The 230,686-nt window shown below is 56.5% G+C and carries 214 protein-coding genes, 1 tRNA gene and 2 pseudogenes (2 of these 217 only partly in view); 101 read left to right on the top strand and 116 right to left on the bottom strand.

The window, feature by feature from the left end; translation table 11 throughout:
• A protein-coding gene (locus tag IFT53_RS11045) for a methylenetetrahydrofolate reductase (RefSeq protein ID WP_244656285.1) crosses the window boundary here: on the top strand, positions 1-373 show its 3' end. Its footprint begins 548 nt before the window's first position; only the last 373 of its 921 coding nucleotides appear in the window; the start codon falls outside the window, past its left edge; the stop codon is at positions 371-373.
• Positions 374-397: 24 nt separating this feature from the next.
• On the opposite strand, the gene IFT53_RS11050 is transcribed toward IFT53_RS11045, so the two are convergent.
• The 7 genes from IFT53_RS11050 to IFT53_RS11080 all read right to left on the bottom strand — a co-directional run bounded on the left by IFT53_RS11050 (position 398) and on the right by IFT53_RS11080 (position 9,442).
• The gene (locus tag IFT53_RS11050) at positions 398-1,111 is read right to left on the bottom strand and encodes an ABC transporter ATP-binding protein (protein ID WP_192064747.1); all 714 of its coding nucleotides are present in this window, start codon (positions 1,109-1,111) and stop codon (positions 398-400) included.
• Positions 1,108-2,883, bottom strand: a complete 1,776-nt coding sequence (locus tag IFT53_RS11055; protein WP_192064994.1) for a branched-chain amino acid ABC transporter ATP-binding protein/permease — start codon at positions 2,881-2,883, stop codon at positions 1,108-1,110. The genes IFT53_RS11050 and IFT53_RS11055 overlap by 4 nt, the downstream gene beginning before the upstream one ends.
• 5 nt (positions 2,884-2,888) lie before the next feature.
• Entirely contained in the window at positions 2,889-3,923 is a 1,035-nt protein-coding gene (locus tag IFT53_RS11060) for a branched-chain amino acid ABC transporter permease (RefSeq protein ID WP_192064748.1), read from the bottom strand.
• Positions 3,924-4,019: 96 nt separating this feature from the next.
• Entirely contained in the window at positions 4,020-5,177 is a 1,158-nt protein-coding gene (locus IFT53_RS11065; RefSeq protein WP_244656286.1) for an ABC transporter substrate-binding protein, read from the bottom strand.
• Entirely contained in the window at positions 5,174-6,820 is a 1,647-nt protein-coding gene (locus IFT53_RS11070) for an acyl-CoA dehydrogenase family protein (RefSeq protein ID WP_192064749.1), read from the bottom strand. The genes IFT53_RS11065 and IFT53_RS11070 overlap by 4 nt, the downstream gene beginning before the upstream one ends.
• A gap of 7 nt (positions 6,821-6,827) precedes the next feature.
• Positions 6,828-7,589, bottom strand: coding sequence for an SDR family NAD(P)-dependent oxidoreductase (locus tag IFT53_RS11075; protein ID WP_192064750.1), 762 nt, complete (start codon positions 7,587-7,589; stop codon positions 6,828-6,830).
• Positions 7,586-9,442, bottom strand: coding sequence for a feruloyl-CoA synthase (locus IFT53_RS11080; protein WP_192064751.1), 1,857 nt, complete (start codon positions 9,440-9,442; stop codon positions 7,586-7,588). Before IFT53_RS11080 ends, IFT53_RS11075 begins: the two co-directional genes overlap by 4 nt.
• A 135-nt stretch (positions 9,443-9,577) precedes the next feature.
• On the opposite strand from IFT53_RS11080, the gene IFT53_RS11085 reads away from it, so the two are divergent.
• From IFT53_RS11085 to IFT53_RS11095, 3 genes are read left to right on the top strand one after another with little or no spacing between them, the layout of a single operon-like run.
• A complete protein-coding gene (locus tag IFT53_RS11085; RefSeq protein ID WP_192064752.1) occupies positions 9,578-10,372 on the top strand; it encodes a crotonase/enoyl-CoA hydratase family protein in 795 nt (264 codons plus the stop codon).
• A gap of 30 nt (positions 10,373-10,402) precedes the next feature.
• The gene (locus IFT53_RS11090) at positions 10,403-10,855 is read left to right on the top strand and encodes a MarR family winged helix-turn-helix transcriptional regulator (protein ID WP_192064753.1); all 453 of its coding nucleotides are present in this window, start codon (positions 10,403-10,405) and stop codon (positions 10,853-10,855) included.
• 22 nt (positions 10,856-10,877) lie between these two features.
• On the top strand, positions 10,878-11,753 hold the full coding sequence (locus IFT53_RS11095) for an amidohydrolase family protein (RefSeq protein ID WP_082249808.1): 876 nt from the start codon (positions 10,878-10,880) through the stop codon (positions 11,751-11,753).
• Between the two features lie 45 nt (positions 11,754-11,798).
• Here the strand turns inward: IFT53_RS11095 and IFT53_RS11100 are convergent, their stop codons facing one another.
• The gene (locus IFT53_RS11100; RefSeq protein ID WP_192064754.1) at positions 11,799-12,920 is read right to left on the bottom strand and encodes a citrate synthase/methylcitrate synthase; all 1,122 of its coding nucleotides are present in this window, start codon (positions 12,918-12,920) and stop codon (positions 11,799-11,801) included.
• An 87-nt stretch (positions 12,921-13,007) separates the two neighbouring features.
• On the opposite strand from IFT53_RS11100, the gene IFT53_RS11105 reads away from it, so the two are divergent.
• From IFT53_RS11105 to IFT53_RS11115, 3 genes are all read left to right on the top strand, one after another.
• On the top strand, positions 13,008-14,207 hold the full coding sequence (locus IFT53_RS11105; protein WP_197980205.1) for a citrate/2-methylcitrate synthase: 1,200 nt from the start codon (positions 13,008-13,010) through the stop codon (positions 14,205-14,207).
• A gap of 122 nt (positions 14,208-14,329) precedes the next feature.
• The gene (locus IFT53_RS11110) at positions 14,330-15,115 is read left to right on the top strand and encodes a 2-keto-4-pentenoate hydratase (RefSeq protein WP_192064755.1); all 786 of its coding nucleotides are present in this window, start codon (positions 14,330-14,332) and stop codon (positions 15,113-15,115) included.
• A 175-nt stretch (positions 15,116-15,290) separates the two neighbouring features.
• Positions 15,291-16,724: a family 16 glycosylhydrolase gene (locus tag IFT53_RS11115; protein WP_192064756.1), complete on the top strand. Its 1,434-nt coding sequence runs from the start codon at positions 15,291-15,293 to the stop codon at positions 16,722-16,724.
• 58 nt (positions 16,725-16,782) lie between these two features.
• Here the strand turns inward: IFT53_RS11115 and IFT53_RS11120 are convergent, their stop codons facing one another.
• Together IFT53_RS11120 and IFT53_RS11125 are read right to left on the bottom strand one after the other, a co-directional pair.
• Positions 16,783-17,604, bottom strand: coding sequence for a bifunctional allantoicase/(S)-ureidoglycine aminohydrolase (locus IFT53_RS11120; protein WP_192064757.1), 822 nt, complete (start codon positions 17,602-17,604; stop codon positions 16,783-16,785).
• Between the two features lie 123 nt (positions 17,605-17,727).
• Positions 17,728-18,789, bottom strand: a complete 1,062-nt coding sequence (locus IFT53_RS11125; protein ID WP_192064758.1) for a class I SAM-dependent methyltransferase — start codon at positions 18,787-18,789, stop codon at positions 17,728-17,730.
• Between the two features lie 299 nt (positions 18,790-19,088).
• Between IFT53_RS11125 and IFT53_RS11130 the strand changes: the two genes are divergently transcribed.
• Positions 19,089-21,086, top strand: a complete 1,998-nt coding sequence (locus IFT53_RS11130) for a putative bifunctional diguanylate cyclase/phosphodiesterase (protein ID WP_192064759.1) — start codon at positions 19,089-19,091, stop codon at positions 21,084-21,086.
• A gap of 49 nt (positions 21,087-21,135) precedes the next feature.
• On the opposite strand, the gene IFT53_RS11135 is transcribed toward IFT53_RS11130, so the two are convergent.
• On the bottom strand, positions 21,136-23,670 hold the full coding sequence (locus IFT53_RS11135) for a DNA translocase FtsK (RefSeq protein ID WP_244656287.1): 2,535 nt from the start codon (positions 23,668-23,670) through the stop codon (positions 21,136-21,138).
• 429 nt (positions 23,671-24,099) lie between these two features.
• On the opposite strand from IFT53_RS11135, the gene IFT53_RS11140 reads away from it, so the two are divergent.
• From IFT53_RS11140 to IFT53_RS11175, 8 genes are all read left to right on the top strand, one after another.
• Complete coding sequence (locus IFT53_RS11140; RefSeq protein WP_192064761.1) at positions 24,100-24,984, top strand: dihydrodipicolinate synthase family protein; 885 nt, start codon at positions 24,100-24,102, stop codon at positions 24,982-24,984.
• A gap of 12 nt (positions 24,985-24,996) precedes the next feature.
• Positions 24,997-25,656: a GntR family transcriptional regulator gene (locus IFT53_RS11145; RefSeq protein WP_192064762.1), complete on the top strand. Its 660-nt coding sequence runs from the start codon at positions 24,997-24,999 to the stop codon at positions 25,654-25,656.
• 82 nt (positions 25,657-25,738) lie between these two features.
• Positions 25,739-27,067, top strand: a complete 1,329-nt coding sequence (locus IFT53_RS11150; RefSeq protein ID WP_192064763.1) for an ABC transporter substrate-binding protein — start codon at positions 25,739-25,741, stop codon at positions 27,065-27,067.
• Positions 27,064-28,005: a carbohydrate ABC transporter permease gene (locus IFT53_RS11155; protein WP_409233731.1), complete on the top strand. Its 942-nt coding sequence runs from the start codon at positions 27,064-27,066 to the stop codon at positions 28,003-28,005. Before IFT53_RS11150 ends, IFT53_RS11155 begins: the two co-directional genes overlap by 4 nt.
• Entirely contained in the window at positions 28,005-28,826 is an 822-nt protein-coding gene (locus tag IFT53_RS11160) for a carbohydrate ABC transporter permease (RefSeq protein WP_192064764.1), read from the top strand. The genes IFT53_RS11155 and IFT53_RS11160 overlap by 1 nt, the downstream gene beginning before the upstream one ends.
• Before the next feature lie 80 nt (positions 28,827-28,906).
• On the top strand, positions 28,907-29,965 hold the full coding sequence (locus tag IFT53_RS11165) for an ABC transporter ATP-binding protein (RefSeq protein ID WP_192064765.1): 1,059 nt from the start codon (positions 28,907-28,909) through the stop codon (positions 29,963-29,965).
• Positions 29,966-29,971: 6 nt separating this feature from the next.
• The gene (locus IFT53_RS11170; RefSeq protein ID WP_244656288.1) at positions 29,972-30,913 is read left to right on the top strand and encodes a sugar kinase; all 942 of its coding nucleotides are present in this window, start codon (positions 29,972-29,974) and stop codon (positions 30,911-30,913) included.
• Positions 30,914-31,088: 175 nt separating this feature from the next.
• A complete protein-coding gene (locus tag IFT53_RS11175) occupies positions 31,089-32,534 on the top strand; it encodes an aldehyde dehydrogenase (RefSeq protein ID WP_192064766.1) in 1,446 nt (481 codons plus the stop codon).
• Between the two features lie 17 nt (positions 32,535-32,551).
• Here the strand turns inward: IFT53_RS11175 and IFT53_RS11180 are convergent, their stop codons facing one another.
• The 4 genes from IFT53_RS11180 to araD form a co-directional block, all read right to left on the bottom strand.
• Positions 32,552-33,757: a low temperature requirement protein A gene (locus IFT53_RS11180; protein ID WP_192064767.1), complete on the bottom strand. Its 1,206-nt coding sequence runs from the start codon at positions 33,755-33,757 to the stop codon at positions 32,552-32,554.
• Positions 33,758-33,792: 35 nt separating this feature from the next.
• The gene (locus IFT53_RS11185) at positions 33,793-34,083 is read right to left on the bottom strand and encodes a hypothetical protein (RefSeq protein WP_192064768.1); all 291 of its coding nucleotides are present in this window, start codon (positions 34,081-34,083) and stop codon (positions 33,793-33,795) included.
• A 136-nt stretch (positions 34,084-34,219) separates the two neighbouring features.
• Positions 34,220-34,945: a ribonuclease activity regulator RraA gene (locus tag IFT53_RS11190; RefSeq protein WP_192064769.1), complete on the bottom strand. Its 726-nt coding sequence runs from the start codon at positions 34,943-34,945 to the stop codon at positions 34,220-34,222.
• 14 nt (positions 34,946-34,959) lie between these two features.
• The gene (araD, locus tag IFT53_RS11195) at positions 34,960-36,696 is read right to left on the bottom strand and encodes an L-arabinonate dehydratase (protein WP_192064770.1); all 1,737 of its coding nucleotides are present in this window, start codon (positions 36,694-36,696) and stop codon (positions 34,960-34,962) included.
• Positions 36,697-36,851: 155 nt separating this feature from the next.
• Between araD and IFT53_RS11200 the strand changes: the two genes are divergently transcribed.
• Both IFT53_RS11200 and IFT53_RS11205 read left to right on the top strand, forming a co-directional pair.
• Complete coding sequence (locus IFT53_RS11200) at positions 36,852-37,535, top strand: GntR family transcriptional regulator (protein ID WP_192064771.1); 684 nt, start codon at positions 36,852-36,854, stop codon at positions 37,533-37,535.
• A 160-nt stretch (positions 37,536-37,695) separates the two neighbouring features.
• Positions 37,696-38,592, top strand: coding sequence for a helix-turn-helix domain-containing protein (locus tag IFT53_RS11205; RefSeq protein ID WP_192064772.1), 897 nt, complete (start codon positions 37,696-37,698; stop codon positions 38,590-38,592).
• A gap of 9 nt (positions 38,593-38,601) precedes the next feature.
• Here the strand turns inward: IFT53_RS11205 and IFT53_RS11210 are convergent, their stop codons facing one another.
• Entirely contained in the window at positions 38,602-40,722 is a 2,121-nt protein-coding gene (locus IFT53_RS11210; RefSeq protein ID WP_192064773.1) for a TonB-dependent siderophore receptor, read from the bottom strand.
• A gap of 229 nt (positions 40,723-40,951) precedes the next feature.
• On the opposite strand from IFT53_RS11210, the gene IFT53_RS11215 reads away from it, so the two are divergent.
• From IFT53_RS11215 to queE, 7 genes are all read left to right on the top strand, one after another.
• Complete coding sequence (locus tag IFT53_RS11215; protein ID WP_192064774.1) at positions 40,952-41,956, top strand: iron-siderophore ABC transporter substrate-binding protein; 1,005 nt, start codon at positions 40,952-40,954, stop codon at positions 41,954-41,956.
• 83 nt (positions 41,957-42,039) lie between these two features.
• Complete coding sequence (locus IFT53_RS11220) at positions 42,040-42,999, top strand: FecCD family ABC transporter permease (protein ID WP_244656289.1); 960 nt, start codon at positions 42,040-42,042, stop codon at positions 42,997-42,999.
• The gene (locus IFT53_RS11225) at positions 42,996-44,036 is read left to right on the top strand and encodes a FecCD family ABC transporter permease (protein ID WP_192064776.1); all 1,041 of its coding nucleotides are present in this window, start codon (positions 42,996-42,998) and stop codon (positions 44,034-44,036) included. Before IFT53_RS11220 ends, IFT53_RS11225 begins: the two co-directional genes overlap by 4 nt.
• Positions 44,033-44,857: an ABC transporter ATP-binding protein gene (locus tag IFT53_RS11230; protein WP_192064777.1), complete on the top strand. Its 825-nt coding sequence runs from the start codon at positions 44,033-44,035 to the stop codon at positions 44,855-44,857. Before IFT53_RS11225 ends, IFT53_RS11230 begins: the two co-directional genes overlap by 4 nt.
• 123 nt (positions 44,858-44,980) lie before the next feature.
• Entirely contained in the window at positions 44,981-45,691 is a 711-nt protein-coding gene (gene queC / locus IFT53_RS11235) for a 7-cyano-7-deazaguanine synthase QueC (protein WP_192064778.1), read from the top strand.
• Positions 45,691-46,059 carry a 6-carboxytetrahydropterin synthase QueD gene (queD, locus tag IFT53_RS11240; protein WP_042616603.1) on the top strand — a complete coding sequence of 123 codons (369 nt, stop codon included), beginning with the start codon at positions 45,691-45,693 and terminating at the stop codon, positions 46,057-46,059. Before queC ends, queD begins: the two co-directional genes overlap by 1 nt.
• A complete protein-coding gene (gene queE / locus IFT53_RS11245; RefSeq protein ID WP_192064779.1) occupies positions 46,056-46,793 on the top strand; it encodes a 7-carboxy-7-deazaguanine synthase QueE in 738 nt (245 codons plus the stop codon). Before queD ends, queE begins: the two co-directional genes overlap by 4 nt.
• Positions 46,794-46,799: 6 nt before the next feature.
• Here the strand turns inward: queE and IFT53_RS11250 are convergent, their stop codons facing one another.
• Positions 46,800-47,033 (bottom strand): sulfurtransferase TusA family protein, encoded by a 234-nt coding sequence (locus IFT53_RS11250; protein WP_192064780.1) that lies wholly within the window; start codon positions 47,031-47,033, stop codon positions 46,800-46,802.
• Positions 47,030-48,334 (bottom strand): L,D-transpeptidase family protein, encoded by a 1,305-nt coding sequence (locus IFT53_RS11255; RefSeq protein WP_192064781.1) that lies wholly within the window; start codon positions 48,332-48,334, stop codon positions 47,030-47,032. Before IFT53_RS11255 ends, IFT53_RS11250 begins: the two co-directional genes overlap by 4 nt.
• Before the next feature lie 243 nt (positions 48,335-48,577).
• Between IFT53_RS11255 and cls the strand changes: the two genes are divergently transcribed.
• Both cls and IFT53_RS11265 read left to right on the top strand, forming a co-directional pair.
• Positions 48,578-50,038, top strand: a complete 1,461-nt coding sequence (cls, locus tag IFT53_RS11260) for a cardiolipin synthase (protein WP_192065003.1) — start codon at positions 48,578-48,580, stop codon at positions 50,036-50,038.
• Between the two features lie 78 nt (positions 50,039-50,116).
• The gene (locus IFT53_RS11265; RefSeq protein WP_192064782.1) at positions 50,117-50,956 is read left to right on the top strand and encodes an endonuclease/exonuclease/phosphatase family protein; all 840 of its coding nucleotides are present in this window, start codon (positions 50,117-50,119) and stop codon (positions 50,954-50,956) included.
• A gap of 37 nt (positions 50,957-50,993) precedes the next feature.
• On the opposite strand, the gene IFT53_RS11270 is transcribed toward IFT53_RS11265, so the two are convergent.
• From IFT53_RS11270 to IFT53_RS11295, 6 genes are all read right to left on the bottom strand, one after another.
• The gene (locus IFT53_RS11270; protein WP_192064783.1) at positions 50,994-52,127 is read right to left on the bottom strand and encodes a Gfo/Idh/MocA family protein; all 1,134 of its coding nucleotides are present in this window, start codon (positions 52,125-52,127) and stop codon (positions 50,994-50,996) included.
• A 23-nt stretch (positions 52,128-52,150) separates the two neighbouring features.
• A complete protein-coding gene (locus tag IFT53_RS11275; protein ID WP_192064784.1) occupies positions 52,151-52,912 on the bottom strand; it encodes a sugar phosphate isomerase/epimerase family protein in 762 nt (253 codons plus the stop codon).
• Between the two features lie 48 nt (positions 52,913-52,960).
• Positions 52,961-54,049, bottom strand: a complete 1,089-nt coding sequence (locus tag IFT53_RS11280; RefSeq protein WP_192064785.1) for an ABC transporter ATP-binding protein — start codon at positions 54,047-54,049, stop codon at positions 52,961-52,963.
• A gap of 5 nt (positions 54,050-54,054) precedes the next feature.
• A complete protein-coding gene (locus IFT53_RS11285) occupies positions 54,055-54,996 on the bottom strand; it encodes a carbohydrate ABC transporter permease (RefSeq protein WP_042616611.1) in 942 nt (313 codons plus the stop codon).
• On the bottom strand, positions 54,989-55,891 hold the full coding sequence (locus tag IFT53_RS11290) for a carbohydrate ABC transporter permease (RefSeq protein ID WP_192064786.1): 903 nt from the start codon (positions 55,889-55,891) through the stop codon (positions 54,989-54,991). The genes IFT53_RS11285 and IFT53_RS11290 overlap by 8 nt, the downstream gene beginning before the upstream one ends.
• 153 nt (positions 55,892-56,044) lie before the next feature.
• A complete protein-coding gene (locus IFT53_RS11295; RefSeq protein ID WP_192064787.1) occupies positions 56,045-57,280 on the bottom strand; it encodes an ABC transporter substrate-binding protein in 1,236 nt (411 codons plus the stop codon).
• 858 nt (positions 57,281-58,138) lie between these two features.
• Between IFT53_RS11295 and IFT53_RS11300 the strand changes: the two genes are divergently transcribed.
• The 10 genes from IFT53_RS11300 (at position 58,139) to IFT53_RS11345 (ending at position 68,349) form a co-directional block, all read left to right on the top strand.
• Positions 58,139-58,453, top strand: coding sequence for an STAS domain-containing protein (locus tag IFT53_RS11300; RefSeq protein ID WP_192064788.1), 315 nt, complete (start codon positions 58,139-58,141; stop codon positions 58,451-58,453).
• Positions 58,450-58,818, top strand: coding sequence for a response regulator (locus IFT53_RS11305; RefSeq protein WP_042616614.1), 369 nt, complete (start codon positions 58,450-58,452; stop codon positions 58,816-58,818). Before IFT53_RS11300 ends, IFT53_RS11305 begins: the two co-directional genes overlap by 4 nt.
• Positions 58,815-60,806 carry a chemotaxis protein CheA gene (locus IFT53_RS11310; protein WP_192064789.1) on the top strand — a complete coding sequence of 664 codons (1,992 nt, stop codon included), beginning with the start codon at positions 58,815-58,817 and terminating at the stop codon, positions 60,804-60,806. Before IFT53_RS11305 ends, IFT53_RS11310 begins: the two co-directional genes overlap by 4 nt.
• The gene (locus IFT53_RS11315; protein ID WP_192065005.1) at positions 60,806-61,351 is read left to right on the top strand and encodes a chemotaxis protein CheW; all 546 of its coding nucleotides are present in this window, start codon (positions 60,806-60,808) and stop codon (positions 61,349-61,351) included. The genes IFT53_RS11310 and IFT53_RS11315 overlap by 1 nt, the downstream gene beginning before the upstream one ends.
• The gene (locus IFT53_RS11320; protein WP_446737669.1) at positions 61,323-63,155 is read left to right on the top strand and encodes a methyl-accepting chemotaxis protein; all 1,833 of its coding nucleotides are present in this window, start codon (positions 61,323-61,325) and stop codon (positions 63,153-63,155) included. Before IFT53_RS11315 ends, IFT53_RS11320 begins: the two co-directional genes overlap by 29 nt.
• Before the next feature lie 132 nt (positions 63,156-63,287).
• Positions 63,288-64,979 (top strand): methyl-accepting chemotaxis protein, encoded by a 1,692-nt coding sequence (locus tag IFT53_RS11325; protein WP_192064791.1) that lies wholly within the window; start codon positions 63,288-63,290, stop codon positions 64,977-64,979.
• 102 nt (positions 64,980-65,081) lie between these two features.
• Positions 65,082-65,576, top strand: coding sequence for a chemotaxis protein CheW (locus IFT53_RS11330; protein ID WP_192064792.1), 495 nt, complete (start codon positions 65,082-65,084; stop codon positions 65,574-65,576).
• A 14-nt stretch (positions 65,577-65,590) separates the two neighbouring features.
• Positions 65,591-66,439 (top strand): CheR family methyltransferase, encoded by an 849-nt coding sequence (locus tag IFT53_RS11335; protein ID WP_192064793.1) that lies wholly within the window; start codon positions 65,591-65,593, stop codon positions 66,437-66,439.
• Entirely contained in the window at positions 66,439-67,539 is a 1,101-nt protein-coding gene (locus IFT53_RS11340) for a protein-glutamate methylesterase/protein-glutamine glutaminase (RefSeq protein WP_192064794.1), read from the top strand. Before IFT53_RS11335 ends, IFT53_RS11340 begins: the two co-directional genes overlap by 1 nt.
• A gap of 117 nt (positions 67,540-67,656) precedes the next feature.
• Positions 67,657-68,349 (top strand): ParA family protein, encoded by a 693-nt coding sequence (locus IFT53_RS11345; RefSeq protein ID WP_192064795.1) that lies wholly within the window; start codon positions 67,657-67,659, stop codon positions 68,347-68,349.
• 17 nt (positions 68,350-68,366) lie between these two features.
• Here IFT53_RS11345 and IFT53_RS11350 read toward each other — a convergent pair whose 3' ends face one another.
• Entirely contained in the window at positions 68,367-68,795 is a 429-nt protein-coding gene (locus IFT53_RS11350; protein WP_192064796.1) for a DUF4112 domain-containing protein, read from the bottom strand.
• Between the two features lie 181 nt (positions 68,796-68,976).
• Between IFT53_RS11350 and IFT53_RS11355 the strand changes: the two genes are divergently transcribed.
• The gene (locus IFT53_RS11355) at positions 68,977-69,219 is read left to right on the top strand and encodes a hypothetical protein (protein ID WP_192064797.1); all 243 of its coding nucleotides are present in this window, start codon (positions 68,977-68,979) and stop codon (positions 69,217-69,219) included.
• A gap of 53 nt (positions 69,220-69,272) precedes the next feature.
• Here the strand turns inward: IFT53_RS11355 and IFT53_RS11360 are convergent, their stop codons facing one another.
• From IFT53_RS11360 to IFT53_RS11395, 8 genes are all read right to left on the bottom strand, one after another.
• Positions 69,273-69,629 (bottom strand): hypothetical protein, encoded by a 357-nt coding sequence (locus IFT53_RS11360; RefSeq protein WP_192064798.1) that lies wholly within the window; start codon positions 69,627-69,629, stop codon positions 69,273-69,275.
• Between the two features lie 90 nt (positions 69,630-69,719).
• The gene (locus tag IFT53_RS11365; RefSeq protein ID WP_197980207.1) at positions 69,720-70,214 is read right to left on the bottom strand and encodes a ribonuclease H family protein; all 495 of its coding nucleotides are present in this window, start codon (positions 70,212-70,214) and stop codon (positions 69,720-69,722) included.
• Between the two features lie 48 nt (positions 70,215-70,262).
• A complete protein-coding gene (locus IFT53_RS11370) occupies positions 70,263-71,036 on the bottom strand; it encodes an EAL domain-containing protein (protein ID WP_042616626.1) in 774 nt (257 codons plus the stop codon).
• Positions 71,037-71,160: 124 nt separating this feature from the next.
• Positions 71,161-72,171 carry a LacI family DNA-binding transcriptional regulator gene (locus IFT53_RS11375; protein ID WP_042616627.1) on the bottom strand — a complete coding sequence of 337 codons (1,011 nt, stop codon included), beginning with the start codon at positions 72,169-72,171 and terminating at the stop codon, positions 71,161-71,163.
• Positions 72,172-72,210: 39 nt separating this feature from the next.
• The gene (locus IFT53_RS11380; protein ID WP_192064799.1) at positions 72,211-73,116 is read right to left on the bottom strand and encodes an SMP-30/gluconolactonase/LRE family protein; all 906 of its coding nucleotides are present in this window, start codon (positions 73,114-73,116) and stop codon (positions 72,211-72,213) included.
• An 88-nt stretch (positions 73,117-73,204) separates the two neighbouring features.
• Positions 73,205-74,296 (bottom strand): ABC transporter substrate-binding protein, encoded by a 1,092-nt coding sequence (locus tag IFT53_RS11385; RefSeq protein ID WP_042616629.1) that lies wholly within the window; start codon positions 74,294-74,296, stop codon positions 73,205-73,207.
• A 44-nt stretch (positions 74,297-74,340) separates the two neighbouring features.
• Positions 74,341-75,408, bottom strand: a complete 1,068-nt coding sequence (locus tag IFT53_RS11390) for an ABC transporter permease (protein WP_192064800.1) — start codon at positions 75,406-75,408, stop codon at positions 74,341-74,343.
• Between the two features lie 17 nt (positions 75,409-75,425).
• The gene (locus tag IFT53_RS11395) at positions 75,426-76,922 is read right to left on the bottom strand and encodes a sugar ABC transporter ATP-binding protein (RefSeq protein ID WP_192064801.1); all 1,497 of its coding nucleotides are present in this window, start codon (positions 76,920-76,922) and stop codon (positions 75,426-75,428) included.
• A 175-nt stretch (positions 76,923-77,097) separates the two neighbouring features.
• On the opposite strand from IFT53_RS11395, the gene IFT53_RS11400 reads away from it, so the two are divergent.
• The 6 genes from IFT53_RS11400 (at position 77,098) to IFT53_RS11425 (ending at position 82,802) form a co-directional block, all read left to right on the top strand.
• Positions 77,098-78,042 carry a 2-hydroxyacid dehydrogenase gene (locus IFT53_RS11400; protein WP_192064802.1) on the top strand — a complete coding sequence of 315 codons (945 nt, stop codon included), beginning with the start codon at positions 77,098-77,100 and terminating at the stop codon, positions 78,040-78,042.
• Between the two features lie 10 nt (positions 78,043-78,052).
• Positions 78,053-79,084, top strand: a complete 1,032-nt coding sequence (locus tag IFT53_RS11405) for an L-idonate 5-dehydrogenase (RefSeq protein ID WP_192064803.1) — start codon at positions 78,053-78,055, stop codon at positions 79,082-79,084.
• 19 nt (positions 79,085-79,103) lie between these two features.
• Positions 79,104-79,859: an SDR family oxidoreductase gene (locus IFT53_RS11410; RefSeq protein WP_192064804.1), complete on the top strand. Its 756-nt coding sequence runs from the start codon at positions 79,104-79,106 to the stop codon at positions 79,857-79,859.
• A gap of 68 nt (positions 79,860-79,927) precedes the next feature.
• On the top strand, positions 79,928-80,815 hold the full coding sequence (locus IFT53_RS11415; protein WP_192064805.1) for an NAD(P)-dependent oxidoreductase: 888 nt from the start codon (positions 79,928-79,930) through the stop codon (positions 80,813-80,815).
• The gene (locus IFT53_RS11420) at positions 80,812-81,144 is read left to right on the top strand and encodes a hypothetical protein (protein ID WP_042616635.1); all 333 of its coding nucleotides are present in this window, start codon (positions 80,812-80,814) and stop codon (positions 81,142-81,144) included. Before IFT53_RS11415 ends, IFT53_RS11420 begins: the two co-directional genes overlap by 4 nt.
• A 368-nt stretch (positions 81,145-81,512) precedes the next feature.
• Complete coding sequence (locus IFT53_RS11425; RefSeq protein ID WP_192064806.1) at positions 81,513-82,802, top strand: Gfo/Idh/MocA family oxidoreductase; 1,290 nt, start codon at positions 81,513-81,515, stop codon at positions 82,800-82,802.
• A 251-nt stretch (positions 82,803-83,053) separates the two neighbouring features.
• Here IFT53_RS11425 and IFT53_RS11430 read toward each other — a convergent pair whose 3' ends face one another.
• Complete coding sequence (locus IFT53_RS11430) at positions 83,054-83,803, bottom strand: SDR family oxidoreductase (protein WP_192064807.1); 750 nt, start codon at positions 83,801-83,803, stop codon at positions 83,054-83,056.
• A gap of 18 nt (positions 83,804-83,821) precedes the next feature.
• Positions 83,822-84,403 (bottom strand): nucleoside 2-deoxyribosyltransferase, encoded by a 582-nt coding sequence (locus IFT53_RS11435; RefSeq protein WP_192064808.1) that lies wholly within the window; start codon positions 84,401-84,403, stop codon positions 83,822-83,824.
• 161 nt (positions 84,404-84,564) lie between these two features.
• On the opposite strand from IFT53_RS11435, the gene IFT53_RS11440 reads away from it, so the two are divergent.
• Positions 84,565-85,191 (top strand): ribonuclease D, encoded by a 627-nt coding sequence (locus tag IFT53_RS11440; protein WP_042616639.1) that lies wholly within the window; start codon positions 84,565-84,567, stop codon positions 85,189-85,191.
• Positions 85,192-85,465: 274 nt separating this feature from the next.
• Entirely contained in the window at positions 85,466-87,067 is a 1,602-nt protein-coding gene (locus tag IFT53_RS11445; RefSeq protein WP_192064809.1) for a hypothetical protein, read from the top strand.
• 75 nt (positions 87,068-87,142) lie between these two features.
• Here IFT53_RS11445 and rpsA read toward each other — a convergent pair whose 3' ends face one another.
• Together rpsA and cmk are read right to left on the bottom strand one after the other, a co-directional pair.
• Entirely contained in the window at positions 87,143-88,843 is a 1,701-nt protein-coding gene (rpsA, locus tag IFT53_RS11450; RefSeq protein WP_042616641.1) for a 30S ribosomal protein S1, read from the bottom strand.
• A gap of 166 nt (positions 88,844-89,009) precedes the next feature.
• Positions 89,010-89,642 carry a (d)CMP kinase gene (cmk, locus tag IFT53_RS11455; protein WP_192064810.1) on the bottom strand — a complete coding sequence of 211 codons (633 nt, stop codon included), beginning with the start codon at positions 89,640-89,642 and terminating at the stop codon, positions 89,010-89,012.
• A 232-nt stretch (positions 89,643-89,874) separates the two neighbouring features.
• Here cmk and IFT53_RS11460 point away from each other — a divergent pair, with 232 nt between their 5' ends.
• Positions 89,875-90,264 carry a TIGR02300 family protein gene (locus tag IFT53_RS11460; RefSeq protein WP_042616643.1) on the top strand — a complete coding sequence of 130 codons (390 nt, stop codon included), beginning with the start codon at positions 89,875-89,877 and terminating at the stop codon, positions 90,262-90,264.
• Between the two features lie 150 nt (positions 90,265-90,414).
• A tRNA-Ala gene (locus IFT53_RS11465) sits at positions 90,415-90,490 on the top strand.
• Between the two features lie 191 nt (positions 90,491-90,681).
• Here IFT53_RS11465 and IFT53_RS11470 read toward each other — a convergent pair.
• A complete protein-coding gene (locus IFT53_RS11470) occupies positions 90,682-91,323 on the bottom strand; it encodes a TetR/AcrR family transcriptional regulator (RefSeq protein WP_192064811.1) in 642 nt (213 codons plus the stop codon).
• A 104-nt stretch (positions 91,324-91,427) separates the two neighbouring features.
• On the opposite strand from IFT53_RS11470, the gene IFT53_RS11475 reads away from it, so the two are divergent.
• Both IFT53_RS11475 and IFT53_RS11480 read left to right on the top strand, forming a co-directional pair.
• Entirely contained in the window at positions 91,428-92,648 is a 1,221-nt protein-coding gene (locus IFT53_RS11475; protein WP_192064812.1) for an MFS transporter, read from the top strand.
• Between the two features lie 12 nt (positions 92,649-92,660).
• The gene (locus IFT53_RS11480; RefSeq protein WP_192064813.1) at positions 92,661-93,680 is read left to right on the top strand and encodes a zinc-dependent alcohol dehydrogenase family protein; all 1,020 of its coding nucleotides are present in this window, start codon (positions 92,661-92,663) and stop codon (positions 93,678-93,680) included.
• A 65-nt stretch (positions 93,681-93,745) separates the two neighbouring features.
• Here the strand turns inward: IFT53_RS11480 and IFT53_RS11485 are convergent, their stop codons facing one another.
• Positions 93,746-95,956: a methyl-accepting chemotaxis protein gene (locus tag IFT53_RS11485; RefSeq protein ID WP_192064814.1), complete on the bottom strand. Its 2,211-nt coding sequence runs from the start codon at positions 95,954-95,956 to the stop codon at positions 93,746-93,748.
• Between the two features lie 400 nt (positions 95,957-96,356).
• Positions 96,357-98,657: a methyl-accepting chemotaxis protein gene (locus IFT53_RS11490; protein ID WP_342365803.1), complete on the bottom strand. Its 2,301-nt coding sequence runs from the start codon at positions 98,655-98,657 to the stop codon at positions 96,357-96,359.
• Positions 98,658-98,984: 327 nt separating this feature from the next.
• Here IFT53_RS11490 and IFT53_RS11495 point away from each other — a divergent pair.
• Positions 98,985-99,201 (top strand): annotated as a pseudogene (locus IFT53_RS11495) (LysR family transcriptional regulator); the annotation flags it as partial.
• Positions 99,202-99,258: 57 nt separating this feature from the next.
• Here IFT53_RS11495 and IFT53_RS11500 read toward each other — a convergent pair.
• The 4 genes from IFT53_RS11500 to IFT53_RS11515 all read right to left on the bottom strand — a co-directional run bounded on the left by IFT53_RS11500 (position 99,259) and on the right by IFT53_RS11515 (position 104,015).
• Entirely contained in the window at positions 99,259-100,215 is a 957-nt protein-coding gene (locus IFT53_RS11500) for a bile acid:sodium symporter family protein (protein ID WP_192064815.1), read from the bottom strand.
• Positions 100,216-100,488: 273 nt separating this feature from the next.
• Positions 100,489-101,289 carry a potassium channel family protein gene (locus IFT53_RS11505; protein WP_192064816.1) on the bottom strand — a complete coding sequence of 267 codons (801 nt, stop codon included), beginning with the start codon at positions 101,287-101,289 and terminating at the stop codon, positions 100,489-100,491.
• A 138-nt stretch (positions 101,290-101,427) separates the two neighbouring features.
• Positions 101,428-102,804: a GntP family permease gene (locus IFT53_RS11510; protein ID WP_197980209.1), complete on the bottom strand. Its 1,377-nt coding sequence runs from the start codon at positions 102,802-102,804 to the stop codon at positions 101,428-101,430.
• Between the two features lie 173 nt (positions 102,805-102,977).
• Positions 102,978-104,015, bottom strand: coding sequence for a LacI family DNA-binding transcriptional regulator (locus IFT53_RS11515; RefSeq protein ID WP_192065012.1), 1,038 nt, complete (start codon positions 104,013-104,015; stop codon positions 102,978-102,980).
• 139 nt (positions 104,016-104,154) lie between these two features.
• Between IFT53_RS11515 and IFT53_RS11520 the strand changes: the two genes are divergently transcribed.
• From IFT53_RS11520 to gcvA, 7 genes are all read left to right on the top strand, one after another.
• The gene (locus IFT53_RS11520) at positions 104,155-105,189 is read left to right on the top strand and encodes a Gfo/Idh/MocA family oxidoreductase (protein ID WP_192064817.1); all 1,035 of its coding nucleotides are present in this window, start codon (positions 104,155-104,157) and stop codon (positions 105,187-105,189) included.
• A gap of 10 nt (positions 105,190-105,199) precedes the next feature.
• Positions 105,200-106,102 (top strand): TIM barrel protein, encoded by a 903-nt coding sequence (locus IFT53_RS11525; RefSeq protein WP_192064818.1) that lies wholly within the window; start codon positions 105,200-105,202, stop codon positions 106,100-106,102.
• A 69-nt stretch (positions 106,103-106,171) separates the two neighbouring features.
• Positions 106,172-107,404, top strand: a complete 1,233-nt coding sequence (locus IFT53_RS11530; RefSeq protein ID WP_192064819.1) for an ABC transporter substrate-binding protein — start codon at positions 106,172-106,174, stop codon at positions 107,402-107,404.
• Positions 107,405-107,533: 129 nt separating this feature from the next.
• The gene (locus IFT53_RS11535) at positions 107,534-108,436 is read left to right on the top strand and encodes a carbohydrate ABC transporter permease (protein ID WP_192064820.1); all 903 of its coding nucleotides are present in this window, start codon (positions 107,534-107,536) and stop codon (positions 108,434-108,436) included.
• Positions 108,433-109,260 carry a carbohydrate ABC transporter permease gene (locus IFT53_RS11540; protein WP_192064821.1) on the top strand — a complete coding sequence of 276 codons (828 nt, stop codon included), beginning with the start codon at positions 108,433-108,435 and terminating at the stop codon, positions 109,258-109,260. Before IFT53_RS11535 ends, IFT53_RS11540 begins: the two co-directional genes overlap by 4 nt.
• Positions 109,257-110,333, top strand: coding sequence for an ABC transporter ATP-binding protein (locus tag IFT53_RS11545; protein WP_192064822.1), 1,077 nt, complete (start codon positions 109,257-109,259; stop codon positions 110,331-110,333). Before IFT53_RS11540 ends, IFT53_RS11545 begins: the two co-directional genes overlap by 4 nt.
• A gap of 348 nt (positions 110,334-110,681) precedes the next feature.
• A complete protein-coding gene (gene gcvA / locus IFT53_RS11550; protein ID WP_236727903.1) occupies positions 110,682-111,575 on the top strand; it encodes a transcriptional regulator GcvA in 894 nt (297 codons plus the stop codon).
• A 76-nt stretch (positions 111,576-111,651) separates the two neighbouring features.
• On the opposite strand, the gene IFT53_RS11555 is transcribed toward gcvA, so the two are convergent.
• From IFT53_RS11555 to IFT53_RS11610, 12 genes are all read right to left on the bottom strand, one after another.
• A complete protein-coding gene (locus IFT53_RS11555) occupies positions 111,652-113,721 on the bottom strand; it encodes an acetate--CoA ligase family protein (RefSeq protein ID WP_192064823.1) in 2,070 nt (689 codons plus the stop codon).
• A 9-nt stretch (positions 113,722-113,730) separates the two neighbouring features.
• Complete coding sequence (locus tag IFT53_RS11560) at positions 113,731-114,531, bottom strand: enoyl-CoA hydratase/isomerase family protein (RefSeq protein WP_042616656.1); 801 nt, start codon at positions 114,529-114,531, stop codon at positions 113,731-113,733.
• 108 nt (positions 114,532-114,639) lie between these two features.
• A complete protein-coding gene (locus IFT53_RS11565; protein ID WP_192064824.1) occupies positions 114,640-116,007 on the bottom strand; it encodes an MmgE/PrpD family protein in 1,368 nt (455 codons plus the stop codon).
• A 100-nt stretch (positions 116,008-116,107) separates the two neighbouring features.
• Entirely contained in the window at positions 116,108-118,078 is a 1,971-nt protein-coding gene (locus tag IFT53_RS11570) for a 3-hydroxyacyl-CoA dehydrogenase NAD-binding domain-containing protein (protein WP_244656290.1), read from the bottom strand.
• A 122-nt stretch (positions 118,079-118,200) separates the two neighbouring features.
• Complete coding sequence (locus tag IFT53_RS11575) at positions 118,201-119,223, bottom strand: ABC transporter substrate-binding protein (RefSeq protein ID WP_192064825.1); 1,023 nt, start codon at positions 119,221-119,223, stop codon at positions 118,201-118,203.
• A 50-nt stretch (positions 119,224-119,273) separates the two neighbouring features.
• Positions 119,274-120,041 (bottom strand): ABC transporter permease, encoded by a 768-nt coding sequence (locus tag IFT53_RS11580; RefSeq protein ID WP_082249811.1) that lies wholly within the window; start codon positions 120,039-120,041, stop codon positions 119,274-119,276.
• Between the two features lie 43 nt (positions 120,042-120,084).
• Positions 120,085-120,918, bottom strand: coding sequence for an ABC transporter ATP-binding protein (locus IFT53_RS11585; RefSeq protein ID WP_192064826.1), 834 nt, complete (start codon positions 120,916-120,918; stop codon positions 120,085-120,087).
• 302 nt (positions 120,919-121,220) lie between these two features.
• A complete protein-coding gene (locus IFT53_RS11590) occupies positions 121,221-121,943 on the bottom strand; it encodes an alpha/beta fold hydrolase (RefSeq protein WP_197980211.1) in 723 nt (240 codons plus the stop codon).
• A gap of 42 nt (positions 121,944-121,985) precedes the next feature.
• Positions 121,986-122,531 carry a carboxymuconolactone decarboxylase family protein gene (locus IFT53_RS11595; protein ID WP_192064828.1) on the bottom strand — a complete coding sequence of 182 codons (546 nt, stop codon included), beginning with the start codon at positions 122,529-122,531 and terminating at the stop codon, positions 121,986-121,988.
• Positions 122,532-122,607: 76 nt separating this feature from the next.
• Positions 122,608-123,957, bottom strand: a complete 1,350-nt coding sequence (locus tag IFT53_RS11600) for an MmgE/PrpD family protein (protein ID WP_192064829.1) — start codon at positions 123,955-123,957, stop codon at positions 122,608-122,610.
• Positions 123,958-123,985: 28 nt separating this feature from the next.
• A complete protein-coding gene (locus IFT53_RS11605; protein WP_192064830.1) occupies positions 123,986-124,795 on the bottom strand; it encodes an SDR family NAD(P)-dependent oxidoreductase in 810 nt (269 codons plus the stop codon).
• A gap of 75 nt (positions 124,796-124,870) precedes the next feature.
• A complete protein-coding gene (locus tag IFT53_RS11610) occupies positions 124,871-125,824 on the bottom strand; it encodes a LysR substrate-binding domain-containing protein (protein WP_192064831.1) in 954 nt (317 codons plus the stop codon).
• A 160-nt stretch (positions 125,825-125,984) separates the two neighbouring features.
• On the opposite strand from IFT53_RS11610, the gene IFT53_RS11615 reads away from it, so the two are divergent.
• A complete protein-coding gene (locus tag IFT53_RS11615) occupies positions 125,985-126,959 on the top strand; it encodes a D-2-hydroxyacid dehydrogenase family protein (protein ID WP_192064832.1) in 975 nt (324 codons plus the stop codon).
• Between the two features lie 73 nt (positions 126,960-127,032).
• On the opposite strand, the gene IFT53_RS11620 is transcribed toward IFT53_RS11615, so the two are convergent.
• The 3 genes from IFT53_RS11620 to IFT53_RS11630 all read right to left on the bottom strand — a co-directional run bounded on the left by IFT53_RS11620 (position 127,033) and on the right by IFT53_RS11630 (position 130,032).
• A complete protein-coding gene (locus IFT53_RS11620; protein WP_192064833.1) occupies positions 127,033-127,992 on the bottom strand; it encodes a Bug family tripartite tricarboxylate transporter substrate binding protein in 960 nt (319 codons plus the stop codon).
• A gap of 61 nt (positions 127,993-128,053) precedes the next feature.
• Positions 128,054-129,586, bottom strand: coding sequence for a tripartite tricarboxylate transporter permease (locus tag IFT53_RS11625; RefSeq protein WP_192064834.1), 1,533 nt, complete (start codon positions 129,584-129,586; stop codon positions 128,054-128,056).
• Positions 129,586-130,032 carry a tripartite tricarboxylate transporter TctB family protein gene (locus tag IFT53_RS11630; protein ID WP_244656312.1) on the bottom strand — a complete coding sequence of 149 codons (447 nt, stop codon included), beginning with the start codon at positions 130,030-130,032 and terminating at the stop codon, positions 129,586-129,588. Before IFT53_RS11630 ends, IFT53_RS11625 begins: the two co-directional genes overlap by 1 nt.
• 172 nt (positions 130,033-130,204) lie before the next feature.
• On the opposite strand from IFT53_RS11630, the gene IFT53_RS11635 reads away from it, so the two are divergent.
• Positions 130,205-130,621, top strand: coding sequence for a PaaI family thioesterase (locus IFT53_RS11635; RefSeq protein ID WP_192064836.1), 417 nt, complete (start codon positions 130,205-130,207; stop codon positions 130,619-130,621).
• A 21-nt stretch (positions 130,622-130,642) separates the two neighbouring features.
• On the opposite strand, the gene IFT53_RS11640 is transcribed toward IFT53_RS11635, so the two are convergent.
• The 5 genes from IFT53_RS11640 to IFT53_RS11660 all read right to left on the bottom strand — a co-directional run bounded on the left by IFT53_RS11640 (position 130,643) and on the right by IFT53_RS11660 (position 135,971).
• Positions 130,643-132,373: an enoyl-CoA hydratase-related protein gene (locus IFT53_RS11640; protein WP_192064837.1), complete on the bottom strand. Its 1,731-nt coding sequence runs from the start codon at positions 132,371-132,373 to the stop codon at positions 130,643-130,645.
• Positions 132,374-132,421: 48 nt separating this feature from the next.
• Positions 132,422-133,558: an acyl-CoA dehydrogenase family protein gene (locus IFT53_RS11645; RefSeq protein ID WP_192064838.1), complete on the bottom strand. Its 1,137-nt coding sequence runs from the start codon at positions 133,556-133,558 to the stop codon at positions 132,422-132,424.
• Positions 133,559-133,673: 115 nt separating this feature from the next.
• A complete protein-coding gene (locus tag IFT53_RS11650) occupies positions 133,674-134,558 on the bottom strand; it encodes an amidohydrolase family protein (RefSeq protein WP_244656291.1) in 885 nt (294 codons plus the stop codon).
• 11 nt (positions 134,559-134,569) lie between these two features.
• Entirely contained in the window at positions 134,570-135,370 is an 801-nt protein-coding gene (locus IFT53_RS11655) for an SDR family NAD(P)-dependent oxidoreductase (protein WP_192064839.1), read from the bottom strand.
• Positions 135,371-135,422: 52 nt separating this feature from the next.
• Entirely contained in the window at positions 135,423-135,971 is a 549-nt protein-coding gene (locus tag IFT53_RS11660; protein WP_192064840.1) for a carboxymuconolactone decarboxylase family protein, read from the bottom strand.
• A gap of 141 nt (positions 135,972-136,112) precedes the next feature.
• Here IFT53_RS11660 and IFT53_RS11665 point away from each other — a divergent pair, with 141 nt between their 5' ends.
• A complete protein-coding gene (locus tag IFT53_RS11665; RefSeq protein WP_192064841.1) occupies positions 136,113-137,048 on the top strand; it encodes a LysR family transcriptional regulator in 936 nt (311 codons plus the stop codon).
• A 12-nt stretch (positions 137,049-137,060) separates the two neighbouring features.
• On the opposite strand, the gene IFT53_RS11670 is transcribed toward IFT53_RS11665, so the two are convergent.
• A complete protein-coding gene (locus IFT53_RS11670) occupies positions 137,061-138,368 on the bottom strand; it encodes a cation:dicarboxylate symporter family transporter (protein WP_192064842.1) in 1,308 nt (435 codons plus the stop codon).
• Between the two features lie 111 nt (positions 138,369-138,479).
• Positions 138,480-139,850: an aminotransferase-like domain-containing protein gene (locus IFT53_RS11675; protein ID WP_192064843.1), complete on the bottom strand. Its 1,371-nt coding sequence runs from the start codon at positions 139,848-139,850 to the stop codon at positions 138,480-138,482.
• Between the two features lie 278 nt (positions 139,851-140,128).
• Between IFT53_RS11675 and IFT53_RS11680 the strand changes: the two genes are divergently transcribed.
• The 8 genes from IFT53_RS11680 to IFT53_RS11715 are packed head-to-tail and all read left to right on the top strand — an operon-like array spanning position 140,129 to position 146,678.
• Positions 140,129-140,611, top strand: a complete 483-nt coding sequence (locus IFT53_RS11680; RefSeq protein ID WP_042616674.1) for an MSMEG_0572/Sll0783 family nitrogen starvation response protein — start codon at positions 140,129-140,131, stop codon at positions 140,609-140,611.
• A gap of 45 nt (positions 140,612-140,656) precedes the next feature.
• The gene (locus IFT53_RS11685) at positions 140,657-141,667 is read left to right on the top strand and encodes a Nit6803 family nitrilase (RefSeq protein ID WP_192064844.1); all 1,011 of its coding nucleotides are present in this window, start codon (positions 140,657-140,659) and stop codon (positions 141,665-141,667) included.
• A complete protein-coding gene (locus tag IFT53_RS11690) occupies positions 141,660-142,781 on the top strand; it encodes an MSMEG_0568 family radical SAM protein (protein WP_192064845.1) in 1,122 nt (373 codons plus the stop codon). The genes IFT53_RS11685 and IFT53_RS11690 overlap by 8 nt, the downstream gene beginning before the upstream one ends.
• Entirely contained in the window at positions 142,778-143,320 is a 543-nt protein-coding gene (locus tag IFT53_RS11695) for an MSMEG_0567/Sll0786 family nitrogen starvation N-acetyltransferase (protein WP_192064846.1), read from the top strand. The genes IFT53_RS11690 and IFT53_RS11695 overlap by 4 nt, the downstream gene beginning before the upstream one ends.
• Positions 143,317-144,288 (top strand): sll0787 family AIR synthase-like protein, encoded by a 972-nt coding sequence (locus IFT53_RS11700; protein ID WP_192064847.1) that lies wholly within the window; start codon positions 143,317-143,319, stop codon positions 144,286-144,288. The genes IFT53_RS11695 and IFT53_RS11700 overlap by 4 nt, the downstream gene beginning before the upstream one ends.
• Positions 144,281-144,559: an MSMEG_0570 family nitrogen starvation response protein gene (locus tag IFT53_RS11705; protein ID WP_192064848.1), complete on the top strand. Its 279-nt coding sequence runs from the start codon at positions 144,281-144,283 to the stop codon at positions 144,557-144,559. Before IFT53_RS11700 ends, IFT53_RS11705 begins: the two co-directional genes overlap by 8 nt.
• 11 nt (positions 144,560-144,570) lie before the next feature.
• Positions 144,571-145,827 carry an MSMEG_0569 family flavin-dependent oxidoreductase gene (locus IFT53_RS11710; RefSeq protein WP_192064849.1) on the top strand — a complete coding sequence of 419 codons (1,257 nt, stop codon included), beginning with the start codon at positions 144,571-144,573 and terminating at the stop codon, positions 145,825-145,827.
• Entirely contained in the window at positions 145,824-146,678 is an 855-nt protein-coding gene (locus tag IFT53_RS11715) for a Pnap_2097 family protein (RefSeq protein ID WP_244656292.1), read from the top strand. Before IFT53_RS11710 ends, IFT53_RS11715 begins: the two co-directional genes overlap by 4 nt.
• Positions 146,679-146,727: 49 nt before the next feature.
• Here IFT53_RS11715 and IFT53_RS11720 read toward each other — a convergent pair whose 3' ends face one another.
• Positions 146,728-148,977 carry an FdhF/YdeP family oxidoreductase gene (locus IFT53_RS11720; RefSeq protein WP_197980232.1) on the bottom strand — a complete coding sequence of 750 codons (2,250 nt, stop codon included), beginning with the start codon at positions 148,975-148,977 and terminating at the stop codon, positions 146,728-146,730.
• A 239-nt stretch (positions 148,978-149,216) separates the two neighbouring features.
• Here IFT53_RS11720 and IFT53_RS11725 point away from each other — a divergent pair, with 239 nt between their 5' ends.
• Positions 149,217-149,393, top strand: a complete 177-nt coding sequence (locus tag IFT53_RS11725) for a hypothetical protein (protein ID WP_192064850.1) — start codon at positions 149,217-149,219, stop codon at positions 149,391-149,393.
• 215 nt (positions 149,394-149,608) lie between these two features.
• Positions 149,609-149,803: a hypothetical protein gene (locus IFT53_RS11730; protein ID WP_244656545.1), complete on the top strand. Its 195-nt coding sequence runs from the start codon at positions 149,609-149,611 to the stop codon at positions 149,801-149,803.
• A gap of 145 nt (positions 149,804-149,948) precedes the next feature.
• Here IFT53_RS11730 and IFT53_RS11735 read toward each other — a convergent pair whose 3' ends face one another.
• On the bottom strand, positions 149,949-150,830 hold the full coding sequence (locus IFT53_RS11735; protein ID WP_192064851.1) for a beta-1,6-N-acetylglucosaminyltransferase: 882 nt from the start codon (positions 150,828-150,830) through the stop codon (positions 149,949-149,951).
• Between the two features lie 588 nt (positions 150,831-151,418).
• On the opposite strand from IFT53_RS11735, the gene rpsU reads away from it, so the two are divergent.
• From rpsU to IFT53_RS11755, 4 genes are all read left to right on the top strand, one after another.
• Positions 151,419-151,658 carry a 30S ribosomal protein S21 gene (rpsU, locus tag IFT53_RS11740; RefSeq protein ID WP_042616682.1) on the top strand — a complete coding sequence of 80 codons (240 nt, stop codon included), beginning with the start codon at positions 151,419-151,421 and terminating at the stop codon, positions 151,656-151,658.
• A gap of 452 nt (positions 151,659-152,110) precedes the next feature.
• Positions 152,111-152,563 carry a pyridoxamine 5'-phosphate oxidase family protein gene (locus IFT53_RS11745; RefSeq protein WP_052496751.1) on the top strand — a complete coding sequence of 151 codons (453 nt, stop codon included), beginning with the start codon at positions 152,111-152,113 and terminating at the stop codon, positions 152,561-152,563.
• A gap of 9 nt (positions 152,564-152,572) precedes the next feature.
• Positions 152,573-153,793, top strand: coding sequence for an acetate/propionate family kinase (locus IFT53_RS11750; RefSeq protein WP_192064852.1), 1,221 nt, complete (start codon positions 152,573-152,575; stop codon positions 153,791-153,793).
• A gap of 104 nt (positions 153,794-153,897) precedes the next feature.
• Positions 153,898-156,267, top strand: a complete 2,370-nt coding sequence (locus tag IFT53_RS11755; RefSeq protein WP_192064853.1) for a phosphoketolase family protein — start codon at positions 153,898-153,900, stop codon at positions 156,265-156,267.
• Between the two features lie 6 nt (positions 156,268-156,273).
• On the opposite strand, the gene IFT53_RS11760 is transcribed toward IFT53_RS11755, so the two are convergent.
• The 9 genes from IFT53_RS11760 to melA (IFT53_RS11800) form a co-directional block, all read right to left on the bottom strand.
• Positions 156,274-156,714 carry a DUF3429 domain-containing protein gene (locus IFT53_RS11760; protein WP_192064854.1) on the bottom strand — a complete coding sequence of 147 codons (441 nt, stop codon included), beginning with the start codon at positions 156,712-156,714 and terminating at the stop codon, positions 156,274-156,276.
• The gene (locus IFT53_RS11765) at positions 156,711-157,706 is read right to left on the bottom strand and encodes an NAD(P)/FAD-dependent oxidoreductase (protein WP_192064855.1); all 996 of its coding nucleotides are present in this window, start codon (positions 157,704-157,706) and stop codon (positions 156,711-156,713) included. The genes IFT53_RS11760 and IFT53_RS11765 overlap by 4 nt, the downstream gene beginning before the upstream one ends.
• Positions 157,707-157,813: 107 nt before the next feature.
• Positions 157,814-158,422, bottom strand: coding sequence for a Urease operon accessory protein (locus tag IFT53_RS11770; RefSeq protein ID WP_192064856.1), 609 nt, complete (start codon positions 158,420-158,422; stop codon positions 157,814-157,816).
• A 220-nt stretch (positions 158,423-158,642) separates the two neighbouring features.
• Complete coding sequence (gene melA / locus IFT53_RS11775) at positions 158,643-160,022, bottom strand: alpha-glucosidase/alpha-galactosidase (RefSeq protein ID WP_192064857.1); 1,380 nt, start codon at positions 160,020-160,022, stop codon at positions 158,643-158,645.
• Between the two features lie 19 nt (positions 160,023-160,041).
• Positions 160,042-161,709: an ABC transporter ATP-binding protein gene (locus IFT53_RS11780; RefSeq protein ID WP_192064858.1), complete on the bottom strand. Its 1,668-nt coding sequence runs from the start codon at positions 161,707-161,709 to the stop codon at positions 160,042-160,044.
• 12 nt (positions 161,710-161,721) lie between these two features.
• Positions 161,722-162,852, bottom strand: coding sequence for an ABC transporter permease (locus tag IFT53_RS11785; protein WP_192064859.1), 1,131 nt, complete (start codon positions 162,850-162,852; stop codon positions 161,722-161,724).
• A gap of 1 nt (position 162,853) precedes the next feature.
• Complete coding sequence (locus IFT53_RS11790) at positions 162,854-163,861, bottom strand: ABC transporter permease (protein ID WP_042616690.1); 1,008 nt, start codon at positions 163,859-163,861, stop codon at positions 162,854-162,856.
• Positions 163,862-163,968: 107 nt separating this feature from the next.
• Positions 163,969-166,056: an ABC transporter substrate-binding protein gene (locus tag IFT53_RS11795; RefSeq protein WP_192064860.1), complete on the bottom strand. Its 2,088-nt coding sequence runs from the start codon at positions 166,054-166,056 to the stop codon at positions 163,969-163,971.
• A gap of 101 nt (positions 166,057-166,157) precedes the next feature.
• A complete protein-coding gene (melA, locus tag IFT53_RS11800; RefSeq protein ID WP_192064861.1) occupies positions 166,158-167,624 on the bottom strand; it encodes an alpha-glucosidase/alpha-galactosidase in 1,467 nt (488 codons plus the stop codon).
• Between the two features lie 186 nt (positions 167,625-167,810).
• Between melA (IFT53_RS11800) and IFT53_RS11805 the strand changes: the two genes are divergently transcribed.
• A complete protein-coding gene (locus IFT53_RS11805) occupies positions 167,811-168,701 on the top strand; it encodes an AraC family transcriptional regulator (protein ID WP_042616693.1) in 891 nt (296 codons plus the stop codon).
• 100 nt (positions 168,702-168,801) lie between these two features.
• Here the strand turns inward: IFT53_RS11805 and IFT53_RS11810 are convergent, their stop codons facing one another.
• From IFT53_RS11810 to IFT53_RS24045, 4 genes are all read right to left on the bottom strand, one after another.
• The gene (locus tag IFT53_RS11810; protein WP_192064862.1) at positions 168,802-170,241 is read right to left on the bottom strand and encodes an amidase; all 1,440 of its coding nucleotides are present in this window, start codon (positions 170,239-170,241) and stop codon (positions 168,802-168,804) included.
• Between the two features lie 73 nt (positions 170,242-170,314).
• A complete protein-coding gene (locus IFT53_RS11815; RefSeq protein ID WP_192064863.1) occupies positions 170,315-171,544 on the bottom strand; it encodes an MFS transporter in 1,230 nt (409 codons plus the stop codon).
• 12 nt (positions 171,545-171,556) lie between these two features.
• Positions 171,557-172,498 (bottom strand): SphA family protein, encoded by a 942-nt coding sequence (locus tag IFT53_RS11820; protein ID WP_192064864.1) that lies wholly within the window; start codon positions 172,496-172,498, stop codon positions 171,557-171,559.
• 101 nt (positions 172,499-172,599) lie between these two features.
• Entirely contained in the window at positions 172,600-173,601 is a 1,002-nt protein-coding gene (locus IFT53_RS24045; RefSeq protein WP_197980213.1) for a helix-turn-helix domain-containing protein, read from the bottom strand.
• Between the two features lie 203 nt (positions 173,602-173,804).
• Between IFT53_RS24045 and IFT53_RS11830 the strand changes: the two genes are divergently transcribed.
• The 6 genes from IFT53_RS11830 (at position 173,805) to IFT53_RS11855 (ending at position 180,590) form a co-directional block, all read left to right on the top strand.
• The gene (locus IFT53_RS11830; protein ID WP_192064865.1) at positions 173,805-174,725 is read left to right on the top strand and encodes an ArsR/SmtB family transcription factor; all 921 of its coding nucleotides are present in this window, start codon (positions 173,805-173,807) and stop codon (positions 174,723-174,725) included.
• Positions 174,726-174,840: 115 nt separating this feature from the next.
• Positions 174,841-176,349, top strand: a complete 1,509-nt coding sequence (gene arfA, locus IFT53_RS11835; RefSeq protein WP_192064866.1) for an arabinosylfuranosidase ArfA — start codon at positions 174,841-174,843, stop codon at positions 176,347-176,349.
• A gap of 27 nt (positions 176,350-176,376) precedes the next feature.
• Positions 176,377-177,474, top strand: coding sequence for an ABC transporter ATP-binding protein (locus IFT53_RS11840; protein WP_192064867.1), 1,098 nt, complete (start codon positions 176,377-176,379; stop codon positions 177,472-177,474).
• A gap of 1 nt (position 177,475) precedes the next feature.
• Positions 177,476-178,357, top strand: a complete 882-nt coding sequence (locus IFT53_RS11845) for a carbohydrate ABC transporter permease (protein ID WP_192064868.1) — start codon at positions 177,476-177,478, stop codon at positions 178,355-178,357.
• Complete coding sequence (locus IFT53_RS11850) at positions 178,354-179,205, top strand: carbohydrate ABC transporter permease (RefSeq protein WP_192064869.1); 852 nt, start codon at positions 178,354-178,356, stop codon at positions 179,203-179,205. The genes IFT53_RS11845 and IFT53_RS11850 overlap by 4 nt, the downstream gene beginning before the upstream one ends.
• Before the next feature lie 74 nt (positions 179,206-179,279).
• Entirely contained in the window at positions 179,280-180,590 is a 1,311-nt protein-coding gene (locus IFT53_RS11855) for an extracellular solute-binding protein (RefSeq protein ID WP_192064870.1), read from the top strand.
• 88 nt (positions 180,591-180,678) lie between these two features.
• Here IFT53_RS11855 and IFT53_RS11860 read toward each other — a convergent pair whose 3' ends face one another.
• The 10 genes from IFT53_RS11860 to IFT53_RS11905 all read right to left on the bottom strand — a co-directional run bounded on the left by IFT53_RS11860 (position 180,679) and on the right by IFT53_RS11905 (position 192,729).
• Positions 180,679-181,008: a hypothetical protein gene (locus IFT53_RS11860; RefSeq protein ID WP_052496892.1), complete on the bottom strand. Its 330-nt coding sequence runs from the start codon at positions 181,006-181,008 to the stop codon at positions 180,679-180,681.
• A 180-nt stretch (positions 181,009-181,188) separates the two neighbouring features.
• Positions 181,189-183,189 (bottom strand): acetoacetate--CoA ligase, encoded by a 2,001-nt coding sequence (locus IFT53_RS11865; protein ID WP_192064871.1) that lies wholly within the window; start codon positions 183,187-183,189, stop codon positions 181,189-181,191.
• Between the two features lie 39 nt (positions 183,190-183,228).
• Positions 183,229-184,089, bottom strand: a complete 861-nt coding sequence (locus tag IFT53_RS11870) for an HAD-IIA family hydrolase (protein WP_192064872.1) — start codon at positions 184,087-184,089, stop codon at positions 183,229-183,231.
• Positions 184,086-185,555 carry a biotin carboxyl carrier protein gene (locus tag IFT53_RS11875; RefSeq protein ID WP_192064873.1) on the bottom strand — a complete coding sequence of 490 codons (1,470 nt, stop codon included), beginning with the start codon at positions 185,553-185,555 and terminating at the stop codon, positions 184,086-184,088. Before IFT53_RS11875 ends, IFT53_RS11870 begins: the two co-directional genes overlap by 4 nt.
• Before the next feature lies 1 nt (position 185,556).
• Complete coding sequence (locus IFT53_RS11880) at positions 185,557-186,939, bottom strand: acetyl-CoA carboxylase biotin carboxylase subunit (RefSeq protein ID WP_192064874.1); 1,383 nt, start codon at positions 186,937-186,939, stop codon at positions 185,557-185,559.
• Positions 186,940-186,942: 3 nt separating this feature from the next.
• On the bottom strand, positions 186,943-187,422 hold the full coding sequence (locus IFT53_RS11885; protein ID WP_192064875.1) for an acetyl-CoA carboxylase biotin carboxyl carrier protein: 480 nt from the start codon (positions 187,420-187,422) through the stop codon (positions 186,943-186,945).
• A gap of 1 nt (position 187,423) precedes the next feature.
• Entirely contained in the window at positions 187,424-188,488 is a 1,065-nt protein-coding gene (locus IFT53_RS11890) for a PEP/pyruvate-binding domain-containing protein (RefSeq protein ID WP_192064876.1), read from the bottom strand.
• 11 nt (positions 188,489-188,499) lie between these two features.
• On the bottom strand, positions 188,500-190,311 hold the full coding sequence (locus tag IFT53_RS11895; RefSeq protein ID WP_192064877.1) for a PEP-utilizing enzyme: 1,812 nt from the start codon (positions 190,309-190,311) through the stop codon (positions 188,500-188,502).
• Positions 190,312-190,599: 288 nt separating this feature from the next.
• A complete protein-coding gene (locus IFT53_RS11900; RefSeq protein WP_192064878.1) occupies positions 190,600-191,406 on the bottom strand; it encodes a helix-turn-helix domain-containing protein in 807 nt (268 codons plus the stop codon).
• Positions 191,407-191,544: 138 nt separating this feature from the next.
• Positions 191,545-192,729: an MFS transporter gene (locus IFT53_RS11905; RefSeq protein ID WP_192064879.1), complete on the bottom strand. Its 1,185-nt coding sequence runs from the start codon at positions 192,727-192,729 to the stop codon at positions 191,545-191,547.
• 476 nt (positions 192,730-193,205) lie between these two features.
• On the opposite strand from IFT53_RS11905, the gene IFT53_RS11910 reads away from it, so the two are divergent.
• Both IFT53_RS11910 and IFT53_RS11915 read left to right on the top strand, forming a co-directional pair.
• Entirely contained in the window at positions 193,206-194,150 is a 945-nt protein-coding gene (locus tag IFT53_RS11910) for a LysR family transcriptional regulator (RefSeq protein WP_192064880.1), read from the top strand.
• A gap of 275 nt (positions 194,151-194,425) precedes the next feature.
• A complete protein-coding gene (locus IFT53_RS11915; protein WP_192064881.1) occupies positions 194,426-195,328 on the top strand; it encodes an alpha/beta hydrolase in 903 nt (300 codons plus the stop codon).
• A 126-nt stretch (positions 195,329-195,454) separates the two neighbouring features.
• Here IFT53_RS11915 and IFT53_RS11920 read toward each other — a convergent pair whose 3' ends face one another.
• Complete coding sequence (locus IFT53_RS11920) at positions 195,455-196,132, bottom strand: TetR/AcrR family transcriptional regulator (RefSeq protein ID WP_342365804.1); 678 nt, start codon at positions 196,130-196,132, stop codon at positions 195,455-195,457.
• Between the two features lie 28 nt (positions 196,133-196,160).
• On the opposite strand from IFT53_RS11920, the gene IFT53_RS11925 reads away from it, so the two are divergent.
• Positions 196,161-196,400, top strand: a complete 240-nt coding sequence (locus tag IFT53_RS11925; protein WP_192064883.1) for a hypothetical protein — start codon at positions 196,161-196,163, stop codon at positions 196,398-196,400.
• A gap of 35 nt (positions 196,401-196,435) precedes the next feature.
• Here IFT53_RS11925 and pcaD read toward each other — a convergent pair whose 3' ends face one another.
• The 13 genes from pcaD to IFT53_RS11990 form a co-directional block, all read right to left on the bottom strand.
• The gene (gene pcaD / locus IFT53_RS11930) at positions 196,436-197,218 is read right to left on the bottom strand and encodes a 3-oxoadipate enol-lactonase (RefSeq protein ID WP_192064884.1); all 783 of its coding nucleotides are present in this window, start codon (positions 197,216-197,218) and stop codon (positions 196,436-196,438) included.
• The gene (locus IFT53_RS11935; RefSeq protein WP_042618925.1) at positions 197,218-197,928 is read right to left on the bottom strand and encodes an ABC transporter ATP-binding protein; all 711 of its coding nucleotides are present in this window, start codon (positions 197,926-197,928) and stop codon (positions 197,218-197,220) included. The genes pcaD and IFT53_RS11935 overlap by 1 nt, the downstream gene beginning before the upstream one ends.
• Positions 197,925-198,683 carry an ABC transporter ATP-binding protein gene (locus IFT53_RS11940; protein ID WP_192064885.1) on the bottom strand — a complete coding sequence of 253 codons (759 nt, stop codon included), beginning with the start codon at positions 198,681-198,683 and terminating at the stop codon, positions 197,925-197,927. The genes IFT53_RS11935 and IFT53_RS11940 overlap by 4 nt, the downstream gene beginning before the upstream one ends.
• Positions 198,680-199,687 carry a branched-chain amino acid ABC transporter permease gene (locus IFT53_RS11945; protein WP_192064886.1) on the bottom strand — a complete coding sequence of 336 codons (1,008 nt, stop codon included), beginning with the start codon at positions 199,685-199,687 and terminating at the stop codon, positions 198,680-198,682. The genes IFT53_RS11940 and IFT53_RS11945 overlap by 4 nt, the downstream gene beginning before the upstream one ends.
• Positions 199,688-199,689: 2 nt before the next feature.
• Positions 199,690-200,562, bottom strand: a complete 873-nt coding sequence (locus IFT53_RS11950) for a branched-chain amino acid ABC transporter permease (protein ID WP_192064887.1) — start codon at positions 200,560-200,562, stop codon at positions 199,690-199,692.
• Between the two features lie 54 nt (positions 200,563-200,616).
• A complete protein-coding gene (locus IFT53_RS11955; protein ID WP_192064888.1) occupies positions 200,617-201,828 on the bottom strand; it encodes an ABC transporter substrate-binding protein in 1,212 nt (403 codons plus the stop codon).
• A gap of 137 nt (positions 201,829-201,965) precedes the next feature.
• Positions 201,966-202,748 carry a benzoate diol dehydrogenase BenD gene (benD, locus tag IFT53_RS11960; protein ID WP_192064889.1) on the bottom strand — a complete coding sequence of 261 codons (783 nt, stop codon included), beginning with the start codon at positions 202,746-202,748 and terminating at the stop codon, positions 201,966-201,968.
• Complete coding sequence (gene benC, locus IFT53_RS11965; RefSeq protein WP_197980214.1) at positions 202,745-203,761, bottom strand: benzoate 1,2-dioxygenase electron transfer component BenC; 1,017 nt, start codon at positions 203,759-203,761, stop codon at positions 202,745-202,747. Before benC ends, benD begins: the two co-directional genes overlap by 4 nt.
• Positions 203,762-203,776: 15 nt before the next feature.
• Complete coding sequence (gene benB / locus IFT53_RS11970) at positions 203,777-204,268, bottom strand: benzoate 1,2-dioxygenase small subunit (protein WP_042618918.1); 492 nt, start codon at positions 204,266-204,268, stop codon at positions 203,777-203,779.
• Between the two features lie 103 nt (positions 204,269-204,371).
• A complete protein-coding gene (gene benA, locus IFT53_RS11975) occupies positions 204,372-205,742 on the bottom strand; it encodes a benzoate 1,2-dioxygenase large subunit (protein ID WP_192064890.1) in 1,371 nt (456 codons plus the stop codon).
• 68 nt (positions 205,743-205,810) lie between these two features.
• Entirely contained in the window at positions 205,811-206,740 is a 930-nt protein-coding gene (gene catA / locus IFT53_RS11980; protein WP_042618916.1) for a catechol 1,2-dioxygenase, read from the bottom strand.
• 83 nt (positions 206,741-206,823) lie between these two features.
• Positions 206,824-207,114 (bottom strand): muconolactone Delta-isomerase, encoded by a 291-nt coding sequence (catC, locus tag IFT53_RS11985; RefSeq protein ID WP_042618915.1) that lies wholly within the window; start codon positions 207,112-207,114, stop codon positions 206,824-206,826.
• Positions 207,115-207,117: 3 nt separating this feature from the next.
• Positions 207,118-208,269: a muconate/chloromuconate family cycloisomerase gene (locus IFT53_RS11990; RefSeq protein WP_342365805.1), complete on the bottom strand. Its 1,152-nt coding sequence runs from the start codon at positions 208,267-208,269 to the stop codon at positions 207,118-207,120.
• Between the two features lie 94 nt (positions 208,270-208,363).
• On the opposite strand from IFT53_RS11990, the gene IFT53_RS11995 reads away from it, so the two are divergent.
• The 3 genes from IFT53_RS11995 (at position 208,364) to IFT53_RS12005 (ending at position 210,748) form a co-directional block, all read left to right on the top strand.
• Positions 208,364-209,320: a LysR family transcriptional regulator gene (locus IFT53_RS11995; protein WP_192064892.1), complete on the top strand. Its 957-nt coding sequence runs from the start codon at positions 208,364-208,366 to the stop codon at positions 209,318-209,320.
• A gap of 166 nt (positions 209,321-209,486) precedes the next feature.
• Positions 209,487-209,996 carry a DUF417 family protein gene (locus IFT53_RS12000; protein ID WP_052496888.1) on the top strand — a complete coding sequence of 170 codons (510 nt, stop codon included), beginning with the start codon at positions 209,487-209,489 and terminating at the stop codon, positions 209,994-209,996.
• 71 nt (positions 209,997-210,067) lie between these two features.
• A complete protein-coding gene (locus tag IFT53_RS12005; protein WP_082249932.1) occupies positions 210,068-210,748 on the top strand; it encodes an FMN-binding negative transcriptional regulator in 681 nt (226 codons plus the stop codon).
• Between the two features lie 42 nt (positions 210,749-210,790).
• Here IFT53_RS12005 and IFT53_RS12010 read toward each other — a convergent pair whose 3' ends face one another.
• Positions 210,791-211,246, bottom strand: a complete 456-nt coding sequence (locus tag IFT53_RS12010; RefSeq protein WP_162196036.1) for a MarR family winged helix-turn-helix transcriptional regulator — start codon at positions 211,244-211,246, stop codon at positions 210,791-210,793.
• A 203-nt stretch (positions 211,247-211,449) separates the two neighbouring features.
• Here IFT53_RS12010 and IFT53_RS12015 point away from each other — a divergent pair, with 203 nt between their 5' ends.
• Positions 211,450-211,914 (top strand): YkgB family protein, encoded by a 465-nt coding sequence (locus IFT53_RS12015; protein ID WP_342365809.1) that lies wholly within the window; start codon positions 211,450-211,452, stop codon positions 211,912-211,914.
• Positions 211,915-212,010: 96 nt separating this feature from the next.
• Complete coding sequence (locus IFT53_RS12020; RefSeq protein WP_162196035.1) at positions 212,011-212,928, top strand: YeeE/YedE thiosulfate transporter family protein; 918 nt, start codon at positions 212,011-212,013, stop codon at positions 212,926-212,928.
• Positions 212,929-212,958: 30 nt separating this feature from the next.
• On the opposite strand, the gene IFT53_RS12025 is transcribed toward IFT53_RS12020, so the two are convergent.
• The gene (locus tag IFT53_RS12025; RefSeq protein WP_052496887.1) at positions 212,959-213,582 is read right to left on the bottom strand and encodes a TetR/AcrR family transcriptional regulator; all 624 of its coding nucleotides are present in this window, start codon (positions 213,580-213,582) and stop codon (positions 212,959-212,961) included.
• A gap of 138 nt (positions 213,583-213,720) precedes the next feature.
• Here IFT53_RS12025 and IFT53_RS12030 point away from each other — a divergent pair, with 138 nt between their 5' ends.
• Both IFT53_RS12030 and IFT53_RS12035 read left to right on the top strand, forming a co-directional pair.
• The gene (locus IFT53_RS12030; RefSeq protein ID WP_192064893.1) at positions 213,721-214,062 is read left to right on the top strand and encodes a hypothetical protein; all 342 of its coding nucleotides are present in this window, start codon (positions 213,721-213,723) and stop codon (positions 214,060-214,062) included.
• 106 nt (positions 214,063-214,168) lie between these two features.
• Complete coding sequence (locus IFT53_RS12035; protein ID WP_192065026.1) at positions 214,169-214,528, top strand: 2-dehydropantoate 2-reductase N-terminal domain-containing protein; 360 nt, start codon at positions 214,169-214,171, stop codon at positions 214,526-214,528.
• A 70-nt stretch (positions 214,529-214,598) separates the two neighbouring features.
• On the opposite strand, the gene IFT53_RS12040 is transcribed toward IFT53_RS12035, so the two are convergent.
• Positions 214,599-215,570: an MBL fold metallo-hydrolase gene (locus tag IFT53_RS12040; RefSeq protein WP_192064894.1), complete on the bottom strand. Its 972-nt coding sequence runs from the start codon at positions 215,568-215,570 to the stop codon at positions 214,599-214,601.
• A 103-nt stretch (positions 215,571-215,673) separates the two neighbouring features.
• Between IFT53_RS12040 and IFT53_RS12045 the strand changes: the two genes are divergently transcribed.
• Positions 215,674-216,609 (top strand): LysR family transcriptional regulator, encoded by a 936-nt coding sequence (locus tag IFT53_RS12045; protein ID WP_192064895.1) that lies wholly within the window; start codon positions 215,674-215,676, stop codon positions 216,607-216,609.
• Positions 216,610-216,644: 35 nt separating this feature from the next.
• Here the strand turns inward: IFT53_RS12045 and IFT53_RS12050 are convergent, their stop codons facing one another.
• Together IFT53_RS12050 and IFT53_RS12055 are read right to left on the bottom strand one after the other, a co-directional pair.
• A complete protein-coding gene (locus IFT53_RS12050; protein WP_192064896.1) occupies positions 216,645-217,910 on the bottom strand; it encodes an FAD-dependent oxidoreductase in 1,266 nt (421 codons plus the stop codon).
• Positions 217,903-218,721 carry a shikimate dehydrogenase family protein gene (locus IFT53_RS12055; RefSeq protein ID WP_192064897.1) on the bottom strand — a complete coding sequence of 273 codons (819 nt, stop codon included), beginning with the start codon at positions 218,719-218,721 and terminating at the stop codon, positions 217,903-217,905. Before IFT53_RS12055 ends, IFT53_RS12050 begins: the two co-directional genes overlap by 8 nt.
• A gap of 111 nt (positions 218,722-218,832) precedes the next feature.
• On the opposite strand from IFT53_RS12055, the gene IFT53_RS12060 reads away from it, so the two are divergent.
• The 8 genes from IFT53_RS12060 to IFT53_RS12095 all read left to right on the top strand — a co-directional run bounded on the left by IFT53_RS12060 (position 218,833) and on the right by IFT53_RS12095 (position 226,229).
• A complete protein-coding gene (locus IFT53_RS12060; protein WP_192064898.1) occupies positions 218,833-219,765 on the top strand; it encodes a LysR family transcriptional regulator in 933 nt (310 codons plus the stop codon).
• Positions 219,758-220,669, top strand: a complete 912-nt coding sequence (locus IFT53_RS12065) for an alpha/beta fold hydrolase (protein ID WP_192064899.1) — start codon at positions 219,758-219,760, stop codon at positions 220,667-220,669. Before IFT53_RS12060 ends, IFT53_RS12065 begins: the two co-directional genes overlap by 8 nt.
• On the top strand, positions 220,656-221,609 hold the full coding sequence (locus tag IFT53_RS12070) for a LysR family transcriptional regulator (protein ID WP_192064900.1): 954 nt from the start codon (positions 220,656-220,658) through the stop codon (positions 221,607-221,609). Before IFT53_RS12065 ends, IFT53_RS12070 begins: the two co-directional genes overlap by 14 nt.
• Before the next feature lie 129 nt (positions 221,610-221,738).
• Positions 221,739-222,761, top strand: a complete 1,023-nt coding sequence (locus IFT53_RS12075; protein ID WP_192064901.1) for an ABC transporter substrate-binding protein — start codon at positions 221,739-221,741, stop codon at positions 222,759-222,761.
• A 49-nt stretch (positions 222,762-222,810) separates the two neighbouring features.
• Entirely contained in the window at positions 222,811-223,578 is a 768-nt protein-coding gene (locus IFT53_RS12080) for an ABC transporter ATP-binding protein (RefSeq protein ID WP_042618901.1), read from the top strand.
• The gene (locus tag IFT53_RS12085; protein WP_192064902.1) at positions 223,571-224,410 is read left to right on the top strand and encodes an ABC transporter permease; all 840 of its coding nucleotides are present in this window, start codon (positions 223,571-223,573) and stop codon (positions 224,408-224,410) included. The genes IFT53_RS12080 and IFT53_RS12085 overlap by 8 nt, the downstream gene beginning before the upstream one ends.
• Before the next feature lie 29 nt (positions 224,411-224,439).
• On the top strand, positions 224,440-225,471 hold the full coding sequence (locus IFT53_RS12090; protein WP_192064903.1) for a zinc-dependent alcohol dehydrogenase: 1,032 nt from the start codon (positions 224,440-224,442) through the stop codon (positions 225,469-225,471).
• A complete protein-coding gene (locus IFT53_RS12095; RefSeq protein ID WP_192064904.1) occupies positions 225,471-226,229 on the top strand; it encodes a hypothetical protein in 759 nt (252 codons plus the stop codon). The genes IFT53_RS12090 and IFT53_RS12095 overlap by 1 nt, the downstream gene beginning before the upstream one ends.
• A 190-nt stretch (positions 226,230-226,419) precedes the next feature.
• Here IFT53_RS12095 and IFT53_RS12100 read toward each other — a convergent pair.
• The 6 genes and pseudogenes from IFT53_RS12100 to IFT53_RS12125 all read right to left on the bottom strand — a co-directional run.
• A pseudogene (locus tag IFT53_RS12100) lies at positions 226,420-226,946 on the bottom strand (transposase).
• Between the two features lie 74 nt (positions 226,947-227,020).
• Positions 227,021-227,260 (bottom strand): hypothetical protein, encoded by a 240-nt coding sequence (locus tag IFT53_RS12105; RefSeq protein WP_042618897.1) that lies wholly within the window; start codon positions 227,258-227,260, stop codon positions 227,021-227,023.
• Between the two features lie 135 nt (positions 227,261-227,395).
• Positions 227,396-228,262 carry a D-psicose 3-epimerase gene (locus IFT53_RS12110; protein ID WP_042618896.1) on the bottom strand — a complete coding sequence of 289 codons (867 nt, stop codon included), beginning with the start codon at positions 228,260-228,262 and terminating at the stop codon, positions 227,396-227,398.
• 11 nt (positions 228,263-228,273) lie between these two features.
• Positions 228,274-228,957, bottom strand: a complete 684-nt coding sequence (locus tag IFT53_RS12115; protein ID WP_192064905.1) for a nucleoside triphosphate hydrolase — start codon at positions 228,955-228,957, stop codon at positions 228,274-228,276.
• A gap of 54 nt (positions 228,958-229,011) precedes the next feature.
• The gene (locus IFT53_RS12120) at positions 229,012-229,860 is read right to left on the bottom strand and encodes a TIM barrel protein (RefSeq protein ID WP_192064906.1); all 849 of its coding nucleotides are present in this window, start codon (positions 229,858-229,860) and stop codon (positions 229,012-229,014) included.
• A gap of 1 nt (position 229,861) precedes the next feature.
• Positions 229,862-230,686, bottom strand: the 3' portion of a protein-coding gene (locus tag IFT53_RS12125; protein WP_042618893.1) for an ABC transporter permease. 171 nt of this gene lie beyond the right edge of the window; 825 of the gene's 996 nt are visible here — the last part of the coding sequence; its start codon lies off the right edge, out of view; the stop codon is at positions 229,862-229,864.

The following is a 230,686-nucleotide window of genomic DNA, read 5'->3' on the forward strand; positions in this document are numbered from 1 at the left end:
AATCGTCACCCAGTTCGGCTTCGATCCTAAGATCGTGACGGATTGGGCTGAGCGTATCCAGAAGTTTGGCATCACCCTTCCCATCCATGTGGGAATAGCCGGACCCACCAAGCTTCAAACCTTGATCAAATTTGCGATATCCTGCGGGGTAGGCCCTTCGCTTAAGGTCCTACAAAAGCGGGCAATGGATATCAGCCGCCTGTTCACGCCCTATGAGCCAACGGAATTTGTGTCCGCGCTCACTGACTATAAAACGCAAAACCCTGATACGCTGATCGAGCAATTGCATGTCTTTCCACTCGGCGGCATCGCAGGCGGTGCGGACTGGATGAACCGGAACATCCGTGACCAAAGGAATGCAGCCAGCACTTGACTGCATTCCTTGTCGATCCGACAATCAGGCTGGCGCAGTGCCGAGATAGCTCTCCATCAACGCCGGATTGCTGGAAAGTTCCGCCGCTGGTCCTGAGAGCTTCACCTCGCCCAGCTCCATAAGGTATCCGAAATCCGCGATTTCCAGAGCAGCGCGAGCATTTTGCTCCACGAGCAGAACGGAGACTCCGGTATCGCGCAGTTCAGACACAATGCGAAGAATATCGGCGACGATGCGCGGTGCAAGACCCAGGCTTGGCTCATCCAGCAGCAGCAATCGCGGCCTGCTCATCAATGCACGCGCCAGCGCGAGCATTTGCCTTTCACCTCCCGATAGCGTTCCCGCCAACTGCTTTCGGCGCTCTCCAAGTCTCGGAAAACGCTCGTAAAGTTGCGCGCTGGTTTCGGCGCGCTCCTGCCGAGTTCGAAGAAATCCACCGAGTTCGATATTGTCTTCCACGGTCATGGTGGAAAACAACTCACGGCGCTCTGGAACGAGACAGAACCCGGCGGCTACCCTTGCCTCAACGGATGTTGGCACAGGTTTCCCGTCATAGTGGACGATCCCGCTGCTGGGAATGATCCCCATCGCAGCATTGAGAAGCGTCGTCTTGCCCGCGCCATTGGCACCGATGACGGTGACAATACTGCCTGCCTTCATTGTTAGTGACAGGCCATGCACCACTTGAGCATGACCGTAGGAGACGTTGAGGTCCTTTATCTCGAGAAGATGTGTCATACGGCACCTCCCAGATAGGCGGCGATAACGGCCGGATGATTTCGCACCTCCTGCGGCTTTCCGTCAGCAATCAACGTGCCGAAATCCAGGACCACAAGCTGGTCCACAAGTCCCATGACGAAGCCCATATCATGCTCGACAAGCAACACGCTGACGCCCTCCTCGCGCAGTTTTTTCAAAAGAGCGGCAAGCTCCTGCTTTTCCGCATGCCGCAAACCCGCCGCTGGTTCATCCAGCAGCAAGAGAGACGGATCTGCAGCAAGAGCGCGTGCAATCTCCAGAATGCGTATCTGCCCAAGCGCAAGATCTCCCGCTGGTCTGTGCATCAACGCTCCAAGACCAACGCGCTCCACCTGCCTTGTAGCTTCCGCCAGCAAGGTCGCTTCCTCTGCCCGCTCCGCCCTGATGAAACTGCGCAAGACACCCGCCGAGCCGCGCAGATGCGCGCCCAACGCCACATTTTCCAGCACGGACATGTCTGGTAGAACTTTGGCATGCTGGAAGGTACGGGCGATGCCGTATCGGGCGATCTTACGCGGATTAAGGCCTGAAATCGGCTGCCCACGATAGGTTACCTTGCCTGCCGTCAAACCGAGGATTCCGGTTATCAGGTTGAACGTCGTGCTTTTTCCAGCACCGTTTGGCCCGATCAACCCAACGATTTCCCCGGCACTGATCCGGAAGCTGACGTCATTGACGGCGACCAGTCCACCAAACTGCTTGCGCGCATTTTCGACCGTCAAAAGCGGCGCACCGCGTTCCGGCATTGGGCGACGGTCAAGATCACCATGATTTTGCGCAAGCTTGCGCTCCGGCTTGCGCAACCCTGCCCACTTTGTGGCAAGTGGCCAGAGCCCATCTCGCGCAGCTTGCAGGATCGCCACGAGCAGCAAGCCGAACACCACCATTTCCACGTTCGTCGCCGTTCCGACAAGCCCCGGCAGGAACCGCTGGAGAACCTCTTTCAGCACAAGAATGACGGCTGAGCCGAATACGGCACCCCATACATGTCCGGCGCCGCCAACCACTGCCATCAGCAGATATTCGATACCCATGTTCAGGCCAAACGGCGTTGGATTGACCGACCGTTGCATATGCGCATAGAGCCAGCCGGACAGCGCCGCGAGTACACCCGCCAGGACGAAGACCGTGAGCTTGGCGCGCACGATATTCACGCCAAATGCTTCTGCCGCCTGCGCGCCTCCACGCAGGGCGCGAATGGCGCGGCCGATGCGGGAGTCCAACAAATTGACCGCCCCGATAGACACGAGAATGACGAAGCTCCAGATGATGTAAAAGATCGATTGGCTACTGATGAAGGAATAGCCAGCCACAGACAGCGGGGGGATGGAGGTAATCCCGTCATAACTCCCCAGGAATTCGATTTTTCCAAAGAGATAATAGAGTGCCAGACCCCAGGCGATAGTTCCGAGCGGCAGAAAATGGCCCGACAGCCGCACCGTGATGAAGCCCAGCAAAAATGCCGTCAGGGCGCCTATCAGCAGCGAAAGCGGCAATGTCAGCCATGGAGAAACGCCGTAGGCTGTGGTCAAAACCGCTGTAGTATAAGCTCCGAAGCCGCAGAAGGCAGCTTGGCCGAACGATGTCAGCCCGCCAACGCCTGTCAGCAGCACGAGACCGATGGCGACCAGAGAGGCAAGTCCGATATTGTTCATCAGCGTCAGCCAGAACGGCGGAACTGGCAACAGCGGAAAGATGGCAAGCACAAGCAGGCCCGAGAGAGGAAGAATGTGTGTTTTCGCGCTACGCATCATCATCAATCCTCCTCATGGTGGCCGGCACCGAAGGACAGCCATACCAGCACGGGTATGATGAGCCCGAAGACGATGACTTCCTTGTACGCGCTGGCAAAAAACGAAGAAAAGGCTTCCACAAGGCCGACGCCGATGGCCGCAATGGCCGTCAACGGAAAATTACCGAGACCACCCAGAATGGCGGCGACGAACCCTTTGAGGCCTATCAGGAAGCCCGTATCGTAGTAGATTGTTGTAACGGGTGCGATCAGAACGCCAGAAATCGCGCCGATAATGGCAGCAAGAATGAGCGCCGTTACGCCCGTCAACTGTGTGCGGACACCAACAAGCCTTGCACCCAGCCGATTGATGGCCGTTGCGCGCAACGCTTTGCCCAAAAGCGTCTTTTCAAAGAACAGGTACAGCCCGACCATAATGAGGATCGTGGTGCCGTAGATCCAGAGGCTTTGCGTTGTAACAACCACCGGGCCGACCAGAAAACTGCCATCCGCCAGTGGCTTTGCGCGCAAGCCTTCAGGACCGAAAAAGATCAACCCCAGCCCCATCATGAACAAATGGACGCCGATGGAGGCAATCAGCAGCATCAGCACCGACGCATCCACCAGCGGACGGTAGACGATGCGATAGATGTAGTATCCCATCGGAGCGATGATGATGATCGCCATTGCCGCGCGCAAAAGCGCAGGAAGCTGAAGCGGAGCAACAAGCGCAACCAAGGCGTAGATGGCCATCGGCAGGACAATGTTGATCAGCAGCGCACGCAAGAGAGACGGCAGGGCAAAACCCCGTCGCATGTCCCAGAGGTCCAGCACCATCGCCGCAGCGCCAAATGCGATCAGCATCGGTGCCGTTCCCGGTATCTTGCCACTATCAAGCAGGGCAAGCGACAGCGCGCCATACGCGACAAATTCGCCCTGCGGTATGAAGATGATGCGGGTTACCGCAAACACAAGAACCAGCGCCAACCCTAAAAGTGCGTAAATTGCACCATTGGTCACGCCGTCCTGGATCAGAAAGGTCGCAATTGTTGCGTCCACGTCAGTTCCCCAATGTATTGATTATGATTTTTTAGCTGCAAAGCGTCATGAAGCTGCGCCGCGATTGTAAGGACGCAGCTTCACCGTTTGAGCAAACTATTTGAGGAGGTTGAATTTGCCGTCCTTTGCGGTCAGCAACACGATGCCCCGGTCATCAAGCCCGTAGTGATCCGTTGCTGAGAACTGAAAAACACCATGCGTTGCTGGAAACGGCCCACCGGTTTCAATGGCAGCACGCAAGGCATCGCGAAATTCCTTGGTGCCGGGCTTGGCCTTGGCAAGCGCCACAGGCACAGCCTTTTTCAGGATGATCAGAGCATCCTGCATATGAGAACCAAACTGCGTGCGCGTACCGGCACCATATTTGGTTTCATAGGCCGTCACATAAGCCAAACCCTCGGCTTTCGTTTCAGAGGTGTCAGGCTGGTCTTCCGCCACCATGACGGGGCCGGAAGCAAACACTGTGTTTTCAACGCTTTTGCCCGCAATGCGCAGGAAGTCGAAGGTGACAGCACCGATCGTTTGATAGATTGGTCCCGTGAACCCACGCTCACGCAACCCAAGCTGTGGAAGTGCCGCACCAGTGCCCGAGGCGCCAATCAGAACGGCGTCTGGACGTGACGCGACCACCTTCAAAACCTGGCCCGCCACAGACGTATCCGGTCGGGCATAGCGTTCATCCGAAACCATGGTGAGCCCGTATTCGCCGCCAAGCTTCTTGAATTGATCAACCCACTGGTTGCCGTAGGAATCCGAGAAACCGATGTAGCCGAGCGTCTTCACACCGTCAGCCTTCATTTTCGCAAACAGATGGCGGGACACGAGTTCGGCGCTTTGTGGCAACACGAAGCTGTAGCCTTGCGCTACCGGCGGCGGCAATGGCGAGGGCGCAAGATGCGGCACGCCCGCTTCCTTGGCAACGCCCGCGACGGCAATAGCCCCCGGCACCAGTGCGGAACCGATGATGACATCAGCCTTATCGTCATTGGCGAAACGTCGCGCATTCGTGGTGGCAAGCGACGGGTCACCCGCATCATCGAGCATGATCACCTTCAGCTTTTCGCCACCGATTTCGGAAGGCCAAAGCTCGACAGAATTCTTGAGCGGAATTCCAAGCGCAGCACCCGGGCCTGTCGTTGGAATGGTCACGCCGATGGTGATATCAGCAAATGCTGGTAGCGACGATAGCGTCAGTGCGACGCTTGCCAGGGCTCCCAACCTGGTCAATGCACGGCCAGTCATAGAATGTCTCATGTCGTTCTCCCGTTAACATGCGATATGAATGATGGAGAGACGCCGATGGCGCTCTCATATCGGCTGATTTCGTGGTGGTTTTCCTCAAGCGGCAAGCGCAGGGAAAGCCATGCGGCTACGGCATCCCACGCCGTGCGCATGTATTGATCTGCATGGTAGAATGCAGCTTCCGGCTCGCCAGACAGGCGCTCCATGTTTTCTGTCATGGCCAGAAGTCGTGCCAGCGCACTGGTTGCCGCAGGGCTTGCATCGGGCCGCGGCGTATTGGCAATCTCCCGTTCGACCAATGTTTCAAACGCCGCGAGACCACGCCCTTCGTCGCGCCATAGCCTGCGCGTCAGGAAATCCAGCGCCTGCATGCCGGTCGTGCCCTCATAAATGGACATGATGCGGCTATCGCGCAGATATTGCTCGACCGGCCACTCTCGCGTGTAGCCTGCCCCACCCAGGACCTGAATGGACCGGCTGGCACAATCGAACCCGATCTCTGCTCCAAAGTTTTTGACCAAAGGCAGAAGCCATGCGGCGAAATCGGCAAAGAAGGCGCGCCGCTCCGCGTCGTCGGAATGGTCTGCCAGATCCATCGCTGCTGCCAGTTCAAGAAGAGCGGCGCGCAATGTCTCGGTCTGGCGGTTGAGAATAAAGAGTTGCCGCTTCACATCGGGATGGGCGGCAATCGCAACTGGCCTCTCATTGGCCGCACCGCCTTGGCACCGTTCCAGCGCATAGGCATGGGCTATGTCAGATGAGGCAGAAGCAATACCTAAGCCCTGACACCCCGTCGTCAGCCGCATCCTCTCAATCATGGTAAAAAGCTGCGGCAGACCATTGCCTTCCCGCCCCAGCAGAATGGCGTTGGCGGCATCAAAGCGCAAAGTGCAGGTGGGGGAGCCGTGAAGCCCCATCTTATCTTCTATCCGCTCAACCGTAATTGCATTGCGCGCGTCATCAAAACGATCCGGCACCAGAAACAGGCTTAGACCTTTCGTTCCCGGTTGGTCGTTGGTTCGCGCCAGTAGACAATGGCCGATCCTTGATGTGATGTCGTGGTCACCGAAGGATATCCAGCACTTGGTGCCCGTCACCTGCCACTGACCGTGGCTCAACATGCCGCTCGTGCGCACCCGCCCGACATCGGAACCGGCATCGGGTTCCGAAATGCAAATGGTGGCCGACCACTCACCCGAAAGCAATTTGCCGATCCACTCGGCTTTCGTGTCCTCATCTGCCGCCCGCGCAAGCAAAAATGCTGCGCCACGCGATGAGCCTGCCAGCATCATCAGGGAAACACAGGCGCGCTCGAAAAGCGGAGCACAGGCCGCCTGCAATGTTTGCGGCAGACCTTGACCGCCAACATCTTCAGGCAAATCCATGCCAAGCCATCCGGCTTCACAGAAACGGCGATACGCATCGGCAAAACCCGGCGGGGTTTTCACCCTGCCATCGATCAACATGCATCCTTCCCGATCCCCGATGCTGTTGAGCGGCGCAAGGACAGTCTCCGCAAAAGCCGCCGCTTCAGACACAATCGCGCGGACCGTGCTCTCATCCAGTTCGGGAAAGCGTGCACATACATCTTGCCAGCCGGGTGTTTTGGCCAGCAGATCAAGCGTTTTTTCGACTTGCTGTTCAAAACCCGTCATGGCGCCGCTACCTCGGCTGCATGCGAATGGCACCATCCAGACGGATGACCTCACCATTCACATATTGGTTTTCGATCAGGTAGCGGACGGTATCGGCAAACTCGGCGGGATCGCCCAGCCGTGCCGGATAGGGTATGTCCGCTGCCAGACTATCCTGCGCTTCCTGCGGCAAGCCGTGCAGAAGTGGCGTGAGGAAAAGCCCGGGAGCCACCGTGTTCACACGAATGCCAAAACGGGAAAGTTCGCGTGCGGCAGGAAGGGCCATCGATACAATTCCGCCTTTCGAGGCGGCATAGGCCACCTGCCCTATCTGACCTTCGAAAGCTGCGACCGAGGCTGTGTTGACGATGACACCACGCGCCTTGTCGTCCCGCTCCTCAGCTTTCGCCATATGGGCCGAAGCCAGGCGCATCATATTGAACGTGCCAACAAGGTTGACGCTGATGACGCTTTGGAATGCGGCCAGCGGCATTGGCCCCTCACGCCCCAGAATGCGGGCGGCAGGCCCGATGCCCGCGCAGTTCACAAGAATTCGCAAGCCATCACCAGCTTGAGCTGCCTGCGCCAAGACATTCTCGGCGTCGTCCCCATTCGTCACATCGCCAGCAACCGCTGAGCCGCCAATTTCGCTGGCCACCTTGACGGCAGCGTCAGCGTTACGGTCAAACACATGCACGATTGCACCCTTGGAGGCCAGAAGGCGCGCAACGGCTTCACCCAGACCAGACCCGCCACCCGTAACGACAGCACTTGAGCCTTCGATTTTCATGCCGCGATTTCCTTTTCGGCCAGAATGACGTCGGGCGATCCCAGATAAAGAGTTTCCACAAGATCCTTGCGGTGAGACAGCATGGCGCGCTGGTTCAGCGAACCCTTGTCGGTGATCTCACCCTTGTCGATACGAGGCGCTTCCCGGATGATGAGCAGACGCGCGACCCGTGTGGCAGAGCCAGTGGCACGCATTTGATGGCTCTTCAAACGGGTCGCGAGCGCGTGCCTGACATCAGGATGCGCAAAAATTTCCTCATCCGTCATGGTGCTGGCCTCTGCCCCAATGATCTCACGCATTGAAGGCAAAGAGGCAACGACAAGCGCGCCCAACTCCGCGCGGTTTTCGCCGGTGATGACGGCATCGCATATCAGTCCGCCGAAATCGTCCACAAGTTTTGCCCGCAACTTGCCGACGGAAACCCACGTGCCTGTCTGAAGCTTGAAATTCTCCGCGGTGCGGCCATCAAAGATGAAGCCTTTCGACGGATCTGCGGGATCGGCAAAACGCACGGCATCACCGATCTGGTAGAAACCTTCCTCATCAAAGGCCTTCGCCGTTAATTCGGGGCTCCGCCAATAACCGGGAGTGATGTTCGGCCCTTTGAGGCGTAACTCATACTTATCCTCATAAGGTACGAGCTTCATTTCCATGCCCTGAGCGGGAATGCCGATATTGCCCGGCTCGTCCTGGGGATCCGTGCAATAGAGCGCAAATGGACCCGTTTCCGTTGCCCCAAGCCCCGTGCCTAAGGGAACGCGGCAGCCGATTGTCTGCTCGGCCATCACGTTGAGGGCATCCCATGTATGCTGCGCCATTCCAGCGCCCGCATACATCATCAGCTTCAAATCCTTGAAGAAGCTCTGGCGCAAGATTGCATCATCACGCATGGCCTGCACCAGCATCTCATAACCCGCAGGCACGTTGAAATACCAGGTCGGCGAGACCTCACGAAGGTTGGCAATGGTTTTGCCGATCATCTGAGGAGACGGCTTACCGTGGTCAACATGATAGGTGCCACCATTGTAAATGGCATTGTTGAAAAGCTTGTTGCCGCCAGCCGTGTGGTTCCAAGGGCTCCAGTTCACGATAACGGGCGGCTCATCGCGCAGAAATGCGTAGCAATCCGCAATCATTTCCTGATTGGCACAGAGCATGCGCTGGGTCTGGATGACAGCCTTTGGAGACCCTGTCGTGCCTGACGTGAACAGGAATTTTGCAATCGTATCGGGCCCCGTCCGGCCAAAGGCCTCATCGACAGAGACGGTAGCAGATGTTTGCAGCAAGTCTGAAAACAGATGCGTGTTGCCGCGACCAGCTGGAGGATTGCGCAGCACGACGACGGGACTATTTGCCCCGAAAGAATAATCGACCGCATCCATAAAGCGGCTGCCGTCTTCAACAAAGACAAGGCCGGGCGTGACTTGATTGGCAATGTCGCGCAGCTTTTCAAACTCACCTGAGAATGATGCATAGCTTGGCGAAACGGCGGCTGAGGGAATGCCAACATGTTGCGCACCCAGCGCCAAAAGCGCATGCGCAAGGGAGTTTTCTGCCAGAATGACCAGTGGTCGCTCGACGCTCAGTCCCATATCGAGCAGGGCCTGACCAATCCGCCGGACACTTTGCAGCGCATCATGATAGGTCACACGCCGCCAGGCATCACCATCCCGTTCCGCCATCCAGATTCGGTCTGGCGCAACGCGTGCCCAATGCACGAGCCTTGCGTTCATCTTATCGGGATAAGCGCCAAGCGGATCTTCCCGCCATACCTTGATTGAGCCGTCATTGCCCTGGCTCCAGCCGAGCTTCGGTGACCAGAATTTAACGCGTCCGCTAGCGTTCTCGTTCATGACTCCTCCCAGACGTCAATCGCGTGTCTAATAGAGTTGCGCTCTGTCAACTCGTCAAATTTGTTTACAAGGAAACAATCTATCTGTAAACAATCAAATCAACGGAATGCAGATTTGTGTGGGAGGCTTTCACAGATGAGCGATCATCAGCATCGGGATTTTGTAACTTACGAACTGCGCGGCAACATCGCACTTGTGGGTCTCAACAGGCCAGAAAAACGCAATGCCATCAGCGACGCCTTCGTTGAATCGATCGCCCAGGCCGTGGCGCGCGCGCAGAACGAGGCGAAGGCAGCGGTTCTGTTCGGCCATGGTGACCATTTCTGTGCCGGTCTGGATCTGGCCGAGCATGTCAAGAAGACGCCGATCGAAGGCGTGCGCGGTTCGCGTCGTTGGCATGCCGTTTTCGCTGGCATCGAGCATGGCACAATTCCCTGGTTTTCAGCATTGCATGGCGCAGTGATTGGAGGCGGGCTGGAGCTTGCAGCATCCACCCATGTGCGCGTGGCTGATAAGGCTGCCTTTTTTGCACTTCCGGAAGGACAGCGCGGTATTTTCGTTGGCGGCGGCGGCTCTGTGCGCGTTGCACGTTTGACCGGCGTTGCCCGCATGACCGACATGATGCTGACGGGCCGCGTGGTTTCCGCCGATGAGGGGGAGCGTTGGAACATCGTTCAATATGTGGTTGAGGCAGGAACAGCTGTCGAAAAAGCCATCGCTCTTGCCGAGAAAGCAGCGAGCAATGCTGAAATATCCAATTACGCCGTGATTAACGCATTGCCACGCATTCAGGATATGGCAAAGGAAGATGGCCTTTTCGTCGAATCCTTCATTTCTTCGTTTACAGCGACAAGCCCTGAAGCAGAAGAGCGGCTAAGGGCATTCCTCGAAAAGCGCGTTGCCAAGGTAAAAGCGCCGGGCGAGGACTAGAATTCGCTGAGCACACGCAAGGATAAAGACATGGAAACGCTGGTCCGGACACCTGAAACCGTCAATTTCGGCCGCTTGAACACGGCCCCGGGCTTCCTGTTACGGCTGGCGCAGCTCAGAGTTTACGAGCAGTTCTTTTCCGAGGTGGGAGAACATGGTCTCAAGCCGGGCGAGTTTTCGGTTTTGTGGGTCATTCGCAATAATCCGGGCATCAGGCAGAGCATTCTTGGCCAGAGCCTGATGATAAAGCGCGCCCACATGACCAAACTTATCCGCGCGCTGGAAGATCAGGGCCTGCTTTACCGCAACATTCCCGATGAGGACCGGCGAGCAGTAGAGCTGACGCTGACTACGAAGGGACAAGAGGAAGCCGACATCGCCTCCGAATGGTTTTTTGCCTACGAGGAAGGTATCGCAGGTGCACTCACGCAAGCCGAGCGGGACCAGCTGCTTGTCCTGCTGCGGAAATTTATCGGCATTTAAATTCGTTCTGTGGGAGGACATGATGAACATTGACGAGCTGATCGCCATCGACGTGCACACGCACGCCGAAGAACCATGCGGTTGCCAACGCGACGACGGTTATCACGAGTTTCAGGCCGGAATGGCGCGCTACTTCAGAAATCCGGCTGGCGCACAGGGCATGCTGCCTACGGTTCAGGAAACCGCGACCTATTACCGCGAACGCAAAATCGGCTGCGTGATCTTTCCCGTGGATGCAGAGCGCGAAACGGGCTTTCGCCGTTACGACAATGAAGAGGTCGCTAAAATCGCGGCTGAAAACAGCGACATCATGATCCCATTCGCCTCTATCGATCCCGCGAAGGGCAAGACCGGGGCGCGCGAGGCGCGGCGTCTTGTTCGCGAATTCGGGGTCAAGGGATTCAAATTCCACCCAACGATGCAAGGCTTTTATCCCAACGATCGCATGGCATATCCGCTTTACGAAGCCATTCAGGAAGAAGGTGCGATTGCCCTTTTCCACACCGGCCAGACGGGCGTTGGAGCAGGCCTGCGCGGCGGGATGAGCATGCGCCTGAAATATTCAAACCCCATTCACCTCGATGATGTGGCCGTGGATTTCCCGGATATGCCGATCATCATGGCCCACCCTTCTTTTCCCTGGCAGGAAGAAGCGCTGGCCGTGGCGACCCACAAGCCGAATGTCTATATCGACATGTCTGGCTGGTCGCCAAAATATTTCCCGCCGATCCTCGTGCAATATGCCAACACTATATTGAAGCACAAAATGCTGTTCGGCTCAGACTGGCCAGCGATAACACCAGACCGGTGGCTTGCTGATTTCGAGAAAATCGAAATCCGCGACGAGGTCAGGCCACTCATTCTCAAGGACAATGCGCGTAAGCTGTTCAAGCTTTAAGACTTTGGTGCCCGATGCAGCAATGCTGCTGCACCGGGCAAGACATTACATCGCAACAGGGATGGGGCCGATATATCGCGACTGTGGGCGGATCAGTTTTCCCACGGTATCTTGCTCCAGCACGTGGGCTGTCCACCCCGCCATGCGTCCGGCTGCAAAGACGTTTGTGAAGCTTTCACGCGGGAAACCAACGGCTTCCAGCACGAGTGCGGTATAGAATTCGACATTGGTTTGCAAAGGCCGATCCGGCTTTTTCTGCGCCAGCAACTCAAGCGCCGTTTTCTCCACGGCCTTGGCAAATGCGATGCGCCCACCATCTTCCCGCAATTCAGAAACGGCCTTCTTCAATACATCTGCACGCGGATCTCGGACGCGATAGATCCGGTGCCCAAAGCCCATCAACCTTTGTCCATTCGCCAGCGCATTGGCAAGCCAAGTCTGGATGTTGGCTTCATCGCCAATTGCATCGAGCATATCCAGCACGGGTCCTGGCGCGCCGCCATGCAACGGGCCTTTCAGCGCACAAAGCGCGCCGATGACGGAAGAAAACATTTCAGCCTTCGTCGAAGCGATGACACGGGCGGTGAAAGTGGAGGCGTTCAGCCCATGGTCCGCTACTGTCACAAGGTAGGCGTTGAGAGCTTTGACCTTCTCAGGTGCCGATTCCTGACCATACAACATGTACAGAAAATCTGCTGCATGGCCCGAGGCGGCACGAGGGGCGACGGGCTTCAGACCAGCACGCTCACGGATGATGGCCGCAGCAAATACTGGAACACAGGCCACCGCCAGAACATGGTGATCGTCCGTCTCCGTATCTGCCAATGACGACAGAAGCAGCCTGAGCGCTTCGACCTGACTGAGTTCCTGCGTATTGAGCAAAAGCTTTTCGAGCCGCTGAAAGACCCGGCAACGTGCGCGCCCGAGCGCTTCTTGAATTTCGCGCTCATCGGACGGGCCGCTGCTGAAACCCTTCCAAAGCAAGCCAAGAACCGCCTCAAAACTCTGATCGGAGAGAGCGTCGAGATCATGGCTGCGGATGATGAGACGCCCCGCAACGCCATCGACGTGGCTGAGAACCGTCTCGGCCGCGACGACATTTTCAAGGCCAGGACTGACAGGGTCTGAAGCGAAGCTTGGCAATACAGGTTTCGATAGGTTTTGCATGATGATCCTCACAGATTGACTTCTGCAAGAATGATGATTGAATCAATATGATCAATCTTGATTCAATCAATCAATGTCGAGAAAATTTTGAACGCACAGGATCAGTTCATCGATGCCCAAGCCGCATCGCAAACCCTCGGCATCAGTCGAGCAACCTTATACGCCTATGTTAGCCGTGGCCTTGTTCGCACCACGCAAGCACCTGACGATCCACGTCGTCGGCTTTACAGCGTTCATGACATCGGCAAACTGAAGAAGAGCAAGTCGATTGGCCGCAAGCCACGCGATGTGGCGGCGACCACGCTTGATTGGGGTTTGCCGGTGCTGACGTCCGGCATCACGCTGATACAGGATGGCCGTTTATTCTATCGCGGGCAGGATGCGGTGGCATTGGCGAAGGACAAAACTCTCGAGGACGTGGCACGGCTTCTATGGGGATGCGGCGAGCATGATCCATTTTTGGTATCGAAAAACCACGAGTGGGACAGGTCGCTGGTCGAGCGCACACAGCATTTGCCTCTGACGGAGCGGTGTCAGGCGCTGCTATCCTTCGTGGATGCGGGCCGCATGACATCTTGGCAGCGGGAGCGGGGCAAAATATGGCCCAGCGCTGTGGCCTTGTTGCATGCCATCAGCGCCGCAGCCACCGGCACCCATCCGAGCCTTAAGCCAACCCACGCGCACCTGGCGAACGGCTGGGGTCTGGATGCCGCTGGCGCAGATATCATCCGTCAAGCGCTGGTTCTTCTGGCAGATCATGAACTCAATTCGTCAACCTTTGCCGCGCGCATCGTTGCGTCAACTGGCGCATCGCTGGGAGCGTGCCTGAACACCGGTCTCTCGGCACTCAGCGGGCCTTTGCATGGCGGGATGACGAGCCTTGTCGAACTGCTGTTCGACGACATTGACCAAGCGTCAGATGCCGAAGCAGTGGTGGAAAAACGGTTGCGGCGCGGCGACGGGTTGCCGGGCTTCGATCACCCCCTCTATCCGGATGGAGACCCGCGCGCAGCGGCGCTGCTGTGCCTGTTGCCACACAACGAAAAGCGGCAATCCTTAATCGATGCCGTTATCGACACCACAGGCAAACTGCCCACCATTGATGTGGCGCTGGTTGCCATTCGCAGAGAGCTAGGGCTTCCCCCGGGCTCGGCCCTATCGCTCTTTGCCATTGGCCGCACAGTGGGTTGGTTGGCTCATGCAATGGAGCAGTTTCAGGAGGATAAGTTGATACGGCCGCGCTCGCGCTATAGTGGTCCGCCACCTCAAATTGATGAGGGATTATAGATTCATATCGAATAAGTGTTGAAGAAAATGCAATTCGATTGTCGCTGTCCGCGCTCCACTTGCAAGCATCACGAATGACTGCAATGAAATCACCTTGACGTTGCTTTGCGGGAGGGTGTGGCATGACAATAATGACGGGCGCGAACATAAGACTTGGCGCTATTCTCGCCGAGGCTGAAAAGCAGCAGTCATTTCTCAGCGCTGCAAAACTGGAAGCAAACGGCCTCGTTCCCGAGACAATCGAAACAGGTATGGCCGCTCAGGCGATTTCGGCAGCTGCCATCGGCAAGGAAGTTGGCGGCTGGAAAGTCTCTTTCAGCGGCGGGCGGGCTGTCGCAGCACCTCTGATTGATGTCTACGACTCCAGAACTGGGACCGTTCCCAAAAAGGGTGCAGTGGGAGTGGAGATCGAAATCTGCTTTGTTCTGTCAAACGATATTCCTGCCCCTGTTGAAGGACGGGCATATAAGCGCGACGATATTCTCGCGCAAATCGCATCTGTGCATTTGGGGGCAGAACTTGTCAGCTATCGCCTGATTGAAGAAAACAACGCACCCTTTCCGCTCTTTCTGGCGGACCGGCTGGGCAACCACTCTTTCGTCCTAGGGCCGGAAATCGACAGATCCCTCATCGAGCGTGTACTCCACGAAGATCAAACACTGCCCTCTCTTCGCCTGGAAGCCGATGGTGCGGTTCTCCTAGATGCGCCAGCCAAACATCCGCAGGGCGACGCCGTTGCTCCACTCCTGGCCTATGCGAACCGTCCAGTCGATCATCTCGGTGGTTTAACGCGGGGTCAGGTGGTGACAACAGGCAGCCTGTGCGGCCTCATCCGCCTGTCTGGGCAGACCACGATCAAGGCCAGCTGGGGCGAAATCGCGGCTCTCAACCTGTCTCTCCAGCATTGAGGCGCAGACGCCCTATCGCGCCATCTGGATGCCTCTGACGATTTTTTAATCGGCCTGAACACCCATGACTTTTCACAGGGTTCAACGGGCCATTATTCTCATTTTCGCCGCAAACGAAAATCGCATCCCTGTTACATTAGCATTGTCGGTGAACGGTGTAACAGGAGGCCAGTCGATGGCGAGCTCAATCATGAATGCTGTTGGGAAGCCGCTTTATTATAGCGACACATCCACCGGCTTTTTCTCGGCAACCGGCTCCGGCCCGAACCTATATGGCACCACCAAAAACGATTCCATGTGGGGTGATAGCGGCGTCAATGTCACCATGCATGGTGGCACCGGTAACGATATCTATTATCTCTATTCTACCATCAATCGCGCCTCGGAAGCAGCGAATGCGGGTGTGGATACGATCAACACCTGGATGAGCTATACGCTTCCCACCAATATCGAAAACCTTATCGTTACAGGTGATGGCCGCGACGCCTTCGGAAATTCACTGGATAACATCATCCGCGGTGGCTCCGGCAAGCAGACGATCGACGGTCGTGCGGGCAATGACGTTCTGACCGGCGGCGGCGGTGCAGATACCTTCGTGTTCGCCAAGGGCAACGGCACGGATCTGATTACAGATTTCGGGTCCGATGACACGATCCGGCTCGATGGTTATGGCGTGACATCCTTTGATCACCTCATCAGCGCATCCACGCAAAAGGGTGAAAACCTCTGGCTGAATTTTGACAATGGCGAAAGCGTCGTCCTTGCCAACACCACGGCTGACGACCTGAGTGCTAACCAGTTCAGGCTGACACTCGACCGGTCGCAGCTCACCGCAACATTCGCGGATGAGTTTAACGCGCTCTCGCTGAGTGATGGCCAGAGTGGCGTGTGGGAACCGAAATTCTGGTGGGCGGGTGAGGAAGGTGGCAGCCTTCACACCAACTCGGAAAAACAGTGGTACATCAACCCGGCCTATCAGCCCACCTCATCGGTCAATCCATTTTCCGTTCAAAACGGCGTCTTGACCATCAAGGCCGCGCCGACGCCAGACCTGATTTCCGATGCTGTTGCCGGATATGATTATACGTCTGGCATGCTGACGACCCACCCATCATTCTCACAGACTTACGGCTATTTTGAAATCCGCGCAGACATGCCCAACGAACAGGGCGTTTGGCCTGCCTTCTGGCTTTTGCCGCAAGATGGCAGCTGGCCACCGGAACTCGATGTGATTGAAATGCGGGGGCAGAATCCCAATTCGCTCATCCTGTCTGCCCACTCCAACGCTTCGGGCCAACAGTCCTCCAGCATCAATAACGTCACCGTTGCCAGCACGGAAGGTTTTCATAAATATGGAATGCTGTGGGATGCGGAGCACATAACCTGGTATTTCGATGACGTGGCCGTCGCGCAAATCGATACGCCTGCCGATATGCATGACCCCATGTATATGCTGGTCAATCTCGCCGTTGGTGGTATTGCCGGAACGCCTGCAAACGGCTTGCCAAACGGCTCGGAAATGAAAATCGATTACATCCACGCCTATTCGCTGGATGATCCCGCGACCACAGCAACTCAGACTTCTACCACAGACCACTTGCTAGTCTGATCAGAGACAGCGCCCTGTATGGTCGGGGCGCTGTCTCTTATTCAAAGCATATCTAAAACTACCAGAGCTTAACGTGGCGGTTCACATCCTTGTAGAGGAGGTAGCGGAACCGGCCAGGGCCACCGGCGTAGCAGGCTTGCGGGCAGAAGGCTCTTAACCACATGAAGTCACCCGCTTCGACTTCGACCCAGTCATTGTTCAGCCTGTAGACGGCCTTGCCCTCAAGCACGAAAAGGCCATGCTCCATCACATGGGTTTCCATAAACGGAATGGTCGCGCCCGGCTCGAATGTTACGATATTGAGGTGCATGTCGTAGCGGCCATCGCTCGGATCGATAAACCGCGTGGTCGCCCATTTCCCATCGGTTTCCGGCATTGCGGAAAGCTCATGCTCATCCTCATGCGTGAAAATGGCAGGAGGCAACTCAAGGCCTTCAACCACATCGAACACCTTTCTGACCCAGTGAAATTTGGCTGGAATTGAGCCCTCTGCACGAATCGTCCATTCGCTCCCGGCAGGAATATAGCCAAAAGATCCCGCTCTCAGCGCATGTCGCTGGCCGTTATATTCAATGCTCAACTCTCCATCGACGACGAAGATTGCCGCCTGCGCGCGCTGATCAGGCTCCGGCCTGTCGCTGCCACCACCGGGCATGACTTCCATCACATACTGAGCGAATGTCTCGGAGAAACCGGTCATGGGACGCGCGATGATCCACGCCCGTGTGTCACGCCAATGGGGCAGCACGCTCGTCACAATATCTGACATCACACGCTTTGGAATGACCGCATAGGCCGTCGTGAATGTCGCCTTGCTTGACAGCAGTTCGGTCTGGCCGGGAAGCCCGCCAAAGTCTGAATAATATCGCCTGTTTTCCATGATGCACTCCAAAGCATGCTACGTCGTGAAATGCTTAAAGCGTTTCGGCAGCAAATGGAATCGCTTGCATCAGGATTTCAGCGCCGCCTCGTGCAGGCGGCGCGCTGTGACGTCTGTCGATGATCAGTGCTTTTTACGGATCACGCCATAGACGATGTTCCGGTTCTCGCCGAAAAACACCTCTGCTTCGATTGTCGATGGATCAGCACTGGCGTTGATGATGTTCCACATGTCCTGCTCGGTGCGGAGCAGCAATGCCCAGTTCATGAAACTTTCCATGTAACCATCAACGCCAATATCCTGCGAAAAATTGGCAAACAGGAAGGTGCCACCGGGCCTCAGCATATCAAGGCAACGGCGCGTCAGCTTGATGGAGACCTTGTCCACGAGGTAGTCATAGAGGCCAGCGGCATAGACGAAATCAAAAGTACCAAACTGCTGGCGGCCAGAGAGGATGCCGCGAACGGAACCATCGACGGCCGTAATGCATGTATGACCAAAATCCCGGGTTATGGCACCAATGCTCAGAGGGTCCTGATCCAGCGCCACCCAGCGCTTGATCTTACCGTCTGCCAGCGCCTTGGATTGGTTGGCTTCCCGCAGATGGCCGGCAGCGATGGTCAAAATTTCCGTCTCTGGTCCGTGTCTTTCGGCCAGTTCATCGACATATTTTGTGAGAATGTCCCGCCGCTCCCTAACGGCAACCGAAGAAGAGGCATCGCGGGTGTAGGCATAAAGTTCGGCGCCGATGGGAGACGCTGCGTCGATGCGGCTTTGGACGCTGGGGTGGCCGTAAATAAAGTCCAGCAATTGCGCATCGCCAGAATATCCACGCGGCTTTTCATGCGACCAATATGTGAAGGGATCCTGGAGAAAATATTCGGAAACAGGGTGGCTCTGGATAATAGGCACGAGGGTTAACCACACGCCGGAGTCGTATTTATTCCGCAGCTGATGTAATCGTCCGGCCATTTCATGTATTATTTTACGCGGCGCCTGCCCACTTGAAATCTGCTGGCTTGCGAGATTGAGGATAAGAGCGACCTCTCCTTTTCCAAGCTCGAAATTTTCTTGGAAATTGCCAGTATCAGAAGAAAATATCTCCTTCGCCATGGCCTCTGGAGTAATAAGACTTTCACCATCAAAATTTCTATTCAAAAGCTGGGACACTCGCACTCTCCTCATTAACGTCTTGTTAACTAAACGTGAATTCAGACGTAATCAGTCTTCGTGTCAATCAAGGATTCGCCTATAAAGTGCTAATATTCGCGAAACTTCTTATTAAGGTAAATGCAATTTGGATTGTGCATTTGCCGCTCCTTAAAGAAAATTAAAAGGATAGAATTCATGCTTTGCGGGTGTTTCACTGCGATAGCCTAGGAGATCGGCCTCGTAGAGCCATGCAAAACGACAAGTGAATAGATAAATTTTCAACTATTCACGACAGCAGACATTCAGATTTATTACAACCTATAGGTAAGTGCATGACGCACACTTTGGTAGATTTGGTTGAGCTTGACTTGAACGGAGACGATACGCAAAAACGGTCTGAGAGTAATTTGCGTAAAGTCTTTCTCAAAGAAGCGGATGCCAAAAGGCGCACGGCCATAAGGCACGGGCTGTGGACAGCCGTGCCGCTCTATCTCCTCTTTTCAATCACCGATGTTCTTCTCATTCCCGATGTTTCAGCGCACACAATGTTTGCGCGCTTCGTGGTCGGGATTGCGGCTTTGCTGACGCTGGAGACGCAGATCCGCGCCAATGCGAAAACCAACCATTTGGATATCGCCTGCGCCATCGCTCTGATCTGCGGATATATCGGCTGGGTCGTGCCAGCAATGATGACCAGCTACACCGTCAACATGTCCTATTACATGGTGTTCGGTGCGATTTTCATGATGGGCGCGAACCTGTTCTTCACCTTCAGTTTTTCACTGTCACTCGTCGCGTCAGCTGTCATCTTGGTGATCTATTTCGTCGCGCTGAGCCATATTCACAAAGACATCTATTACCAGATTACGTTCGGCACGTTCTACCTCACCTGCTTCGTCTTCACGTCCTATGTGAACCTGCGCCTCAACCGGGAACGCTATCAGGTGTTCCTCAATGCGGTTGAAGCCAATCTCCAGCAGCGGCAAGCGGAACAGCGCGGCGAAGCGCTACTGCGCCTATCCAACACCGATCCCCTCACAGGACTGGAGAACCGCAGGTCCATTGACAGCAGGCTGCGTCATCTTTGGGATGAATGGGCGAGCAACGAACGAAACTTCGCCGTTTTTCTGATCGATGTGGATTTCTTCAAGAAGTACAATGATTATTACGGACATCAGGAAGGCGACCGATGCCTTGTGCAGGTCGCTCAAACCCTTGAAGCCAGTCTGAGCCGTTTCGATGCCGTGATCGGTCGATATGGTGGCGAGGAATTCATAGCGCTCGCCCATTTCAAGACGCTGAAAGACATTGAACATATCGCAGAGACGCTTCGGCATACAGTCGAAAACATGGCACTTGTCCATGAAAGACGGCGGGATGGCACATCGGTCATTACTGTCAGCGTTGGGGCCTCCTACACGCGAAAGCAGCCAGACCCAAAACTGGAGCGCTTGATCAACGAGGCAGACCGGGCTCTTTATCTCGCCAAGGCAAACGGTCGCAACACCGTCAAACTTTTCGACCCGACAGATCCCCTCAACAGCGACGATACAGAAAATGTCGCCGCGCTCCTGAACATCGCGATAGAGAAGAAACTGGTTTCGCTGGTCTATCAGCCGATCAAAAACCTTTCATCGGGAGAGTTGAGCGGCGTCGAAGCTCTCATGCGCCTGCACCTGCTCGATGGAACGTCGGTACCGCCCAGCATCTTCATCCCGATTGCCGAGCGCAACGGTGTCATCATGGATCTTGGCCTGTGGGCCATCCGTGCCGTATGCCAGCAGGTTCTGCGTTGCGATTCCATGTCTGTCGTCAGCGTCAACGTATCACCTATGCAACTGAAGAGCCCGGGTTTTGCTACATCGGTCGCCGGCATTCTCGGTGAGGTAGGTGTCGCGGGCAGCAGGCTTGCATTCGAGATTACCGAGGGGCTGGAGATGGATATGAACTCCGATGTCTTGCGCTGCATCAGTGATCTCAAGACCTTGGGCATCCGCATCTGGCTCGATGATTTCGGCACCGGATTTGCTGGACTTTCCTGGTTGCGACTGATTGATTTCGACACCGTCAAAATCGATAAGTCCTTTCTCCATGATAGCCATACGCCTCGCGGGAAGGCGATGCTCAAGGACATCATCAGCCTCATCCGCAATCGCGGCCACAAAATCCTTGTCGAAGGTGTGGAGACGCCTGAACAACTGGCATTGCTGAGAGAACTCAGGATCGATCAGGTTCAAGGCTATTACGTGGGCCGCCCAGGACCCATCGAAAATCTGCACGCACCGAATTCGTACCGGATGCCCCTGTCCAAGCTGATGCGGGCAACCTGAAGTGAAGGCTCCCGAAGTCAGCGACTGCGGAAGCCTTCTGATCCCTTTGTCAATCCACAGCGCCCGGCACTTCGCACAGTTCACGATCACCGCTTATGATGGAGCGCTTGCCCACATGGTTGGCTGGCCCAACAATACCTTCCTGCTCCATACGCTCAACCAATGAGGCCGCACGATTGTAGCCGATGGACAGGCGACGCTGAATATAGGACGTGGAGCACTTCTTGTCGCGGAGCACCACCTTGACGGCCTTTTCGTAAAGGTCTGCGGTATCGTCCTCGGCCATGGCTGACTTGTCGAAGACAGTGCTGTCTTCTTCCGCACCCTCGTCGGCTTCGTCGGCATCCTCGGTCACAGTACCCAGATATTCTGGGCGCCCCTGCGTCTTCAGATGCGCAACAACCTTTTCGACTTCCTCGTCCGATACGAAGGGGCCGTGAACGCGTGAGATGCGCCCGCCACCGACCATATGCAGCATATCGCCTTGCCCGAGCAGATGCTCTGCGCCCTGCTCTCCCAGGATCGTCCGGCTATCGATCTTGGACGTGACCTGGAACGAGATACGGGTTGGGAAGTTCGCCTTGATCGTACCGGTGATGACATCGACCGAGGGGCGCTGGGTTGCCATAATGAGGTGGATACCCGCCGCACGCGCCATCTGCGCAAGCCGCTGGATTGCACCTTCGATTTCCTTGCCCGCAACCATCATCAGGTCGGCCATCTCGTCGACGATGACGACGATGTAAGGCATGGCCGTGAGGTCCATCTCCTCCTGCTCGTAAACTGCCTCGCCGGTGGCGCGATCAAAGCCGGTCTGCACGTTGCACATCACGGTTTCGCCCTTGGCGCGGGCCGAAGCCGCACGAGCGTTGTAACCATCGATGTTGCGAACACCCAGACGCGACATCTTGCGATAGCGGTCTTCCATCTCGCGCACGGCCCATTTCAACGCCATAACGGCCTTCTTCGGGTCGGTCACGACGGGCGTGAGAAGGTGAGGAATACCGTCATAAACGGAGAGCTCCAGCATCTTCGGGTCGACCATGATCAGGCGGCATTCCTCTGGCTTCAACCGGTAGAGCAGCGACAGGATCATCGTGTTGATCGCGACCGATTTTCCCGAACCGGTGGTGCCCGCCACCAACAGATGCGGCATCTTGGCAAGCTCCGCCACAACGGGTTCGCCACCAATGGTCTTGCCAAGGCAAAGCGCCAGCTTCATCCGCGTTTCGGAGTAGTCGGGAGATTCGATCAGCTCACGGAAATAAACCGTCTCACGCACCGGGTTCGGCAACTCGATGCCAATCACGTTGCGGCCGGGCACCACAGCCACACGGGCAGAGAGCGCCGACATGGAGCGAGCAATGTCATCCGACAGGCCGATGACCCGAGAAGACTTCACACCTGGCGCAGGCTCGAACTCGTAAAGGGTCACGACCGGGCCAGGCCGGACATCGATAATCTCGCCCTTGATACCAAAATCTTCCAGAACGCTTTCGAGAAGCCCGGCACTCTGCTCCAGCGCTTCAGGTGTCATTGTCGTTGTCTGGAGAACCTGCGGCTTTTGCAGCAGATCGATGGGCGGGAACTCATACTCGCCCTCACCGAACACCGGCGCATCCAGAAACATCGGCTGATTGGCGTTACGGGCCGCCGTTCGCATTTCGCGGCGCGGCGCTGCCACCAACACGGGCTCAGCCATCTGCGGCTCGGCAGCTGCCGCGACCGGGATCACCTCCTCGATTGGCTCGACGATGGGCATAGGCTCGACAGAGGCGACTTCCACGGCACGCGAAGGTTTGACGTCGACCTGCCGATACAGCGAGACCGCCGATCCCTCCAGCCTTGCGAATGCTGGCTTCTCAACGACTGGAAGCGGTTGGGCCACCACCTGCACGGCAGGCATTGGAGCCTTAACGGTGACAGCAGGTACGGTTGCGGCAACAGGCGTGGTTGCCGTGGTCACGCGCTGGGCTTTCACGCGCACCAGTTCGGCCAACCGTAGTGGCTGTGAGGGCGGCAGAATTGCGGTGCCGACATCGAGGTTCATAACCTCCCAGAACATTTCGTCCGAAAGCACGTCCGCAAAGGCTGGCACATCGATGGGCGCATTGCGCTCTGCTGGAAAACAGGCAACATCGATCTGCTCGGCAACTGTAGCAACGGCCTCTTCTGCCTCGGGGGCGACGGCGATCTGTTCCCGTTCCTTCAAGGCAAGCTCGCGGCGCAGCCGATATGTCAATGCAAGCGCACCGATGGCACCCGGTGGCTGCGGCAGCACGGCCGGTTTGGCAATGCGGCGCTCGGCGGGCTCCGGCTGAACAACTGGCATTTCCTCGCCAATAGCAGGCACCTCGACAGCGACAGAAGCCACAGCTTCATCATCGGCCTTGCCCGGCGCAACACCGGCGACCTGCTTTCCAGCGACAAGATTTTGTGGGGTGCGGGTAAAGCGCACGTTCGGGCCCAGCGTAAATGCCTTCTGCCAGAGAGGCATGTCATCACGTCCCTCAATCGCATTTGCGGCGAATTGATCGGCATTATGTCCCATCACCGCCTTCTGATCAGCGGTCAATGGCACCATATCATGGGCGTCGCCCGGCTCCGCAACGGCTGGTCTCGGTCCCCTCTCTTCTATCGTATTGATGGAATGATTTAAATTTGAACGGGGAATACGCATCACAGCCTGTACACTCATCATAAACGGACATTTGGCACACCCAATTCAATAGAAAATAAAGGTTAATCACATGTTGCCAAAGCCCCCTTCCCGGTGATTTTTCCAGGCCTAATGTAAGGGTGTGTCTGGCGAGCAACGGCATCCAAGACCGTAAAAACCAGCGATTTGCGGCCTCAAAGGCAGAATTTTGGCCGTTTCCCGGGCGAATTTACGCCTCTACAGCAGCCTTCATGCAGGGCTAGGAAAACTTTAGGACAAAGTAACTGTTCTTATCTTTACAACTAACATGTTAATGGCGTATCAAGCTGATGTCAGTTTTGGAGGAGCAGGCATTTGACTGGTAAATTTGGCCTTTCGGCAGCACTTACGACACCCTTTGCGCCGGATGGCAGCATCGACACCGCAGGCTTGGTGAGCCAAGCCAAGCGCTCGCTCGCAGCTGGCTGCAACAGCGTTACCCTTTTTGGCACCACCGGCGAAGGCAGCTCGATCGGCGCTCGCGAACGCACTGATGTGCTAGCCGCCGCCGTCAGCGCGGGTATAGATCCGGGCAACATTGTCACCGGCGTTCTGGTGGATTCGGCGCAAGACGCCGCGGATCAGTCTCGCGAAGCCCTTGATATTGGCGTGCGGAACATTCTTCTGGCACCGCCCTCATATTTCAAGAATGTCAGCGATGACGGCCTTTTCGAATGGTTCTCAACGGTCTTCCGCCAACTTGGCAGCAGCGCCCGCGACATTCTGGTTTATAACATCCCATCCGTCACGATGGTCACCTTGTCGGTCGAACTGATCGGTCGCCTGCGTCACGCATTTCCGGGCGTCGTCACAGGGGTCAAGGATTCCTCTGGCGACTGGCCCTACACGCAGCGTCTTCTTGCAGAGCATCGCGATCTCATTATTCTGATTGGCGATGAACGCCATCTGGCGCAAGGCGTGCGTCTTGGTGGGCAAGGCGCAATCTCCGGTGTGGCGAACTTCCTGCCAAAAGAGGTTCGCTCCATGGCTGTTGATGGCGTAGACGACAAGCGCATTGAAGACCTGGTTGCTGAATTGCTGAAGTATCCGGTCACACCGGCAGTCAAGGTTCTGGTCTCTCACGTCACCGGCGAGCCAATCTGGCACTCGGTTCGCGCGCCACTGGTTTCCATTTCCGCAGAAAACCGTACAAAGCTATCTGCTGCATTCGAGCAGCTTTTCAACAGCAAAGCCGCGTGAAAAGGATAGTTCATGGATGAGACTGGCGAACAGACGACGTTGCGAGAGAAAGCGTATGAGAGCTTTACGCATCATCTTCTCGCGCGTGATGTTCGCCCAGGCCAGTTCATCTCACAAAGACGGTTGGTAGAGCTAACCGGATTGCCGCTTGGCGCAATCCGTGAGGCCATTCCGAGACTTGAGGCGGATGGGTTGATCATCACTGTGCCCCAACGCGGGCTACAGGTCGCACATATCGACATCAACCTCATCCGTGAGGCATTCCAGTTTCGCATTTTTCTCGAGAAAGAGGCCGTTGCGATTTTTACCCGAACAGCTTCCGATGAGGCCATCGGCAAGATGTTGAACGATCACCGGGATATAGCAGAGGCAGCGGAATCGGGAAAAGGGTCTCCTGAGCTCGATGCCCGTGCGCAAGCGGTGGACTGGGGCATGCACGACGCTTTCATCGATTCACTGGGAAATTCCATCATATCCAACGCCTACCGGGTCAACTCCATCAAGATGCGCCTCATCAATCAGGAGCGTTTTCGCATCGCGGGCCATGTCAAATCCGTCATGGCCGAGCATCTGACGATCCTCGAAGCCATCGAGCGTCGAGCGCCGGAAGAAGCCGCCGAAAGGCTCGTCGCTCACATAAAGAATGCGCGAGACAGGGCGCTGGCAGTTTAGACGATCGGTTGATCCGATAGGAACATGCATAAGCAATCGGCCGGAGGTGAGGAGATTTTCGGCCAAACAGGAGGAGGAAGATATGACACATTCATTGCTCAAGCCGACACGGCGGGCATTCATGGCGGGAACGGCAGCCATTGCCGGAACTGCCGCGTTCGGCATTCGCCCCGCTTCGGCTGCTGTCGATTGGAAGAAACACGCCGGCACGACGCTGGAAGTCAATCTCGTCAAAAGCCCGCGCAGCGAAACGCTTTTGAAATACATCAAGGAATTTGAAGAACTGACCGGTATCAAGGTCAATGCCGAGGCGACGCCTGAGCAGCAGCAGCGCCAGAAGGTCGTCATCGAACTGTCCTCCGGCAAGCCAAGCTTTGACGTTGTTCACCTGAGCTATCATGTGCAGAAGCGCCAGTTCGAAAAAGGCAAATGGCTGGCCGATATCAGCGGCTTCCTGAAAGATCCGTCCCTGACAGATCCGTCCCTCACCGAGAGCGATTTTGCCGAGGCCGGGATGCAGTTTGCCAAGGACAGCAACGGCGTCCTGCGTTCGCTCCCATTCTCCGTGGACTACTGGATCCTCTACTGGAACAAGGAATTGTTCGCGGCAAAGGGTCTGAAATATCCGGAGACCTTCGAGGAGCTCGTCACGGCGGCAGAAACGCTGACAGATCCTTCCACCAACACCTATGGTTTCGTGGCACGCGGGCTGAAGAACGCCAATACGCCTGTCTGGACATCGCTGATGCTGGGCTATGGTGCCGCTCCGATTGTTGACGGCAAGATCGATGCACAGTCGAAAGAGGCGGTGGAAGCGGCAGCGCTCTATCAACGCCTGATGACAAAAGCCGCACCTCCCGGTGTTTCCGGTTTCAACTGGGCTGAAGCGCAGTCCGCCTTCCTTCAAGGCAAGATCGGCATGTGGCTGGATGGCGTGGGCTTTGCACCGCCAATCGAAAATCCGGAAAAATCCCGTGTTGTCGGCAAGGCTGGCTACGGCGTCATGCCAAAGGGCCCGGCTGCGCAGGCCGCAGGCACATTCGGAGATGGCCTTGGCGTTGTCGAAGCCAGCCAGAAGAAAGAGGCAGCTTATCTGTTCTGCCAATGGGCAATTTCCCATGACATGGGTGCCCGTCTTCTGCAGGCTGGTGCCGGCGTGCCGTTCCGGCAGTCCATTCTCGAAGATGCCAAGGTTCGCGAAGGCGTAAAAATGCCTGCGGAGTGGCTGGATGCCGTGGTCGGCTCCGGCAAGGTTTCCAAGCTCGCGCTTCCGGTCATCATTCCGGTGACGGAGTTCCGCGACATCTATGGCGTAGGCCTCACCAACATGATTGGTGGCGCAGATCCGGCAGCCGAACTCAAGAAGGCGACCGAACAGTTCGCACCTGTTCTGGCGCGCAGCGAGGGATAAAAGTGTCCGTCAGCATAGCAAACACCGTCAAAACGACGAAGGTGATCAGAAGGAGCAAGCCCACGCGGCTTGCTCCCAACTACTGGCCTTTCGTCATTCCCGCACTCGTGGTCATCGCAGCCGTTATCGTTTTTCCGTGGGTCTTTACCCTATGGATGAGCGCGCAGCGTTGGACACTGGGGCAAGAGCAGAGCTTTATCGGCTTCGACAACTATATCCGTCTGGCCAGTGATGCCCGGTTCTGGGAATCCCTGTGGAATACGCTTGTCTATACGACCCTGTCGGTCGTGGCACCGCTGTTCCTCGGCACCTTGGCGGCATTGCTGTTCGATGCGCAATTCCCGCTTCGTGGTTTCCTGCGCGGCGTCTTCGTCATGCCCATGATGGCGACGCCGGTTGCCATCGCGCTTGTCTGGACAATGATGTTCCACCCGCAGCTCGGCGTGCTGAACTATCTTCTCTCATTCGTCGGCATCGGCCCATTGGAGTGGATCTATAACCAGTCCACCGTCATTCCATCACTGGTTCTGGTGGAGACGTGGCAATGGACGCCACTGGTCATGCTGATCGTGCTCGGTGGTCTCGCTGCCGTTCCACGCGAGCCTTATGAAAGTGCGGAGATCGACGGCGCAAACGCCTGGCAGAAGTTTCGTTTTCTGACGTTGCCAATGATCGCACCGTTTCTGATGATTGCCGTGATTATTCGCTCCATCGATGCCGTCAAAAGTTTCGATATTATCTACGCCATGACCCAGGGCGGTCCCGGCACGGCATCCGAGACGATCAACATCTATCTCTACAACACCGCCTTCGCCTACTACGACATCGGTTATGGCTCAGCCATGGCAGTCGTCTTCTTCATTGTCATCGTCGCGCTCTCCTTCGTGCTGCTGATGGTGCGCGCCCGCAGCCAATGGAACGAGATGGAGGACCGCTGATGAAACGCAAGACACTGGACCAGATTGGCCTGTTCTTCGTCGCACTCGTCATGATTTCGCCCGTCATCCTCTTCTTTCTCTGGATGATTTCGCTATCGCTGAAATACGAGATCGACAATGGTGCCTATCCGCCAATCCTCATTCCGGAACGCTTCGCATGGTCGAATTATGTGAAGGTGTTTGAGGAAAACAACTTCTTCCTCTATTTCTGGAATTCCGTGCTGGTCACCGGCGCTGCAACATTCCTGGCACTCATCATCGGCGTACCCGCAGGCTATGGCATTGCACGGCTGAAGGCCGAAAAAGCAGCCATCGTCATCATGATTGCCCGAATGACACCCGGCCTTTCCTTTCTCATTCCGTTGTTTCTCCTGTTCCAATGGTTGAACCTGCTGGGCACGCTCTGGCCTCAGATCATCATCCATCTGGTCGTCACTGTCCCAATCGTGGTCTGGATCATGATCGGCTATTTTGAGACCACGCCGAAGGAGCTGGAAGAGGCCGCAAGCATCGATGGCGCGACGTCCTGGCAGGTCTTCCGCCTCGTGGCGCTGCCAATCGCCAAGCCCGGCATCGTCGTGTCCTTCATTCTGGCCGTCATCTTCTCCTGGAACAACTTCGTGTTCGGCATTGTGCTGGCCAGCCGTGAAACGCGAACCCTGCCTGTTGCGGTTTACAACATGCTGTCCTTCGAACAGGTCAGTTGGGGTCCGCTGGCGGCAGCTGCGCTCATCGTCACCCTGCCGGTGCTGCTGCTGACCATGTTTGCGCAAAAACAGATCGTTGCTGGCCTGACCGCCGGCGCAGTCAAGGGAGGCTAGCGCCCTGCCCCGGAAGTCCAAAGGATTTCCGGACTGGACACCGCGCCACCTCAACCACTTATCATTACGGGATCAACATCATGGCACCGGTCAATATTCAGAATGTGCAGAAGCGCTTCGGCGCCGTTAACGTCATCCAAGGCATCGATATCGATATACGCGACGGAGAGTTCGTCGTTCTCGTGGGTCCCTCGGGATGCGGAAAATCAACCCTGTTGCGCATGATTGCCGGTCTTGAAGAGGTCAGCGGCGGAGAGATCCATATCGGGGCGCGGGAGGTGAGCAATCTACGCGCTCGTGACCGCGATATCGCCATGGTTTTCCAGAACTACGCGCTCTATCCCCACATGACCGTTCGGGAAAATATGGGCTTTGCCCTGAAGCTCAAGAAAGCCAGCGCAGATGAAACGGCTCAGAAAGTGAACCGGGCCGCAGACATTCTAGGACTAGACAAGCTGCTTGATCGCTACCCACGCCAACTTTCAGGCGGGCAGCGTCAGCGTGTTGCCATGGGCCGGGCACTGGTGCGCGATCCGCAGGTCTTTCTTTTTGACGAGCCACTTTCCAACCTCGACGCCAAGCTGCGCGTGCAGATGCGGGGTGAAATCAAGGCCCTGCACCAGCGCATCGGCACCACCACCATTTATGTGACGCATGACCAGGTGGAGGCCATGACCATGGCCGACAAAATCGTGGTGCTGCATGATGGCGTCATTGAGCAGATCGGCGCACCGCTGGAGCTTTACGACCGGCCTGCCAACCTGTTCGTCGCCGGGTTCATCGGCTCGCCCGCCATGAATTTCATTCGCGGCCGCATTGAGGAAGGTGTGTTTCGCACCACAAAGGGCTTGACCCTGCCCCTTCCACCCTCAGCAAATCCGGCCGAATTGGGCGGAAGAGATCTTGTCTATGGTATTCGCCCAGAACATATCAGGGTTAGCGCAGATGGCATCGAAGGTCGTGCCGAACTGGTCGAAGGCACGGGATCAGAAATCTATGCGAAAATGAATTGCGCCGGTGAAGAGATTGCCTGCCTGTTTCGCGAGCGTCTGGACATCCGGTTTGGCGACCACGTGAAGATCGCCGTTGATCCGGCCACCGTGCACCTGTTCGACCGGGAGACGGGCAAGCGAATCTAAAAAGCCATGCGTGACGATATGATCCCCTCCAAGCATGTTCTCTGCGTCGGCGCAGCCGTGCTCGACACCTTGTTCCGCGTGCATGACATGCCGACCAGTCAAGGCAAAGTCCTGCCCTATGACATGCTGCAGATTGCCGAAGGCATGGCATCCAGTGCGGCCTACACGGTCCATCGCATGGGTGGTCGTGCCAGTCTGTGGGGCGCTGTCGGCGATGACGAAACCGGAAGCCGCATTCTGCGCGAACTGGCAGAATGCGGCATCGACATGTCAGGCATGACGATCGCCAAGGGTGCACGCTCCGCATTGTCCACCATCATCATTGATGACCACGGCGAAAGGCTGATCGTTCCATTTTACGATCATAAGCTTCATGAGAATAAACGCTCCTGCACGGCAGAGGATCTGTCACCTTTCGATGCAGTTCTGGTCGATGTGCGTTGGCCGGAACTCGCGGTTGATGTGCTGACTCTTGCCGCCAGCCTTGGCAAGCCTGCCATTCTCGATGGCGATGTGGCGCCGGTGGAAACGCTGGAAATGCTGGCACCCGCAGCAACGCACATCATCTTTTCCGAGCCAGCGGCGCAGCGTCTGACCGAAACGGGAGATGTCACGGCCATGTTGCCGATTCTCCATGCACGGTACCCTGAAACCTTCATTGCGGTCACGGCAGGCCCGGCTGGCTGTTACTGGACCGAGCCCCATAATTCCCAGGTTTATCACCAGCCGACATTGGCGATCAAGGCCGTGGACACGCTGGCGGCGGGAGACGTATTCCATGGCACCTTCGCCCTTGCCGTGGCACAAGGCCTCGAAAGTCGTGCAGCTATTCAGCTCTCTTCCGTTGCGGCTGCGATGAAATGCGAGGTCTTCGGGGGCCGCGCCGGCACGCCGACGCGCGCGCAGACCGAAATGCGCCTTGCCGAGTGGCTTTCAAACCCGGCTTGATCGCTCTGACGTAAGAGCCGCAAGGCCAACTTGCCGCCCCTTTTGCTTCTCATTCCCGCATTGTTGTCCGCTCGATCCCTGTTGTCGGAAATGTCAGCCGTGGGCAACTTGTGTCAGCCCCCAATGATGTGCTGATATCTGCGCCGTACAGAATTTCATAATGGGAGGAATTATTATGATGGTCGAATTGCTGATTGCGGGAAAGAACCAGGCAGCGCAGGAGAACCGGACATTTGATCGGTTGGACCCCGTTACGGGCGCGGTTGCGACGACAGCGGCAGCGGCCAACGTCACAGATGCACGCATGGCTGTGGATTCCGCATCGCAGGCGTTCGAAGCCTGGTCCAAAACTGGCCCCAACCAGCGCCGCGCTCTGTTGATGAAGGCTGCCGAGGCTATGGAGAGCAAGGTCGGTGCCTTCATTGAAGCCATGATTTCAGAGACGGGAGCCACCGGCATGTGGGCGGGCTTCAACGTGAAGTTCGCGGCCAGCATCATCCGCGAAGCGGCGTCTATGGTGACCCAGCTTGGTGGAGAAATCATTCCATCTGACAAGCCAAACACATTGGCAATGGGAATGTTGAAACCCAAGGGCGTTTGCCTCGGCATCGCGCCGTGGAATGCTCCGGTGATTCTGGGAACACGTGCCGTTGCGATGGCGATTGCCTGTGGCAACACCGTGGTTCTCAAATCATCCGAGCTTTGCCCGGCAACGCACCGGCTGATTGGCGATTGCTTTACAGAGGCAGGTTTTCCATCAGGCGTTTTGAACGTTGTCAGCAACAGCCCTGCTGACGCGGCAAGCGTGGTTGAAGCCTTGATCGCAGATGCACGGGTGCGCCACGTCAACTTTACCGGATCATCCAAAGTTGGACGCATTATCGGACGATTGGCAGGCGAGAATCTCAAGCCTGCGCTGCTTGAACTTGGTGGCAAGGCACCCCTCGTGGTGCTTGATGACGCCGATATTGATGGGGCGGTGAATGCCGCCATCTTCGGTGCCTTCATGAACCAGGGGCAGATCTGCATGTCGACTGAGCGGATCATCGTCGACCAATCCATCGCAGACGAATTCGTTGAGAAGCTTGCGACCCGCGCCAGTGCACTGCCGGCCGGAAATCCGCGCGAGAAAGTCGTTCTCGGCGCGCTCTGCACGCCTGAAGCGGCAGAGAAAATGGATGCGATCATCGCAGACGCAGTCTCGAAGGGCGGCAAGATTGTGGCTGGCGGCACCCGTAACAACACGGTTGTCAGTGCAACACTGATCGATCACGCAGCGCCCGGCATGAAAATCTATGAGGAAGAGTCATTTGGCCCGGTCAAGCCGGTGATCCGCGTGAACGGTGAGGCTGAGGCAGTGCGCGTGGCCAACGACACGGAATACGGGCTATCGTCAGCGGTTTTCAGCCGCGATGTTGGCAGGGCCATGCGCGTTGCCGGTCAAATCCAGTCTGGCATTTGCCACATCAACGGTCCGACCGTTTCAGACGAGCCGCAAATGCCGTTCGGAGGCGTCAAAGCGTCCGGCTATGGTCGCTTCGGTGGAAAGGCAGCCATTGCCGAGTTCACGGACCTGCGCTGGATTACCATCGAGGATGCCGACCAGCACCACCCCTTCTGATGGATTGAACCAGAGCCTCAACCAACCTTGGGAGTATGTTTTCTCAAAGCAACATATTCCCAGGTTGCGACGATCAAAAGCACCGCAACAGCCGCTATCTGGAGAACATAAAGCGGCGTTGCGCCTAGAAGGAACAGAAGCAACAGGGCGAAAATTCCGACGAAATGGGAGACGGGTCGCATGTGGGACGCGGCAATCTTGACGCCGATATTTCCTGCCAAGAAAAGGATTGGCCCACCAATGATAGCGATGGCTTCGCGCCACGAAGAACTTTCATGGCTGTGCGAAAGGCTGAAGTCTTCGCCGACAGCCGTCAGAATAATCCCCGCAACGATGGGCAGATGTCCGTAGTTGAAAAGCCCATGGGCTATTTTTTCCGGCTCTTCGGAGTTCTCGATTTTTTCGGAGGCTTTTTCCTGCGCATGGTGGAAGTAAATCCACCACATCAGGATCGTGCTGGTGAACGCCGAACAGAACACAATAAAGCTCAGGCTTGTGTTCATATGATCGGCGGCTGTGCGCCCCGTGGTCAATATCGTCTCACCCAGGCAAATGATGACGAACAATGCGCAGCGTTCCGCCAGATGCTCTCCTGAAAGGTGGAGCTTCTCATCGTCGCCAGCCTGAAAGCCGGGAACGAAGTATTTCACGGCGGGACCGAGATATTCTATGCCGATTGCTACCAACCAGAATCCAATCTGCCATCCAAGGCTTTCAGAAACGCCGCCCATGATCCAGAAGATACTCGAGGCAGCGAGCCATACTGCCATTCGCCCGAAAGTCTTCGAGTTTTCATGGTCGATCCCCTTGAAGACATAAAGCGCAAAAAGGGAGCGCAGCACCTGCATGCCGCTATAAATCAAGGCGAACGTGAAGCTTTGGTGGTCGAAAGCCTTTGGCAACGCGATTGCCAAAAGGACGCCCAGAAACATCATCGAAAACAGAAATAGCCGAACGAGGCCAGCTTCGGTGTTCAGCAGATTTGTCAGCCAGGTGATCTGAACCCACAGCCACCACAAGGCGAGGATGATGATTCCTGCTTCAAGCAGAGCGGTCGAGCCAAAGTCCTCGGCAAGTGTGTGGGATAGCTGGATAAGTGCGAAGACGAAAACCAGATCGAAGAACAATTCTGGAAATGTCGGCTTTCCAGCGACAGCCTCGTCTTGGCGAACCAGCCGCAACTTACCGGCGCTTGCGCCAGATGGCTTGATGTCATTTCCCATGGATGTTGTGGTCTCCGGCAGAAATCAGGCAGTTCTTATTTGGATGGGTATTGTGAACGGGCCTCTTCACGCTTGAGCGCATCCGCACGACCAAACAAGGCTACCTCGTTGGAGTTGTCCGGAAAGAACCGTTGGCCGACGAGACGAACCTGACGACCTTTGACATCGATAATGTGACCCGGTCTCGTTTCAGACACCACTTCGCGTTCAACGTCCTTGTTCACGCGCTTCACGTCCAGACTGCTAACCTCGATATCCTGCGCTACCGCAGCCGTGGCAAAACAAAACATAACGCCTACAACGGCAATAACGGCAACCCGTTCCATCGACAATCTCCTGAATTTGCTGAGCTTTTGTAGCCCAACAACACAAGGGACCGGAGTTTGGTTCCAATTGTTTTATCAGCACGCACGACTACACTGTAATTGGCGTTTTTTTACCACGCGGGCGCGCCAGACGCTACTATCGACCGCGGGCCTTGCGCCATTCAGCAAATTCCTGCCGTGGCGCATCGCTTGTGGCCGGATAGAGGCCAATGATCGTTGCACCAGCGAGAACCTTCTCGGTCACGAAATCTTCGTAGGCCGTCATTTCTACTGTTTCATCGGCAATCTCGTCGGCAATGTTGGCCGGAATGACGATAACGCCCTCGTCATCACCAACGATCACATCGCCGGGCCAGATCGCCACGTCGCCGCAGCCGATCGGAACATTGATATCGATGGCCTGGTTGAGGGTGAGGTTGGTGGGTGCCGATGGCCGCTTGTGGTAGGCGCGAATTTCCAGATCAGCAATCTCCGGGCTATCCCGAAAACCGCCATCCGTCACGACGCCCACAACGCCGCGCACCATCAGGCGTGAAACAAGAATAGACCCTGCGGACGCCGCGCGAGCATCCTTGCGGCTGTCCATCACCAGCACGCAACCTGGTGGGCATCGCTCCACTGCGGCCCGTTGAGGATGCTCGGGGTTCTGGAACACGGTGAGCGGGTTCAGATCTTCCCGCGCTGGAATATAGCGCAAGGTAAACGCCTGTCCCACCATGTTTTTCTTCTTAGCCGACAAGGGCTGCACATCCTGAATGAACTGGTTGCGCAAGCCACGTTTATAGAGCGCTGTGGCGATGGTTGGTGTTGCAACGCCCATGAATTTCTGTCGCGTTTCATCGCTTAAAACAAAGTCTGTCATCTCTTGTCCTTTGATCAATAGATATCAGGTTCGGGAGCGTTGGGACCGAAGCCGGTCTCCAGAAAATCAAAGTCGGCGCCGGTATCAGCCTGGGCCACGTGGCGCGCAAACATCCAGCCATAACCCCGCCCGATTTTATCCGCTGGCTGAACCCATAAGGCGCGGCGACGCGCCAGTTCGTCCTCATCCACCAGCATATCGATGGTGCGAGCCTCAAGATCGAGTTTGATGATATCGCCGTTGCGCAAAAGCGCCAGCGGGCCGCCAATATGCGATTCCGGTGAGACATGCAAAATGCAGGCGCCATAGCTCGTGCCACTCATTCGCGCATCGGATAACCGCAACATGTCACGGTGGCCCTGTTTCAGCAGAGCCTTTGGAATGGGCAGCATACCCCACTCCGGCATACCCGGCCCGCCTTGCGGGCCTGCACCCCGCAAGACCATGACGTGATCGGGTGTAATATCGAGGTTCTCGTCATCCACTGCCGCCTTCATGTCCGGGTAAGTGTCGAAAACGAGCGCTGGCCCCTGATGCTTGTGAAATTTGGGATCACAGGCGGCCGGTTTGATGACGGCACCGGTCGGTGCCAGATTGCCTTTGAGGACAGCAAGTGAGCCTTCATGATAAACTGGATTGTCCAAAGAGCGGATAACATCATCGTTGAAGCACTCCGCGCCCTTCAACGTTTCGCCCAGTGGCAGGCCGGATACGGTCATTGCGGAGAGGTCAAGAAGATCTCCCATCTTGGCCATGAGCGCACGCAGGCCACCCGCATAGTAGAAATCTTCCATCAAATAGGTTTTGCCAGTTGGCCGGATGTTGGCAAGGACCGGTGTCGTGCGGCCAGCGCGATCAAGATCGTCCAGCGTCAGCCTCACCCCTGCCCGCCGCGCCATTGCCAGCAAATGCACCACGGCGTTGGTCGAACAGCCCGTTGCCATGGCTACAGCCGCGGCATTGTTGACGGATGCCTGCGTCACGATCTGATCAGGCGTCAGGTCTTCCCACACCATCTCCACGATGCGGCGACCACAGGCAGATGACATGCGAATGTGATTGGCATCGGGCGCTGGAATGGAGCTCGCGCCGGGCAGCGTCAGCCCAAGGGCTTCAGCAATGGCTGTCATGGTGCTGGCTGTCCCCATGGTCATGCAATGTCCATAGGAGCGCGCAATGCCTGCCTCTACCTCGACCCATTCATTTTCAGACAAATTGCCGGCGCGGCGTTCATCCCAAAACTTCCAGGCATCTGAGCCGGAGCCAAGGGGCTTACCCTGATAATTACCGCGCAGCATCGGCCCCGCTGGAAGATAAATCATCGGCAGGCCCATGCTGATCGCGCCCATGACAAGGCCGGGCGTTGTCTTGTCACACCCGCCCATCAAGACGGCACCATCAACAGGGTGTGACCGCAGAAGCTCTTCGGCTTCCATGGCCAGCATGTTGCGGTAAAGCATGGTGGTGGGTTTGACGTAGCTTTCCGACAGCGAAAGAGCGGGCAGTTCCAACGGAAATCCGCCCGCCTGCAAGATGCCGCGCTTCACATCTTCCACACGGTGCTTGAAGTGGGCATGGCATGGATTTGCATCCGACCAAGTGTTGAGGATGGCAATGGTCGGCTTGCCCATCCATTCCTCTAGCGCGTAGCCCATCTGCATGGTGCGGGAGCGATGGCCCGAGCTTCTCAGGTCATCGGGCGCAAACCAGCGTGCGCTGCGCAGCATGTCTGCGGATTTCTTCTTGCTCATGATGCTTTCTGCAACTCCCGCCACGGGTGAGCCACCTTCAGCAACACCCCGTCCTCCTCAAGACAGTTCATTGAAGCACTAAAACATCAGTGCATCAATGGATAAATTATGCTGTAGTGCGGTCACGACCGTTAGACGGAAAGGATCGACGAAACATGGTGAGAGGCACAATGCTGGACAGGTCACGCCAGGTGGCGCTTCAGATCTATGAGATACTGCACAAGCGCATTCTCGATGTGGAACTGGTGCCCGGCACGGTGCTTTCGCGTGCGGCACTACAGATGGAATTTGGGGTAAGCCAGACCCCGGTTCGTGATGCTTTGATCCGGCTGCAGGAAGATGGCGTTGTCGATGTCTATCCCCAATATGCGACAGTTGTCGCCCGGATTGACATTCGGCACGCTCAGCAGGCCCAGTTTCTGCGCCTTTCACTGGAACTGGAAGCCATCCGAACATTAACGAGGGAAAGCCCTGAAGAGACAGCGGCGGACCTAGCCGGGATCGTCACAAGGCAGGAAACCTTTGCATCACCAGAGACCTATGACAGCTTTGACGCCTGCGATCAGGAATTTCACTGCAAACTCTACGAACGCGCGGATATTCTCGACCTCTGGACAAATGTCCGGCGACAGAGCGTTCATCTGGACCGGCTGAGGCGGCTTCACCTGCCGATGCCCGGCAAGATGCAAACGGTTCTTGCCGATCACCGGGCAATCGTTGACGCCATCCAGTCGGCAAATCCTGAAGAAGCAACAGCGGCGTTGCGCAGGCATCTTTCTGGGACCCTGTCGATCACGGACATGATCCGGCAACGGTTCCCCGAATACATCAAGACGTAAACCAGCCTGCAAACTTGCCATATTATAGAAACATGATATTTCTAGTCATCTATCGCATAAATCGCTGAAGAGCCTGATGTCATGCCAATGCGTGAAACCGGGCTCAGCTTTTGCATTTTCGGACGTGCAATCGTCGCACCGGATGAGACTGGTTTTATTTGTGACTTACCTTCACTCCATGACATGTTTCACGGATGGCATCCGCGCTCTGGGGCCAGCCAAATGGCGCGGCCTCGACGGGCTGATCAGCGTGTTCTGGGATGCCGAGGGACATGCAGGCGCAACGGGTTACTACCTATCCCCCGACCCGCGCATCGTCATTTTCTTCAATGATGTCTCCTCGCACATCCTGATGAGCAACCGCCACGAAGGCGCCGCCGAACATTACCGCCCGATGAAGAGAGCGATCTATGTGCCAGCTGGCGTGCCGTTGTGGACCAGTTTCACGTCTTTTCACCGCTTCTCGCATGTCGACATACACCTGCATAAAGACAGGATGCTGAAATATCTGGCGCCATCGGTCGGAACGTCGGTTGCGCTCAGCGCATTGCGCAGGCCTGTCGAAATTCAGGATGCGAAGGCGGTCGAGACACTCGCCAGTCTGCTGGTTGATGAACTTTCCACGCCCACAAAACATGCGGCCTATGCAGAAAGCCTTGTTGGCAGCATCATCGCCAACCTGCTGGATCTGCAAGAGGGCGAGACCGACGATCAGGCCAATGCGCGGCTCACGCAGGCGCAGATGAACAAGCTGATATCCACCGTTAATACACGGGCAGATTACCGCATGACAGTCAGCGAAATGGCCGAAACCGTCGGACTTTCTGAAAGCTGGTTTGCCAATGTGTTCAAACAGACCACTGGCAAAACACCGCTGCAATGGCAACTGAGCAGGCGCGTTGGCCTTGCCCAGAACATGCTGGCCGAAAGCGACCTCAGCGTTGCAGCCATTGCCGCCCAGCTTGGATTCTCCGACCAAGCGCACCTGACGAAAACGTTCCGGCAAGTCGCCGGTGAAACACCCGCCGCATGGCGTCGTATGCGGCGGATTGGGTAATGCCGAGCCTTACCAGGTCTGCCGCAGAGTGGCGAAAACGGCGCGGCCGGGGTTGTAATACTGTCCACCGGCGTCTTGGCTGGCAATGTGCTTCTCATCAAACAGATTGCTCGCATTCAGCTGTAGCGTTGTGTTCTCTTTAATCTTGTATGTGAATGCAGCATCGAACACGACAGCACTTTCCGAAGCAATCGTATTCTGGATGTTGGTGAAATAGCTGTCGGAATAGCGGGCACCGAGACCGAACGTCATGTCTCCGCGCGGACCTTCGCCGGGCAGCGTATAAGTACCCCACAGCGAGACCATGTTCTTAGGAACGCGCATAAGACGATTGCCATCATTTGCGCCACCAGGTTCATCGATGTTGGAGTCGATATAGCTGTAAGCCGCGATCATATCGATATTGTCCGTCAGCTCTGCCTTCGCTTCAAGTTCAAGACCGCGATGACGCACTTTTTCGACCGATTGGGGGATATATGTCACCTGATCGAAGACAGTGATATTGCCCTTTGTGAGGTCGTAGACAGACGCTGTGAACAGGGCTGGGAAAGCCTCTGGTCGATACTTGACGCCGACCTCGTACTGCTTTCCAGTCGTCGGGTCACTGCCAACAGCGGGTGGCGCAGCGGATTCGGCGTAGCTGGCATAGGCGGCCAGCTCCTCTGTAACTTTGTAGCTCACACCAACGCGCTTGGTAAATTCGCTATGGCTGGCTGCTTTCGTACCAGCGCCGAACAGGTCGGTCTCACTGAGGTCGAGCCAGTCATTGCGCAGACCGAAGCTTACCGTCACCTTGTCGAAAAACGTCAGGTCTTCCTGAAGATAAATCGCCTTTGTTTTCTGATCATTCTTCGTGCCATAGTTCGGCGCTGTCGACACTGGAGCACCTGAATAGACCGGGTTCTGCCAGTTGATGGTCGGAGCGCTCGTATAAAGCCCGTAGTTCTTCGATTTGAAATCGCTGTATTCCAGGCCCGCGAGTGTGCGGCTTTCAACATTGTCGAAGCTGGTTTCATAGAGCAGGTTCGCATCTATCACGAACTGTTCAGTCGTCTTGTCGCTGCCGAAGAAATAGCGGTTCGCAGGATTTCCGCCTGCAAGTGTTGTCGCGTCAAGATAGGCACTGCCAAACGCGTCGTTGGATTTGTTGTAGCGGGCATGTGACGCAAAACTCAGACCATCGCCAAAGTCATGATCCAGCATCAGGCTATAGGTGTTGCGGTTGACGGTGCGGAAATAATAATCCGGCTCACCGAAGAATTGGCTTCTGTCTAAATCCGTGCCGAGCGGATGGCCGCCGCTGCCGGGCACGCCGTCCTTGTTGAGATGGTCAAAGACGAAGGACAGGCTTGTTACGTCAGTGGGACGCCATGTCAGGCCACCCATGACGAATTTCTCATTATCCTTGGAATAATCATATTCGGCATCCGCGTCCTGGAATTTTCCCGTCAGGCGGTAGGACAGCGTATCGTCTTCGGTGATGTTGTCACCAAAATCCAGGCCAAGCTCTTTGTGATTGAAGGATCCGCCGGTGACATAGGCTTCGCCAAAACGTTCGCTCTTGGGCAGCTTCGTGACGTAATTGACGGAACCGCCGGGCTCAGACGCGCCAAAGCCGGAAGAGCTGGTGCCCTTCAGCACTTCTATACGCTCAAATGCGTAGGGCTCTTCCCGAATGCCGGCAAAGGTCCGGCCGATCGCCAGGCCATCACGATAGGTGTAGGGGGTAAAGCCGCGAATATCGAAATAGTCGTAGCGATCATCCGAACCGTAGAAATCCGTAACGACACCAGATGTATATTGCACAACCTGTTCAACACTGGTTGCGCCACGCTCCTTGATCTCTTTTGCGGTGATGACGGAAACGGAGGCGGGTGTTGTCAGGACCTCGCTGGGCATTTTGCCAGCGCCGGTCGTCTGCCTTGCAACAATCGACTTCTCATTGTCATCGGTACCAGTGCCCTTGATGACAATGGCTTCGAGCACAGTGCTTCCGCCCTGAGCCTGAGCCTCCTGAGCGATCAGACGCGCAGGTGCTAACGCAACAAGCGCCGTGCATCCCAGCAAAATCGCCTTTCGATACCGGCGTTGAGAGCGTTCGTCGCCTGCGCTTGTCGTTTCATTCTTCATGATCAAATTCCAGAAGTCGTGTTGCAATGTCTGGCAACCCGGCAAAGCCCCGGTGCCCCCTGTTGTGCAAATAACTTGAGGGCATTAGTCTGGTATTGTAAAATTCCATGGTTTTGTACAAAACCACGGAAACTTCGTCGCTCTTGGCGGCCAGTCATCACATCAGTCTTGACGTACCGGGGTGAAGCTGAGACTTCAGGTCAACTTTTACTGCCAAGAGGTTTTGCTAATGCTGCGCTTCGTTCGCGCTTTTGCGCCCATCGTAACACTTCTGTCTGTCTTCGTTTTCAGCAGTGCGTCGGCTCAGGATGAAACCTCATATCCCATCGTCGTCAAACACGCCTTGGGCACCACAACGATTGAGAAAAAACCGGAGCGGATCGCCACTGTGGCATGGGCCAACCATGAGGTGCCGCTGGCGCTGGGTATCGTCCCGGTCGGTTTTGCCGCAGCCAATTTCGGTGACAATGATGCCGATGGTCTTCTTCCCTGGGTGGCGGAAAAGCTTGAAGCGCTTGGCGCTGACAAGCCCGTGCTTTTTGACGAGGGCGATGGCATCGACTTCGAAGCGGTAGCAGAGACCAAGCCGGATGTGATCCTTGCGGCCTATTCGGGTCTCAGCCAATCCGACTATGACACATTGAGCCAGATCGCCCCCGTTATCGCCTATCCTGAAGCACCATGGGCAACCGACTGGCGGGAGATGATTTCCTTCAACAGCAAGGCTCTCGGCATGGCGAAAGAGGGTGAGGCTTTGATCAAGAAGATTGAAGGCGAGATTACCGATGTCGTCGCAAATGCCCCACAGCTCAAGGGCAAGACGGCGATGTTTGTCACGCATCTGGACACGACCAATCTCAGCACCGTCAATTTCTACACCGCCAATGACACCCGCGTGAAGTTCTTCAACGATCTTGGCCTCTCGTCTCCCAAGAGCGTTCGGGAGGCAACGAAACCGGGGCAGTTTGCCTCTAGTATCAGCGCTGAACGTGTCGATGCTTTCGATGATGTCGACATCATCGTCACCTATGGCGGGCAACCGCTGCTGGATGCCATCAAGAAAGATCCACTTCTGTCCAGAATGCCAGCCGTCCAGAACAACGCCATCGTCATGCTGGGTCGAAATCCCGTTGGAACAGCCGCAAACCCGACACCCCTGTCTCTATCCTGGGTGCTGAAAGACTATGTGGCCTTGCTGACCGCTGCTGCAGACAAGTCTGCCGGAAAGCCATAATGCCACTACGGTATGCCAGGCAGCGCGTGCCACGTGCGGGTTTCGTACGTTCTAACCGGCTGAGAGCACTCGGATTTTTGTGCATGCTTGTTGTTCTGGCAGCGCTGGCCATGCTTTCCGTTGCCGTGGGCACACGCGATGTTGCCTGGGCCGAGATCGTATCCGCACTTGGCGGACAGGTTGAGACTATCGGCCAGGCTGCCGTTTCAGTAAGAATTCCGCGAACGCTGCTTGCCGTGGTTGCTGGTGCAGCGCTGGGTCTTGCCGGTGCCATCATGCAGGGCGTGACACGCAATCCGCTGGCTGATCCCGGAATTCTTGGTGTGAACATGGGCGCATCACTGGCCGTGGTTGTCGGCGTTGCATGGTTCAACATCGCGTCGGCTCAGGCTTTCATATGGACAGCCATTCTGGGCGCTGGGTGTGCTGCCGTTTTTGTTTACACGATTGGCTCGCTTGGGCGCGGTGGCGCGACACCGCTCAAGCTGGCGCTGGCAGGGGCTGCGACGTCAGTGGCGTTTTCATCGCTGGTCATTGCAGTCGTTTTGCCGCGTAACGATATTGCAGGCGGCATTCGCTCATGGCAGATCGGCGGCGTTGGCGGGGCCACATTCGACCGGATCTGGAATGTCCTGCCGTTTCTTGCCGTCGGCTTCCTCATCAGCTTCTTGTCAGCCCGCAAACTCAACTCGCTGGCCCTAGGGGATGAACTGGCTTCGGGCCTTGGCGAACGCGTTGCCCTTGCCCGCGCGATGTCGGCGCTGGGCGCTATCCTGCTGTGCGGCGCGACAACCGCCGTCTGCGGGCCTATCGGCTTTCTGGGGCTTGTGGTGCCCCATATCTGCCGTCTGCTGGTCGGGGTCGATCATCGCTGGCTGCTGCCGTTTTCAGCCCTTTGCGGCGCAAGTCTTCTCCTTGCCGCCGATATTGTCGGTCGCGTCGTCTCCCGCCCGGCAGAGCTTGATGTGGGAATTGTGACCGCCCTGATCGGTGGACCCTTTTTCATCTGGATCGTCAGACGCCAGAGGCTGAGGGAATTATGATGCTTCAGTCTGATATGGTCAGCGCCCTGATCGGACATCGCGCCCGACATTCGCAAAAGCGATTGCGTGTGCTGACACTCCTCATCGTGCTCATCATTGCGCTATTTTCACTGACACTGGTGCTCGGTCAGTCCTTCACCCCACCGCTCGATGTCATCAGGGTTTTAGCTGGCCATGATGTGCCGGGGGCGAGTTTCAGCGTCGGCCAGTTGCGTTTGCCACGCGCACTTATGTGTGTTCTCGCTGGCTTCAGCTTTGGTCTGGGCGGGGTCGCGTTTCAGATCATGCTGCGCAATCCGCTCGCAAGTCCGGATATTATCGGCATAAGTTCCGGTGCCAGCGCTGCCGCCGTTTTTGCCATTGTCGTCCTGTCTCTGAAAGGTCCCATCGTTTCAGTGTTCGCTGTCGTGGCGGGGCTTGGCGTCGCATTATCCGTCTATGCGCTGTCGTCACGCAATGGCGTGGCGGGCACGCGCCTCATTCTTGTCGGCATCGGGGTTTCCGCGATGCTGGAAAGCGTCATCGCCTATATTCTGTCAGGCGCTCCGGCATGGAGCCTGCAGGAGGCGATGCGGTGGCTGACTGGCAGCGTCAACGGCGCTCAACTCTCGCAGGTCATCCCGCTTCTGCTGGGGCTCGTTGTTTTCGGAAGCCTGCTGTTCAACCGGCAGCGGGACCTGGAAGCCATGAGACTGGGCGACGATACCGCAGCCGCGCTTGGTGTGCGCATCGGGTTGACCCGCATTCTCGTCATCATTGCTGCTGTTGGAATGATTGCCATTGCAACCGCCATTACCGGGCCGATTGCCTTCGTGGCCTTTCTGTCCGGTCCGATCGCGGCCCGTATCGTCGGCAATAGCGGTTCATTGCTGCTACCGGCCGCACTCATCGGCGCGTTGCTGGTCCTTGCCGGTGATTATGCGGGGCAGTTTTTGCTGCCAAGCCGCTATCCAGTCGGCGTCATCACCGGCGCGCTGGGCGCACCTTACCTGATATTCCTGATTATCCGCGTCAACCGGACCGGAGGCTCGCTTTGACATCTCACACCCTGACAGTCGAACAACTCGCGGCCGGTTATGGCGAAACCGTTATCCTTGATGGCCTTGATCTTGTGATACCCGATGGCAAGATCACCGTTATCGTTGGTGCCAATGCCTGCGGAAAATCGACGCTTCTGCGCACCATGTCGCGGCTCATTGCGCCCCGGCGAGGCCATGTTTTGCTGGATGGGAAATCCATTCACAGCATAGCGCCCAAAAAACTGGCCAGAACACTCGGCCTCCTCCCCCAATCCCCCATCGCGCCAGAAGGCATCACCGTCGCAGACCTTGTCAGCAGAGGCCGCCACCCGCACCAGAGCATGTTATCACGCTGGAATGTGCGGGATGATGAAGCCGTTGCAGCTGCGTTGGAAGCAACCAGAACATTCGATCTGGCGGAACGTCCCGTCGATGAGCTTTCTGGCGGCCAGCGGCAGCGCGTCTGGATTGCCATGGCACTGGCCCAACAGACCGAAATTCTGCTTTTGGACGAACCAACGACATTTCTCGACATCAGCCATCAGGTCGAGGTTCTGGACTTGTTGACCGACCTCAACCAGGATCGCGGCACGACCATCGTTATGGTGCTGCACGATCTCAATCTGGCTGCCCGTTACGGAGACTATCTGGTAGCAATGGCATCTGGCCGTCTGCACGTCATGGGAACGCCGGAAGAGGTTCTGACGCAGGACAATGTCCGTGACGTTTTCGGCCTGGAAAGCGAGATTATCACCGACCCCACCTCGGGCCGCCCGATGATGCTTCCCATCAGCCGTCATCGTATGCGACACCCTAGAATCCCGATACATATGGACTGAGCCACATTTTGTATCAAAATATGTGAGTGCGTCCTTGCCCCTTCCCAAGGGTCCCGACTTGCGTTAGAAGCCGCAACCGTAATCCGGTCGCAGCCCACCCGGTCAAAACAAGGGATCCAAACTATGAAAACAATCGTAATCTGCTCCGGCGGATTGGACTCTGTTTCGCTTGCGCATAAAATCGCGGCGGAACATCGACTGCTTGCACTCGTCTCGTTCGATTATGGCCAGCGCCATAAAAAGGAACTGGAGTTTGCAGCGCTCTGCGCAGAACGGCTGTCGGTGCCGCACCATATCATCGACATCAGAACCATCGGCGCGCATCTGACAGGCTCGGCTCTGACTGATGATGTCGAGGTACCGGATGGCCATTACGCGGAGGAAACGATGCGTTCCACCGTCGTGCCCAACCGCAATGCCATCATGCTGACGATTGCCTTTGGATTGGCGGCAGCCCAGCAGGCCGATGCCGTGGCCATTGCCGTCCATGGCGGTGACCACTTCATCTACCCCGATTGTCGCCCCGGCTTCATCGACAGTTTCAACGACATGCAGCGCCACGCTTTGGATGGCTACGCAAACGTCAAGCTGTACGCACCTTATGTGGAAGGCTCCAAAGCCGATATCGTCACCGACGGTGCAAAGCATGACACCCCATTTGCGCAGACATGGTCCTGCTACAAGGGCGGCATGCGCCATTGTGGACGCTGCGGCACCTGCGTGGAGCGGCGCGAGGCGTTTCATCTGGCTGATATTTCCGATCCGACCGATTACGAAGACCCGGAATTCTGGAAGGCTGCGACCAGCGCCTATGCTGCGCAGGAGGTGCACTGATGTTTCGGATCACCAAGGAATTCCATTTTTCGGCTTCGCATCAGCTCAAGGATTTGCCGGCAGACCACCAGTGCGCGCGTCTGCACGGCCACAACTACATTGTAGAGGTGGAACTTGCCGGTAAGGATTTGAACCAGCACGGCTTCATCCGTGATTATCACGAACTGTCGCCACTAAAGCGTTACATTGACGACCACTTCGACCATCGTCACCTCAATGACGTTTTGCAGAATGACATGGTGACGGCCGAACGCCTTGCCAAGCATTTCTATGATTGGTGCAAGGAGCGTCTGCCTGAAACGAGCGCGGTGCGTGTGAGCGAAACGGCAAAAACCTGGGCCGAATATCGTCCATCGGGCCGTCCATGAGTGCGGCGAAAGACACAACCATCCGCATCAGCGAAATCTTCGGCCCAACCATACAGGGCGAAGGCCCTCTGATTGGGCTTCCGACGGTTTTTGTGCGCACCGGCGGCTGCGATTACCGCTGTTCGTGGTGCGACACGCTGCATGCCGTGGACAGCCAGTATCGCGATGACTGGAAGCCTCTTTCCGTCGACGCGATCTGGCGCGAGGTCACCACTCTTTCCGGCGGCAAGCCGCTGACCATCTCCCTTTCAGGCGGCAATCCTGCCATTCAGCCATTGGCGGACCTGATCGCGAGAGGGCATGGCGAAGGCTATCGTTTTGCGCTGGAAACGCAGGGCAGCATCGCCAAGGAATGGTTCGCCGATCTGGATTATCTTGTTCTGAGCCCCAAACCGCCATCCAGCAACATGCAGACAGACTTTGGCAAGCTCGAAGATTGTCTTGCAGCAGCAGGCAAAGGTCCGCAGATATCGTTAAAATTCGTGATTTTCGATGATGAAGATTACGCCTGTGCGAAAGAGGTATCGGCGCGGTATCCCCGTTTGAACGTCTATCTGCAACCGGGCAACCATACGCCGCCGCCACCTGAAGATGATGACGCTCTGGTGGATATCAACGGCATTATGGACCGGATGTTATGGCTGATTGAGAAGGTGAGCAACGACCGTTGGTTTGAAGTTCGGGTACTGCCGCAACTGCATGTACTGCTGTGGGGCAACCGGCGCGGCGTCTGAAAGGCATCACGCCTTGCGGATATGAAAGCGGTGGCCGATATCTGTTGGCTCAACCGCGATGAGCACATGGCCGTCTTCCCTGCACATATGCGGGATATCGATGACAGCGAGCTGATCTGTGGTTTCGACCCAGAGTTCCTCCCCTCCCGCCATAATCGCCAGCTTTTTTCGGCTCTTCAAAACAGGAAGGGGGCATTTGAGCCCCCTCAGATCATAGATGTCGGCAGCGGAAGACGTCACTGCTTTGACCAGAATTTCCAGAATGGCTTCTTCTGGGCATCATCTGGCTGGGCCGGGGCGGAAAATGCGAGTGGATTGAGGGCCGGAACAGGCACGCTCTGTGGAGCCGCAGCAGACTGGCTTGTAGCGGCAGGCGTGGGCGCTGACGCGACCATGACCGTCGGAGCCACGCGCGCAGTAGGTGCTGCAGGGCGCGCAGTTCCAACTGTCGCTGCCGTGGTTGCGCCTGGGTTTGAAACAGATGCCATGGCCGTCGCTGCCTGACCGGAAATGCCGCTAGCGGCTTTCTTTTCCATCAGCGCGGCGAATTCAGTTTCCTTCATCAACCGACCAGCCTTCAGGGCAGATCCGGTTGGGGCATAAGCAGGCTCGCGGCCCTTGCGCTTGGCAGCAACCACCGCCTTGCGCTCGGCTTCGCTCGGGTCATACCACACCATACCATCGAGCTTGTTCGTTGCCTTGGTATAGGCCAGTTCATAGGTCTTGGCATAGCTTTGAAGCGCGCTGGCGAGTGCAGGTGGCGTGCTCATTTTCGGGCAGGACGCAGAAGCGTTGAACTGACCGCCCTCGAGTTGCTGGTTGAAGACATACTTCTTTTCGCAAACATTCACCTCAGGTGGGCGTTTGGTGACTTCGAAGTTGTCGTAGCCAACTTTGAGCATTTTCCAGAATTCGTAATGCTCGCTCTTGCGATGGCGGGCCATATTTTCGGCCGTCATACGGAATGGCAAGGCCTGCAACTGCACGGTTTTCTGTCCGCCCTTGAAGGCGTCCCGTGCAAAACCGTAGATTTCGAGCACCTGCGCATCCGTCATGGAATAGCAGCCGGACGACGAGCAGGCGCCATGAATCATCAGGTTGGTGCCGTTGCGGCCATTGGCCTGATCGTAACGGTTCGGAAACCCGGTGTTGATCGCCAGGTAATAATTGGAGTTCGGGTTGAGATGCCCCGGCGTCAGATTATAAAAGCCTTCGGGTGCCTGACGGTCGCCTTCCTTGACCTTGGGGCCGAGCTTTCCAGACCACGCGCAAATATCGTAGGAGGCAATGACCTCAAAACGATTATCGCGGCGAGCTTTCCAGATCTCGAGCTTGCTCTCTTCCTTGACAATACGGATCATGATCGGCGCGTTGCGATCCATATTCTTCTTGTCCATTTCAGCGAGAATGGACGGAGAAAGCGGGTAATCTACCTTGTTCTTGACATGGGAAACATCACGCTCGACCGTTTCAAGCGTTTCATTACAGCCGACCAGCATGAATGCGGTGCAGGTAAGAAGCGCGATATGTCTCAAACGCATGGCGTTTCACCGATTTTACAGAAGGTTGCACGTTGGTAAAATATTTCAGATTTGAATACAAGTCTGCGGACCTGCCCGCGGATGGTTTTTAGCCTGGGGCTCCCACACCCCTGCGCATCAAATCCGGCGGCTTATCCTCAAGACCGTCATCATACATAGCTTACAAACTCTTAACAGATCACTAGCCGATGCCCCTGTGGCGATGCAGCTTGCGGCGTGATCCAACTCGACTATATTCGCTATATGATTGATCTTCTTAATGCTTATTGGCCCCATATACTAGCAACAGCGTCTATCCTCGTAGGCGCTGTTGCGGCCATTCATGCAACGATGACAAAACAGGAGGTGCGCACAGCTCTGGGCTGGGTTGGCGTTATCGTGCTGTCTCCCTTCATTGGCGCCGCGATCTACGGCATTGCAGGCATAAACCGCATCCGCCGCAGTAACCTCGGGCAGCAACGGTCTTTGATGCATGGCACGATCATGGAGCGTGTTGCGCTTTTCGATGCGGCGGATGATCTGGTGATTGCACGCTTCGGACGCCGCTTCGCCGCCATGAAGAATGTCGGCGACCGCGTTACCCGCAACGCCCTGACGACCGGCAACACCATCGAGCCGCTGCTATCGGGCGACGAAACCTATGCGGCCATGCTGGACGCCCTGGCAAATGCGAGACGCTCCATCATTCTGGAAACCTATATCTTCGATCAGGACCGAACGGGCGAACGCTTGGTTGAGGCCTTGGCGGATGCACAACATCGCGGTGTCGAGGTCCGGATTTTGGTGGACGCTGTTGGCGCACGCTATTCCGTTCCCAGCATCATGCGTGGTTTGACAAAGGCAGGCCTCAAGGCCGCTGTCTTCAACGGCAATGTCATCATCGGCTTGCGCTTGCCCTATGCGAATCTGCGCACGCACCGAAAAATTCTTGTCGTCGATGGTCGGGTGGCCTTTACCGGCGGCATGAATATTCGGGAAGGCTTCACGGCTGAATTTGCCGGGGACCGCCATTCGCGTGACACGCATTTCAAGGTGACCGGGCCGTTGGTTGCGGATCTTTTCACAGTCGCCGCCGAAGACTGGCTTTTCACGACACGCGAAAGACTGGATGGGCCCGTGTGGGACGTTACCCTTCCCGAAGGCAAGCCCGGCTCCCCGGTTCTGGCACGGGTTGTCGCCTCCGGCCCGGATAACAGCATAGAAACCAGCCATAAGATGCTGATGGGCGCCTTCTCGATAGCGCGTTCGTCCATCCGCATCATGTCGCCCTATTTCTTGCCGGACAGAGAACTGATTTCGGCATTAACGACGGCGGCAAGGCGCGGTGTTCAGGTGGATATCATCGTTCCTGCGAACAATAATCTCACACTCGTAGACCACGCCATGACGGCGCAATTCGATCAGATCCTGAAAAGCAATTGCCGCATATGGCGCGCCACGGGCCCGTTCAATCACTCGAAACTCCTCGTCATTGATGATCGTTGGTCATATGTTGGCTCGTCAAATCTTGATCCGCGGTCATTAAGATTGAACTTTGAGGTGGATATCGAAGTTATTGACGAGGGTTTTGCTGGCGCGGTTTCAGAACGCATCAACGAAGCATTGGAAAACGCCAGGCAGGTCAAGCTCGAAGAATTACGGGCAAGGCCGTTTTTGTTGAGGCTTTTCGAGAAGATCTTGTGGCTGGCCTCGCCATACCTATGAGAAACGCGACACGCGGTCGCAAAGCGCGCAAAATTTGATGCAATGGTCGCTGATAAAGTCGGAACTGGGTAATCGTGAATGCAAGACAAAAAGCTAGCGCGTACAAAATCCGAGAGCCTTTCATCTGTTCTGATGACGTCTTTCCGGAACCGCAAGACACTGCCGGCCCCCAGTGAAGCCTCGAAGGCGGAAGGCCATCCCGTTATCGCCTCTTACAACGTCCACAAATGCGTTGGACGAGACCGCAAGTTCGACCCGGACCGTATCTGCCATGTCATTCAGGAAATAGGCGCTGATATCATGGCGCTCCAGGAGGCTGATAGCCGGTTTGGAGAGCGCACTGGTCTGCTGGACCTGGGAAGGCTGGAGCGGGAGTGCGGCCTTTCGCCCGTTCCCATCTCGGCAGGCACAAAAGCACATGGCTGGCACGGAAATGTTGTTCTGTTCAAGGAAGGTGCCGTTCGCGACGTCCATCCGCTGAAACTACCGGGCCTTGAGCCACGCGGCGCGCTGGTTGTGGAACTTGACCTTCAACAGGGGGGAACGCTGCGCATTATTGCGGCCCATTTCGGCCTTTTGCGACATTCGCGCGCCCGACAGGCAAAAGCATTGGTTGAGCTGCTGAGCACACGAGACGAGCACCCGACCATCTTGCTCGGTGATCTCAATGAATGGCGACTGGGTAATGGTTCGTCGCTCAATACATTTCGCGACGCATTCGGCAGTCTGCCGCCCGCAGTTCCGAGTTTCCCCGCTGGCATGCCAGTGCTGGCGCTGGACCGGATCATTTCCAACCGCGCAGGGCTGGTTGATAATGTGACCGCGCATAACAGCGCTCTGTCGCGCATCGCCTCGGATCACTTGCCTTTAAAGGCGACGGTCAGAACCGACATTCTGTTGGGACAACAGGCCGGATAAGGCGGCGGATGCATTTGCTGCATCCGCCGACCGCCATTTATCGCAGCAGAGCCTGCGCCTCTTCGATGCCCAGCGCTGCAGGTTGGGTGCAGGTGGTCGTCAGCTCGATGAAGCGACCTTCTTCGCCGGATTTCAGAATGGATGTCATGACATCGATACCGTGGAGCGAGCGATCCAGCGAGCAACGCGCATCGCGTCCGTCGATCAGCGCAAGCACCATGTCTGCCAGTCCCGCCGTACGATAGTTCGCGCGCGCGCCCTGTGGGCTTTCCTGGTTGGCAATGCCAAAGGGATGATCCCAGTTTTCCAGCGGCTTGATGTCCTTGTCACGGCCACTCGCCTCGACAACACCACCAAAGAAGTTGGGATCTGGCACGTAAAGGGAGCCCTCCGTGCCGTAAAGCTCCATATTGGCATGGCGGTGCGACCACACATCCCAGCTTGCCGACAGGGTGATCGTCGCGCCGTTCACGAACTCCAGCAAAGCATGGATATTCGTGGGCGTTTCAACCGGAATGACCTGCCCGTTCAAGGGCTGGCTGGTCACTGTGCGTGTGGGGTTTGCCATGGAGGTCAAGGCGCCCACGCGCTTGACCGGGCCGATGAGGTTGATGAGATTGGCAACATAATAGGGGCCAAGATCGAGAATGGGGCCGCCGCCTTCAAGAAAGAAGAAGCCGGGATTGGGGTGCCACATTTCCATGCCCGGGCTCATGACATGGCATGTGCCTGATGTGATACGACCAATGCCGCCTTGATCGATGTATTGACGCGCCAACTGATGCGCACCGCCCAGAAATGTATCGGGCGCACAACCAACAGCAAGGTTCTTTTCCTTTGCGAGACGACGCAGTTCCTCGCCCTCTTCCAGTGTCAGCACCAGAGGCTTTTCCGAATAGACGTGTTTGCCTGCTTCGAGGATGGATTTCGAAACGGCAAAATGCGCCGCCGGAATGGTGAGGTTGACCACCACATCGATTTCGTCGTTGGCAAGCAGTTCCTCGATGGACTGCGCCTTGACCCCATATTCCTCAGCCCGCAGTTCCGCCGCACTGCGGTTGAGATCGGCACAGGCCAGAACTTTCAGGCCGCGAAATAGCGGTGAGAGCGAAAAATAGGTCGTTGAGATATTGCCGCATCCAATGATGCCGACGCCAAGTTCCTTGGCCATGTCTTGAACTCCAGATTGGTGAATTAATAGGCGTTGAAAGATGTGATGGACCGTGTGATCAGACGGTCGACGTCCTTGGGATTGTCATGCTCGACGACATAATATTTGACGGCCGTTTTCTTGAGCACATCGACCAAGCCCTTCCAGTCCACCGTGCCGTGACCGACATCTGCCCAACCGTCTTCATCGGTATTTTCGCCCGGCGACGCGATGTCCTTGACATGCACAGCTGTAATACGGCTGGCGTAGCGTTCGATCCACTCCAGAGGGTCGGCTTTACCCCTGATAATCCAGGCAATGTCCGCTTCCCATTCCAGCTCAGGTCCGCCGGCGAAAATCTGTTCCTGTGGCGTGGAGCCGTCCTCAAGCTTCACGAACTCGAAATCGTGATTGTGCCAACCGAAAGCCAGTCCGGCATCACGGAATGGTTTCGCAGCCTCCTGAAGGCGCTTGCCGAATGCAAGCCAACCCGCAGCATCGCTTGGGCGTTGGTCGGGCATCAGATGAGGGCAATAGATGGCCTTGATGCCGAGCGTGCTGGCAATGTTGAGCGCCTTTTCAGGCTCGCCTTCCAGCATATCGATGCCGAAATGGCCTGTCGGCATGGTGAGGTTATTGGCGTCGAGGTCTGCGCGCAGAGCTTTCAAGCCGACATCGTCAAGCGAACCGTATATACCGCCGAAGCCTTCGACATGGGCATATCCTGCCGCTGAAAGCTTTTTCAGGACGTCTGAAAGCGGCGGAAAATTACGGGCACTATAGAGCTGGAAACCAAGTTTCGTCATCTGTCTCTCCTGACATTGGGACTGTGTCTGGTGGAAGGGTGGGTGAATTCAGATGCGGTCTTCGGTCTTCGCATCGAAAAGGGACGCCATGGACATATCGAAGGCCAGCTTGACCTTGGACCCGGGCGCGTAACGTCTGTGCCCGCCAACCCGCACTGAAAGCGTGTGACCGGCAAGCTTGAGCCATATGAGGTTATCAGCCCCCATTGGCTCCTCAATATCAACCACGGCATCATGAATCTCACCGCCGGTGATATCGCCGTCCACCCGCACGTGCTCCGGGCGAACGCCGAGAACAGCGCCTGTTCCGGGGGTGAGCGAGGTAGAGGCGTCATAACCATCGAGGGTGAAACTGACGCCATGGGTCTTGAAGGCGACCTTGCCTTCTTGCTCAGCAAGTTCTCCATGGAGGAAATTCATCGATGGTGAGCCGATGAACCCGGCAACGAACAGGTTTTTAGGCTTGTTGTAGATGGAGACAGGATCGTCCAGCTGCTGGATAACGCCACTCTTCATGATCGCGATACGATCTGCCAGCGTCAGTGCCTCGATCTGGTCGTGGGTCACGTAGATCATGGTATTTTTCAGCGCCTGATGGAGCCGCTTGATTTCCACGCGCAGTTCCGAGCGCAACTTGGCATCGAGGTTGGACAGAGGCTCATCGAACAGGAAGACATCAACGTCACGGACAAGGGCGCGCCCGATGGCGACACGCTGACGCTGGCCACCGGAAAGCTCTGCGGGTTTGCGCTTCAACAGCGGTTCGATCTGGAGAATACCGGCCGCGCGCTTCACGCGCTTGTCGATCTCCTCCTTTGGCATTTTGGCAACCTGCAAACCAAAGGACAGGTTCTTTTCCACCGTCATCTGCGGATAAAGCGCATAGGACTGGAACACCATGCCGATGCCGCGATCCTTTGGCTCTTCCCAGGTGACATTGCGATCCTTGATGGAAATCTGCCCTTCCGTCGGTTCAAGAAGGCCAGCAATGCAGTTGAGCAATGTCGACTTTCCGCAGCCCGAAGAGCCAAGCAGAACAAGAAACTCCCCTTCATAAATATCGAGATTGAGATCCGACAGCACATTGACAGCGCCAAAGGACAGGGACAGTTCGCGAATGGAGACGCTTTTATTCATGAAGCTTAACCTTTGACTGCGCCAGCGGCGATGCCGCGGACAAAAAGTCTGCCTGAAACGAAATAGACGAACAGCGGAACAGCACCGGTCAGAAGGGTCGCCGCCATATTGACGTTGTATTCCTTCACACCCTGAACAGAGTTGACGATGTTGTTGAGCTGAACAGTCATCGGATAATATTCCGGCCTGGTGAACACGACGCCGAACAGGAAGTCATTCCAGATGCCTGTAACTTGCAGGATCATCGCAACTACGAAGATCGGCAGCGACATCGGCGCCATGATGCGAAAATAGATCTGCCAGAAATTCGCGCCATCGATGCGCGCCGCCTTGAACAATTCTTCCGGCAGGCCCGCAAAGTAGTTGCGAAACAGAAGCGTCAGGATCGGCATTCCAAAAATCGTGTGGACGATAATCAGACCGGTCAGCGTACCGTAGACACCCATTTCACGCAGCACGATCACGATGGGATAGATCATGACCTGGTAGGGAATGAACGCCCCGATGATGAGAATGGAGAAGAAGAACTCCGAGCCCTTGAACTTCCAGTTCGCCAAGGCGTAGCCGCTGACGGATGCAATCAGGATCGACACGAATGTCGATGGCACCATGATACGCACGGAATTCCAAAAACCACGCGAAAGTCCGTCGCAATTCAGACCCGTGCAGGCATTTGACCATGCCTTGACCCATGGCTCGAATGTGATTTCGACCGGCGGGGCAAAGATATTGCCCATGCGAATTTCCGGCATGCCCTTCAATGATGTGACGATCATCACATAAAGCGGCAACAGGTAATAGATCGCCGCTACGAACAGGCTGCCATAGAGAATGATGTTGCGGCGGGAAATCCGTTTGCGTGGTTTGCGGCCACGCGGCCCTTCAAGGCGAGAGGACACAGCATCAGTTGCGACAGCAACCGTATTGAGTGTTGAGATATTAGCCACGCTTGCGCCCTCCAAATTCGAGGTAAGCCCATGGAACGATGATGATGGCAACGGTGAGCAGCATCATGGTGGAGGCGGCAAAGCCCTGCCCCAGGTTTTGCGCCTGAAACATGTAGTCATAAACGTATTTTGCTGGCACTTCGGACGCGATGCCCGGTCCACCGCTCGTTTGAGCCACCACAAGATCGTAGACCTTGACGATGCCACTGGCGATGATGACGAGCGTTGTGATGAAGACAGGCCGCATCATGGGAATGACGATGAGAATATAGGTCTTCCACATCGGAATCCCGTCAACGCGCGATGCTTTCCAGATATCCTCATCGATACCACGTAAGCCAGCAAGCATGAGGCACATCACGAGGCCGGTGCCCTGCCAAAGTGCTGCAATCAGGATGCCGTAAATGACGAGGTTCGGATCATAAAGCGGATCGAACGTGAAGCTTTCCCAGCCCATTGAACGCACGACCGACTGGATGCCGAATTCAGGGTTCAGCAGCCACTGCCAGACAAGGCCGGTGACGATGAATGAAAGGGCAAAAGGATAAAGAAAGATCGTTCGGAATGTATTCTCAAACCGTATTTTCTGATCCATCAGCGCGGCCAGAACGAAGCCGATAACGAGACTGAAGATCAGCGACAGTATGCCGTAGATAGCAAGGTTCTGGATCGAAATGATCCAGCGAGGCGCTGCCCAAAGACGCTCATATTGCTCAATGCCAATAAACGAGGCGCGCGGCAGCAGCTTGGAATTGGTAAAGGAATAAACGACTGTCCAGATCGTTCCGCCCATGAAGATGACCATCGCGGTCAGGATCATGGGTATCGATGCAATCTTTGAATTCAGATTGCGGAATAGCTGGTTTGGACGACCAGAATGGCTTTTGACCGCCATGTCCCACTCCTTATCAATCATAATGGTTGATCGTGCAGCGAACCGCAAAGGATTCACGTCCGCAACACATGTCCTCGGAGCGCCATGAAACCACTGTTTCCAGCAGCATATTTAGCCGGCTGGTCCATCCAACCGGCTAAAGGCGAGCCTGTATCAGTCGGCAGAACCGATGATCTCGGCGAAGCGCTTCTGCGCTGCATCCGCGGTCAGGGATGGGTTCGCAAAGAATTCGGACATCAAATCCTCCTTCTGCTTTTGCGTATCTGCGGAGATAAGCTGGTCGGTGCTCTGGAGAACCTCACCCTTTGCAAGGATGGCAAGACCCTTCTTCATGCAGTCATTGGCTGTGCCAAGATCGACGTCGCCTCTGATGGGAAGCGAACCCTTCTTCAGGTTGAACGCAACCTGGGTCTTGGGATCAACGATCACTTCTGCCAGAACCTCCTGAGCCTTCGATTTCGCTTCATCTTTAAGAAGAGGGAAATAGAATGCGTCGCCATTGGCTGTCAGCAACTCGTTCAGGCCAAGGCCGGGAAGGCAGGTGTAATCAGTTCCGGCCTTCTGGTTGGCAAGCTGAAACTCACCCTGCGCCCAGTCACCCATGACCTGACCGCCAGCTTTGCCGGTGATGACCATGTTCGTTGCCTGGTTCCAGTCCTGAACATTCGAGCCTTTCGCAAGCTTGCGTGCTTCGTCCGCAGCCACGAAGATCTTCTTCATTTCCGGTCCGGCAGCAACCTCGGCATCTTTGTCCTTGTAGATCTTTTCATAGAGGTCCTTGCCAGCAAGCGAAATCAGCAGCGTGTCGAACAAGCCATTGGCCTGCCATGCCTGACCACCAAGGGCCAGCGGCTGAATACCGGCCTTTTGCAGCGCTGGCGCCGCTGCAACGAATTCAGTCCAGTTTTTAGGAACCTCTACACCTGCCTTTTTGAAAGCGGCGTTGGAAAGCCATAGCCACTGCCAGGAGTGGATATTGACCGGTGCGCAATAAATCTTGCCATCAATTGTGCAGCTTTCCAGCAGGCTTGCTGGCTTGATGACGTCTTTCCACTTGCCCTTTTCAGCAACATCCGTGAGATCGCGCATCAAACCGGATTGCGCAAGCTCTTCGGCCTGGCGTCCGTGGTTGAATTGGGTTGCACCCATCGGATCACCACCGGTGATCCGGCTGATCATGATTGGACGAGCGGTACCGCCAGAGCCGGCAATCGCGCCATCCACCCATTTATTCCCGGTTGCATCGAATGCTTTGGCAAGCTCCCCCACTGCCGCGGCTTCACCGCCTGACGTCCACCAGTGTGTTACCTCTAGATCTGTAGCCCCTGCGATGGTTGCAGGCACCGTGAAACCGGCCAACAGAGTGGCCAAAATGGCAGTCGTACGCATGAGTCTCCTCCCTCACTGAAACGTTGCCGTAAAAACCTATGCGAAACATTCCTGTTCCGCAACAGCGACTGCAATAAAAAATTAATTTTGATTTTTAATGTTTTCTATCAGTATGTTAGCCCTATATCGCCGGTGCGGATACTCAAAAAGCTTACGGAAAAAAACACGCTGGAGCAGAAAACAGGGCTGAACATGAGCGTGAGCAAGGGAAGGGTCGGCAGGGACACCAGATCGGAATGAAAGCGAGCTGACAAGGTATGTTTATAGTAACAGGAAGAAGAATGCTTTCGTTACTCCCCCTAGGTTCTAACTGTGTTTTGAATAAAAAGATCAATATATATTTCAGGTAGTGAACGGCTTATATTCAACCTTGTCTTCTATCAATTATGTCAATATGCCTCAGTTCTTAAAACCCCCCGACTAATCGCAACCGGTCTTAACGCGCCCTTAACCGTTTCGAGGATATCACTAAGCTAATATGATTAGCGAAAACAATCGATAACGACGATATCGTCGAGGTTGTACCAATCGTAGCGGGTTGCATGATGTCAACTCGACTTTCACACAATGTAGAGATTGGAACGTTGTATCGCCTCCGGGTGATTGCGAACCCATAGCTGTATCTCACTGCCAACCGAATGCGTGAAAATGGCGTTCTGGCAGACGGCAAAACTGTGTCTGGCTCCGCGAAGGCGAGCTTGTCGCCGCTCTGCGCGCCCGGACGTCCGGACAAGCAGGCACGGACGACCAACTGACACGAAAGCTGTCGTCAAACCGGCAACTCTAACACAGCATGGTACGAAATCACTGATGTCGCGCGTCTAAATTGAAGCCAACCGGGGAAGTTAAGGTCTACTGATGACACCAGAACTAATCAATTTGCCCTCCCAGCTTTCCGTGCGCAACGCATTGGCTGTGCATGAAACCCTGCTTGAAGCGCTGCAGATGAACAGTGCCGTTACTGTTGACATACCTGAGGGCGCCCAAGCCGACTTGAGCTTCATCCAGCTTATCGAAGCATCGCGGCTCTATGCCCGAACTGAGGGCAAATACATCACACTCACGAAACCGGCCTCGCCAGAGATAGTCGACACGTTACGGCGCGGCGGTTTCCTCACGACTATGGACGAGGCTTCCCGCCTCTTCTGGCTGCACGGAAAGGAAATCCAATGAGCGCCAACATTCTCACCGTCGATGACTCTGCGAGCATCAGGATGACAACGAAAATCGCCCTGTCCAACGCAGGTTATCAGGTGACGGAAGCTGTTGACGGCGCAGATGGCCTCAGCAGGGCCAAAAGCGGCTCATTCGATCTTATCGTCACGGATTTGAACATGCCAAACATGAATGGCCTGGAAATGATCGAGGCGCTACGTCAGTCGCCAGCGCATACGGGCATTCCCATCATCTTTCTGACCACTGAGTCAGACGCTGACATGAAATCCCGCGCGAAATCCGCGGGCGCCACCGGTTGGGTCACAAAGCCGTTCGACCCTGAAAACCTCGTCAAAATCGTAAAAAAGGTTCTTGGTAGATGACAATACTGGACCCCATTCAGGTTTTCAGAACAGAGGCAGCAGAACTTTTTGAGCAGATCGAAAACGGCTTGCTCGACCTGCTGCATGATCTGTCCAACCAGGGACAGATCGATGCCGTGTTTCGCGGCCTGCATACCCTCAAGGGGTCCGGTGCCATGTTTGGCTTTGAGGCACTGGCTGCCTTTACCCACCATTGCGAGACCGCCTTCGACCGCGTCCGCAAGGGTGAAGTTCCTGCGAGCAGCGAGCTGATCGCAGCAGTCCTCGAGGCGCAGGATCACATGCGTTGCCTCGTCGACAACCCTGCGAGAGCACTTCCCGAAACTGGCGATCGTCTGCTTGCAAAATTGCAGGCGGCGGTCGGAACGAATGAAACCGCAAACGTCCACCATCTCCCCGTCGCGGCTGCGCCGAAGGCCGAAGCGCCATCTGTTACCACATGGCAGATCGACTTCAGCTTGCCTGCAAACTCAATGGCCAACGGCACGAACCCTCTGGGTCTTCTGAACGAATTGGCCGACCTTGGGGATTGCGTCATCGCGGCCAACACAAGCGCAATCCCAGCGCTAGACCATATCGATCCCACCAGTCTTTACGTCTCATGGTCGGTGACACTGACCACCGATCAACCGCGCTCGGCCATCGATGACGTGTTCATTTTCGTAATGGACGACATGGCGATTGAGGTCAAAAAACTTTCTGCCGAACAATCACGGTCTGCCGAGATTGTGCCGCCACTTGCGCCCGTGGAAGAGGCCGCCAAGGCAAATCCAGCCGCAGTTCAGGCACAGGCAGACAGCAAGCAAAACAAGGGCGCTGAAAACGTCCGCGTTCCGGCTGAACGCCTTGATGAACTGATGGACCGCGTCGGCGAATTGGTGATCGCCCAATCCCGACTTTCGCAGCTGGCCAACTCCAGCGTCGATATTCAGCTTCGCTCCGTTTCGGAAGATGTGGAGCGACTTTCTGGTGAACTGCGCGACACGATGATGGTGCTTCGCATGGTGCCCATCGCTCAGCTCTTCAGCCGCTTCCGTCGTTTGACCCACGATCTGGCACGGGAAACCGGCAAACAGATTGAACTTGTAACCGAAGGTGAAACAACCGAAGTCGACAAGGTCGTGATCGAGCGTCTGGCTGATCCTCTGGTTCATCTCGTTCGCAACTCCTGCGACCACGGCTTGGAAACACCGGAAGAGCGTGTTGCGGCAGGCAAGAATCCTGCCGGACAGGTAACCCTCGTCGCACGTCAGACCGGCGGCGATGTCACGATCACCATTCGTGACGATGGTCGCGGAATCGACCGTCAGCGCGTTCGTGCAAAGGCGGAGTCTTCCGGGCTCATCGCACCCGGTGCGACGCTTACCGACCAGGAACTGTTGCAGCTGATTTTTGAGCCGGGCTTCTCTACGGCCGCTCAAGTCACCAATCTTTCGGGGCGTGGCGTTGGCATGGATGTGGTCAAGAAGACCATTGAAGCGCTGCGCGGCACCATCAATGTTACGAGTAATCCGGGCATGGGTTCGGAAATCACGCTCGCAATTCCGCTCACCCTCGCCATTATCGATGGTCTCTTGGTGCGCGTTGGTACGGGCTGCTACGTCATTCCGCTTTCGGCGGTTGAGGAGTGCCTCGAACTATCCCAGGAACATGACGTGCAGTCCCGTGGGCGTTCGTTCATCTCGCTGCGCGAAAGCCTTGTGCCGTTCATCCGTCTGCGAGAACTGTTCCAGACAGGGACCAAGCCCGATCAGTTCCAGAAGGTCGTCGTCATCTCGACAGGCTCTGAGCGAGTCGGCCTTGTCGTTGATCAAATCATTGGCGACCATCAGACCGTCATCAAGGCCATGTCGAGGCTGCACCATGATGTCGCAACTTTCTCCGGCGCGACAATTCTGGGCGATGGCAGTGTAGCCCTTATTCTCGATGTGTCGCACCTCGTCATATCCGGACAGCAGCAGGAGGCGCAGATGCGTATCGCAAGATGATGAACCAGCTTCAGTCCCATCCGTCCGATGCTTTGTGGGCAAACCGTGAAGACCTGGAGGTGCTGACATTCAGCATCGAGGGAGAGACATTCGCGATCGAAGCCGTCCTGGTGCAGGAAATTCTCGACCTGTTACCGGAAACCGCAGTTCCCGGCAGCATGCCCTTTGTGGCCAGTGTCATCAACTTCCGTGGCAAGGTCATTCCGCTGGCCGATATCCGCCTGGCATTCGGCATGGGTGCTGCGGAAAAGACCATCGACAGCCGCATCATCGTGATCGAACTCGCGCTGGAAGGTGAACTGACGCTCGTCGGCCTTCGCACGGACAAGGTCTACGAGGTCACCAGCTTTTCCCGATCAGCCAGCGAGCCGCCGCCCAGTGTCGGCATGCGCTGGCGACCGGATTACATTCACTGCCTCATCAAACGAGGGGCGCAGTTCGTCATCATGCCAAACCTGAATGCGATCTTCACGGCTCCACGTGAGGCGTCAGGCTTCAGAAGCCAATCTCGAAGCAATGTTATCGAACTCACGAAGGAATTTTGACATGCGGTTCACAATCAAATTGAAGCTTGCGATCGCTTTCGGCTTCCTGATCGTCATGCTGGCGGGCACCGCTGGTTACGGCATCTACAGCCTCGGCGTTGCAAAAGACGCCATGGACGAAGTGGTTGAAGGTACGGTCGTTCGCTTGGACAAGGTCCATCAGATGAATACCGTGTCTCTCGTTGTTGTCCGCGCGCAGAAAAATCTGCTTCTGGCGCCCACACCGGCGGACCGTGAACCCCTGATAAAGGCCGGCAACGAAGCCCGCAAGGAACTGAATGATATACTGGAGGAAATGAGTTCTACCGCAAGCGCGCAGACACGCGCCTATTGGGCCGATCTTGTGACGATCAACAAGGCATTCGACGATAGCGACGATCAGGTACGTAAACTGATCCAGGAGGGAAGTATCCCCGCCGCTATTGCATATTCATCGGGCGAAGGTCGCGCTGCCGCCAATGCGCTGACCAATAAGCTGCACGAAGGCGTGGAAATGAACCGCGCACGACTGACTGACTCCAAAAATGCAGCTACCGCCGAATATGAACAAACACGCTTGTTGCTGATCGCAGCATCGATCATCGCCGTTATCGTCGCCATCGCCACTGCACTATGGATTGCCCTCGGCATCAGCAGCGGCCTGCGCAAAATCATGGTTGTGGCTGAGGCTGTTTCGGTTGGCGATCTGGACCAGAACGTTGAGATCAATACAAATGACGAGGTCAAGGATCTGGTCACCCGCATCAATGTCATGACTGGAAATCTGCGCAATACTGCAAGTGTCGCCAACGAGATCGCGGACGGCAATCTTTTCGTCACGCCAACCCCTCTTTCCAACAAGGACATATTGGGCCTTTCCCTTCAGCGCATGGTCGAACGGCTCCGTGGCGTTGTATCCGATGCGCTGACGGCCGCTGATAACGTGTCCTCGGGAAGCCAGGAACTGTCCGCAAGCTCGGAGCAGCTATCTCAGGGCGCAACAGAGCAGGCCTCCTCCGCTGAAGAAGCATCTGCCTCCATGGAGCAGATGGCTGCCAACATCAAACAGAACGCCGACAATGCCGCTCAGACGGAGAAGATTGCCCGCCAGTCCTCCAAGGATGCGGAAGCAAGTGGTGCAGCCGTTGGTCGCGCGGTTTCCGCCATGCGAACCATTGCCGACAAGATTTCCATCGTTCAGGAAATTGCACGCCAGACAGACCTTCTCGCTTTGAACGCCGCTGTCGAGGCTGCACGCGCCGGTGAGCATGGTAAGGGCTTTGCGGTGGTTGCGTCCGAAGTCCGTAAGCTGGCAGAACGCAGCCAGGCTGCCGCTGCCGAAATCTCATCGCTATCAGGTGAAACAGTCCAGGTCGCAACAGAAGCTGGTGAGATGTTGAACCGTCTGGTGCCCGATATCCGCAAGACAGCGGAACTGGTTTCAGAAATTTCTGCAGCCTGTCGTGAACAGGACATTGGTGCAAGCCAGATCAATGAAGCCATCCAGCAGCTTGACGTTGTGACGCAGCAGAATTCCGGTGCGTCCGAACAAATGTCTGCAACCTCGGAAGAACTGGCAGCACAGGCCGAAGAACTACAGGCCAGCATTGCTTTCTTCCGGGTTGAGCGTGCCGAAGGGAACGGACAAAAGTCCCCTACACGCGCTGCCGCGCCCGCCTCGCGTCCAGCGGCAAAACCAGCAACGCAGGCCCGTCGCCCGAACCAGTCTATCCAGGCACAACAGGCTCGAGCAAAGGGTTTCGCTCTTGATATGTCGATGGGCGGACCTGACTCAAATGATGCGGATTTCCGCGAAAGTGCTTGAATTAAAATCTTCCCAGCTTCGACAAATCCATCGAATCTGGGAAGTCAAAATTGTAAAAAGTGCAGTATTTCCAGCCAATTGACGGAAGAGGACAGGTACGTCCTGCCTTGATTTCCAGAGGGAACGTTTTCCATGCATCTGACCATAAAATTAAAACTGGCAATGGCTTTTGGCATTATCATTCTGATGATAGTGGGCACATCGGTCTACTCATTGAATAGCCTCAACATTCTGAATTCTGCGGCTAGCGACATCGTCAGAGGGCCTGCGGCCCGCCTTGAGACTGCCCTGGAACTGGGCCGCGTCCAGCTTCGTTTCGTACGAAGCCAGATGAACATTGCTACAGCTGACAATGCCGCAGCAATGGAACGATCGATCCAGAACAGCGATAACTATCGCAAGGAATTCAAAGAGAAGACTGAATGGCTTCAGAAAAACGCCGCAACCGAACAGGGCCGCGCTCAATGGGTTGAAGTCGCCGATATGGCCCAGGATCTGTTTCGCATGGATGACACGGTACGTCAGCTGGCGAGAGCGGGAGACATGGATGGCGCTCTCAAACTGGTCAAGACTCAAGTTCGCGAAATCACTGACAAGATAGCGGAAGCTATCGACCAGCGCGTCGATTCCAACAAAGCCATGATGCATAAGGCTGAGTCAGATGCGAACGATCTCTTCGCCAACGCGTGGTTGATGGTAACCAGCGTATCAGTCGCCGTCGTTCTGATTGCGATCATCGCAGGACTGGTTATTTCGATTGGCATCGCCAAGGGCCTCAACAAGGCAACCGCTGCGGTTCGTAAAGTCGCCGATGGCGACCTCACGACGCTCAGCGAAATCACCACACGAGATGAAATCAGCCGCGTTCTTGAACATGTCAACCTCATGATCGAACGCCTTCGTGGTGTGGTATCCGACTCTCTTTCTGCTGCGGACAATGTGTCATCTGGTAGTCAGGAGCTTTCTGCAAGCTCAGAGCAGGTCTCGCAAGGCGCAACCGAACAGGCATCCTCGACCGAAGAAGCCTCCGCATCGATGGAGCAGATGGCCGCCAATATTCGCCAGAACGCTGAAAATGCTGCACAGACCGAGAAGATTGCCCGTCAGTCTTCGACGGATGCCGAAGCAAGCGGTGCTGCAGTTGGCAAAGCCGTCGTCGCCATGCGCACGATTGCCGAAAAGATTTCCATCGTTCAGGAAATTGCACGCCAGACCGACCTTCTCGCCCTCAATGCGGCCGTTGAGGCAGCACGCGCCGGTGAGCATGGCAAGGGCTTCGCCGTCGTTGCATCGGAAGTGCGCAAGCTCGCTGAGCGCAGCCAGTCTGCGGCAGCCGAAATCAGCGCCATGTCAAGCGAAACGGTGACTGCTGCAGCGGAAGCTGGCGAGATGCTGAACCGTCTCGTGCCTGATATTCGCAAGACGGCTGAACTTGTTGCCGAGATTTCTGCTGCATGCCGCGAACAGGATATTGGCGCCAACCAGATCAATGAGGCTATCCAGCAACTCGACCGCGTGACTCAGCAGAACACGAGCGCATCCGAGGAAATGTCTGCGACATCCGAAGAGCTGGCAGCCCAGGCTGAAGAACTGCAAGCGAGCATTGCCTTCTTCAAGGTTGAGCGTGCATCGTCCAGCCGTGCGGCACCCCAGAAACATGCCCCGCAGCGCACCTCTGCCCCAGCCCATGCTTCCAACCCCAATGTGCGCCGGCAGAGCGATAACTCGATTGGCGGGCAGCAGGCGCGCGCAAAGGGTTTCGCGTTGGATCTCTCCATGGGTGGCCCGGATGCAGCCGATCAGGATTTTCGTCAATCCGCATGACGCCATAGGCAATCCGGCGCGGGCTTCTCGCGCCGGATTGCGAGCCTCGCAAGAGGCACATCGAATCTGACTGAATGACCAGGGACTTTGGAGAAAACGTAAATGGCGAGCCCGTCCACTCAAACTCAATACGTGACTTTTAGTCTTGGCGAAGAAGTCTTTGCTGTACCCGTGGATGTCGTGCGCGAAATTCTCGATCACGAAGAAGCGTTTAAAATTCCCAACGGACCGGACTATCTCCTTGGTCTGCGGGATGTGCGTGGTCAAGGCGTTCCGGTGATAGACCTTCGTCTGCGTCTGGGCATGTCGAAGACGGTCAAAACGCCTCATACGTGCATACTGGTTCTCGATATTCCCTTTGGCGAAAAGCTTCTGGCTTTGGGGCTGGTTGCAGACAAGGTCTTCGAGGTCACGCCCTTTAACATCGACCAGGTCGAAACAGCCCCTGATATTGGCATTCACTGGAACTCCAGCTACATCGCAGGCGTCGTTCGTCGTGAAGGCGATTTCGTCGTCATCATCGATCTTGCCCAGTTGTTTTCTAGCGAAGCGAAGGATCTTGCCCAGATCAACGCCGGGCCGATGCGGGCTGCGTGAAAGGAATACAAGCGTTGAGTAATGCTGCAAGCGTAAATTTTGATGACACTCTGAGTGCGCGCGATTTTCGCGAGGTTTCGAATTTCATTTATGAGTATTGCGGCATCAAGATGCCGGAAACCAAGCGCTCCATGCTGGAAGGAAGGCTGCGCAAACGTCTGCGCGCCACAGGCTATCCAACGTTCAGCGAATATTGCGACTATTTGTTTCGACATGGCGGAATGGAAGCGGAATCTGTCTTTCTGATCGACGTCGTGACAACGAACAAAACCGACTTCTTCCGCGAACCGAACCATTTCGACTACATGGAACAGACTGTCCTCCCAACCTTGGGACGAAAAGGTGTCGGTCGTATTCGCGCCTGGAGCTCTGCTTGCTCGACGGGTGCCGAACCTTACACCATGGCAATGATCCTGGCGGAAGCCGTGGAAAAAGGCACGATTCCCGATTATTCCATTCTCGCGACAGACCTTTCCACTGAAGTTCTGCAAAAGGCGCGCAGCGGTATCTATGCTCAAGACCTGGTTGATCCAGTGCCACCTGATCTGCGCCGGAAATACGTAATGCAGGCAAAGGAGCGGCAGCGCAACGATGTTCGCATTACGCCCAAGCTACGATCCAAGGTCGGCTTTGCCCGCATGAACTTGATGAACCCGACATATGACATCGGGGAGCCTGTGCATATTCTGTTTTGCCGCAACGTTTTGATATATTTCGATAAAAAGACACAGATTCACGTACTGACGCAATTGTGCAAATGCATTGCGCCGGGCGGCTATCTCTTTATCGGGCATTCTGAAACTCTGACCGGAACCAATCTACCAGTAAAGCAGGTTGCCAACACAATATTTGTGAAACAGTGATGCCAAATACAGTCAAGAAGATCAGAGTTCTTATCGTCGATGATTCCGCCAGCGTTAGGCAGACGCTGACGGCAGTCCTTCAGTCTGACCCCGCTATCGAGGTCATAGGCGCAGCGTCTGATCCCTTCATGGCTGCGAAAAAGATACAGGAAGACCTGCCTGATGTCATAACGCTGGATGTTGAAATGCCGCGTATGGATGGCATCACTTTCCTGCGCAGAATCATGGCGCAGCACCCCATTCCCGTCGTCATGTGCTCCTCACTGACTGAAGCCGGTTCCACAACATTGCTTCAGGCGTTGGAGGCAGGCGCAGTCGACATCATCCTGAAGCCAAAGATTGGCGTTGCTGACCATCTTGCTGAATCTGCACAGCGGATTTGTGAAGTGGTCAAGGCCGCCGCTTATGCGCGCGTGAAAGGTCTGAGAACGCCATCTCGCCACGCCCTCCCTTCGATGACCCCACAGGCAAAGCTTACAGCAGATGCCGTTCTACCGCCTCCCTCCGGCAAACCAATGGCACGAACGACCGAAATGGTTGTCTGCGTTGGAGCATCAACCGGCGGCACGGAAGCTTTGCGGGAAATGCTTGAAAAGCTGCCCGCGAATGCTCCTGGCATGATTATCGTTCAGCACATGCCTGAGAAATTTACGGCAGCCTTTGCCCGCCGTTTGAATACGCTCTGCGCCGTTGAAATCAAGGAAGCTGAAGATGGCGACACGGTCCTGCGCGGGCATGTGTTGATTGCACCCGGCGACAAGCACATGCTGCTGGAGCGTCAGGGTGCACGTTACTACGTCTCGGTGCGCACTGGCCCCCTCGTCTCTCGCCACCGCCCCTCTGTCGACGTGCTGTTCCGTTCGGCTGCACGCTCGGCTGGCGGCAATGCCATGGGTGTGATCATGACCGGAATGGGGGATGATGGCGCACGCGGAATGCTGGAAATGAAGCAGGCCGGAGCGTTCACGATCGCCCAGGATGAGGCGACCTCAGTTGTTTTCGGCATGCCAAAGGAAGCAATTGCCCATGGCGGTGTGGACAAGATCGTGCCGCTGGACCAGATCGCACGCGAAATCCTAGCTGAAGACCACAGGCGCTAAGAGAAATGGGACTGTTGCTTAAGTAAGCATTAACCATATTGCTTAATGATCGTGACACGCCATGATTTCGGTGTATCGATTGGACGATGATCGTCTCAGGCTTTTATCGGATGCATCATGGCGGTCATTACATTTGCAAACACCAAGGGCGGCGCAGGCAAGACAACGGCCGTGCTGCTACTCGCCTCGGAGCTTTCAAGGCGCGGCTTGAGGGTTTGCGTCATCGACACCGATCCGCAGCGCTGGCTTTCCAAATGGCGTGAGGCAGCAGACCCACGCGTTGACCTATCCGTCATCACCTATGTTTCGGCCTCGAGCCTTCAGCAGCATGTTCTCGACAACCGCCGCAAGTTCGATCACGTGATCATTGATCTGCCCGGGGCGCAATCGCCTCTGCTGGCCACTGCGGTTGGCCTTTCCAACCACGTGCTGATACCCGTTCAGGGTAGCACCATGGATGCACAGGGCGGCGCGCAGGTGCTGGAACTGCTGCGCTATCTCGACGACCGCGCATCCATCAAGATTCCCCATTCTGTCGTTCTCTCACGCGTTAATTCGATGGTGACGACGCGCGCCCTGCTGGCCGCCAAGGCACTTCTGGCCAAGCGCAATGTGCATGTTCTGGATACGCCCATCATCGAGCGCGCCGCTTTCCGCGACATGTTCGAATTCGGTGGCTATCTGCATATGATGAACCAGTCACAGGTCAGCAACCTCGACAAGGCCTTGCAGAATGCAAGCGCATTTGCCGACGAAGTCATCCGGCTTTTGCCTGCACAGTCCGCTACGCGATACTCATCCGCCGCCTGATATCGCAGCTTTAAGGCCTATGATTTGCGCCGTAGATCGTCGTTCTTGACGCCGAAATGCTCGACGATCATGTCCACGTTGCGACGGTGAGACTTGAAGTAGACATCAAACAGATCGCCCACGAGCGGTACGCTACCGACCACTGCGTCGAGGCCGATATTGCCGATCATCCGTGCAAGCTTCTCCCGTGGCACGCCCATGCGCCGCGCTTCATTGACGATGTAGAGGCCAACCAGCGCACCAGCGCCATCACCCAGCACCGGAACCAGGCCTAGAACAGAGTCGGCGCCGAAGCGGAAACGTGTGCCCGGTATGCCGACGGCCGTATCCATTAGGCGGGCAATTCCGGCCAATCGACGCAACCGGCGAACGCGCTCTGCGCCATCCAGAAAATCTTCAGATGTGCTCTGACCAGATCCAGGTGCAGTCCAGGTTTTAGCAGCCATCGGGTACTCCGCCCACAAAGAGAAATCACACGTCATAAGGAGTGGTGATGCCACAACCTCACTTCAAGTCTTTCCATGCCCGAAGGTTCCGCCCAGCATCAGCGCATCCGGAACAATAGACGTTTATGTCGGTTAGCCGAGGCAGGGTAATTTACACCCGTGAAACAGAAGGGACTGCTCAATGACCACGTCCAAAGACGACAAGGGTTCGCTCGAAGACATTCATGAAGATGCTAACGGCCAATTTGCGCGCGGGCTGAAGCGGAGTGACAATAACGGCGTCGATAGCGCCAAGCCAAGAGTTATCACCGGCTCAGACGACGCGACCGCCCATAAAAACCCGCCGGGCACGAAGCCTGCGAAAAAAGAATGGGATGTGAACTACGATGAACGGGAAACGAACGAAGGCGATTTCCGAGGATAATGCCTCGCGCGCTGCGGCATGACTGCAAGCGGTCATGCCGCAACACTCAGACGCTATCGGCTGGCTCGCACGCCAGCGAGAAAGCCCAGAGCCACTGCCAGACCGAGAGAAACGAGCGGGAACTGGCGAGCCGTATCTCTTGCAGAGCGGGCGGTTGTTTCGGCACCAGCCATTGCCGATGAGATCATGCGCTCCTGCATCTCTCCTGCTCTCTGCGACACGCTTTCGACTTCTGCACGCAAAACAGCAATGTCTTCGGCAACAGTGTTGCCAATGCTCGTTTCCTGCTCGGCTACCTGCTGTAGCGCCATGTCGACCAGCGGTGCGTCAACTGATCCAGACAGAGCATCGTTCGGCGTGTTGTCTTCGGTAGGCGCTGCGTTTGAGGCGTGTGGATAGGTATCAGACATTTTGAGGCTCCATTGCTTTGCAGCCTAACAAGAATGAGTGTCGATTGTTCCTATCGATTACAACGACTGCTTCGAGCCTAACGTGGGCGCCTATGTTCCGGCGTCCCTCGCCGCATTCGCAAGCGCATCCGCGCGCTCATTTCCTGCATTCCCATCGTGGCCTTTGCACCATTCGACACGAAGATTTTGATGGGTTTCAAGACAGTCGGAGAGCCGTTGCCAAAGGGGAGCATCGACAAGCGCGCGGTTACGCGATCTTGGGTTAGGCGAATACCGCCTCCAACCGTTATTCTTCCAGATATGTCGCCAGCGGTCACAGCCTTCAAAGACGTGACGGGAGTCCGTCCAGATGATCACCTGCTGAGCCGCCGCATCGGCAACGGCCCATTCGGCGGCCTGAAGCGCTGCCAAAAGCTCAATCGTATTGTTGGATGTGACCTCGCATCGACCGGATCGTGTCTCAATGACCGTATCACCGGCGACAACAATAAAGGCCCAACCGCCGCGCTTCAATGCGGGGTCATAGGAGCCGTCTACGTAAATATGGAATGGGCCAGAGATGGAAGGATGCGCCAATTGGTTCATCCCACTGCCTCTGGCCGCAAAACATGATCAGGACTGCGCAACTTCGTTTCACATGGCTAGAGACATGCCAGCATTGTCGGTGGTGGAGAAAGGGTTTGCGAGCGCCTCAAACGTAGGCCTTGCCAAAACATAACCCTGAATCAGATCAACGCCGAGGTCACGCAGGACTTGCAATTCTCCAAGCGTTTCGACGCCCTCGCAAACAGGCGTAATTCCCAGTTCGGTCAGCATTGCAAGAGTATGTTTGATGACTGTGCGACGAACGCGATCGCGATCGATGCCCCGGATCAAGTCCATATCCAGCTTGACAATATCCGGCTGGAATTGGGTCAAAAGACCCAAGCCCGCATGGCCTGCGCCGAAATCATCGATGGCGGTCTTGAAACCCAACGTGCGGTACGTTCTGAGAATATTCAGGAGGTGGTTCGTATCGAGCTGCTCGTTTTCGGTGAACTCGAAAATGATCCGGTCCGTCGGGAAGCCGGTCTTCATCGCGGTTGCAAGCGTCACGCGAATGCAGGCACGCGGTTCATACACGGCATTGGGCATGAAATTGATCGAAAGCATCGTGTCCAGCGACTTGTCGAACAGTTTGGATGCGAGCTCGATTGCCTTGACCCGACATTGCTGGTCGAATGCGTAGCGGTTGTCAGGACCGACATTTTCCAGCACAAAGCCAGCGCCTTCTCCATTAACGCCACGCACCAACGCTTCGTGTGCGAAAACACTGCCCTTTGAGATATCAACGATAGGCTGAAATGCCATCGAAAACGGCAGCGGAAATCCTTCGGCACCATCCCGGCACCCCACACAAGTCGTCATCGCCACACTCCTTACTTTAGAACATCGACAGTAAGGGCTGATCGTTAACTTAGCGTCTCCCAGAACACGAAAATGTGCTTGTAATGCCGCTTTCCCCACAAGCTATACGCAACTGGCCCTGTTTCTATCGGCTGCTTTCGCGCACGATGAGCTGCGGCTCGATGGTGATATGCGGCATCTCGTTCGCGCCAGTCAAAAGATCCAGCATCAAAGCGCCAGTTCGTTCACCTATCTTGCGGGCATGGGCGTTGATGGTGGTGAGCGCAGGAACAGAGATCGCACCGATCTCGTAATCACCAAAACCACCGATGGCGATCGTCTCAGGCACGGCAATGCCCCGCCGCTGACATTCGGTAAGCGCGCCGAATGCCGAAAGATCTGAAACGCAAATCACCGCGTCGGTATCAGGATATTCTCTCAAAAGGCGAGCCATGGCATTCGCGCCCTCGCGCATGGAGATCGGTGGTGTACCCGCATCAATCAGCCGTGAAGCATCCAGGCCAAGGTCGTGCAGCGCGTTGACAAACCCAAGACGGCGGTTGGTGCCGCGCGTATCACGGCTGGCATCGCCACCGATAAAGGCGATGCGTCGATAGCCGACCTTTACGAAATGATCGACCATGCTGCGCACAGCATCAGCATTTGAAAAGCCGACGAAATGACCAATTGGGTCCGCTGGCACGTCCCATGTTTCAATGACCGGGATATTCGCGTTTTCCAGCAATCGACGCGCACGGCGTGTGTGCATGCCACCTGTAACGGCTATGGCCTGCGGTTTGCGGCGCAGGAGATGCTCGATAAGCCTCTCCTCTTCTTGCATATCATAATTCGTGTAACCCAACAGGATCTGAAATCCTTGGGCGCTCAGAACATCTGATAACCCGCCGACAGTGTCTGCAAAATTGGCATTGTTGATCGAAGGGATCGTGACCGCGATGAAATCGGTCTTTTTGGAGCGCAGATTGGATGCCGTCGAGTCGAACACATATCCAAGGTCTTCCGCAGCTTTTAAAATCGCGTCACGCGTCTCCTTGGTCACAAGGCCGCCGGACTTGAACGCCCGCGAGACGGTCATTGGTGAAACGCCCGTGGCACGCGCGATGTCTGCCATCGTCGGCGTTCTGTCTCTGCGCATTCAGGCTACCTCACTCCAATACCGCCGCGAAAGCGACGTCTATGAATCCACTCTAATATGGCCACGTATCGCAAGCGAGACCGAATAGACAGATGTTGTTGCCGTGATGAAAAGCCTGTGCCCGTTGCGACCGCCAAAACATAGGTTGGACACAGTTTCTGGAACGAGGATCTTACCGAGACGTCGGCCATCGGGAGCGATGCAATGCACGCCATCACCGGCAGAACACCAGAGGTTGCCATTTTCATCGACTCTGAACCCGTCTGCACAACCCGGCTCAACGACATGAAAAACATCTCCGCCCGTCAATTCCCATCCGGGGCCAACGGTGAACACACGGATATGGCAGGGATCGCCAGCGAAAATCCGTCCCGTATCGGCAACATAGAGACGTTTTTCATCCGGGCTGAAGGCCAGACCGTTGGGGCATCGAAAATCTGTCAGCACCGCCTGAATGTCCCGAGACACGGGATCAACGCGATAAACATTGCATGGCAGCTCCTGCGTCGAGCGGAACCCTTCATAATCCGTGGAAATTCCGTAGTGCGGATCGGTAAACCAGATCGCACCATCAGACGCGACGATGACGTCGTTGGGTGAATTCAGCATTTTTCCGTCGAAACTGTCCGCGATGACGGTGATTGACCCATCATGCTCCGTGCGTGAAACGCGCCGCGTCCCGTGCTCGCAACTGATCAGCCGTCCCCGACCATCGCGCGTGTTGCCATTCGAGAAATTCGATGGCTCGCGAAAGATACTGGTTCCGGTTAAAGGGCTCCAGCGCATGATGCGGTTGTTGGGAATATCGGAAAACAGGAGACAGTCGTGGTCACCGAACCAGACGGGACCCTCCACCCAGTCAAAGCCACCGGCCAGCTTTTTCAGCGGCGCGTTGCCCAGGACGAAGGTGGAAAAAACCGGGTCCTCAGCTTCGAAAAAAGACAATTCTCCACACTCCATGTCATCTCAAATTCATCGCACGATAGCCATGAGGTGGCGGGCGGCAAGACCGCCACCCGCCAATCCATGACTTTTACTTGCCCCAGATCTTCTTGTACTGATCGCGATAACCATTGTCGGGATCAAACGAGTTCTTCGGACCGCCATCGAATTCGACGTTATCGACGGTGACGACGTGCAAAGGTGAGACATAGCCAGACCATTTCTCACCCGAGAAAGCGCGGTTCAACTCATCCACAAGCTGCCAGCCCTGCAGGTTGAGTGGCTCTGCCACTGTCACCGACTGATACTGCTTGGCACGGATACGCTGATAGGCGCTTTCGGATCCATCGCCTGCTGCAACGCTTTTCGGTGCGCCATCTCCTGGAATACCGGCAGCGGAAAGTGCCGGGCCCATGAAGTCGAAATAGATGTCGTTGATCGCCAGCGAATGCGTCCACTTCGCACCGTATTTCTGCAGCAGCGTGGTCGTGAGCTGTGGCATGCGCTGTGATGTCTCGGCGATTGGCGTATCGACATATTCCAACACGGTGCCGCCAAGCGCTTGGATTTCGGCCTTCATCTTATCGGCCTTGGCAATCGCGATAGCATAGGTGGAGTCCGTGAAGATGATGACGCCGGGCTTGCCGCCTGCATCGACAAAAGCATAATCGGCTGCCGCCTTGGAAACTTCCATCGCATCGGTTGTGACGTTTGCAAACACGCCGACTTCATCGACCGGACCGACGGCAGGCGCTGCGTGCCAGGCCACCATCGGTATTTTTGCCTTCTTGGCTTCAGCCATGGCAGGTTTTTGCTCGACGGCATCAAAGCCTGCAATGATGATACCATTCGGCTTCAGCGTCAGCGCCTGTCCAAATGATGCCGTACGACCCTCCACCGATCCGGCACTATCAAGCACATTGACCTTCCAGCCCATGGCCTTGGCGGCCTCTTCGATGCCATTGACGACGCCAAGAATGCCGCCATTCTTCATGTCGGCGGCAACAATGACCACCGACTTGTCGGCAGCGGCCTTCGGTCCGGTTGTCGGGCCGTCCCACTTTTCGACCTTGCTGGCATATTTATCGACCACGGCTTTTGCGTCAGTGATGGCGTCTGCAAATACCGGGCCTGCCATCAGAATGGCGAAAGCGGCGGTGGTGAGTAACTGTCTGCGTTTCATGGTTCATCCTCCCGTTGAACGTATTATTTCAGTGTTTGTATGCCTTAAGATGGGTCTTCGATGACCTTCGGGGGCGCACCCTTTGGCTTCAATGCGCCGGCAATGCCGCGTCGGCGCTGGGCGTAACCAGCGATACCGATGGCCACGAGCAGAGTGACGCCATTGAATAGGGGCTCTACAAAGAACGAGCCGCCGAACTGCTGAATGCCTGCAATTCCAACAGCAAGAATGATGACACCGGTCATTGTGCCCCAGACATTGACGCGTCCGGGCTTGATCGTGGTGGAACCCAGAAACGCTCCAACGAGCGCAGGCAGCAAATATTCAAGCCCGACACTTGCCTGACCGATGCGCAGGCGCGATGCGAGCAGCACACCAGCAACAGCCGAAAGCAGGCCCGAGACAATAAAGGCGCCGACGACGAAACGGCGAACAGGAATACCGTTCAATGCAGCCGCCTTGGGGTTGGCTCCAATGGCATAGGTGTAGCGCCCGATCGGCAGGTATTCCAAAACGATCCACATCACCAAAGCCAGCGCCAGCACGTAGAAACCGGTGATCGGCAGACCAAAGAGCTGGGTTCCGTTCAAGGCCAGAAAGCCATCCGGCAGCACGCCCACGACCTGGCGGCCGCCCGTGTGCCAGAGTGCCAGGGCGTAGATGACGGTGCCGGTTCCAAGCGTTGCAATAAAGCTGTCGATCTTGGCGACTTCAACGAGCACTCCATTGAGCAACCCCGTAAGACCGCCCAGTATCAGAACGGTCAAAACAGCGATCGGCCAGGGAAATCCGTACATGGTTTGCAGACTGATCGCCAGAATGTGCCAGAGCACAATGCCATAGCCGATTGTTAGATCGATGCGACCGCATGCCATCGGGATCATGGCCGCAAGAGAGAGAATTGCGATGATCGTCTTGTTGGCAATGATCGAGCGCAGGTTCAGCGCTGTCGGGAACGTATCCGGCAGCATGACCGAGAAGAAGAGAATGAGCAGGGCGGTCAGGATCACCAGACCATAGACCGGCAGCAGGCGTCGCAGCCTCTCAGCGGTAGAAAGGCCCTGCAATTCCGAACGAGTCGGTTCAAGTGCGTTGGACTGGATGGATTGCATCTTCGTTCTCCAGTAAATCAGGCCGCTTCAGAAGCGGATGCCGCAGCAATGACGGCGGATGTGGTCAAGTCGTCTCCACTCAACTCGCGCACGATACGACCGCGAGAAAAGACGAGTGCCCTGTGGCAAATGTGAGCGATTTCTTCAAAATCAGTGGAGATGACCAGAACAGCCATACCCTCTTCGACCGCCGCCGCGATCAGGCGGTAAATATCTGCCTTGGCACCGACATCGACACCCGCGGTCGGGTCTTCGGCAATCAGTAATTTGCGCCCGGTCGCCAGCCACCGTCCGACGACAACCTTTTGTTGGTTGCCGCCCGATAGAGCTTCGATGGCCAGTGACTGGTCGTTGGGCCGAAGCCCAACCTTTTCACCAATCGACCAGGCTTGTGCGGCTTCTCTGGCTGGGGACAGAAACGCGCCGAGTTTACGACCCGAGGCACCGGGATTGATGAAAGTATTTTCACGCAGTGACAACGACATGGCGACGGACTCTTCCGTGCGGTCGCGCGCAATGAGGCCGATACCGGATGCGATTGCGGTCTCCGCTGACCGCAGATCGGGCTTCTTGCCACGGATCAGGACCTCGCCCGTGGCTTCCTCAACGCCGAACAAAGCGCGCCCTATCAACTCCTGTCCGGCACCACGCAGACCGACCAGCCCTAGCAACTCGCCCTGCCGCAGATTGAAGGACACAGGCCCCGCGCCCCGGCATGCTAGACTTTTGACGGTGACAAGCGTTTCGCCCGGCTCCGTGTGTGCCTTGGCAAACAGTTGATCCGCTTTTCGACCAACAATCATGCGAATTAGTTGATCGGGGTTTGTATCGCTGACGGCGCTTTCACCAACCAGGCGGCCATCACGCAGGACGGCAACACGGTCTGCGATGCGAAAGATCTCATCGAGGCGATGGGAGACATAGATCATCGCGACCCCCCTCTCTTTCAACGGCCTGATCGCATTGAAAAGGCGGTCAACCTCATCGGCGGGCAGGCTGGCCGTCGGCTCGTCCAGGACGAGAACATCGGCTTCAACGGCCAATGCACGGGCAATGGCGACCAGCGACTTTTCGGTGCGTGTCAGGCTTTGAATGCGGGTGGTCGGATCAAAATCACAGCCAACGAGTTTCAAAGCCTCGGCGGTGCGCCGTGCGGTCTCATTCCAGTCTATGAGTTTACGTTTGAGCGAAAAGCCTTGGGCAAGACCCACATTTTCCGCCACCGTCATCCATTCGATGAGGCCGAGGTCCTGATGGATGAACGCGACGGGCTGACGCTCGTTCGGCTTTGGAGGCCTGTGATGATAGGGCTCGCCACGGAAAAGTATTTCACCCGCGTCCGGCTTGTAGATACCTGCCAGCGTCTTGATGAGCGTGGATTTGCCAGCGCCGTTCTCACCCAGCAAGGCCAGAATTTCACCCTGCCGCACCTCAAGCGAAACATCGGTCAGAGCTTTCGTGCCGCCGAACTCCTTCGAAACGGAACGAAATTCCAGAAATTGATCAGTTCCCATTCGCTCCTCCCAAAGCTTGAGAGTTAACGCTATGATAACGATAACATAGGAGTCAAGCGACATTTGTGAACCGAACTATTTCATCGGATCAGAGGACACTCCGCACCCAATTTAGGCTGGACAAAGCGATTTCCCGAACTTATGTTATCGATAACAAAACATTGGAGGAATGCTTTTGGGCAAGATTCATATTCTTCAGGCTGGCGCATATCCCGCATGGGACGAAGAGCGTCTGAACGCCAATTTCACAGTGCATCGCTATTTCGAAGCCAGCGACAAGGCACTATTTCTGTCAGAGCATGGCAACAATATCAGGGGCATAGCCACGCGCGGCGAGCTTGGTGCCAGCCGTGAGCTGATCGAGGCACTTCCAAATCTCGAAATCATCAGCATCTATGGTGTCGGCTACGACGCCGTTGATCTGGCGGCTGCACGAGAGCGCAACATCCGCGTGACGAACACGCCCGATGTGCTGACCAAGGATGTCGCAGATCTCGCAGTGGGAATGATGCTGGCTCAGGCACGCGGCATGATCGGCGGCGACGCATGGGTCAGAACCGGTGACTGGACCAGAGGCGCATATCCGCTGAAATCCCGCGCCCATGGAAAGCGTGTTGGCGTGCTCGGCCTTGGCCGCATTGGCTTTGAGGTTGCAAGACGCCTCGCGGGCTTTGATATGGACATTGCCTACTCGAGCAAGGCACCCAAAGATCATGCGGCTGACTGGACATTCATTGCAGATCCAGTCGAACTTGCGGCCCGATCTGATTTTCTGTTCGTCACGCTCGCAGCATCTGCTGAGACACGCCATATTGTTGATCGCAAGGTTATCGAGGCGCTTGGGCCTGAGGGCATGTTGATCAATGTTTCCCGCGCCGCCAATATTGATGAAGAGGCTTTGCTCGATGCGCTGGAAACCCGCACATTGGGGTCAGCTGCACTGGATGTCTTTGCCGGGGAGCCACACCTCAACCCTCGCTTCCTGAAGCTCGATAACGTGCTGCTGCAGCCACATATGGCGTCAGGTACGTTCGAAACCCGCAAGGCCATGGGCGCTTTGGTGTTTGACAACCTTTCGGCACATTTTGATGGTCGTACCCTCCCGACCCCTGTTCTTTGAGGTATTAAAAATGAAAGCCATTGTTATCCACGCGCCGAAGGATTTGCGTATCGAGGAGCGAACTGTCGAGGCACCCGGCCCCGGCGAGGTCGACATCCGCCTTGCGGCCGGTGGAATATGCGGATCGGACCTGCACTATTACGCCCATGGCGGTTTCGGTACCGTCCGTTTGAAAGAACCGATGATCCTCGGTCATGAGGTTTCGGGCTATGTTGCAGCCCTTGGTGAAGGCGTATCTCATCTGGCCGTTGGAGACCTCGTGGCGGTTTCGCCATCGAGGCCTTGCGGCTCTTGCGAATATTGCCACAAGGGCCTGCCGAACCATTGCTTCAACATGCGGTTCTATGGTTCCGCAATGCCATTCCCGCACATACAGGGTGCCTTCCGCCAGCGTCTGATTGCCAATGCCAGCCAGTGCGTCAAGGCCGATGGTCTGACCCCTGGCGAAGCTGCCATGGCCGAACCGCTTTCGGTAGCCTTGCACGCAACGCGGCGCGCTGGCGAGTTGCTGGGCAAGCGCGTGCTTGTAACGGGCTGCGGACCGATCGGAACATTGTCAATTCTGGCCGCGCGGCGCGCGGGTGCGGTGGAAATCGTGGCTGCTGATTTGTCAGCGCGCGCCTTGAGCTTTGCAAAGGCTGCAGGTGCTGATCGGACGATCAACCTGTCCGAGGAGCGCGATGGCCTGGCAGATTTCAGCCTGAACAAGGGCTATTTCGATGTGCTTTACGAGTGCTCCGGTGCCCAACCGGCGCTGGTCGCCGGTATTCAGGCGCTGAGACCCCGTGGCGTGATCGTGCAGCTTGGTCTGGGCGGCGATATGTCCCTGCCGATGATGGCGATCACCGCAAAAGAGCTCGATCTTCGCGGCTCTTTCCGCTTCCACGAGGAGTTTGCCACTGCCGTGAAGTTGATGCAGGGTGGCCTGATCGACGTCAAACATCTGATTACCCACACCTTACCGATCTCGGAGGCCTTGAAAGCGTTCGAAATCGCTTCGGATAAGGGGCAATCGATGAAGACACAAATAGACTTCAGCTGATCTACGTCTGGGAGACACTATGAGCATTCAACTTTTCGATCTGACCGGCAAGCGCGCGCTCGTTACGGGTTCGTCACAAGGCATTGGCTATGCGTTGGCGCAAGGCCTCAAGGCTGCGGGTGCAGACGTTATCTTGAACGGCCGCGACGAGGCGAAGCTGAAAGCTGCCGCAGAGGCGCTTAGCACAAAGCACATGCTGTGCTTTGACGCGACAGATCATGAGGCTGTTCGCACGGCAGTTGATGCCTTCGAACAAGACACAGGCTCAATCGACATTCTCGTCAACAATGCCGGCATGCAGCACCGTTCCCCGCTTGAAGACTTTCCGGCGGACGCCTTCGAAAGACTGCTGCGAACCAATATTTCCACGGTGTTTAATGTTGGCCAAGCCGTTGCACGGCACATGATCAAGCGCGGTGCGGGAAAGATCATCAATATCGCCAGTGTGCAGACGGCTCTTGCCCGCCCCGGCATCGCGCCCTACACCGCCACAAAAGGCGCGGTGGGCAATCTGACGAAGGGCATGGCCACAGATTGGGCGAAATACGGCATTCAATGCAATGCCATAGCGCCCGGCTATTTCGACACCCCCCTCAACGCAGCACTTGTTGCCGATCCAGCCTTCACGACATGGCTTGAAAAGCGGACACCTGCCGGTCGTTGGGGCAAGGTCGAAGAGCTTGTCGGCGCGTGCCTGTTCCTATCGTCAAACGCCTCGTCCTTCGTCAATGGACACGTCCTTTATGTAGATGGCGGCATCACAGCATCGCTGTAACCGATTGAAGAGGGTGCCCCTGAAGAATGGGGCACTCATATTTTCGAAAACTCTGGGAGGAGGCCACTATGACGAACAGGGTCGCACTGATTGGTGCAGGCGCCATGGGTGGCGCAATTGGCAGCCGGTTGGTTGAAACCGGCAATCATCTGTCGGTCTTTGATCTCGACCGCGAAAAGGTCCAGGCCCTTGTTGACAAGGGGGCCGTTGCGGCGGCTACCGCAGCGGATGCTGCCCGTATGAGTGACTACGTCATCCTCAGCCTCAATTCGCCTGAGGTCATACGCCGCGCAGTTTTTGGTGAAGCCGGTGTGGCCGATGGCGCAAAAGCCGGGACATTGATCATCGATATGTCTTCAATAGACCCGGACGCCACGAAAAAGCTTGCGGCTGATGCGGCTGAAAAAGGCTTGCGCTGGGTGGATAGCCCGCTATCCGGCGGCGCACCCAAAGCCTTGATCGGCCAACTGACGCTGATGGCCGGGGGCTCCGATGCTGACGTTGAAGATGCTCACACCGTGCTGAAGCATGTGGCGAGCAACTACACTCACATGGGACCAGTCGGTGCGGGACAAACAACCAAGCTCATCAATCAGGTGCTGTGCGGCCTTGGATTTCTGGCGGTTGCTGAAGCGACGCAGCTCGCGCTCGACGCTGGTGTGGATGCCGCCAAGATTCCTCAGGCGCTGAAAGGCGGACGGGCAGACAGCGCAATCCTGCAGGAATACATGCCGCGTTATGTTGCGAAGGATTACCGACGCACCGGGCGTATCGACAACATGGTCAAGGACCTCAACGGCGCGCAGGATCTTGCCCGCCGGACCAACACCAGCATGCCGCTGACCGCAATCTGCGCCGAAATTCACCGCATGATGACAGCCTCCGGTTTCGGGGCTGAGGATCAGGCTGCGCTGATGGAATTTTTCAAGGGACCCAACAAGGAAACATTAGAATGATTACGCGCTACGCTCTTTTTGAAGGAAAAGTCAAAGACGGCCAGACCGAAGCTTTTCGCAAAGCCGTGCTGGACCGCATTCTGCCAAAGTGGCAGCAGTTCCCGCATGCGACAGATGTGCGCATCTCATTTGCAGAAGCCCGTGACGATGGCGCACCGGAACTGCCGATGATCCTTGCGATCAACTATCCTAGCCTGGAAGCTGTCGAAGAAGCACTCGCCAGCCCCGTTCGCAGCGAGGCGCGCGCTGCGACTGAAGCCGTTTTGGCCGAATTCTTCGAAGGCCGTATTCACCACCACGTCACCCTCGCAAACGAATACAAGCTCTAAACATTTCTGGTGAAATGCGTGGACGGTGCCAGCGTAGGCGGCACCGTCCACCCCATCGCCCCGGTTCATATCAGCTGTTCCAAACACATCAGAACAGTGGCTGCGGCGGCACGACGTCGCGCCGATGGATACGCCGCAAGCCGGTGTCGATCGCCACCCGGCAGATGATCGCGTTATAGCATCTCAAAATATGCTTGCCTAAAAATCATAATACGACTTTAATGCTTAGATAGTATCTATCTGGGCGTGGGAGTGCGCTCAGGGCTTGAGCATTTCTGCAACGGGTTCAGATACTTCACCGCCATCCCCTCCCAAGACATCTCGCCAATCGCCTTTGCGGCGATGTATGCACCCAAAAGGGAATTCAAGTGAAAATCGCCATTGTAGGATGCGGGTCACGTCACAAAATGTTTCGCGATTCCGTGACGGAAGACTACTCGGACAAGCATGAAATCGTGGCGCTATGCGATAGCAATGGCCATCGCCTGGCCGAAGCCGCAAAGGCGCTTCTCAAACCAGGCACAAACGGTGTCCCCACATATCTCGCCGAAAATTTCGATCAGCTGATCGCGGAGCAAAAGCCGGATACAATCGTGGTCGCAACGCCGGACTTTCTGCATTCCGACTATATTGTCCGCGCCTTTGAAGCAGGTTGCGATGTCATTTGTGAGAAGCCACTGACGATCGACCTATCTCGGTTAAAACAGATCGTCGATGCGCAGGCCCGTACAGGCCGCAAGGTCATGGTCACGTTCAATTATCGTTACTCCCCTGCCCGCACGCAGATCAAGGAGATGCTGTCATCAGGCGTTATCGGCACGATTACGGCCGTCGACTTTCGTTGGCATCTCGACCGCGTGCATGGCGCAGATTACTTCCGACGCTGGCACCGGCAGAAGGAAAATTCCGGCGGGCTGCTCGTCCACAAGTCGACGCATCATTTTGATCTTCTCAACTGGTGGCTGGCGTCTGCACCGTTAGAGGTCTTTGCATCTGGCCAACGCGCATTTTACCGGCCAGAGACAGCCGTGGAGCTTGGGTTGGAAGACCACGGCCCGCGTTGTGCCGACTGTCCGGTGGCGGATAAGTGCGCTTTCCGTCTTGATCTCTCTGCCGATGAACAGTTGAAAGCCCTCTATCTCGACGCTGAAGATGAGGATGGCTATTTCCGAGACAGGTGCGTGTTCGATGCGGATATCGGCATAGAGGACACGATGCAGGCCCACATCCGCTATGCATCCGGCGTGACAGCCAACTACACGCTGACGGCCTATTCACCGTGGGAAGGGCTGGAAATTCGCTTTCAGGGCACGAAGGGCGAAATCATCCACAAGCACGTGGAAGTCCACGGCGTGTTCGGTGGAGTCCGCGACCATGCCGACGAAGAGGCAATCACCACCGAGCTGCATTTGGCAGGTGAAAAGCCGAGGATGATCGCAGTGCCCAAGGCGACAGGAAACCACGGAGGCGCAGACCCAGTCATGCTTGGCTATATCTTCGCGCCTGACACAATGGAGCCGGATCGCTTCAACCGCGCCTCGGACCATGTCTCCGGTGCATGGTCGATTCTCACGGGAATTGCGGCTAATGCTTCGATAGAAACAGGATCAGCCGTCAGCATACAAGCGATGCTGAAATCTCGTGATATCAAGATTTGAAGGGCCCAAAAAGGGAAACGCCTGCCGCCGGAGGAGGTGCGGCAGGCTTTAAACTTGATCGACAACTGGGAGGAGGAGTGCTGTCGATCCAAATCTAGCGACGCTGGGAGGAGGAGTGCGTCGCTTCGATGGTTTAAATATAGCTTAGCTCACAAAAATTAACAGACCATCTCTCGCAATGCAGGCATGCAGTTTTGCATAGCTTGAAGATCCCTGCCGCCTTTTTCATCAACCTGTCGCCCTCTCCACGCTTACACCTCGCGGTGGACCTGGAAACCGGCGAACGACTGATTGACCGGCATAAGCTCTATGCTGTTGATGTTGATGTGCTTGGGCTGCGAAGCCACCCAGTGGATCGTATTGGCGATATCGTCTGGCAGGATGGGGTTCACACCCTTGTACAGCGTGTCTGATGCATCTTGGTTGCCGCCGGTGCGCACAACGGTGAACTCGGTTTCGCACATGCCCGGCTCAATAGATGTGACGCGAACGCCCTTGCCATGCATGTCTGACCGCAAACCCAGCGAGAACTGACGTAAAAAGGCTTTGGTGCCGGCATAGACATTGCCGCCAGCATAAGGCCAGTGGGCCGCAACCGACGACAAGTTAATGACGATGCCACGGCGCTCGATCAGGCCCGGCAGGATGTGATGCGTGATGTTAAGCAACCCGGTAATGTTGGTGTTGACCATTGTGTGCCAGTCTTTCAACGGCACATTGGGCGCGGTGCCTGTTCCAAGTGCAAGACCAGCATTGTTGACGAGGATATCGATACCCTGAAATTCGGAAGGAAGTGCTTCGAAGGCCGCTGCCATCGCCGCTTCATCCGTAATGTCAAAGACCATGCCGTGAAAGGCGGTTCCGAGTTCTTCACCCAGCTTGGCAAGACGATCTGCCCGGCGACCCGTGCCGATGACTTTCCATCCATCTTTGGCAAATAATCTGGCTGTCGCCTCGCCAAAACCCGAGGTCGCGCCGGTGATGAGGATTGTTCCGCTCATGTGATAACTCCGTATTTTTTAATCTCTATGCTTCAGCAATGCGTCAACGGCATGCTGGAGGCACTGCTTGAACGCGCTGAGGTCGGTGTAAAGCGCATCTGCAGGCGCATCGCCAACCACGACAACGCCGCCGCGCCTGATGATGCCACCATGCAGCATAAGATTGTCCGCCATATCGAAATTCTCGATCGAGAGCCCGTCCGGTCCACGATACCGCCCGGTGTCATCCTGCGTTGGCGGTTTTCCATAGTGGTCAACGATGCGTGTGAAGTGGTTTGCGGCAACATTCGTATACGCAAACACTGGCTTGCCAAGGGCGCACATGAAGCCTAGCTCGTAACTCGTGCCCGTATCCGCTGCGATGCCTCGAAACGGCGTTAGGTTTGCGATGATGGCATCCGCCTCCAGCATCATCTGCTCGTCGACCGCATTGATGTTACAGCCATGGCCGATTTTCGTTTCTGCGGGCGGTATCAGGAGGTCGCCAGGTGAAAGAGGGTCAAATCCGGCTTGGCGGGCAAGCTCCGCCTTGGCATCGAGCATTTCACGGGCATTGGGCAGGAAAACTTCCGGCCCGGCGAGGTAGACTTTGACTGGCATGGGATGCGGCACTTCTTTCGAAATTGAACGACTATGCCAGACTAATCCTTTCGTCTGGCACTGCACAAGGTACAGGACCGCTCGAAAAGGATCATGAGATGGTATCGCGACCAACCACTTTCGGCTATAGGGCCATCGACAATCCAGCAGTGGAGACAGAAATGGCAGCGAAGATCCGTTATCACGAAGGCGATATCTCAAAAGAAGACGCAGGCCGTTATACCGGCGCTGTCGCTATCGATACGGAAACGCTTGGCCTTGTTCCAAGGCGCGACCGCCTATGCGTCGTTCAGCTTTCACCCGGCGATGGCACCGCAGATGTTATCCGCATCGCAGCCGGCCAGAAAGAGGCCCCAAACCTCGTCACCTTGCTCGCAGATCCGGCCCGCCAGAAGATCTTTCACTATGGCCGCTTCGATATTGCCGTTCTTTTCCACACTTTTGGCGTGACATCGGCACCGGTCTTCTGCACCAAAATCGCCTCGCGCCTTTGCCGCACCTATACGGATCGCCATGGATTGAAGGATAATCTCAAGGAATTACTGGAGGTCGATATCTCCAAGGCGCAGCAATCGTCTGACTGGGCCGCCGAAAAACTGTCGCCTGCGCAACTGGAATATGCGGCATCTGATGTGCTGCATCTTCATGCTCTTCGAGACAAATTGACGACGCGCCTCATTCGCGATGGCCGCTACGAACATGCTGAAGCGTGCTTTGCCTTCCTGCCGACACGCTCCAAGCTCGACCTGCTGGGCTGGGAAGACACGGATATCTTTGCTCATAGCTGAGTGTCGCGCTTTGCCTGTTGTACCAAAACCGGATTGAAGAAACGATGGCACTTAGCAAATCGTTAATCTTTCAGGATCATGCTTCACTCAGATGATTCGCGTAATTTTGCTCCATTCGACCGTACAGATGCATACCGGATCTCGGCAATGCGCCGCATGAGCGGACGATAATAACATCTGCGTCGCCGCCAAAGCCCTGTTGAAACCGGGCCTGTTCAAGCTGACATGTTCTGGCAGCCATAGCTGACACCTGTCACCAAGAAGGGAGCGTATCATGCTACCGCCGGTCAGCCCCGTGTCTGCCACCGATGTTTCGTTCTCCATGGCGAAGCCACCGCAGGATACAGCCTCGACACTGCCAGCGCCGCTTCCCTTGGCTCAAGGCACGACATCAGAGAGCGCCAAACTCGCCTCTGGCACCGGTATTCGTGCCGTGTCAGGCGAGTTACAATTATCGAGCAATGTCAGCGTGCTTGCCGAGACACTTGGCAAATTGCTCAACATCCAGCGTATGGATGGTGAGGGCGCCGAGGCATATGTCAATCGGCTGGTTGAGATCATCAAGACGCTCCCCATGGATCAGAAAGGCGCGTTGGAAAAAGCCCTCGGCAGCGTGTTACGTGGCATCACCCTTGATATGTTATCCACTGCTTTGAAAAGCTCTGCAGGGCCGGAAGCGGCACGACTGGCCGTCATGTTCGAGCTTTCACGCTCCAGCGGCACCAGCCGAACGGCAAAACCTTCCATCCCGGCCTACCTCCAGGATATCCTACCGGACAGCCCGGTTATTCCGCAAATCAAAACACTGGCCAGCTCACCTGCCACCGTTGCAAACAAGATGCCAGCTCCACAGGTCGCCCTTGCCAACTATCTGCTTGGAGAGATTGGTTCAGACCGATCCGTGACGCCGTCGTCCACAACGGCGCAGCCGGGCAAATCTGGCGCCATAGTCGCACCCTCAAACGTGCCGACAGCGCCAACCGGCACGGTACCGACCCCAAGTACCCCAATCAACGCTGCCGCTGCACAGGGGCAACTCCCCCGCGACGGGCAGAGCGCCCCACAACCGGCGCAGCAAACGAACGCTGCCCCGGCGCGAATACGGCTTAACGAGCCTGCCCTGGCGACGCGACCACAGATGACGGAGCAACAGCGGACAGGGTTGATCGCGCAGCAACCGCCTTTGACTGTCGATGTGGCAACAGAAAACGAGCACCCAACGCCGATACCGGTCGCCAATATTGTCGAACGCCAACACAATTTGCCCACAGGCGGCGCTTTTTCCAAGGCCACACCCAAGGAGATGGAGAAGCTCCTTCTCGCTGTCGTCCTCGGAAAGCTGCCCGAGCAGGCCGAAACCATAACACCGCAGATCGTCGCCAGCCTGCTAACCGAGCAAGACCCGCAGCACATCTCAAAACCATTGCTGGCGGCTAAGTCCGACTTTCACACCGTGAGCGTGGACCAGACGGCGGAAGACACCGTCCTGGCAACCCAACGGCAGGAGACGCTCGCAGCACAGCGAAATGCGGTTGCCGAGGATATCAAGGCGGCACTGCTGGAACAGCCGACGCTTCATTCCGCTCTTGCGGCCATAGTCGGGAAAGAAGCCATCCCTCTGCCTTATGTTCCCTATCCAGCCGCCAAGGACGAAGAGGAATCGGATGCGCCGCCGCGGGGCAGCATGCATTCGTCGCAGGGCGATTCGGAAGACGCGAACGACGGCAGCGAAAAGGACGACAACGACCCTCCTCAGGAGGAACGGATTGCCGCCAATGACATGTTGACTGACCAATCGCTTTCGCAGGGTGAGAACAAAGACGGAGCAACTGATAACGCCGAATCCTATTATCTTCGGATGAGCGGCTATTCCTGAAATCCACATAGTTCAGCCCAATAAAAAACCCGCCGGATCGCTCCGGCGGGTTTCTCATTTCAGGCTATTGAACGATTACTCGGTACGGTTCTTGAGAGCCGCGCCAAGGATGTCGCCGAGCGAAGCGCCGCTGTCGGACGAACCGAACTGTGCAACTGCTTCCTTCTCTTCTGCGATTTCCAGAGCCTTGATCGAAAGCATAACCTTGCGATCCTTCTTGGAGAAGTTGACAACGCGTGCGTCGAGAACCTGGCCAACCGAGAAACGCTCTGGGCGCTGATCGTCACGATCACGTGCCAGGTCGTTACGACGGATGAAGGATGTGAGGTCTTCGTGTGCCACGAGCTTCACTTCGATGCCGCCTTCGTTCACGCCGATAACTTCAGCGGAAACAACAGCGTTCTTGCGAAGTTCGCCAGTGGTCGCAGCGTCACCAACTGCATCCTTGCCAAGCTGCTTGATGCCGAGCGAGATGCGTTCCTTCTCGACGTCTACGTCAAGAACAACAGCCTTTACGGTGTCACCCTTGTTGTATTCCTCGATGACCTGTTCGCCTGGACGGTTCCAGTCGAGGTCGGACAAGTGAACCATGCCGTCAACGTCGCCTTCGAGACCAATGAACAGGCCGAATTCGGTCTTGTTCTTGACTTCGCCTTCAACTTCAGTGCCGGCCGGATGGCTGAAGGCAAATGCCTGCCATGGGTTTTCCAGCGTCTGCTTGAGGCCAAGCGAGATACGACGCTTGGAAGGATCGACTTCGAGAACAACAACGTCGACGTCCTGTGTTGTGGACAGGATCTTGCCGGGATGTACGTTCTTCTTGGTCCAGGACATTTCGGAGATGTGGATGAGGCCTTCGATGCCTGGCTCCAGCTCAACGAATGCACCGTAGTCGGTGATGTTGGTAACGGTACCGGAGATCTTCTTACCAACTGGGTACTTGGCAGAGATGCCATCCCAAGGATCAGACTCGAGCTGCTTCATGCCGAGCGAGATACGGTGGGTTTCCTGGTTGATGCGGATGATCTGAACCTTGACCGACTGGCCAATGTTGAGGATCTCAGAAGGATGGTTCACGCGGCGCCATGCCATGTCGGTCACGTGCAGCAGGCCATCGATGCCGCCGAGGTCAACGAACGCACCGTAATCGGTGATGTTCTTGACGACGCCGTCAACAACCTGGCCTTCTTCGAGGTTCTGAACGATTTCAGAACGCTGCTCGGCGCGGGACTCTTCGAGAACCGTACGGCGCGAAACAACGATGTTACCGCGACGCTTGTCCATCTTGAGGATTTCAAACGGCTGCGGGTTGTGCATCAGCGGAGTTACGTCGCGGATTGGACGAATGTCCACCTGCGAACGTGGAAGGAACGCAACAGCGCCATCCAGATCGACGGTGAAGCCACCCTTGACCTGGTTGAAGATAACGCCTTCGACGCGCTCACCAGCTTCGAACTTGGCTTCAAGCTTGACCCAGCTCTCTTCGCGGCGAGCCTTCTCGCGCGACAGAACGGCTTCGCCCAGAGCGTTTTCAATACGCTCAACGTAAACTTCGACTTCGTCGCCGACCTTCAGGCCGCCGTCTTTCGAACGTGCGCCGAATTCCTTGAGCGCGATGCGGCCTTCAACCTTGAGGCCGACGTCGACGATCGCAACGTCCTTTTCAATCGCCGTGACGATACCTTTGGCTACGTAGCCTTCAGCAAGGTCATTCGACGCAAAGGACTCTTCCAGCAGGGCTGCGAAATCGTCGCGCGTGGGGGTAGCTACTGACATTAAATCTCCTGAGAGCATCCACTATGGGACACAAAGCACCGGGGGTTCGCGTTGATCATTCCCGAAAACAATGCCCACCTCTTTCTTCGAGGTTTTCCGGTGCAGGACATGCTTTCAGGATATTCCAGTCTAAACGAGGGCCGGACTTGCCGGTTCCACGCACATATTATCTCTTCAAGGCAGCATCGACAATCGACTTGGCTGCTTGAAACGCCGCCTCTATACCCATTTTAGACGTATCAAGCAAGTGCGCGTCTTCAGCTGGTTTCAATGGACTGTCGCTGCGCCCCATATCGCGCTCGTCGCGTTTCTTCACATCCGAAAAAATCGCCTCGTAATCGGCAACGCCGCCCCCGGCAATGATTTCGTCAAACCGGCGACGCGCGCGCACATCGGGGGCTGCAGTCACGTAGAGTTTCACCGGCGCATCAGGGCAGACAACGGTTCCAATGTCACGCCCATCGAGCACAGTGCCGGGCTGCCGGATTGAGAATGCGCGTTGAGCCTCCACCAGTGCACGGCGCACTGAAGGCATGACCGCGATCCGTGATGCTGCTTCGCCAACCTCGTGGCGGGCAAGTACAGCTCGGTCCATGGCGGCAAGATCCAGATTGAGCGCCACCTTCTCGGCAACGGCTTCGTCGTCCAGCGGCAATCCGGCATCCAGCAGCGCCTTTGCCGTGGCGCGGTATGTCAGCCCAGTGTCCAGGTGATGAAATCCATAGGCTTGCGCAATGTGTCGTGACAACGTCCCCTTGCCTGCGGCGGCCGGTCCATCAATGGCAATTATAAATGTCATAACTCTCCCGTCCTGCTGTCGAAACGGCAAAACACTGCCGCCTGCGGTTTCTTACAGAGGCCGTACCGGATCATCAAGCGATGGACCTGAGCCGCGCAGTATACGTGGCTTATAAAGTTTATCTTTGACAGGAAACGCATCAGCGATTAATGGGACCGGCTAGAATTTTACCGTCTACTGCCGGAAATACGGCGTAAACACCGAACTCATCTCACAATTTGAGGCTTAGACATTGGCAAAAGTGGACCTTGGAACCAAGCGCACAGATCCTGATACAGGCAAGAAGTTTTACGACCTGAACCGTGATCCGATCGTGTCTCCTTATTCCGGCAAATCCTGGCCGCTTTCCTTCTTCGAGGAAACGACTGCAGCCAAGAAGATGGAACAGCAGGCTGAAGAGGAAGAGGTAGCCGAAGTCGATACCGAAAACACGGAAGTCGAACTCGTGCCTCTGGAAGACGCGGATGCCGACGCAGCTGGCGACGATATTCCCGATATCGAAGGCGACGATGACGTCGAGCTGGATGATGACGACGATACGTTCCTGGAAGCGGACGAAGACGAAGACGATGACGACGTTTCCGGCATCATCGGCGTAAACGGCGACGACGACGAGACCTGATTTCCACAGGAATTATCGCCCGGCGTCAAAAAAATGTCGTCGGGCGAATTTTTCGGCTTGCCATTGTGCAGAAGCACAAGTATCAAGCCGCCACCGACGCAAACAAATGCTTCGGTTCCCGGAACCGGATAAACATACCGGAACCCTTATGGGGCTATAGCTCAGCTGGGAGAGCGCTTGCATGGCATGCAAGAGGTCAGCGGTTCGATCCCGCTTAGCTCCACCAAACACCTTCGAGGTGCAATCTTTCTTTTAGAACAGATAGATACGCCCTTGGCGCTTACGATCTCTTAACTACCATTTCACGCATAATTAGACCTCGATCCAAGTTTTGGGCTTGGATACGCGCACGCTTGAAGCGCCGTTTCTGTAAGGCAAAATGCTGCGCTTTTGGCTAGGGCCGCAGCCCTGCTTGCTCTACTTCCCAGTGGCCGTTGCGCAGAGGCGATCCGAATCACTAGCCACGGCATCCCAGCTTGCCATCGCTGCCCTGACGGCACCGCGGATCGATGGAATCGAGACGCCATCGCGGGCCTGGATCGAGACGCCGAGCAAAATTGCATCATAGAGCGACACCAAAGCGGAAATGTCAGTTGCCGTTTTCAATGCGCCTGTTGAAACTCCATCGGTGATGCAGTCTGAGATCGCCCTTCGGGTTTCCTCTCGGTGACCTGCCGTCAAAGCCTGCAACGTCACACCGTCCTTGGAGAGGATCGTCGCCGAAAGGGTAATCATGCAACCAGATGGATGAGACGCCTCGGTCTGCACATCCACCGAAGCAAGGAGCGCCTGCTCTAGCCTTTCACGCGCGTGCAGGCTGGTATCGCGAAGAGCGCTCACAACACCGCCATGCTGGTCCAGATAACGCTGCAGGCTTTCACGAAACAGCATTTCCTTCGAACCGAAGGCCGCGTAGAAACTCGCAGACGAAATGCCCCCCATAGCGAGCCGCAATTGATCGGTTGATGCACCCTCGTAGCCATGCTGCCAGAAGAGATGCATCGCATTCTTGACTGCCTCATCACGATCAAAATTCCTTGGCCTGCCTGTTCTTGCCATCGCCGTCTACCTTCCTCTTCTGGAGTAATCATTCCAGATTTGCTTGACAAAGCAAACTCTAAAATGCGACTTCCGGAATGAACGACCCAGAATTAAGGAACCGCATGGCAGAGACAGTCGCAATCCCGGGCGGAAGAACATTTGCTACGCCACAAGAGCGCCTGCCAGTGGCGGCTCTGCTGGTTCTTGCCATGACGGGATTTACCGCAATCCTCACGGAAACTCTCCCTGCTGGCCTACTGCCGCAAATGGCAGATGGTCTGGGCGTTTCGCAGTCGCTCGCGGGTCAGACTGTGACTGTTTATGCAGTTGGCTCTCTCGTCGCTGCCATCCCGCTGACCTTGTGGACGCAAGGCTGGCGTCGCAAGCCTGCCTTGCTCCTCGCCATTGCCGGGTTCCTGATTTTCAACACGATAACGGCCCTGTCCACGTCATATGCCATCACACTTGTTGCTCGTTTTCTAGCGGGCATGGCAGCCGGGCTCGGCTGGGGTATCGTGTCTGGTTATGCGAGGCGACTTGTGATCGAGCGCCTGCAGGGAAATGCACTGGCAATCGCCATGGCAGGCACACCGCTTGCACTCGCGCTTGGCGTGCCCGCTGGCGCCTTCTTTGGTGCAACCGTCGGCTGGCGAGCAGCTTTTCTGTTCATGTCTGCAACGACCTTGGCTCTGTTGCTGTGGGTCATCTGGAAAATGCCGGATTTTCCGGGCCAACCTCCTGCGCGGCGCCTGTCTCTCACCGGCGTCATGCGGACACTGGGTGTCAGGACGGTCCTCACCGTGTTGTTCCTGTGGGTGACGGGGCACAATATTGTCTATACCTACATCACGCCTTTCGCTGCTCTTTCGGGCCTGAATGACGAGATTGATCTCCTGCTTCTCGCTTTCGGCCTGGCGGCCATTGCGGGTATCTGGTTCACCGGAGCATTTGTCGACAGGTTGTTGCGGGCGCTTGTTCTCGGCAGCCTCTGCGCTTTCTGTGTAACGGCCCTTTCGCTTGCCTTGTTTGCAGCCACCACGCCAGTCATGATCTCGGCCATGGTCGTCTGGGGCTTTTCCTTCGGTGGGGCGGCCACGCAGCTACAGACGGCGCTTGCCGATGCGGCTGGCGAGGGTGTGGATCTCGCCAATGCCATGCTGACGACCGTGTGGAACGGCGCCATCGCCGCAGGCGGCCTCATGGGCGGCATTCTGCTCGATAGCCACGGCGCTGGGTCCCTCGCATGGGCCGCTCTCCTGCTGGCATCAGGGGCCTTGATTATCGCCACCACCGCTCGGGCTCACGCATTTTTACCGGGTCCTCGTACCCACCACAAATCCTGAGGAGTAAAGTTCATGAAGGCCTACCAGATCGGTGACCAGAATGGTCTCGAATGTTTGACTGCGACAACCCGTCCAGACCCTGTCGCAGGGCCAGGACAGGTCATCGTTGCGCCGCAGCTGATCAGTCTTATCAGCCGCGATGTACAAATCCTGCGTGGGGTCTATGGACCACGTCAGGCACCAGAGCGCATCCCTATGTCGGAGGGTGTCGGTATCGTTGTCTCGGTTGGGGAAGGCGTAAACACCGTTGCACCAGGTGACCGCGTCGTGTGTGGACACTTCGCCGGATGGCTCGATAGTTCTTTCACGACGGACGTCTTCGCCCATGATGTGGGCGTGACGCATGATGGCTGGCTGGCGCAGCAGGTTGTACTGCCGGCCGAAGCCGTCATCCGCGTCCCCGACCAGCTTGCCGATAATCGCGTCGCGGGGCTTGCCTCCGTCGGCCTTACCGCATGGAATGCGCTCATTGAAGTTGCCAAAGTAAAGCCAGGCGAGCTTGTCTTATGCCTCGGCACCGGCAGCGTATCGCTCTTTGCCTTGAAACTGGCGAAAGCGCTGGGCGCGCGTGTTGCGATCACATCTTCCAGCGATGCCAAACTGGCAATCGCACGGGATATGGGCGCCGACATTCTTATCAACTACCGTACCCATCCCGAATGGGGCGTCGAACTGATGACGCAAACCGGCGGCGCCGGTGCCGACATCATCATCGAAACCGGTGGTCAGGATACTCTCGGACAATCCATTGCGGCGACCGCCGCCAACGGACGTATCATCATTATCGGCGTAACGCCTGGAACCACCTCACCAATTCCCGACTACACTGCGCTCATTCTGCGCAACATCACCATACGTGGCATCGCCAACGGCAATCGGAGCATGTTCTCGGATCTTCTGGCCTCGATGGATCGTCTCGGCATTGAACCATTGACCGACTGTACCTTCCCGTTCGACAAGGCGAAGGAAGCCTTTGCCTATTATGCAGCAGGGACGCATATTGGGAGAGTGATGATATCGGTTCAGAGCTGACGATAGTCACATCTGGCCGGTCGAGTTGGGTGCCGTCTGCAACCTCGGCGGTTCCCACTCGGCGGCTAGGCTGCCCGCGCCTGTTTGGACTTTGACCCTTCAGCAATTTCAAAGCGATCAACCATCATGCGCAGGTTTTGTGCCTCATCGTCCAGCACGGCAGACGCGGCGTTGGTCTCTTCTACCATTGCAGCATTTTGCTGTGTCATCTGGTCCATTTGGTTCACAGCCGTATTGATTTCGCTCAGCCCCGCAGCCTGTTCGCGGCTGGCTGCAGAAATGGTTTGGATGAGACCGTTTATGGACCGCACCTGATCAACAATACGCGTGAGTGCATCTCCTGTATCGTTCACAAGATCAACGCCTTGCCTGACCTGTTCGCTCGATGCGGAAATCAATTCCTTGATTTCTTTGGCGGCGTGCGCCGAACGCTGGGCCAGCTCTCTCACTTCCATTGCAACAACAGCAAAGCCCTTGCCAGCCTCGCCAGCACGTGCGGCCTCCACACCGGCATTCAAGGCCAGCAGATTGGTCTGGAAAGCGATTTGATCGATCACGCTTATGATCTGCGACATCTTGTTTGCAGATTCCTCGATAGTCTCCATCGCCCCGATTGCATTGGCAACGATGGTGCCTGAGACTTCCGCATCTTTGCTTGCGCCGTTGACTTTCTCTGCTGCAAGACCGGCAACGGCCGCGCTCTCCGTCAACTTTTGGCCAATCTCATTCAGTGCCGCCGCCGTCTCCTCCAGACTTGCAGCTTGCTGCTCGGTTCGGCGCGACAACTGGTCGGAACTGCGGCTGATCTCATTCGTGCCAGCGGTCAAAGCGGTCACGGTGTTGTTCAAGCTTGCGATCGTGTCGTGCATGCTCTCAAGCGCGGAGTTGAAGTTCGTACGCAATTCCGCATAACGACCCGGAAATGTCTCAGAGATGCGGTAGGTAAGATTGCCATTGGAAAGCGCCAGAAGCCCTTTTTCCAGGCTCTCGACGACGAGCTTCTGGGTTCGCACCGTTTCCGCACGTTCCGCCTCGGTCTGCCCGCGCTCCAGCTCTGCTTCCCGCCGCTCCCGCTCAGCCACAATCTCCAGCGTCCTGCCATTTTCCAGCTTGTGCCGGAAGGCTTCGAGCGCCTTCGACAGAGCCCCGATTTCGTCTGCGCGCTCACAGCCTTCAACGACGAGCTCGTAGTCACCATCGGAAAGACGGGCAACTTCTCTCAACAGCATGCCAATGGGTTTTTGAATGAAGATGCGAATGGCGAGGAAAAGCGAGACGACCACGGCCAGCAGAATAAACAGTCCGCCAGCAACGAGAATCTTCGTCTGTTCATTCACAATGGCCGAGATGGCTGCGGCTGGAACATCTTCGACGATGAACCAGCGGCTGTTCAAGCCGGGCAGTTCGAAGGGATAAACGACGCGGTAAACACTCTCGCCTTCTTCGCCCTGAACATTTTCGATAACAGCAGGCCCCGCACCTTTGACAACGGACTGGACGATATCGAGACCCTCTGCACCGTACGGTTTCATCACCATGGCGGCATCAGGCGCGGTCAGCCATGCACCGCTTGCGGAAAGCAGATAGACCCGTCCTGTTCCGAATGGCCTGTAGGCTTTCAAGGAATCCGCAATCGCACCAAGGCCGATATCGACGCCCGCAACGCCACGCACAACCCCTTCGACCGCCACAGGATAGGCAATGCTCATCATCAGCAAGCCACCGGCCGTATCCTCCACATAAGGCTCAGTGACCGCGGGCTTGCCAGAACTAGCCGCGAGCCGGAAATAAGGCTGACTGTAGTCGATCTGATCCGGCAACACGAGTTCAAGTGCATTACCAGCTCGGGTCCAATAAGGAGTAAACTGTCCAGAGCTATTGGTTCCAGATGCCGCATCCGCAAGAGGTCCGCGCGCTCCGTCAAATCCAAAATCAGCTTCGAGAAACCATGACCCAAACACGAGGTCGAACTTTTTGACCAAAGCCGGCAATGTGGCGGTGATATCCGCACGCGTAATCGTCTTGTCCTGAATGGCTTGCTCAAAGGTCCCAGCAATCGAAGCGACTCCTCCGGAAAGGAGAGAGATCTTGGCGTTGAAAGCTTCGCTGATCGCTTTGGCGTCCGCTTTGGCCTGCTCGATCGTGATCAAAGTCGCACTGTGCCGTACCTGGTACACAACAACTGCAAAGGTCAAAGCAAGAAATAGAGATATCGCCACAGCACTCACTGCCAGCAACTTCATTGCCACGGACGATTTACGAGGAGCAGCTTTCATTCTCGGGTAACCTCAAAGGATAAGTGCAGTTTTGACACGCATGAGATTCCACAATGAGATGCATTGCAGTGAAGCATGCTGCCACTAAGGAGCCAGATGACAATATTATTCCTAATATTTATATAACTTATACATAATAGGAGCCTAACGCCCCTTTGTGAGAGAAAGTTACTCCTGCGCTAAGATCTGGCCTTCCATGCGCTCAAAATTCTATTCTAACGATCTCGATATGCATGACCCCGCGCAAAACTACGCCCTGGGACGACACAGGTGCGCTCGGACCCGAATTCTGCTCGACATTGCCGGACAAGGACGTTGACCGTCGCTCACTCATGCAAAAAGACACCTCCCTTGTCTGCAAGGGAGGTGTCCTGACAAAGTCTGTGAAAGCTGGGTTGGTTTAAAACTCTTCCCAGCTCTTGGTTTTGAGAGCTGCATTACCTGAGAATGACGAGCTCACCCGATTCAGCAATTGCCGGGCAGGCGATCGTGTTTGCGCTGACTGACGCTCTGTCGCGCTCGAAACTGCAGATTTCGCTTTTGCATCTGTTTCGAATTTACCAACCAGAACGAACAAGGCTTCGGCTTCCCGTGCAAGTGCGTGGCTTGCCGCGGTTGATTCCTCAACCATTGCAGCATTTTGCTGGGTGCCCTGATCCATCTGGGACACGGCCTGATTGATTTCCTTGATGCCAGTTGTCTGCTCACGCGATGCTTCAACGATAGACAGCACGTTGACGCTGATTTCCTTGACCTGCTCGACAATCTTGCTGAGTGACTCTCCTGTCTGCGCGACAAGGCCGACGCCGCTTTTCACATGCTCCCCTGATTTCGCAATCAAGGCCTTGATGTCTTTTGCAGCACTTGCAGAACGCTGGGCCAGCTCTCGCACTTCCTGGGCAACCACGGCAAAGCCTTTGCCAGCCTCGCCCGCTCTGGCTGCCTCTACGCCCGCATTCAGCGCAAGCAGATTGGTCTGGAATGCAATCTCATCGATGACGCCGATGATGTTGGAGATTTCGCTAGACGAAGTCTCAATCGCATTCATCGCATTGATGGCTCTCGTTACCACCTGCCCGGAATGCTCGGCATTCTCGCGCGTCTCAATCACGAGACGACCGGCTTCTTCAGCCCGGCGGCTGGTATCGGCAACCGTTGTCGTAATCTGCTCCAAAGCAGCGGCGGTTTCTTCAACGGATGCGGCCTGCTGCTCGGTGCGCTTGGCGAGATCATCCGCCGAGGCGCGGATCTGGTTTGAACCAGCGGAGATGGCTTGCGCATTGCCGCTCACATCAACGATGGCATCCTCAAGACGCTCGATTGCACCGTTGAAGTCCACACGGATTTTATCCAGACGGGTCGCGAAGGTCTGGTTGATGCGGTAGTTCAACGTGCCATTGGCCATCGCGCCCAGGCCTGCCGCCAGAGTATCGATCGCAAACTGCACTTCTGCATTTTCGGCGGCTTCTTTTTCCTGCTGCTGCAGCCGTTCACGCTCTGAAAGCGCGCGGTTGGCCTGCGCTTCCGCTTCCAGTTTCGACCGTTCCTGTGCATTGGTTTTGAACACGGCCACGGACTTCACCATCTCACCGATTTCACTGCGATCGGCAACGACGTTCAGTTCAGCGTCTGCATTGCCATCCGCCAGTTCGCGCATCGTCTTCACGAGGCGGGTAACCGGGCTTGTGATGGAGCGGGTTACGATTGTGGCAAGCACTGCAACAAGGGCAAGAACGCCAATGGAAATGGAAAGGGAGATAAGGAGGGCATTGTACTGTTTGGTAGCAGAGGCAGCGGCGAAATCGCGCAGTTCGAGGCCGGTTTTGTCTTCGACAGCCTTGAGCGCGTTGATCCGGTTGGTCGAAGCCTTGTACCAGTCTTCCCCGCTCACGCTGTTCAGTTTGCCTCCAAACGCACTGGCCATCGCTATGCCACGCTGGCTTTCGACAAGTTTGCCAGCATCGCTACTCAAGGCTTCCTTCAATGCTGCGCGCTCGTCTGCGCCCGCATAGCTGTTGAAGTCCGAGAAAAAGACATTTTGCATCGCACCGAACTTGACGAATAGCTGATAGCTTTCCGGGCTGAAGCTGCCAGATGTGAAGGCTGCAGTGCCAATCGTACGCTCCTGCCCTGCCCGCTCCTTGCCTTGCAGCAATGCAGAATATGCAACAATTCTGTTGGATATGGTGCTGTCGGTCGTCAGGGAACTCATCGATTCAATGATGTGGATGAGGCTACCGATCGTGTCGGCAAAGTAGGAGGCAATCTCCGGCACACCGGCCTTAAGCGACGTCACATCCTGCCGCATGGCTTTCAGCCTATCCAGCTTGGCTTGCGCGGCGGCGGCCAGTTCTTTCAAGGCGGGGGCCATGTCACTGTTCTGGTCTGTCAAGCCCAGCGTCTTGAAGCGCTGGATTGCAACATCCGCTGCTTCTCTTTGCTTTTCAAGAAGGGGACCGAACTCACCCTGCCCTTTTGCTCCAACGAAACCCGCAGAGGCTCCGCGTTCCTTTTGGACTTCATGAATTGTCGCGCCCAGCACTGGCGCCATGGACGCGATATCGGCGACGGACCTTGCTTCCGAAGCGACGGTCATACGCTGAATGTTGTCCTGCAATGCGGCAGCCACAAGCGCTATGGTTGGAATCGCTGCAACGAGAATGATGCGCGTCCTGATTTTAAGATTGCCGAATATGCTCACTTTTTGGCCTCTGATGGGGGTGATGCATCAAGCGATTGAAATGCCTGTGCGTTTAGGGAGGGATTGCCTCAACCCTATAAGTACCGACCATTGAGAATTGGTTATTTTCACGCTTAAATAATGAGCTTTGCCTATTTACTATGCATAGTTGTAGGTGCGAAAATTAGGATTTTCACACTGACGTAAGGTGAATGCAGCGACATCCTTGCAGTCTTCCTGCCGATGTTGACCGACATCCCGCGGTGCTGATCCCACGCCGAAAGCGCAACACTCCTGATAGGATCAGTTGCCCTTTTTGAAATAACCGAGATGACTGATGACTAGGTTCTGGAGACTTTTCTGCTGGCTGCCGCAAAGCGCAGTTCGACGGCTGCCGCCGTGACTGGCAATTGCAGCACTCGAGAAAGACCTTGGTGTCCAACTTTTCGTGCGAACCACCCGGCAGCGATCACTGACAACAGATGGCGCGTTTTTTGCCGCGCAGATTCAGCCAGCGATCGAGGCCCTTGAAAGCGCACGCGAGGATATACTTATTGCCTACAAGACTATCTTGCAACTGATCTAATCCATGCTGAGCTGAAGCGGATAAGGGACCCGCAGCTCAGGTGCGATGGAGCGTATCTTTATTGCTCTCATCGCTACGGCCAGAGAACCAGTTCGCCAGCAAAGCGCCCGAGATGTTGTGCCAAACGCTGAAAATGGCGCTTGGAACAGCAGCAAGAGGTGAAAAATATGCGGTCGCGAGCGCCGCGCCGAGACCCGAATTTTGCATTCCGACCTCGATGGCGATTGCTTTGCGCTTTGCAAGCGACAGGCCGGTGGCTTTTGCTGCGAAATATCCCAGCAGGTAGCCAAGACCATTGTGCAACACCACGACCGCAAAGATCATCAGCCCAGACTGAACGATGGCACCTTTCGAAGCACCCACCACCGCAGAAACGATCAGGACGATGCCGATTACACTCACAAGCGGCAATGCTGGAACGGCAGCCTTGACGACACCGGGCAGCAGTTTTTGCAAGGCGGCACCGAGAGCCAATGGCACCAGGACGACCTTGACGATGCTCATGAACATCGCCCAGCCATCAACAGGGAGAAACTGGCTGGCGAACATCCAAACGAGGAATGGCGTTACCAGCGGCGCTGCAAGCGTTGTGACAGAGGTGCAGGCAACCGAAAGCGCGACGTCGCCTTTCGAGAGATAGGTCATCACATTGGATGAAGTGCCGCCAGGGCAGCAACCCACAAGAATGACGCCAGCGGCAACTTCCGGCGGCATCGGAATGAGCCGGGTCAGCAAAACCGCCAGCAACGGCATGATGATAAACTGACCCAGCACGCCGATGGTGACATCGAAGGGACGCTTCACGACTTCGCGGAAATCATCAACCGACAGGGTCAGCCCCATGCCGAACATGATGATGGACAAAAGCGTGACGATCCAGGGTCCAATCTGCTTGAACGTATCCGGGAAGAAGAAGCCAAGAACCGCGAAAAGAATGACCCAACCGGCAAATGTTTTGCCCACGAAAGCCGAGATTGTTGCCAGTGATTTCATGTTCTTACTCCAAACCCACAATTGAATGTGACGTCTAGTTGCAGGTTCTGCGGTGTCAAGGCATGCATCCCCCAGCATGGCCTTGATCCACTGACTTACCGCCTAAAAGACGCGAAGGCGTGCTCAAACAGGTCAACGTCTGTCAAAACGAGCGAATGGCGTGGAAAGTCAGCCTTCCTCGCCCGAAACAGCGTGAGCAGCTGCTGGCAGGCGCAATCGGTGTGAACAAATCGTGGAAAACATCAATGATGCGCAGAAAACGCAATGCCATGCTCAATCATTGTCGTTTGGAATGTTCAGCAAATGGCCGCACGCCTTGCAGTGGACAGCGTCTACTTCGTGCCGCTGGAGGCCGCATTTCTCGCAAGGATACATGACCTTGTAGGGCCGAACGATGGATTGCGCGAGCCTGACGAACAGCGAGATGCCAACGATCATCGTGACAACGGATGTTAGTTTCCCCAAGGGTCCAGGCAAGGTGATGTCGCCGAACCCTGTCGTCGTCATCGTTGCGACGGTGAAATAAAGCGCGTCAACAAAGCCAATGAGACCGCTCTGGTGATAGAAAAACGTGGTGTAAACGAAGCCCGTTACCATGAACAGGAAAACGAAAAAGTTCAGCGACGCGCGAGCCACGTCCCTGTACTGATGGCAACCTAGCCGTTTGAGCACGAAAGCGAAGAGCGGGCTCTCGCCGACTGCCCATAATCGCATTGCCCGCAGAAATGCGAAATTGAACAGCGCATTGGGAAACAGAAGCGTCGCCAGTATGACAAGGTCGATCCATGTCATCGGTCGCTTGAGAGATGCCACGACAGAGCCGGTCGCGAAAGCTCTCGCGAGAATTTCAGCGAGAATCCAGACCGCGATGAGATAATCGATGATCAAATATGACGGCCCACTGCGCAGAAAAGGGCCGAAGATAAAGAACGCAATAATGCTGACGTCGATCACGGCGAGGACCGCCTGCCAGCGTAAAGCCCATGTGTCACGTCCGCGTTCAATACGGCGCAGCTTGCTCTGCAACTGCTCGATCCGCCCTGGCAAGGGGCTTTTGGCTTTTACATCTGGCATCATTCTTAACGGATAAAGGTCCGCCACCATCAGGTCAACGTCAAGCGCTGCTCACTCAAATCGAACTGATCTGAGTGTCAGACGACCACCAATCTGACGGATTCCAGCAGATCAATGGTCGTCATTTTAAAGTCCGGCTTAAGCCAGGGAGAAGATCAGTCCCGATATTGCAAAACCGAGGAGACCAACCATCGTCTGCATGACGGTCCATGTCTTGAACGTCGTTTTGATGTCCATGTTAAAGAATCGGCCGACAAGCCAGAAGCCGGAATCGTTGACATGGGATAGCATCACCGAACCCGATGCGACTGCGATGACGATGGCCGCCAGCTCCACACCCTGGTAACCGGCCGCCTGAACAGCAGGCTGAATCAGTCCGGCAGCGGCGATGAGGGCAACCGTTGCAGACCCCTGCGCAACGCGCAACGCTGTCGAAATCAGAAAGCCTGCGACGAGCACGGGCATGCCGATGTCGGCCAGCGCGCTTGAGAGCGCGTTGCCAATGCCCGAGGCGCGAAGAACGCCACCAAACATGCCACCGGCGCCGGTGATCAAGATGACCGAGCAAACCGGACCCAAAGCGGAATCGACAATACGCTCTACCTTGAGAGGGTCTCGACCGCGCATTGGCCCGAGCACAAACGCAGCCACCAAAACCGATATCAGAAGTGCAATCGGCGTCGAACCTATAGCGCGCAGAAGCTGGAACCAACCGGCATCTTTGCTCACCCATTGCTGAGCGCGCGCGAAATCCAGACCCGTATTCATGAAGATCAACAGCAGTGGCAGAAGCAAAAGCGCAATGACCAGCCTGGAGCTTGGCAAGGACACGTTGTCCTCAACCGACTTTTCTTCCGAAAAATCAGGCACCGGCAAGAAAACACGTTTTCCTATCCACTTACCGTAGAAATGGCCGGCAATGATCCAGATGGGCACAGCAACCAGCAGACCAACGATAATCAGCAAGCCGACATCAGCACCAAGCAACTCAGACGCGGCTACCGGACCAGGATGCGGTGGCACGAAAATGTGCATGCAGGAAAACGCGGTCGCAACCGGTATGCCGTAAAGAAGTAGGCTGCCACCAAGACGGCGAGCCACCGTAAACATCACGGGAAGCATAACGACGAGGCCTGCGTCGAAAAAGATCGGGAAGCCGAAGAACAGCGATGCTATGCCCAAAGCCATGGGCGCACGTTCCTCGCCAAAACGGGCGATGAGATCGTCGGCCAGAGCCTGCGCGCCGCCGGAAACTTCCAATAGCCTGCCCAGCATGGCACCAAGCCCAACGAGAAGCGCCACGCCACCGAGCGTGGAGCCAAAGGCTGTGGTGAGCGTGTTCATGATGTTTGCAGTTGGAATGCCCGTGACAAGCGCGGTCAAGAAACTGACGAGAATGAGTGCCACAAAGGCGTGAACGCGAAATTGGATGATGAGCAACAACAGTAGCGCCACCGCGCCCACTGCTATAGAAATCAAGGTACCCGCAGACAATGTCTGTTCGAATTCCAGCAAATGAATACTCCTTAAATGCGGACGCTGACTTTCGCCAACCGCTCCAAACGGTCGCTTGATGGACCTGTGGTCTGAACTCGCAACGAACCAGATGGTCCCGTGTAGGACAAAGCGCCCGCCCGCTTCAATGCGAGAGATCGATTCAGAAGTAACATTACGGAGTGCAGGCAGGGTTATCCACTGGCTGGTCCGGCGTCACTCTCGCCCGCCACCAGTTCCAGCGGCCAGATGATTTGCTGCTTCTCATCAGGGTAGAGTGATGCGTAAGCGGGCATCCTGGACAGCAGCGTCTTGCCAACCGAAACACCCAGATCCCTCAGAGACAGACGAAAGCTCGTGAGTGGCGGCTGGAGAAACCGACCACGGGGCTCTTCGCGAAAACCGATGACGGCCAGATCGTGACCGACTTTCAAGCCTACTTCGGCAAGTCTGCGATAAAGCCCCAGCGCCATGAGTTCATAAATCAAAACCACCGCCGTTGGTCGCTGTCGCATGTGCAGCAATTCGCTACCCGCATGGTAGCCACCCTGCTCGCTGGATTTTGCCTTGATGACGAGCGATGGATCAAAGGAAAGCCCGTTTTCTTCCAGCCCCTTCTTGTAGCCTTCCAGAAAAATATAACCAAGATTGATGTCATTATCGGGAACGGCGACTGCAATGCGCTTGTGACCATTTGCAGCAAGGCGGTTCACCGAAGCGCGTGCAACGCCGTCAAAATCCAGATCAACCCAAGAGTAGTTGCCACCGGATTGGGAGCGACCGAGTGCAACGAAAGGCACGCCGGTTTTGACGAGAAAGTCGATCCGCCTGTCGATACGGCGGGTGGACGAAATGATCATCGCATCCACTAGGCGCCGCGCCACCATGCGTTTGAGATATTCCTCGCGGTCTTCGTCGTCAGAGCAAGGGAGGATGACGAGATCAAGCTTGTGAGGGGCGAAAACGCTTTGCAGCCCGTCCGTTACGCCCATGAAGAAGTTGTCGGAGTTTTCCACGGTCTCCGGATTGCTACCCATCATCAGGCCGATAACGTTTGTGGTGCCTTGGCGCAGACTGCGACCGGATTGATTGGCGACATAGCCAAGCGCTTCGGCGGCCTCCAGCACACGGGCGCGGGTTTCTTCGCTCACATCGGGCTTGCCGTTCAATGCACGGGAAACGGTGCCTATGGAGATGTCGAGATGCTCGGCCAGCTGGCGTATTCCCTTCATGTCTCTACCCATTCCCCATCTCGTCTACTCCTCACGTCTTATACGCCTCTTGACACAAATAGCATTTTCATCATAGCGTCGTAAACGTTTACGGAACATCGCACCTTGGGGAGTTTGGTGCGAAAACCGGGAGGAAATCGTGATATTGAATGCCGTTTTATGCGGATGCGGAGCTATGGCTAAAGGCTGGTTGCGGGCAATTGCCTCGACACCGGAGCTTGCGGCTTCCATCAAAATTGTGGGTCTTGTGGATCTGAACCGCGACACGGCGGAAGCTCTGGCGCAAGAGTTCTCGTTGACGCAGGCCGTCATCGGCACTGATCTCAAAAAGGTGCTTGAGACAACAAAGGCCGACCTGCTATTCGACGTCGTCATCCCCGTTGCGCGTTTCAATGTCGTATCCACCGGCCTTGCCGCCGGGTGCCACGTACTGAGCGAGAAGCCGATGGCCTCTTCGCTTGAAGAGGCACGGGAGCTGGTCGCACTGGCAGAAAAAGCTAGCAAGGTCCATGCCGTCGTTCAAAACCGCCGCTTTATCTCCGGGATTCGTCGTCTTCGGCGCGCAGTCTCGGAAGGCTTGATCGGCACTCTCTCGGGCATTCATTGCGATTTCTTCATCGCACCGCATTTCGGCGGCTTCCGTGAAGAAATGAAGAACGTGCTGTTGCTGGATATGGCCATTCATACCTTCGATGCCGCACGGTTCGTTGCTGATGAAAAGCCGCTTGGCGTCTATTGCCTGGAAACCAACCCTGCCGGTTCGTGGTATTCGCATGGTGCAGCGGCCAATGCCGTCTTTGAGTTTTCCAACGATGTCGTCTTTACCTATCGCGGCTCGTGGTGCGCCGAAGGCGAAAGAACCAGCTGGGAAAGCCAATGGCGGCTGGTCGGCTCCAAGGGCATGATGACATGGGACGGCGAAGAGAACTTCGTGGCAATGCTTGCAGGGACGGAGACCGGACTTCTGCGAGGTTCAAAATCCGTAAACGTTTCTGACGCGCCCAATATCGAGGAAACGCACGGTCATGCCAGCGTGATCTCGTCCTTCATTTCCGCCATCCGCGGTGGTGGCGTGCCTGAGACAGCGTCTTTCGACAACATCAACAGCCTTGCCATGGTGATAGCCGCGATTGAAAGCGCGCGTCTTCGCCAGCGGGTTTCCATTGCAGCCTAAGGATACAACAGTGAGCAATCCGGCAAAATCCATTCGCATCGGCACCATGGTCAGCGCAACAAATGGGAATGCGGCAGAACGCATCTCCCAGATCGCCGATATGGGGTTTGAGAGCTTCGAACCATTCTTCTGGCAGACCACCAGCTGTCAAGATATCGCGGAACTGGGCAAACGCTGCCTCGATGCCATTGGCGATCGCGACATAACCATCTCCACGCTTGGCATGTTCGGCAATCCGCTGGAAGAAACCGAAATGGACCTCGCGACTCTCCAAGGCTGGAAAGACTGCATCGATAACGCCCACCACTTTGGCGCGACATGCGTTGCTGGTTTTACGGGTCGTCTGCGCGGCAAGCCGCTGCCGGAAAGCCTGCCGCGCTACAAGGAAATATGGAGCGAACTGGCCAAGCGTGCAGCGGACAAGGGCATCAGAATAGCCTTCGAGAACTGCGCAATGGACGGCAATTGGGCAAGTGGCGATTGGAACATTGCGCACAACCCGGATGCCTGGGAACTGATGTTCAACGAGACGCCTGACGATAACATCGGCATCGAATGGGAACCCTGCCACCAGATGGTCTATCTCATCGATCCGCTGCCACAGATTCGCAAATGGGCGCCGAAGATTTTCCACGTCCACGGCAAGGATGCCACCATTCGCTGGGATGTCATCAAAGAGCACGGCATTTTCGGCAAGGAAAAATTCGTTTTCATGCGCACGCCGGGCTTTGGTGATAGCAACTGGACAGATGTCATCTCGGAGTTGCGTTTGGCCGGCTGGTCCGGCTCCATCGATATCGAAGGCTGGCACGATCCGGTTTATCGCGATGCGCTGGAAATGACCGGCCAGGTCCACGGCCTGAATTATCTCAAGGCATGCCGCGGCAGTGATTTTATCGTCGATCCGGTATGAGACGACTGCGCGGCTCAGGAGGTGGGCCGCGCCTGAACTGCAATAACGATAACCACAGAGGAGGAGATCATGGGTATCGCTAAGGGCATGATGTTGGGCGCACTGGCGCTAGCAGGCGTTTCACTTGTCGCGCTGTCGGCAAAGGCTGAGGACGTCAAGATTACAGTATGGTCGCTGGACCGGGATATCCAGCCCGCACCCAATCTTATCAAGGATTTCAATGGGCTGAAGAACGGCATTCAGATCGAATATCGCCAGATTCAATTCGACGATGTGGTGAGCGAGGCCATGCGCGCCTATTCGACTGGCAACGCGCCGGATATCATCGCCATCGACAATCCCAACCACGCAATGTTTGCAGCGCGGGGCGCGTTTCTGGATGTCACCGACAGGATCGCCAATTCGGATGTCATCAAGCCTGAGAACTATTTCCCCGGCCCGCTGAAATCGGCGACATGGGACGACAAATATTTCGGCGTGCCGAAAGCGACCAACACCATTGCGCTTTATTACAACAAGGACCTGTTCAAGGCCGCAGGGCTCGATCCCGCAAAGCCACCTGTGACATGGGATGAACTTGTTGCCGCGGCCCAGAAGCTGACGGACCCGTCCAAGAACGTCTATGGCATCGCCTTCAGCGCCAAAGCCAATGAAGAGGGAACGTTCCAGTTCCTGCCCTGGGCGCAGATGGCCGGTGCAACCTATAAAAACATCAACACAGATGGCGCGGTAAAGGCGCTGGAAGTGTGGAAGCAGATCATGAGCGAGAAACTGGCCTCGCCGGATACGCTCACCCGAAGCCAATGGGATGCGACCGCGACGTTCAACGCCGGTAACGCCGGAATGGTGATTTCCGGGCCATGGGAAATCGATCGCATGCTGACGGATGCCAAGTTTGATTGGGGCGTCGCACTGCTTCCGGTTCCAACCCCGGACGCGCCGCGTTCCTCGGCCATGGGTGACTACAATTGGGCGATCTTTTCCAAGACCAAACACCCCGACGAAGCGTTCAAAGTGGTCGAATACTTCGCCTCACAGGACAAGGACATGTTCAAGAGGTTCGGACAATTGCCAGCCCGTTCTGACATCGCTATTCCGCCAACCGGCAATGCGCTGAAGGATGACGCTCTCAAGATGTTTGTAGAGCAGCTGAAATATGCCCAGCCCCGTGGCCCTTCTCCCGAATGGCCAAAGATTTCCAAGGCCATTCAGGATGCCATCCAGGCTGCCTTGACCGGCCAGATGTCGCCCAAAGAAGCGCTCGATCAGGCCGCTGAGAAAATCAAGCTCGTCGAAGGTTGATGCTTTTGCCGCGGCCATGATCCGGCTGCGGCATGTGACCTTACCAGTTCCTCCCGGCGGGTTGCCTGTCGCCCATGGCGGCGGGCAACCCTATCCGGAACATCCATCTGTCGGAAACAAGGGCATCTCATGAAGAAGCTATTTTCCAGCGTGAGCGATGGTCGCGGCTTTGATATCGTGCTTGTGGCTTTGCCGCTCGCATTCCTGTTCGTCATGGCCGGCCTGCCGCTGATCTACAACATCCTCATGAGCTTTCAGGAAGTTGACATGTTCAGCCTTGGCAGCTTCGTGCGCCCGTTTGTTGGCTTCAAGAACTATATCGATCTGTTCAATCAGCCCGAGACCATTCCCATTCTCACCAATACGGTGATCTTCGTCGTTGCCTCCATTGCCGGTCAGTTTTTCTTCGGCTTCGGGCTGGCGCTGTTCTTCTGGACGAATTTCCCGGGTGCATCCTGGCTGCGTGGCCTGTTTCTGGTATCCTGGGTCATGCCCGGCCTTGTCGTCGGCGCCATCTGGAACTGGATTTTGTCTGGCGATTTCGGCGTGCTGAATTTCATTTTGCGTGAAAGCGGCATTGTCGATGCGAATATCTTCTGGCGCTCGGACCCGAATTTCTCGCTCTGGGCCGTGGTTCTTGCCAATATCTGGCTGGGCACCTCGTTCAACATGATCCTGCTATCCGTTGGCCTTGCTGCCATTCCCGCTGATCTCTACGAAGCCGCGGAACTCGATGGCGCGAATGCCTGGCAAAGGTTCTACACCATAACACTTCCCATGATGCGCTCGACAATCGGTGCCATCGTGTCGCTGGGACTGATCTTCACCCTCCAGCAGTTCGACCTCTTTGCGGCCATTACCGATGGCGGGCCGAACAATACGTCCAACGTCGCGCAATATTGGGCGTGGGACCTGTCTTTCCGGCAATATGATTTCGGCAAGGGCGCGACCATTTCGGTCATCATGATCGTCTTCGTCATGCTGGCATCGGTCGTCTATGTTCGCTCCACACGTCATGAGGTGCGCGGATGAGCCTTGCGACAAGAAACCGCTTCATGTTGGCCATCGCCCTTGTCATGGCCGCGATCTATCTGTTCCCGCTCTACTGGATGTATGTGACATCGCTCAAGGGCGGCTCGGAGATGTTTGCCAATCCGCCGAGCTTCTGGCCGGCTGCACCGCAATGGGAAACCTATGCCTATGTGTGGGAAAGCCGCAATATGGGCCGCTATCTGTGGAACTCCATTCTGATCGCAACCGGCGCCGTCAGTCTCATCACCGTTCTGGGTGTGGGATGTGCCTATGTGCTGGCACGCTATCGAAACCGCTGGGTGGATGCCGGGCTTTTCCTGATCCTGATGCTTCAGGTTTTGCCTGCATCCTTGATGATTACGCCGATCTTCGTTGGTTTTTCGCAATTCGGCCTTCTGGATTATCCACGTTTTGCGGTCATTCTGGCCATTGCGGCCAAAAGCATGCCTTTCTTCGTCATTCTGGTGCGCGCAACCTTCATGGCCGTGCCGCAGGAACTGGAGGAGGCAGCGCTTGTGGATGGGAATTCCCGGATCGGAGCGTTCTTCAACATCGTTTTGCCGCTTGCCCGCAACGGCATTCTGGTTTCCGCCATCCTCATTTTCATGCAGGCCTTCGGTGAATTCGTCTATTCGAAATCCATCATTCAGGCCGTGGAATTGCAGCCCGCAAGTGTTGGATTGAATTCCTTCATGGGGCCAAACACCAGCGAATGGAACAACATCATGGCCTACGCCACGATGTATGTGACGCCCATTCTCGCCATTTTCATTCTCTTGCAGCGCCGCATCGTTTCCGGCCTGACATCGGGAGCACTCAAATGACCCTTCAGATCGAACTTTCCGGTGTGAACAAATATTATGGCGCTTTCCACGCGCTGAAAAACATCGACCTCGCGATTGAGAAAGGCACCTTCGTCGCACTCGTCGGCCCATCTGGCTGTGGCAAATCCACCCTGCTTCGCTCTCTGGCAGGGCTGGAAAGCATATCGGGCGGCGACATGCGCATTGCGGGCAAGTTGATGAACGGCGTGCCGCCGCGCAAGCGGGATGTGGCCATGGTGTTTCAATCCTATGCGCTCTATCCGCATATGACTGTCGAGGAAAACCTCACCTATTCGCTGCGCATTCGCGGCGTGAAGAAGGCTGATGCCCGTAAGGCTGCCGAAGAGGTTGCCGCCACCACTGGCCTTTCGCAACTGATGAAGCGGTATCCTCGCGAGCTTTCCGGCGGCCAGCGCCAGCGTGTGGCCATGAGCCGCGCCATTATCCGTGATCCGCAAGCATTTCTGTTCGATGAACCGCTGTCCAACCTCGATGCTGCGCTGCGCGTGCATATGCGCAAGGAGATCAGATCGCTACATGACCGTCTTCACGCGACCTCCGTCTATGTCACCCATGACCAAATCGAGGCGATGACCATGGCAGACCATGTCGTGGTGATGAAAGATGGCGTGATCGAGCAGCAGGGCTCACCCATCGAACTCTACGATCACCCGGTCAACCGCTTCGTTGCCGGGTTCATCGGCTCCCCCGCCATGAATTTCGTACCCGCTGTGGTTGGCGATGACGGCGGTCATGTGTCATTGCAATTTGCGGGCGGCTTGGCCGCAGGAAACATTCCGCTCATTCATCCACGCACGGCTGGTTCGCGCGTGACGGTCGGCATCCGCCCCGAGCATATCGAGCTGACAGGAACTTCGGATGCGCAATTCAGTCTGCCTGTGGCAGTTGTTGAAACAACAGGATCCGCCACTTTCATAACTACTGCCACTGAGCCCGAAGTTTCAATAGTCATTCAGGGCAGAAGCATCGTCAAAGCCGGTGAGCAGCTTGGTTTCGCCATCAATCCTCCCTCCCTTCATCTCTTCGATGAGACGACCGGGATGCGTATATGAAAAACGAGGCACAGGCCTGACAAGAGCTAAATCAACATCGCGACCTTACCGGCGATGCCTTTCAACGCAGGCCTCACATGCTTTAGGGTGACGCATAAGCTTGCCTACCTTTGGCTTCGATAGCGTTGGGTCAACACACGTGGTCAGCATCTCAAGTGACAAAAGTCTGCTGAGGTCTCCACAACCCCAAGTCACTGCTAGCCTAGTCCGATCCGAGCGATTACAGTGAAAAATCTGAGACGCCTCGCCAATCCATCTCGACCCTGCACGTCACCGTGAAAGACAATAATAGAGACAGTTTCAGGCCTTGATCACAACCTAGGTAAGCCAGTTCCTATGTCCAGCATGATGCCACCGCTTAATCCGTTAAGAACCTTTGAGATCGCTGCTAGGCTCAACAGTTTTACCCTGGCAGCGGACGAATTGAATGTTTCTCAAGTCGCTGTCAGCCGTCAGGTGAAAGCACTGGAGGATTATCTGGGTGTAGCGCTCTTCAATCGCTTGCACCGAGGCCTTGTGCTGACGCGGGAAGGGGAAGAACTGTATAGCGGAATTTCCGAGGCCTTTCAGCAGATTGGAAACGCAGCAAGGCGCGTCTCCCGCAGAGGTCGCCGCGATATACTCGCCGTACAGGCCTATACGACGTTTGCGCAGAGATGGCTGATCCCGAGGCTGGCGGCCTTCCACACGGCGCATCCTCGAATTGAAGTCCGCCTCTCCTCTTCAGCGACTGCGGCCAATTTCGATACGCAAAACCTCGATGCAGCCATTCGGTCCGGCAATGGAGAGTGGCCGGAATTGCATGCTGAGCGTCTGGTCGATGTGGAATTGATACCGGTCTGCTCGCCATCGTTTCTGGAAGAATTCCCCTTGAAGGAACCTTCCGACCTTTCAAATGTCCGTCTTTTATATTCGATGGCGAGACCGCATGATTGGAATGCGTGGGCTGCAAGCGTTAAATGCAAGTTGGTGTCGCATCATGGCGTGAAGTTCGAGAACTCGGCCCTGGCTTACGAGGCTGCCTCTGTTGATGTCGGCGTTGCAATTGCCGTGCGCGTTTTCGTTGAGCGCCATCTGCGAACAGGCGTTCTGGTCGCGCCATTTGAGCAAACGTGCCGAACAGGTGATGGCTATTATCTGACATGGCCGAAAGACAAGCGACCATCGCAAACGCTCATGCAGTTTCTGAACTGGGTTCGTAAGCAGATGGAAGAAGACACCGCACGTTTGAGCGCATCATAGCTCAAACAACGATGGTGAAGCCAAAAGCGCCAACAGAGTCCAGTCGGCGCTTTTGATATTTAAAACATGTCCTCAGCTATTCGCCTATGACAACAAGCGCGTCCCCAGCCCTCACGCCCTGACCTTCCGGCAAGACGAAAACAGGATTGATTTCGGCCTCGATCAGGCGCCCATCAAGCGAATGCGCCATGTCGGCGAATGACAGGATCGTGGAAATCAGGCCATCCGTATCGGCCAGCGGCTTGCCGCGAAAGCCCTTGAGAAGCGGAGCGCATTTCAGGTTGTCGATCATGGAGACTGCCTGCTTCCTGTCGATAGGCAGCAACCTCAATGTGACATCCTGATAGAGTTCCGTCGTGACACCACCCGCGCCCAACAGAATATAAGGGCCCAGCTGTGGATCCCGGTTGAAACCAAGAATAAGCTCCACCCCGCCAGTAATATACTCCTGAACCAGGAAGCCATCGATCCGTGCATCAGTGGCAGAACGAACCCGCTCCAGCATCTCATTGCAAACCGTCAGCACCTGATCTTGCGCGACACCGACAGCGACGCCGCCAACTTCAGACTTATGGAGGATCTCATCGGACAATATCTTGATGACAACAGGGCCGCCGAAGCTCTTTGCCGCTTCTGCAGCCTCCGCAGCCGTTGCAACAGCCACCTCCTTGGTGACGGGAACGCCGAAGCGTGCGTAAAGCGACTTGGCATCGGCCTCGTTCATTGAGCCGGCGACAATATCCGAGCAATCGATGTTCTGTTGCTCGCGGGCGTCCACATTTTCCGATTTTCCAACCTTCAACAAGGCGGCAAGCGCGGATGCGCAACTTTCCGGCGCTGCAAATGCCGGAATACCGCTGGTGTTGAGATGACGCACGATGCTTGGAGCTTCCGGGCTGACATAAGCAATGAGAGGCTTATCCGTCATTGCCATCGAATCCAGCAGGGGCCGTGCCACGACATCCGGCTGAGCGATGGAAGACGATCCCAAGACGACGACAATCGCATCGAAACTTGGGCTTTCCGCCAATATCTTGATGATGGACCGGAAGAGATCAGGGCGCAAACCTGCAAGCGTGACATCGATGGGGTTGCGATCCAGAACCGCCTCTTTCAGCTCGAGCGCAAGCAGCTTTTCCGCCGTTTCCTTGTCAGGGCTGGGCATTGCAAGACCAAGGCAGCCGACATTATCGGCAACGATAGTGGCCGCACCGCCGGTGGACGTTACGATTGCGACCCGGTTGCCAGCCAGTCTACGTCCAGATGCCAGAATGGCCGGAATATCGAGAAGATCGGCAAAAGTCTGCGCCCTGATGATGCCAAGCTGGTTAAACAGCGCATCGTAAACCTCATCAGCACCGGCCAACGCACCCGTATGCGACACGGCGGAATTGGCACCGGATTCAGACTTTCCAACCTTATAGACAACGATGCTCTTTCCAGCATCGATCACCCGCTTTGCCGCAGCCCTGAACTTGGCAGCGTTGCGAATGGTTTCGAGATAAAGTGCCACCACCGTGGTGGCATCGTCCTCTGCGAAACCGTCCAGAAAATCCGATACTTCCAGATCGCATTCATTGCCTGTTGCCACCAGCTTGGAAAAGCCGATACCGCGTCCGGCAGCACGCGACAGAAGCGACCCCATGATGCCGCCGCTTTGAGACAGAAGCGCAATGGAACCCGTCGGGAAGTCAGCCATCTCCATGGCGCCAGAGGCCGTCAGCATGATCTTGTCGGTCAAGTTGACAAGACCGATGGTGTTGGGTCCGAGAATACGCATCTCGCCAGCGGCTTCCAGAAGCTGCTGCTGGCGCGCCCTGCCTTCTTCGCCGCTTTCACCAAATCCCGATGCGAGAACGACAGCCGCTTTTGTGCCAGCTTCCGCCAGTTGCCGGACGGATTCGATAACGCGGTCGGCACCCACGAGGACGAGGCCAAGATCCGGCGTGCTCGGAAGATCGCGCGGATCCGCATAGGATTTCAGCCCGGCGATGGTGTCATAGCGCGGATTGATCGGGTAAATATCGCCCGCGAAACCATGCCGTTGCAGATAGGCAATCGGGCGACCTGTCAGCTTGGCTGGATCATTGGACGCACCGACGACCACAACGCTGCGCGGATTGAGGATCGAATTGACAATGCTCATATCATCCCCTCACTTCGAAGTCTTGTTGAGGAAGTCCTCAACGGATTGGCGGTGCTCAGCCGTCGTGTAGCAGATAGCCTGAGCTTCACGGCCCAGCGCAAAGACCTGCTCGTCTGTGCTTTCAAATGTCTTGTCGAGGATCGACTTGGTCAGCGCGATGGCGGCTGGAGAACCAATGCAAAGCTCTTCTGCCCAGGCTTGTGCATCATTGATCAACGTGTCGGCAGACGCAACGCGGTCTACCATACCGATGCGAAGCGCCTCTTCGGCTTCAAGCACACGTCCCGTCAGAATGAGTTCCTTGGCCTTGGAAAGGCCGACACGGCGTGGGAGGAAATACATACCGCCGCCATCGGAAACGAGGCCGCGCTTGATGAAGCTCATCGACAGCTTTGCGCCTTCCGTTGCAATGATGAAATCGCAGGCCAGAGCCATATCGAGACCCAGACCGAAGGCTGCACCGTTGACAGCGGCGATAACGGGCTTGGAAATGCCGTGAATGGCTGCGACGCCGCGGTGGGTGCTCTGCTGACGCTTCCATCCATTGAACGCCACTTCGCCTGCCGGTGCATCAAGTCTGGCGCGCATACCGCCGACGTCGCCACCAGAGCAGAAGCCCTTGCCAGCGCCGGTCAGGATGATGCCGCGCACCTGCTTGTCGGCACCTGCCGCTTCAAACGCTGCAATCAATTCGGCACGCATCTTGTCGTTGATCGCGTTGCGGACGTCCGGCCGGTTGAGCGTGATCGTGGCGATACCGTTCTTTTCGCTTACCAGCACGAACTCGGCTTGGCTTGTGGCAATGTTCATCGTGTGCTTCCTCGAATGTGATGATGCGAACGGCCGCACTCCTCCGCGCCGTTTTGGCATTGTTCATGATTAGAGAGAGAGGCAGTAATGCCGCAACCGAGGATCGCGTCAGCCTTGGCCAACATTAGGTTGGGCAAAAAAGCCCGCCTGTTGCGGCAGCTCAGAGCCTGCCAAAATCCGGGTTCGCAAGGCCGCAATCTGCGGTTCGGGCAGGACCTCCGCTGCCAGTTCATCGAACTTCTGAACAAGCTCGTTCATGCTCAAGGGATCTTCGGGATCGCCTTTTCGTGTTTCCTGAAGATGGTCAAAACTGCGCCCATCGGTGAGCTGCACCGCTAGCTTCGCCATGCGCTGTTTGGGGTAGAGGCTGGCAAGGGCTGGATCCACGCCCACCATAACCCTCGGCATCAAGGCACGAATATCGGGATGACTGAGGGCCACATCTTCGAAGGCGTTCAACCGCACCGCCCCCAGCACCATGTCGGCGCAAATGCAGTATTGCGCGCTGAACCGAGCATCCGATGCATTTTGAGGGTTGGGGCGATCACACATGCTTTTCGTGGCATCATAGCCGTCAAGCCGGATGGAACTGATATCGCGCCATGTAAATCCATGTTGCTGGCGCAGAAGCCGCAAGCCATCAAGTGCGGGGAAGATATGACCGCAACACCCATGGTTCTTGATCGTCATGTGCTCAATGGGGGTCCACTCGCCCAGACCTTTCAATGCGGAGACCCAGTCTCCGGTCGACGCGCTTGTCGCTGCGGCATAACCGGTCTTGCCATGCAATGCGTCTGGAGAGCCTGTCATGCCGCTGGAGGCGGCAAAGGCGGCCAGCATACCGGCATCGGCTGCATGCCCAGCATGCAAAGCTTTCGCCATGCCCCCATTTTTCAGGTTCTGCTGGTGGCCACCGGCAAAGCTGCTGGCAATGGAAATGGCATGCGCTGTCTTGTCCGCATCACATCCCAGCAGGATGGCGCAGGCTGTGGCGGCGCCCATCGTGCCGATGGTAGCGGTGGTGTGCCAAAACACATAGTGGCTTGGCTGGACTGCCAACGAAATTCGGCAACCGACTTCATATCCGCCAATAATTGCGCGATGAAGATCGGCCAAAGGCCGGTTCAGATGTTGTGCCAGAGCAAGCGCTGCTGCAATCGTTGAACTGCCGGGATGGTAACCGCCATCGCGGAAAATATCATCGAACTCGACAATATGGCTTGCCGTCGCATTCAACAGCGCCGCCGCTCTGGGAGAGCGCGTCGCATCATCTGCATAGCAAATTGATCGGCCCGGCGTATCCTCCAACTGAACAGCACGCAGAAGCGCAAGCGAGGCCTCCTCCCGGCTTCCCGGAAGCGTCGTTGCAAACCAGTCAAGAATAGCGCGTCGTGCAGCAGCTTCCAGTTCCGGTGACAGCTGAGCGGACCGCCAGCGATCCGCTGCGCCTGCGAGCACCAATAAAGGATTTTCCATGAAACATCTCTCGAAAGATTGAGGAACTATCGCACTCGCGCCTTCGAGGATGTCCATGGCTGACGCGAAAGCATGGCGATGTGGCCGACCGAGTTAGCGCTTACGCAACCGTCCGCGCATTGATGCCGTCAGCATGTGCCATGTGCATAGGTCCGCCCTTGTGGCGTGGAAAACCGTAACCGTTGACCATCACGACATCGATATCATCGGCGTTCTCGGCAATGCCCTCATTCAGCACGGCCATCCCCTCCTTCTGGATTGTAAGAAGGATGCGGCTCATAATGTCTGCTTCGGTAAAAGAGCGGCGGGTGATGCCGGCGCGCTTGCTTTCATCCAGAATGATATCTCTTGTTTCATCATCCAGAACAGGCTTGCCGGAGCCGTAATCATACCAACCCTTGCCAGTCTTTCGGCCCAATCTGCCTGCTTCACAAAGCCTGTCGGCAATATGAGCCACGCGCTCACCGCTTGGTCTTGATGACGCCTTGGCCTTGCGCTGCGCCCAGGCAATATCCAGACCGCTCATGTCCTGCACCTCGAAGATACCCATGGCGAAACCGAAATTGCGCATGGCAGCATCGATCTCGTTCGGCAGGGCACCCTCCTCCAGCATGAATTCGCAGTCACGGCGATAGGCTGCCATGATCCGGTTGCCGATGAAGCCATCGCACACACCCGAAACGATCGGGATTTTCCGCAATCGCTTTGCCAGCTCATAAGCCGTTGCCAGCGCAACGGAGCCGGTTTGCGCTCCCCGCACGATCTCCAGCAGCTTCATGATGTGGGCAGGCGAGAAGAAATGCAGACCCAATATCCTCTCCGGATGGTCCGTAGATGCCGCCAGCAGGTTCACGTCCAGATAGGAGGTGTTGGTGGCCAGCACAGCCGTATTCGGCATGATGGCATCGAGTTTCGAAAAGACTGCCTTTTTGACGGCCATATCTTCAAACACGGCCTCGATCACGAGTGGGCAGCCTTTCAGAGCCTCATACTCTACGACTGCGAAAAAGCGCTGCATGGCCTCTTCGGCTTTCTCGGCGGAAATCACCTTTCGCTCTGCACTTTGGGAAAGCGTCGTCTGGACGCGGTCTCGCGCTTTGTCCGCGGCTTCTGCCGTCTGCTCGACAAGAGTGACGGTTGAGCCGGAGAGCAGCAATGCTGCAGCAATCCCGGCCCCCATGGTTCCGCCACCGATGACACCGACATGCGATAAATCGACAGAGGCGGCATGCAGGTTCTTGAGGCTCAGTCCAGCACTCCGTTCCGCAAAGAAGATGTGTTTCAAAGCCCTGGATTCGTCAGAAAGTGCCAACCGCAGGAAACGTTGTCTTTCCTTGGCAAGCGCCTGTTCGGGATCAAACATCGCCGCATCTTTGAGGGCATCAAACGCTTCGAGGGGAGCTAAAGCGCCCCGCGCCTTCAACGTGACCGACCGCCGGGCAGCGTCCCAATCCATATTGCCTGCCTCTTTGACATCGCGCCCAAGCAGGGGTGCCACCGGGCTATCCAGAAGTTCGCGCGCGTAGCGCGTCGCATCCGCAAAGAGATCTACATCTGCAATCCGGTCGATTAGACCCGAGGCAAGCCCCTCCTGCGCTGAGATCGGTTTGCCAGTGGTGATAAGACTGATCGCCTTTTCTAATGGGATCAATCGGGGAAGCCTGACCGTGCCACCCGAACCCGGGATGACCCCTAGGGTGACCTCGGGTAGGCCCAGTTTCGTTCCCTTCGCCGCAACGCGTCCATGGCATGCCATGGCAAGCTCCAGCCCGCCGCCGAGCGCCGTACCATGCAAGGCCGCAACCCATGTCTTGGCGGATTGATCAATCTTCTGAAGCACGTCCGGCAAATAGGGCTTTTGCGGATTTCCCAGTTCATGAATGTCTGCACCGGCGACGAAGGTTCTGCCTGCACACAAAAGAACCACCGCGTCGATAGCCTCGTCTGCCTCGATTGCCTCTACTGCGGCAAGAAGTTCCTGACGAAGCTGCTGGTTCAGGGCGTTCACCGGCGGGTTATCAATCGTGACAACCGCAATACGATCTTCAATTTTGAAATCTACCAATGCCAATGTCAGCCTCCTGGTATCGGCCTCTCCCACTGCGCTCCAGCGGTCGAGAGGAATAAAATGCGGTCGTGAGTGCCGAGACTTCGCTTCTCGCCACTCACAATTGTCTGTTTCAGTTCACGGGATCATTTCTTCAGTTCGGCAACAGCCTGCTGCACGTAGCTGGCATCGAAGTAGGTCTCGGGCGCTCCTGCGATCTTTGTTCCCTGCAGGTCACCCAGGAATGTCATGACACGACTGACGGTTTCGGCAGTGATGACAGGCGTTTCAGGATAGGTACCGGCATTCGATTTCCATGCGGCTTCGAACACTGGATCGGAGGTCGATTCAAAGCGCTTGCGAATAGCTGCCTTGGCCTTTTCGGGATTATCCTGGATGAGAGCATCAGCCTTGGCGATGGCGCGCAGGAACTTGACGGCTGTCGCGCGATTATCGGCAAGCCAGCTATCCTGGGCAGAGATTGCAATCGAAGGATATCCGGAAAGCGGCTCATACTGCCCCGATGACATATCGATCAGCATCTTTCCCTTGTGATCCAGCACGGCGATATCCGATGTGGGCGAAGACAGGGCGAACCCATCGATACGGTCACGATCAAAGGACGCCAGCATCGCGCCGCTGTCGTTCATGTATAGAAGGCTCATATCGCTTTCAGGAGAAAGCTTGGCGGCTCCTGCAAGGTGGCGCACCAGAAAGTCTGCACTGCCGCCCGCACCGGCTGCGGCAATCTTCAGGCCCTTCAAGGCTGCAAGACGCTTCTCCATCGGCATATCCGGTGTGAGGCCAATGCGCTTTGCGGTCTCTTCCGTCACCACGATGTTGGATGCGTATTGGTCGATCATCGCGCCGATCAGTTTGACCGGTGCGCCTTTTTCAGTCGCGTTGATGGCGTTCTGAACAGAGCAGGAGCAAATCTCGACGCTGCCGCCAACGAGACCGGACATGGCTGCGCCGCCGCCCTTGAACTTGACCAGTTCAACATCAAGGCCCTCCTCCTTGAACAGGCCTCCATCATAGGCGACGAACAGGGGAAGGTGGACGAAGCCATCCGTGCCCAAACCGACCTTGAGTGTCTCCGCCGCCTGGGCATGGCCACCGATGAGGCCAACTGCCATCGTGATGGCAGCGATAAGTGAACGAGTTTTCATAATTTCCTCCCAGATTTTATAAGATTATTTGCCGTCTATGATGGTTGAACTCAGATCGTCAGTTCACGATCATTCGCCACAGTTTTCCAAGGCATCAGTTTCTTCTCCGCAAACTTCACAGCGGTTTGCAGGCACAAGGCAAGGAAGACGATTGCGATCAACGCTGCGAATACGCCACCGGTATCGAGCTGGCCTGCGGCATCCTGCAACAGGTAACCAAGGCCACGGTTGGACGCCATGATCTCACCGACAATCGCGCCGATCAAAGCATAGGGAACCGAAAGCTTGAGGCCGGTGAACACCCATTGGATCGCTGATGGCATGATGACCTTCGCAACCAGATGGCGTTCTTTCGCACCCATCAGGCGAAGAATTTCAATCAGTTCGCCACTGACGCTTCTGACACCGCTATAGGTATTGAGAAACACGAGGAAGAAGACGATGGCGGCTGTCAACATGATCTTCATTTCGATGCCGATCCCGAACCACATGATAAAGAGCGGGGCGAGAGCGACTTTCGGCAGGCTGTAAAGCGAGACCAGAATAGGATCCAGCAGCTTTGCGAGTGTCTCGTTGCGCCCCAGGATCAACCCGACCGTGATGCCTGCTGCCGCGCCGAGAGCAAATCCGCCGAGCGTTTCCACCAAAGTGATCCAACCGTGGTCGAACAGTCGGCCTGTCTTTAAGAGAATCCAAAAACGTTCTCCAACTTCAATTGGATTACTGACGAAGAATGGATCAGCAAATCTGCCGGAAGCGAACTGCCAAAAGCCAAGAAGCCCCAGTATCAGCGCTACACGTCCAAAGAATATTTTCATTATTTCCTCCCGGAATCAGTTATCGCACCTGCACTTCCCGAGGTCAGTGCGCAGCGTTCATTGAAGGTGCAAGAATGTCCCAGAGATCGGAGCACAGTTGCTGGTAGGTTGGATCCTTGCGCAGCGCGAGGATTGAGCGCTCCCTTGGAAGCTGAACCTCGATATTCTGAACGATGGTGCCGGGTCGGCCCGAAAACACCAGGCATCGGTCTCCCAACGCGACGGCCTCGTCGATGTCATGGGTGACGAAAAGCACCGTTTTCTTCAGGCGACGTGACAACTGAAACAATTCTGTCTGCATCTTGATCCGCAGCTGCGCATCGAGAGCGGCGAAGGGCTCATCAAGCAGCAGCGTTTCAGGGTCGTATGCCAACAGTCGTGCCAAGGCTGCACGCTTGCGCATGCCGCCGGAAAGCTGCGTGGGGTAAGAGTTCAAAAACTGCGTCAAACCGACAAGTTCGGCCAGCTCTTCCACGCGCGCGTTCCGGTCGGCTTTCGACATTCCGCGGATCTCGAGCGGCACAGAGATGTTGCCCGCAACAGTGCGCCAGGGAAGAAGATGGTCGCTCTGTGTCATATAACCGGTGCGACCATTCACATCCGTAATGGGCACATTGCGATAGGTTACCGTTCCAACGGTCGGCGCGAGCAACCCGGCGGTGAGGTTCAGCATGGTCGACTTGCCGCAACCGGAAGGACCAACAATCGTGACGATTTCTCCTTCGCGGATATCGACATTGATGTCTCTGGTCGCCTGTATCTCCGCAGCACCGGCCTTAAATGTCTTGCCGACATCTTTAAACGAGATGACGACCTCAGCCTGCGTCTGGACAGGAGCCAGGGACACTTTTTTTGTGATTTTTTCGGTAGACGACATAAATCCTCCCATGCATGCGTTGGAGCTCATCGTACCGTTGAACGTCAGCTTAGATGGCTCAGGATTGGCTAGATACGCGGAAGGGTCGATGGACAACCGCAATCATTCGACTGCTTGATTTGGTTATCACGACCAGAGCCTCCCAACTCATCGCGCGCAATCCCTATGCTGTGAGGGTGAACTTTCCGCCATGAAGCCGCAATAAACTTTCATGGGCCGCATGCCCAACCTTTAGTTGGGCAAGGCGATCTTGGCGTAAATGGAGATACCGAGCCCGACGGACTACGGATATAGGACGACAGTCACGACATCGAAAGAAGAAGATTCATAACGAGGTCGGGGCGATCCACCATGGGATCATGGCCGCAGTCTGGCAATATCGCCGTTCGCCAAGAGGGATCTGCCTCGCAACGCGCCAGCGCTTCATCAAAATAGGGCTGAGGAAACAACGGCGTGCGCACATAGAGTTTCGATGGAACACGCTCTCGCGCACCCGTCAGCTGGAGACGTTCGAGCGAAACGCCGATGGGTTGCGGGGTGATCTTGGAATCGACCCATGCTGCTTTGACCGGATCCTGTATGCGCAGGGCAGCGGATGTGGGGCCGGCTCTGGAGGCTTCATTTCGTTCAAGCGCCTGCGAAAACGCCTCTTTCTGTTTTTCGTTGAGAAAATCGAGACCTCGATTTTGATCTTCCGGCAGAAAGGCATCGAGATAGACGATGGCGTTGACGCGACCTTCCAGTTTCTCAACAGCGCCGCTGATAACCCATCCGGCATAGGAATGCCCAACCAGGATAACGTCTTGCAGGTCCTCCCACAGAAAGAGATTAGCGACGTCATCGATGTGCGTGGAAAGCGTTATCTCAGAGCTCAGAAGGTGCGACCGTTCTCCGACGCCTGTCAGAGTGGGCGTAAAGACCCTGTGACCGGCGGCAAGCAGACCTTCACGCAGCTCGCGCCAAACCCACCCTCCATGACCCGCACCAGCGACCAGAACGAATGTTTTCGAGGCTTGAGATGACATCAGCATAATCCTTCAATGGAGGTAGGTGTTTTCGTGCAGAACCTAAGCAAATTGCTTGCTCACGCCGTCTGGCAATGGAAGATCGAAAGCGGTCACGGTCATGGCAATCATAGTGTAGTAGCCAATGATGCCGATGAGATCGACCATCCCATCCTTGCCGATAAGGCCGAGGGCTGAATGATAGGTTTGCTCAGACAAGACGCGATCTTTCACCAGTTCGGTCACGACCCGGTAAACTGCCAGGGCTGCTTCGTCCTTGAAGTCCGGCTCCTCATCACGCCTCAGTGCCTCAATCACGGAGACGTCGACGCCATGGTCAACCGCATCCTTCTGATGGGAATACCAGGGAAGCTCTGCCCGCCAGATGCTGGCCAGTGCCAAAACGGCGATTTCAGAAAGCATCGGCGGAAGGGACGAGCCATAACGGCAATATTCGCCCAGCGCTTGCGCATGCCGGGCCAGTTGTGGCCTGTGCAGCCACAGCGCCAGCGGGCCTCTTACCCTGCCGCGTGGCCCCTGCAAAATCTCGTCGTGGACGGTCTGTTGCTCTTCGCTATAATCATCTGGGCGAGGTGGATTCAGTCGCATATCATGGCCTCCAGAGATAAAACGAGTTGCAGATATCTGTTGCAGATAGAAATTCGGTCTGCCCGCAGCTAGGCGGCTAAGCTTTCAGAAAAGCAATATCTGTCAACAACTTGTCACCGTGCAATACGTTTTCTTTCAACGCTGTCTGCACTTCCACGCCAAGAGACGCAGTCAACTCCATGAATTTATCGGAGAGTTCACCATCGGACAGCGGATTTTCCGGATCTCCCTTACGGGTTTCCTGATAGTGCTCTAGTAACCGACCATCTTGCAGTTCCACCCGGATTTTTGCCTGGCGCAGACGTGGGTAACGTGCTGCAATCTCATCGTCAGTTGTCACCGTAATGCGGTTCATGAACTGCCTGATAGCCGGATCGCCAAGCGTTTTTTCCGTGAAGGCAGCCAATCGTACCTTGCCGGTGACGAGGAGTGCAGAGACGCAATATTGCAAGCTGAACCGAGCATCGCGCGCGCTTTCCACCTGCATTCGATCACAGATCGACTTCGTCGCTGCGTAACCCAAGACATGGATGTGCTTGATATCATCAAGGGAGAAGACGTACGTGTCCTTCAGGATCGACAATCCGTCGAGTGTTGGAAAGATATGGCCGCAGCAGCCGTGGTTCTTGAAGGTCATCCTCGTGATTGGCGTCCACTCTCCAAGCCCTTCAAGCGCTGCGTCCCAATTGCCTCTGTCATCACTGGTGGCAGCGGCATAGCCGTGAGGAGCATGCAGGCTGTTGAGTGAGCCTGTGATTCCGGCAGCGGCAGAGAGGCCCGCGAGAACACCGGCATCCGCAGCGTGACCGCTATGCAATGGCTTGGTCAGCCCTTCACCCTGCAGGTTTTCCTGATGCCCGCCAGCAAAGCTGGTGGAGATCGCAATAGCGTGCGCGATGGTTTCTGCTGACCCACCTTTCAACATAACCGTGGCCACGGCAGCACCGATCGTGCCGACTGTACCCGTGATATGCCAGTTGCGATAATGGCTCGGTTGCAGTGCCAGCGCGATGCGGCACCCGACTTCGAAGCCGCCAATAACCGCTCTCAGGAACTGCTGATAGGTCGCGCCGACGTCCTGCGCGACGGCCAGCGCCGCTGAAATGGTCGGGCTGCCGGGATGATAACCGCCATCACGATAGATATCATCGAATTCAACCGTGTGGCTTGCCGCTCCATTGAGAAGGGCGGCATGTCGTGCCGAACTTGCAAGACCGTCAACGTAACATATGGCATTGCCTTGACCCCGCTGGGAAACAAGGGCTTTGGCCAACAGCGGTGCGGGACCTTCACGGCAGCCAGGAATAAGTGCTGCAAACCAGTCAAGCACAGCACGTCTTGCGTGGTGTTCAACATCACCATCAAGCGGCTTTTCATTCCATGTAGCCGCCGCCTCTGCCAAGACTATCAAGGGGTTGATCGTCATTATCTTGTCTCCACACCCTGCTTCCTGCCTAGCCTCTTTTGAGAAGAAGACCACCGTCCACGGGTAGAAGAACCCCTGTGACATATTTTGCTTCATCGGAGGCGAGATAAACGGCAGCATGCGCTACGTCCCATGCGCTTCCCATGTAACCGATAGGGACAAGACCGTCTCTCTCTGCCCTGATCTCATCATGCGTTCGTCCGGTCTCTCTCACCCGCCGCTCAATGGCCATGGGCGTATCGATCAGTCCCGGAACGATGACATTTGCCCGCACGCCAAAACCTGCGTTCTCAGCAGCGATATGCTGGGTGAACGTATTGATGGCGCCCTTGGAGGTCTTGTAGGCAACCGTGGGGCGCTTCGAAAGCGAGGATGTCGATGAAATATTGATGACCGACCCGGCTTTTTGCGCACGCATGATGGGAAGCGCATGTTTGCAGGTCATGAACATGCTCTTGAGATTGACCGTCATGATCCGGTCCCAGTCTTCAATGGCAAGATCCGGTGTCGCACGATCCCCGGTCGATGTTCCAATATTGTTATGCAGAATGTCGATGCGACCATAGCGCTCGACTGCGACCTCGATCAGCCGCTTACACGCCTCTTCGTCGGTCACATCGGCTTCGAAAACGGTGGAGCGGTCATCCATGGCAAGCGATTGGCGCGTCTCTTCAGCCCACTCAGCGTTTCTATCTACAAGCAGACATGTCGCGCCTTCCTGCGAAAACCGGATCGCCGTAGCCCGCCCATTCCCCATGCTGGAACCGGGCTGCTGCCCCGCCCCGACAATCACCGCAATCTTACCGCTCAATCTCCCGCCCAAAACTTCCTCCTCCATGCTAGTCTTCCTCAAGGGAAGGGTATCAGGGGGCACCCATGTGTTTGCCTGATGTTTAGTCAGGCCGGTGCAGCGTTACCTTTGCAATCGCGGCCGGCCCGCATGGTCATCCATGTTACGCGCCGAGAAAAACTCTGGCACCTCGCCGACCTGTTCCAACAGCCAGTCGATAAAGCGCTTGGTCTTCACGTTAACGGAGACACTTGTGGGCCAGACAACGTAAAACGCGGATCCGGTGGGAACAGGCCTGTTCAGCGGACGAACCAGACGCTTTTCCGCAATCGCCTCATCGATGATGCCGATCTGCCCCAGCGCCATCCCGAACCCCTTTTCCGCTGCCGAAAACGTCAGGAGAGAACTATCGAACTCCATGCGTTGATGATGTGCCAAATCGACATTGAGCGCTTCGGCCCATTGATCCCAGGCCCTTCGGCGATAACGTGAGTGGATCAGGTTGCAATGGGCGATGTCGTCGGGCTGCGCGAGCGGGCCGACGGTCTCAAGATAGCGCTCGCTGCAGACGACATCGATTTCCTCATCGAACAGCTTACGGCATCGTGAATCACGCCAGTTTCCGGAGCCGAGCTGGACAGCAACGTCGAGATGGGTGCCGCGGAAATCGAGCGGCTCCACACGCGTATCGAAGCGTATTCGAATGTCTGGGAATTTCGCCGTAAAATCCACCAGCCGAGACATCAGCCAATAATTTGCGAATGTCGGGTAAATTCGCAGATTGATGGTGCTGTCTGTCTCCTGATTGATGATGCGCTGGGTGGCCATTTCGATTTCATCGAACAGACCCGATATTTCCTGACCAAAGGCACGCCCCACTTCGGTCAGTTTGGCAGAACGCGTTCCCCGTTCAAACAGGCTGACGTTCAGATAATTCTCCAATATCGAAATCTGCCGACTGACTGCGACCTGACTGACGCCAAGCTCTCGTGCCGCGGCGGTAAATGTCTTGTGTCGGCAAGCGACTGCGAAAGCGCGCAGCGGGTTGAGCGGTAAGTTAAGTCGCCTCAAATGCATAATGTCAGGTTTCCCTAGAGCAACGATTGGGCAGTGGAACTTTGCACGGCACCCTGCCATTTGTGAGCGATGAGCTGACAGCAGGCTTGTTTTGGAAGGTCCGTCGCCTCAACCAAGGCGTCATGCGTCTCAATTCTCTCATGCGGAAGGAAACTCTCCGATGACACAGCTTCGCAGGGCTCCAGTGGATCGGCCGGCCAAGATCGCCGTTCTGGACGACTATATGGGTGTCGCCCACCAACTCGCGGATTGGAGGACGCTGCAACAAAGGGCGGACATCAGGTTCCTGACGCGACCATTGACGGACCCGGCCACGGAGCTTGCCGAGTATGACGCGATTTGTCTCTTGCGAGAACGAACCGCAATCCCATCCGATTTGCTTCATTCTTTGCCCAATCTTCGTGCAATCATCGCAACCGGCCGACACAACCGTACCCTGGCCTACGACGCTGCTGAAAAGCTCGGCATCAGCGTGATGTCCACGACGGGCAGCGGCAACGGGCAATACGCGACCGTCGAGCTGGCATGGGGCCTCATCATTTCTCTCATGCGCCATATTCCGCAGGAATCTGCGGCGATGAAGTGCGGAGAGTGGCAGAGCAGGCTTGGCAGCAGCCTCTACGGCAAGACGATCGGTATCATCGGGCTTGGACGGCTGGGAAGCCGCATGGCCCATGTCGCAAAGGCATTCGGCATGACTGCTCTGGCCTGGAGCCCCAACCTTACTGCCGAGCGCACCGAGGCCGGAGGCGCTGTCTTTTCCTCCCGCGACGATCTTCTGCAGCAGTCTGACGTGGTCAGCCTTCATCTTGTGCTTGGCGAAAGCACACGCGGCATTATCGATGCGGATGCCATCTCGAAAATGAAACCGGAAGCGATCCTCATCAACACGGCGCGCGGACCGCTCATCGATCAACAAGCGCTGATCGCCGCGTTGAAAGAGCGGCGTCTGGGGGCGGCTGGTATCGATGTTTTCGATCATGAACCCCTGCCTGCCATTCATGCGTTACGGGAAATCGACAATGTCTTGCTGACGCCACATCTCGGCTATTCGGTCCGTGAGACATTCGAAAGCTTCTACAAGGAAACTGTCGAGCATCTGGAAAACTGGCTCGACGGCACGTCTGTCACCTAGGCTATGCGCCAAAGGACAGGCGCTAAAATGCCCGTAAGCGCCCGGAAAGCCGGGCGCTTACGTTTGATTGATGTCATTGCGCGACGATGCTGCGCTCCTGCGCCAACTTCACCCAGAGGTCCATTTCCTTTTCGATCTGCGCTTTGAATTCCGTTGCCGACCCGGAGCCGGGCTGAACGAAATTGTCTGCTAGGACTTGTTTGAAACTGTCCTTCTCCAGTGCCTTGTGCATATCGGCGTTGATCTTCTCAACGAGTTTGGGATCCATGTTGCCGGGGCCAAACAGACCATTCCAGCCATCGATCTCAATGCCCGTGACGCCGTTTTCGCCGCTGGACTGCACATCTGGCAATGCGTCGTAGCGGTCTGGCCCAAGGATAACTAGTGGCTTCACCTGACCGTTGTTTACATATGGCATCACGCTTGCGGTGTTGCTGATATAGACATCGGCATGACCGCCCATCAGGTTGACCTGCGCTTCACCGCCGCCAGCAAAATGAACCACATCACCCGGAATATTGCCCTGCTGCATCAACAGTTCAGCAGCAAAGTGGCTCGAACTTCCCACACCCGCTGTGGAGAAGAACATGGGCCGCTCTTTCGCTTCCTTCAGGAAGTCGGCGAAGTTGCTGGACTTCACATTTGCCCCTGCCACGGCCATATAGGGGCTGGTCGCGACCATGCCGATTGGCGTGATGTCGGTTCTGGGGTTGAACGGCAAGGATTTCTGCACAGCGGGAGCGGCGGCATGTGCAGCCGTGTTCACAAGCAATGTGTATCCGTCCGGCTTTGACTTCGAAAGGAAGGCCGTGCCGATCATCGATCCGGCACCCGGGCGGTTTTCAACGATCACCGGCTGACCCCAAATCTGGTTCAGCTCATGCGCCAACTGGCGGGCGATAAGGTCGGTGGAGCCGCCGCCGCCATAGGGGATGATGATCGTAACGGTCTTGTTTGGAAAGTCATCAGCCACGGCTGTACCAGCAGCAGCGACGAGACCCAGCAATGCGAGCTTTATAAATTTAAATTTCATTCGTTTTTCCTCCCTTTTCATTTGATGATGGCAGGGCCGATTGAACGGCCCGGCCGATTTTTCACTCCCGCCCCTCCGTGGCGAGAGTTTCGAAACGAAGCTTTTCCCTCTTTCGCTGACGAAGCGCCGCAATCACGTTCCAGATCAGAATGGCTGCGGTGATTGCGAGGATGATGCCTGTAATAGGGCGCTCGACGAGGTGCGTGATGTCACCTCTTGCCAGAACCATGGCGCGGCGGAAGTGCTGCTCGATCAAAGGCCCAAGAACGAAGCCAAGCAAAAGCGGCGCGGCGGGGAAACCGAATATGCGCATGACATATCCAAGGAAACCAAAGCCGCAAACGACCATGACGTCGAAGGCACTGTATTGAACGCTGTAGGCGCCGATGCAGACGAACATGACGATTGCCGGGTACAGCATCTTGTAGGGAACAGAAAGCAGTCGAACCCAAAGACCGATCAAGGGCAGATTGAGGATGACGAGGAGCACATTGCCGATCCAGAAGCTCATAACGAGACCCCAGAAGAGGCTTGGCTGCTCGCTGATGAGCTTCGGGCCGGGATGGATGCCATGCACCATCAGCGCGCCGATCATCAGCGCCATCGTGGCGCTACCGGGGATGCCGAGCGAAAGGGTCGGGATAAAGCCCGTCTGGTCCGCGGCATTATTTGCGGTTTCGGGAGCGATAACACCCTCGATTGCACCCTTACCAAAACGCTCCGGCGTTTTGGAGATGCGCTTTTCCACGGCATAAGCCACGAAGGACGCAACGGACGGGCCGGTGCCAGGCAAAGCCCCGAAGAACGATCCGATTGTCGAACTGCGGAACATAGGACCCCATGATTGCCGGATATCGTCACGCGTCGGCATCATCGAGCGCATGTTGAAGGCTTTTGGATTGAGGCTGGACGTATCCGTTTTGCGAACGGAAATCATGATTTCCGTAATGCCGAACAACCCCATGGCGAGCGCACTGATGCTGAGACCATCCAGCACATCGAGAGAGCCGAACGTAAAGCGTTCCGAACCGCTCTGCGGATCCATGCCGACAGTCGCAAGCAGGATGCCCAGCACGACCATGGCAAGCCCTTTGACGACCGAGCCGTCTGAAATGGCCGATGCCGAGACAAGACCAAGAACCATCATAGCAAAATATTCTGCCGAGCCGAACGAAAGAGCCCATCCGGCAATAAGTGGCGAGAAGACGCTGAGCACGATGATCCCGTAAATCCCACCATAGAACGAACCGATGGCCGTCATCGCCAGCGCAACACCGGCTCTTCCCTGCTTGGCCATCGGGTAGCCATCGAGGCAGGTGACGGCGCTGGACGTGCCGCCCGGAATGTTCAACAGAATGGATGCCGTGCTGCCGCCATAGGCCGTGCCATAATAAATGCCCGCAAGCATGATCAGCGCGGTCGTCGGCTCCAGATGAAATGTCAGCGGAAACAGCATGGAGATCGCTGCAAGGGCACCGATGCCGGGCAATACACCCACGAGCGTTCCCAGGAACACGCCGATAAAGCAATACAGCAAATTGACAGGCGTCAACGCGGTCTCAAGACCGAGTGCAAGATTTGAAAGCAGATCCATCACAGCGACCAGTCAATCAGAGGAATGGGAAGCTGGAGACCAACAATGAAAATCAGCCAGGCCATGACACACAGCACGACGGCCAGCGTCAGGCTAAAAAGTGGGCGAAATTTCTCTTCGGCAAAGGTGGCAACGATTGCGCTGCCAGCGACAGCAGGAATGAGGCCGAAAGGCTTGATCAAAGCGCCGAAGACGAGAACGCTGCCGAGCACGATAATGGGCACGATCCAGCGAATTTCAGTCGGCTCTGCAATGCGGAAAAAAGCACCGATTGCGATGACCGTTCCGAAGACCGCCAGCAGACCTCCAAGGGCAACAGGTATCATGCCCGGCCCCATTCTGGTCACCGTCCCTGTCGAATAATGCAATGCAGCATAGGCAGCAAACGCCACCCCAAGCGCCAGCAAGAATAGTCCTCCGGCGAATTCTCGCCTATCCATATTCATCACGTGACGCTCCTCCTCTTCGTTACGTAACCCTCCACGGTCTTGCATTGATGAGGAATGCGCCGCCGACATTCAACTTGCAAAAAGGGCATGTCTGCATAACCAAATGTCAGTCTAACTTTTTCGTCCCGCGTGATCTTCTGGAAGAGTGAGTGGATAGGAGGCTGCTGTTTTGATCAAAGACCTGATGGATGCAGGATGGATTCACGATCCATCCGAGGGATTTATTGCTTATCTGGGAGGCGTATGGATCCGGGATACAAATGGTAAAAAGGAGTTCGGGTTTATCGCGGAAGAACGCCATGCCAACCGCAACGGCGTTGTTCATGGCGGCATGTTAATGACCTTCATGGACCGCGCCTTCGGAATGACGTCACGCCTCACATCAGGTGCCACCCGGGCTGCAACGATCAGCCTCAGCCACCAGTTCATGACCCCGATGGAGATCGGCCAGTTCGCCACTGTGACCCCTCGAATATCCAGAGCAAGTGGCCGCACATCCTTCGTTGACGGAACCCTTTTCCATGGCGAAACTCCCATCATGCACGCGCATGGCGTATGGCGGATCTCCTCTCGATCAGAGAGCTGAAACCTTCAGAATTTCAACAGGCTAGGCACTTTTAAGAACGCATGGCCGAAGGATATCTTGCCCTGCATCGCTGGTGGCCCAATAGAGCGGGCCACCCAGCCAGCGGGGAAATCCGAAGCCATTGACCATGACGACATCTACATCGCCTGGTGTTTCTGCAATGCCTTCCTCCATAACGCGTTCAGCTTCGCGCACCATGGCCGCGAGCGCCGCGCGCTGTATGTCGCGCACGGTGAGCTTGGCTTCAGAGATTTCCAAATCCACCTCAGCAAAGCGCTCACCATTCACAGTCAATGGTCCATCGGCAAAGCCGAAAGCTATGAGCGCTTCATTGATTTTTAGCGCGGATACGCCTTCAGCCGCCATTGTATCGCAGGCATTGCGGTAAGCTGCATGAACACGCTGACCGATGAAGCCGGGGGCATTCCCGGCGATGACAGCTTTGTAGCCGCACGCCCGTGCAAAAGCGACGCCCTGCGCCAGCGAAGACGCCGAGCTTGTCTCCGTTTTGATGACTTCAACAGCACTATCGCGGTCCCATGGGTTGATGAAATGAAGGTCAACAGAGCTTTCGGGAGCAAGGGTAAGGGAAAATAACCGCGATCCGGTGCGTGAAAGCACTGATGTTCCGGCGACGCTGCTTTCGTCTATCGCCGTAATCACACTTTCGCACTTGGACAGACCACCGATATCGCTCTCCACTGATAGGCGGTCCCTGGCAGCTTGAGCATTTGCGACAGACAGAGAACCTTCGTTGACTTTTTCACGAAGCCCGACGTCGATGGATGCTTTGAGAGACTTTCGATCCGTATCGAAAATCGTCACATGCCGTCCGGCGAGGATACCTGCCAACGCGATAGCACAGGCAGCCTCGCAAGCACCAACAATCCCAAGCCTCGACGGCATCTTGGCTTTGAATTCGGTATGCACTCGCCCGGCCGCTCTCTCCGCGAAAAAGACATGGCGATATGCGCGAGCATCGGGAGACGTTCGAAACTTCTGGAAATCCTCTCTTTCGGCCATAAGACCTTCGTTAAAGGGAAGATTGCCGACAGCTTCGATATGGCGAATGGCGGACAGAATGTGAGGCCGTCGACGCCCGGTAGCCACGGCCAGTTCCTCGGCGGCAAAGATGTCCGCCTCATGTTCCGGTAACACAGGCTTTTCAACCAGCCGGCGTTTGTTATTGAGGGCTTTTGCTGCCGTGATCGCGGCGAGCCGCAGATCGCCTGTCACGATCTCATCGATCATCCCCAGTGCTGCGGCCTCAGACGCTTCGATCCGGCGCGATGAGGTTATGAGTTCGATAGCGCGAATTCGCCCGATCAGCCGCGTCAACCGCTGAATGCCCCCAGCACCGGGGATCATGCCGAGCCCGCATTCAGGCAGCCCGACCATCGTACCCGGGTGCGCGACACGCATATCGCAGCCTAGTGCCAGCTCAAAGCCACCGCCCAACGCCGCACCGTGCAGGGCCGCTATCCACGGCTTGGCGCTGTGCTCGATGGCTTCTATGACGTGGGGCAATTGCGGCGGGTCCAGCGGAAGATCGAATTCCTTGAGGTCAGAACCTGAAATAAAGGTGTTCCCAGAGCCGATGAGAACGCCTGCTATGAGGGAAGGGTCAGCATCGACGCTTGCGATACAGTTTAGCAATCCCTGCCGGACCGCCGCAGAACCTGCGTTGACCGGCGGGTTGTCTATGACAATAACACCAATGTCTCCCTCACGTTCGAGACGAACCTTGATCATCAGGCAATCCTTTTTTGAAAGATGGACGCTGTGCAGCTTACGCGGCCATTATTTGCGCTGGTCGAAACGTCTTTCGAAGACATGTTCGGCTATTCTGTTCTTCATCATCTCGATGGAGCCGCCAGCAATCATCCAGCCTCGCGTTCGCTTGACGCAATATTCAACGAGGCTCTCGGTCGAATAGCCGTAGCCGCCCATGACCTGCATCGCTTCATTGGAAACTTCCCAACCGGCCAGATTGCAGGCAAGCTTTGCCATCGCGGTATCCTGCGCGCTCGGAAGCTCACCATCCGGGATATTGGCAGCGCGATACAGAAACATCTGTGCGGATTCCAGCTTCATTGCCATGTCGGCAAACTTCCACTGTATTCCCTGAAAATCGCAAAGCGGGCGGCCAAACTGCTTGCGGTCAAGCGCGTGCTGTTTGGCGGTCTCAAATGCATATCGACCAAGTGCCAGTGCGCGTGACGCATTGCCAAGGCGCTCGATGTTGAACCCGGCGATCTGGCGTTTGAACCCGCCTCGCCCGAGCAATATGTTGGATTTCGGTATGCGGCAATTATCGAAATAGAGAGGGCACCACTCCTCACCACTCATGAATGAAGAGCGCTCTCCAACAACAAATCCGGGCGTTCCGCGCTCAATCAGCACGGATCCGATTCCATCGACACCCGGTCCAAACCGGACATAGATCAGGAAAAGCTTCGCATCCGGGCTGTGTGTAGAAAAGACTTTCGAGCCGTTGATGACGATATCGTCACCGTCTTCCCTGGCGGATGTCGTCAGTTCGGTCACTGCGGAACCTGCATCAGGCTCGCTCATACCCAGCGATATCAGCATCCGGCCAGCGATGAGGTCCGAAAGCCAACGCTGCTTCTGCTCCGGCGATGCATATTCCACGAAGGTGCGGATAGGGCCGAAATTCCCCGCCTGTACGATATCGGCACTCTTCGGGCAGGCACTTGCAACGGTTTGAATGGCGAGGACGGCATCCATGAGTGTTCCACCCACGCCCCCATCTTCGGCACCAACAGTGATGCCGAGAAGACCCATGCCGGACAGTTTCTCAGCCACATCCCAAGGGTATTGCCGAGAATGCGCGCGCGCCAGAGCACCCGGCGCGAGTTCCGCCTGCGCAAATCGCTTGATCGCATCAACAAGCCCGTTCTGTTCCTCTGTGAGCATCTATCCCAACCTTTTTCCAATCAATCTGGAAGGTTTTGGGATAGTTCTTCGAGCGCAACAACTTCCGTTACATAAGCCAAGCCAAACATCTGATTATGGCCGCTGGCGACAGAGATCAGCTGAAACCGAAGAAACTCCGGGGGGTTTCGACCAGAATTTGCGCAAGCGCCGTCTCGCCCGCAACATCTGCCAGCGCATCGACAAGATCACCATCATCAGGCATGGGGCCGGAAAGATTGACATGTGGCCAATCCGTTCCCCACAGGAGCCGTTCCGGCGCGTGCTGGACCAGCCGTCGCATATAGTCCAGCACGTCGTCAAACGGCGCTGCTTTTTTGGAAAGACGCTCCACCCCACTCAGTTTGAGCCAGAACCGCCCGGTGTCGAGCAATTTGAAAAGCGTGCGCTCCACCTCGGCAAAGTCAACGCTATCGATGTCGGGGCGGGCCATGTGATCGATCACCACCCGGACAGGAAGATTGCGAATGACACTTTCCATCTCAATCAGGCCTTTGCCGGAGACGTGAACCGCAGCATGCCAACCATAAGGTTGAACCATATCGGCAACATTCATGACGCCCGCAATATCCGGCCTCTTCAAATGCGAGACAAAGCTGAAACGGACACCGCACACACCGGCCTCATCGAACTCGGCAAGCCTGTGGCCGTGAGTTTCCGGATCGATGACGGCGACACCTTTGTAGCGATCGGGATTTTCTCGCAACGCCGCCAGCATAGGTTCATGGTCATGGCCGTGGCCCTGGCTGTGAACAATGACGGCGCGCTCGATGCCAAGTTGGTCATGAAGACGACGCAGATTGGCTTCTGGCGCTTCATGCGGCGTGAAGGTTCGATCTGCCGGCAGGGGAAATCGGCTAAAAGGGCCATAGATATGGCAGTGGGAATCGCAGGAGTTGGCTGGCAGCGATACACGCGGCTGGCGAGCCTCGGAAACTGGCGGCAAGCCCTGCGGCTCAGGGGTGGGGGTGGTCTGGTTCAAGAGATTTCTCCTTAATCGCAGCGCGCGACCATGCCGCCATCGACGATCAGTTCGGTGCCTGTGACGAAGCGGGCCTCATCGGATGCCAGAAACAGCGCAGCATTGGCCGTATCTCTGCCATCACCCATGAAACCGAGCGGAATACGGGCGACGCGTGACTGCAGCAGCGCATCCACATCACCGCCTGCACGCTGTCCGGCAAGCCGTGCTTCCACCATGGGCGTGTGCATCTGGCCGGGAACGACTGTGTTCACGCGGATGTTTTTCTTCGCATATTCCACCGCTGTGACACGGGAAAACTGGATGATGGCCGCTTTGCTGGAAGCGTAGGCAACCTGTGGCGCGCCGGTATAGCGGATGCCGGAGGTAGACGCCGTATTCACGATGGCACCGCCGCCGACCTTCTCCATTTCGGGAATGACATGCTTGCAGGTCAAAAACACGCTCTTAAGGTTGAAATCCAGCTGCTTGTGCCAATTCTCCTCCGAAAGAGCGACGGCACCGCCGGGTGAAGAGCCACCCACATTGTTGATAAGAATATCCACGCGACCGAAAACCTCGATACAGCGGCGGACCATGGCCTCCACTTCGTCGTCCTTCGTGACATCGCAGAGATGCGTTTCGATGCTGGCCCCTGTCTCCTTTGTCCGCTCGACAGTCTCAACCATCGTTTCCGCACGTAGGTCGACAGCGAAAATCTTTGCTCCTTCACGACCGAACCTGACCGATGCGGCGCGACCATTGCCCCATCCGGGACCGACACAGCCTGCACCTGTGATAATCGCTACCTTGTCTTGAAGACGTCCTGCCATAATTCTTCTCCCATTTCGCATTGAGGTCGCCCATGACGACATGATGTGGTTGTCAGTGATCGAGCTCGAGCGGCTCACCATCCGGCGGCATGATTTCAAAGGCGTTCAGCGTCATTGAAACCAGCGTGTAGTAGCCAAGCAGACCCACCAGCTCGACGACGCCCTGTTCGCCCAGTTGATCGACAGCGAGCATGTGCGTTTCAGCCGAAACGATTTTCTTTTCGAGAAGCTCTGTGACGTAGAGGCGCAATGCCTCGGCCTTTTCATCGGCAATCGGCGCTGCCTTGCGTGCCGCGATAGCGTCTACGACATCAGGGGACACGCCCGCCTTCAATGCCTCGCGCTTGTGGATGTACCACTCGTAATGAGAGGTCCAGTGCCGGGCGATCAGCAGGATTGCCAGCTCCGAAAGCATTGGCCCCAGAATTGTGTCATATCGCAAAAACTCACCGAGCTTTTGCGCCCGCTCGCCTAATTCCGGGCTGTGGATCCAGGCGCGCAGAGGCGCTGGCATGCGGCCACGCTTGCCAGATGCGGCCTCTTCCGCGACACGTTTTTGCGCCTCGTCCATGTCGTCCAGGGATAGATCACGGATTCTCATTCGGTTTCCTCCATTTGATGTCTTGGCGATCGACGCTTGCGTGATGGACGGCGGACGCGATATTGAGCGGACCTTGGCTGCAAATCCGAGCCATGGCCTCGGATGGCGAGATGCTCGATTTCTCTGGAAAGTCACCGACAGATGGACATCAGGACACTTCGATATTTCGTGCAGGTGGCGAGAGCAGGCAGCTTCAACGCCGCCGCAGGGCTGTTGAACATTGCCCAACCCGCGCTGAGCAGGCAAATCAAGAAGCTTGAGGACGAACTTGGCGTCGGGCTTCTCCTGCGCCACGGAAAGGGCGTCGAAGTCACCGAAGCTGGCGCAAAGCTTCTGACGGAGGCCGAGGACCTTATCGATCACTTTGCCAGAACGATCACTTTGGTGAAGGCGGATGACAGAAGCTTTGCGGGAAATATTTCGCTCGGCGTTCCGCCAACATCCGGCATGCTGATTGTGCCAGAAATATATAAAATCTTTTCGCAGCGATGGCCGGACGCAACGCTTGGTATCCGCGAAGGCATAACCAGTTCTCTTGAGGAATGGTTGCTGGACCGCCGCATAGACATGGCCATCCTTCACAACCCTGTACCCATGGCCGGCATCCAGCTCAAACCGCTGCTTCAGGAGCAGATGGTTCTTGCAACGGCGCCGAACCCCGACTTTGACAATGATAGCGTGATCGGCTTCAACCAGCTTGCCCAATTGCCGCTGATCCTTCCCAGCCTTCCGCACAGCAACAGGAGGCTTCTGGAGCGATTGGCGCTCCAGAACAACACCCGCCTCACGGTCAAGCTGGAGGTCGACAGCATTCCCTTGATCAAGGCCCTTGTAAAAAATGGTGCCGGAGCGACAATCCAGACCTATGCTGGCGTCGCTGCCGAGGTCGAACGGGGAGAACTCTCCGTCCGCATTATCGACAGACCACGCATCTTCTCCACGGTTGCAATCGCAACGGCGTCCGAGAACAAGACCCGCTGGTTGACAACCGAGCTGGAGCGGCTTGTCCGCGCGCATGTCACCCACCTCGTCTCGACCGGACAGTGGGCCAATGCGAAAATTCTCGAGAACAGATGACATGGCCAACTCTTATGCGTGCGAGTGTGTCGCCGCAGGCGTAGGCACTGTGTCAGGCTCCTCTTCCACGTCAGTCTGCTGGAAGTCATACGCATCCCACTTGGACTGGTCGAAGGACTTTTCCCAGTTCGCGATGTAGATGGTGGCCACAGTGTTGCCAACGACATTGGTCAGCGCGGTGCAGGTTGCCATCAATCGATCGACGCCAAACAGAAGCCCGAGTCCACTCACCGGCAGGGTCTTCACGGTCTGAAGCGTTGCGGCAAGTTTGATGAATGCGCCGCCAGCAACTGTGGTGCCGCCCTTGGATGTCAGAAGCAGGATGGCAAGAACTGCCAGTTGTTGTCCAAGCGAGAACGGCGTGTCCGTGGCCTGCGCGATAAACGCAACGGCAATTGCCATATAGATCGACGTGCCATCAAGGTTGAAGCTGTAGCCGCTCGGCACGACAAAGCCGACGATGGAGCGATCACAACCGGCGCGCTCGAGCTTGCGCATGATTCTTGGGAGGACCACTTCACTGGACGCGGTGCCAAGAACAAGCAGAAGCTCATCGCGGATCATGCGGATCGCCTTGAACAGCGATAGTTTGATCGAGGCCATGACGAGCCCAAGGACCACCACGACGAAGAAGAGCGAGGTTGCCCAGTACAGGATGACCAGTTTTGCCAGATAAAGAAGCGTTGCCGCCCCGAATGCACCAACTGCTGCCGCGATGGCACCGAACGCGCCGATGGGTGCGAGCCTCATGATAAAGCCGAGGATGCGGAAGAGAACATCCTGCGCCTCACCAATACCGCGGATAAGAGCCGAATTTTTTGTTGCGCCACCGATGCTGAGTGCCGCGCCCGTCAGGACGGAGATCAACAGAATCTGAAGAATTTCACCCTTGGCAAAGGCGTCAACCAGCGTCGATGGAATGATGCTCATGAAAAAACCAAGAGCGGTGAAATGCGATGCATTATCGGCAATCTTGGTAACATCCGCGCCAACAACGAGGTTGGTTGCGTGCAGGCCGACACCGGGCTCGAACACATTGACGGCAACGAAGCCGATCCCCATCGCGATGGTCGTCAGCACTTCAAAATATATAATTGACTTGAGCGCAAGGCGACCAAGCTGCTTCATGTCGGCAATGTGCGTGAAGCCATGCACGATGGTACAAAAAATGATGGGCGCAAGCATCATGCGCAGGAGGCCGATGAATGCGTCTCCCAGGGGCTTCATGGCAACACCCGTCTGCGGCGCAATAATGCCCAGGGCAATACCTGCCAGAATCCCGATTATAACTTGAACATAAAGCTGTTTTAAATATCGCATGATATGCCTCCTCCCGGCTTGTTAGCCATCCAGAAAACATACGGGCGCGAATATTCCCGTCCAATACTATCGGCTCATGCCAAGCCATGCCGTTTCGGCATGACACCCCATTCAGCCCATCCAGCCAATATCCGAGAGTGTGTTGGCCATAAATGAGAGGCCTGCCTGAAGTTCCTCGCGGCTCACTGTTCCCCCGAGGCAAACTCTAACATGTTCATCCGGAGCGCCAAGGACGGTGAAGGCATCCGATGGCATCAATCCCACATGACGCCCTGCCATACGGCCCATCAACTCGGCTCGACTGGCACCCATCGGCAATTTCAGCCAGATGTTAAAGGCCTCAGGCTCTCCTAGAAACTCGTACCCTCTCAACGTCTCGGAGGCGATCTTCTGACGAACCGCACTTTCCGTGCGAACAAAGCGGCGGATAGCGTCCGCCGTACCGTCCTCAATCCATCGCGTTGCAAGGGCCATACAAATCGGAGAGGGCATGACCGCACTGGCTCGCAGCGCTTGCGCGAGCGCATATGCAGCCTTGGCGCTTGGCGCGACCGTATAGGCAAGGCGCAGACCGGCACCGAGGCATTTGGCCAACCCGCCGATGTGCCAGGTGAGATTGGGTGCCATAGTCGCGAATGGAGCTGGAGCCGACGCAGGAATGAAGCCGTAAGCATCGTCCTCGATCAGGGTCAGCCGATGCCGGATCAGCACTTCGGCGATCTCCATGCGACGCGCCTGCGGTATCGTTATTGTCGTGGGGTTCTGGACGGTGGGATTGAGGTAGAGTGCCTTGGGTTCATGGAGATGGATGGCGGCATCCAGTTTGTCGGGAAGAATGCCCGCACTGTCCATGGGTATGCCGACCAGCTGAAGTCCCATGCGCGCCGCAATGGCCCGCAGACCGGGATAGGTGATCGCCTCGCAAAGTATGACGTCACCCTGCCGCGTCATCGTCGACAATATGGCCGTCATCGTCGCATGTGCACCGGGCGTGATGGCGATGCGTTCGAGGCTTGGGACCATTCCTCTTTTGGAAAGCCAGGAGGATGCTGCCGCCTTATCCTGATTGCCGCCAATCGTTGATTGATATCGAAGCAGCGATATCAGATTGGCCGATACCGTGCGAAGGCCGTCCTGCATCCGCGCAATGAGCTCACCATCCTGCGGTTCAGGCGGCATGTTCATCGACAGATCTTCATCCCGGGAACGATGCGGGTTCGCCTCATGGCGGGAATGAGCCGGAGCGCAAGCGAATGTGCCACGCCCGACATGGCTTTCCACCAACCGCCTCGCATTCGCCTCAGCATAAGCGCGGGTGACGGTTGTAAAATCGATGCCCAGCCGCTCCGCCAGCTTGCGTTGGGGTGGAAGCCTCTCGCCCGGCGAAAATTCACCGCTTTTTATGGCGGCTTCAATGGCATCCACAATCTGCAGATATCGCGGCTTTCCATCCGGCTTTAATATTGGAGGCCAACTCGGCATAGGCTTTGGATTCTCACATCGGTTTCAAATTGTTTGCTATTGTATGGATCAGTGAACGCAATTTCAAGCGAGATGTTTGCCACATTTCAAGTTTAAAAACCGCGCAATATTTCGTCATATTGCGCCTATTTTCTCATCAAACAGCATCAAATCTTTGCATTACGGCAGAATCAATGAGCCGTTTTAGTTTTTATTGTATGGATATTACACTTGTTATTGATTCATACAATTTTCGTCGTACGCTTCAGCATCCAAACCGCAAACAAGGAGCGAGATAGATGCCTCAGGTAACGCAGGAAGCCCATAAGGACGGCGATTTCTTCGTGGATTACGAGTCCAAGGTTTTTGAAGATGTGAAGGCAGATCCGGGCGAAAAAGCGCTTGTTACCTTCCACACAGTCGCTTTCGAAGGCTCTATCGGCCTCGTCAATATCCTCAACGCGATCCGCCTTCAGCGTAAGGGTTATGAAACCTCTATTCTACTTTACGGCCCGGGCGTTACGCTTGGCATCCAGCGTGGTTTTCCCAAGCTTGGCGACGAAGCATTTCCCGGCCACCTGAATTTCAACAAGAACCTCGAACGCTTCATGAAGGAAGGCGGCAAGATCTACGCGTGTCGCTTTGCCCTTCAGGCGCTCTACGGTCACGGCGAGCCATCGCTGATCCCCGGGATCATCCCCATCCTCCCGCAGGACGTGCTTGACTGCGTGTTGATCCACAAGAAGGCCAACGCGCTGATCATTGATACTTGGACTGTGTAATCGACGCTTGCGCGGCGCGACTGTTTCGCGTCGCGCGCCAGCCTGATGATCGTAAAGGAGCCAGCCGTGTCCAGAATCGTTCGCGCCGCCGCCGTGCAGATATCGCCCGACCTCACATCGCGTGCAGGTACGATGGAGCGAGTGCTTAACGCCATCGGCGAGGCCGCTGACAAGGGCGCGCAATTCATCGTCTTTCCTGAGACATTCGTCCCCTGGTACCCCTATTTCAGTTTCGTGATGCCGCCGATGTTACAGGGTCCCGAACACCTTCGTTTGTACGAAGAGGCGGTCACCGTTCCTTCCATGGAGACGATGGCGGTTGCGGATGCGGCACGCAAACGCGGCGTTGTTGTTGTCCTCGGCGTCAATGAGCGCGATCATGGCTCTCTCTACAACACCCAACTGATCTTTGATGCAGACGGCAGCCTGAAGCTCAAGCGCCGCAAGATCACGCCAACCTACCATGAGCGCATGATCTGGGGCCAAGGCGATGGCTCTGGCCTGAAGGTTGTTGATACCGCCGTTGGCCGTGTGGGGGCATTGGCTTGCTGGGAACACTACAACCCTCTCGCCCGATATGCACTGATGGCTCAGCATGAGGAAATTCACGCGGCTCACTTCCCCGGCTCGCTGGTCGGCCCGATTTTCGGTGAGCAGATCGAGGTCACGATGCGCCACCATGCGCTGGAAGCCGGATGTTTTGTCGTGAATGCAACGGCATGGCTGAGCGAGGATCAGATCGCTTCGATCAATCCTGATCCAAAACTACAAAAAGGCCTGCGAGACGGCTGCATGACCTGCATCATCACCCCGGAGGGGCGCCATGTCGTGCCGCCCCTTGTCGATGGGGAAGGCATACTGATTGCTGACCTCGACATGAAGCTGATTACAAAACGCAAGCGTATGATGGACAGCGTTGGACATTATGCGAGACCGGAGCTTCTCCACCTCGTCCACGATGCGCGGCCGGCGCAACCGCTTGAAATGTTCCAACCTGAGCTTGCCCCGCGCGATGCCAATGACACCCCCGTAAAGCAGGAGCGTGAAGATGCGTGATAATGCTGGCACAGCTATTCCCGAGCTGATCAACGACCTGCAGACAAAGGGCATGCGACTTGTCGATCCACGCGCCGGACATGAGAGCCGCCGCGGTGGAGCTGGCCCTTCCGACCACAAGGCTGTGAGCTTCGGTGACACGACGGTCATGATCCCTGTTCACACAGCGCCGGCCTTCAACAGCCCTTATCTCGTGGAAGCGCCTGATCTGGAAGGGCGCTCGCGGGTCACCAAACACGGTGAGGAGGTCGCTAAGATCCGCTTCCCGAACCGGCCAAAATTCTACGATCTGGCAACCGAAGACGGCATTCCCTACAACAAGATTGCGGTGCTTCATTCCCGCGACGTTCTTGCCACCACGGTGCTGCAAACCTGCATCCGCTATGAGAGCCGGAAAAAGACGTGTCAATTCTGTTCCATCGGGCAAAGCCTCGCGGCTGGAAGAACCATTGCCCACAAGACACCCCAGCAACTGGCTGAAGTTGCAAAAGCTGCGGTCGAGCTGGATGGCGTGAAACACATGGTCATGACGACAGGTACGCCGCCGGGGCAGGATCGCGGCGCGTCGATCCTTGCGGACAGTGCACGTGCTGTCAAAGCCGTCGTCAACCTGCCCATTCAGGTCCAGTGCGAACCGCCGGAAGACGATGTGTGGCACCAACGCATGAAAGATGCCGGAGCCGATGCGCTGGGCATGCATCTGGAGGCCGTCACGCCTGATGTTCGCAACAGGATCATGCCGGGCAAAGCCTCAGTGCCGCTCGAGAAATACTTCAGCAGCTTCGAAGCCGCGGTGAAGGTCTTCGGACGTGGTCAGGTTTCCACATATATTCTGGCAGGCCTTGGCGATACGAGCGAAGCAATCCTTAACATTTCTGATCGGCTGGTAAGGATGGGCGTCTATCCCTTCGTCGTTCCATTCGTTCCGATTTCCGGCACGCCGCTGGAGAGCCACGCTGCGCCCAGCTCCGAGTTCATGGCCAGCATCCTGAAGCCATTGTCGCAGATCATCGTGGATGGTGGGCTGCGAGCAACGGACATCAAGGCTGGCTGCGGCAAATGCGGTGCATGTTCGGCGCTTTCAACCTATGAAAAACTGAGGGTTCCAGCATGAGCGGAATAAGCCACTCATCTTTCATCAGCCCGGAATTCATCATTCGTGCTGCGACCGAAAACTGGGAACTTCAAGGCGTTGCGCAGCTTCGCCACGCCGTGTTCGTTGATGAGCAGCGCATCTTCAAACTGCACGACCGTGATGACATCGACCAAGTCGCCATCCCGCTTGCGGCCATTACGACAATGGCGGCAGAGCCAGCCGAAATCGTGGGAACCGTTCGCATTCATCAGCCTTCGCCAGGCATCTGGTGGGGATCGCGTCTGGCCGTCGATCACCATTACCGGCGCGTGGGCAAGCTCGGCGCTGAATTGATCCGGCTTGCGGTCTGCTCTGCAAACGGCATGGGATGCACCGAATTCAACGCTCATGTGCAGGAACAGAACGTCCCCCTTTTCCGCCGCCTGCATTGGGATTGCGTCGGGACTGTCCAGCTTCACGGCGTGCCTCACATGCATATGCGCGCTTCGCTGGCCCATTACCCCGCAATCCTCAGCCCCGAAACAGGATGGTGCACCAGACCGCGGAGGGTGGGATGACGCTGGAAGCGCTTGCAAAAGAGATTGCCACTCATCCCTCAATACGCGGCAAGCTTGATATTGCGTCGTCCACCAAAGCTCTTGGGATAACCGCAGCAACGATTGGCCTTCCCGGCGATGATGCCGCCGTTATCGTGCGACCGGAAGGGGGCTTTGATCTGTTTGCGGGCGAAGGATTTATACCGCAATTCGTCAGCGACGATCCGTGGTTTGCGGGCTGGTGCGGCGTCATGGTCAACCTTTCAGACATCGCAGCGATGGGCGGTCGCGCAACAGCACTTTTGGACACGATCTGGGCACCGGATGTTGCAACCGCCGCCCCTCTTCTCAAGGGCCTCAGGGATGCGGCAGCAGCCTATGGCGTGCCCATCGTCGGCGGACATACGAACCTGCAAACCTCAGAGCTCGGCCTTTCGGTTTCCGTCCTTGGCCGTGCAACGCGGTTGATCTCCAGCTTTACTGCGCAACCCGGTGACGTCCTCGTCGCAGCGATCGATCATCGCGGCCATTATCGTCCACGTTTCGATAATTGGTGCGCGGCCCTCGATGCACCTCATGACCGCCTTCGCGGTGACTACGAGCTATTGCCGCAATTGGCTGAGGCCGGGCTTGTCACAACAGGCAAGGATATCAGCCAGGGCGGGATAGCAGGCACTGCATTGATGCTGGCAGAATGCTCACGCTGCGGCTTCGACATTGACCTTGACGCGATCTCTCTGCCTGAGGGCGCCGAAATAGGTCGATGGTTGCGAACATTCCCCAGCTTTGGCTTCCTGCTGTCTGTCGATCCCGCCCACGCCGGGCGCGTCTGCGCGACATTCGCTGCACGTGACATATGCGCTGAGGTCATCGGGCAAGCCACGGCGAGTGAGCAGGTCAATTTCAAGCGCGGAGATTCAATCGCACCGTTCTGGGATTACGGCGCTGCGCCTTATCTCTCTCTTCCCAAGGAGGTTTCCCATGCCTGAAGTTCACTTCACGATCCGCTGGCCGGATGGGGTGGAAGAGCAATGTTACTCTCCCTCGACTGCCATAATGAGCCACCTGCAGACAGGGCAGACCTATCCGGTTCCAGAGTTCCTGCAGCACGTACGGGCCGGTCTCAATGAGGCGTCGGACCGTGTCGCTGCCAAATACGGTTTCGCCTGCTCCTCCGCGATGGATCAGCTGGCCAGAATTGAACAGACAGCTGCAAGCCAGGCCCCCGATGGCCACGTTGCTTGCCTGTCATTTTCCTGAAGGAACAAGACATGACTGAACGTCTGGAGTCCAATATTCCGGTCATCATCATCGGAGGTGGTCAGGCTGGCTTGTCCGTTAGTTGGTATCTGACCCGTGAAGGTATCGAACATGTGGTAATCGAGCGCCACAGCCGGTTTGAGAGCTGGCGAAACAACCGATGGGACAGTTTCTGTCTGGTGACTCCGAATTGGCAATGCCGCCTGCCGGGCTGGTCCTATAACGGCAAGGATCCGAATGGCTTTATGCGCAAAGACGAGATCGTGGATTATCTCGACGGCTTTGCGCAAAGCTTCAACCCGCCCTTGCTTGAAGGCGTGGATGTAACAAAGGTAGAGCCTCGCGCCGAGGGCGGCTACCGTGTCGAGACCACGGCAGGTCATTGGCTGGCCGACCAGGTTGTCATCGCCACGGGTGGCTACGATCATCCCATCGTGCCTGATTTTGCCAAGGACATCGATCCCGCCATCGTGCAGATTCACTCGCGCGAGTATCGCAGGCCCTCGCAACTGCCAGACGGCGCGGCCCTCATCGTCGGAACGGGCCAATCCGGTGTTCAGATCATGGACGATTTTCATCTGGAAGGTCGCCCGGTCCACCTCGCCGTCGGTCCTGCTCCGCGTAGCCCGCGTAAGTATCGCGGTCGTGACGCAACGGACTGGCTCTATGATGCCGGCATTTATGATGTGACCATTGATAAGCACCCGGATCCTGTAAAAGCGCTGACGCAAACCAACCATTACATGTCGGGCAGAGATGGCGGGAAGGAAATCGACCTGCGAAAATATGCAAATGAAGGGGTCAAGTTGTACGGCTCTGTCGCGGGCGGCGCGGGGTCCATCATGAATTTCCTTCCGGACCTTGAGAAAAATCTCGATGACGCAGACCGGAGCTATCTGGGAATCTGCAAGCAGATCGACGCGTGGATCAGTTCCCAAGGCATCGATGCACCCGAAGAGCCACCCTTCGAGAAGGTGTGGAGACCGGAGCGCGAAATCGAGGAGGTCGATATTGCGGCAGCGGGGATATCATCGATCATCTGGGCCATCGGCTTCCGCCCCGACTACTCCTGGCTCAAGGTCGATTGCTTCGATGAACGTGGCAAGCCGAAGTTCCAGCGGGGCGTGACCAACGCGGCGGGCCTTTACTTCATTGGTCTGGGTTGGCTTAACACATGGGGTTCGGGCCGCTTTCTCGGGATCGATGAAGATAGTCAGTTCCTCGCCAAGGAAATTGTCGCGCGCCAAAAGGCAAGGTTTGCAGCATGAGTCTGAGGCCATGCCCGACGCAGTCGCAACAGGACGAAACAGAGAGCCATGTCCTCGGCATGGCCGAAATGGGTTATCGCGGCCTTTCCGAGCAATGGCTTCTGAGAAGGGCGGGCGATCTGCATTGGCGGCTGATTGCAAAAGCGATGGGCCAACAGGAGGCGCAGTTCAAATGCGCGAAAGGGGAGCCGCTTTACGCAGCCTTCTGCTCCACAAGCCTGCGCTTGAGCAATCCCGACATTCCCTCTCTCGGGGGACGTCTTGAATTATCAGGAGAGTTGTTCCGCACATCGCAGCAACGGCTCGCATCCCGGCTAAGGGTTAGGTTCGAAGGAGACATCATCGGTGAGCTGATACTTGCGTCTACATTTGTCGGACGGTCTGCCGATGGAACCAACCACACGATTGTTCGGCGCAGCCCGAAAGTCATGGCGGTTCCGCCAGATGCACCATTGTCGGTGCAGCGCAGTGTTGACAGAGGCGCGGCGGCGGCCCGTTCGATCCTTCAGAAAAATCGAACCGGGCTGGACACATTCACTGAAGAAAAAATCCTTCCCTGCCCGGCGACGGACTTCAACGCCGCTGCCCTTCTTTACTTTCCGTCCTATAGCGCAATCGCAGACCGCGCCCTCTTCCAAGCCGGGGAAAGGCGACCGGAGCTTTTAGCCTCCAGACACGTGTCTTATGTGGGCAATGTGGAGCCGGGAGAACCGATATTGGTCACATTCAAGCGCTTTTACCGAGGTTACCTCATCAATTTCTTAGGCGCTAGAGATCGACCCCTCGCAACTATGCGAATCCGTTTGCAGCCATCGAGACGCCAGTCGAACAAGGCCGCGCTGCGATCCTGAGAAAAAGGCAAACGTAGTTGCAGTCAGTTCTGCATTTATCGCAAAGCACTCATGCCGGGGCTACCCGGACGGGAATGGACTTCGCCGCCGGTGTCTTGCTCTCCTCATCGTGCTGCCACAGTGGAATGAGTGAATTGCATTCCGGGAAGTAGCCCGCGCAGGTGCCGGGCGGCAGATCGTAGTCGATGAGTTGCATGCCGGTCAGCACGCGCACAATGCCATCATCTACTGCGGTGGTGATGCTGGCCAGCCCATTCTTGGCAATTCCCAGTCGGACACGATCGTCCGCATTGATCAGCAGGATCATGCGAGATTTGTGGATGCCGCGCAGCCGGTCGTCATATCCATAGACAGTGGTATTGAACTGATCATTGGACCGCAGGGTGATAAGGCTCAGCACATTGCGATCTTCGCCCGTCGAGAAGCCGGAACAGAGCGCCTTCGGCAGCTTGAAATTCGCCTTGCCGGTGTCCGTTTCCCAAACACGGTTTCTGGCCGCAACGGGACGCGGGAAACCACCGGGAATATCGAGACGCTTGTTGAAGTCCCGGAAAGGCTCAGGGAAAGTCGCTTCGATGGCATCTCTGACGAGGGCATAATCACCAACCCATTCGTCCCATGGAACCCTCAGATTGGGCGTGAGCGCCTGCTTTGCAATTTCGGCCACGATCCGGGGTTCTGATAACAGGCTTTCGGCGGCAGGCTTGTATTTGCCGCGTGAGGCATGAATGCAGGTGGTTGAGTCCTCTATTGTGACAATCTGCGGACCGGTTGCCTGTTCGTCGACTTCCGTTCGCACCAAGGTTGGCACGAGATATGTCGTTGCACCTGTTATCAGATGACTTCTGTTAAGTTTTGTCGCGATCTGCACCGAAAGATCCAGCCCGCGCCATTTCTCTTCCATCAAGGTCCGCTCGGGAATGGCGCGAACGAAATTGCCGCCCAGCCCAATGAAGGCCTTGATACTGCCGTCGATGATGCCTTCACACGCTTCAACCGTGTTGACGCCATCCTTGCGCGGGGGTTCGAAGCCATATTGTTCGGCCAGCACATCGAGCGGAACCAGCTTTGTCTTTTCGGATATGCCGACCGTTCTTTGACCCTGCACATTGGAGTGGCCACGCACGGGACAGATACCGGTGCCGGGTCTGCCAATATTGCCGCGCATCAGAAGGAGGTTGATCAGCATCTGGACATTGCTGAGGCCGTAACGATGCTGTGTGAGACCCATTCCATAGATGGCGATGACGTTGCGGGCCTGCGCATATGTCCTTGCCGCCGCCTGGATAGAAGAGTGGCTGAGGCCGGACGTGGCAAGAATATCTGACCATGACGTGGTCCGGACGTAGCGTTCAAATTCTGCAAGACCGTGGGTATGTTCTTCGATAAATGCGACATCAAGGACGCGTGCTTCCCCCGACACGATAGCTTCATCATCCCATTCGAACAGACACTTTGCCATACCAACCATCGCAGCGACATCGCCACCCGCACTGACCTGATAATATTGTGTTGCAATATCGGTCGGCTTGTTGGTCAGCATCTGCCCGGGACGCTGTGGATTGACGAATTCCAGCCAGCCACGTTCTTTCAGAGGATTGAATACCACGACAGGCGCACCGCGTTCCCGCACCTCCTGCAAGCTGTGAAGAAGCCGGGGCGCATTTGTGCCGACGTTCTGACCAAATGAGAGAATGCAATCCGTATGGTCGTAATCCTCCAGCAGGACCGTTCCGACTGGAGTTCCAATGCTCTGCGGCAGCGCAACGGAGGTCGTTTCGTGACACATGTTAGAACTGTCTGGAAGATTATTGTTGCCATAGAGGCGTGCCAGCAACTGATACATGTAGGAAGTTTCAAGAGAGGCGCGGCCGGACGCATAAAAGACGACAGACTCTGGATCATAGGCTTTGAGTTTAAGACCAATATCCGCGAATGCCTCGTCCCAGGTGACTTGTTGATATTTGTCGGTTGCCGCATCGTAACGCATCGGATGCGTCAAACGACCTTCATTTTCCAGATCGTAATCGGACCATTGGAGCAATTCGGTGACTGTGTGTTTTGAGAAAAACTCCGGCGTGGTGCGCTTGGCCGTCAGGTCCCAGAAAGTCGCTTTGGCGCCGTTTTCGCAAAACTCCGCCGGATGCGGCTTGCCGGGCTTGGCCCAGGCACAACTGGTACAGGCATAACCACCCTTCTTATTGTGGTCGGTCATCAGACCGGGAGCGGTCCTGACAGCTTTTTGCGTTACGGCGTTTTTGACCACGGATTTGATTGATCCCCAACCACCAGTGGGCATCGTGTACGGCGCATATTTGACTTTTTTCACTGGGCCAGCCTTGTCTTGTGCATCGGTGGCAAACCACGGCAGGGCCGAGTTGTTCCACGCAACGAGGCATTCCTGCGATCGTACTCTGTCGGATTTCATCGCCGTCTTCGCTCGCGCGCTTTTTCGATGGGATTTCAAGTTTTTGGTCGGGACATGTGCTAAGGGGATACATCATCACCCAATTGTCGGTGACGTTTGGGGAACATGAGATGAAACTGAAACCGACTTTTATTCGCAAGCAGCAGGAAAGCATTTCCTACGAACCCTCAGATTTTGCGAAGAGACACGGCATCCATCTGGAAGATGCGAGACGAATTCTGGCGCTTCACAAGGGCGATCACGATTCTTCAAACAGAGCGGCGCATAATCTCAACGGGCTCAACTGACGGCGCAACATTTTACCGCCCTGCAACAACTGGTGGACCTCTCGATTTCATATCGCTGAGGCTGCACTCAGATGCTATTGGAAAGCGGCAGGCTCGCAACAGAGCATCGCAAAGGGTGTATTGAGAACCAAAGCGGGTTAGATCGTATGGCCATTTTGAACAGACCACGAAGCTCAGGGCCGTATCCTGACAGGGATATTGCCTGCCAGGAGGCAGTGGAGCAGTCATTTCTGCTGATTGCTCAAGGTTTGAAGCCCGATGACATCACAGCTGCTGCCGGCGGTAAGCTCGTGCCACAGCTCATGGCCCTTGCAAGGCAGGCCGAAAGCGTTGGCTGGAGCCTCGAGGAAGCGGAAGTCGCAATCAGTGATTTGTCGCAGAATCTGCTAGACGATATGGCGCAGATGTAGCGGCCTCAAGATCGAACGAGTGGCGAGCCGCTCGACCGATCTTTGTCCATAGAGCTGTTCCCCCACCGGTCCAGACTGAACCCGTATTCACGGTGTCCAGTCCGACCGGTTCGGGAAACCACGTGCAGTTCAACTCTCGCTAACCTCAGGCAGCAGTCGCAGGTGCCAGCTCAAACTCGGCTGTCGTGAAATGTGTCTGCCGTGCCAGATGCCCCTCCAGTATCGACAGAATATCGCCATCGACGTCCTGTTCGAATTTGCGTGCGAAAAGATTGTGGCTTGACGTCAAGGCCGCCGCGTCCTCACGGCCGTAAGTCCTTGGCCGCAATTTTATGTCGCCATCCGGCACCCAGTCGATCATGCGTAGATCATCATTCACGATCTCGCCATGCACGGGGTTGTTCATCATAACGGTCTGGAAGAACCCCTCGTCGGCAATGAAGGTGTTGCGGTAAAATGCCTTGTAGCGATCGGCACGGGCATCGTAGCATACGAAATCGCAGAATGCCCGGCTGACGATCATCCACTGGTTGCCGATATAAGGTGTTGCCCCTTCGATGAACGGCCGCATCGTCAGCGTCTGTTCAATCTGGCCGCCTGTTTCGATAACGAACTCACCAATGCGGCGCATCGTGTCCGGACGGATTTTCTCCTGATCGAGAACCTTGATATATTCCCGGCCTGGATGGTCCGTTAGATAGGCCATGATCTGGGCCTGCGTTTTCAAGGGAAAATCCTGCCCGCTCAGATTGATGAAGTGGCTCCACTCGCCATTCATCGCCAGCAGGTGTTCCATCCCGCGAAGTTCGGCATCGACGAGACTATAGCCCCCCCACAGCGCCGCGTGACCCTCCATCACTTCGGCGTTGGAATAAGGCTTCAGAAAGTTGCTGATATCAGCATTCAGCGCCTCGCCGGAGTTCTTGTCGACATGGACCACATAGCTATTGCGCGGATCATAGATCGCCTTGAAAAGACGTTTGAACTGCTTGGGAAACCGGTGAACGAGAATCAGATATCCGATCATGCCTCGACACCTGACATCTTTGCGCGCATCAACGGTGAATATTCCTGCGTCTCTTCGTAAGCTGCAGGGTTCGCGGTGTTAGCAAGAGTTACCATAATAGGATCCTTTCAGGATCGATGCCCGGGATCACCGCACTATGCATCGCGCCTGTCGTCAGTCGACGACAAGCGGGGGCATTGATTGGTTGCATGGACAAGCGTCACGGACACACCGACATGGGAAAAACCATGTCTTGTTGCATCAGCGAATTGGGTAGATGGACACCATCTATAGCACCCAACCCGTATTTAACCGCATGATTCTGCGCTAAAGGAGAGCCCGTACAGGAATTTATCCACCAGAAGCAGAGCCAGTTGCGATATGAGAGGCATTTATGCTGACTTTGCTCCTTCACATCGGGCAAGATTTGCTATATGTGCCCGTCAAAAGGTCTTGTAGGGCGATCTTTCTGTAAAAAAAATGCAGGAGAAGATCGACCTTCAGCGCCAAGCAATCTATGAAGGCGGTTCAGACAAAGGGTGGGAAGTGTTTTCTCACCGCAAGCACCAATCCGCACCATGTGCGGGACTAAAGAGATGAGGAACTAAATTGAAGGTAGATGTGCGTGATAACAACGTTGAGCAGGCCCTGCGCGTGCTCAAGAAGAGAATGCAGCGCGAAGGTCTCTTCCGCGAAATGCGTCTGCGCGAGCATTTTGAAAAGCCATCGGTAAAGCGTGCCAGAGAAAAGGCAGAAGGCGTTCGCCGCGTTCGCAAGATGGCTCGCAAGAAGCTGGAACGCGAAAGCGGTATTGCTGCTCCTAAGAAGGCAAGCAGACCTGCTCGTTAATTTCTAAGACGAGCAGACGGCAGATTTCTGCCAGATATTTTGAAAAAGTCCGGCCGCTTTCAATCTCTTGATGCTACCGGGCTTTTCAACCATGTATAAAGCATGGTCGTACGCTTTTAACGCAAGTGGCGAAATGAGCTACTAAGTCGACCTTCGCGCCACACTCGTGGCGCTATCCAATCCGCTGTATTGGCTGGCTCGCTGTAAAGCGTACCGTAAGGTTTCATGCGGGCACGACAGCAAATATTCAAAACATCGCCAGATAAACTCCTGACCGCATCAATCTGATGCCGCCAACATCGGTCTATGGTGAATTTCGCTTCGCGCTGCGCGCACGAGCGCTACACGCCACCAAAACTTCTGATTGCAATATACGGCGAAAGAGCGCATACCAGATTTCGCTCAGCAGCTCTCCTTCGGACGTTGCTCGCAGCTTTCGTCAGGATTGCCACATGAACGTGCAAGAGATGACGACGCCTGAATGCCAGGCCATGCTTGAAGCCAATAGCATATGTCACTTGGGCTGTATCGCAGCCGGAAAACCCTATATCGTGCCGCTCCAGTATATTTATCGCGGCGGTATGCTTTATGCCTTCTCGATGCCGGGAAAGAAGATCGAGAGCCTGCGCGCCGATCCACATCTCTGTCTGCAACTGGATCAGGTCGAGACAAAACAGGAATGGCAAAGCGTTCTCGTCGAAGGACGTTACCAGGAGTTGCCTGATGATGAAAAATGGCACGGGGAGCATATGTATGCCTGGTCGCTTCTTCAAAAGAAGAACGACTGGTGGGAACCCGGCGCCTATAAGCCAGCCGGGATGGAGACCCCCAAACCCGCATCTTTGCCTGTCTTCTTCAGTGTAGAGATCGACACCCTGTCGGGCCGCCGTGCGAGAAACGATTAGGATGATCAGATGCTTGAGCCGTCTGATCAGCAAAGCCTGCGACCAAGCGACCAAAAACTCCTGACATTCAACGCTGGTTCGTCGTCCATCAAACTGGGTCTTTTTAGCCTGGCAACGGGCGCTCCCGAGAGAATCGGCAAAGGCTCAATCGATTTTCAGCGACGGTCTTTAAGCTTCCATATTGAGGGTTCTGAAACATCCGATATTGCATTTGCGCATAGTGGTGAGACGCATCCCGAGGCTATTGTTGAAGCCGTTTTTACAAGTCTGGCTTCCCATATCGACATCTCACACATCGCAGCCGTCGGCCACCGCATGGTACATGGCGGTGACCTGTTCCACAGTGCGGTGACGATGGACGATTCAGTGCGGACATCAGTGGAAAGCCTGCTTCCTCAGGCTCCTCTCCACCAGCAGCACAGTCTTGAACTGATTGACGCGGTTTTGAGACACCACCCACACATGTTCCAGACTGCGTCTTTCGATACATCCTTTCACAACACCAATTCTGCGCTGGTGAGACGATACGCCCTGCCCCGTGCCCTGCATGACCAGGGCATAAAGCGTTTCGGATTTCACGGCTTATCCTATTCATTCATTGCTCAGGAGTTGGCCCGTGTGGCACCGGAGATCGCCGATGGAAAAGTCATCGTCGCCCATCTTGGCAGCGGCTCCAGCCTCTGCGGTATGGATGGCGGCCTGAGCCGCGATGTCAGCATGGGGTTTTCGACGCTGGACGGCATACCGATGGCCACACGCTGTGGCGCGCTGGATCCCGGCGTCCTGCTTTACCTGCTCACCGAAAAGAACCGCAGCCCCGCAGAACTGGAGCATCTCTTATATCACGAAAGCGGCCTCCTGGGCGTTTCAGGCATCAGTTCGGACAGCCGAGCCCTTCTTGAAAGTGATCGCCCTGAGGCAAAGGAAGCCATTGATCTCTTCGCGTTTCGCACCTCTGGCGAGACCGCACGGATCGTCAACACTCTGGGCGGAATAGACGCATTCGTGTTCACCGCTGGAATAGGCGAAAATCAACCCTCGATCAGGGCTGCCATCTCATCACATCTCAGCTGGCTCGGTCTCGACATCAATATTGAGGCGAATGCGGCGAACGCCCAGATCATCAGCAGCACAGACAGCAGGATCAAGGTCTTTGTCATCGCAACCGATGAACAGCAGGTGATTGCAGACGATGCCTTCCGCTTGATGAAAGCACTGAGGGCGAACTGAGCCAGGCCAACAAGCTAGACGCCAAGCAGCCACGTTTTCACGCGCACGACAAACCTCTTGGTTTCCGTTTTCAAGCCGCAAAACCAGATGCCACAGGAGCAACTATGGATCATCTCAATCAGACGGCGGAGCCACTCGGTGGTCAGGAACTTCACAAGATCGACGCGTGGTGGAGGGCCGCCAACTATCTGAATGTCGGGCAGATCTACCTCTCAGCCAATCCTCTTCTTCGCGAGCCTTTGAAGGTGGAGCACATCAAGCCAAGGCTGCTGGGGCACTGGGGCACGTCTCCGGGCCTCAATTTGATCTATGCGCACATGAACCGCCTGATCAAGAAATTCGACCTCAACACTATTTACATGGCCGGCCCCGGCCATGGTGGCCCTGCCCTTATTGCTAACGTCTATCTTGAGGGAAGCTACACCGAGTTTTACCCTGACATAACGCAGGACGAAGCCGGTCTGCTGCGCCTGTTCCGGCAATTTTCGACGCCCGGCGGCATACCGAGCCATGTCAGTGTTCCCACACCGGGCTCGATCCATGAGGGCGGCGAACTCGGTTATGTACTGGTCCACGCATTCGGGGCGGTCATGGATAATCCGGACCTTCTTGTCGTTGCCGTGGTGGGTGATGGCGAGGCGGAAACCGGACCACTGGCAGGAAGCTGGAAAAGCATCGACTTCATCAATGCCGCGCGCGACGGCGCAGTTCTCCCCATCTTGCACCTCAACGGCTACAAAATCGCCGGCCCAACAGTTCTTGCGCGTCATAGCGATGAAGACTTGCGGAAGTTTTTCGAGGGCCAGGGCTACGAGCCCTATTTTGTCGAGGGTGACGTCCCCGAGGTCGTCCATCAGCTTTTCGCTGGTGTGGCCGAGCGGGCTGTCTCTGAAATCCGCGCGCTACAATCATCGGCGCGCAATGGCGGCGCAAGTGTGAGACCGCGTTGGCCAATGATCGTACTGCGCACGCCAAAAGGCTGGACGGGACCCAAGGTCGTTGATGGCATTCCCATCGAAGGCACGTTTCGGGCCCATCAGGTGCCGGTGTCTGAGGTTCGGACAAACCCTGAGCATCTCACCATTCTGGAAGACTGGATGCGCAGCTATAGACCGGAAGAGCTGTTTGATGACAACGGAACGTTCCGAGCAGAATATGCGGACCTTTCGCCCGAGGGAACGTCGCGCATGGGGTCAAACCCGCATGCCAATGGCGGCACGCTGACAAAGCCTCTCGATCTCCCGGACTACAAGTCCTATGCCGTTCAATTGGAGCGACGTGCGACGGAGCGCATGGGGTCTACGGCGGTGCTGGGAGAGTATCTTCGCGATATTTACATCAAGAACCCGCACACCTTTCGCCTGTTTTGTCCCGACGAAACCAATTCCAACCGGCTTGGAGCCATCTTCGAAGTGACCGATCGCTGCCTTGTGAGCGAGATCTTGCCGGGGGATGACCACGTCTCGCATGATGGTCGCGTCATGGAGGTGTTGAGCGAACACTGCTGCCACGGATGGCTCGAAGGATATACGCTAACCGGCCGCCATGGTCTTTTTGCAACCTACGAAGCCTTCGCCATGATCGTCGATTCCATGTCGATGCAGCATGGCAAGTGGATGGAACATGCAAAACATGTCCCTTGGCGCGCCGATATTCCGTCGCTGAACTATCTCTTGACATCGACCTGCTGGCGGAATGACCATAATGGCTTCAGCCATCAGGGACCGGGCTTCATCGACACCATCATCCACCGCAAACCAGCGGTCGCCCGTGTTTATCTTCCGCCCGATGCCAATTGCCTTCTGTCCGTGGCCGACCACTGTTTCCGCAGCCGCAATTATCTCAATCTCATCGTCATCGACAAGCAACCGCAGTTGCAATGGCTGACAATGGATGAGGCCCATCAGCACTGCGCGAAAGGTGCGGGCATCTGGGATATGTACAGCAATGCGCCCGATGAGCCTGATGTCGTGCTGGCATGCGCAGGCGATATCCCGACACAGGAAACGATTGCCGCCGCATGGCTGCTTCGTGAAAAAGCGCCGGGATTAAAAGTTCGCATCGTCAACGTCGTCGATCTGATGCGCCTATGTCCCGCAAACAAGCACCCCCATGGCATGAGCGACATCGAATTTGCAGAGATTTTCACGACAACGGCACCTGTCATCTTCACCTTCCACGGCTATCCGGGCGTCATCCACGATCTCTTGCACGGACGTGAAGCGCACGACCGTTTCCACGTGCGTGGCTACCTCGAAGAAGGAACCACCACGACGCCGTTCGACATGGTCGTCCTGAACAGGATCAGCCGCCTGCATCTTTGCCTTGATGTTTTGAGATACGTGCCGAAAATGCTGATCGATGGCGCCGACCTCCTGACCCATTGCACCGACACACTGGCGAAACATCACGATTATATCCGTGAGCATTTTGATGATCTGCCTGAAATCAAAGACTGGGTGTGGACAGACTAAGGGGCTTTAAGATACCGCCATGCGTGCGTGATCGACGATCATCACGCAGTAAGCCACGGCGACAATGAGGGTCACCCGCAGGCGCAGCATCCAGTACCAACGGTGCTCGGCCTGCCGGGCCAGACTCTTGAAATCGACCAGAAGGAGAAGCCCGAATACCGCCAGTTGCACAATGAGAGTGGCAAACGAAAGCCCGGCCACGACGGTGCCGAAAGCGATCAATGCCAGCACATTGCTCCCCACGATGAGCGCCACATCACCCTTCTCGGTCATCGCGCGCCCCCACAGTGTTCCAGCCATGAAGGAGCTAATGATCGCACCATAGGCAACGAACGCCGATCCCGTATCGATGCCCGCAACGGTTTCCGGCGCAAGCATCAGAAACCAGAACGGCAGAGCACCGGCATAGGTGAGCATGATCGAGATATTGCGGGATACGGCGTTCATTCTGCTACCTCTAGAATACCCTGCAGAGCATCTCCAAGCCCCGCTCCGCTGAGAAAGGCGGCCTCGACGCGGCCAGCGATACACCAGTCTCCGCATGCAGCAAGCTGCGACGCCTGATCGAGCAGAAAGGATTTTCCAGCAGGTTGCTGCACATTGGCATAACGCCAGCGATGAATGATGGCATCTTCGGCCTCGGCCATCTCGATCGGAATATGGTTTCGTAAAGCATCGAGCATTTGTCCGCGGATGATGTCGAGCGGTTTGTCGATGTTGAGGTCGGCCCATAGCGGATTTGAATTCACCACCAGACAGGCTGCCTCGGAACGGCCCGGTTTGCTCTCGTTGCGGGCAATCCACTCAATGACAGGGTCATCAATACGGGCCGCCGCAAACGGTATGCCCGCGCCGTCCTTAAGCCTGAGCATCAACGTGAAACATGCGTTCATCTTGACGAGGCAAAGGGCTTCATGATGCGCGAAACGCGACGGTAACAGCGCTGCCGATTGCGGCGCAGGTGCTGCGGCGATGACCCAGTCGAACGGCCCTTCCCGCCTGTCCTTCATGTCAAGGTACCATTGGCCGGGCTCGCCGGTAATTGCCGTAACCTGCACATAATGCAGAATATTGAGACCGGCGGACATCGATTTCGGGAGCGCATTCATAGACGGACAGCCGACATATCTTGGTGCGCTTGAGGCGCTCGCCGTCAGAGCACCACCGTCTCCCAGACGCACGATGTCGCCATCCCACGCCTGAACGATCCCTGCTTGTCGGGAAGCCTCCAGTTCATGTCGGAAACGGTCATCTCTGACCGTGAAGTATTGCGCTCCGTGGTCAAAGGCGGCATCTTCCAGCCGTCGCGTTGCCATTCGGCCTCCAACACCTTTGCTCTTCTCGAAAATACTGACATCAGCTGTCCTGGAGAGGGCTTTCGCCAGTGTCATTCCGGCCATTCCAGCGCCGATGATCCCAATTCGTTGAAGTCGTACCATTGGCTGCTCCAGTTTTTGGTTCTTCAGGAGCCACATGGTGTTGGCTCGGACATGTCATGTTGTAACGATACAGACTTTACATCCGTTCTGGCGCGGCGATCAGCCTTTTATAACCTGCGGAGTTGGCCTTTGACGATATAACCCTCTACGAGGTCTCGCTCAGCCGCGAAAGGATGGCCGCTCCATCCTTCGTGATTGAAACCAGCCAGCAGAACCGTGTCATCACCCACAGCAACCTCGCCGATGACATAGGAGATCGCAATCAGGCCCGAGCTTGGCACGACGTAATTGCGGATAAGCCGTGCCTGAAGCTCCTCATCGATCTGGTCGTGATATCGGCGCGGTATCACCGTCAAGGTCTTTGCTGACTCTGAGGCAAATTGGGCAAATTCGCTCGTGTAGTCATCACAAAAGTCATCCAGGTCAGGATAGTGAACAGCAAGCCTTGGCTTCAACTCGGCAAATTTCTCACAGTCACGAACACACCAGATGCCGGAAGCAAGGCCAATTGCCGCCTTCTCACGCCAGGCGCTTTGTCTGATCATCGCGCTGGCGGGGCGCCCCGTATTGCAGACTGCAACCACATCGGTTCGCGATCCGCCATCACCGACCGATCGACAGTCGTTGAAACGGATGACCAGATCACACCTGTCGATGGCGTCTGCGTCGGATCGAGCAAACGAACCGTTTCCTACAATTGCAATATGACGTGCCACATCAAAATCCTATCAAATGATCGTTATACGAGGCGATCAAGAGAATGGATCAAACAGGTCTGCCGCAAATTTTGACTGGTGCCAGGATGTGGGCCCTATCGGGCTAAAGTTCGGTCTTTGCGACGGGTGATGCAGGGCCAGATAGAATCCGGCCCTGCGTCGATCTTTTCAGATCATTCTTCATGTCAAGCCACGAAGCCGGCACCCATTCAGAGGCGTATCAATAGGACAACTTGACCACTTTCTTCGGCTCCAACTGGGTCCATTCCGGCAGCCAGTCGCGATGGGCAAGCAGCAGATCATCGACAAGTGACCAGATCTGGTCGAGATCGAGTTCGGCAGCCGTATGCGGGTCCAGCATGGCGGCGTGGAAAATATGCTCCCTGTTTTGCGTCATCAGCGCGGCAACGGTCAGTTCCTGCACGTTGATGTTGGTGCGCATCAGCGCCGTCAGCTGCGGCGGCAGATCCCCGATAAAGGTCGGCTGGATGCCATTGTGGTCTACAAGGCACGGCACTTCTGCGGCACAATTGGCTGGCAAAGAGGTTATGCAGCCATTGTTGCGCAGGTTGCCATAGATCACCGAAGGCTCGCCCGTCCACACGGAGTTGATGATCGAGGAGGCATATTCCTTGGATTGCTTGACTTCGATCTTGTCTGCCGAACGATAGGCCTTGGCCTGCCCCTTCCAGCGCTCGATCTGCTCGATGCAGCGCTTTGGATATTCATCCAGAGGAATGCCGAATTTCTCGATAAGGTCTTCCCGGCCTTCCTTGATGAAGTAGGGCGTATATTCGGCAAAATGCTCGGAACTTTCGGTGACGAAATAGCCGAGGCGCGTCAGCATCTCGTAGCGCACCTTGTTGACGCAGCGCGGGTTCCAGCCGGGTTTCGGCGCACGGCCTTCGCGATAGGCACGCATGAGCTCGGGGTAAAGGTTGCGGTAACTGCCATCCGCCTGGCGATGTTCGAATTCCAGAAAGAACGCCATGTGGTTGATACCGGCAGAACGATAGCGAATTTCATCGTAGGGAATATCGAGATCTTCCGCGAGCTCCATCGCGGTTCCCTGCACGGAGTGGCAAAGTCCGACCTGCCGGATCGTGGGGTATTTTTCGGCAATCGCCCATGTATTGATGGCCATGGGGTTCACATATTGCAGCATGATGGCCTGCGGGCAGACGGCAAGCATGTCTTCACAGATTTTCCACAGATGGGGCACGGTGCGAAGGCCGCGCATGATGCCGCCAACGCCGAGAGTATCGGCAATGGTCTGGCGCAAGCCGTATTTCTTGGGCAGCTCGAAATCCGTGACCGTGCAGGGTTCATAGCCACCGATCTGGAATGCGACGACGACGAAATCTGCACCGCTGAGCGCCTTGCGCTGGTCGGTATGGGTTTCGACAGTCGCCTTTGCGCCCAATGTCGAAATCAGCTTGTTGGCGACGACAGCGCTTTCTTCCAGCCGCTGTGGATTAATGTCCATTAGCGAAATCTTTGCACCGGAAAGTGCGGGGCGTTGCAGCACATCGCCTATGATATTCTTCATAAACACCGTCGATCCGGCACCGATGAACGTGATCTTGGGATTTCTAGCCATATGTGTCTCCGATAGCGGTTCAGGCGATTTCAAATGCGGCTTTCACAAGCCGTTGAGTGTAGGCAGTCTGTGGATTGGCCAGCACGTCTTCCACCGGCCCCTCCTCCACAATGCGACCGTTTTGCATGACGATGACGCGGTGGCAGAGCGCACGCACGACCTTCAGGTCATGGGAAATGAACAGGTAGCTCAGCCCCCTTTCATCCTGCAGCTTGCGCAAAAGGGCGATGATCTGGGCTTGTACCGACAGGTCGAGTGCCGATGTCGGCTCATCCAGCAGAATGAATTCCGGCTCCAGCGCGACAGCACGCGCAATGGCGATACGCTGACGCTGGCCGCCGGAGAATTCATGCGGGAAACGCGAGAGAATATTGGTTGGCATGCCGGAGGCGGCCAGCGCATCGCACACCCGCTCGAGCCGTTCCGCCCTGTTGGCGCCGAGCCCGTTGATAACAAGCCCTTCCTCGATGATCTGGCCAATGGTCATGCGGGGGTTGAGCGATGAGAACGGGTCTTGAAACACCACCTGCATACGCGACCGCAGTGGACGCATTTCAGCGCGCGACTTGTCGTGGATCGGCTCGTTGTCGAAGAGGATCCTGCCGCCTTCCGGCTCATTCAGCCGCAGGAGCGATTGTCCGAACGTCGTCTTTCCAGACCCGGATTCGCCGACAAGGCCGAGCGTTTCATGCCTGCGAAGTGTCAGCCCCAGACTATCGACCGCAATCAGCTCCTTCAGCTGAGGCTTGAACAGGCCACCATGTCGCAACATGAAGGACACCCGCACATCGCTGGCTTCCAGCAAAGTCGTTGAGCCAGCCGGCAGCGGCCTGGCCTGCCCTTGCGGCTCGGATTCGAGGAGCTTTTTGGTATAGGGGTGGCGGGGGGTCGTGAATATGTCTTCGGTCCTGTTGTGCTCCCGCACCTCGCCATGTTGCATGACATACACATAGTCGGAGAACTTCCGCACGATGGTCAGATCATGCGTGATGAGAACCACGGCCATGCCGCGGGCCTGCTGCAGCTCGCGGATCAGATTGAGGATTTGCGCCTGCACCGTCACATCAAGCGCCGTTGTCGGCTCATCGGCAATGAGTACGTCCGGATCGTTCGACAAGGCCATGGCGATCATCACGCGCTGACGCTGCCCGCCGGAAAGCTGATGCGGATATTGTTTCAGCCGCGCTTCCGGGTCAGGAATCTGCACCTGCTTCAGCAGTTCCAATGCCCGCGCCTCGGCCTGCTTGCGGCTCATTCGGTTGTGAACGCGAATGGCTTCAACAATCTGGCTGCCGATGGTGTAGATCGGGTTCAGCGAACTCATCGGCTCCTGAAAAATCATCGCCAGACGGTTGCCACGCATGGCGCGTCGCGCACGCTCCGGCAATGTCAGAATGTTCTTGCCCTCATAGGAAACCGAGGCGGCCTTCGAAACGACGGCGCGTTTGGACAAGAGCCCCATGATGGTTCGCGCCGTCACGGATTTGCCGGAACCAGATTCACCGACAATGGCAATTGTCTCACCGCGATAAAGCTGGAACGAGACACCTTTCACCGCATCGACAGTTCCATGCTCAACTTTGAAATTCACAGCGATGTTGCGCGCATCAATGATCGGCGTATCCTGACGGGATGCGTGGTCGAAGCGTATATCGGGCGCAAATGATGCCAGCGAGGACGTCACCATTTCAGTCTCCTCTCAATAGGGATCGACAGCATCGCGCAGGCCATCGCCCAGCGCGTTGAAGGCAAAAACAGTGACCAGAACAAAACCGACCGGAGCCAAAATCCACGGATGGGAACCGATAACGGAATAGGTCGCGGTATCCTGCAGCATCAGTCCCCACGAAATCAGCGGAGGTTTGACGGCAAAGCCGAGGAAGCCGAGGAAGGATTCCAGCAGCACGACACTTGGAATATTCAGCGTGACGGCAACGATGACGTGGCTCATCACATTGGGCAGAATGTGCTGGAAGATGATGCGTCGGTCCGTAGCCCCAACCGCCATAGCGGCCCGCACATAATCGATGCGCGCCAGCGCCAGCGTTTTGCCGCGTACCTCGCGTGACATCTGCGCCCAACCCAGCGCCGACATGACGACCACGACGAAGGTCAAAAACACATGGGTCGGAGCCGTGACCGGGATCAATGATGTCAGCGCCAGATAAAGCGGCAATTGCGGAAAAGCGAGAACGATTTCCACGAAGCGCTGGACCCAGGCATCCACGGCACCGCCGAAGTAACCGGATATCAGGCCGACACTGGTACCGATGACCGTAACGATGAAAACGACGCTCAGCGCTATGGCAAGAGAAATACGCGAACCATGAATAGCCCGGGACAAGACATCCCGCCCGAACTTGTCGGTACCCAGAAAATGAACCGCTTCACCATTCACGGAGCCGAAGAAATGCCGCTCCATCGGAATGAACCCGAAGAGATCATAGGGCGCGCCTTTGACGAAAAAGCCGAGATAAAGGGGATTGTCGTAATTGGGGCCAACGATAGGCTGGAAGGTGATCGGGTCGAGCTCTTCTGTTTCCGCCATCGCATAGACCCGCGGCCATATGCTGAAGCCACCGTCTTTTTCGGTAAGGCTGATACCCTGTGGCGGGGTGAAAGTTGCGCCCGTTACCCTTGGGTCCATGGGCGCAAAGAAATCGGCAAAAACGGCGATGAGGATCAGAAGGACGACCAGAACCAGCCCGACCATGCCGGTAAAGGAACGCCGCAATCGACGCCAGACAAGCGCCATATAGCTCTCGTTTGCACGCTGTTCCGCAACGCTGACGACCTGCTCCCGGCCTGTGGAGGAATGAACGACAACCATTTTATGCCCTCCCCAATTCGCGCACACGTGGATCGAGCAAAGCCAGCAAGATGTCAGCGATGATGTTGCCGATAATCAGCGTGCCGGCCAGAACCATCATGAAGGTGGCTGTCACATAGACATCGCCAACCGCCATGGACCCGACAATGGCAGGACCAACCGTTGGCAGAGCGAAGATGATGGCTGTTTCGATCTCGCCCGTCAGCATGTAGGGCAGGACGACGCCCTGATACATGACAAGCGGATGCAGCGCGTTTGGAACGGCATGGCGCATGATGACGGCACCTTCCGAAAGGCCCTTGGCACGCGCCGTCTCGACATATTGCGCGTTCAGCGTATCCAGCAAATTGCCGCGCATGACGCGCATATTATAGGCAAGGCCGCCGAATGTGGCGATGGCAACTACCGGCCAGATATGGCTGACCAGATCGACAAATTTTGCCCAGGACCATGGCGCACCGCCATATTGCGGAGAAAAGAAGCTGCCGATTTCCGCAACATTGAAATGGAAGACCATCAGGTAAACCATGATCAGCGCCATCAGAAACCGCGGTATCGTCATGCCCAGAAAGGCGATGGTGGACAGAAGATTATCCACCCAGGAATATTGCCGTGTTGCGGCCCATATGCCGAAGGTGATGCCGAGTATGGATGCAAAGAGGTGGCAAACAAGTGCCAGCAGAAGCGTGCGGGGAAGGCGCTCTCCCACCACTTCGGCAACAGGCTTGTTGTAATAGAAGCTGTAACCGAAATCGCCGCGTGTCACGATGCCGCCAATCCAGTTGAAATACTGCACCACGATTGGCTGATCGAGACCATGCTCGACACGGTAGGCTTGCGCTTGCGCCTCGGCCTGTTCGAAAGATGCGCCCCCCTGGTTCATCAGCTGCGAGCGAATATAGTCCGCATAGTCACCGGGTGGCGCCTGAATGATGGCGAATGTCACGATACTGAGAATCAGCATCACCGGCACTGCGGAGCTGAGGCGAACGAAAAAGAACCTGAGCATGACAAGATATCTCCCTGCATTGCGGCCCCGCTTTTGAGCGGTTCCGCGTCTTCTCCCGGTCCGGCCGCGCTTCACGCGCGACCGGTCTTGGTATCTCCGGGAGGGAGCTAGTTTATTGGGCCTTTGACACCGGGCTTGCCGGGCAGTTGCTGCGGGAAGAGTTCGTATTTGCCCTGCTTGTCGGCAGCGACCCAGACACGTTCCCGCATGATCGAATCTTCCGCCCAGTTGAACATGAAGATCGGCGTTCCCTGCGGCACGTTGGAGAAGCGTTTGTTGACAATCAGCGCGCCGGGATATTCCGTCAGTCCGATGGTGTAGAGGTTCTGCGTGTAGACCTTCTGATATTGCTTCATCAGTTCGGCCCGTTCCGCATTGTCCTGTGAGGCGATGAAGCGGTTGACGAGATCGACCATTTCTTTTTCAAACGGCATCAGGTCCACTTGCTTGCCTTCCGGTGCACGGTGGTTCCAGCTCGTGCGGGGACCAACGGGCGCGAGCTGTTCGGTGTTCTGCACCACAGAGGCAAGCTCCGTCGTGTTGCGGCGCACCAGCCAATCGAACCGGCCACTATAATGAGCGTCGTCGCGCTGGTTGCCATCGAGTGAATTAAGCACAACCCGCAGACCGAGCTTCGCCATCTGGCCCACCAGACCTTCCGCAAGGCTCTTGTCCGTCGTGTAGGTGTTGTTGACCAGCAGAACGATCTCGACATTCTTGCCACCTACAGTGCCTGCCGGGAAGTTCACAAAGCCGTCGCCGTCTGTGTCCTTCAGGCCCACCTTGGCAAGGGCTGCCTTGGCCCCTTCAAGATCATAGGGATAATAGACAGTCGAGTTGCGGTCATAGAAACTCGTACCGGAGGAAATCCCGCCGGGATAAATTGCGGTGAACGGGCCTTTGACCAGCGAATCCCCGACTGCCTTGCGGTCGATGGCCGATGTGACAGCCGCGCGGAAATCCTGATTGCGGTTCAGTTCACGAATGGCCTGTTCACGCTCATCCGGCGAACCCCAGCCATTGCCCGAGAAATTCATTTGCAGGTTATAGCCGATCAGACGTGGGCCGAAGGCAAGGCGAGCGGGTGCTTTTTCATCGGCGGCGCGCTTGAGAGAGGCCACGAAATTTTCCGGCTGCTCCAGATTGGAAAAATCGCCCGATCCGGCCACGGCTTGCACATCGCGGTCGGCCCAGGTCGACAGCTTGTAGTGGATCTCGTCGAGATAGGGCAACTGGTGGCCCTTTTCATCGACTTTCCAGTAATAGGGGTTGCGCCGCAGGACGATCAGATCGTCGGGGCGATATTCCACCGGTGCCCATGCACCCATGACCGGCATATTCATATATTCCGGCGGGAAGGCATTCTTGAACTGATTATAGGTGTTTTTCGAATATTTCGGGTGTTGCGGTTTCAGAATATGCGCGGGGCCCGGGCAAAAATTCGGGTAGGCCATCGTGTAGAGATACTGCTTGGGAAAGGCGCTCTTGAATGTCCATTGAACCGTGTAATCATCGATCTTGGTAAGCGTTGTGCCCTCTCCAAATGCTTCCGGTGACGCACCGCCGCCAAGCGGCGAGACATTCGGATCGACCACACCATCTTCCCAATAGAACATGATGTCTTCAGACGTGAAAGGCACGCCATCCGACCATTTGGCACCCTTCACTAGGTGCATCGTCAGCTTGTGGCCATCCTCAGACCATTCCCAGCTCTTGGCCAGGTTTGGCAATGGCTCGGTATCCTTGGCATCCACCTGAAACAGTGGCGCGGTGCGTGTCAGGCATTCCGAAAGCGCAATATCGATGCCGCCCCAGCCTTGCGTCTGGCCAGCCATGTAATTCCAGCCTTCGGGCCGCCCGCCGATGACGTGGCGCAGCGTATCGCCATAAACGCCAACACCGTCAGGCATGTTGCCGGTCTTGTAGACGAGCGGCTCTTCAGGAAGACGATCCTTCAGCGGCGGCAGCTTGCCGGTCTTTTCGAATTTTTCGGAAACCCAATCGGGTTGGCTGTATTTTGGCAGCGCCTTGAATTCCAGAATGGAATCGCGCTCTACATATTTGATCTTGCCTTCAGCGGGAAACTTCGCTGGCTCAGGCGGTGCAGATGTTTGAAAAGCATGGGCATTCATCGCAATCAGCGAAACACCGAAACCAAGGCATGCACTCAAGAAAATCTTGCGTTTATGTTGCATCGTCATGTCCTCCCAATGGCGCGACCAGGTACGCCCTCCCTGATGGTTCCCAGAAACTGGCTGCACTGACGCCTCCTCGCGCCGGTGCTGCCGCAGATAAATCAGACCGCTTCTTTCAGTGCCGCCTTTTCAACACGCAGTTCTTCAATCGTTCGAACATCACGACGTGCAGCACCTGCCCAATCACGTGTCTTGACTGTGGATCTGGACAGACGATCCTGTGCGGCGGGCACGGCATGCGCATATTGAGGCAACCAGCGAGCCTGCGCGACCACCATCTCATCGACCATTTGCCAGACCTCTTCCGGTGTCGACACGGCACCCACCAGTGGGTCGTGCAGAACGGCCAGTTTCAGCAGATCGATATCGCCGGTAACGGCGGCATGAACCGACATACGCTGAACATTGATCGACGCCATGCAGGTTGCAGCACAGGCTTCCGGTATGGTGATGCCAGAGACCATGTTGATGCCGAAACGGTCCACGAAACCGGGGGATTCGATGATGGCATCCTGCGGCAGATTGGCGATGACGCCGTTATTCTTGACGTTGAAGTGGCCGCGATACACACGCCCCGTTTCCAGCGCTTCCAGAATGTGGCTGGCATGTTCATTCGAGCGTCTGGCCGGATCAAGAGGCTTCGATGCGGATTCAAGAAACTGTGGAAACTCTGTCTGGAACCAGTTGCGGGTTTCCGTCGAGTGTCGCAGATAACCGCCGGTCTCGCCGTGAATCCAGTCAGACATATCGATCCAGCGGGCAATTTCATCCGGACGCTTGCGATACCATGGCAGATATTCGGACAGGTGACCGTTGCTTTCGGTGGAATACACGCCGAAGCGCTTCAGCACATCGATACGCAGCTTTTCCTGTTGTGAAAAAACCGGATGCGCTTCAAACGCCGCAATCAGTTCATCCTTGCCTATCTTGCGACCATTCAGCTTCAGATCGACAAACCATGTTTGATGGTTGATGCCGGAGCAGATGTAATCCAGCTCCGAAACAGACTTGGCACCCAGCACTTCGGCAATCTGTTCTGCGCCGTGCTGAACGCCGTGGCACAGGCCGACCGTATCGACCTTGCCATATTCAATCGCCGCCCATGTGTTCATGGCCATGGGGTTGGCATAGTTTAGGAACTTTGCACCCGGCGCTGCGACCTCACGGATGTCCTTGCAGAAATCCAGAATGACGGGAATGTTGCGCTGACCATACAGAATGCCGCCCGCACAAATCGTATCGCCAACGCACTGGTCGATACCGTATTTCAGCGGAATGCGAATATCATCCGCATAGGCTTCAAGTCCGCCAACCCGCACGCAACTGATGATGTATTTTGCACCTTCCAGAGCCCGGCGGCGCTCCGTCGTGGCGGTCACCTTTACCGCCAAACCGTTGGATTCAACGATGCGATCAAGGATCGCTTTAATCATCTCAAGATTGTGTTGGCTGATGTCGGTCAGCGCGACTTCCACATCGCGAAATTCCGGCACGCACAGGAGATCGGTGAACAGTTTTTTGGTAAAACCGACACTTCCTGCGCCAATGATAGCGATTTTGAAACTCATGTTGGCACCTTCGTTTGCGAAATGAATGCGAAAGATGGGCGGGCAACGTGATCACGAAGGAAGGAAGATAGTATTAGACAATGACTGAATAACAAGGATTTCCCTCCCAATTCCCCACTTGATCGTCTCCTCGAGGCGGGATTATGCTGATAATATCCGCAAGGGCCAGAGAAGGATTATGCTTTTATGGGTAATTTTGTGCTGCAGGATTTGATCGATCAGGGACCTGCCATGCGCACGGTTTCCTTGCCCCGCGGCAGGCAAACCCTGCACACAATGCCCACCAGCAGCGGTTACGAAATTCGCCGCGGCAGCGGTTATGACTGGGATGGACGCAAGCGCGGGCAGACCCCTTTCACCGTTCTGCAGCACTGCATCAGCGGCAAGGGAAACCTGCGATATGAGAACAACACTTACGCCGTCGGACCAGGTGAAACCTTGCTTCTGCTCATCCCCCATAACCACCGGTATTGGCTGGAGGAGAACGGCCATTGGGAGTTTTTCTGGATATCCATGAATGGTGAGGAGGCCCTGCGCATCCATCGTGACATTCAGGCCGTGACCGGACCGGTCATCAAGCTTCAGGCCGATACTATCGATCATCTCGCGCAATGTTGCTCGCGTCTCGTCAACGGTGCTGAAACACCCGGTGCTGCCTCAGCGGTCGCTTATGAAGCGGCTATGGTGCTTTATGACGATGTGTTCGGCTCTCACCCCTCATTCGGTGGCGAATACCGCACGATGCAGCAAGTGCTCAGTTACATCGACAGCCATCTGGACCAGAGCCTGTCCGTCAATGATCTTGCCGCCGTTGCTGGTCTCAGCCGGGCGCATTTCTCCCGGATTTTCGCGGCCAATGAAGGTCTGCCGCCAGCCGAATTTGTCTTGCAAAGGCGGCTTCGGCGTGCGGCCAAACTTTTGACGACGGCCGCCAACATGCCCATCAAAGAGGTCTCAGTGCGCTGCGGCTTTGAAGACCCGAATTACTTCTCCAAGGTCTTTCGCCGACTTTATGGCATCAACCCCAGCGAATTCAGAAGCACCGGCATGTATTCGAGTGTGCGATCGCATCCATAACACGCCATCAACACGCGCTGGGTAAACATGCCGACGCCCGGAGTGTGTCTGCCCCGGGCGTCACCTGCTCACTGGGAAGAGCAGGCTCATCAACGCTCGTTCAGAGCGCAGAGAGTGGTGGCACGCGATGCGCCCAGGGTTGCGCCTGTTCCAGTTGGGCCGCCAGCGCATAAAGCAGGCGTTCGCCACCGAAGGCTGCGGCGAAATGGGAGCCGATGGGCAGGCCTTGCGCATTCCAGTAAAGCGGAACGGACATGGCCGGCTGGCCGCTGGCATTGAACAGCGCGGTGAAGGGCGAGAAGGAATGGAAGGTCTCGATGAGATCCGAAATAGACTGGTGTTCTTCCACCTTCATCGTGTCGATCAAGACCGGAGGCTGGGCCATTGTTGGCGACAGGATCACATCGAACCGGTTCATGAGACCACCCATGCGGCGTCCGAATGCGTGCAAATAGTCCACGGCCGCGCTGTAATCTGCGCCGCTCATCTGACCCTTTTTCTGGAGCAACAGCCGGTGGCGCGGCTCCAGCGCCTGTTCGTCCATCGGATGCCCTGCCATGCGGCCCATCATGGTCAGCATGCTGCGGGTCTGCGAACCGATAATAGTAAAGACGGTATCGTAGAATTCCAGCGCATCGACGGGCAGCGCCACCTCTTCGACGTGATGACCGAGATCTTCGCAGAGCTTGGCCGTGTTCGATACCGCGTCGACGCAATCGGCGTGGCTGGTCCAGGGCGACAGATGCTTGACCAACCCGATCCGCAAACCCTTGGGCGGCGCACCCGTTGCTGCAGAGAGGAACGTGCCGTCATAATGAGGCGCGGCATAGGGTGCGCCAAGATCGGCACCCGCCAGTTGGTCCAGTACGGCTGCACTGTCGCGCACCGAAAGTGTGATCACATGGCTCGTGCTCATGCCTGCCCAGCCTTCGCCCACGGCAGGCCCCATGGGGGTCAGCCCACGCGAGGGCTTCAGGCCGAATACGCCGCAGGCTGAGGCTGGAACGCGCAGCGAACCGCCGCCATCATTGCCATGGGCAATCGGAGAAACGCGTGCGGCAACCATGGCAGCCGCCGCGCCGCTCGATCCACCGCAGATGTGATCAATAGACCAGGGATTGCGGCTTGCGCCGAACAGACGCGACTCCGTCGTGTAGGAACTGCCGAATTCCGGCGAAGTCGTCGTTCCGAAAATAGTGAACCCGGCCTTTCGGATGCGGGTCACGAGTTCTGCATCGAAGGGTGCCACCACATCCTTGCACAGCAGGGACCCATTCGTCATCCGCGCGCCCATGACCGGCGTAAAGAGGTCCTTGACGAGGATCGGCACGCCACCGAAGGGGCCTTCAATTGGTCCGCTTGCCACCCGTTCCGCCGCCTGCTCAAACAGTTCTTCGGCGATGGCGTTGAGTTGCGGGTTGACCTTCTTCACCCGCTCGATGGCATCGTTCAGCGCTTCACCGGGGCTCAAGATGCCCTTGCGGATCTGCTCGGCCAAAGCAAGGCCATCGGACGGTGCGGTCTGTGCGGACATATTCATTTTTTAATAGCCTTTCCTTGACATGGGTGTGAAGGCGGACTGGTTTCCCAGTCGCCTTCACGAAGTAAATGCATCAGCCGGCAGATGCAGTATGGATGGCCTGCCGACCGCGCGACAATCCGACAGCGGCCCACAGGCTTGCAATCACCACGGTAAAGCAGGCCCACGCGATGATGGCCGAGGAGAGGCCAACCGGCATGCCACCGAAGAAGCCAGCCAGTGCCACGATGATCAGCGGGCTGGAAAACTGGCCTAGATAGAGGCAGGACGTGAACCCGCCGACCCCACGGGCACGCAGCCGGGGCGGAAGCTTCAGCAGCAAAGGTAGCGAGGCATTGGACACAAGGAACCCGGCACCGAGCCCTTGAAGGACCATGGCAACCAGCACGACCTGATAGGATGGCGCAAGCGCGAGAACGAAGAGCGCCGCTGCCATCAGCGACAGCATAACGGCATTGACGCCTGCAATGCCGATCCGGTCGCGCAGGGCAGGCCACGCGATGGAGCCGCCCAGGGTTGAAAGAATGGAAAGGCCAGCCGCCGCGCCAATGAGTGAGGTAGACGTCACGCCGATCAACACCAACACTGTCGGCATCATCACCGTCACCACAAAGCATGTCACCATGCCGGCAAAAACGAGGAAATAGGCACTGGCGATGGTCAGGCCGAGCCCGGCCGGGGCGGAAGCCGTCGACGAACCGGTTTCCTCGGCACGGCGATCCGGCTCCCACAGCAAAGTAGATATCGCTGGCAGCAACAGGAGCGGAGCGAGATAGAGGTAGAATGGCGTGCGCCACGAACCTTCACCTGCAATGCCACCTATGACGAAAAACAGCGCGCCGACGATGCCGATGGTGATGACCTGCCGGTTGATGTAGCGCATACGTTCAGTCGGTGCCCAATAATCGGCAATCAGCGTGGTGCAGCACGTCATGATGATGGCTTCGGCACAGCCAAACAGCAGGCGGGAACCCAGGATGAGGTGCAAATCGGACAGCAAGGCGGGCATAAACCCGAAGAGCGCGTAGAGCAGGCATCCAATGATGAGCATCGACTTGCGGCCAAACCGGTCTGCCAGCAAGCCGGCAATCGGTGCAAACAGCGTGATTGCCAATGCAGGCCCGGCCACGATCAGCGGGATCAGTTCAAGCGAACCGGGCGTGGATGCCGAAAATTCCTCGGTAATCTTCGGCAGCATCGGGGCAATCATGACCGAACCCATGATGGTCAGGCTGCTGGCAAGCTGAATGATCAGGCCCTGCTTTCCGGTTGCTGTGCGCGGTTGTGAGGTGGACAGTGACATGGGTCATCCTCCTCAAAAGGTCATGGAGAGACGCAGGGCGACATTGTAGCCTTCTGCGCGGTTTTCCGCACCGAATTCCTTGAACGCATGCAGCGAGACCATTGGCAGGCCGGGCTGGAAGAAGTTTACTGCAGGCCCAAGAGCAAAGACGCGGGCGCGATTGCCATCACCGGAGCCCGGACCCTTGTCATCGCTGATCTGCTGGTAGACATAGCCTCCCACACCTGCCGTCCAGGGGCCGATATGCTGACCGACGCCAAATTCCTGTCGGTACTCGATGCCGCTCGTGTAATCGGTATCGGGGTTCACCGTGTTGAAGTTCACCGTCACATTTGTGGAAACTTCGAAGCCAGAATCGGTGATGTAAGTCCCGGCAACAAATGGCGTGATCGTCCAGTGATTCACGCCTGCATTGAAGGCCTTGGATACGTCATAGTCGCCGGTCGGCAACTGCACCTGAAGACCGGCATTGACGAACAGGTTTGGCGGTGCCTGCCAGGCGAGCATGAGGGGAAAGATGTCCACGTCGCCCAATCCGAAATCGCTGCCTTCGATTGCAAGTTGCCCAAAAGGCGTTGCAACGTTCACGCTGCCTTCAATATCGATGAGCGGCAGAATACCACCGAAGCCAACCGACGCTCCAAAAAGTTCCCACTCGGTCATGTAGAAATAGGCGAGCGAGACAGACTTGACGTCAAGTTCAAAGTCGTTCGGAATCTTGTCGCCCTTGGCGTCCCTCAGCGTTTTCGCGGAGTAGTAAGAGGTACGCACCCCTACTGTTCCATAGGGCGAAGGCGGTGGAAGCATGCCTGCGCTGAAATCCGTGATTCCCATCGGCGTAATGGTGCCGCCCTGCTCAACCGCATGAGCCGGCGAGATGGCAAGAGAGGTGACAGATAGAATGGAGGCAATCGAAAGGGTGGCGCGATTGATCGCGCGCGGAAAAATATACATCGTCGTTCCCCAGGTTTCTTGAATGAACCAATGGGGAGATAGTAAAAACGCAATTACTCTTTGCGTTATCCGTTTTGGGAAGTGGTTATCCGATTAAACTATCACTGCGTGTTTTTCTCGGTGGGCCGCAGTGTTTCGGACGGCAGTTCCCCGAACATGTCACGGTAATCGGCGGCAAAGCGGCTGAGATGCCAGAACCCCCAGGCTGCAGCTACGTCACCGATGGAAATGACACGACAGTCCCGACGGGCATTGCAGAGTTCCAGCCGCACCCGGTTCAAACGTTCAGCACGCACGAACTCCTTTGCCGACAGGCCAACCGAACGATTGAAGCAGGTTTGCAAATGCCTTCTGCTGATACCGAGATGCGTTGCCACCTCCGCGACAGTCGGTGGTTCGTTGGTGTTTTCCATCAACATCATGCGTGCGCGATCAATCAATTGCTTGTTGCTGGTTTCGCGCATCGGCTCAACCTTGTGGCTTGAGGTCAGCGCGGCGATGAGGTGATCGAGAACAAGGCTTTCGGCCAGTGAAAGATCGGGCGAAATCTCTGACTGTGCGGCGGACACACGGGGCCCGTCGTCAAACAGGCAGGTAAACAGCCTGTCCAGACGTGCGCTACGATCATGCCAAAGCGCAATCGAGGAACAGCTGCGAATTCGCTCGGCCAGCTGGCCATAACCACGATCGCCCACCCGGCTGGCAAGCCATTGTCGATCCACCGCGATATAGACCAGATCAAGGGCGTGCGGCGTCAGAATCTCGGGCAGCCTTTGCCCATCCACCATCAGGCTGATCTCCGGGTCCACCTCATGCCCGGAGAGCCAGCCGGTGCCCTCTGCATTCACAGCCAGGCTAAAAATCAGCGAACCGGACCAGCTGATCCCCCGTTTCAGCAACATCTTGTCCGTTTTCTCGCGAAAAATCTGGAAATGGCCGAATTGCATGGCTGAGAGAGAATATTCGATCCGTCCGGGCGACATCTGCATCAGCTCCAGCCGCCAGCCGTTCATCAGACGCATGCCATCCTCCAGCGAATGGACGGTTGTATATCCCAAGCGCGAGGTCGCGGAGCGACCTGACAGTCCGACATCAATGACCACGACAGGCATCCTCTCGATAACGAATAAAGGAAACAGTCTCACGCTCTCGCCGAGGTCACCCGATGGGTAGCCGGCAGCTTACCTATCTGGCCATGCTAGATGGCTGTTGTCCAGTCGGTTTGATAATCTCAATCCGTAGCGCGACTGACACTTGTTTCCATCCAGATTTTTGATACATATCCACTATCAAGAGAGGTGAACAATTGAGCAGCCGTTTTCTGATGATCACGCCGGATGACGGTGTCGAGGTTCTCAAATGCCTTGCCGCGCCCGCCCGCCTTTCCATATTGAAGATCCTTCACGCGAAGGGTTCTCTCAATGTCAACGAGATCGCCGAGTTGCTCGACCTGCCGCAATCGACAACCTCAACGCATATAAATCAGATGGAAGAGGCGGGGCTGATCCGCACCGAGGTCCAGAAAGCGCGCAAGGGAAGCCAGAAGATCTGTCACGCGGCGCATGATGAGATCGTGCTCAGCTTCTCCCGCCCAAGCGAGACGGTTGACGAGACCATCGAGGTCGCGATGCCGGTCGGCCTTTACAGTGGCTATGAGGTGTTTGCGCCCTGCGGCATGTGCTCGAATGAGGCGATCATCGGCTATCTCGACAATCCCGATACATTCCTGTCGCCAGAGCGCATGAAGGCAGGACTTGTGTGGTTCACGCGTGGCTATGTCGACTACCAGTTTCCCAACAATGCCCGCATCAAGGGCGCCCCCGTGCGGGAACTGGAGCTGTTGATGGAGCTATCGTCCGAGGTGCCCGGAACCTCTGCAAACTGGCCTTCCGACATCACCATATCGATCAATGGCCAGCCGATAGCCACATGGACCTCGCCTGGCGATTTCGGCGACCACCGGGGCAAATTTACGCCTGACTGGTGGAAGCTGCGCGGCAGTCAGTACGGTGTTCTGAAGAGCTTCCGCGTCACCGAAGGTGGCACCTTCATTGACGGCGTCCGTGTCTCCGACACCAATCTTGATGACCTCGACCTCCTCCAGCACCGGTCTATCCGTCTGCGGATAGAGGTGCCCGATACGGCAGAACACCCCGGCGGAATCAACATCTTCGGTCGTGGCTTCGGCAATTACGACCAGGACATCGTCCTGCGCGTCAAGACCTGAAAAAAGACCCCTGTTCAAACAAATATTGCCGGATTGACGTCTGGGTGATCCCGTGTATCATATCGCCAATTATGATATATATCCGTAAAGTGGATACAAAAAGGGGGAATTCACCATGCGGGCAGTTGGCACCGTTCACCGCGACTTCAAAATCAGCACGATTGACCCACGTCTTTACGGCTCTTTCGTCGAACATCTCGGCCGCGCGGTCTACACCGGCATCTATGAACCCGATCACCCCACTGCAGACGCTAACGGCATGCGGCAGGATGTGATTGACCTCGTGCGCGAACTGGATGTTCCCGTCGTGCGCTATCCCGGCGGCAACTTCGTCTCGGCCTATAATTGGGAAGATGGCATCGGCCCGCGCGAAGACCGGCCTGTCCGCCTTGATCTCGCATGGCATACGTCCGAGTCGAACCAGGTCGGCATCCATGAATTTGCCGATTGGGCAAAGGCCGCAAACACCGAAATGATGCTGGCCGTCAATCTCGGCTCGCGTGGCCTAGACGAAGCCCGCGCCTTCCTCGAGTACGTCAATCATCCGGGCGGCAGCTATTGGTCGGATCTGCGCCGCAAGAATGGTCGTGAGGAGCCTTGGAACGTCAAACTCTGGTGCCTGGGCAACGAAATGGACGGCCCCTGGCAGATTGGCCAGAAGACGGCAGAAGAGTATGGACGTCAGGCTTTCGAGACTGCCAAGGCCATGCGCGCTTTCGACAAGTCTATCGAGCTGGTCGTCTGCGGTTCATCGACACCAAAGATGCCGACCTATCCAGCCTGGGAATCCACGGTTCTCGATTACACCTATGAGAGCGTGGATTATATCAGCCTGCATATGTATTTCGAAAATGACGCCGGCGACACCGCAGCCTATCTTGCCCAGAACGCGCGCCTTGACGACTACATCGAAACGATTGCCTCCGTCATCCGCGTGACGAAGTCGAAGAAGCGCTCCAAGAAGGACGTCTATATCAGCTTTGACGAATGGAACGTCTGGTATCATTCCAAAGAAGCAGACCGGACAGTACTCGAAGGTCGTGACGGCTGGCCCCACGCCCCTGCCCTTCTGGAAGACATCTACAATTTCGAAGATGCTCTTCAGGTCGGCTGCATCCTCAACACCTTCATTCGCCATGCAGACGTCGTCAAGATTGGCTGCCTGGCCCAGCTCGTCAACGTCATCGCCCCGATCATGACCGTGCCCGGCGGTCCGGCTTGGCGTCAGACGACCTTCTATCCCTATCTCTTTGCATCTCGCTATGGCCGCGGCACGTCCTACCAGCTGTCGATCGATTGCCCTGTTTATTCGACTGACTTTGCCAAGGACGTACCCTATCTCGATGTCTCTGCCGTCGAGAGCGACACGGACGGCGCCCTGACTCTCTTCATCGTCAACCGCCACCAGACCGATGCGATTAGTCTTGACCTCGCGCTCGAAGGCTTTGGCAACCGCAAGGTCATCCTGGATCAGGTCCTTTCAGGCCATGGGCTGAAGGTCGTGAACGGCCCGGAGGCTCAGACGATCGTACCGCAGGATGGCAGCGGCATCACCGTGGAGGGTGGACGCCTGAAGGGCGAGATCGCGCCGCTTAGCTACCGGGTCATCCGGCTCGGCCAGTAAACCGATAGACGACGGGGAGGAGAAACCATGTCGGCTTCGATTGAGATCGATAATGTCACCAAGCGTTATGGCGCGCTGACTGTTCTGGACGAAATCTCGCTCTCGATTGGTGCGGGCGAATTCGTCGTATTTCTGGGCCCCTCGGGCTGCGGAAAATCGACATTGCTGCGCATGATCGCGGGGCTAGAGGATGTCACAGAAGGTACGATCCGGGTCGCCGGAGAGCGGGTGGACACGCTTCCACCCGGCAAGCGCGGGGTGGCGATGGTCTTCCAGTCCTATGCACTTTATCCGCATATGACTGTGAAACAGAACATGGCGTTTGGGCTTGAAAACATTCAGATGCCGAAGGAGGAGATCGAGCGTCGTGTCTTGTCTGCCGCAGACACGCTGGAGATCGGACATCTTCTGGATCGCAAGCCGCAGAAGCTTTCAGGCGGACAGCGTCAGCGCGTCGCAATCGGCCGCGCCATCGTCAAGGAGCCCAAAGCCTTCCTGTTCGATGAACCGCTTTCAAACCTGGATGCGGCCTTGCGCGGCAGAACGCGGCTGGAGCTTGCGCAGCTTCATGGTCGGCTGGTTTCGACAATGGTCTTCGTCACCCATGACCAGGTCGAGGCGATGACGCTCGCTGACCGGATCGTCATCATGAATGCGCGCAAGATCGAACAGATCGGCACGCCGATGGAGGTCTATCAGCGACCGGCAACACGTTTCGTCGCCAGCTTCATAGGATCTCCGGCCATGAACTTCCTTCCCGTTACGGGCTGGAAACACGGCACGTCTGGCCTTGTCGTCACGACAGCGGCACTCGGAGATGCGCAGACAGGCTTTACTGCACCTGAAAACCTCAGCCCGAACGGTGCCGTTCTAGGAATCCGCGCGGAAGACGTCTCTGTCTGCCGTAATAGTGAGGCTGGCGTCCCGCTCAAGGCCGAAGTCATCGAGCGGCTCGGGGATCGAACCCTGATGTACGGCGTACTCGGCGATGGCACAAAGCTCACCGTCGAAGCGGATGGCCGGTCTCTCGCTAAAGCGGGGGACGTGGTCAACATCAAGGCAGACCCGCAGGCATTCCATCTTTTCGACGCGGACGGACATTCCCTGCAAAGGGAGTGCTGCTGACATGGCAGAGAGCTATCGCCGCAGCCAATGGAGCCACGGGCTTTTCATCCTGCCCTATCTTCTCGTCTTTATAGCCCTGCTGGTTTTTCCGCTCTTCTGGGGCATCTGGCTCAGCCTGCACAAGGTTGACCTTTTCGGCCCCGGACGCTTCGTCGGCATCACCAATTATGTAAGGGTTCTGGCCGATCCCATCTTTCGCCAAGCACTCTGGAACACTGTCATCTTCGTGCTGGTCAGCGTTCCCTCGCTGGTCGCACTCGGGCTGTTTCTCGCGCTGGCGCTTAACCGCACGACACGCACAACCAGCTTCTTCCGGGGCCTGTTCTTCTCGTCCTCTGTCCTGTCGGTCACCATCGTCACCTTGATCTGGCGCTTCGTGTTCATTCCGGGCGATGGTCTTCTGTCGGTTCTGTTCGAGCAATCCGGCATCAACCAGATCAACTTTCTCTCGACCAAGGGCTGGTCCCTCTTTTCGGTCGGCGTTGCAACTGTCTGGTGGTGCATTGGCCTGCCCATGATGCTGTTCCTTGCAGCGCTCCAGCAGGTGCCGCAGGATCTCTATGAGGCCGCCGCCCTCGACAACGCCAGTCCGCGCCGCGTGCTGACGCGGATCACCCTGCCATCAATCGCGCGCACCATCATGCTGGTCACGATCATCCAGATCGTCATGCAGTTCCAGCTTTTCGGTCAGGCGCAGCAGATGACCAATGGCGGGCCGAACGGCAGTTCACGTCCGCTCGTCATGTATATCTATGAAGTCGGTTTCATTCGCTGGGATGTGGGCCGCGCCGCCGCTGCCTCGCAGGTTCTGTTTTTGATCATCCTCGTTGTGGCCATGGCCCAGTATTTCGTGTCCGCACGCAAGACGGAGGACGGCGCATGACCCGCAAAGACGAGACTTACAAGCCAGATGTGCTGACCGCAAACCGCCCGCTTCTCTGGGGTGCGGCCTTCCTTTCGGTCATCATGATGGCGCCTGTCGCCTGGCTGGTTGGCCTGTCGATCAAGAACAATCAGGAGCTGATGCTCGGCACGGACTCGGTCTTTCGGGCTCCCTATACCATCGCCAACTTCCTGAATATCCTGCATTCGTCGCAGGTCTTCGGCTGGTTCTTCAATAGTTTCGTGGTTGCAACCGGCCAGACCCTGATGGTGCTCGTTCTCTCGTCACTCGCTGGCTATGGCTTTGCCCGTCTGGAATTTCCATTTCGCCGCACGCTGTTCATCCTCGTGCTGTTCGGCCTTGCGGTGCCGGAACAGGCTGTCATCATCGCCCGCCACCAGATGTTCAACTGGATGGGCCTGCACAACACCCATCTCGGGTTGATGTTGCCCGGCCTGTCCTCTGCTTTCGGCGTTTTTCTGATGACGCAATTCTTTCGCGCCATCCCGAAGGACATTGATGAAGCGGCCCTGCTCGACAACGCCTCCCAGTTCCGCATTTTCTGGAAGATCATGCTGCCACTGACGCTACCCGCCCAGGCAACGCTCGGCATCTTCACCTTCCTGCATGCCTGGAACGACTATTGGTGGCCGCTGATTTCGGCGACGAAGAAGGAAATGTACACGCTGACAATCGGCATCGCCTCATCGCAATCGAACTTTGCCCAGAGCGAAGGCCTCGGCTTCCTCGCCGCACAGGCGGTCTTTGCCAGCCTGCCAGCGCTCATCGTTTATCTGATCTTTCAGAAACACATTGTCACCGCCGTCTCCGGCGGCGCGGTAAAATAGCGCATACCCGGCCGGGAGGAGCTGGCCGGCTTCGTTAAACGGGGCGAGATGCCCGACAAAGGGAGTGAGACATCATGAAACGCATTCTATGGACCACAGTTGCGATATTGGCGCTTGGTTATAGCGCCTCGGCGCAGGCACAGACCAAAATTGAGCTGCAGCGCTTCTTCGGCGCCTGTGAAGCAGACTATGGCAAGGTTACTGACGTATCCGCCGCTGTCGGCGAATGCGGCATTGTCACCGCGCTCATCAACAAGTTCGAGGCCGACAATCCGGATATCGACGTCAACGTAACCACGGTCGAATGGCCGGGCTATGACCAGCTCAATGCACAGCTCGCCTCCGGCGCTGCCCCCGATGTGGTTTCCATGCATTATTCGGCCATTTCCGACTATCAAAGCCGTGGACTGATCGAGCCTATCGATAAAGTGTTGGCCACACAGGGTGTCACACCTGAAAGCTTTACCGATGCCAGCCGCGCCGGCGTTACCAAAGATGGTCAGCTCTATGGCCTGCCATTCGATAACTGGACCATGCTTTTTCACGTCAACCTGAACCTGATGAAGAAAGCAGGTCTGGTCAACGCCGACGGCACGCCGGTGCTGCCAAAATCAGGTGCGGAACTGATCGCCCAGGGCAAGCAGTTCAAGGAAAAGACCGGCAAGCCCTATCTCATCCAGATTATGGCCAACGAGACCGCGTCCTACACCCGTGTCCTCTACACCCTGCTGCAGCAGCAGAATGCTGATTTCTTTGCAGATCCGACGGCCATCAAGCTGAATACGCCTGAAGCCAAGGCCGCCGTCGAATTGATGAAGGCAACGAAGGACGAGGGCATTTCGACGACCGGCCTCGACTATGCCGCCGCCGTTTCCGCCTTCGCCAATGGTGATGGCGGCATCTCGGTCAACGGCACATGGCTGATCGGCGATTATGCTGCGCAATCGGAAAAGGATGGCACGGCACTTTCGAAAGGCTACACTGTCTATCCGGTCCCGCAGCTCTTCCCCGCACAGGACAGCACCTATGCGGACGGCCACAGCTGGGTCATGCCGAAGAAGGATCGCTCGCCGGAACAAGTTGCTGCTGTCGGCAAACTCTTCAAGTTTCTGGCGGATAATGATTTCCAGTGGGCCCGTACCGGCCACCTCCCGGCGGTCAAGGCGGTCTTCGACATGCCGCAATTTAAGGCTCTGCCGCATCGCGATAACATCGCAAAGATCGCTCAGACCGGCCGCTCGCTACCGGCAGAAGTTCAACGCCAGTTCCCGATCCAGGATATTATCGGTGAAGAGGTCGGAGCAGCAGTCAATGGCGACAAGCCAGTCGATGAGGCGCTGTCTTCTGCTGAAACACGCATCAACGAGTTGCTGGGCGATCTCTGATCAAGCCACTCACCTGACCCTAACGCATGCCCGCGCATTCCGATGCGCGGGTTTTTTGCGTGACTCTTAGATTTTACTCTCAGAGCTCTCAGAAATTGAGCTCAAGCCCATCTTCGCAGAAATCGAACTTGGCAGGCTCAGATTCACTGCCGTCCGCGTAGGTCGCCTTTACCCATTGACTGCAGTTTTCGCTATTTGTGCTCTGGTCCCATTCCAGATTAACGGTCTTGCCAGGTTTGATCCCGGAGCCAATCTCGAAATAACCCCAGTCCTTTTTATTTTCCGACACGAAAATCTTCGTGATGGTCGATGCGGTTGTATTGCTGGCTGTAAAAGAATATTCCTCAGCCTTAGCAGATGTGCTCACGCCAACGGCAGTAAGTGCAATGGCGAGAAAATGTAATCTTGCGTTGAACATGATTATTCGATCCTGAACGGTTCTGATGCAAGGTCATCATCTCCCATTACTGGCAATGTAAGTCCAACACATTTTTTGAAACGAACAGCCTTCCCGATCGCGGAATTATTATTTGGATAATACTTTCTTAGAATGCTCTTCCCGCGAACGCTCCGCATCAACAACCTTATCCATCTCAGTTTAAGACTTACCCAGATATCGCTCTGCGAATTCTGCAAACCACAGAATCGCAGATGGATCGCGCATCGCGCCTTGGCTGACGGCCTTTTCGATGCTTTCTCCCAGAAGGAGCTTTCTGATCGGAACTTCCATTTTCTTGTTTGTCAGCGTGTAGGGAATGGTTGGTACGGCAATGATTTTGTCTGGAACATGCCGGGGGCTGCGCTCGCTTCTCAGCCGCGTGTTGATGGCACGTGTCAAATCTGCGTCGAGCGTGATCCCCGGCGCAAGAGCCACGAATAACGGCATATAATAGCCACCATCCTTCGTTTCCACGCAGACGATGACACTGTCAGTAATCTCGGCCACACCATCGAGCGTACGGTAAATTTCGGCGGAACCGATGCGAACGCCGAAGCGATTGAGGGTCGCGTCGGAGCGGCCGTGCAGGTGGCAGCCGCCACGCGCATTGATGGTGAGGGAGTCACCATGGCGCCAGACACCGGGGAAGTGGTCGAAATAGGACTCACGATAACGTTTGAAATCCTCGTCACCCCACAAAAACAGCGGCATGGATGGCATGGGTTTGGTGATGACCAGTTCACCAGCCTCGCCAATGATTTCGCGCCCATCCTGATCGAAGGACTTGATATCGGCACCCAGCGTTCGTGCCTGAATCTCACCGGCATAAACGGGCAGCGTCGGGCTGCCACCCACCAACCCGCTGCAGAATTCCGTTCCGCCGGATTGCGATGTCACCCACAGATTTTGATCCAGCGCTTCGTAAAGCCAGGCAAATGTCTCGGGCGTCGCAGGCGAGCCGACAAGGAAGATGTTTTCCAGCCCCGGAAGATGGTATTTCTCCTTGGGAACGATGCCAAGTTTACGGGTATTGTCGATGAACGTCGGGCTTGTGCCGAATGACTGGACATTGGCCTTCTCCGCGAGCTTCCAGAGAAAGTCCGGTTCGGGATGAGCGGGGTGACCATCATAAAGCACGGCGGCAGCATTCATCAGCGGCGCCCACATCAGCGTATTCCACATCATCCACCCGGTGGTGGAGTAGAAATACATCGTCCTTCCGGGCTTCAGATTGAGGTGGAAGGCTGCGGATTTGTAATGCTCCAGAAGAATGCCAATATGCCCGTGAACAATCGGCTTCGGCAGACCCGTTGTGCCGGACGAGAAAAGTATCCAGAGAGGATGACGACCGTCCACATATTCATATCGGAAGTTGGCAGGATTGATAGGCGGGCTGTCCAGCAGATCATCGAGATGGACGACCTCGGCGCTGAGATCAGCGGGCGGCGCGTCTTCATTCAGGTAATTGAACCAGACAATTTTCTCGATGCTCGGCACGGACTGTACGATCTCGCGTATCTGCGTCCGGCGGTCAAAATCCTTGCCCGCGTAACGATAGCCATCGGCTGCGAAAAGCAGTTTCGGCGCGATCTGCCCGAAACGGTCAACGACGGTTTGCGTGCCAAACTCCGGTGCGGCAGCGGACCAGACCGCCCCTATCGCCGTTGTCGCCAACATGGCGATGACGGCTTCGGGAATGTTCGGCATATAGGCGACCACACGATCTCCAGCCCCTATGCCCATTGCGCGTAGCTGTTGGGCAAGGATACGCACCTTGCTACCCACTTCCTGCCAGGAAACGGAGGCGTAATCACGTATTTCCGAGCAGTGGTACAAAAACGGTCGGGATGAATCCCCGGAATTTTCATGCCGCAACACATGCTCGGCGTAATTGACGGTGGCACCGCGAAACCATTCGGCACCGGGCATTTCAAGTGAACTCAGCACGGTCTCGATGGGGCTGGGTGAATGGATCTCGAAATAGTCCCAGATCGATTTCCAAAAGCTGGGCAGGTCTTCGACCGACCATGCCCAGAGTGCCGCATAATCGGCAAAATCGAGCCCACGCTCTGATTTCAGCCAATGCATATAGGCCGCGATATTGGATCCATCCGCGAAATCTGCGGAAGGCGTCCAGAGTAATTGCCCCTCAGCAACCATAACCGATCTCCCTTTCAAGCCGGCATCGCCGGTTCTGGCCTAGGCCGCGTTCACAAGACCAGTTGCAAATAGGTCGGCGATTGAATCGAGCACAAAATGTGCGGCCTGATTTTCAGCCAGCGCGGCGAAGGCATCGTGCTTGGCAATACCCGTGGTGACACCGATACCGATGGCACCGGCTTTTCGAGCCATGGCAATCTCAAGGCTTGGGTCATCACCAACAACAGCAACTTCACCGGGTTCGATACCCATCTGCAAACATGCAAGGCGCAGGCCATGAAGCGACGGCTTGCCAAGAATGGTTGCCCTTGCCTTGGTGGTTGAGGTGATCATAGCAGCGATGGCTCCAGACACTCCCAGAATGCGACCACTGGCACCAGCAAAGAATGGCGCATCGGAAACGGTAAACAGCTTTGCCCCGCTCCAGACCGCATCGCAGGCTGCTTGAAGATCGGGCATGATGAACTCGGGATACCAGCCGATGAGAACGGCCTGAACCCCGCTTAAATCATCTCCCCGGCGCACGACGTCGATCCCTCTCTCAGTGAGGGAATGCGATACGCTATGCCCGCCCAGAACAAGGACTTTGGCTATTTTCTTTTTGACGAAGTAATCCGCAGCGACCACAGATGGCGTCAGAATGCTGCCTTCGGCAAAGTTGAAACCTGCCGCTGCGAGCAGATCGCGGTATTCCTGGGGCGTCTGGAAGGTGCCATTGGTAAAAGGCACCATGGGAATACCAAGCCTGTTCAACCGATCCACGACGGCAACCGCGCCATCGAACGGGTTGAAGCGGCCCTTCTTTTTGTCCATCAGGGCGAGCGTGCCATCAATATCGAGGATGAATCCCTTTGCAGACTGCACAGATGTCGGCACCGGACCCGAGCTTGAGCTGCTCATTTTTGCGCCCCCTGCAACTCCAGACGAACACCCTTGGTCTCGACCACGATCTGCCTGTAGTTCTTGCGCTTTGCCAGACCCCGCAGAAGCTCCAGCTGTGTGTTGCTTGCCGGATCGTAGGAACGCACCGCAGGGCCTGCCGCAATCATGGCATCCACCTGCTCGCCGGGCATCACTGCGCGCAGCAGAAATTCCTCGTCGCTGAGGTCTTTGCCAAAACGGGCGCGAAGCTCTGTCAGTGAGACCATTTGCGCTTCAGCCTCCAGTTCTTTCGCACGTCGACTGGACTTGATGCGATCTTCAACCTCAGGATCGAGCGGGCTGCCAGGCTTGCCGAAACGACCGCTCACATAGCGAATGACTTCATCCGGCACATTTTCATAACGTTTGCCGGACAGGACATTCATGACCGCCTGAGTGCCGACGACTTGCGAAAACGGTGTTACCATGATGGGATAGCCAAGCTCTGCGCGCACGCGCTCGGTCTCTTCAAGCACCTGCGGCAGCAGGTGCAAACGCTTTATTTCGCTGAGCTGCCTCTTCATGGTCCCAAGCATTCCACCCGGCATCTGATGCTTGAAATAGCTGGCATCAAATTCCTGCGGCACGCCGCATTCAAGACCTTCGGCATCAGCCAGCGCTTGAAAATAGGCACTCATTTGCGCCAGTGCCTCGTCATCCACATCCACAGAATGGCCCATGTGTCGAAGGTTCGCGACCACACGTTCCGCCGCAGGCTGGGATGTGCCGTTGGCTGCCGGGCCTGCCGCGACATGGAGTGCATTGATACCCATTTCCGCAGCCGCCAGATAGGAAAACGGTGCCAAGCCGATCGTGCAATGCGAGTGCAGCTCCAGCGGCATTTGCCCCTTCCCGGCCTGGATGGCAGGCAACAGGGTTCTCGCGCGCTCCGGCGTCAAAAGACCGCCAGGATCCTTCAGATACATGCGCGAGAATAACCCGGAGGCTGCCAGTTCGCTGGTTTTTCTCCCATAGTAAGCATCGTCGTGAAAGGGGCTGACCGTATAGGTCAGGGCCGCATTGCAGTCATCAATGCCTGACTTGCAGACAAGCTTTGCCATGGCGATCATTGCGGACGTGTCATTCATCGGGTCCATGATCGCAAAGCGGTCTATGCCGCAATTGATCAACAACTTGAACGCCAGTTGCATCAGTTCCTGGCTGGCGCTTTCCCACGAAATGAAGCGCATGCCGGTGGTCAGGAAGCTGAGTTTTGTGCTTGGCATCAGCTCTCGCATGACCCTGATGCGTTCCCAGGGATTTTCCTTCTGGAAGCGAACGGCAACGGCCATGTGGGTGGATGTGGTGAGATCGACAGCGGCAAAACCCACGCGCTCCATCACGGGTGCTATGGCCGCCTGCATCCCGGTCTTGAGCGCCGTCGCGCCCCAAAGGCTCTGATTGCCGTCCCGCACGGTCGTATCGACGAGTTCAACTTTGCTCATGTCAGCAATCCCGTCTCATTGTTTCAAGTGCCTGTGCCAGCTCGCCGGCATTGACAAGGTTTGTGAGGAAGTTGGTATCGATGGCACCTGCGGCGAAGGCCGGATGGGCCAGAACAACCTGATGGAGTTCCCGGTTTGTGTCGACGCCGTTCACCACCGCCGACTTCATGACGTCTTTCAGGGTGGCAATCGCCTCCTGCCTCGTGCGCCCCTTCGCGATCACCTTGGCAATCATCGAGTCGTAGTAGGGCACAACGAAAGACCCCGCCTGAACGAAGGTATCGACGCGAATATCAAGGCCCGCAGAAAACCAGACCTCCGTGATCCGTCCGGGACTGGGCTGAAAATCCCGGTCGATGGATTCTGCGTTCAACCGGCATTCGATGGCATACCCGTCGAACGTGATATCCTCTTGACCGAATCTCAGCGCGTTTCCGTCTGCAACCCGGATCTGCTCTTCAACCAGATCAAGCCCGGTAATGGCTTCAGTCACCGGATGCTCCACCTGAATGCGTGCATTCATCTCTAGGAAATAGAACTCTTCGCGTTCGCAATCGACCAGGAATTCTACAGTTCCGAGGCTCTTGTAGGCGAGATGTCGGCTGAACTTCAAAGCGGCTTCGTGGATCGCGTGGCGAAACTCATCGCTGAGATCAGGAGCAGGCGCTTCCTCTATGACTTTTTGATAACGCCGCTGGACCGAGCAATCGCGCTCACCGAGATGAATGACATTTTCGCCATCGCCCAGCACCTGAACTTCCACATGGCGCCCTGCCGCGACATAGCGCTCCAGATAAACGCGCCCGTCTCCAAAGGCTGCTGAGGCTTCGGCCATCGCCATATCGACCATCGCGCTGAGCTCGTCGGGCGTGTTGACACGCTTCATACCACGGCCGCCGCCGCCAGCCACGGCCTTGATCAGCAGAGGATAGCCTGTCGCAACGGCCATCGCCTTTGCCTCGTCAAGCGTTTCGACCGGCCCACCCGGAACGACGGGCACACCAGCGGCTTGCGCGTGAGCGCGTGCCTTCAACTTATCGCCCACAGCAAGGATCTGATCTGCGGTTGGCCCGATGAAGATGATCCCATTGTCGGCACAGGCCTCAGCGAGCCTCGCATTTTCCGACAGGAATCCGTAGCCTGGATGCACCGCGTCGCAACCCGTACCCGTTGCTGCGCTTACGATGGCTTCGATTTTGAGATAGCTCAGAGATGATGGTGCAGGACCGATGCAGACGGTTCTTGTTGCCAGCCGCGCGCCCAAGCTGTCGCGATCCGCTTCAGAAACCGCAATGACCGTCTCGATACCCAGCTTTCGGCAAGTCTGTATGATGCGAACAGCGATTTCCCCGCGGTTCGCAATAAGAATACGTTGAATGGTCATGGCTCACTCCGGCCGCAAGCGGAGAATTGTCTGTCCAAATTCTACCATGGTGCCATCGGCAACTGCGATTTCGACCGCAATACCCGACATTCCTGATGTCACCGGGTTCATCAGTTTCATGACCTCGATGATCCCCACCACCGTCTCAGATCCGATCTTCATTCCCGGTGTGACGAACGGTTCGGCACCGGGCTTCGGCGCACTGTAGAATATGCCGAGCATCGGCGCGGGCACGTTGATCACGTCGCCCGAAGCCAAACTCACCGGAGCCGCAATCGCCGCCTGGGTTTGTTCGGCCTTGCTGTCGGGAGTGGTAACGGCGACAGGCTTCTGGCTCTCTGCGGGTGGCTGGGAGGACACCGCGCCTTTGCGCCTTGCCGTGAGCTTCAGCCCTTCGGTCTCGATATGCAGCTCGTCAAAATCCGAACTGTCGAGTATCGCGAATATCTCCTGGACATCCGCCTTTGTAAGCTTTTCGGCCATTTCAACCTCGATCTGTCAATGCACGAAGTACGTGCGCAAGTGGGTTGGCTGCGGCCACGATTGGGCCTTTTTGCCTGTCGCGTCCGCTCCAGACCGTTTCCGGGCGGGATTGCAGCAGCATGATTTCACCGGTGTTCCGGCTGATGGCCCATTCGATATCCAGCGAGTGCCCGTAGTGCTTTTCCAGCAAACGTCCCGTACGTACGAGCGCGTGGAGCTCTTCATCGCTGACGCTTGCAGCCGTTTGCTCAGCCTCGGCAACGGCCACTTCCGTCATTTCCTGTCGGTCGTAATCGGGCACATGCTTGACGAGTTTGTGCGAGATGTTGCGCTGCGTGATTTCGCCGGTGATCTTGCTGATAACGAAACGGTCCGGCGTGACCTCACCGCTGACGACGGAAGAGCCCACACCCCAGGCCGCTTCGAGAACAATAACGGTCTTGTCGCCGGTCGTCGGGCTGCGCGTGAACATGACGCCTGCGGTGCGGGCATCCACCATGTCCTGCACCACGACAGCCATGGCGACGTCATCCTCAGGCAAATCAAGGCGCAGCCGGTAGGTCACGGATTCCACGCTGTAGAGGCTCGTCCAACAGCGCTTGACGTGGTCAATGACGAAATCGGCTCCTTTGATCCACAGATAGGTATCCTGAAGACCGGCAAAGCTTGCATCCGCATTGTCTTCAGACGTTGCGCTGGAGCGAACGGCTACGGGAGTGAGACCATCCTTTGGCGACAGCTGATGATAGGCCGTGCCGATTGCTTCCTGCAGGGCCGCAGGCAAAGGTGCTCTCAGCATTGCCGCCCGGATCGCATGGGTCGCGGCATCGATTTCATCGTGGCTCTTGTTCTTCAACTCGCTGATCCCTTGCCTGACCTTCCGGTCAGGGTCGAAGCTTTCCAGAAAGGCTTCAAAGGCACCTGTGGTGACGACAAACCCGAGTGGAACCTTGGCTCCGGCTTTCACAAGTTCGCCAAGGCTGGCGCCCTTACCGCCGACTGTCGGGCGATCTTCAACGCCGAGATCGGCAAACCAACGCGTCAAGGATTCAGAATGGACTGACATTGCACTCTTCCTCAATTGAGAATGGTCACGCGACCGGTACTGCCATCGACGCGAATGCGTTGGCCGTCCTTGATCCGCTTTGTTCCACTCCCCGTGCCGACGACAGCTGGCAAACCATATTCACGCGCCACGATGGCCGCATGCGACATGGTTCCGCCAATATCGGACACGGCTGCCTTGATGCGCCCGAAGATCGGCGCCCAACTCGGCGTTGTGACGGGACATACGAGTATGTCACCATCCTGCAGTTTGTTGATATCCGCGACCGACTGCATGACTCTTGCCGTGCCCTCGACAACGCCGGGCGAGGCACCAAATCCGGAAAGTTCCATGTCGGAGTCTGTGCGTGACAGCCATGCCTGAACTGTCTGCGTGGTTACACCCCAGAGCATCACCACCATCGGGTCATTGATCGCCTCGGGAATGGGGCCGAGAGCTTCCGGCGCATCCCAGTCAACCAGCTCAAGCATGCCTTGCTTGCGGGTTGCGATGATATCTGACCAACGCTCCCCGGCCGCGGGCTTACCGCCGACGCTCCAGGCAAGACGCAGGTCGGACAGCACTTCACGGATTTCTCCCCGATTGAGGTGGAAGATGTCCTCCTGATCCTGGATCAGATCGTTCTTGGCGAGCAAGGCACCGAATTCGCGGATCTTGTTAAAGAACACGTTGGTGAGCCAATGCTCGCAATAGAATTTGTGATCCTCCACATAGGGGAAAACCATATGTGCAAGCCCGAGCATCTGATCGAAGGTGCCGCGATCCTGATCCGTGTCGAGATAGCTTCGGTACTCGCCGATGATTTGCTCACGCTGAGCTTTCAGCTGCTCGGTTGGCCGCTCCAGAGAATGGCCCGCCTTTAATTGGGCGACATAATTTGCCAGTGCGGAGAAAGGAATGTGCAGGTCATCATTCCAGCTTCGATGATGATGATAGAAGCCATCGCCGCTTGAGGTGTTGAACCAGGGATCGCGGATCTCGTCATATTTCGTCAGCCATTGTGCACCAGCATCGCCGCGCTGTTTCATGGCAGCCAGGACTTCTTCCGGCGTGCAGCCGGATGCGAGCACATCATCAAGGCCCAACTGGACGCTGAGCCGCGCCAGTACCTTGAGTTCGTCGTCAGGCTTGAACATGAGGGAATCGACGCCGGTGACCATGTTTGCAATCGTCCGGTCTTCGATCTCCGGGAAGGCCTTCTTGCAGAATTCGAAAAAGGTCAAATAGGCGCCATATCCCAGGATCAGGAATTCCGAGTGGTACTGCCACATCATGAAATAGTCTTCGAGCGCCTTGTCGTAACTCTTCAGCAGCAAAGCGCCGTCGGAATAGCCTCGGCCGCCAAGCACGGACTCTGCATCGTCGAATTCATAAAGCCCCGGAACCTCAATCGCCGCCATGGCCGCGATCAGGTCTTTCATCCGCGTATGCCATTCGCCGTACAGTCGTTCCCAGTTACCGAAATAAAAGAAGGCACGCTTTTCAAACTCACCAACGCGTCGACCAATTTCTTCCGGATCGGTGACAGAGTTCGCCGATATGTAAATACGGCCATTGACGATGCGGTGCTCGATGCCCTTGGACGTGGGAATGGCAAACATGCGCGTTGTCATCGCGCCAAGACCCGAATAGGCTCCTTCAGCGGTGATCGCATCAAAGGCGGGCATCGGCTCTGGGAAATGCATCTTGTTGTAGAACCAGAAGCGTTCGTCATCACCGGCACGGAAGCTGGTGAAATACGGATACATGCCGTCCACCTTCTCAGCGCCCTTGGCGCTTCCGATCTGCGACGGTAGTGGAAAAATAGATGAAGTCGGGTTCATGTGTCAGAAATCCTCCCAATCTGACGGCGGAGTTTTGCGAAACCTCTCTTTCGGTTCCGGGCTGCGCAACTCCTTGCGCACAGCCTGAAGTGCAGGCCGGTACGAGCCTCCTCGCTCTACCGGTAGTCTCTAAAATCCCTTTTGGGTCAATTGCTTACAAATCAGTCCGCTTTTTGATCGAGCGGTTTTCGTTTGTGTTGGTAATCTACGCAGGCAATAAAATGCGATCAATCGCGACAAGCGAAGGTTTCACCAGGTGAAACCTGAGGACCATCGGACTGGCACAATTCAGCCCTGTAGCCTGAGCGCGACAGTCCGGGCCGCCTCCTGCAGCGCGGGCAAATGTGCATCGACGATCTGTCTGCGGTTCGCGACCTTTTGAATCCATGTCAGATTGATGCAGCCGAACACGCGCTCGCCAGACATGATCGGCACCGCAATGGAATCGCGGCCGTCATCGCTTTGTCGCCGGGGAATATCGAAGTCGCCACCGAAGCGTGGATCTCTGGTTCCGTATCCCAAGGCTTTTGTCTCTGCCAGAACCTTCTCGACCCATGCAGTATTCCGCGCGTTCATGTTTCCGATCCGTTGGCTGTGACGAAGACGGGTCAGGATCGCAGCCTTTTCGGTCTCGGGACAATGGGCAAGATAGGCCTTACCGGTCGCCGACATCAGCATATTGACCTGAAACCCAACGGGTCCCAGCGGGATATGGTGAAAGTAGGACTTGGGCGAGTTGGTTTCGATGACCTCCATATGGTCGAGTCGGGCAACAGCCAGAATGGAGGGCCAGTCGATCCGGCTGGTCAAATCAGCCAGAACGGGCGAGGAAACCTCGACCAGATGCGACACATCATCGAGATACCGCGCCCGCTGCTGCAATGAATAACTGGCGAGATATGCCTTATCGATGATTCGCTGCCAAACCAGACCTTCTTCCTGAAAGGTGAGAAGAATACGCAGCAGCGTCGCTTTCGCCAGACCGGTCTCCCGATGAATATCAGCAAGACTCATACCGCCCGATGCCTGAAGCAGTTGGAGAACCTCAATTCCGCGCGCCAATGCCCGGATGGATTTTACTCCCTGCTTTTCCATCTTAGGTCAGCACCGCCTGATAAGACCGCATGTTTTTACCTACCCCAACAAACAAGAGCTGTTTATTGGGGTCGATCAATGGAATGTGGCAATCGTTCATGTTGGTTGTTTGCATTCTGATGGCCACCTCGGAACCTGCTAAACTGCTGCGACCGTTCGTTGTCTCTGCTTCTGCTTGGATAGCTCTCGCTGGACCAACAGCATCAATATGATTGATACGGTCGAGACACCAAGCGCCGCCCAGCCGATGGCCCCGAAGCCTATGGTCGCCACGATGCTCCCGCCCAAGGCTGGACCGATGGCTGAACCTGTCATCATCATGGCAGGCGTTGCGGCAACGGAACGCCCCGAAGGATCGATCTGTGACAGCAGACCAAAAAAGAAGGTGTGTGTGAAGATGGTGACTGCGGGAAAAAGCAGTACGGCTGCACCGAAAGGCAGGAAGGCGGGCGAATTTTTCATGACCAGAGCGACAATCGCCTGAAGAAACGGACCAATCATGACAACGGCAATCGCTGGCAAGCGTTTTTGCAGCAGAGCCGACAAAAGACCCGGGAGAAGATTGACGAAGCCGAGCACGACAAAAACCATCTGGACCTGTCCGGCATCAAAGGAGCGCATGGCACCGACACGCTCTGCAAAGGCAAAAACCATTGACTGGTTGAGCATGAGGCACATGACCGACCCCATAATCAGAAACACGATTTTGGGTGTGGGTGCGCGGTCGGCTTTCTGAATGCCGACGAGTGGTTCCGTCTGGGCTACGCTCTGCGGAAAGAAGAACAGCGCCGCAACAGCCGCCACCGCCATAACACTCGCGAAGCCCACGAAGACGGTTTGCCCGCCGTGCTGCGCGATCTGCCCCGGCATGACGGCGAACATGAAGATCACCAGAAAGCCGATGACTGCGTTGGCAAGGCCAAAATGCCGGTGTGGATTGCTCGTGCGGCCCATACTGCCATGGACCATCGACAGCCCGGATCCCGTGCACAAACCGGCTATCGCATGGATGAAAAGCAGAGCGTTCAAACTATCCGGGGCGACGGAAAGGCGCGAGGCATAGATGAAGCAGATCGCCGAGGCGCCGAAGCCCCCGACGGCTATCCAGCGCTGCGGCAACTGATGAAACCTCGGTGCCAGAATCGCGCTTGCAACAACGATCCCCGCGAGGAACAGGGACACGGTCATACCTGCCTGCTCAGGCGCAAGATGATAGAGCGCCATCAAGGCCCCGAGCCATAGCGGCAGAGCCGCCAGGTCGATCGTTCCGGCAGCATGCCCTACGTAGAGAGCGGCAATGCCGCGAAAGCTGTCTTTTCTCACCAATTTTTCCTCCTCCAAATGATAAACCACCGCCTCCCAGCGATGGGCCAATACTCCCCTAGAAAACCCAACCTTCGTCTGAGACCGATTTCGGAACCACGCTTTATGCAGCGTGCAGCAACGCAAAAGCCCCCCGGGCAGTGCATCGGATCGGTAAAGCAGCCCGAAGGCCTTGAAACGGGTTGTGGCGAACGCGCGGCTCAGCGCATGCGGATCATCTCGATCCACGTCCGCCCTGCTTTCAAGCGCGTCATTTTCTTAAACACGGGTGGCCTCCACCCAAATCAGGCACTTCGAAAAATGTTTCGATCAACATGCTGAAATCGCAGCCTGTGTGCCGCCCTCCCACGTGTTTCCCGGGTCTTTCTCCTGCTCCTCGAAGAGCTAAGCAGGTTTTATGACATGATAGAAATCGATTGTTTTTATGGGAGCCATCCATACTATGGATGGAATTGCACCGACTGGGGAGGAGGAGAATGCGGTTCCAAGGCCTTGATCTGAACCTGCTGGTCGCACTCGATGAACTTCTCACGGAACGCAATCTCACGGTCGCAGCGAGAAAACTCAACCTCAGCCAGCCCGCCATGAGTGCGGCACTGTCACGGCTGCGCGCCTATTTTGGGGATGAGTTGTTCACCATGCAGGGGCGCCGCATGGTTCCCACACCCTTTTCCGAAACCATCGCGACACCCATTCGCGGCGCCTTGATGCAGATAAGGGATATGCTGGCATCCCGTGAGCTATTCGATCCCTCGCTATCGGAAAGATGTTTCCGCGTTGCTGTGTCCGATTATGCGATGCTCATGCTGTTTTGCCGCGTTGTGGCGCGCATCAGCAAGATCGCGCCACGCATCACCTTCGACCTCGTTTCATTCGATGACAATCCTGATGAACTCCTCCGCCGCGGCGATGTCGACTTCCTGATCTTTCCGGATGTGTTCCTCTCCTCTGCCTCTCCGAAGTCACCGCTTTTTGAAGATCGATTGGTGGCCGTCGCCTGCCAGACCAACACGGAAATCGACGATTCTCTGTCCTTTGACCAGTTCATGTCCATGGGTCATGTCGCAACGCAATTCGGAAGATCGCACAAGCGCTCTATCGAAGCCTTCCTGATGCTCGAACATGGCTTGCAGCGGCGGATCGAGGTGGCGGTGCCAAATTTCGCGCTGATTTCGCACTTCGTTGTGGGAACGAACCGTATCGGGACAATGTGCGAGCGCCTGGCGGTGCAAGCGGCCGAAACATTGCCGTTGAAGATACTGGAATTTCCGATACCGCTCCAACGGTTTACGGAGTCAATCCAGTGGTCGGGGAGCGGGACAAACGACCCGGCTGCCGAATGGGTGCGCAACATCGTGATCGATGAGGCCAACCTGGCAATGTCGCCTTTCGTGCCCGGATTGCGACCCGAGACGCACTGAGTAACCTCGCGCACCACACGACCTCAGACCACGTCGAATCTACGTAGCTGTCGAAGAGCTGGCGGTCTGAACGCAACCGCTGAAATTGCCAGACAATCTGCAACTGTGAACCGAATACCTCACCGTATCGCCCGCCGATGGTGGGTGACGCGACTTTTTGACGTTTTAAAAAGCGACCGTTGACATTTGGAAACCAAGGTGTTTTCTAATTGCTTGTGCCAGTCGTGCGGTGAGGAGATCGCCCAGGGGGCAGACATTCACAACGGGAGAAGACCATGTACGAAGATCTTGAGTTTGAATTGGCCGATGTCACATTGCGTGGCCGCCTTTACCTGCCTGAAAATACAAAAGGCCCTCTTCCGGTCGTTATCGCGCATTCGGGAATTGGCAGCGTGGCTGAAGGTATTTACCGCGAGGCCCCATATTATACCGATGCCGGGCTCGCCGTTCTGTTCTACGACCACCGCCACTACGGCCTCAGCGGCGGCGAACCCCGTCAGCTCGCTGATCCATGGCAGTTCGGTCGCGATCTGCGCCACGTCATCACTCACCTTTCAGCACGCGCCGATATCGATGAAACTCGCATCGGACTGTGGGGAATAAGCCTTGGCGGTCAGATTTCCCTGTTCGTTGCGGGAACGGATCGTCGTGTCAGTGCTGTCGTTTCTCTTGTTCCGCCGGTTTCAGGCTATTCAGCACGCACACTTTTTGCTGCAGATGAGCTGAAGCAGCTGGAAGATGCTGTCTATGCTGACCGCGAAGCGCAATTCCGAGGAGCGGCGCCCGTCAGAATCACGGTGTCCGGCGAACAGACTCCTGACGGTCCTCCCGTCATGTTCACCAATCCTGAAGGCATCAAATTCACCAAGCACTATCAGGATATTCCAAGTTTCCAGAATGAACTGGCCATCGCCTCTTTTGACTGCCTGTTCGAAATGGAAACACCGGCCTATGCCGCGCGCATCACAGCACCGCTATTGCTCATTCTGGCATCAGAAGACACGGTCGCGCCGGTCGACGATGCGCGCAAGCTGTTCGAAATGGTGACCTCCGACAAGGAGCTTGTGGAGTATCCCGGCCAGCACTACGGCATTCTTGTCGAGCATTATCCCGAGATTATGGACCGTTGCATCAAGTGGCTCGTCAAGAAGCTCGGTGCCGCTGGCTCGTCTAACTAAACCGCGACATCGCAATAACGGCCCCTGCCAAGTGGCGGGGGCCGAACGCTGCTCTCGACTAACGAGAAGCAGCGCGGCTGCGCGAGCCGCTTTCAAAGCCAGCATCGGGCCTTACCCGACTTGCGATCAAGTGTCTCGCAGACCCAAACCACCGGCCATCATGGCGACAGCCGCCGCCGCTCGCCGCGCGGTTTCTTCTCTCTGCAACTCCGCAGCCTTGTCCGGAAAACCCAGATAGCGAACGAGAGCATCGCCCAGCGTTGCTCCCAAGAGCAGGTCCGCAACAGAGTGCGGCGTGCCAGTGATCGATATCTGCTTGCGCCCGATCAGAAGTTCGAGGCGGCCCGCAACAAGATCTGTCATCACGTCATAGGCGTTCTCGAAGAAATCGTGGGTCACGTCTGGCAAGCTTCGAGCTTCCGCTATGGCAAGCCGCGCCAAGGCGATCCGTCGCGGTTCAAGAATGAAATGCGCGATGAATGTCAAAGTGTCACACAAGATGCGACGGGGGTCATCCTCATCAGCGATCGACGGCAGATCAGGCACGCCGTCGCGAAAATTGACCACAGCGGTAAAAATTTCGCGCTTGTCGGGAAAAGCCTCATAAAGTGTCCGCTTCGACATGCCGGCGCACTGCGCAATGCGCACCATCGACGTATTTTCGTATCCCAGCTCTATAAACAATGTTTCAGCGCAAGCGAGAATGCGTGCGCGACGCTCATGTGGCGTCAAAACAAGAGGGCGACCCGCGCGCGGAGCTGGACTGTTGGCTTTAGTGCATACCATCACCAACGGAATGCCCATTTATGCCCCAAGACGCAACAATTTTTGTATGTTTCGGCACGCTAGGCAATACACCGCCGTCACCATGGGCGCGGTCAAGAGTGGCCTTTGCCACGGCCGTCTGCCCTATCACCTTATCATGCATGAACTGGAGCAGGGCACCATCGTGCGCCTGCATTTGGCTGAAGTGGGCGAACGGCTCGTTCCACTCGGGCCGGTGATGGACATTTCCTCCCTGCGACCAACGCCTGTAGACGTGCTGGCTAACCTGATCCGCGACTCAGGGTGAGTGTTGTCTCCTCGCATCTGTTGCACCATAAGCTTTCAGGCACCCAGAAAGCTTCGGATTTCGCTCGCCACAGCCTCGCTTGCGTCGATCATGGGAAGATGCCCCGCCTTTGGGACCGTTACGAAGCGGCTGTCTCGGATATGCTCTGCCATCTGCCGCACGAGTGAAGGCGGCGTTGAAATATCCTCCGCTCCCGCCAGCAGCAGCACCGGCAGATCCAGTCGGTGGATCGATGCCGTCAGGTCCGCATCGCGCAAGGCCGCGCAGGTGGCGATATAGCCTTCTTTCGGCGTCGCCTGAAGCATCCGCTTCCAACCCTGCCAGGCATCTGGCCACTCGTCAGCGAAGGATGGCGGGAACCAGCGGGCAAGGAAACTGTCGGCATGCGCCTCAAGCCCGTCTGCCTCGACAGTTGCGATGCGGGCAGCCCAGAGGTCGGCGTTGCCGATGCGGGGCGCGGTATCGAACAGCATGAGATGCGAGACGCGCGCCGCATCTTTCAGCGCCGCATCCATGGCAATAAGGCCGCCGACAGAGACGCCGCAAAGTGCTGTTCTTTCCCAACCGAGCAAGTCCATCAACGCCAGGAGATCGCCGGAGAGATCGTCTAGCCTGTAGGGAGCGACGACGTTTTGTGAGAGGCCATGGCCGCGTTGGTCAAAAAACAGCATCTCGAAATCATCGCGCAGGATCTGCTCGACAGCACCCCAGATGCGCATGTCTGAACCGAGCGAGTTCGTAAAGGCAATCCGAGGTTTGCCAGCGCGCCCACCGATCCGGTAATGCAGTATGACGCCGGAAGAAGAGAGAAATGGCATCATTGAACTCCCAGGTGACGCTCCAGCAGGTCGCCCTGCCCGGCCAGTTCCGCAGGCGTTCCGGCAAATACCAGCTTACCCTTGGACATGATGATCATTCGGTCGGCAACTCGGCTGAGGTTTTTCACATCCTTGTCGACCACGACGGTCGCGATCCCTTCGGATCGGATGATTCCCAGCGTCTTCCAGATTTCCTGGGCAACGAGCGGTGCAAGGCCTTCGGTTGCCTCATCGATGAGCAACAGATCAGGATTTGTCATCAGAGCGCGCCCGATTGTCAGCATCTGCTGCTCGCCGCCGGACAATTGATGACCGCCATGCCCACGCCGCTGCGCGAGCCTCGGAAAGACGGAAAGAACCCGGTCTAACGTCCATTGGCGCTTGCCCGTGGGACCCGGCCGCGCTGCCATGACCAGATTTTCGATAACCGAAAGCGAGCCGAAAACGCCGCGACCTTCCGGAACGATAGCAACGCCTGCCTGCGCGATATGCTCCGGCAATCGCCCACGGATGCTCTTGCCGTTGAGAGCGACCTCCCCCGCCACTTTAGGCAAGGCACCCACCAGCGACCGCAGGAAAGAGGTCTTGCCCATGCCGTTTCGCCCGAGAAGAGCGATCTGCTCGCCCGGGCTGATCTGCAGGTCAATCCCATGCAGCACTTGGCTTGCACCATAAAAGCCTTGAAGGCCCTCGACTGTCAGAAGTGTCATGCGGCGTCCTCCGTTTCTCCCAGATAGGCGGCGCGCACTCTGGCATCGCGGCGCACCTCTTCAACCGCACCGGATGCGATAACCTTCCCGTCCGCCATCACGGTCAGCCTGTCGGCGATGGCAAAAACGATATCCATGTCGTGCTCGACGAGAAGAATGCCCCGCCCGACAGCCAGTCCACGGATCACGTCTGCCATACGCTTGGCCTCGGAATGCCCCATACCGGCCAAAGGCTCATCGAGAAGCAGCACTCTGGGCTTCGTCGCAAGCACCATCGCGACCTCCAGCTGCCGTTGTTCGCCATGGCTCATCTGGCGCGCAACAGTCGCGGCCCGGTCCGTCAGACCGGTTTCCTGCAGGGCAGCCAGTGCCGCTTCTTCCGTCTCCATCTCGACCAACGTGACGCGCCGCATCGCGAGCGTGTTGTGCCTTGCGCTTTGTGCGGCGAGGCGAACATTGTCGAGAACGGTGCGTTCATGAAAGATGGTCGTCTTCTGATAGGAGCGCCCGATACCGGCGCGGCAGCGGCGGTGGGGGGCCTCCCCTGTCACGTCCTTTCCCTCGAGAAGAACGCGTCCAGCGCTGACCGAAAGATCGCCCGACAACAGGTTGATCAGCGACGACTTGCCAGCCCCGTTGGGTCCGATAACGGCATGTATTTCATCTTGACGCAGGCTGAGTGAAACATCACAGACGGCGAGCAGGCCGCCGAAGCGTTTGCTCAATCCCTCAACAACGAGCAGATCTTTGGTCATTGCTTGCCTCCCACAACAATTGGCTGCGTCACAGGCTCTGCGCGACGAAACAAGCCCTGCGGCCACATCATGCGCAGAATGTCCTGAAGACCGCCCGGCAGGAACAGGACGAGCGCCACGATCACGACTCCATAGACCAGCTTCCATTGCTCTCCCAGATAGACCTTCAGAATGTCCTCCAGCATGACCAGGCCGACGGCACCGAAGAGCGGGCCAGTCACCTTGCGGCTACCGCCGAGAACCACCATGACCAGTGCAACAGCCGACATGTGCCATCCCAGCATCTGCGGCGCGACAAAGCCGAACTGTGCAGTGGACATGTAACCGGCAAGCCCGGCCATGACGGCTGAGATGATGAAGGCGACGAGACGGACGGCAAACACCGGAATGCCGAGTGACATGGCCCGCCTTTCATTGTCACGGGCAGCCGTGAGCGAATCTCCAAAAGGGCTCGCAAGCAGATGAGTGATCAACGCCCAGGACAAGGCGCAGCAGACAAGCGCCACTATGTAGAAAGTGAGCGGGTTTTCAAGATCAATGGAAAGACCGCCCAGCGTCAGCAGCGGCTTTACATAGAGGAAGATGCCGTCCGAACCACCGCCGATGGAGGTGTCATGAAACAGGAAAAACAACATTTCCCCGAAGGCCAGCGTGACCATGATGAAGTAGATGCCGCGCGTGCGCAGCGAAAGCGCACCGATGACAGCCGCCACAAGGGCGACCACGACAAGCGCGATGAAAAGCGTCCAGACAAGGTTGGGCGCCTCATATTCCGGCGTTACCAGCACCAGCACGTAGCCCGCTAGCCCGAAGAAGGCCGCATGACAGAGGCTGACCATGCCGCCAAAGCCGACATTCAGGTTGAGCGACATTGCGAGGATGCCGAGCAGCATCACCTTGGCGGTAAACTGCAGATAATAGTCACCGACCATCAGCGGCAGAAACAGAGCTGCAGCAAACATCGCCGCCATCGGCGCGCTGTTCTTTGAAAACAAGGGCATCATGATCAGATCTCCCGCTTGCCCATGATGCCGGTGGGCCGCCAGAGCAGCACAAGAGCCATGAGCAGATAGATGAGGACACCGGTAAATTCCGGCAGGAAGACTTTCCCGAAGGTGTCGATTAGGCCGATCAATAGCGCCCCGATGGCTGCACCGGGAACGGACCCCACGCCACCCAGCACGACCACCACGAAGGACAGGATCAGCATACTGTCACCCATGCCCGGAAAGACGGTAGAGACTGGCGCAATGACAGCACCGGCAAGCGCCGCCAGCGCGATGCCAACGGCAAACACCAGCCGGTTGACCTTGTCGAAGGGAATGCCGAGCGCCCGCGTCATGTCCCGGTTTTCCGCCCCCGCGCGAACGATCATGCCGATCCGCGTGCGGTTGATGACGAAGAAGATCGCGGCAGCGACCACAAGGCAAAAGCCGATCAGGGCCAAACGGTAATGCGGATAGGATTGCATGTCCGTCACCTGAACCGCTCCGGACAACCATTCCGGCAAGGCGAGAGATTGCACATCGCGACCGAACAGGATCTGGCGCACCTTGTCCAGCACGAGGATGAGACCAAAACTCAGGAGAACCTGTGAAAGATGGTCGCGCCCATAGAGGCGCTTGATGAACAGGCTTTCCAGCACCATGCCGACAAGAAAGCTGACCACGAAAGCCGCGACAATGCCGAGGAACAGATTGCCAGTCACCATGGTGAACCACCAGGCCAGATAGGCACCCAGCATGTAGAATGCGCCATGGGCGAGATTGATGACACCGAGAATGCCGAAAACCAGCGTCAGCCCGCTGGCAACCAGAAACAGCACGAGCCCGTATTGCACGGCATTTAAAAGCTGGATGGCGAAAGTCGCGATATCCATGATCGTCTCCGAACGTTCGGGAAAGCGGGGCAGTGAACTGCCCCGCGGCAAAAATCAGGTCATCTTGCAGCCGCGAGCCGGGTCCTTGACCGCTTCGCCCGCCACCGACACCAGCACGTTCTTGCCCCCGCGCACTTCGCGCAGATAGATGTTCTGGATCGGGTTGTGGGCCGCCGAAAAGCTCATCGGGCCGCGCGGACTGTTGAGCTTTGCGCCCTGCATTGCGGCAAACATCGCGTCGCGTGCGCCAGTGTCGCCCTTTGTGGCCGCAAGCCCCACATCCAGCAGTGCCGCCGCATCAAAACCCTGCACCGCATAGATGTCGCCAGTCTGGCCGGTCTTCTTTGCAAAATCGTCCAGGAATGTCTTGTTTGCAGGATTATCGAGATTATCGGCATAATGCAGCGTCGTGCGAATGCCCTCGGCTGCCGCCCCTTGCGCTGGCAATGTACCGTCGGTGAGGAAACCGGTTCCATAAAGCGGGATCTTGCCCTGCAAACCGGCGGCTGCGTAATCGGTCACGAACTTCACCGCGCCGCCTCCGGCAAAAAAGGCGTAGACGGCATCCGGCTTCAGCTGTGCGATGCGCGTGATCAGCGCCTGGAATTCCACTTCCGGGAAGGGAAGCGTCAGTTCCTCCACCACCTTGCCGCCAGCACTGGTGAAACCCTCGGCGAAGCCCTTTGCCATCTGCATGCCCGCAGCATAGCGCCATGTGATGCTGACCACATTTCGATGGCCCGCATCAAACATGACCTTACCCATGGGATGTGACACCTGCCAGCTGGAGAAGGATGTGCGGAATATGTTGGCAGCGCAGAGCGGGCCGGTTGCTTCATCGGCGCCTGCATTGGGGATGATGAGCGGCACACCCGTATCGCGGGCCACCTTCACCATGGCCATCGCAACGCCGGAATGCACCGTGCCAACAACGAAGTCCACCTTGTCGCGCCCCACCAGCCGGTTCATGTTGTCAGTGGCTGTTTCCGGCTTCGATTCATCGTCCAGACGAATGAATTCGACCGGCCTGCCGCCCAGCATGCCGCCCTTTTGCTCGACATAGAGGCTGAAGCCGTTGTCGACGAATTGGCCGAGCTTGGCGAAGGTGCCGCTTGATGGCAGCATCAGGCCGATCCTGAGGGGCGTGGACTGGGCAATGGCTGGCCTCGGCAGGCCGAAGGCAAGGCTTGCTGCACCGGCAGCGGATGCGGTAAACAGACTGCGGCGGCTGATTTGGTATTTCGGAACACCCTTATCATGTGTCATTTTTGCTCCTCCTATTATGGGTTATCGACGGGGGTCTTCTCCTCAAGACACCCCGGCGGCATTGCTGATTGGCACTGTCAGTCCTGTTTTCTGAAATCTTGACGTCTCGACCGCGGTTCACGCGGTCGCATCAGGTTTTAGCCACTATCCCCGCCGCCAACGGGCAACACCGTGCCCGTGAGGTAAGAGGATTCGCCCGACGCCATGAACAGGATGGCATTCGCTTGTTCCTCGAGCGTCCCGTATCGCTTCATGAAACTGCTTTGCTTGGTCTGCGCCACCACCTCGGCCATCCAGCGGCGTTCGTCCTCGCTCTGTTCATTCGGGTTGCGCGGGACTTTGCGCGGCGGCGCTTCCGTGCCACCGGGCGCGACCGCATTGACACGAATTCCGCGCGTGGCATTTTCCATGGCAAGCGCGACGGTCATCGCGTTGACGGCACCTTTCGCCGCCGAATAGGGCACGCGATTGATGCCACGCGTGGCAATCGACGACACGTTGACGATAACGCCCTGCTGCGCGGCAATCATGGATGGCAGCACAGCGCGGCAGCACCAGAGTGTCGGAAAGAGCGAGCGGTTGATCTCAGCCATGATCTGCTCCGCCCCGAAGACTTCAAAGGGCTGCATCCAGATGGTGCCGCCGACATTATTGACCAGAATGTCGATACGGCCCGCCTGCTCAAGAGCCTTGGCGATGGCATGGCTCGCGCCTTCCCAGCTTTCCAGATCCGCGGTGATGGCATGGGCCGATCCGCCCTGTGCAGCGATCTCTGCCGCAACCTCGTTGACAAGTTCCGAGCGATCGATAAGAGCGACCGTCGCGCCCTCGCCTGCGGCACGCAGCGCAACCTCCCGCCCAATGCCTTGAGCGGCACCAGTCACCACCAACACCTTGCCGGTAAAGCGTTCGCGGCTCATTGCACTGCCTCCGCAGGATTGAACTTCTCGTAGTGGAAGACAGCGGGCGTTACCCCGATGGTGCTGAAGTGCCTACGTACCGCTTCCACCATTGGCGGCGGGCCGCAGAGATAAACGTCGCATTCGCCACCATTGAGATCGACGGCCCCGAAATGGTCGGTGACGAAGCCCTTGAGCGGCGCCTGGCTTTCCGGATCGGAAATGCAGACATCATAGGTAAAACCGGGCAGCTTGGCCCGCAGCGCTTCCAGGCGTGGCACCTCGACCAGATCCACATCACGCGTCACGCCATAGATCAGGCGGACGGCTTGCGGCTGCTCGTCGCGCTCTGAAAGATGTTCGAGCATGGCAAGGAACGGTGCAAGCCCGGTTCCACCCGCCAGAAACAGCGCCGGACGCCGCAGTTCACGCAGGTAAAAAGCACCGGATGGCCCCTTCAATGTCAGCCTATCGCCGGGTTTCGCCTTGGTGGAGAGATAGGTGGACATCAGCCCGCCCGGGATGTTGCGCACCAGAAAGTCCACCCGCCCGTCATTGACCATGGACGAGAAGGAATAGGCACGACTGGCATCAGAACCCGGCACCGAGACCTGCACATATTGGCCGGGCAGGAAACCCAGCGCATCAGGATCATCCAGCGCGAGCGAAAAGCCGAGGGTCGTTTGAGACAGCGGGCGCACTTCGACGAGGCTTGCGCCATATTCCGCCGGACCGCTCTTGCACATGGCAGAGGTGGCTGGCACCGAGACGACGCAATCGCTGCTGGGGCGCATCTGGCAGCTTAGGGCAAAGCCCTGACCACGCTCATCATCCGACAGCGCATCCTCGATGTAATCACCAAGCTCGAAGGAACCGGCCTCCACCTTGCACTTGCACGTGCCGCAAACACCATCGCGACAGTCCATCGGAATGTTCAAACGGGCACGGTAGGCTGCATCCACCAGAACCTCGTTTGCGCCACACTCAATAAAACGGGTGACACCGTCCTCGAAGTTCAAAGCTACTCTCGGCATGATCTGTTCTTCCGCTCAGACGTGGTAAATGTCGATGACGTGGTGGATGTAATCGTTGACGAGAACGATTTTCTTGGATGCGATCAGCATCTGGCCACCGGATACATCGAGCGTGTAGAAATTCGTCCCGTAGTGGGTGTCGGTGGTCTTGTAGCGAAAGTTCTGCGTCATCCAGTTGAAGCGGATCTCAAGCTTTTCCGGCGTCTGCGACAGGATCTCGACATTGGAAATGTGGTGCAGCGTGCGCGGCTCCGGCAGGCTGGTGGCGCTGGACCGGTCGGTGCGGATGCGGAAGATGCGATCTTCCAGCCCCTGCTTGCTCGGATAGTACATCAGCGAGATTTCGGTCTGCGGATTTTCCGTCAACCGGTCGTCATCATCCCAGGCTGGCATCCAGAAATCGACATGCGGCGCATAGAGCGCAAGCCAGCTGTCCCAGTCACGGTCGTCGAGATAACGCGCCTCGCGATACAGGAAATCTTCCACCTCTTGGCGGGATATCGTCATGGTTCCTCCTCAGGCTGCACCAAGGCAGCCTTTCCCGTTGAGGCGGGCAGCGCCCTCCCGGCCCGCCCGCACCTCATCATGTCTTGAATTGCCTATGCGATGCTCAGAGTGTCGGGTCGCGCCCGATCGCCTTTTGCAGCGCCTGTTTCCAATAGCTGTGCTGGACGACGAACAAGCCTTCATCCTCGGTCTTTACGCCAGAAAGCAGCGGCTGAAGCCCGATGGCGGCAGCGCCCTCATCGGGGCCTTCGATCCAGTGCGCGGCACCACGGCTCAGGTCGTTCCATTCCGCATGGCGCGCCTGATAGCCGATCTGGCAGGAACGGAATTCCTCCAGATCATCGGGTGTCGCCATGCCGCTGGCATTGAAGAAATCCTCATACTGGCGAATGCGGCGCGCGCGTGCCTCAGCGCTCTCGCCCTTCGGTGCAATGCAGTAGATCGTCACCTCGGTTTGATCCACGGCAATCGGCCGGTACATACGGATCTGCGAGGAGAACTGGTCCATCAGGTAGACATTGGGGTAAAGGCAGAGATTGCGCGAACGATCGATCATCCAGTCAGCCCAGGCCTGACCGAACTGCTCCGTCAGTGCCCCGCGCTTTTCCGCCAGCGGCCGGTCTTCCGGGTTTGCCCAGCGGGTCCAGAGCAACAGATGTCCGTGCTCGAAGGAATAGAAACCGCCGCCCTGCTTGGCCCAGCCACCGGCATCCATGGCGCGGGTCACATCCTGCCCATTGGCCGCGGCAATCGCTTCCTTGCGGTGTTGCGTGGTGGCAGCATAGTTCCAGTGCACGGAGGAAACGTGATAGCCATCGGCACCGTTTTCCGTCTGCAGTTTCCAGTTGCCGTCATAGACATAGGTTGAGCTGCCGCGCAGGATTTCCAGCCCATCGGGCGACTGGTCCACCACCATGTCGATGATTTTGCGCGCCTCACCCAGATGGTCTTCCAGCGACAGCACGTCGGCGTTGAGGCTGCCGAACAGAAAACCGCGATAGCTTTCAAACCGGGCGACCTTGGTCAGATCGTGCGAACCGTTCTTGTTGAACTGCTCGGGATAACCAGCGCCATTCGGATCCTTGGCCTTCAGCAGCTTGCCCGTATTTGAGAAGGACCAGCCGTGGAAGGGGCAGGTATAGGTGGACTTGTTGCCACGCTTGTGGCGGCAAACCATCGCGCCGCGATGGGAGCAGGCATTGAGGAAACAGTGCATCTCGCCGTTCTTGTCGCGTGAGATGACAATTGGCTGACGCCCGATATAGCCGGTGAGGTAATCATTCGGGTTGGGGATCTGGCTCTCATGCGCCAGATAGACCCAGTTGCCCTCCCAGATATGCTTCATCTCCAGCTCGAAGAGTTCCGGATCGGTGAAGATATCGCGGCGGCAGCGATAGGTACCGGTCTCAGCATCATCGACCACGGCTGCTTCAAGCTTATTCTCGATGTAGGGATCGACTGTCACGTCAAGCATGCTTTTCTCCTCCTAAACGGGGTGCGGCAAAGCCCCCACCCCTTCCAGTGACCAGACAGACAGGACGCTTACGCAGCCTGCGCCCGTTCGCGATCAACGATGGTGCCGACGACACCTTCGACGGCGGGCATCAGCACGAAGTCGAATTCAATCGTGGCGAATGGCTCCTGAACCTGGTTGTCGGCCATCGCCTTGGGATCGCTTACCCGCTCAACCGGCGGGATCAGATCGTCACGCGTGCCGAAGGCGAAATCGTCGAACAGATAGGGGTCGCCCTCGATGTTGATCTGTGTCGTGAGGTGACGGTGACCGGGCGCTTCCACGAAGAAGTGGATGTGGGCCGGCCGGTTGCCGTGGCGCCCGATGGCGAACAGCAGCTTTTCGGTGTTGCCGCCCGGAGGCGTCGAATAACCGCTTGGCATGATGGAGCGGAAGCGATATCGTCCCTCGTCATCAGTGACGATCCGGCGGCGCAGGTTGTATGGTGCCTGCTGTGGATCGAAGTGCGAATAGTTGCCACGCGTGTCGGCGTGCCAAACATCGACCACGGCACCGGCCACCGGCTTACCATTCTGGTCGCGCACCTGACCGTTCATAAACAGGACTTCGCCCTTGTCCGAACCGTCGTCGAGACGCGCAAAGTGCTGACACAGAGGCGCACCGGCGATGTAGAGCGGGCCTTCGATGGTGCGGGGCGTGCCGCCCGCGAGACCGGCGCGACGCTCTTCCTCGTCAAGACGCAAGTCGAGGAAATGTTCAAGACCGATGCCGGGCGCAATCAGGCCGAGCTCGTTGCTGCGACCTGCGGCTCCGATATAGGCGACCGCGCTCCAGACCTCGTTCATGCTGATATCCAGATCATCGATTGCCTGGAAGAGATCCGCCAACAGGCGGTTCATGATTTCCTTCAAACGGCCATCGCCGCCTTCCTCGTCAATCCCGCTTGCCCGCCGTGCGAGCGCCGCGATGACTTCCCTTTCGATCAGACCCTTTGCCATGACATCCTCCTTTGGCATGTGCGACCTCGGGAGGTCGCGATTGATGGGTTCGAAAACCGTCCCTCCCGAACGGTTCAGGTATTTCAGCTGTCGTCGTCGCGGATCGACGAGGGATGCCGGCACAGCGGCGTCACCTTGATTTCCATGAACGGAAACAGCGGCAGATTGAACAGGATGTCATGCAAGGCCTGCGGGCTTGCGACATCGAAAATACTCACATTGGCGAAGCGACCAGCGATGCGCCACAGGTGCCGCCACTCACCCGACCGCTGCAGTTCATGCGCCTGCGCTTTTTCGTTTGCCTTCAGGCGCGCGACTTCGTCTGCAGGAATGTCGTGCGGAATATTGACGGTCATTTCGACGTGAAAAAGCATGATTTATCCCACCACACGTAAGGAATTGGCCGGTTTGCCATCGCGCCGGAACCGTGCGACAGCAGCTTCATTGAGATCGATTCCCAGACCGGGGCCTGTCGGCAGCTTCAGTTCGAAATTAGAGTAGTTCAGCGGTTCCTGCAGAATCTCTTCCGTTAGCAGCAGGGGGCCGAAAAATTCCGTTCCCCAGTGCAGATCCTTCACGCCAGCCATGAGCTGGGCAGCAGCAATCGTGCCGATGGGGCCTTCGAGCATGGTCCCGCCATAGATGCCGATACCCGCCGCCTCGGCAATGGCAACCACCTTGGCTGCAGCAAAGAGGCCACCCGCCTGTTCGATCTTGATGGAGAACACGTCACCCGCGCGCGCCGTGGCCGCTTCCAGCGCAGTTTCAGGCCCAACAAGCACCTCATCGGCCATGATGGCGATGGAGGATGTGCGCGTCAGCCTCGCGAGCGGCGCAATGCCAGCCACCGGCTGTTCGACCAGCACGCAGCCCGCGTCGGCAAGGGCATCAATGCCCATGCGAGCCTCGCGTTCGCGCCAGGCCATGTTCACATCCACGCGGATGGAAGCATGATCGGGCAGCGCTTTGCGGATTTCCGCCACATGGCGAACATCATCGGCAAGTGCGCGACGACCGATCTTCAGCTTGAAATCCTTGTGGCGGCGCAGATCCAGCATGGTCTGAGCCTCGTCGATATCCTTGGACGTATCGCCGGACGCAAGGGTCCAGGCAACCGGCAGACTGTCACGGCGACGACCCCCGAGAAGTTCCGATAGCGGCAGGCCCAAACGACGCCCATGGCAATCCAGCAACGCGGTTTCCACGGCACATTTGGCGAAATGATTACCCTTGACCGCAAGTGCGACGCGGTCCATCAACAACTGGATGCGGGCTGCATCCTGACCGATCAGAAGCGGTGCCACATAGGTATCAATGGTCAGCTTCATACCTTCAGGGCTTTCCGGACCATAGGCCAAACCGCCAATGGTCGTGCCTTCGCCAAAACCCTCAAAGCCGTCGGCGCAACGAACCCGCACGATCATCATGCTCTGGCCGCTCATGGTCACCATCGACAGACGGTGCGGCCTGATGGTAGGCAAATCGAGTATAATCGTTTCGATCTCGACAATGCGACTTTCTACGGACACCACGTTTCCTCCCTGTCTGTTAGGGAAACTAGCGCTCTGCAGGGTGTCCGTCCAAAACTATAAAAGTGGCATTCGATACTCAAAAGGTATGAAGATGGAACTGAGACAGCTACGATACTTCATTGCGGTTGCACGCGAGAGAAACTTTTCCCGTGCTGCGGAAATCCTGCATATCGCCCAGCCGCCCCTTAGTCGGCAGATCCAGCAGTTGGAGGAAGAACTTGGCGTTCTTCTCATTGACCGCAGCCATCGTCCCCTGACGCTGACTGAGGCCGGGCGTTTCTTCTACCAGCAAGCCGGGCAAATCATCGCCAGAACCGAGCATGTGCGAGAACAGACACGACGCATCGGCCTGTCGCAGCGAGAGCGATATATTATTGGCTGCGTCGGCTCGACGCTCTATGGCGGAATGCCGGACTTGGTACGCCGGATGCGCATACGCTGGCCAAATCTCGACTTCGAAATCCGCGAAATGGCCTCAACCGAGCAGGTCACCGCGCTCAAGGAACACCGGATCGATCTCGGCTTCGGCCGGGTGCGCTTCAACGACCGGGAGGTGGAAAGACTGACATTGCGCGAAGAACGACTGGTTGTGGCCCTGCCCAAGGGGCACCCGAAGTCCTTCGCCCATGAACCGATTGCACTAACCGAACTGCAAAACGAGCCGCTGGTTGTCTATCCCTCGCAACCCCGACCCAGCTTTGCCGACGAGGTTCTCAACATGCTGGAGGAAGTGGGCGTTTCCCCATCACATCTCGATGAGGTGCGTGAAATCCAAACAGCGCTCGGCATCGTCGCGGCGGGCGTCAGCCTCTGCATCATTCCGGCGGCTTCGCAGCGGCAGCGACCGGATGATGTCTGTTACCGCATGATCAAGGACGAGAATGCGACCTCTCCCATCATCATGAGCTACCGGCGCGAAGATGCGGGCAACCGGATTGATGAGATCAAACAGATCATCCGAGAGATGTATGCCTCCAATCCCATCTGGCTGCAGCTCTCAAACGTGAAGATGGATGCCGGCCTCGAGCTACCAACCGAGGAACTTTGACATAAGCAACCGGCCATCCAGCAGTCTGCCACAGCGCTAGCGCTTTGGGGCCAAAGCACGAAGCATCACAGTTTATATGCGTGACGCATAGACATTAGAGTGATTTCATGTTTATATGCGCCATGCATGCATTTTTGCAGGCTCACTCAAAAATGGACGGTGAACAATGACCCTGCTTTCCCCAACCGCTGCAGCGGCCAAGCTCCTGAATTCCCAAAAAGCACATCATTTCACTCTCACCGCGGGTCGGGCCATTTCCCTCGCAGGTGTCGTTCTTCCGCTGCTCCTCATCGGGCTCTTGAAGTTTACTCAGGTCGAGGTAGAGGCGCTGAAGCCGCTGATCAGCGGCACGCCATGGCTGGCCTGGCTCTATCAGGTTTTCGGTTTTGCCGGGACCAGCTACTTGCTCGGCGTCGTGGAAATGATCACAGCCGTCCTGTTCATTGCGTCTCTCTGGTCGGTCAGTGCCGGGATCGTCGCTGGAGCGCTAGGCGCTCTCATATTTCTGACAACCGTTTCGACCCTATTCGCGCTCCCGATCTGGGATGCCTCTTCAGGCGGCTTTCCGTTCCTGAACTTCATCGGAACATTCCTGATCAAGGATGTCGCCTTGCTGGGTGTCAGCCTTGCGATCCTGGGAGAGAGCCTCCTCAAGAACGTCACCGCTGGCCACTGAGATCGTCGGGCGCTCGACCAAACCGATTTACAGAATCCAATTCGGCACCGAAAACCAGAAGAGGACCCACCATGCACTATTCAGAATACAAGCACACCGATCCCGCACTCCTTCGCGCCTTGGTCGAAACATTTCCATTTGCTGCCATATCCATTAACGGACCAGAAGGGCCGCGTATTGCCCATGCGCCATTGACCTTCCGGCCTAGAAACGCACCAGCAGGCGCACTTGAATTCCATTTGGCCAAGGCAAATCCGATTTCAAGCGACATGACGGTGGGCGTGCCCGTCACCATTCTGGTTCAGGGACCCGGGGCGGCAATATCGCCCAGTTGGTTCACGTCGAGCTTTCCTGATCCAGATTCGGATCGCAGCAGAACGGCCCCGACCTATAATTACATCAGCCTGATCATGCATGGGCGGCTTGCATTCATGGACGATGTTGCCCTGCAGCGCCAGATCAAAGACCTTGTGAATGCCAGCGAACCGCAGGGCGGATGGCAAACGGAGGAACTGGCTGCCGATCTCTGGCAGGGCTGGCGAAAGCTGATCCAGGGATATCGGCTTGAAATCACCAGCTTCGATTTGACCGCAAAGCTTTCACATGGCGACGTACCGGAAGACAGGCGCGGTGTCGTCGAAGGATTGCTTCAGCGTGGCGTGCTGGCAGACGAAAACATGGCGCATCTTGTTGGCGGCCATGATGGCACGTCAGCCTCTCTCCAATCGCTGATCCGCTCCTTGAAGCACTGACGCTCGAAGCCTGCGAAATCCATGCTGCATTCTCATGCCCTGTCATGCCTCATTTTTTGCCTGGAGGCTGCAAACGACAGGACAGTTCGGGCAGGAACTCAAATCGCAAAGCCTGCAAACTGAATAGGCATGATCGAGGTCTTCAACAAAGTTGGTGAGCAGTTTTTCCGTCAGCAGGCGATAGGTCTCTTTCTCAACTGACGTAAGAACATCCAAGGCGCCTGCGATGCGTTTAAAGCGTGAGGACAAGATAGCATCGCAGCGCGTGTCTCCGGCTTCCGTCAAGTGAAGGGCGACCGCCCTGCGATCGCTTGCGCTCGGCTGCCTCATGAAAAGGCCATCGGCCACGAGCCGATCCACCAACCGCACCGTGGCGGAATGAGAAAGGCCAAGCGCGCGCCGCATTTGCTCAATGGGCATGCCCGGTTCGTGCCGCAACAGCGTTATGGCCGCCGCAGCCTGACCCTTCTCCGGAGCCTGGTTTTCTGTTTCGCGCAACACCGCATCCGCCAAACCCAGAACCAGTGCGCCGATTACGTTTTCTGTCTTTTTCTCAGTCATGACGAATTAATATATGCGCCACGCATAGACATCAAGCGGAATTAATGTATGCTTCATGCATATAAATAGAAAGGATAATAAAAATAACCCGGACAATCACATCCGCCGTCGACCGCGCCATCCTTGGCGTTGATCGCATCATCCCCGCCGGCACAATCACAAAAATCGGTCGCGGCGTTGCCCTTGCAGGCGTGGTCCTTCCGCTCCTGCTGATAGGCGTCCTTAAATACACGCAGATCGAGGTCGATGCCCTCAAACCCCTCATAACAAACACACCGTGGCTATCGTGGCTCTATCCAGTATTTGGCGAGGTGGGCGCAACCGCTCTGCTCGGTACTGCAGAGATTTTCACAGCCATCCTGCTGATCGCCTCCATCTGGTCGGCACGCGCTGGCGTCCTTGGTGGCGCAATCGGCTCGATGACGTTTCTGACCACGGTCTCGGTCATGTTCGCACTGCCGATCTGGTACGCGGACCTTGGTGGCTTCCCCTGGATCAATCCGGTCGGCCAGTTTCTGCTAAAAGACGTCTCGTTGCTCGGCGTCAGTATTTTCATTCTCGGCGAAAGCATCGCGCGCGTCAGAGCTCAGACATCGCTGACCTGAGACCGCATCGAAAACAGGGCAGCATCCTCAGGTCACCAACCGCTGCGCCCTTTACAGAACCTTGTCGCTTATCGCAGCCCCTATACTGGATCGATGATGACATATCTCGACGGCATTTCCATTCCCACTCTGGCGGCGCTCCTGATAGCGGGAGCGTTCGCACTTGGGGTCGCCATTCAGCATGGTACCACCTGCGCCGTTCGTGCCATGTCCGAACTCATAAGGGATCGAAGGGCAGACGGCTTGCTCGGTTTTTTCGAATGTGGGCTGTGGGCATTGCTTGTCGCATGGCTATTGACACCAGACATAGCTGTTCCGCAGTGGGGGCCTTTGGGGTCTCTCGGCCTCGGGGCCGTTCTGTTCGGGGCTGGGGCCACCATCAACGGCGGCTGCGCCTTCGGCTCCATTGCACGCCTTGGCGAAGGCAGGTCCGAGTTTCTGCTGACTGGAGCGGGGGCGTACATTGCCTTTCGCCTTCTTGACGCGATGGGAGCCGGCGCCATCGCGGCACCGGAACAAACCCCTCTTCCCGAACATGCCCTGCTTATCGTCGCGCTCGGTCTGCCCGGCTTCATCCTGCTGCGCTTTGCGCTGTGGAGACGGCCGCTGCGCGTCATTCTCAAGCTGTCATTTTTGATGGGCGTGATCGGATTGGTCGGCGCTTTTGTCGGAGCCCTCCACCAGCCATGGCCGTGGATGCCTGCATTGAGATATATCGGAACCTCGGATTGGCTGACGGCCATCGGCCTCACAGGACTGATTGCGGGAAGCATCGCGAGCGGAATATTCCAGGGACGGTTCCGGCTTGGAGTGCCGGGGCTCGCTGCGCTCCGCGACAGATTTACAGGAGGTTTGCTGATGGGAGCGGGCAGCACCTTGATACCCGGAGGCAATGACAGTCTGGTCCTGCAGGGAATACCGTCAGGTAGCCCATCGGCTTTTCTCGCTTATGCAATTCTTCTGGCCACGATCATAGCGATGTTGAAGCTCTTGCCACGCTTCAACGTCCACTAAGCGACCTCTACGGTTTACGGGACTGACGCGTTACGATCTGGCCGTATCGATGCCGGTTCCGTCGATCAGACCACGGGAGATTATCTGCCCAATCAGTTCATCCAGATTGGCGCCAGGCACATTCTGCGCCATCGCTTCAAGCCTGCCATCGATGATCAGCGTCGCCAATCCATGCATCAGGGACCAGCGCGTGCTTGCGACAACCAGCGTTTCGAAATCGCTCCTGTCTGTCGCTTTACCGGAAGCTTCACTCGAAAGAAGTGCGAATGCCGCAGGACCCGCAACGGATAAGGAGGGCGACGACCAGTTCAGGCGCTCTGAGCGGAACATCAGTAGAAAGACACCTGGATGTGCCCTGGCAAAGCGGATGTAACCGCGTCCCAGCGCCGTGGCGTAAACAGGGGAATCGGCCTGAGCGGCAGCCTCTTCCACCTCGGCCAGGACAGTCTCGCGCAATCGCACGAAGCCTGAAGCAGCCAACTCCGTCAACAGACCGGAGAGATCGCCGAAGTGATGGGCAGGAGCGCCGTGCGAAACGCCCGCCTCGCGTGCCGCCGCCCGCAAGGTCAGCCCGGCAATACCGTCGCGGTCGAGGATTGTTTCCGCCGCCTCCAGCAAAGCCTGGTGCAGCGATCCGTGATGATAAGGTTTCATGCCTAATCTTTACACTGACTAGATTGCGCTTGACCAGAGAAAATGATCCTGACATTGATTTAGACAGCGTCTAAATAAGGACATTTCAATGCCACTGAGCCCCCTTTCGGGTGGTGCCAGACGGCCAGGAGGACTGCGATGGAGAAGGTCTATGTATCGATCACCGGCCTCCAGCTGAAAGGCAGGCGCCATTTTTTCCGTTTCTGGTGGCATGCGATCAGGTCAATGGCTCAAGCCAAGCAGGCCGAGGGCAACCTCGCCACAGATGCGCGCCTCATCAATGGCGTGCATCACACAAGAACCGTGTGGAAGGATGAGGGCGCAATGCGTCGATATCTGATCGCTGGCGCGCACCTGAAAGCGATGAAGGCCTTCGGCTCTATCGCGACAGGCAAGACACTCGGCTTCTACTGCGACAGCATTCCCGATTGGGACGAGGTGCACCGGGCATGGCAATCACGCGGCAGGCAAGTCGGATGATCAAAGACGCCCGCGATATCCCACCGGCCCAGATCCTACATGCCTTTGCCGAGAAAGAAAACGCGTTACAGAGTTTTCCACCCCGAGTGCGCTTCGCATCGCAGTCATTGGTGTTGGCGGAATCGGAAGCACATTCGCATTTCATCTGGCCCGTGCCGGCGGGCATGAGGTCACCGTCATCGCAAGGCCGGGTTCCGCCCGCCTTGGGCGATTGTTGACCGACACCGGAATCATCAGCATCACGGGTGAGCATGCGGCTGTTAGCGTCACCGACACGTTGGACGGAGCTGTGCCCTATGATCTTGTGGTCGTCACATTGCTCGCACATCAGGTGGATGCCGTGCTGCTTGCGCTGAAAAGAAGTGCAGCCAGATACATCCTGTTCATGTTCAACAACTTTGACCCCGAGCGACTGCGCGACACCATCGGCATTGAGCGCAGGGCGATGGCACCGGCTTCATTATAAGTGTCGCCGCTGAACCAGGCGTAGAGTTTAGAGATGAGGCTCAATCCCGCAGGTGGAGCCTCATCAGACATCAGTAATTGGCGCTATAGACCAGCGGAACCCAATCATAGTTCGTCTCGTCTCGCCTGATATGGCCGATGCCCGGAAAGGCGTGATGGGCGCCTGCAACCAGATATTTTTGATCGGCTGCCTCGGCGAAAGCAACGGCGCGTGTGGCGGCAGCCGTCGTCTGGTCCACGTCAAAATCGACCGTGACCTCCGGATGGTCATACTGCAGCACGTCGCCATGCGCGATATCGCCCCAGAACACGATCTTTTTCCCCTGGCTTTCCACGATGATGCCACTGTGTCCGGGCGTGTGGCCAGCGCGCAGCACCGAGCCAAAACCGGGCAAAGGCGCGGCATTGTCTTCAAAGGTTTCGAACTTCTCCGCATCGACATACGGGCTGACGCATTGCTCGGCCTGCGCAATCTGAGGACCCAAAACCTTGTCAGCCTTTGTTTTGGCATCCGCTTCCAACCAGAACTCGGCCTCGCCATGGTTGACATGCAGGATCGCGTTTTCAAACACGCGCTTGCCATTGGCAATGAGACCGCCGGAATGGTCAGCATGGATGTGCGTGAGGATGACGTCATCGATCTGGTCCGCTTTGTAACCCGCAGCCTCGATGTTGGAGACGAGTTTGCCGAGCGCCGGCCCCATCAGATCGCCCGTACCGGCATCGATCAGAACAAGCTTCTCGCCGGTATTGACCAGAAAGGCGTTGACCGAAATTTCCGAACCCGCCTGAAAATGATCGACAAGATAGGTTTCTGCGTCACTTTCGGTGATGCCCTTGTATATTTTCGACATTGGCAGTTTCACCGTGCCATCGGATACCGCGGTGATTTCATAGTCACCGAGTTTCATGCGGTAGAAGCTGGCCGCTTGCTTGCCAACCACGGGCGCCTTGGCAAAGGCGGCGGCGGGCAAGGTTGTCATGGCACTTGCAGCAAGGGCAGCGCCTGCTGTGCTGATAAGTAGGGAACGACGGGTTTGCATGGGAAACTCCTGGGCACTCGGCGGCCCGTTGACGACAAGGTCTTGGAACTGACCTTTTTAGCACGTATGCATGGACGCATTAGTAATCAAATCGATGCGGCTCATGACAACTATCGATCATTTCAATTTGCGATCTTTCGATCTCAATCTTCTGGTTGCTTTCGACGCCCTCATGGCGGAAGGAAACGTCACGAAGGCGGCTGGACGGCTGAAGATCCAGCAACCTGCAATGAGCCATTCCCTTTCAACGCTTCGGGTCCTCTTGCAGGACGAATTGTTCATTCGCGTAGGACAGGTGATGCAGCCGACAGCGCGGGCGCGCAGCCTGGCAGCCCCTGTCCGCCATGCTCTCCGTCAGGCGCAGATGGCGCTGACCGGCAACTTCGGGTTTGATCCGGCAACGGAAGAGCGAACGTTCCGCATCGCCATGTCTCCCGAAATCGAGCTGTTGCTGATCCCCGAACTAACGATGCGCCTGCGCCGCGACGCACCCGGCATCAAGGTTTTGGCCAGAGTGTTCCCATACGAGGCAATGGAACCTTCACTGGAAGATGGCAGCATCGATATCGCGGTCGGCTGCACATACACAAAGACGAGCCGCCGATCCTTCGAGACATTATACGAGCCGGAAATGGCATGCTGCTACAATCCAGCTCTGCTGCCTTTGTCGAACCCGGTGGAACTCTCGAACTATCTTTCCGCTGACCATGCGACGATCTCCCAGAACGAGACATTGCAGGGCTGCATCAAGGATGCGCTGGAATTGGCAGGCGTTGAGTTGAACGTGATAGCCGCAGCACCCGGCTATATGTCGGTTCTATCGGCGGCGCAGATCGCACCTGTCATTGCCACGGTGCCGAGCCGCATCGCTGATCGTTACGCGGCACTTCTCGGCCTCAAGGTCAGCCCGTTACCCGTCAGCCTTTCCTTTCCGCCCGTGAAAATGGTCTGGGCGAGCCACGCCGACGATGACGCTGCGAACGCCTGGCTGCGGCATATCATTCGCGACATCCTTGGTACGACGGGGGTCGGCAGCTAAAACTTAGATGCCCCTGACGCCGGTTCAACGCGCTATCAAATGATCGCGTTTTGAGAAGAAAGGTTCTTCCTGACATTGCAAGCTGAAACCGAAGCTGATGAAGCTCTCAAAGCGGCGGCAATACCAGCTGCCTGACCGGTGACGAATGCTGTACCCATGACTCTTAGAGAGCCATAAGCGGCGGTATCTGCGCCGACAACTCTGCCTGCAAGAAAGAGATTATCCGCGCCAGACACCTCGATTGCGCCCATTGGTATATCGGCAAAGCCCTCGCCACCGAGATCGATGAAGCGCGCCCGTCCAGGCGCTTCGTGAACCTCAATCGGCCAAGCGGCACGACCAATGCCATCTTCGCGCCGCTCACCTGTTTCAAGCGCTCGACCGGTCATATCCTGGCGCGAACGTGGGCGACGTGTTTCACGAATACCAATTTGCGGTCCCGTAGCTGCTATGAATGCATTTTCGAAGCCCGGCATCTGTCGCAGCAATTGCAGGTTCCTCCAGGCTTCCAGACGCGCCTGGCGCTCAGCCGCGCCTAGACTGGCACCGCTTAGACCGTCGGTCTCAAGATCGATCGTCATCCACCAATAATCGTTCGAGATTGGCAGCCGCAGCATCACACCGCCGTCCAAACGGTGGATTGGGCTAACGGAGCTGGCATTGTGCTGCGCAATCAGTTGCGCCATTCGTACACGGTCGAACGGCACGCCGGCCGCAACCCCACCAATGCGAACCGGCATCGAGGCCGGCTGGACGTGGTCGCCTGACAGGCTATTGGTCCCCATCTCCAGCCCCGCCAAGGACGCTAGCGTCGCCTCGCCGCTGGCGTCGACAAACGATTCAGCGTTAATTTCATAGCTACCCGCATGATCGGTTACCGTAATGGCGGCAACGCCGTTCGATTGTCGAGCCAGAGCGGTGACGCGACTGTGCAGCAGGACATCCAGACCAGAAACATCGGTCATCAGGTCGAAGGCAAATTTGACCGCCTCTGGATCCAGCATGACGATCCAGTTGCCGCTGCTCGATTTGATGGGCGCAACATTCTGGCCAATCTTTTCAAGCCTATCCAGCAACTCGCGGCCGATACCGCCTACCGCAAAAACAGGATTGGAGCCTTTGACAAAGAACCCGCAATAGGCAAGCACAAGCGAGTGAGCAGCCGCGCCGCCAAGGAAACCGTAGCGTTCGATCAGTGCGACTTTCGCACCCAGCCGGGCAGCGGCCACCGCCGCACTCATGCCAGCCGCACCACCTCCGACGACCACGACATCGTATCGACCACCACGCGTGTTACACATCCGATGGTTCCCCTTCAATGACGCCCATCGCCTCTGCGAGCGCAAAAAGCTGTGCCTTGGCCATTTCTTCTCCGGTCTGGATATTGAGGCCTCGCTGCCTCGCCAACATCAGCAGGGGTGTGAGTTTTGGACTTGTCACGACATCTGCCACCAGCCCGTTCGATGGCATCAATGATAGGGTGCTATCCGGCACCGGCAGAGGATCGTCTGGCTGCATGCCGGAAGACGAAGCGTTGATGACGAGATCAAAAGCACGCTGGGGTATCGTACCGCCAGATATCATGACGGATGGGAAAGCAGCGGCCAGCCGAGCGGACAAATCGGCGGCGCGGTCTTCGTGGCGATCGGAAATAACCAGATGCGAAACACCCGCCGCAGCCAGCGCATAACCAATCGCACTGCCCGCAGCCCCTGCCCCGACCAGTAATATGGTTTTGCCTGCTGGTTCAAAACCATGCGCTTCAGAGGCCTTCAGAAACCCCTGCCCATCGGTCATGTCGCCGTAAAGCTGGCCGTCGGCATGTCGTCTCACCACATTTGCGGCGTCCAGAAATTGCGCTGTTGGGCTGAGGTCATCGACAAGGCCTGCCACTTCCCGCTTGTGGGGAATGGTAACAACGAAACCATCGAGATTCTGCCAGCCACGCGCCGTTAAAACAAAGTCGGCCACACTGTCGGGAACGAGATCAATGGCGATCATTGCCCTCTGCGCTCGCGCATCGGCAAAGTAGCGGTTGAAGTTATCCGGTGACTTCACTTGGGCGATAGGTGATCCGATGATCGCCACAAGGCGTGTTTCGCTACCAATCATAACTATCACTCCCCGTTTCGCAAAAAGGATAGGAAGCAAAGACTATTGACGCCAATATAAATTTCGGCCGATGACATAACTGGGATTTATAGGATGGAGGCGATCGCACGGATGCAAAATCCCAAGCTCAAAGAGCGGCAGATCGAGATTTTTCGGACGATCATGGCCACCAATTCACTCACGTCAGCGGCCCGCCACCTCGGCGTGTCCCAGCCAAGCCTTTCAACCGCCATCAAGCGGCTGGAAGATCAGCTCGGCATCGCATTGTTTGCCCGTATTTCCGGCAGGCTTGTGCCGACGCGAGAGGCAGAGCTTATTCTTGCCGAAGTCGAACGGGTCCACCAGCAATCGATGATGCTGTCGGATGTGATCTACTCGATCGCCCGAGGTGACAGCTCGATTTTTCGCTTCGGTTCGACGCCAAGCCTTGGTATGCGGCTGATCCCCAAAGCGCTGAGACGTCTGCAACAGGAGGGAGCGGCTGCCACCTATTACAGCGACTCTCTATCCCAGCGGGACGTCCGCGATTACCTGCTCTTCGGTCAGGGTGCCTGTGTCGCGACGATAGCGGAGGTCAACGATCCCGTCATCGAGACGGCGCGGATCGCCAGTGCCGGCCTTGTCTGCGTGGTACCATTTGACCATCCTCTCGCTGGCCGCAGATCCGTAACGCCGTCGGAACTGGCAAAGGAACCGCTCATCTCCTTCGGCCCCACCACCACGCATGGCGCTCTGATCGATGAGACCTACCAACGCTGGGGCGTGTCACGGACAACGGCGGTCTATGTCCATTTTGTCGAGGCTGCGTTGTCTTTTGTGACCGAGCGGATCGGCATCACCATTCTTGACGCCTTCTCTGCGATCGATTGCGAAACAAATGGGCTCGTGGCAATACCTGTCGAAAATAGCGTCACCGTTTCCGCCTATGTTCATATCTGCCGTCTTCGCCCGCGACAAAGTGGCGTCGACAGCCTGATCAACGCATTGCGGGATATCGCCGCAGTTGCGATCAACTCACAAGCTGGACCGAAAACCGATGCATAGACGCGCAAACGACCTGTTTCCCGGCTTTAGAGAGACGCGCATCGAGACGTCAGACGTTGATTTTGCCGTTCTGACGAAAGGAAGTGGTCCCGCAATCCTCCTGCTCCACGGCTATCCCGAGACCCGCACGGCATGGCATCGGATAGCGCCAGCACTTGCTGACGCCTATACCGTGGTCGTTCCGGACTTGCCGGGCTATGGCGACAGCCGCATGCGTGCCAACTCACATGGCATGGGTTCCAAACGCCAGATGGCAAAAAACCTGCACGAGATGATGCTCGCACTGGGACATCAGCGCTTCGTCGTCATCGGTCATGATCGCGGTGGCCGGGTTGCCTATCGGATGGCGCTCGACTTTACCCAATCCGTCACGGCTCTCGTTTCTGTCACCGTCGTTCCGACACCGGAAATGTGGGAAGGTGCCAGCAAGGCTTTCGGCATGGGTGCCTGGCACTGGTTCATGATGGCCCAACCCGCACCGCTGCCTGAAACGCTAATGGCGGCGGATCCGCGTTTTCTCATCGACGTGACGCTTGGTAAGATGGCCGAGAATATCGAACGCATCCATCCCCTGGCGCTGGAAGACTACAGGCTCGCATTCGACAACCCCGATGTTCGCCATGCCATGTGTGAGGACTATCGGGCTGGCGCCACAGTTGACGAAGCAGACGATCTGACCGACCGCACCTCAGGCCGTAAAATCCAGGTGCCGGTTTTGGTGCTGTGGGAAAAAGACAGGCTCTATGGCGGAGGCCGCAAGCCGCTCGACATATGGGCTGATTGGGCAAACAGGATCGAAGGAAAGGGCATTGGCGGCGGCCATCTGCTGCCCGAAACCGCTGCTGCCGAAGTGCTAGACCAACTCCTGCCATTTCTTGAGAACATCGCCAATGCCCCATGCTGAAGATGACAAAGAACCGGTTGCCCAAGGTTCTGGCGATGGGTTGCTGAGCCTGCGGCAAATGGAAGTGTTTCATGCGGTCATGCAGGCGCGCTCCATCACCGGTGCGTCCAAGGTTCTCAACGTTTCTCAGCCTGCCCTCAGCCGCACGATCCGTCGTATCGAGGACCTCTTGGCCATCGCGCTTTTCACGCGCGACCGTAATGGCCTCGTTCCGACCTCTGAAGCACTTGAAATATATGCCGAGATCGATCCTTTGATCCGGCAAATGACCGGCGTAGGAACCCAGATCGGCCGCATAGCCCGCGGCGAAACAGCGGTATTTCGCGTCGGTTCGACGGCAAGCGTTGCCCGTGCCCTCGTACCTCAGGCTTTGCGAACATTATCCGTCGAGGTTCCGGGAATAGAGCTTTTCTTCGACGTCTTGCCTGTCGATCAAATCGAGGAATATCTGATTACCGGACGCGGCGAAGCGGTTGTGACGATTGCTTCGCCCGACCATCCGTTGATTGCCGTAGAGCATGTGGGGCGGGTCGATCTGGTGGCCGTTATTCACAAGAGCCATAGCCTTGCTGACAAACCCATCATTCGTACTGCTGATCTGGCGGATATGGATTTCATCGCTTTTGCCGCAGGTGGCGCGCACCAAACCGTCGTTGATCTCTTTCTCAGCCGGGAGAAATTGAAGGTCAACACACGCGCAGTCGCGCGATTTTCCGATACCGCATTGGCGCTGGCGAACGAGGCGATGGGCATCGTGCTTGTCGACTACGTCACAACACTTGGGCCAGTCGGCAGCAATCTCGTTGTCAGGCCCATCGAGAATGCACCGCAATTTTCGATATCAGTTCTGTGGAACCGTCGCCGCTCGCATTCGGCCAATTTGCGCAAACTGATTGAGATTCTGTCGCGACGATTAGCCGACCTGCAGCCGCTCGTCTGACGAAACGAGGCCATCGACATGCCTCGAAGGCATGGGAGACATAATCTTTGTTCGTTGTCTTCCTATTCAGTCGGTGGCAATGAAAGCCTAGGACGCTTTAGAGACGTCATCTTTGGGAGGAGAATTGAAATGAATGTATTTCTGAGCCGCCGTCAGGCACTTATCGGCATGGGCGCACTCGGCACCGCTGCAACCTTCGGCTTGCCTGCGCGCGCTGCGACCCGAAACCTCGCCGTGCTTCACCTTGCCAGCCATGCGCCAAGCTTCATCGCTTACGAGCGCGGCTACTACAAGGAAGCCGGACTGGATATCGATCTGAAATTCTTCGAGGCCGCCCAGCCGATGGCCGTAGCCATCGCTTCTGGCGATGCCGATTTCGGCGTGACCTCGATGAGCGGTGGTCTCATCAGCCTCGCCCAGAAAGACGCGATCAAAGTTATCGGCGGCGCGCTGACCGAGGAGAAGGGCGTTACCGGCGCGATCATCCTGGCATCCAACAAGGCCTATGAGGCTGGCCTCACGGACCCTTCCAAGCTTTCCGGCAAAAGCTTCGGCATCACCACGGCAGGCTCCTCCTTCCACTTCATGGCCCACAAGATTGCGGTCGCCAACAACATCAAGCTGTCTGATATGCAGTTGCGTCCGCTGCAGAAGCTGGGCGCCATCGTTGGCGCATTGACCACAGGCCAGATCGACGCCTGGGCAATCCAGCCGAACGTCGCCAAGAAAATGATCCGCGAAGGCGCTGCCAAACAGATCGGTCTGGTCTCCGACTACGCTCCGGATTATCAGGTCACGACAGCCTTTACCTCGACAAAAAATGCCGCCAGTGAACGCGAGATGACGACAGCCTTCGTCAAAGCCTATTCGCAGGCAATTGCGGATTACAATGCTGCGTTCGTAGACAACAAGGCTGACGACGCCGAGCGGGATGCTCTGGCTAAAATCGTCCATAAATACGTCGAAAGCGACAGCCCGTTCGAAACCGCCAAGCAGAATCTCGTCGATGGCGCCATGCGCATCAATGCGGATCTGGCGCTGTCGCTCGGCAGTTGCGTTGAACAGCTTGATTGGTTCAAGGCGGAAGGCATGGTCAAGGACGCGATTACCCACGAACAGCTCTTCGACACGTCCTACGTCAAGACGATCTGATCAGCCTGCTAATTTCGCGCAAGCCTCAAGGCGTTCGCATGGAGGACCTATGGACCTGAAGCTGAACAACATCAGCCACTCCTATGGAGCCGTAGAGGTTCTGAAAGACATATCGCTCGATATTCCACAAGGGCAGATCATCTGCCTGATCGGACCATCCGGCTGTGGCAAATCAACCTTGCTTCGGTTTCTCGGTGGCCTGGAGCGCCCAAGTGCAGGCGAGGTGTTGCAGGTCGGAAATCCTCCGCCCGGATCCCTCAATCCTCTCACTTATGTCTTTCAGCACTTCGCCCTGCTGCCGTGGCGTACAGTCGAAGGCAACATACGCCTTGTGCTTGAAGATCATGGCATCAGTGGGCGCGAGATGGATGAGATCGTCACAGACGTTCTCGACCGAACCCGCCTGTCGGATTTCCGAAAGGCTTTGCCGAAGCAGCTTTCCGGTGGCATGCGCCAGCGCGTCGCAATCAGTCGCGCGCTGGCCGTTCGGCCAGCCGTCATGCTAATGGACGAGCCCCTCTCGGCGCTTGATAGCCAGACGCGGGAGCTATTGATGGATGATCTGGTCTCGCTGTGGACACGGCAGCCGTTTACATCCGTCTATGTTACCCACAACCTCAACGAAGCTGTGCGGCTCGGCCACCGTGTTGTGGTGCTATCCCGCCGCCCCGGCCAGATCAGGGAAATCGTCGATATCGACATTCCCTTATCCGACCGTCATCTAGGAGATCCCGTGCTGGAAGAAAAACAGAAACAGCTCTGGGACCTGATGCGCGATGAGGCCATGGCTGCCGACAAGGAGTTGGTCAATGTCTGATGTCATTCTCAGTGCCAATGCTCCTAAACCGGTCAGCAAGTCCGTGCCCGTGCGCCCCGTAGCATTTCGAGGCGGCGGCTTTGCACCTATCCCGGTCCGTGGCATGGGCATCGCGGTCTTCATCATCTTAATCGCGCTTGCCGAAATTGGAACCCGCAGTGGCTTCATTTCCAACCTAACTTTGCCACGGCCCTCCGCCGTACTCGATACCTTCGTGCAACTTTGGCAGACCGGTCTTTTGTGGAAACACCTGCTGCCGTCACTACAGCGGCTGTTCGTCGGTGCGTTCATGGGCATTGCGGTCGGCATCTCCGTCGGCGTCATGATTGGCCTGTTCAGCTATGTTCGCGCTGGTTTGGTGCCGCTGGTTGCCGCGCTGTTTCCGATTCCAAAGATCGCGCTTCTGCCACTCTTCGTCATATGGTTCGGCATCGATGAGACATCGAAATACGCTCTCATTGCCTTTGGCACATTCACGCCGACGGTGGTGGCAACCTACGGCGCAGTCGACAATGTCGACCGTACGTTGATCCGCATGGGACAGAGTTTCGGGCTGAGCTGGTGGTCGATCATCCGCAAGATTGTTCTGCCCGGAGCTTTTCCGGCCATCCTTTCCGGTCTGCGTGTGTCCATCTCGATTGCCATCATCCTGCTCGTCGCAGCCGAAATGCTGGGGGCTCAATATGGTGTCGGTTCCTACATCCTTGAGGCCGGCTCGCTCTATGATCTTGAAAAGCTTTTCGCTGGCGTCACGATCCTCTCTGTCATGGGCCTGATTGTGAATTTCGCTATCGGACAGGTCGAGAAGCACTTCCTGAGCTGGCGCGGCTGACACCAGAATTTACGAACGGAGATTTCAATATGCTGGCATTGCAAAAGGTCCGGCCCGGTAGCGGCGTGCAGTTCAACAGGATTGAACAGCCCGACAACTTAGCCACAGGCGAGGTGCTGATCCGTGTGCATTCCGCTGGCATTTGCGGCACTGACCTGCATATCGCACAGTGGACTCCGGGCTACGAGTCGATGGAAAATGCTATGCCCGTCACGCTCGGCCACGAGTTTTCCGGCACAATCGAACGTGTCGGCCTGAATGTCCCGGTTGAGGCCATCGGAACCCGCGTCACCGCAAGACCCTCCACCACCTGCGGCCAGTGTGACCCGTGCCTGAAAGGCGATGAGGATAATTGCACGGCGCGCAAAGGCATTGGCATCGGCAGAAACGGTGCCTTCACATCTTACGTTTGCGTTCCCTATAGCAATTGCCACCTGCTACCGAACAGTCTCGATATGGATGTCGCGGCACTGACGGAACCGATGACGGTTTGCGCAGAAGCTGTCGAGACGGCCGAGGTTGCGGCAGACCAGACCATTCTCGTCATCGGGCCAGGCTTTATCGGCCAGGGAATCGCAATCCTTGCTCGCTCTCGTGGGGCGAATGTTGTTGTAATGGGCCGCGATGATAGGCCTCGCCTCGACCGGCTGCGAGCCGCTGGTTTCGAACATCTGATCGATACGAGCGATGTTGAAATGGAAACCGCACTTTCGGAATTTGCGCCGTTCGATGCAATTATCGAAGCGGCGGGCGTGCCAACGCTCGTTGCCGCTACGATGCCATTCCTGAAGAAGCGTGGAATTTTCACCATCGTCGGCATCCATCCTGAACCCGCCGAAATCAATCTCACCTCACTCGTGCGCATGCACCAACAAATACGCGGTTCTTACAGAGCGCCGATCGCAAGTTGGGATGGTGTCATCAGCTTCCTCGATGGCCATCAGGATTTGATGCGGAATCTGATTTCGCACACCCTGCCTTTAACTGACGCTCTCGATGGCTTTCAGGCTGCGCAAGACCATACCGCCTCTAAAGTTATTTTACGCATGGGAGAGGCTTGATGGCCGGAGCGATTCTCGCGATCTGGAACGACTATCCGGCAGAATTCGCCGAAGAATACACCTCATGGCACACGTTCGAGCATGTGCCGGAACGTTTGACAGTACCGGGCATGCAGGCCGCGCGCCGCTACGTATCGGCCAGTGAAATCGAAACCTATTTCACGCTCTACGATCTTGAGGATCTGAGCGTGATCGAACAACCCGCCTATATCGACCTCGTCCGCAACCCGACCCCCTGGTCGCTCAAGATGCGCCGACATTTCTCAAAGGTCCTTAGAATTCCAGGCAAGATAGCGGCAACTGGCGGACATGGAATTGGTGGAGCCGCGAACGTGCAGGCTTACTCCGTAGATCGTCGCGAAGCGCAAACATGGGTGCTCGCACTCGAGACGATGTTGCGACGGTTGATCACGCAGTCCCACCTCACCGGCTTCAGAGTAGCTCTTGCCGAACCAAACCAGATCTACGAGGTTTTTTCGCAGAACGAGGAAACTGACCCGGACACCATCAACGTGGTGATCATCGCCGAAGGCGAATCCGTTCAATCGCTTGCCGCCTTGCAAGAGACATTGACCGAGCAGATCATCCCCACACTGCAACCCCGCAAAATTCTGCGCAACGACCTTTTCAGGATGTTAATCAGCTACCGCGGCGACGAGTTCCCAGCAGACAGATCAGAAATCGCCACGACCAGAGCTACGGCACATCTGTCAGAATGCACGGACCAAGGGGCGTTCGATTCGCACGTCTCGCCTTGATGCCTCTGAGCAACAGAAACTGCCCCTGCTCAGATCAGCTACTGCGGCTCAGACATTCCCCTCTTGGATCACACCAGAGGTGGTTCAGGTGGTTCACCAAGAAGGAGAGTTTGAAGCTCTCTTTGGCTGTCCGCAAAGCACTTAACGCCGGCTTGAGACAGCAGTTGGCGGTGGATGTGACGATATCCAGCTATGACACGAACTCATTAAGTGAGGCGATCGATATTCTTACCGCTGCACGCTTGAGTGCTGCCAAGTAGTTGTCTGCGCGTCTGTCAAATCGTGTGGCTAGGCCGCGCATCTGTCTGATGCGGTTGAAGAAACGCTCCACGAGATTGCGCTGTCGGTATACCCATCGGCTGAAGCTGAAGGTCTGCTTTTGATTGGCCTTAGCGGGGATATTCGCCCAACATTTTCTTTGCTTGACGAAGTTCCGGATAGCTCCGGTGTCGTAAGCCTTATCGGCGAGCAGGGTTGCTCTAGGCTTCACGTCGCTCAGCAGCTTTTCGGCCATGGGTGCATCCGCGGCCTGACCGGAGGTAAGTTCCAGATAGCGTTCCGGCACATCTCGCGAAGACGAACCCGTTCTGAAACGGCAAAAATGCCGTTGATCACTCGACGATCGTCAACGCGTTCAATTCCAAGGCTCTTGTGCGGCAAAAGCAGCTCAATGACCGCCCATTCTTCGTCGCCTAATTCATGACTGCGCATACCAATCTCCTTCCAAAGAGATTGAATCACACAACATCACCAAGATGAACCCGGTTTGTGGGGACACGGCCTAGGCCGCTTCAGGCCGAAAATTTGACGCTGACACCGCGCTGGCGAAAATAGGCCTGCATCAGCTTACGCCCTGACCGGTTTCCATGCGGCAATCTGGATGGGTCGAACACGGCCTCTTTGACGCCTTCAGCCGCCAATGCGAGTTTGAGGGCCGCAATATGCTCATCGAGCCCTGCATTATCTGCATTGAGCGATTCGTAAATCTTGCCAGTCAACTCGGCCACGGTATGTTCGCTCACGGTATTCATCCTTCAATCTTTGGACGGGACCGATACCACACATTGTTTCGCTGCAAAACATGCCAAAAGCAGGTCAACACAGTTTTCCCCCAGCGCGTGCTCGCAACCCTATCCGGCTGCGAGCACGACAGTGCCGTGGGGTTATCAACCCAGAACAAAGCGGGAGAATGCGAGAGAATCTCGCGCATCCTCATCCATTTTCGCCACGTCCGCGCCTTCGGTCAGATCTCTCCAGACCCTGATATCAGAGCCGATCGTTCCGCCGGTTTTCACAAAGGGCTCCATGACGACGACACCGTTGTAGTTGATTTCGCGCAGGGCTGCGCCGATCTCGTGCCACGGCATCCTGCCTTTTCCGGGTACCCGGCGATTGCTTTCGCCTGTGTGGAAGTGGCCGAGTAACGGGCCGGCGGTGCGGATCGCGTCGCCGAAGCTGTCTTCCTCGATATTCATGTGGAACGTGTCGAGCATCACTTTCACATTCGGCTTGCCAACCTCGGTCACGAATGCGACGCCTTCGGCTGCTGTGTTGAGCACGTGGTTTTCGAAGCGGTTGAGAACTTCGATGCAGAGATTGATGCCGAGATCATTGGCGAAATCTGCGATGCCGTGAATACCCTCCACGCCGCGCGCGCGATCCCCTTCCTTGTCCACAGGCTGCGAATAGTCCACCGGCCAGTAGGAATGAAGCGCACCGCCGATGGTCTTGATGTCGAGTTTAGCGACATTCGTCAGCGTCTTTTCGAAGAATGCCTTGCCTGCTTGGCGCACGGCGACATCAGGCGATGACAGGTTCTTTGACTTGGATGGACCAATTCCGGCCGTCAGGATGATGCCATTGTCCTTTGCGCTCTGCTTGATTGCGGCGAGTTCAGCGTCGCTATAGTCGTTGATGTGATGAGCAGCGACTTCGATGACATCGAACCCAAGCTTGGCAACCTTCTCGATGTAAGGGCCGAATTTGGCGCTCCACTCATGTTCCCAGTAGGAGTAATATATTCCGTGTTTCATCTGTGCCTCTCTCAATCGACGTGTGTCTTGGTGAAGGTTGGGGATCTGCCGGGATTTTTCACCCAAAGATCGGGCTCCAGGCTCGTTGACGCGACCAGAAGCCCGTTTGGAAGATCGTTTTCCTCGACCTTGCGGGTAATTTCGGCGTCATCCATATTGAAATTCTGCCATCGCGCACGAAGGCGTTGGCGCAAGTCATCTTCATCGACATCGACGAATACGGTGACATCGAAGATCGGCTTAAGAAGATTCCAGGGCGACTGGCTTGCGAGGAGATAATTTCCTTCGCATACGATGATGTTGACGGATTGCGGAATCAGACGCCCGCCTGCCCGGGCAATTTCGATGGCGCGATCAAACACTGGCACGGCAACGACATCGTCCTCGTTACGTTTCAGCCGCTCCAGCATGTGTCGCAGACCATGCACGTCGAACGTATCGATGGCGCCTTTGAACTCCCGGCGCCTCATCTCGTTGAGGACGGCATCATCGTAGTGGAAGCCGTCCATTGGGAATAGAGCCGCACACACGCCGGCTTCTTCGTTCAGCACTTCCACCACACGCTCAGCAATGGTCGATTTGCCGGAACCGGGCGCGCCGGCAATCGCGATCATCAGGCGTGGCCCTTTTTCCTGCTTGAAACGCTGGAGGGTGCGTGCGGCAATCTGGTGCGCATTGTCGTCAATTGTGCTCAAGGTGCATCTCGTTGAATGAATAAAAACGTGGACGTCTGGAGAAGTGAAAGGGGTTCAGAAAAGCCGATACTGGTCTGCCTTGTCGCGCAGGAACGGCAGTCCCTTTTCCAGCACCTCTTCGGCGCTGCGGGCGACGGGGCGCCATGTCGAGATTGCGCCTGCCATCTCGACCGGCATGCCCGCAAAGCTTTCAAGCACCAGGAGCCCTTTGAAGCCGATAACTGACAGGGCTGCAAAGACTTCATTCCAGGCCACATTGCCAAAGCCTGGCGTGCCCCGGTCGCTCTCCGACATATGCATGTATTTCAGGTGATCACGGGCGGCGATGATGCCGTTGCCAATACCCTTCTCTTCCATGTTCATGTGAAACGTGTCGAGATGAATGAAGACGTTGTCCATTCCAATGCGCTCCACCAGAGCGACGGCCTGCTCTGCGGAATTGATCAGGTGGCTTTCATAGCGGTTCACCGCTTCGATGCCGAATTGCAGGCCCAGCGTTTTGGCATGTTTCGCAGCAGCAGCCAGCGCGCGGGTAAGGTTGTCATATTCACCTTGGGTCGGCCGCACGCCGGTGCGTTCGTTCGTGCCACCGAAGGTTACTCCTGTCAGCGCCTCGGCACCCATCTCGGACGCCTTGTCGAGCGCAGATCTGAGATGCTCTACCGCAGCATCGGGACGAACCGATGCCCATGCCGGTTCCGGCAGCACCAGAGAGCAGGTGGCGCGCAGATCATGCTTTTCCAGCAATGTACGACTGTGTTTCGTATCAACCGAGGCAATGTCGATCAGCGGTATCTCGATGAAGTCCTGCTTGTAGCGTGCAGCGCAAGCAATTGCCCGCTCTGCACCAGCGTGGTCCCAAACTGTGGACCACATCATTGCGTGAACACCAAAACCTTGCACGTCATGCCTTCTTTCTGCGCGATGCGAAATAGGTGGAAAACAGTGTGCGTGCCGCCATGACGACAATCATCAGCACACCCCAGAGCGCTGTCGCAAGATGCTGGTTGGCGCCCATCAGGTTCAGCCCGGAAGACAGAAGCTGCAACACGATCAGCGCGACGAACACGGGCAGGACCCGACCAAAACCACCGAACGGGTTGATGCCGCCCAGAAACGCTGCCAGCACCGTGATCAACAGATAAGATTCTCCGTGACCGACACGCACGGAGTTGAAGCGCGCCAGCATGATAATGCTTGCAACCGCGCACATGAGCCCAGACAACGTGTAGACGAGCACAACGATCTTGCGGGTGTTGAGGCCGGAATATCTCGCCGATTCCATGTTGGAACCGATCATCAACAGGCCGAAACCAAGCTTGGTGCGCGTCAACAGCACATGCCATAGAGCGACGCAGACGATGAAAATCAGAAGCGGTATCGGCAGGCCGAAAACGGAGCCATGGCCAATGGGTGCGACATAGCCCGGAAAGCCGGAGACATCGCCGCCACGCGTGAGAAATTCGCCAAGACCACGCAGAAAAATCATCATCGACAGCGTGATCAGAATGGGATGGGCGCGCGTGTAGGCAATCGCCGCACCGGTCAGCGCGCCCGCTGCACCGCCAGTGGCGAGCGCCGCCACGCAGGCCAGAAAAAACGTTGCTGGCGGAGCATCGACGCCGCCATAGGCTTGCAACACCCATGCGGCAGCAAGCCCCGAGAGATTGGCGGCAAAGGTCACGGACAGGTTGATCCCGCCGGTCAACAGCGGCAACAGCATGGCCAG

This window comes from Rhizobium sp. CFBP 13644 (assembly GCF_014842165.1).
GTDB lineage: Bacteria > Pseudomonadota > Alphaproteobacteria > Rhizobiales > Rhizobiaceae > Agrobacterium > Agrobacterium tumefaciens_C.

What these genes read in the sequence shown, in the direction of transcription:
- IFT53_RS11760 (WP_192064854.1), bottom strand. Translation starts at nt 156,714, where the DNA reads ATGAACGCCGTATCCCGCAATATCTCGATCATGCTCACCTATGCCGGT.
- IFT53_RS11065 (WP_244656286.1), bottom strand. Translation starts at nt 5,177, where the DNA reads ATGAGACATTCTATGACTGGCCGTGCATTGACCAGGTTGGGAGCCCTG.
- IFT53_RS12065 (WP_192064899.1), top strand. Translation starts at nt 219,758, where the DNA reads ATGCATAGACGCGCAAACGACCTGTTTCCCGGCTTTAGAGAGACGCGC.
- IFT53_RS11340 (WP_192064794.1), top strand. Translation starts at nt 66,439, where the DNA reads ATGCCAAATACAGTCAAGAAGATCAGAGTTCTTATCGTCGATGATTCC.
- IFT53_RS11895 (WP_192064877.1), bottom strand. Translation starts at nt 190,311, where the DNA reads ATGAACCCGACTTCATCTATTTTTCCACTACCGTCGCAGATCGGAAGC.
- IFT53_RS11820 (WP_192064864.1), bottom strand. Translation starts at nt 172,498, where the DNA reads ATGTATATTTTTCCGCGCGCGATCAATCGCGCCACCCTTTCGATTGCC.
- cmk (WP_192064810.1), bottom strand. Translation starts at nt 89,642, where the DNA reads ATGACATTTATAATTGCCATTGATGGACCGGCCGCCGCAGGCAAGGGG.
- IFT53_RS12080 (WP_042618901.1), top strand. Translation starts at nt 222,811, where the DNA reads ATGGACCTGAAGCTGAACAACATCAGCCACTCCTATGGAGCCGTAGAG.
- IFT53_RS11725 (WP_192064850.1), top strand. Translation starts at nt 149,217, where the DNA reads ATGAAACTGAAACCGACTTTTATTCGCAAGCAGCAGGAAAGCATTTCC.
- IFT53_RS11900 (WP_192064878.1), bottom strand. Translation starts at nt 191,406, where the DNA reads ATGGAAAAGCAGGGAGTAAAATCCATCCGGGCATTGGCGCGCGGAATT.
- IFT53_RS12110 (WP_042618896.1), bottom strand. Translation starts at nt 228,262, where the DNA reads ATGAAACACGGAATATATTACTCCTACTGGGAACATGAGTGGAGCGCC.
- IFT53_RS11630 (WP_244656312.1), bottom strand. Translation starts at nt 130,032, where the DNA reads ATGAATATGGATAGGCGAGAATTCGCCGGAGGACTATTCTTGCTGGCG.
- benD (WP_192064889.1), bottom strand. Translation starts at nt 202,748, where the DNA reads ATGAGCCGCGAACGCTTTACCGGCAAGGTGTTGGTGGTGACTGGTGCC.
- IFT53_RS11165 (WP_192064765.1), top strand. Translation starts at nt 28,907, where the DNA reads ATGGCACCGGTCAATATTCAGAATGTGCAGAAGCGCTTCGGCGCCGTT.
- IFT53_RS11755 (WP_192064853.1), top strand. Translation starts at nt 153,898, where the DNA reads ATGGATCATCTCAATCAGACGGCGGAGCCACTCGGTGGTCAGGAACTT.
- IFT53_RS11870 (WP_192064872.1), bottom strand. Translation starts at nt 184,089, where the DNA reads ATGAGCAGCTCAAGCTCGGGTCCGGTGCCGACATCTGTGCAGTCTGCA.
- IFT53_RS11295 (WP_192064787.1), bottom strand. Translation starts at nt 57,280, where the DNA reads ATGCGTACGACTGCCATTTTGGCCACTCTGTTGGCCGGTTTCACGGTG.
- IFT53_RS11565 (WP_192064824.1), bottom strand. Translation starts at nt 116,007, where the DNA reads ATGGAAAATCCTTTATTGGTGCTCGCAGGCGCAGCGGATCGCTGGCGG.
- IFT53_RS11945 (WP_192064886.1), bottom strand. Translation starts at nt 199,687, where the DNA reads ATGATGCCCTTGTTTTCAAAGAACAGCGCGCCGATGGCGGCGATGTTT.
- IFT53_RS11470 (WP_192064811.1), bottom strand. Translation starts at nt 91,323, where the DNA reads ATGGCAAGAACAGGCAGGCCAAGGAATTTTGATCGTGATGAGGCAGTC.
- IFT53_RS11085 (WP_192064752.1), top strand. Translation starts at nt 9,578, where the DNA reads ATGAGCGATCATCAGCATCGGGATTTTGTAACTTACGAACTGCGCGGC.
- IFT53_RS11735 (WP_192064851.1), bottom strand. Translation starts at nt 150,830, where the DNA reads ATGATCGGATATCTGATTCTCGTTCACCGGTTTCCCAAGCAGTTCAAA.
- IFT53_RS11200 (WP_192064771.1), top strand. Translation starts at nt 36,852, where the DNA reads ATGGTGAGAGGCACAATGCTGGACAGGTCACGCCAGGTGGCGCTTCAG.
- IFT53_RS11220 (WP_244656289.1), top strand. Translation starts at nt 42,040, where the DNA reads ATGCTTGTTGTTCTGGCAGCGCTGGCCATGCTTTCCGTTGCCGTGGGC.
- IFT53_RS11135 (WP_244656287.1), bottom strand. Translation starts at nt 23,670, where the DNA reads ATGGTGCCATTGACCGCTGATCAGAAGGCGGTGATGGGACATAATGCC.
- IFT53_RS11855 (WP_192064870.1), top strand. Translation starts at nt 179,280, where the DNA reads ATGAAACGCATTCTATGGACCACAGTTGCGATATTGGCGCTTGGTTAT.
- IFT53_RS11095 (WP_082249808.1), top strand. Translation starts at nt 10,878, where the DNA reads ATGAACATTGACGAGCTGATCGCCATCGACGTGCACACGCACGCCGAA.
- IFT53_RS11850 (WP_192064869.1), top strand. Translation starts at nt 178,354, where the DNA reads ATGACCCGCAAAGACGAGACTTACAAGCCAGATGTGCTGACCGCAAAC.
- IFT53_RS11925 (WP_192064883.1), top strand. Translation starts at nt 196,161, where the DNA reads ATGTTTCGGCACGCTAGGCAATACACCGCCGTCACCATGGGCGCGGTC.
- IFT53_RS11190 (WP_192064769.1), bottom strand. Translation starts at nt 34,945, where the DNA reads ATGACAGACTTTGTTTTAAGCGATGAAACGCGACAGAAATTCATGGGC.
- benC (WP_197980214.1), bottom strand. Translation starts at nt 203,761, where the DNA reads ATGCCGAGAGTAGCTTTGAACTTCGAGGACGGTGTCACCCGTTTTATT.
- IFT53_RS11145 (WP_192064762.1), top strand. Translation starts at nt 24,997, where the DNA reads ATGGATGAGACTGGCGAACAGACGACGTTGCGAGAGAAAGCGTATGAG.
- IFT53_RS11075 (WP_192064750.1), bottom strand. Translation starts at nt 7,589, where the DNA reads ATGAAAATCGAAGGCTCAAGTGCTGTCGTTACGGGTGGCGGGTCTGGT.
- IFT53_RS12030 (WP_192064893.1), top strand. Translation starts at nt 213,721, where the DNA reads ATGGAGAAGGTCTATGTATCGATCACCGGCCTCCAGCTGAAAGGCAGG.
- IFT53_RS11720 (WP_197980232.1), bottom strand. Translation starts at nt 148,977, where the DNA reads ATGCCCACTGGTGGTTGGGGATCAATCAAATCCGTGGTCAAAAACGCC.
- IFT53_RS11430 (WP_192064807.1), bottom strand. Translation starts at nt 83,803, where the DNA reads ATGAGCGGAACAATCCTCATCACCGGCGCGACCTCGGGTTTTGGCGAG.
- IFT53_RS11575 (WP_192064825.1), bottom strand. Translation starts at nt 119,223, where the DNA reads ATGAAAACTCGTTCACTTATCGCTGCCATCACGATGGCAGTTGGCCTC.
- IFT53_RS11610 (WP_192064831.1), bottom strand. Translation starts at nt 125,824, where the DNA reads ATGCATTTGAGGCGACTTAACTTACCGCTCAACCCGCTGCGCGCTTTC.
- queD (WP_042616603.1), top strand. Translation starts at nt 45,691, where the DNA reads ATGTTTCGGATCACCAAGGAATTCCATTTTTCGGCTTCGCATCAGCTC.
- IFT53_RS11795 (WP_192064860.1), bottom strand. Translation starts at nt 166,056, where the DNA reads ATGCAACATAAACGCAAGATTTTCTTGAGTGCATGCCTTGGTTTCGGT.
- IFT53_RS11325 (WP_192064791.1), top strand. Translation starts at nt 63,288, where the DNA reads ATGCATCTGACCATAAAATTAAAACTGGCAATGGCTTTTGGCATTATC.
- IFT53_RS11480 (WP_192064813.1), top strand. Translation starts at nt 92,661, where the DNA reads ATGAAGGCCTACCAGATCGGTGACCAGAATGGTCTCGAATGTTTGACT.
- IFT53_RS11390 (WP_192064800.1), bottom strand. Translation starts at nt 75,408, where the DNA reads ATGCAATCCATCCAGTCCAACGCACTTGAACCGACTCGTTCGGAATTG.
- IFT53_RS11745 (WP_052496751.1), top strand. Translation starts at nt 152,111, where the DNA reads ATGAACGTGCAAGAGATGACGACGCCTGAATGCCAGGCCATGCTTGAA.
- IFT53_RS12045 (WP_192064895.1), top strand. Translation starts at nt 215,674, where the DNA reads ATGACAACTATCGATCATTTCAATTTGCGATCTTTCGATCTCAATCTT.
- IFT53_RS11375 (WP_042616627.1), bottom strand. Translation starts at nt 72,171, where the DNA reads ATGCGCAGAGACAGAACGCCGACGATGGCAGACATCGCGCGTGCCACG.
- IFT53_RS11940 (WP_192064885.1), bottom strand. Translation starts at nt 198,683, where the DNA reads ATGACCAAAGATCTGCTCGTTGTTGAGGGATTGAGCAAACGCTTCGGC.
- IFT53_RS11615 (WP_192064832.1), top strand. Translation starts at nt 125,985, where the DNA reads ATGACACAGCTTCGCAGGGCTCCAGTGGATCGGCCGGCCAAGATCGCC.
- IFT53_RS11290 (WP_192064786.1), bottom strand. Translation starts at nt 55,891, where the DNA reads ATGGCGGTCAAAAGCCATTCTGGTCGTCCAAACCAGCTATTCCGCAAT.
- IFT53_RS11280 (WP_192064785.1), bottom strand. Translation starts at nt 54,049, where the DNA reads ATGAATAAAAGCGTCTCCATTCGCGAACTGTCCCTGTCCTTTGGCGCT.
- IFT53_RS11885 (WP_192064875.1), bottom strand. Translation starts at nt 187,422, where the DNA reads ATGGCCGAAAAGCTTACAAAGGCGGATGTCCAGGAGATATTCGCGATA.
- catC (WP_042618915.1), bottom strand. Translation starts at nt 207,114, where the DNA reads ATGCTTTTTCACGTCGAAATGACCGTCAATATTCCGCACGACATTCCT.
- IFT53_RS11160 (WP_192064764.1), top strand. Translation starts at nt 28,005, where the DNA reads ATGAAACGCAAGACACTGGACCAGATTGGCCTGTTCTTCGTCGCACTC.
- IFT53_RS11350 (WP_192064796.1), bottom strand. Translation starts at nt 68,795, where the DNA reads ATGGCTGCTAAAACCTGGACTGCACCTGGATCTGGTCAGAGCACATCT.
- queE (WP_192064779.1), top strand. Translation starts at nt 46,056, where the DNA reads ATGAGTGCGGCGAAAGACACAACCATCCGCATCAGCGAAATCTTCGGC.
- IFT53_RS11275 (WP_192064784.1), bottom strand. Translation starts at nt 52,912, where the DNA reads ATGACGAAACTTGGTTTCCAGCTCTATAGTGCCCGTAATTTTCCGCCG.
- IFT53_RS11860 (WP_052496892.1), bottom strand. Translation starts at nt 181,008, where the DNA reads ATGTTCAACGCAAGATTACATTTTCTCGCCATTGCACTTACTGCCGTT.
- IFT53_RS11420 (WP_042616635.1), top strand. Translation starts at nt 80,812, where the DNA reads ATGATTACGCGCTACGCTCTTTTTGAAGGAAAAGTCAAAGACGGCCAG.
- IFT53_RS11360 (WP_192064798.1), bottom strand. Translation starts at nt 69,629, where the DNA reads ATGTCTGATACCTATCCACACGCCTCAAACGCAGCGCCTACCGAAGAC.
- IFT53_RS11915 (WP_192064881.1), top strand. Translation starts at nt 194,426, where the DNA reads ATGTACGAAGATCTTGAGTTTGAATTGGCCGATGTCACATTGCGTGGC.
- IFT53_RS11585 (WP_192064826.1), bottom strand. Translation starts at nt 120,918, where the DNA reads ATGTCGTCTACCGAAAAAATCACAAAAAAAGTGTCCCTGGCTCCTGTC.
- pcaD (WP_192064884.1), bottom strand. Translation starts at nt 197,218, where the DNA reads ATGCCATTTCTCTCTTCTTCCGGCGTCATACTGCATTACCGGATCGGT.
- IFT53_RS11210 (WP_192064773.1), bottom strand. Translation starts at nt 40,722, where the DNA reads ATGAAGAATGAAACGACAAGCGCAGGCGACGAACGCTCTCAACGCCGG.
- IFT53_RS11395 (WP_192064801.1), bottom strand. Translation starts at nt 76,922, where the DNA reads ATGGGAACTGATCAATTTCTGGAATTTCGTTCCGTTTCGAAGGAGTTC.
- IFT53_RS11640 (WP_192064837.1), bottom strand. Translation starts at nt 132,373, where the DNA reads ATGATCAAGGTTCGTCTCGAACGTGAGGGAGACATTGGTGTTATTGTC.
- IFT53_RS11185 (WP_192064768.1), bottom strand. Translation starts at nt 34,083, where the DNA reads ATGGAACGGGTTGCCGTTATTGCCGTTGTAGGCGTTATGTTTTGTTTT.
- IFT53_RS11765 (WP_192064855.1), bottom strand. Translation starts at nt 157,706, where the DNA reads ATGGTACGACTTCAACGAATTGGGATCATCGGCGCTGGAATGGCCGGA.
- IFT53_RS11880 (WP_192064874.1), bottom strand. Translation starts at nt 186,939, where the DNA reads ATGACCATTCAACGTATTCTTATTGCGAACCGCGGGGAAATCGCTGTT.
- IFT53_RS11590 (WP_197980211.1), bottom strand. Translation starts at nt 121,943, where the DNA reads ATGTCATCTCAAGCCTCGAAAACATTCGTTCTGGTCGCTGGTGCGGGT.
- IFT53_RS11385 (WP_042616629.1), bottom strand. Translation starts at nt 74,296, where the DNA reads ATGAAACGCAGACAGTTACTCACCACCGCCGCTTTCGCCATTCTGATG.
- IFT53_RS11690 (WP_192064845.1), top strand. Translation starts at nt 141,660, where the DNA reads ATGCGTGATAATGCTGGCACAGCTATTCCCGAGCTGATCAACGACCTG.
- IFT53_RS11675 (WP_192064843.1), bottom strand. Translation starts at nt 139,850, where the DNA reads ATGCCGAGTTGGCCTCCAATATTAAAGCCGGATGGAAAGCCGCGATAT.
- IFT53_RS11125 (WP_192064758.1), bottom strand. Translation starts at nt 18,789, where the DNA reads ATGAGGAGAGTGCGAGTGTCCCAGCTTTTGAATAGAAATTTTGATGGT.
- IFT53_RS11670 (WP_192064842.1), bottom strand. Translation starts at nt 138,368, where the DNA reads ATGCGATATTTAAAACAGCTTTATGTTCAAGTTATAATCGGGATTCTG.
- IFT53_RS11110 (WP_192064755.1), top strand. Translation starts at nt 14,330, where the DNA reads ATGACAATAATGACGGGCGCGAACATAAGACTTGGCGCTATTCTCGCC.
- IFT53_RS11150 (WP_192064763.1), top strand. Translation starts at nt 25,739, where the DNA reads ATGACACATTCATTGCTCAAGCCGACACGGCGGGCATTCATGGCGGGA.
- IFT53_RS11595 (WP_192064828.1), bottom strand. Translation starts at nt 122,531, where the DNA reads ATGCGACTGAATCCACCTCGCCCAGATGATTATAGCGAAGAGCAACAG.
- IFT53_RS11265 (WP_192064782.1), top strand. Translation starts at nt 50,117, where the DNA reads ATGCAAGACAAAAAGCTAGCGCGTACAAAATCCGAGAGCCTTTCATCT.
- IFT53_RS11175 (WP_192064766.1), top strand. Translation starts at nt 31,089, where the DNA reads ATGATGGTCGAATTGCTGATTGCGGGAAAGAACCAGGCAGCGCAGGAG.
- queC (WP_192064778.1), top strand. Translation starts at nt 44,981, where the DNA reads ATGAAAACAATCGTAATCTGCTCCGGCGGATTGGACTCTGTTTCGCTT.
- IFT53_RS11625 (WP_192064834.1), bottom strand. Translation starts at nt 129,586, where the DNA reads ATGGATCTGCTTTCAAATCTTGCACTCGGTCTTGAGACCGCGTTGACG.
- IFT53_RS11050 (WP_192064747.1), bottom strand. Translation starts at nt 1,111, where the DNA reads ATGACACATCTTCTCGAGATAAAGGACCTCAACGTCTCCTACGGTCAT.
- IFT53_RS11310 (WP_192064789.1), top strand. Translation starts at nt 58,815, where the DNA reads ATGACAATACTGGACCCCATTCAGGTTTTCAGAACAGAGGCAGCAGAA.
- IFT53_RS11840 (WP_192064867.1), top strand. Translation starts at nt 176,377, where the DNA reads ATGTCGGCTTCGATTGAGATCGATAATGTCACCAAGCGTTATGGCGCG.
- IFT53_RS12075 (WP_192064901.1), top strand. Translation starts at nt 221,739, where the DNA reads ATGAATGTATTTCTGAGCCGCCGTCAGGCACTTATCGGCATGGGCGCA.
- IFT53_RS11170 (WP_244656288.1), top strand. Translation starts at nt 29,972, where the DNA reads ATGCGTGACGATATGATCCCCTCCAAGCATGTTCTCTGCGTCGGCGCA.
- IFT53_RS11515 (WP_192065012.1), bottom strand. Translation starts at nt 104,015, where the DNA reads ATGAAGGGAATACGCCAGCTGGCCGAGCATCTCGACATCTCCATAGGC.
- IFT53_RS11320 (WP_446737669.1), top strand. Translation starts at nt 61,323, where the DNA reads ATGTTATCGAACTCACGAAGGAATTTTGACATGCGGTTCACAATCAAA.
- IFT53_RS12085 (WP_192064902.1), top strand. Translation starts at nt 223,571, where the DNA reads ATGTCTGATGTCATTCTCAGTGCCAATGCTCCTAAACCGGTCAGCAAG.
- IFT53_RS12040 (WP_192064894.1), bottom strand. Translation starts at nt 215,570, where the DNA reads ATGCAAACCCGTCGTTCCCTACTTATCAGCACAGCAGGCGCTGCCCTT.
- IFT53_RS11215 (WP_192064774.1), top strand. Translation starts at nt 40,952, where the DNA reads ATGCTGCGCTTCGTTCGCGCTTTTGCGCCCATCGTAACACTTCTGTCT.
- IFT53_RS12020 (WP_162196035.1), top strand. Translation starts at nt 212,011, where the DNA reads ATGACATATCTCGACGGCATTTCCATTCCCACTCTGGCGGCGCTCCTG.
- IFT53_RS11710 (WP_192064849.1), top strand. Translation starts at nt 144,571, where the DNA reads ATGACTGAACGTCTGGAGTCCAATATTCCGGTCATCATCATCGGAGGT.
- IFT53_RS11270 (WP_192064783.1), bottom strand. Translation starts at nt 52,127, where the DNA reads ATGGCCAAGGAACTTGGCGTCGGCATCATTGGATGCGGCAATATCTCA.
- IFT53_RS11315 (WP_192065005.1), top strand. Translation starts at nt 60,806, where the DNA reads ATGAACCAGCTTCAGTCCCATCCGTCCGATGCTTTGTGGGCAAACCGT.
- IFT53_RS11300 (WP_192064788.1), top strand. Translation starts at nt 58,139, where the DNA reads ATGACACCAGAACTAATCAATTTGCCCTCCCAGCTTTCCGTGCGCAAC.
- IFT53_RS11560 (WP_042616656.1), bottom strand. Translation starts at nt 114,531, where the DNA reads ATGAACATTGCCACAAGCCAAGCCGAGTTCGTGCTGGTAAGCGAAAAG.
- IFT53_RS12050 (WP_192064896.1), bottom strand. Translation starts at nt 217,910, where the DNA reads ATGTGTAACACGCGTGGTGGTCGATACGATGTCGTGGTCGTCGGAGGT.
- IFT53_RS11100 (WP_192064754.1), bottom strand. Translation starts at nt 12,920, where the DNA reads ATGCAAAACCTATCGAAACCTGTATTGCCAAGCTTCGCTTCAGACCCT.
- IFT53_RS11365 (WP_197980207.1), bottom strand. Translation starts at nt 70,214, where the DNA reads ATGAACCAATTGGCGCATCCTTCCATCTCTGGCCCATTCCATATTTAC.
- IFT53_RS11555 (WP_192064823.1), bottom strand. Translation starts at nt 113,721, where the DNA reads ATGAGCATTGTCAATTCGATCCTCAATCCGCGCAGCGTTGTGGTCGTC.
- IFT53_RS11750 (WP_192064852.1), top strand. Translation starts at nt 152,573, where the DNA reads ATGCTTGAGCCGTCTGATCAGCAAAGCCTGCGACCAAGCGACCAAAAA.
- IFT53_RS11120 (WP_192064757.1), bottom strand. Translation starts at nt 17,604, where the DNA reads ATGGAAAACAGGCGATATTATTCAGACTTTGGCGGGCTTCCCGGCCAG.
- IFT53_RS12055 (WP_192064897.1), bottom strand. Translation starts at nt 218,721, where the DNA reads ATGATTGGTAGCGAAACACGCCTTGTGGCGATCATCGGATCACCTATC.
- IFT53_RS11330 (WP_192064792.1), top strand. Translation starts at nt 65,082, where the DNA reads ATGGCGAGCCCGTCCACTCAAACTCAATACGTGACTTTTAGTCTTGGC.
- IFT53_RS11955 (WP_192064888.1), bottom strand. Translation starts at nt 201,828, where the DNA reads ATGACACATGATAAGGGTGTTCCGAAATACCAAATCAGCCGCCGCAGT.
- IFT53_RS11545 (WP_192064822.1), top strand. Translation starts at nt 109,257, where the DNA reads ATGACCCTTCAGATCGAACTTTCCGGTGTGAACAAATATTATGGCGCT.
- IFT53_RS11600 (WP_192064829.1), bottom strand. Translation starts at nt 123,957, where the DNA reads ATGACGATCAACCCCTTGATAGTCTTGGCAGAGGCGGCGGCTACATGG.
- IFT53_RS11305 (WP_042616614.1), top strand. Translation starts at nt 58,450, where the DNA reads ATGAGCGCCAACATTCTCACCGTCGATGACTCTGCGAGCATCAGGATG.
- IFT53_RS12060 (WP_192064898.1), top strand. Translation starts at nt 218,833, where the DNA reads ATGCAAAATCCCAAGCTCAAAGAGCGGCAGATCGAGATTTTTCGGACG.
- IFT53_RS11475 (WP_192064812.1), top strand. Translation starts at nt 91,428, where the DNA reads ATGGCAGAGACAGTCGCAATCCCGGGCGGAAGAACATTTGCTACGCCA.
- IFT53_RS11805 (WP_042616693.1), top strand. Translation starts at nt 167,811, where the DNA reads ATGGGTAATTTTGTGCTGCAGGATTTGATCGATCAGGGACCTGCCATG.
- melA (WP_192064861.1), bottom strand. Translation starts at nt 167,624, where the DNA reads ATGAGTTTCAAAATCGCTATCATTGGCGCAGGAAGTGTCGGTTTTACC.
- IFT53_RS11865 (WP_192064871.1), bottom strand. Translation starts at nt 183,189, where the DNA reads ATGGTTGCTGAGGGGCAATTACTCTGGACGCCTTCCGCAGATTTCGCG.
- IFT53_RS11995 (WP_192064892.1), top strand. Translation starts at nt 208,364, where the DNA reads ATGGAACTGAGACAGCTACGATACTTCATTGCGGTTGCACGCGAGAGA.
- IFT53_RS12090 (WP_192064903.1), top strand. Translation starts at nt 224,440, where the DNA reads ATGCTGGCATTGCAAAAGGTCCGGCCCGGTAGCGGCGTGCAGTTCAAC.
- IFT53_RS11785 (WP_192064859.1), bottom strand. Translation starts at nt 162,852, where the DNA reads ATGGTTGTCGTTCATTCCTCCACAGGCCGGGAGCAGGTCGTCAGCGTT.
- IFT53_RS11780 (WP_192064858.1), bottom strand. Translation starts at nt 161,709, where the DNA reads ATGGTGACGTCCTCGCTGGCATCATTTGCGCCCGATATACGCTTCGAC.
- IFT53_RS11540 (WP_192064821.1), top strand. Translation starts at nt 108,433, where the DNA reads ATGAGCCTTGCGACAAGAAACCGCTTCATGTTGGCCATCGCCCTTGTC.
- araD (WP_192064770.1), bottom strand. Translation starts at nt 36,696, where the DNA reads ATGAGCAAGAAGAAATCCGCAGACATGCTGCGCAGCGCACGCTGGTTT.
- IFT53_RS12005 (WP_082249932.1), top strand. Translation starts at nt 210,068, where the DNA reads ATGCACTATTCAGAATACAAGCACACCGATCCCGCACTCCTTCGCGCC.
- IFT53_RS11950 (WP_192064887.1), bottom strand. Translation starts at nt 200,562, where the DNA reads ATGGATATCGCGACTTTCGCCATCCAGCTTTTAAATGCCGTGCAATAC.
- IFT53_RS12025 (WP_052496887.1), bottom strand. Translation starts at nt 213,582, where the DNA reads ATGAAACCTTATCATCACGGATCGCTGCACCAGGCTTTGCTGGAGGCG.
- IFT53_RS11530 (WP_192064819.1), top strand. Translation starts at nt 106,172, where the DNA reads ATGGGTATCGCTAAGGGCATGATGTTGGGCGCACTGGCGCTAGCAGGC.
- IFT53_RS11715 (WP_244656292.1), top strand. Translation starts at nt 145,824, where the DNA reads ATGAGTCTGAGGCCATGCCCGACGCAGTCGCAACAGGACGAAACAGAG.
- IFT53_RS11445 (WP_192064809.1), top strand. Translation starts at nt 85,466, where the DNA reads ATGCTACCGCCGGTCAGCCCCGTGTCTGCCACCGATGTTTCGTTCTCC.
- IFT53_RS11700 (WP_192064847.1), top strand. Translation starts at nt 143,317, where the DNA reads ATGACGCTGGAAGCGCTTGCAAAAGAGATTGCCACTCATCCCTCAATA.
- IFT53_RS11415 (WP_192064805.1), top strand. Translation starts at nt 79,928, where the DNA reads ATGACGAACAGGGTCGCACTGATTGGTGCAGGCGCCATGGGTGGCGCA.
- melA (WP_192064857.1), bottom strand. Translation starts at nt 160,022, where the DNA reads ATGGCTAGAAATCCCAAGATCACGTTCATCGGTGCCGGATCGACGGTG.
- IFT53_RS11580 (WP_082249811.1), bottom strand. Translation starts at nt 120,041, where the DNA reads ATGAAAATATTCTTTGGACGTGTAGCGCTGATACTGGGGCTTCTTGGC.
- IFT53_RS11655 (WP_192064839.1), bottom strand. Translation starts at nt 135,370, where the DNA reads ATGGCAGGACGTCTTCAAGACAAGGTAGCGATTATCACAGGTGCAGGC.
- IFT53_RS11705 (WP_192064848.1), top strand. Translation starts at nt 144,281, where the DNA reads ATGCCTGAAGTTCACTTCACGATCCGCTGGCCGGATGGGGTGGAAGAG.
- IFT53_RS11815 (WP_192064863.1), bottom strand. Translation starts at nt 171,544, where the DNA reads ATGTCACTGTCCACCTCACAACCGCGCACAGCAACCGGAAAGCAGGGC.
- IFT53_RS12105 (WP_042618897.1), bottom strand. Translation starts at nt 227,260, where the DNA reads ATGAATACCGTGAGCGAACATACCGTGGCCGAGTTGACTGGCAAGATT.
- IFT53_RS11090 (WP_192064753.1), top strand. Translation starts at nt 10,403, where the DNA reads ATGGAAACGCTGGTCCGGACACCTGAAACCGTCAATTTCGGCCGCTTG.
- IFT53_RS12095 (WP_192064904.1), top strand. Translation starts at nt 225,471, where the DNA reads ATGGCCGGAGCGATTCTCGCGATCTGGAACGACTATCCGGCAGAATTC.
- IFT53_RS11355 (WP_192064797.1), top strand. Translation starts at nt 68,977, where the DNA reads ATGACCACGTCCAAAGACGACAAGGGTTCGCTCGAAGACATTCATGAA.
- gcvA (WP_236727903.1), top strand. Translation starts at nt 110,682, where the DNA reads ATGCCACCGCTTAATCCGTTAAGAACCTTTGAGATCGCTGCTAGGCTC.
- IFT53_RS11890 (WP_192064876.1), bottom strand. Translation starts at nt 188,488, where the DNA reads ATGTCAGTCCATTCTGAATCCTTGACGCGTTGGTTTGCCGATCTCGGC.
- IFT53_RS11345 (WP_192064795.1), top strand. Translation starts at nt 67,657, where the DNA reads ATGGCGGTCATTACATTTGCAAACACCAAGGGCGGCGCAGGCAAGACA.
- IFT53_RS12000 (WP_052496888.1), top strand. Translation starts at nt 209,487, where the DNA reads ATGACCCTGCTTTCCCCAACCGCTGCAGCGGCCAAGCTCCTGAATTCC.
- IFT53_RS11790 (WP_042616690.1), bottom strand. Translation starts at nt 163,861, where the DNA reads ATGCTCAGGTTCTTTTTCGTTCGCCTCAGCTCCGCAGTGCCGGTGATG.
- cls (WP_192065003.1), top strand. Translation starts at nt 48,578, where the DNA reads ATGATTGATCTTCTTAATGCTTATTGGCCCCATATACTAGCAACAGCG.
- IFT53_RS11055 (WP_192064994.1), bottom strand. Translation starts at nt 2,883, where the DNA reads ATGCGTAGCGCGAAAACACACATTCTTCCTCTCTCGGGCCTGCTTGTG.
- IFT53_RS11485 (WP_192064814.1), bottom strand. Translation starts at nt 95,956, where the DNA reads ATGAAAGCTGCTCCTCGTAAATCGTCCGTGGCAATGAAGTTGCTGGCA.
- IFT53_RS11435 (WP_192064808.1), bottom strand. Translation starts at nt 84,403, where the DNA reads ATGCCAGTCAAAGTCTACCTCGCCGGGCCGGAAGTTTTCCTGCCCAAT.
- IFT53_RS11695 (WP_192064846.1), top strand. Translation starts at nt 142,778, where the DNA reads ATGAGCGGAATAAGCCACTCATCTTTCATCAGCCCGGAATTCATCATT.
- IFT53_RS11130 (WP_192064759.1), top strand. Translation starts at nt 19,089, where the DNA reads ATGACGCACACTTTGGTAGATTTGGTTGAGCTTGACTTGAACGGAGAC.
- IFT53_RS11255 (WP_192064781.1), bottom strand. Translation starts at nt 48,334, where the DNA reads ATGCGTTTGAGACATATCGCGCTTCTTACCTGCACCGCATTCATGCTG.
- IFT53_RS11180 (WP_192064767.1), bottom strand. Translation starts at nt 33,757, where the DNA reads ATGGGAAATGACATCAAGCCATCTGGCGCAAGCGCCGGTAAGTTGCGG.
- IFT53_RS11620 (WP_192064833.1), bottom strand. Translation starts at nt 127,992, where the DNA reads ATGAAATTTAAATTTATAAAGCTCGCATTGCTGGGTCTCGTCGCTGCT.
- IFT53_RS11920 (WP_342365804.1), bottom strand. Translation starts at nt 196,132, where the DNA reads ATGGGCATTCCGTTGGTGATGGTATGCACTAAAGCCAACAGTCCAGCT.
- IFT53_RS11370 (WP_042616626.1), bottom strand. Translation starts at nt 71,036, where the DNA reads ATGACGACTTGTGTGGGGTGCCGGGATGGTGCCGAAGGATTTCCGCTG.
- catA (WP_042618916.1), bottom strand. Translation starts at nt 206,740, where the DNA reads ATGGCAAAGGGTCTGATCGAAAGGGAAGTCATCGCGGCGCTCGCACGG.
- IFT53_RS11115 (WP_192064756.1), top strand. Translation starts at nt 15,291, where the DNA reads ATGGCGAGCTCAATCATGAATGCTGTTGGGAAGCCGCTTTATTATAGC.
- benA (WP_192064890.1), bottom strand. Translation starts at nt 205,742, where the DNA reads ATGCTTGACGTGACAGTCGATCCCTACATCGAGAATAAGCTTGAAGCA.
- benB (WP_042618918.1), bottom strand. Translation starts at nt 204,268, where the DNA reads ATGACGATATCCCGCCAAGAGGTGGAAGATTTCCTGTATCGCGAGGCG.
- IFT53_RS11910 (WP_192064880.1), top strand. Translation starts at nt 193,206, where the DNA reads ATGCGGTTCCAAGGCCTTGATCTGAACCTGCTGGTCGCACTCGATGAA.
- IFT53_RS11225 (WP_192064776.1), top strand. Translation starts at nt 42,996, where the DNA reads ATGATGCTTCAGTCTGATATGGTCAGCGCCCTGATCGGACATCGCGCC.
- IFT53_RS11605 (WP_192064830.1), bottom strand. Translation starts at nt 124,795, where the DNA reads ATGGAGGAGGAAGTTTTGGGCGGGAGATTGAGCGGTAAGATTGCGGTG.
- IFT53_RS11810 (WP_192064862.1), bottom strand. Translation starts at nt 170,241, where the DNA reads ATGAATATGTCCGCACAGACCGCACCGTCCGATGGCCTTGCTTTGGCC.
- arfA (WP_192064866.1), top strand. Translation starts at nt 174,841, where the DNA reads ATGCGGGCAGTTGGCACCGTTCACCGCGACTTCAAAATCAGCACGATT.
- IFT53_RS11935 (WP_042618925.1), bottom strand. Translation starts at nt 197,928, where the DNA reads ATGACACTTCTGACAGTCGAGGGCCTTCAAGGCTTTTATGGTGCAAGC.
- IFT53_RS11665 (WP_192064841.1), top strand. Translation starts at nt 136,113, where the DNA reads ATGGACATCAGGACACTTCGATATTTCGTGCAGGTGGCGAGAGCAGGC.
- IFT53_RS11660 (WP_192064840.1), bottom strand. Translation starts at nt 135,971, where the DNA reads ATGAGAATCCGTGATCTATCCCTGGACGACATGGACGAGGCGCAAAAA.
- IFT53_RS11505 (WP_192064816.1), bottom strand. Translation starts at nt 101,289, where the DNA reads ATGCCAGATGTAAAAGCCAAAAGCCCCTTGCCAGGGCGGATCGAGCAG.
- IFT53_RS11680 (WP_042616674.1), top strand. Translation starts at nt 140,129, where the DNA reads ATGCCTCAGGTAACGCAGGAAGCCCATAAGGACGGCGATTTCTTCGTG.
- IFT53_RS11410 (WP_192064804.1), top strand. Translation starts at nt 79,104, where the DNA reads ATGAGCATTCAACTTTTCGATCTGACCGGCAAGCGCGCGCTCGTTACG.
- IFT53_RS11845 (WP_192064868.1), top strand. Translation starts at nt 177,476, where the DNA reads ATGGCAGAGAGCTATCGCCGCAGCCAATGGAGCCACGGGCTTTTCATC.
- IFT53_RS11405 (WP_192064803.1), top strand. Translation starts at nt 78,053, where the DNA reads ATGAAAGCCATTGTTATCCACGCGCCGAAGGATTTGCGTATCGAGGAG.
- IFT53_RS11500 (WP_192064815.1), bottom strand. Translation starts at nt 100,215, where the DNA reads ATGAAATCACTGGCAACAATCTCGGCTTTCGTGGGCAAAACATTTGCC.
- IFT53_RS11080 (WP_192064751.1), bottom strand. Translation starts at nt 9,442, where the DNA reads ATGAACGAGAACGCTAGCGGACGCGTTAAATTCTGGTCACCGAAGCTC.
- rpsA (WP_042616641.1), bottom strand. Translation starts at nt 88,843, where the DNA reads ATGTCAGTAGCTACCCCCACGCGCGACGATTTCGCAGCCCTGCTGGAA.
- IFT53_RS11440 (WP_042616639.1), top strand. Translation starts at nt 84,565, where the DNA reads ATGGCAGCGAAGATCCGTTATCACGAAGGCGATATCTCAAAAGAAGAC.
- IFT53_RS11875 (WP_192064873.1), bottom strand. Translation starts at nt 185,555, where the DNA reads ATGAGCAAAGTTGAACTCGTCGATACGACCGTGCGGGACGGCAATCAG.
- IFT53_RS11685 (WP_192064844.1), top strand. Translation starts at nt 140,657, where the DNA reads ATGATCGTAAAGGAGCCAGCCGTGTCCAGAATCGTTCGCGCCGCCGCC.
- IFT53_RS11070 (WP_192064749.1), bottom strand. Translation starts at nt 6,820, where the DNA reads ATGACGGGTTTTGAACAGCAAGTCGAAAAAACGCTTGATCTGCTGGCC.
- IFT53_RS12070 (WP_192064900.1), top strand. Translation starts at nt 220,656, where the DNA reads ATGCCCCATGCTGAAGATGACAAAGAACCGGTTGCCCAAGGTTCTGGC.
- IFT53_RS11535 (WP_192064820.1), top strand. Translation starts at nt 107,534, where the DNA reads ATGAAGAAGCTATTTTCCAGCGTGAGCGATGGTCGCGGCTTTGATATC.
- IFT53_RS11645 (WP_192064838.1), bottom strand. Translation starts at nt 133,558, where the DNA reads ATGCTCACAGAGGAACAGAACGGGCTTGTTGATGCGATCAAGCGATTT.